Genomic DNA, 230,686 nt, shown 5'->3' with positions numbered 1-230,686 from the left:
CTTCCCCATCTGCTCCCTCATCTCTAATGGTCTCAAAAACGTCACCACCTGGTGTTTGGTCTCCATATACTGAAGCATCATCACCTATATTATTATCATTAGCGTTATTAGAAACAGTTCCAGCTAGTGCTTGATCACCATATAACTTATCAACACCATGCTTTTCTATATCCTCATATTTACCTCTTACTACTTGAATAGCGGTTTTGAATCCTGTAAAATTGATAAACTTAAAATAGATCGTAAAATAGAGTGCACCTCCAATCAATACAATCAATACCCATGGGATTTGAAATGTATCTGTAAATGGAATCTCATAAAAAATACCTTCAACAAACCACCCTGTATATTCCTTAAAAGTGGCATCAATTTTTTCTGAAGTACTCTCTTGAGCAAAGGTTAAAATTGGTAAGATTAGTGCAAAAATTGAAAGAAGATGTTTCTTCATTGTATGAAATTTAATTAGTTAGTTAAAATTAATGTCACAAGATGCTAAAAAAAAACGACTTTTTAAAAAAACCACTTGTTAAAAGAAATTTGATCTAATTGATATCGTAAAGCGAATTGAGTTTTTGAATCTGTTCTGGACGTCCTAAAACAATGATTTTTGAATTGGGTATCAATTTTAAATCTGCTTCCGGATTTACAATATATTCACCATCGCTTGACTTAAAACCAATCACGTTGCACCCAGTTTTTTGTCTGAGGTCTAAATCTCTAATCGTTTTAGGATTAGTGGCATCATATAATTTCTCAATAGGGATTTCCTCAATGTTTATATTTGTTTCTCCAACTATTGAAAGGTTATCTATAAACTCTATCAAATCTGGAACTACCACCAAGGATGCCATATGGTCTCCTCCAATTCTATCTGGTAAAATCACATTATTTGCGCCTGCAAGTTTTAATTTTTGATAGGATGTTTCTTGGGAAGCACGACTTATAATATTAAGCTTACTATTAATTTGCCTTGCGGAAAGCACCACGAACAAATTATCTGCATCATTTGGCAATGCACAAATAATGGTGCTTGCACTTTCAATTCCTGCCTGCTGTAATACTTCATCTTCATTGGCGTTCCCTAAAACAAATGGAATCTCATCACTTTGAAACTTATCCATAAGCTCCTTATCCTTTTCGATTACTACAAAGGATTTATCGTAAGCCAGTAGTTTTTTGGCAGCTTGTTTTCCGTTTCTTCCATAGCCACAAATAATGATATGGTCTTTGAAGCTATCAATTTTTTTTTGCATTTTTTTCTGTTTTAGTTCTTCAAAATCATTCTTGCTTAAAATATATTCAGTAATCACAGTTATCGCATAACCCAAAATAACAACACTCGCCAGTATCAAGAATATGGTAAATACCTTGGCATTGTCATCTAATGGCTGTACTTCTCCAAATCCTACAGTCGTTATGGTTATAACAGTCATGTAAATGGCATCTACCCATGAGTAATCTGATATGATTTTAAAACCAAACACACCAACCAACATCATCAATACCAACAAAAATACAGCGGTATAAATTTTTACTCTAAAAAGTTTTATTAGTGGATTCATAGTTTATAAATCAAAAACCGAAGATCGTTTGGTATAGATAATATCTTTGATTCTCATCCAAAATGCGAAAAACAAATATAGCGCAAAACCAAAACCCAATGTTGCAAAGGTGAGATACATAAAAGAGGTACGTACAATTTTTGCCCTAATCCCTAAACGGTCTGCAATACGTTGGCACACATAGTAACCACGTTTTTGAAAATAGTATAGTATTTGGTAGAAACTTTTCACACTGCAATTTAAAATTTATTTTGTTAACAATGCATTTCCTACCGCACATTGTAGGCATTTATTTTTATCGCAATATTCGATTTTTAATTGTATCAATGCCTGTGATTGCAATGCAGATGTGCTGCAGGGTTTCAACTGATTAAAACCGTCTATTATGGTATTTTTTTCCGAAGATAAACTACTTACTATTTCTAAAATGTTTTCATCTATTGACGCTCCTTTATGTTTGGCGTAGCAAAACTTGAGAGGTAAAATGGTATTGATCACCAATAAATCAATAAAGGCTTTTGTGATTTTCTTTGTGGATTGCTTAGAGGTTTTATCAAACGTGTAGTGGGTTTCCCAAAAACCTGAAGTTTTGATATTGAAAAGCTCATAAATAGCATCAAGGTTTTCTGCGGAAATCACTTTTGAAAACAACTGCGGTTCCCTATGGTAGAGATTTGCCAATTGTGATAATCGTATCGTCGGGAAGTTTGGCGGTCGCAACCTAAAAAACTGAACATTGCTAACGCCTAGGTTATCCAACTGAAATTTCTGTTTTAAAAATTGGTATTCTTTTTTGAGCGTCTCGTAATAACTGGTACTGCTCTCTTTTTCCAACAATCCAGCCAGCCCAAAAAGCAATGCTTCCAATTGCTCTATTTTTGAACTGGATTTTCTAACTACTGAAAATTCTACGGAATTGGCTACGCTTTCAAAAGCTAGTCCATTGACTTTGAGTCCGAAGTTTTTTGCCAGTAACTTAAACAATACTGCTTCCCAATCGTTTTTTGAAGATTTCAAGATGTTTTCAATGGTTTTTGATTTTCGTTCCAAACGTTCAAAATACAAACGCTCTTGCCAGTTTTTAAGGATAAATTCATCAACTTCAGCAAAATCCTGTTCGCAATTGATCCATTTGTTTTTTGAGGAAAATAGCTTTTGGTAATTATCTAAAATTTCCGAAGCAATAAAACTTTTAAGCTCTAAGGTTGGGATGGTGGAGTTGTCACTTCTAAAAATTTCGGTATCGTGCTCAAAAACCACGTGCAAAATCACATTATCATACGCAGCATCCTGCTCATGACCATGCACGAACCAATCGCTGGATTTGATGTGGATTTCAATATTACCAGCCCAAAGCTGATCTGCAATTCTCACTTGCCCATTAAAAAAATCTGGACCAGCATTATGGTTGTGCTGCCCAACATTAACGATTTCCAAACGTTCATATTGGGTGGTTTGAAGATGGAGCATATCCAGCTTTTTATGTAACCATAAGTAGTGTAAGAAATCTTCTTGCATTTTTAAATGTATGAATTCTAATTTTTTATGATCGGTTTTATTTTAGTTTTTTTATATGTAACTCGTCTTGACTTTTTGTTTTTAACCGAAAATGAGATAAAAATTGTACAGATAAAACTATTTTTACAAGGCATAGCAACCGCTACGGATGAAAAAATAGCTGAAAAACGTGTAATTTTTAGCCATTTTTTTTGGAAATAGAAAAAGTTAAAATGAATTTATATGATCGTTTCACAATTTTTGGCAACACATGTTAGACGCGTTTTTTTTGGAGGTAACTGGACGAGCGTCAACTTTAAAAAACAACTTGAAGATATTTCTTTTGAGGAAGCCAATATCAAATTAAAAGACCTCAACACCATACTGGCTCTTACCTATCACATTGGGTACTACATCACAGGTGTTATTGAAGTATTTAATGACAGGCCACTCACCATTACCGACCAGTACAGTTACGACCATTCCAAAATTGAGACCGAAGCCGACTGGAAGGCGCTTTACGAAACGATTTTAAATGATGCTGAGCGTCTTGCAAAACATATTGAGGTCTTAACCGACGATCACATTTGGAGTGATTTTGTGGACTCCAAATATGGCAACTACTTTAGCAACATTAATGGGATCATTGAGCATACGCATTACCACTTGGGACAGATCAGTTTGATCAAGAAGATGATTAGGTCTTAATCTACGTAGAACTACGTATTGAATTAATCAAAAAAATAGTCGAAATTCGCTAACGACTGATATAAGTCATTGAAACGGACTCATATCATCAAGTTCTACGCAATTTAAAAAAACAGTACATTGAAAGAAATATTATACATATTAACAGTATTCTTAATTACATTAAACACCCAAGCTCAAAATGAAAAGTCCGAATTTATCGGAACATATGGAGATATGATTTTGGCTAATGGAGAATTTGGTGGAACTAAATTGGAAATAAAAGCGGACAGAACTTTTCGATTGCGAACCACTGATTATGTTTACCCACAAACATTTAAAGATTATACAAACGAAGGAAATTGGATTTTACAAGATGGAGAAGTTATTTTAAATCCAAATTTAGAAAGACGAAAGCCATCTGTAAGCATAACCGAAAAGCAAATTGGACTTAAAGACTCAATTGAAATTAAGGTCAATCATTATGTTGAACTTTATGAAAACCAAAACTTGATTGAAAAACAAAAAAAGGAATTTGAATTGCTAACTCTTTACTTTAATAAAAGAAGAAAATACAAGCATTTAACAAGAGAATGGTTAAAAGAAGGAAGTTGTGCTTGGGCACCTCGAATAAGAAACAGAGTGAATTTAGATTCGACAAATACTTTTAGAATAGCAAAAAAAGACATTGAGAAAATCGGAATTTATACTTACGGATTTACAGATTTTATAGAACTAAAAGTTGAAAATAAAAATTCTGACTATTACGAAATAGATGTTGTAGTTCCTATCGACAAAGAAAGAATGCCGAGAAATAAAAAAGTAATCATAAAAGGAAATAGAGCTTATTTTTACGAAATTAAAGGAAAAGTGAAAAAGTCGCTAAATAATTTATGGAAAAAAACTGCGTAGAACACCGTGTATAATTAATGGCTGGTTCTCGCCTACTTACGAAAATCCTCACGGATTTTCTATTCGGTTTTTATCTGCTAAATTAGGTGCTGAAAAACGCCACTAATCATACACAAGACCGTTAAACGAAACTCTAAAAAAACTCCCGATACTGCATCATCCTAAAATCAAACGTATTAAAATCTGGATTTTTCGCTTTTAATTTTTTAAAGACTGCTTGCTGCAAATTGAGATTTTTACAAACATTTCGATGTAAGTTATTGAAATGTAAGTAGTTCTACGTATTGATTTTATAAAATAAATAGTCGAACTTCGTTTATTGGTTGCTTAAAACGTGAACATAGGATTTTTTAAAAAATCATGAGCGCATTAGGGAAACCATACTTCACAATAAAAAACGTAACTTACTAAACAGCTATTAATCAATTAAATATAAAATTATGAGAACAAAAGTGTTTTTTGTATTAGTTATAATTTTCGGGATTGTAATTACGGGATGTAAACAAACGGAAGAAAAAGCGGAAGTTGAAGACATTGAAGAAGTAAAAATAGATTTAATTAATGATGAATTTCCTGAAGAAAAAAAAGAAGTCAAAGCAGTTTTGGACAGTCTATTCATGAGCATTCAACAAAGAGAAACAGAAGAATTACTTTCTTATCATTTGTATTCAGATAAATTTACAGAATTTCGTGATGGATTACCGAGAACAGGCGCATCTGAAAATGAAGAATACGAAAGACAATTGTTAAAGAATATTTCTTCTTTTGATTATAATCTTGAGGATTTAAAAATCAACATTTTTGATAAGGTTGCCATTGTTACATTCAATGCTGATTTCCGACCTACTATTGGAGAAAATGTTGTGCAATTATGGAGACAGGGAACCATTGTATTTGTGAAGAATGATGGCGTTTGGAGAATTACACATGAGCACTTTTCACCTATGACTGTAGAAGATTCGGAATAAAACGTTTCATAACACTATTTATAATTCATTGCTTGGCAAAAACACATACTCGGAAAATCATTTTGATTTCCAGTTGTTTTTGCCATTTGCCATCGTACTCATCATCATCAAAACGAACTGCACACAAAACGTCAAATAAAACTCCTTAAAAAAACTCCCGATACTGCATCACCCTAAAATCAAACGTATTAAAATCTGGGTTTTTAGCTTTTAGTTGTTTATAAAGTGGGTTGCTACCAATAGAGATATTTGCTGCTCCAGAGGATGACGTTAGGGACACTGTTTTTATTGATCTAGATTCTTCGCTACGCTCTGTATAACAATCCAATTTAAACTCATGAATTCTTGGTGTTTCATTGGAGACTAATTTTAGTTTGAGGTTATAGTTTTTTAAATGTTTTCTAAAGAAGTATTCTGGTCCGTTTTTACTGTTGCCTCCAATAAACAATAGCGTTTCGATGTTTGGGTATTGTTTTAAATAGCCGACAAGATCTCTTAGAATGATGTTTTTCATACCTAAATCGGAAGCGTCAATTTTATCACGTTCTGCACTTTCTACGATATCGCAGACACCAATTTGGTGCTTTATTAAATAGGCCTTTCGTTGATGAATAGCTTCCTGAGAATTATCGTAACGTAAATTGAGGTCATGGATGTGGTCTATGAATTTCCAGAGGGAGTTGTGGTAGCTTCCGTAGCAAAAATCTACATCCCTTTCCAGCAAGTCTCCTGTTGTGAATCTTGGTGGTGGCAAAGTACCAACGATTAGTGTTTTGGTGTTACTTTTTATGAAGGGTGGGTATGGGTGTTTGTGTAGGAACATATCTCATTCCTGTGAAGGCAGGAATCTATGTGTTTAGTTATTCATTTTTTCAAAGCGCCAACACTGTGATTGTTGCAAAATTATTGGCAATACCATATGAGATTTCTGCTTGCGCAGAAATTTGGTCACCTCGTAAACACCAATTCACTATCACTAGACAAATCCTCGGTATAACGATAATTTTCATAATCAAAACCTTTGATGTCGTCAATGGTTTTTGCATTGGTATCAATCACGTATCTTGACATTAAGCCTCGCGCCAACTTAGAATAAATGGCGATGGTTTTATAGTTACCATCCTTTAATTCTTGAAATTTAATATCGATTACGGGTACTTTCAACGCTGTTGTGTCTATGGCTTTAAAATATTCGTTACTGGCCAAATTTAAAAACAACTCATCGTTCTCTAACTCTTCATTTAGAGCTTCGGTAACTTGCTTAGTCCAAAACTCATACAGATTTTTGTTTTTACCTACCGGAAATTTTGTTCCCATTTCCAATCGGTAAGGTTGGATGAGATCTAAGGGTTTTAAAATTCCGTAAAGACCAGAAATGATCCTCACAGTATCTTGAACTTTATCCAGTTTCTTTGTATCAATCGTATATGCATCAAATCCTCTATAGACATCTCCACTAAACGCGTAAATGGCCTGTCTGGCATTGTCTTTTGTAAATGGCAAATCCCATTCTTGGTTGCGCTCGTAGTTGAGATCTGCCAAATTATCTGAGATACTCATCAACTTAGATAAGTTTTTTGGAGATTTCTTTTTAAGCAATTTATTGATGCGCTCTGCTTCGTTTAAAAAACGAGCTTCTGTGGTTTTTGTGGTTGGTAATTTACTATCGTAGTCTAAAGATTTTGCTGGTGATAGAACGAGTTTCATAGATTTAAAATGTTTATATCAAAAATACGATTCTAAGACTGACTTATCAAACCATCGACCAAAAGAAAAACTATGGGTAGATAATCAAAATTTATATATATAAACCGGACTTGCGTTAAGGATGGAGCAATTGTTGGAGCTCCTCGCAGAGAGCGACTTGCGAGAGCCTGACGTTTTGATGCCCTAAGGCATTAAAAGGTAACGCCCGAAAAAATTATAACTTAGCTTATTAACTATAAAATCTCTTTTTTAAAAGGATTTTACTGCATGTGTGTTGCATAATGCCTCCATTTCTCGATACACTGTTGCATATCGTCAGGAACCGGAGAATCAAAACTCATATGCTCACCCGTTTTTGGATGCACAAATCCCAATGTCTTGGCATGCAATGCTTGTCGAGGAAGAATCTTGAAACAATTATCTACAAACTGCTTATATTTTGAAAACGTAGTTCCTTTTAAAATACGCTCACCTCCATAACGCTCATCATTAAAAAGTGTGTGACCTATGTGCTTCATGTGCACGCGTATTTGATGTGTACGACCTGTTTCTAATTTACAGCTTACTAAGGTTACATACCCTAAACGTTCAATTACTTTGTAGTGTGTGACCGCAGGTTTCCCTTTGTCGTCTGCATCATCACCTTCAAAAACGGTGTTTTGCAATCGGTTTTTTGGGTGACGCCCTATGTGACCTTCAATCGTACCTTCGTCATCCTCCATATTTCCCCAAACAATGGCAACATATTCTCTCTCACTGGTTTTATTGAAAAACTGTTTTGAGAGGTGCGTCATCGCCTGTTCTGTTTTTGCAATCACCAATAAACCTGAGGTGTCCTTATCAATTCTATGCACCAATCCCGGACGCTCGCTGGAGTTATTAGGTAAGTTTTCAAAATGAAACACCAAAGCGTTAATCAACGTCCCAGAATAATTACCATGCCCTGGATGAACCACCATACCTGCTGGCTTATTGATTACCAAAAGTTCGTCATCTTCATAAACGATATCTAACGGGATATCTTCTGGAGTTAACAAATACTCATAAGGCGGATGCTCAAAAAGCACACGAATCTTATCAAAAGGCTTGACCTTATAATTTTGTTTTACTTGAATATCGTTGACGTAAATACTCCCTTCCTTGGCAGCTGTCTGTATTTTATTTCTGGTCGCATTCTCGATGCGATTCATAAGATATTTGTCTATACGAAGTGGCGCTTGGCCTTTATCTGCAATAAAAGAATGATGCTCATACAAGTCATCATTATCATCATCGTCTTTTTCTGGTGCTGTATGTTCTGTAGTCATTTTAGTTTGATCCTTTGTTTCCGTTTCCTAAAACGACATCAATTTTTGAAGTTAGTGGCAGCATATCACCTTCTTTAATGGTCTCTCCATTAAATTTTATAGCGATGACCTCATCTTTACCAATATCATCAACATACGTTACTTTTCCAACTTCAAAACCTAAGGTTTCTAATGTAGGTTTTGCTTGTCTAAAGGTACGACGTACAATATTTGGGACTGCTACTTTTCTATATCCAGATGGATTTAAAGTGAGATAGATTTTTCTGTTTTCCTTAACCTGTGAACCTGCATTTGGGTATTGCTCAATCACAGAAAATTTTGGATATTTTGGATTATAATTCGCAGAATCCTGAATCTCCATCACCAAATCGTTATCATCTAATTCAATCTGTACAGTCGCAAGAGATTTACCTTTTAAATCTGGTACTTTAATAAATTCACCATGATTTGTCGTCCAACTCAAATAGCGCATTGTTAAAAATACGATAACTAATAACGCAACAATGGCTAACCCTAAATGTTTAAAAAACGTTTTACTCTTAAGAAATTGAACTAGACTCATTATATCGAATGCATAAATTTAACTTACCGACAAATATATAAAAACGAAAGGGTTTTTATTAGGGCTTTATTTGGTATTTTAGCTTAACTGTTAACAGTACATCATTATTGTTGGTTTTTGATTAAAAGTAAATAACCATTACCTTTTCTTCGGAAATTGGAACACACAAAAATTTTGAAATAAATCCTAAAAATACCTTTACAACGTATTTGAGTCTAACTAAAAAGAGATTCCTGCTCAAACAGGAAATAGTATGAAAAAAAATATTGCCATCATTATGGGAGGCTATTCTAGCGAATATGAAATCTCATTAAAAAGCGGTCAAGTGGTCTATGATACTTTAGACCAATCAAAATACAATACGTACCGCATTCACATTTTTAAAAACAAATGGGTGTTTGTTAATGATATGGACGAGGAATTCCCAATAGATAAAAATGATTTTTCAGTTCGCGTGAATGAAACCAGAATTTATTTTGACTGTGTGTTCAATGCCATTCATGGGTCGCCTGGCGAAGATGGTTTGATGCAAGGCTATTTTGAGTTGTTGGGTATTGCGCACACAAGTTGCAACATGTACCAGGCTGCATTGACCTTCAACAAGCGTGACTGCTTGAGTGCTTTAAAGCCTTACGATATAAAAACCGCACAATCCTTTTATGTCAATTTGGGCGATGAAATCGATGAAAATGCCATTGTTGAGAAAGTAGGCTTACCCTGTTTTGTAAAAGCCAATCGCGCAGGCAGTAGCTTTGGAATTAGCAAAGTATACAAAAAAGAGGAACTACAAAATGCACTCGACGTTGCATTTAAAGAAGACGATGAAGTTATCATTGAATCCTTTTTAGATGGCACAGAAGTTTCCGTTGGCGTTATAAACTACAAACATGATATCTTAGTTTTACCGCTTACTGAAATCGTCTCAGAAAACGACTTCTTTGATTACGAAGCAAAATACTTGGGGAAATCACAAGAAATCACACCTGCAAGAATTGATGAGGACAAAGCAGAACAAGTAAGAGCACTTGCCAAAAAAGTATACAAAGTTCTAAAATTAAAAGGATTTAGCAGAAGTGAATACATCTTTAAAGATGGAGAACCTCATCTTTTAGAAGTCAATACCGTTCCTGGTTTAACAAAAGCGAGCATTTTGCCTCAACAAGCTGCAAAAGCTGGCATTAGCATGAGTGAATTATTTGAGAATGCGATTGAGTCTGCTCTCCAATAAATTATAATTATCTTTAACTATTAATAATAGATTCCCATTGATATGGGAACGACAAAAAATTTGTCGATGAAAAAAGCAGTATTCCCAGGATCGTTTGATCCCATCACTTTAGGCCACGAAGATATTATAAAACGCAGTGTTAAACTCTTTGATGAAGTTATCGTTGCTATTGGTGTCAATGCCGAAAAAAAATACATGTTCTCACTTGAAGAGCGAAAAAAATTCATTGAGGACGCTTTTAAAGATGAACCAAAAGTAAGTGTCGTTACTTACAAAGGTTTAACTGTAGAGTTTTGTCAAAAAAACAACGTCGATTTTATTTTGAGAGGTTTACGTAATCCTGCAGATTTTGAATTCGAAAAAGCCATTGCACATACCAATAGAGACCTTGCCCCAATAGAAACCGTGTTCTTATTAACTGCAGCGAGAACGTCTTACATGTCGTCTTCAATTGTAAGGGATGTAATTAGAAATCATGGAGATTATACCAAGCTTGTACCCAAAAGTGTGCGGGTTAAATAAGATTGTTTTTGCGTGCCTTTTGCACAGCTTCCAATTTGTTATGCACTTGTAATTTACGGTAGATATTTTCTATATGCTTTCTTACTGTGCCTTTAGAAACTATAAGGTTTTCAGCAATCTGCACATAGTTTAGCCCTTTACTTAAATGCTCTAAAACTTCAGTCTCTCTATTTGTCAACTGAATATCCTCTTTATCATTTTCGTTTTCTACAATCAAAGGATTCCGAAGTAATTTTAATGTTTTTAGTGCTATTGATGGGTTCATTGCTGCTCCACCGTTTAAGGTTTCTACGATGCCATCGTGAAGATCTTTTGCATTGATTTCCTTTAGTAGATAACCATCGGCTCCTGCCTTTATCGCATTGAAAATATTCTCATCGTTATCAAAAACAGTGAGCATTATTATTTTAATATGCGGATATTTTTGTTTTATAATCTCAGTCGTTTCAATACCATTGAGAATTGGCATCTCAATATCCATTAAAATCAAATCCAGATTATGATTGTTTTCTATTTGGGTTATTAAATCAGATCCATTAACAGCGGTAAGTTTTATAACGAAATCATCAAAAAAGGATAGTTTTTCCTTTACGGTATTTATTAAAAAAGAATTATCGTCTACTATCGCTATTTTAATTTGCATTGTTCGTTTTTTACATTTTAAAGATACCTAAAATCTAATGGTCTTGACATACGCCATTTGTCGTATTTTATGAATGACTTAATTTTAAAACTATATGAGAACCTTGATTAATTTTAGATTTCACATCCAGGTTTGCACCAATATCATAAGCTCTCTTTTTCATATTATTTATACCATTGCCCATCGTGGCAGTCTCGACATCAAACCCTTTACCATCATCTATAATTTTAAAGATGAGTGTATTTTCTTCCGAAGAAAAAACAACCTTAATGTGTTTTGCTTCGGAATATTTTAAAGCGTTATTGATACTTTCCTGGATAATGCGATAGATGTTCATCCCTTGAACAGAGGAGAATTTGAGGTTTCCAATTTCCGTAGTATTTGATGTAAAATCAAAGTCAACACCATCGGCTGCGAGGTTTGCTTTATCAATAAAATTTGAAACTCTTGATTGGAGGTCCTCGAGAGATATTTCGGTTTTGTTCATTGCCCAAATGGTGTCTCGCAATTCATAAATAGTAGAGGTTGTAAATTCACTAATAGTATCTAATTTGTTGGTTAATTTATGATCTTTTATATCAAAACCATATTTTAAATTATCTATTGATGAAATGATAAAAGTTAGTTGTGCGCCAATATTATCGTGTAAATCACGACTAATTCTCAAACGCTGCTCTTGCAAATGATTTTGGGTTTCTATTTTTATAAGGGCATCCTTAAGTTCGTTTTCTTTTTGCAATTGACGGTTTTTAAGACGTTGCTGGTTGTAGAACAAATAACCAATGGCAACGAGCAAAACAGCTAGTATAATTAAACCTAACAATTGTGTGTTCTTTTTGTTGAGACTTAGTTCTTTCTCTGCTAAATCTGCTCTTTGCGATAAAATTTCTTTCTCTTTTTTTTCTGTTTGATAACTAATTTCAAGCGTTGCTATTTTTTCATTAGTCTCAATATTTAAAGTACTATCCTTAAATTTTGCTAATTGTTTGTGGTAGGAAATTGCTTTTTCTAGATCGTTCTTAGATTCGTAATAAGCCGAATAGTTCGCTAACGCTGTCTCAATATCTACAGAAACCTTTGAGTTATTTGCATAGTAATAAGCACTATCGATAAAGGTTTTAGAATTATCGATGTTTCCGCTAGATAAAAGAACATCTGCGATATTGTTATAGCTTGCAGCTAGTCCAGCGAGATTTCCAATAGATTTTTCTAAAGTTGCAGATTTTTTAAAATACACTAGAGCAGAATCTACGCTTTCCATATAATAGTAAACCGCACCAACATTATTTAAAGATTCTGCAATGCCTTTTTTATCATTTAGACCTTCTTCTATTTCCAGCGAATATTTAAAATAATTTAATGCTTTCTCTAAGTCACCTTCATTGGCATAAATAATCGCAATATTATTATACACCTCAGAAATGCCTTTTTTATTATCTAATTTCTCAAATACTGTTTTTGCTTTTAAATGGTATTCAATAGCTTTATTATTAATGCCATTATAACTATAAACCAATCCAATAGCATTGTGAGTTGTGGCAATTTGACTGTTCATTCCCTTAGCTTCATAAATTCTCAAGGCTTTTAAATAACTTGTTAAAGCTTCGTCGTAAAGTCCCAAATTTCTATTCACTACTCCAATATTGTTATACGCTGAAGCGAGAATAAGCGAGTCATTTACCAATAAGGCTTCTTGAGATAATATTTTAGCCTCTTCAAATCTACCAAGATCGCGATATACAATTCCAATGTTATTTTTTGATCTGGCTATAAGGTTTTTATCTTTTTTTTCTTCGGAAATTTTTAAACCTTCATCCAAGAGATCCAAAGCTTGATTGGGATCTGATTTATAGATTTCCATGGCAGAAAGATTTAGATCCAATGCAGAATTTTGGGAAAAGCCATAGCACGTTAAAAAAATGAATATAAAGCTAAAATATAGACGTTTCATTATTAATCAATTAAAGGAAAGTTAAGATACTGTTTTTTAATGAACCAGACTTTCAAACCTTTAAGACCACTTTAGTGCCAATCGTAGAATTTGATATAATTTTTAGGTCTGCCCCAATATCCCTCGCACGTTTTTTCATGTTGTTGATACCATTTCCAGAAAATGTATGCTCTACATCAAACCCTTTACCATCGTCTGTTATGGTGCACAAAAGTTCATCTCTTGCATCGTTGCGTGTGAAATCAACAATAATGTGTTTTGCTTCGGAATATTTCAAGGCATTGTTAATACTTTCCTGGATAATGCGATAGATGTTCATCCCTTCTACAGACGAGAATTTGAGATTTTCAATTTCCGAAGTATTTGTCGTAAACTTGAAGTTGACACCCTCTGCAGCAAGATTTGCTTTATCAATAAAATTAGAAATTCTGGATTGTAGGTCCTCTAGCTCAATTTCGGTTTTGTTCATTGCCCAAATGGTATCGCGAAGCTCGTAAATTGTTGCTGTTGTAAATGCACTTATTGTTTCTAGTTTGTCCGTAAGTTTTGGATCTTTGATATCAAAACCGTATTTTAAATTATCAATTGAAGATATGATAAAGGTAAGTTGGGCACCAATATTATCGTGCAAATCGCGACTTATTCTCAAGCGCTGTTCTTGCAAATGGTTTTGTGTTTCTATTTTTATAAGTGCATCCTTTAATTCATTTTCTTTTTGAAGCTGTTTGTTTTTTAATTTCTGCTGGTTATAGAACAAATAACCAATTAGCCCTAAAATAAGTGCCAAACCAATTAAACCATAAATTTGATAATCACGCTTTTGAATTGTCAACTTTTGTTCTGCCAACACTGCTCTTTGCACCAAAATTTCTTTCTCCTTTTTCTCGGTTTCATATTTAATTTCCAGATTGGCAATTGCTTTGGCATTGCTTTCAGAAAAAATAGAATCTTTTAAAGCTATAAATTCTTGCTTGTGTTTTCTGGCATTTGCAAAATCTTTAAGCATGTAGTAGCTCTCTGCAGTTGTGAGATTTAAATCTGCTGCCTTGAGATGTATTTCTGGGAATTTCTTAACTAGTTCAAATCCTTTTTTAGAATAATTTAGAGCTGTTTTTGGATCTTCCATTTGATTATAAAGTACAGCTATATTGTTATAAGCAGATAATAAACTTTGCTTATCTACCTCATAATCTTTTGGTCTTTCCAAAGCTTTGAGATAGGTTTCAAGCGCTAAATCTATGTTGTCGTTTTCATGATAGGCGTTGGCGAGGTTATCTAAAATTCTGTAATAATCTATGATGTTGTTGTTTTTTTGCGCTAACGCGATTCCTTTTTTATAAAATGAAATTGCGTCGTTGGTTCGTCCTAAATCTTTTAGATTGATCCCAATATTATTTAAAGAGGCTATTTGATCGTTCTCCAAATTATATTTCTCGCGAACCTTCAACGCTTTTTCGTGATACTTTAAAGCTTTCTCGTTAAGATTCATTTCTTGGTAGATCAAACCAATATTATTTAATGACGACCCTGTTGATTTTTCGTCATTGACGTCTTCATTCATTTTAAGGGACTGAAAAAAGTAATCTAGTGCTTTATCGTAATTGCCGATATTCCAATTGAACATCCCCAAATTATTGACGCACATAGATTCTATATTTTTAAATCCATTATCGCGACTCAACTTTAACGCCTTCTCAAAATAATAACTGGCAGAATCTGGTTTACCCATAACATCCATATAAATACCATGTGTATTGGTAAGCTCTGTTACACCAAAATTGAAATTTGCAGCATTAGCTAAACTTTTACCCTCTTTAATAACTTTTATTGCTTTATCGGTATCATTAAAGATATATGAAAACGCAATCTTATTATACATCCTCAATTTTACAGAGTCATTTTTGATGTCCTTTGCTGAAATATATAAACTATCTAAATTTTGAGAGTTACAAAAAAAGGTAATAAAACAAAGACTGAGGGAAAGTGAAAAATTTTTCATTTTTGAGTACAAAAAAAGCATCAGATTTGATGGACCTTTTGGGACAACAAAATAAACTGATGCTTTTCTAAAATTGATTAATAGCATGGCTAATATATAACTTATTGATACTCGTATCTTTTTTTTTCGACAAGAAGCAATTAAAAAAGATTAAGCGTAATCCTTTAGAAATCACGCCTAATCAACATCTCAACAACAAGATTTAATTATTAAGATTGTATGCGTAAATGGTTTTATCATTTGCTTTATAATAGAGATAACCACCATATTCGTCAACTTGGTATTCTGGTTTTTTATCCTTTAAAATGATCTCTTTTTCTTTAGCTCCTGTGTCTTTACTTACTTTAACTAATCCCACTCCATCATCTAGTTTAGTTAATATAAATTGAGCATTCTCTGTGGCAGAACTTGCTTTAAATCGTTGAGAGAGTACCGCAAAAGAAGCATCTCCAATAGATGCAAACATATCTGCTGCTCTTTTATTTTCTTTTCCGAAATCATTATAATTTCTCAAATCATTGGAGCTCCCAAATCCTGTTTTATTCATTGCTGCTTTAGCGGAATGAGCCATGGCCAAAGTTGTAGATGCTACTGCTACTACTCCAGATAGCGCTTTTATGAATCCGCTATTTGATGGTGATTTGTAATATTCATGAAACATTTGATTGCCATCACTTGATAACATCATTATACTTTGGGAAGAACTTAAAAACATATTCCCATTTCTCATCTCTATATGATTTGCCTCTTCTTTCTCTTCTAATTTAATTTCTGCAATTTCCTTTACATTTCCAGATGAAGCATCAATTGCATAAATAGTCTCATTGGCCACAATAAGATATCTGTTGTTGTCTTTATCGAAAGTTGATGCGACAGCTTCAGAGTTTTTATACTTTAAAGGTTTATCCCAAACTTGCTCTCCAGTTTCTAAATTAACGATATTTGCATCTTCACTTGTAATATAAATAAGACCTTGTGGAGACTCTGCCATGACCATTATATTCTCACCCGTTTTTAATGGTTTTTTGAATAATGTTTCTCCTTCAAAACTAATTTTGTTGATTCCGCCAGAGTAAATTCCGAAGAGAATACCGTCATCTAAAATATAGAAATGTTGAACATACCCTTTGGTCTTAGGAGCTTTTTCCCATAAATCCTCTCCAGTGGCTGCACTTAAAAAAGCAATTTCAGATTCACTTTTAGTTGAAAAAACGCCTCCTTCGCTCCCATCGCCTTTGTTGCTTACAACAGCTAAACCTTTTGGTAGAATTTCAAAATTAGACACAATCCCTTTTATTTTGCGGTCATCCTGCCAAAGCTCTTTTCCGTCTTTACCTATTTTATGGATTCTTGTGTTTTTACCGCTGTTAGTTGTTTCAAAACCATAGATTTCCGTTTCACTCTCATCTGCTACCATCCAATTGACACCTTTTATTTTAGTGTCCCATAAATCATCTCCACTATGTGATTTTGCAAGTAAACCTTGAGCTGTTGGGATAATTATGAAATCTTTCAATAATAATGGTATCCCTGTTACACTTAAGTCTTTTGCAATCCCGACTCGACCTGGCTTGTCCAAAAAGAAACTATAATCCAACTTCGCTGTTGCCAAATCATAAACCGCAACCTTAGGTGTCATCTTCTCAAATTTATCACCTTCTTTTTGAATACCACTTACAATTAATTTATTCTGCGGAAGCACTACGTTACAAGTATAAATTTGATTCCAATTATTTTCTTCTGAATTAAATATCACTTTCCCTTTGATGTAATCAATGACCGCTCTTTTGGTTTTGGTCAATCCTGCAAATTTAGAATCTGCACCTTGGGAAACAACGATATATGGAGAATTAGGAACAAACTCCGTTTCTTCTGGTTTTAGTTTTCCGAAGTCATTAAACCTGAAAACCGGTTGTGATTCTCCAGGATTGATCCCAACCAAACCATCATTAGTTGCCACAATTAAAATACCTCCAACAGTTAAGGTCATTTCATTAATCTTAGCTCCAAGGTCATAATTATGATCTGGAGTTTCTGCCCTTTGGGCGTTTAATGAAGTTGCACTCAAAACGAATGCAACCATCATTAAATCCCTTAATTGAATGAATAGCTTTGTCATGATACAAATTATTGTACTTGCTTATTCAAATTAAATGATCCGTCTGTAATTGTTTTTACAGATTGGTCTCCACCTACATTTTTACAGGTAAACTCAAAGGTTCCAATAAGTTTTGAGTCTGTTTCTTCAGAGACACTTAACGATCCTGCCATGGTGTTTTCGTATGGCGCTTGCCACAATTCTGTTGTAGAATTTTGAGGATTGCTTAAATTAACTTCAGTTTCAGAATATGAAGCTACATTAACTCCTGCTGCTGGCGTAGAGCCATCAAAATCGTATGTTCCAACGCCATCATAGCCAAAAAATGTAAATGAAAACGCATAACCATCACTATTGGTTGCTATAATCACCAAACTTTGGCCTGCAGCTGTATTTGCAATTGTAGCGGAAGATGAAATCTCCATAGATTGATATGAAGCACCATCTATTTTTGCAGTTAGCACTCCAGATGGAGCAGCTCCTGGTCCTCCTCCATCATCATCGCTTGAACATGATGTGATTGTGAATAATGAAACTGTCATTAGTAGTAACATGAATTGTTTTAAATTTCTCATTGTTGAATAGTTATTGGTTAATAATGAGACAAAGTTGCGGTATAACGCAAAACAAGACAATACGACAAATGACGTATATTTAAAATACGATATGCGGAAACCTAGAATTAACAAGTGTTTTCTTGTCATTTAGGTGAAGAAGAAAAGAGCTATGGGCTTCAGAATTTGGATTGAAAGAGCGATGTGCCATCCCCTTTTGAATCTCTTCTATAGTATGCATCGTCTCTTTTGTTTCTTCAGAAATCCAAACCTCAGCAAAACGATCCCAAATATAATTCACCGCAGTATTGTTGGGATGCAACATATCTTCGTTGTAGAATCTATAATCACGAAGTTCGTCCATCATAATTTCATATGACGGGAAATAGGCTTCGGCTTTGCTCAAAGAACAATCTGAAATCACATTATGAATCGCTGTGATTAAATGCGATTTACTCTGCATATTCTCAACAAAGCCATCTTTAATATGTCTTACAGGAGAGACTGTAAACGTAAATATCACCTTCGGATTTATGCTTTTTACCAAATTCATGATACCCTCAAGAGATTCTGAAATATCTTCTACGGAAAGCAACTCTTTTAAAAATTTTTTCTGCGGAATTTTATGACAGTTAGCGACAAACTCATCGGTTTCTATAAAACGATATGCCCAAGCTGTACCTAATGTTATAACAATGTGACTTGCGTCATTTATAAATTGATGCGTCGTATTTATAGCATCGTTTAAATCTTGGAGTAATTGAGTTTCCGAAGTATTGCTTAATCTCGAATGAGCATCATAACAGTGCCATTGCTCATTATTAAAAAAAAGATCGTCTTTGGTATATTCTTTTTTATTTATGGCATTGGTAATCAAATTTTCAATCGCTAAAGGATGAAACAAAATACCAAACGGATTTTGTAACTGCTGAAATTTAAAATATTCAAATTTGTCGCCAATATGCTCTGAAAAACATGAACCCAACAATAATACCTTTGAGTTGTAATCGATTTGATTAAACTGGTTTGGTTTTAGTTTTATTTTTGTTTGTAGGTTCATAATATGAGATCCTGAATCAAGTTCAGGATGACAAACTTGTTTTATTTTAAATAATCCTCTGCTGCTTTTAAAGCTTGCTCTATGCCTTGCGGATTTTTACCTCCAGCAGTCGCGAAAAATGGTTGTCCGCCACCTCCACCTTGGATATGTTTTCCTAATTCTCTAACAATAGTTCCTGCATTTAAGTTTTTGCTCGCTACGAGCTCTTTAGAAATGTAACACGATAAAATTGCTTTGCCATCGTTTTCTGCACCAAATAAAAGGAACAAATTATCAAACTGACTTCCCAGCTCAAAACAAACATCTTTGATACCTGAAGCATCGAGATCTAATTTTTTAGCTAAGAAATTGATTCCGTTTATTTCGGTAATCTCATTTTTGAGATCTCCTTTTATGGATTTTGCTTTATCTTTTAATAGACCTTCTATTTGTTTTTTTAGTGATGTATTTTCATCCTGTAAATTCTGAAGTGCTTTAACAGGTTCTTTAGCATTATTCAATAAATTTTTCATTTCGGAATAAGCTCTGCTATTTTCAGCATAAAAATCTTTTACAGCATCACTTGTAATCGCTTCAATACGTCTAATTCCTGCTGCAACAGCACCTTCAGAGACAATTTTAAAATGCCAGATGTCGCCAGTATTTTTGACGTGCGTACCTCCACAAAGCTCTATAGATTGACCAAACCGAACGGTACGAACGGTGTCTCCATATTTTTCACCAAATAAAGCCATCGCACCTTCATCAATTGCCTTTTGCATTGGTATGTTGCGCTCTTCTTTTAATGGCAATTTTCCGTGGATACGTCTGTTTACAAAATCTTCAACATCCCTAAGCTCCTCAACAGTAAGTTTGGAAAAATGAGAGAAATCAAAACGCAAATATTTAGAATGTACTGCAGATCCTTTTTGCTCTACATGCGTTCCTAAAATATCTCGCAATGCCTGATGCAACAAGTGTGTTGCTGTATGGTTACACTCGGTTCTATAACGTTGATTTTCATCAACAACTGCCTTAAAAATCTCATTGATATGATTTGGCAACGTCTTTGCAAAATGAATCACTTCGTTATTTTCCTTTTTGGTGTCAATAATGTAAACTACGTCCCCATGAACATCTTCCAAATAACCTTTATCGCCAACTTGACCTCCACCTTCAGCATAAAAAGGGGTGATATTAAATACAAGTTGATACAGCTCTCCATCCTTTTTAGAGGTTACTTTTCTATATTTTGCGATTTTAACTTGAGCCTCCAACGTATCGTAACCAACAAATTCCTGTTCTTCATCTTCGATTAAAACGGTCCAGTCATCACTTTTTAATTGCGATGCCTCTTTACCTCTCCCTTGTTGTTCTTTTAGCTTTTCATCAAATTCTTTATGGTTGTAAGTGAAACCGTTTTCACGAAGAATTAAATCGGTTAAATCTTCTGGAAAACCATAAGTGTCCTTAAGTTCAAATACTTTTGCTCCGGAAATTTCTTTCGTTTTCGCGCTTTCAATAATACGATCCAATAAAACCAATCCTTGGTCCAAGGTTCTTAAAAAAGAAGCTTCTTCTTCTTTAATAACGTTTTCAATTAGTTGACGTTGGGCTTTCAACTCTGGGAATGCTTTACCCATTTGCTGCACGAGCACGTCGACCAATCTAAAAATGAAGGGTTCTTTTTTGTCCAAAAATGTAAATCCGTAACGTACTGCACGACGCAAGATTCTACGAATCACGTAACCAGCTCCTGTGTTGCTTGGTAATTGTCCGTCAGCAATTGAGAACGCGACAGCTCTCACGTGATCTGAAATCACACGAATAGCAACATCTACCTTTTCGTTTTTACCATAATCTTTATCTGTAATGGTTTCAATCTCACGAATGATTGGCGTAAATACATCAGTATCATAATTGGATTGTACACCTTGCATGACCATACATAAACGCTCAAATCCCATTCCTGTATCGATATGCTTATCTGGTAAATTTTCTAGTGAACCATTTGCTTTACGGTTGTATTGCATGAAAACGAGATTCCAGATTTCCACAACTTGCGGATGATCCATGTTGACTAAAGTCTTTCCTTCTACCTTTGCTTTCTCTTCCGCAGAACGAATATCCACATGAATTTCGCTACAAGGTCCACAAGGTCCTTGGTCGCCCATTTCCCAGAAGTTATCTTTTTTATTTCCCATGAGGATTCTATCTTCATGAATGTAACCTTTCCAAAAATCGTAAGCTTCTTGGTCCATTGGGATTCCATCTTCTTCATCCCCTTCAAATACGGTAACGTAAAGAATATCTTTATCGATCCCGAATTTTTCGGTCAGCAATTCCCATGCCCAAGCAATCGCTTCCTTTTTAAAATAATCGCCAAAACTCCAGTTGCCCAACATTTCGAAAAGTGTGTGGTGGTAGGTGTCGTAGCCTACTTCTTCCAAATCATTATGCTTACCAGAAACGCGCAGACATTTTTGGGTATCTGCCAGACGATTGTTCTTGGGTTGCGCATTTCCGAGGAAAAACTCTTTAAAAGGTGCCATCCCAGAGTTGACAAACATCAACGTTGGATCGTCTTTTAAAACCATTGGTGCAGATGGCACGATGCTATGCTTTTTTTCTTCAAAGAAGTTTAAAAATGTATTTCGAATGTCTTGAGACCTCATGTTTTAGTGTTAAAACCTGTTTCTATTTAAATTAGATAAATAAGAAACAATTTATATATTTGTGTAACGTTCTATTTAGTCTTGCAAAAATAGAATTTTTTAAGATATGTCTAAAGTAAAATATTATTACGATCCCGAAACACTTTCTTACCGCAAAATTGAGCGTAGGAAAGGGAAAACCTTTAAGTATGGTTTTATATTTTTATTAGCATCTGCCCTATTTGGATTTCTATTTGTTTTTATTTCCAGTCAATACATCGAGTCTCCAAGAGAACGCGCAATGAAACGTGAACTCTCCAATATGGAATTGCAATACGAACTATTAAACAAACGCTTAGATAATGCATTTGCTGCTCTGGAGAGCGTAGAAGAACGTGATAATTCTATTTACAGATTATATTTTGAAGCCAACCCAATACCAGATGAGCAACGTCGTGCTGGTTTTGGAGGTGTAAACCGTTATAAGAAGTATGAAGGGTATGACAACTCCGAATTGATAATTGAAAGCAACGAGCGTTTGGACAAACTTCAAAAAGCGATCGTTGTACAATCAAAGTCTTTAGATGAAATTGCAGTTCTCGCAGAAGATAAAGAGAAATTCTTAGCATCCATCCCTGCCATACAACCCGTAAGAAATAAAGATTTAAAGCACATGGCCTCTGGTTATGGCTATAGAACAGATCCTTTTACAAAAGTGAGAAAGTTCCATTTTGGAATGGATTTCACAGCGCCTCGTGGTTCTCCTATTTATGCCACTGGTGATGGAGTTGTAACGCGAGCAGATAACAACTCTACAGGATATGGTAATCATATTAGAATAGACCACGGTTATGGCTACGTTTCGCTCTATGCGCATTTATATAAATATAATGTCAAGGCCAATCAAAAAGTAAAACGTGGTGACCTCATTGGTTATGTTGGTAGTACAGGACGATCTGAAGCGCCTCACCTCCATTACGAAGTTTTTAAAGACGAAGAGCGCATCAACCCAATTAATTTTTACTACGGAAATTTAACTGCGGAAGAATACGCAAGACTTTTACAAAAAGCTTCATTAGAAAATCAATCTCTAGATTAAGACCATGTACATAGAACTTCCTGAAAAACGATATTATGGCATTGGAGAAGTCGCTAAAGCTTTTAAGGTAAATACCTCTTTGATTCGGTTTTGGGAAAAAGAATTTGATATTTTAAAACCAAAAAAAAATGCCAAGGGCAATCGTAAATTCACTCCCGAGGATATTAAAAACCTAAAGTTCATTTACCACCTTGTAAAAGAACGTGGCTTTACACTTGAAGGCGCAAAAACGCATTTAAAAGAAGATAAAAAACAATCACTCGACACCTTTGAGATCATTCAAAAACTGGAAGGCATAAAGGCACAACTTAACAAAATAAAATCACAACTTTAAAACTCTACTATCATGAAAAAATGGATTATACCAGTAATTATTATCGTTCTTATTGCAATTTGGGGATTCGGAATTAACAATACAGCTGTAGAGTTAAATGAAAATGTAAAAGAATCTTGGGGAAATGTTCAAAATTCTTACCAAAGAAGAAATGACCTTATAGGCAACTTGGTAAATACCGTAAAAGGAGCTGCCGATTTTGAAAGAGGTACCTTAACAGATGTTATTGAAGCAAGATCTAAAGCGACCCAAACAACAATTGACCCATCAAACATTACTCCAGAGCAATTAAATCAATTCAACGAAGCCCAAGGCGGACTTAGTAGTGCACTTTCAAGACTTTTGGTTACCATTGAGCGTTATCCAGATTTAAAATCTAATCAAAACTTCCTAAAGCTTCAAGATGAACTGGCAAGTACAGAAAATAGTATCCAGACTCAAAGAACCAGATACAATGAAGCCATCAAGCCATACAACACCTATGTCAATAAAGCTCCTCGATCTATCGTTGCTGGAATGCTAGGATTTGATGAAAAGCCATATTTTAATTCTGAAGCTGGCGCAGACGAACCAGTTGAAGTAGAATTTGACTTTAATAATTAATCATGTCTAAAGTAGAAGATTTTCTAACAGCAAACGAAGAGCAAGAGATTATTGAAGCCATTCGTGATGCAGAGAAAAACACCTCTGGTGAAATTAGAATCCATATCGAGAAGGAATTAAAAGTTGATGCTTTTGAGCGTGCCATGGAAGTATTTCACTTTCTCAAAATGGACAATACCAAACTACAAAATGGTGTTTTAATTTATGTAGCTGTTGATGATAAAACGTTTGTCATTTATGGTGATAAAGGCATTAACGATGTCGTCCCTCCAAATTTTTGGGACTCGACCAAAAATGTGATGCAATTCCATTTTAAAGCCAATAGATTTAAGCAAGGTCTTATTGAAGGCGTTTTAAAAGCTGGCAAACAATTAGAACAACATTTCCCTTGGGTTCATGGTGATATTAACGAATTGCCTGATGAGATTTCTAAAGGATAAAACAGTTAGCAGTATGCAATATTCAGTTGTTAGTAAAAAAAATGTAATCAAGAAGACCATTGTATTGTGTGTTCTTTTTTTATGCGCTTTTCAAACTGTATTTGCTCAATATGATATTCCTCCAATTCCAAAAGAACAAACGAGTGTTTATGATTATGCTGGATTACTTTCTTCTTCGGAAAAATCCAATCTAGAACAAAAACTCATTCGATATTCCGATACCACCTCAACACAAATCGTTGTTGCTATTATTGCTACAGCCAATGGAGAAAATATAGGGTTATTAGCACCAAAATGGGCTCAAAAATGGGGAATAGGGCAAGCTAAAGAAGACAATGGTGTATTTATTTTACTCGCTCGCAATGATCGTAAAATTTGGATCTCCCCAGGATATGGCGTTGAAGACAAATTAACCGCTGGTGTAGTTGGAGAATTGACACGAAATATCATCATCCCAGAATTCAAAAAAGGAGATTACTACCAAGGTCTCAATAAAGGCGCAGATGCCATCTTTCAAATATTAACTGGAACCTATAAAGGCACTCGAAAAACCAATAGCTCTGGAGATTTCCCGATTGGTGTATTTGTATTTATGTTTCTCATCTTTATCATTTTCATCATAGCCATTTCAAAAAACCGACGAGGTGGTGGCAATAATGGTAGTGGTGGTCGAACTAACGGAACCAGCATTTTGGATGCCATTATTTTAAGCAATATGGGACGAGGTAGCTATGGTGGAAGCAGTCGCTCTGGCGGAGGTATTTTTGGAGGAGGATCCTCTGGCGGTGGCGGTTTTGGAGGTGGCTTCGGTGGAGGTGGATTCTCTGGAGGTGGTGCTGGTGGGAGTTGGTAGTATTAAGCCTTTAGTCTTTAGTCTTTAGTCTTTAGTCTTTAGTCTTTAGTCTTTAGTCTTTAGTCTTTAGCGAAGAAATAATGGTAATTACAATAACTAGAAATGAATGAAAAAACATCTGCTCTTATTATCTTTAATTTGTTTTTGCTTTTGTTGTAAAACAGAAAATGGAATAGCGGTAGATTACTCCTTATTACCAAAAAACGAGGAACAAAAAGTTGTCTTGGATTTATCAAATCTTTTAACTAGTTCTGAAATACAATCATTATCAAGAGAAATAATCAATTATGAAAAAATATCTAGTAATGAAATTGCAATCTTAACTATTGACTCTATTGACCCTTTTACCGACATCGCTTTATATAGCAGCGCTATTGGGAATTATTGGGGAGTTGGAAAAAAGAATAAAAATAATGGTTTAGTTATTGTAATTGCTAAAAACGAAAGAAAAATCTGGCTTTCTCCAGGAGATGAAACAACAAAAATACTAACAGATTCCATTTGCCAAAAAATCATTGATCAAAATATAATTCCTGAGTTTAAAAAACAAAATTATTATTCTGGCATTAGTAAAGGTTTAGATGCTATTATTCAAAAATGGGATTAATCAATAAAAAACATACTATCAGAATCCGTATTTCCTTTTGAGCCCAAACTATTAAATTTCCAACTAAAACTTAACATAAAGTATTGTTCTAAAACGGTACTTTGTCTGTCTTCAATATAATTTTGGGTTGCTCTACGTCTTGCGTTGTTATTTTGATTAAGTAAATCATATACCTTTAAAGTCATAATCGCTTGATCTTTTAAGAACGAGTAAGCCAGCGTAGAATTCCAAAACCAAGCACTCTTTTGAAATCCTGGAGCTACATTGGGATTGTATGCAAAATCTATGTTATTGATCCACTCAAAATTCTTAGGGATATAGGTTGTAAAGTTTAAATCCAGATCATGCCTAGCAAAATTGACGTCCTCAAATGTTGGGATGTCATATGTGTTTTTTGTAAACGTCAACCTATAGCGAGGTCGTAACTCCATGACCTTATTCCATGTAAAGCGTAATCCGAGACTTGGCGTTAAAGAGGTGACTCTACTGTTATACTTCACTTCATTATTAAAATTAACATCACGGTTTAAACTTGTGGACATGCCTATATCAAATTTTATAGATCTTATAGAATCTGTTTTAACAGTTTTGCTATAGTTGATATTTCCATAGATATTATAATTTCCGTTCACATTGGCATAAGTGGTTGTTCTTTTTAATGTTTCTGGGTCAACAATAGTTCTTGATACCACATCATTATTATTTAAATTCAAGCTTAGATAACTGTAAATTCCTGTTTTTTTCTGAAAATCAAAAGCATTATAGCCCATATAAATCCTATGACTATTTGTGGGCTCCAAATTTGGATTTCCCGTAATCGTATTTAACGGGTTTGTTACATTTTGAAAGGGTTGCAATTGCGTTAGACTTGGCGGTCTATTATTTAACGAATACCCTGTGTACATAGATGCCTTTTCGCTGAAGCGATAATTAAAATAAGAGCGCAACTCCAATGCTTGAAAATCTCTCTTGATATTTAATTCTGGCCTTAAAAAGTCTTTATTTTCTAGTGTTCTAAACACGTAACGCGTCGTAAAACTGGTAGACCATTTCTCTTTACGGTACGATAATTTTAGTGTTGGCGTATTTTCTTGGTTGAGGTATTCAAAATCTGTACTCAAGTCAAAATTGAAATTATCATAAAGGTTCGTAACCTCATCACGATCAAAGGTACTTCTTAAGTTACTACGATTATCATTTCTAAACCGGTACTCAAAATCCAGAAATAATTCCTTTGCAATAATTGGTAATCTATAGGTTGCGGAAGCAGTTAACGTTCGGTTTTCATTATCGGAATCTGTAAATTGATCCCTTATAATATCGTCTTCTTCGGAATTAAAAAAATTGGTTTCCGAAGTTAAAAAATCTTCAGACTCATTGGTATTATACTCTGTATTCATCTCAAACTTTACGAATGCGCCTCTATTGCCAAAACGTTTGGTGAGGTCAATTCTCGTCCCGAAGTTTTTAGCATCATTTTGCGAGAATGAAGACGTGGTAGATTGGTTGGTCAATTCATCATCCTCATTACGGGTTTCTTCATCTTCGGAAAACGACCTATCAGACGTTGACCATTTAATCGACGGATTGATGTTGATCAAAAACGTGGAGTCCAACTCGATATCAAAACCAAGATTTGCACTATGGTTCTGGCCATCACTCAAAGATCTTGAGCGAGAATCTGAAAAGAAACGCGAGTCTGGAAGTATGTTCTCCCTTTCAATTGTAGTTTCATTTTCTGAATTGCTTCCGGAGTAAAAATAATCGGCATTAATTTCAACTTTATCACTTAAAACATCTGCATAATTTGCACCAGCATTTTGAGATGTGACGATGCCTTCACCGCTACCAAAAGATCGACCATCTATTGAAAATGAGCCATTACTGCTAATACTTCTACTATAACCGCCTCCAAACATTTTCTGGATTTCTCCAAAACTAAATCCTGGAGAATTGGTATTATTGCCTCCCGCAAGTACACTCACACGTCTATCATTATCAAAAAAATTGACCATTCCCGCAAGTTCATAACGCTCATCGGTTCCTCCTCCTGCTGAAACTCGACCAAAAACACCTTTGTTATTTTCTTCTTTTATGGTAAGATTTATGGTTTTATTTTCTTTGTCACCTTCTTCTCCCGTAAATGCTTCCGACTTTGTCTTTGTATCTGTAATCTGGATTTTCTCAATAATATCCTTGGTCAAATTACGGGTTGTAATTGTAGGATCATCACCAAAAAAAGGTTTCCCATTAACCAAAATTTTACTCACATCCTTACCATTTACAGTGATTTTTCCTGCTTCGTCAACCTCAACGCCTGGCAATTGTTTCAGCAAGTCTTCAACATTAGCATCTTTTTTGGTTTTAAAGGATTTTACATTGAATTCTAACGTGTCTTTTTTTATCGTAATTGGCGACCTGGATTTTATGACAACCTCATCCAAGGCATTACTTATTTTTAACTCTATGGTACCAATATTGATGATTTCCTTATTTATGTCAACTTGTTTCAAATAGGTTTGATAGCCCACATAATCTATGAAGAGATTGAGTTTTTCGTCATAGGTTTCTTCATTGATTTCAAAAAGTCCGTCTTTATCAGATATGGTGTAAGTCACCAAACTGCTATCCTTTACTCGCTCCAAATATACGGTTGCAGCTTCTAGCGGTTCTTTGTTGTCTTCGGAAAGTATTTTTCCTGAAATTTTGAATGATCTAGATTGCGAGAATGAAAGTGAAACACAAAGTGAAACAATGAAAAATAGAAATTTTTTCATGTGATTGGTTGATTGATTGATGATTAGTATTTTTTATACAAAAACGAATATAGTTTTGTTTTCGTATGAAATTTCTTAAAATTATTATAAAACTTGTTTTAGTTTCTCTTTTTTAAGTCAAAAATCTTGAAAAAACTATCGTTTTAGCGTAAAGTGATTTGTGAAGGTGCGACCGTCTTCTAAAGTTGCAGAAAACCAATAATCTGACGTTGGTAAAGGTTTACCATTAAACGTACCATCCCAAGCATCAAAAGGAGAGTTTAATGTGTATAGCAATTTTCCGAAGCGATCAAAAATATACACTTCTGTATTTGGCTGAAATTGCTCTGAAATGCCCTTTAACTGCCAAGTATCATTAAAAGTATCGCCATTTGGCGTAAAAAATTTGGAGTAGCCAATTACAGAAACATCCTCTGAGACAATACCACAATCGTTCTTAACATCTTTCACGTAAACTGTATAAATTCCAGCAGTAACGTTGTTAAATGTGTTTGAATTTTGATATATCCCTTCGCTATTATTTAATGCGTATTGGTACTCACCTTCTCCAGAAACCAAAATGGTTATAGAATTATTATTACTTAAATCCTCAACTATAATGTTCTCTATAGTTGCTACATTTGATGGCAAAACTTCAATTGTTTTAATTTTTGAACAACCATCTACAAAAGCAACTTCAACGGTGTATGTGCCAATTTCATTAACTTCAATATCAATAGTTGTTTCCCCTGTAGACCAGTAATAGTAGTAATTGTTTGGAATATCTCCCATTACACCTCCACTCAATGTTATGGTCTGCGGAAAATCATTTAAACAATACAAAACCGTCTCTTCACTTAAAATATTGGGCACACTATTTACAGTTAGCTCAACTTGCGTGATGGCAAAACAAGAACCATCTTGGGTTTCTACACGCGCATAGATAGTCTGGCTATATGGTACTGTATTAGTAAATGATATTGGAAGGGAATTCATCTCCAAACCTGCATCTTCATAAGTTTCATAAAACTCAATTGTTGAATCTGCTGGTACACTTTCTAAAATCTCCTCACTTGCCAATGATAAATCAAAAGGCACTATTCCTGTTTGCGCTGGCGTATCGCACGCTTCAAGGTTTACTGGATTTATTACGTTAGAGTTTACGCTAATTATAACTTCGGAAATTGAAGTGCATCCCGAACTCGTATCTACCACTTCTGCATATACCGTTTGTGGATTGCTTGTATTGGTAAACAAATCTCCCGAAATCTCTGAAGTTAGATTTATATCCTCATAAAAGACAACCGCTCTATTTGCTGTAATCCCGTTAGTGATTTCTTCAAAATAAAGAGATAAGCTAAAATCTGTAAAGCCATCATTAATCTCATCATCACATTGCACTATGTTGAGATCTATAGCCTCTGGACTTTCTAAAACATCAACTGCAAAAGGAATTCTAATACCACCATTACAACCATCAAACAATGGCAAGATCCAAAATGTTGTGTCTGCATCAAGTTGAACCTCATAGGTTGGTTCAGAATTTAAAACCGTTGTTGAAGAAGGTGTTTCATACCACAATACGGTTGGTGTATTTGAATTTACATTTAATGTTGAGATCCCATCTGAGCACCCAACACTTGCCTCTAAGCTAAGCTTAGGTGTTATAATAGTTGTACTGGCAGAAAGGTTAATTTCTGGATCTCCAGGCATACCACCAAATTCTACCAAATAGCCTTTAGGATAATATGGATCAGAAGGTGAACCATCGCCAGCATTAGGGAGATCATTCCAAGAGCCAATATTACCAACTGAAGGATCTGTAATATGGGCATAGTCCTCATTGCCACCAATATTATTGGGTTCACCAGTATTCCAGTTTGAGTATTCTCCTCCAGGTGCGCTTCCTGTAACTTCTCCAATCCAAAATGTTTGTCCATTTTCCGGTCCGGTTACCCATTTCCAGGTACCTTCGGTTTCTGCATCATTGGCACCTATCCATCCTAAACCAGGACTTTGTTCTCCTGCAAATTGCGATTCTTCTTCGCTGGTTATGGTTACGAGATAGCCTTGAATTCCGAAGTAAAATGTATTCTCTGCTTGGGTTCTCGCGGTCGTCCATGTTATTCCCGGACTTGAGACATAAACATAATAATGTCCCGTAGATGGCAAAAAATTAGCATCACCAAGATTTATAGAAAATGATTTGTCCTGTGTAAAATTGCTTTGTGTAGTTTGATATAATACGTCACTAATGGCGTTTTCAAACTCGGTAAAACTCGCTGGTCCCTGAAGCTCTAATTTACCTTCTGGTACATTCCACGTACTAGTAATATTTGGATGCGTTCCTGTTAATACCAAAAGATCTTCAGTACTTACATATCCTTCGGAAATTTGCAAAAACACATTATCCAAGCTTATATCACCAGCATCTGGATCTGTGATTGAAACACTTGTAACGACGTTCATTGGTGAACTTCCGCAGAATTCCTGATTTCCTTCTGCAACAATTGTTGGCGGACTGTTTTGTGCGATACTATTTTCAGAAAAACTGAAAATTAATAACAAAACAAGCAACCAACGACTTCTCATAAACTATAACTATTATTTTTTACGCATATAAACGCTAATAGGAACGCCTTTGAAATCAAAAAGTTCTCTCAAATTATTCTCTAAAAAACGTTTGTAAGGTTCTCTTACATATTGTGGTAAGTTACAAAAGAAAGCAAACTGTGGTTGAGGTGTTGGTAATTGCATGATGTATTTAATCTTCACAAATTTACCTTTATATGCTGGTGGAGGATAGTTTTCAATAACTGGTAATAAGACCTCGTTGAGTTTACTGGTCTTTATTTTCTTGGTTCTATTATTGTAAACCTCAACAGCTGTTTCAATAGCTTTATAAATTCTTTGTTTGTTCAAAACCGAAATAAATACAATTGGCACATCTGTAAAAGGCTCCATTTCCTGTCTAATCTCCCGCTCAAACGCTTTCATGGTTTGCGTTTCTTTTTCAACTAAATCCCATTTATTGACAAGTACAACAATACCTTTACGATTGCGTTGCGCTAACCAAAAAATGTTTTGGACTTGACCGTCAAATCCACGTGTTGCATCTAAAACAATTAAACATACATCACAATGCTCAATAGCTCTAACACTACGCATCACTGAGTAAAATTCAAGATCTTCTTTTACTTTAGATTTTTTTCTGATTCCTGCAGTATCGATCAAATTAAATTCAAAACCAAAGCGATTGTATTTTGTATCTATAGAGTCTCTTGTAGTGCCTGCAATATCTGTAACAATGTAACGCTCTTCTCCTATTAATGCATTAATAAAAGATGATTTTCCTGCATTTGGTCTCCCAACTACAGCAAATCTTGGAAGTTCATCTTTTTCTTGTTCCTCTTCTATTTCTGGTAAAGCTTCTACCAATGCATCTAAAAGATCACCTGTTCCACTTCCATTAATACTAGCTATTGTATAGTATTCTCCCAGGCCTAATGAGTAGAATTCTACAGCATCTTCTGCACGTTTGTTATTATCTACTTTATTGACAGCAAGAAAAACAGGTTTGCTAACCTTGCGTAGTAATTTTGCAACATCTTCATCCATTCCTGTAACACCAGCCTCTACATCTACCATAAAAATGATGGCATCTGCCTCATCGATAGCAAGTTCGACTTGTTTATCAATTTGAGCCTCAAAGATATCATCACTTCCTTTGACGTAACCGCCAGTGTCTATGAGCGAAAACTCTTTCCCGTTCCAATCACTTTTTCCGTAGTGCCTATCTCTTGTTACGCCACTTACTGCATCAACAATAGCTTCTCTACGTTGGATTAATCGATTAAAAAAAGTAGATTTCCCAACATTTGGACGACCTACTATTGCTACTATACTTCCCATAACTTGTTTGTTTTATCTGCATTACATATCCTGTAAGCGATTGCAAAGGTACTCTTAATTTATATAAATTAGTACATATTACTTTTGGTTGTAACCAAAACGCTTTAATTGTCTTTGGTCACTCCTCCAATTTTTATTCACTTTTACGTATAATTCTAGATGAACTTGTTTTCCAAAGAATTTCTCCAAATCCTTACGAGCTTCGACACCAACACGTTTTAACGCGCTTCCCTTATGGCCTATGATAATTCCTTTTTGGGTTTCTCGCTCTACCATTATTATGGAACGCATTCTTATAATCGTGTCTTCTTCAAAAAACTCTTCGGTATCAATTTCTACTGCATAGGGAATCTCTTTTTTATAATGCATCAAGATTTTCTCTCTAATGATTTCATTAACGAAGAAACGCTCTGGTTTATCGGTTAGCTGGTCTTTTGGATAAAAAGGAGGAGATTCTGGCAATAATTCTACAATGCGACCAAAAACTTCTTTAACATTAAAGCCTTCTAATGCGGAAATTGGAAAAATCTCAGCATTTGGCACTTTGCTTGACCATAAAGCTACTTGGGATTCTAGTTGCTCTTGATCTGATTTATCAATTTTATTCAGAAGTAATAACACCGGTATTTTAGAACTTGTGATTTTTTTAAAAAAAGCCTCGTCCTTTAATTCCTGTTCACCTATCTCAACCATATAGATCAAAACATCTGCATCATCAAAAGCAGATTTCACGAAATCCATCATAGATTCCTGAAGCTCATAAGCTGGTTTTATGATCCCTGGAGTATCACTTAAAATCATCTGGAAATCCGCACCATTTACAATTCCTAAAATACGATGTCTGGTCGTTTGCGCTTTTGATGTGATTATGGATAATTTCTCACCAATAAACGTATTCATTAGCGTTGATTTACCAACATTTGGGTTTCCGATAATATTTACAAAACCTGCTTTGTGCATAATTGTTTATTTTTTACAAAGATATAGTTATTAATTATAGTGATTTATTATCAAAGCTACTATTTGCCCTCCTTTTCCTTTAGATCTTCAATTTTGTTTTTATGTGTATGGGAATCGTGATGGTACTTTATAGAATATTGTCGCGTAAATTCTGCTCCAAAAAAGAAAATAAGACAGGAATAAGAGACCCACAATAAGATCAATACAATACTTCCTGCTGCGCCATAAGTAGAGGCAGGATTAGATTTTCCGAAGTAAAGGCCTAAAAGAGATTCCCCCAAAACAAACAATATTGCAGTTAAAATTGCACCGATCCAAACCGTTTTCCATCGCACTTTTGTGTCTGGCATATAGCGAAACATGAGCGCGAACAAGGTGGAAATAATCCCAATGGAAACTAAAAAGTTCACTAAATATATGAGGTATAATACCACGTCTGGAAATGATTTTTGAATATAATCTGTCAAGGCAGAAATAATTGTTGTGAGCACAAAACTAATAAGCAACAAAAAACCGATCACCAATATAAATGCAAAACTCTTTGCCCGATCTGTCAATATCTTTTTAAAACTGAATTTAGAGATCGACTCCACTTTCCAGATTTTGTTCAAAGAGATTTGAATTTGGTAGAACACACCTGTTGCACCAAACAAAATGGTTGCAATACCTATAATGGTTGAGATTAAATTACTTTCGGTATCGAGGGTTTGGGTAATCATGGTTCTAATCGTTTCCGCAGATTCACTACCAAGAATAGAGGACAATTTACCTGTTAAACGTCCCTGCACAATGTCTCTTCCCCAAATTCTACCAACCACATTTATAATGATCACCAACAATCCAGGTAAGGATAGCACAGCATAATAGGCAACTACAGCACTCATTCTCCAGGGATCATTAGCATCCCAAGATTTATAAGTGTTTAAAAGCAATTTTGGTAAATCTTTAATTTTTAAGCTCAACTTTCCCATTTTTATAATTTCACAAGTTTACGTCAATAAAAACAATGATTTTTGCTCATAGTCTATTCTTTTTATTCCATTTGACTCAGTAATAGGTAATTTATTTTTCTTCGGAAAATCAAGATCGAGGTTTATCAATCCCTCTATCATACATCACGATACTTCCTGCTACGGAAACATTAAGACTCAACACCGATTTAAATTTTATCAAAAAATGGCTTTTTTCTATCGCTTGTTTAGAAAGCCCATGATCTTCGGCTCCCAACAAATAGACTCATCGTCTTGGATGGTTAAAGGTTTCTAGATCTTCTGCTTCTTCTGTGAGTTCAACGCCAACAATTCTAGCTCCTTTTGGTAGATTATTATGAAAATCCTCAAACGTATCATAATGAAAATAAGGCATTGACTTTACTGCATTGTGAGTATCACTGGCTTGTTTTGCATATCTATTACCAATAGTGAAAATAAAACTTGCGCCAAGGTTTTGTGCAGATCTCCAAAGCACGCCAAGGTTTTCTGGGGTTTTTCCGTTTTGAATACCTATTCCGAAGAACTCATTTTCGAAGTTATCTATCATATAACAAAAATAATAAATTGTAAGTTTTAATCCCGATGTGTACTGACTGCAATTGATAAATGTGCGATACTGATTTTGAAAATTAATGATACAGTCATAAAATAATCTTTTTGTGGCAATACTCCTGCTTCAATTTTAAGACATTAGATGAATCAACATTTTATGTTGAAAAATGAATTCAATTACAGTTTAAATATTTCAGAATTATGGCTAAAAATAACAGTTCCAAAGATCAAAAAAGCAAGGATTTAAAGCAATTTGAAAAAGATGCAGAAGGCAAGGTAATGACAACCAATCAAGGTCTTAAAGTCAATGATACCAATAATTCCCTCAAAGCAGGAGAAAGAGGTTCTACGCTTTTAGAGGATTTTCTTTTACGAGAAAAAATTACTCATTTTGACCATGAGCGCATTCCTGAACGAATTGTTCATGCAAGAGGTAGCGCAGCACATGGTTATTTTGAGCTCACTAAAAATATCAAGAAATACAGTAAAGCAGGAATTTTCACAGACACCGATAGAAAGACTCCGGTATTTGTTCGTTTCTCAACGGTTGCAGGATCTAAAGGATCTCCAGATTTAGCGCGTGATGTTCGTGGATTTGCAGTAAAATTCTATACACAAGAAGGCACTTGGGATTTGGTAGGTAATAATATGCCTATCTTTTTTATTCAAGATGCAATGAAGTTTCCAGATTTAATTCATTCGGTAAAACCAGAACCAAATAATGAAATACCACAGGCAGCATCTGCTCATGACACTTTTTATGATTTTGTGTCGCATTCTACCGAAACGCTTCACAATCACATCTGGGCCATGAGTGATAGAGCGATACCTAGAAGTTTACGTATGATGGAAGGTTTTGGTATTCATACCTTTAGACTTATCAATGATAAAAATGAGTCTCATTTTGTAAAATTCCATTGGAAACCAAAATTAGGTGTACACTCTGTTACGTGGGACGAGGCTGTAAAAATCAATGGTGCTGATGCAGATTTTCACAGACGTGATCTATGGGATGCTATTGAAGCTGGCCAATATCCTGAATGGGAATTGGGAATTCAAGTTGTAGCCGATAAAGATGAGCACAAATTTGATTTTGACCTCTTAGATCCAACCAAGCTAATACCTGAAGAAATGGTACCTGTTGAAATCATTGGCAGAATGGTATTGAATAGAAATCCAGAAAATTTCTTTGCAGAAACCGAACAAGTCGCATTTTTGCCAGGACATATTATACCAGGAATTGATTTCACAAATGACCCATTACTACAAGGAAGACTATTTTCTTATAGAGATACCCAATTATCTAGACTAGGCAGTCCAAATTTTCACCAAATACCAATAAATAGACCAATTGGTGAAGTTCATAACAACCAAAGAGATGGCCATATGCAAATGGATATCCCAAAAGGTCAAACCGCTTATTTCCCAAATACTCTAGGTGCTGGTTGTCCGCATCTGGCAAAAATGAGTGAAGGTGGTTTTCACTCTTACGAAGAGCGTATAGATGCGAAAAAAGTAAGAACAAGAAGTGAGAGTTTTAGTGATCACTTTTCTCAACCTGCGTTTTTTTACAGAAGCTTAGCAGATTGGGAAAAAGCCCATGTTGCAGACGCTTATACTTTTGAATTAGGAAAATGCAAACAAACGTATATTAAAGAACGTATGCTTTATTTGATTGCTGAAATTGATAAAGATCTTGCTAAAAAGGTAGGTAAAGGTTTAGGAATGGAGATACCAAAATCTATTGAAAAACCAGTCAATCAAGCAATTGGTGCAGATGCCGATGTAAAAAAACACCAGCCACCAAAAAAGAAAAATTACTTAGATACCGATCCAGCTCTAAGTCAGGCCAACACAAAATTTGAAAGTATTGCCACGCGACAAATTGCTGTATTAGTAGCAGATGGTTTTTCAATGAGTAATTTTAAGTCTATGAAAAAAGCCTTAGAAAAAGAAAATGCCATGGTGAAAATAATAGCTCCTCATGGTGGCAAAATCAAATGTGATGAACATATGGAACACGATGTGGACGCTGCAATTATGACCACGGAGAGTGTTTTATTTGACGCCATTTACATACCTGGTGGCAAAAAATCCATAACAACCTTGTTAGAGGAATCAAAGTACAAGAAATTTATCAATGAAGCTTTTAAACATTGCAAAGCAATTGCAGCGGATAAAGAAGGTGAAGATTTAATTAATGAAACTTTTGTTGCAAATTACAAGGATGACAAAGCGATTTTAATTAATGAAAAACCGCAAAGTTTTATAGATGCAATTGCCAAACATCGAAATTGGGAGCGTATGGATATAGCAGCTAAAGTACCTGCTTAAAACCTAAATTTATAACAAGAAAAATATAATCGTTTTAGTGAAATAAATATTCTTAGGAATTTGAATATTTATGTTACTAAAACGATTTTATATTAAACCTGGTTTTTAGTATTACTTATAATCTTTTATTATGAAAAAGTTAATTACATAATCAACAAAACACTTTCTTAAAGAAGGCCCTACCGCTTTACAGCAAAGTTTAGCACTAATCCAAGAAGAATTAAAAAGATTGCCAGCAAGCTTATTAAAGTGTAAGTTTCATTGAGCCAAATGACGCCAATTATCATGGTGAAAATAACTTCAATATATTTTAATGGTGCCACTTGATTCACCTCAGCAATTTGAAAAGCTTTTGTCATATAATATTGTCCGAAATACCCAAAAACACCCAAACTGAAAAGCACTACCCATTCCATACCAATAGGAGTCATCCATTCTGAAATGGCTAGAATACCTCCAAAAAATGTAGCAATAACCATGAAATAATTCACGATTACTATGGGATGGTCACTGTTTCCTATTTTTCGAATAATTATAAAAACCAATCCAGTAAAAAAAGCTGATAGAATTGCGTAAAATAGTCCAATACCATCAAGATTTACATCAAAACCCTTTAGAATAAGTACACCAGAAAAGGCGATCGCAAAGCATAGCCATTGCAAATATTTAATTTTCTCCTTTAATAAAACCAGTGCAAATAGTGCTGCAAAAATTGGAGAGACATAACGTATCGAGACTGCAGATCCCATTGAAAGATGTTTTAAAGAAGCGAAAAACAAGGACATTGCCACGAAGCCAACAATACCTCTAAAAAGAAGTAAATTTTTCTTTTTACCGAGCATTGGTATTTTATTTCGCAACAAAAATGGGATGGTAAAAAACAAAGACCCTAAAGATCTAAAAAACACAATTTGATAAACATTAAACTGATTTAAGTTTTTTACAAATACATTTAAAAGGGCAAAAGCAAAAGCACTTATAACCATCAAAATTATAGCCTTTTTGAACATATTGACAGTACAAGTTTTTATTTAATTTATTCGCCTTAGCAATTTATTAAAGCTCAATATACTATCTTTTTTTAATTGATCTTGTGGAAGACTATCATCAATTTTTATAAATTCAATAGGCGTTGTGCTATTGTTTTCTTCGGAAAAATTAACCAAGGGAATATTATTAGTGATTAAAATAGTACCATCAAAGCTACCGTCTTTACTTTGGTTTATAGATTCTCTTTCCTTAGACACATCCATCAACGTTTGAAATAAAACTATTCTATAACCTTGAGCATATGCAATTTTTTGAATATTGTACAAATGAGAGCTACAAAAAAAGGTATTCACTTGAGGTACTATAACAGCAATCACTTTAGTTTTCTTTTTTCTTAGCGCAACTGCAAAATTATTTGGTATATAGTTATACTTGTTAGCTATATTCTTAATCAGTTGTCTTGTTTCTATATTAATATCAGACTTATCATTTAAAGCCTTAGAAACTGTAGAAACAGAATAACCTGATACGCGAGAAATTTCTTTTAAAGTGATTGCTGGCACAGTTTTTTATTGTTTTCTAATATCTTTTATGATTGCTAATGCTGCTTTAGTATCTGATTCGATTTTAGCTAAATCATAATTACCATCTGCATTTTTATTAATGAGTTTTGACCCCATTCCTACACAAGTTACGCCTGCATTAAACCAACCTTCTAAATTTTCCTTTGTTGGAGACACACCACCTGTTGGCATAATACTCGTCCAAGGTTGAGGCCCTCTAATTGCCTTCACAAAATCTGGCCCATAAATACCTCCTGGAAATAACTTTACAACTTCACATCCTAATTCTTCAGCACGACAAATTTCAGTAAGAGATCCGCAACCTGGTGACCACATTACTTTTCGTCTATTACAAACAATTGCAATATCTTCCCTTAACACCGGTGTTACGATAAAATTGGCGCCTAAAGCCATAAAACGTGAAGCAGATGCAGCATCTGTTACAGAACCTACACCCATAATCATTCCTGGCATATTTTTTAGTACGTACTTATTAAGTTCTCCAAAAACCTCGTGTGCGAAATCTCCTCTTGCTGTAAATTCTAATAATCTTGCACCACCATCGTAGGTTGCCTGGATTACTTTTTTACTTATTTCTAAATCTGAATTATAAAACAAGGGTACTAAACCCGTTTGTTTCATAACATTTGCTACTTCTATTCTTGAATAATTTGCCATTTTATTTTTTTATTTAATTGATTTCTTAAAATCACAACAGTTAAATTTTAACTTTAAATACTAACTTTTTTATTTCATTATTTCCAATCATTGGTGCGTGGACATCTTCCGGATAAAAAATCGCAAATTGATTGTTTGTCAATTGAAAAAATATATCAGGTTTATCATTAAAAAACCTTCTGTCCCTATCTGTGTCATAGTCCCCATTTGGGATACTACATTTTTCTCTTGGCTTCCATGCTATTGTTTCTAAACCACTTGCACAAATTTGGATATCAATATATTCATCATGACATTCAAACTTTTTCAAACTGTCCTCTTCGGTCATTCCTGTGCCAGTGTTTACTATGAGTTTTAACCCTTCGGTTATGTCATATTTTCCATCTTCAAGCTGTGTTAAATCTTTTTGATCTATATAATCGAATGCCTTTTTAAATAGGGGATTTAAAACCTTGTACCTATCTACATTGCTGAGCGTATCTATAACCATGACTAATTATCTTGCTACACGTCCAGACGCATCTCCACCCATTAGTTTTTCTACTTCGGAAACCGTAACTAAATTAGCATCACCTTTGATAGTATGTTTTAAACAAGAGGCTGCAACAGCAAAATCTAATGCGTTTTGATCATCTTCTGGATATTTTAATAATCCGTAGATCAATCCACCCATGAACGAATCTCCTCCACCAACACGATCAACAATATCTGTAATTTGATATTGTCGTGTCTCGTACATTTTTTTACCATCGTATAGAACTCCAGCCCAAGTATTGTGGGAGGCAGAGATAGAACCCCTTAAGGTTGTAATCACTTTCTTGGCTCTCGGAAATTTTTCCATCATTTGCTTACAAACAGATAGAAATGCTTCTGCCTTAACATCGTGCCCATGTTTATGAACGTCTAATCCTTCTGGGTGAATACCAAAATGTTTTTCTGCATCTTCTTCATTGCCTAAAACAACATCGCAATATGATGTTAACTCTGTCATTATTTTTTCTCTGTGCTTATCATCACAGAACGTCCAAAGTTTAGCTCTATAATTTAAATCTGTAGAAATGGTAACTCCCATTTCACTCGCTACCTTTACAGCTTCTAAACAAGCATCTGCTGCACCTTGAGAGATGGCAGGAGTAATTCCCGTCCAATGAAACCAAGCCACATCTTTAAATACCGATTTCCAATCGATCATCCCTGGTTTGATTTCAGAAATAGCAGAATGTGCCCTATCATATACCACTTTACTTCCTCTACTTACAGCTCCAGTTTCTAAAAAATAAATCCCTAAACGATCTCCACCATATATTATTTTATCTACACCTACACCTCTTTTAAGCATTTCCATCATGGCACATTCTCCAATATCATTTTTTGGCAAACGCGTCACGAAATCCACAGGCACACCATAATTGGCTAATGATACTGCTACGTTGGATTCTCCTCCTCCATAAACAACGTCAAATGACGAGGCCTGTGAAAATCTTAAAAATTGTTGTGGAGCTAATCTTAACATGATTTCTCCAAAAGTTACTACTTTTTTCATTGTATGTTTTATTTAATTAGTGTTTGGTTAAACGATTAAGCAGATTTTAAAAAAGAAAATCAAAACAGTGTTATTTTGATTTTTTCAAGTTAAAACAATACTTTTGCTTAAACGATTAAGCAAATATATAAAAACTAGGTGAATAAAAAAAGAACTACAATAAAAGACATTGCAAATGTTTTGGATATTTCTCCTGCTGCTGTTTCTAAAGCATTGCACGATGATTCAAGAATTAGTGCAAAAACAAAACAAGCTGTAAAACGGGTTGCCAAGGAGCTTAACTACCAACCAAATCATTTGGCTAGTGCATTGAGAAAGGGAAAAAGCAATTTAGTTGGTGTTATCGTTCCTAAGACGAATAGCAGTTTTTTTTCTTCCGTAGTACAAAGTATTGAAGAGGTTCTCAATGAAGCTGGATATAACATTATTATTACGCAATCTAACGAATCATTTAAAAAAGAATGCAGTAGTATTGATACGCTTTTATTCACTCAAGTAGATGGTATTATTGCTTCGATGGCCAATGAAACTGTTGACCTTTCTTATTACGAGAAGGTGAAATCAAAAGGGATACCCTTAATTCTTTTTGATCGTGGGGAAAATGATCTTAATGTGGATTATGTAGGTATAAACGATTATGACAGTAGCCATATGATTGTTGAACATCTCATTTCAAAAGGGTGTAAGCGTATTGCGCATATTGGTGGTTTTAAGCGTACTAGAATTTTTAATAATAGAATTCGAGGCTATGTGGACGCTATTAAAGCAAATGACCTCCCTCTTGACGACAATTTACTTGTTGAAAGCGATTTAACTTTGGAAGATGGACGTTTAAAAATGACCGAATTATTAAAACTAGAAGTTAGACCAGACGCTGTCTATGTATCTAGTGATTATGCTGCACTGGGAGCATTACAAGTACTGAATGAACAACATGTTAAAGTTCCTGAAGATATCAAACTTGTTGGTTTTGGGAACGAGCCATTTACCTCGTTGGTCACTCCTGGCATTACCAGTATTGATCAACACAGCTCAAAAATTGGCAAACTTGCTGCTGAAACATTTTTAGAACGCATTAAAAAACCTACGGTAAAACAGACTTTAAATAAGATTATTCTTGACGCTCAATTAATTGTAAGAGCATCTTCTGAATAAATTTATCGATTGAATCTACCTGAGGTATTACCATCTAAAATATTCATGACTTCACTAACCGAAGAAAAATTGACATCACCTTCATAGGTGTGTTTTAATGCACTGGCAGCAGAGGCAAACTCCATAGCTTTATAGTCATCGAAGTTTTGAAGTCCATAAATCAATCCGCCAGCAAAAGCATCTCCAGTCCCAATTCTATCAACGATGTGAGTGATATCTAAATCTGTAGTTTCTCTAAACTCATTGCCATTCCACATTCGGGATCGTATTTTATGCCAAGACGCATTTATAGGTGTTCTAATTTTATCAAAGGTCTTTTTTATTGAAGGAAATCTATTTATTAATTCTTTACTCGCCTTGATGAAATCTTCATTAGAATAATTATACTTAGTGTCTAAAATTTCATTCATTTCATTTACACCACCTATAAAAATATTGGAATAGCTTAATAAATCTGACAAAGTTTCTTTTGGTTTTGCTCCATACATCCACAAACCATTTCTATATGTAGGATCAACCGATACCTCAACTCCCCTTTTTTGAGCCAGAATCAATCCTTCTTTTAGGGTAAGATAACCTCCTTCACAGAGTGCAGGCGTTATTCCCGTCCAATGAAACCATGTACAGTTTTTTAGTGATTTATCCCAATCTACCATGTCTGGTTTAATTTCAGAAAACGAAGAATGAGATCTATTATAAGATATTGAGCTTGGTCGCATCACCGCTCCAACCTCTAAAAAATAGACTCCCAATGGTCGCTTTGAACGAACAATTGAGGATGTACTTACCCCAAATTTCCGTAGATAGGATATTGCAGTATCACCAATAAAATCATTTGATATTGAAGAAATATGCCTCACTTTACCTCCAAAATTTGCTATTGAAATGGCAACATTTACTTCTGTACCTCCAAAATAAAATTCTAAACTATTAGATTGAATAAATTTTTTATTTCCTTCGGGAGAAAGACGCATTAGTACCTCTCCAAATGTTACGGTTTGATTCATGTTGGTTATTTTCAAATAAATTTACAAAAAAAGCCTTTCAAAATTGACAGGCTTTTCTATAATAGTATTTTAAAATTTTTCTCGCTATCTACAGGTGCAACTTCTCTTATAAAAAAATAAATTGTAAAGACAGCTAAAACTACTGAAACTGTAATCAATTTAAATACTTGTGTTTAGGATTGTCCTTCTGTAATATTACCAATAAACCAGTTCATGATAATTGGGAAAATTGCAAGGATAGTACCAGCTAATCCTGCCAATGTACCAACAGATGGACCTTTGAATTAATCGCGTATTGAAAAAAAAAATTAAAAAGTTAGTATTGGCTTCAATAATCATGCAACACGATTTGATGTTGAGAATGCAAACTTTTAATTTTGACTTATAACACTTTAAAATGTTAAAAAAAAATTTACTCGATAAAATGTTTCATTTTTTCGTTTATATATGTAATTTTACAGAAGATTTACATAAGTTTCCCCAAAGACGCATGTCGATCAACAACCAAATTTTATACGAACTTTTACAAAAACCCTACTTATGATGGAAAAAATTCACTTCTCACAAATTGTTCAGACAACAACTTTACGAATACCAATATAAATTCTGGAATTCGTAAAAATCCAGGTCAAGTGACAGGATGCCATATTGACCCTTTTTAATTATCTAGACGGAAGATTAAAATATATCACCAAGTACATTTAAAAATCAAAAATGTATAATGGCGCTTAAATGAATGCCCTAAAATCTTAAATCAATGAAAAATACGCTATTATTAACCCTTGCTATTTCTGCTTTGCTTTGTTTTTCTTCAAACGCTCAAGATCTAGCAACAACCATGACGGTTAAACCAGGCACACCTGTCTTTGTATCTTCGGGTACAACTCTTGATGCCTCCAACATCAACCTAAAATCGACGTCCTCAAAGTTTTCTTGCTTACTTCTAAACGGAACGTTAGGAACATCAAACATTGTCAACTATGATAGATACATCAATGTCGTAGGCGTAACTGGTGTAAACGGAGGAAATGATTTGATCTCTTTACCTGTTAAAGCTTCTGGAGACGTGACCTTTGCAGATTTATTAGGTTACAGTGCCGATGCTGGGCTAACCACCAATGCTGATATTATTGTCAACTCAACAGCTACCCCAACGCTTTTTCTTTTTGGACCTTATAGTAATACAACCAGCTCTTACTTCAATTATGATCAAGTAGCAGAAGGCTCAATACAATTAAAAAGCGGAGTTGGTTACAGAGCAGCTTCAAATAATGGAGAAACAATAAGGTTTACGGGCACTACAGCAAATGCAAGTGAAACTGTCACAATTACGACAGCAAACAACAATTCATGGAACCTTATAGGTAATCCTTATCCTACCTATATGGATTCGCAAGCTTTTTTAGCCGAAAACTCAGATAAGCTAGATCCAAATGCCACAGCAATATATGGCTATAATAGTGGCAGTGCACCAACAAGTGGTACTATAGACAACTTTACCATTATCAATAATTTAGTTAATTCTAATGTAAATATTGCACCAGGACAAGGGTTTTTGGTCGCAAACCACAAAGATTCCATCTCTAATCCTATTTTGTACACTCCAGCAATGAGAACCATTTCAGGAACTGATGATTTTATATTAAACAGAGACGCAAATCCAAACCAAATGCTTAGGCTACGTGTAGATAACGCTACAGCAAATTATGCTACGGAAATCTATTTTAATGAGAACTCAACCTTAAGCTTAGACCCTGGATACGACGCTGAACTTTACGGTGGCGCCAACTCCAGCTTAATGGTATATTCCCGCTTGGTCGAAAATAATGTTGGTCGCAATATGGCTATCCAAAGTCTTGGTTTTGTTGCGCTTGATGATGTTAGCATTCCTATAGGCATAAAAACAGCTCAAGGCATACAGGTAAGTTTTAGTTTGGAAAACTTCATCTTGCCTGAAGAAACTGAAGTGTATTTAGAAGATCGTGAAACTAATACGTTTACGCTTTTAAACACCACCTCCTATACGTTTACCCCAAACTCTGCAATGTCAGGGACAGGACGCTTTTTCTTGAGAATTGGTAGCCAGACGCTCTCATCCAACATGCAAGACAGTAATGATCTAAAATTATTTGCAAGCAAAAAAACCATTCATATCAAAGGACAATTACTTGCTGATACTCATGTGAGCATTTATGACGTACAGGGTCGTTTGGTAATGTCCAGCAGTCTCGATCAAGGCACTCAAACCAATAGCATTTTAGCAGCTCATCTTAATACTGGTATCTACTTGGTCAAACTAGCTAACGAAAAACAATCACAAACCAAAAAAGTGATTATTAATTAGAATAATTCTTAGACAATACCTCGGTTACCAGAACCATTAATAAGATTTAGTAATAAAAAATAGGTAACTCAAATTAAATCTTGAATAGCTCCAAAAAAAAAAAAAAAAAAAAATAAGAAAACACATTTTAAACAAATACCTACTCTCATGAAAATCACAAATTTTAAAATCACGCAAATACTTTTGACAGTTTGCTTTTTAGCAAGCACTATTGCTGTTGCTCAAGTGGGCATTGGCACTGACACACCAGATACTACATCCATATTGGATCTACAATCTTCCTCGAAAGGCTTATTAGTACCCAGAATGAGCACTCTAGAACGAGAGGCCATTGAAAGTCCTGCAGAAAGTTTATTGGTTTTTGACACCACAGAACAAGCTTTTTACTACTATAGCACAACCAATACTTCTTGGACAATGTTAGAAAATGATACATCGGTTAAGAGAGATAATTTTAAACTTATTAAATCTGTCACAGATTTGGCTCCAGAACTAACCGCTGGCTCAGGAACAACATACAAATTAGACGAGAATACTTATTATGAAATAAATGGTACAATAGCATTGGCATTCCCTATAGATCTTAATAATGCCTACATTTCTGGATTAGACGCAAATGAAGATATTTTGGTAGCATCTGGTGTAGTTTTTAAAGGAAGCACAGGTGGAAGTATTAGAAACCTCACCATAAAGGGTACTAAAGCTTTTGAGATTACGGGTCCAGGTATCGCGACCAATTCATCACTACTAGTACAAAATACCGTTGTGGATGGTATGACCTCTAGTGTGGGAAGCATTTCAGGATTTGGAATATACTTTGGAAATATTATACAGTTTATAAACAACGCTGATGGTATTACGTATTCCAATATTGGTAATTTATTGCTAAATAATCAAGCATGGTTTAGCAGTAACAACGGTACTTTTGAAAAGCTCACAGGAAGTTTTGGTTTGGTTGAAAAAGTAAGCGGGTTTAGCACAGTTAATGGATCAGATATAGCTTTTGACGTAAGTACTACTGGACTTGCAGTAGGCAATGGTGTTTTAAATGGTACAGTTTTTTCTGGAACAACTACTGCTCCAGACTATATTAAAGGTTATACAACAGATTCTTACATAGGTTATAGTTTCACTACAGCTTGGTCTGTAAATGCACCTGGCATTCCAAAAGAAAGTGATGGAGATGCAACGGGAGACATCAATTTATCAGCAGTCGTTGGTAGTGGTGAAACCACCTCGTTTACGGGTACAGGAACTTCAAGTAGAAGAAAAGTAGTAGGAACGACTACCTCAAATAATTTGTTCCGCTTTACAAAAAATGGGGATAACAGAATTACTTATAGAGGAAATCAAAAGAGGTACTTTCAAGTAGTGGGCTCAGTCTCTTATCAATCTTTAAACGATATTATCCTTATTGTATATATTGCTAAAAATGGTGTTATTATTAATGAAACAAAAGTTTACACTAGGGCTACAAATGACAATTCTATATCTGCGGTGCCAGTTGTGGGCACTATAGAAATGAAAAAAGATGATTACATCGAAATTTGGGCAGAACGTTTTTCTGGAACCGGAAACATGCTTACGGTATCTTTAAACCTATCTGCTAGATAAAAAAAAGCTATCATCTTATTTTTGAATATGGCACATACATTTAGTCCGCTTAAACATACCATCCAATGTTTAAGCGGATTTTTTTCTTTAAGCCATTCTGAATAAAACCTTATAAGTTGAATTAACATTACCTGCTTCGAAAAAGAAAGTCGGTATCTTGGTTTGCAATATTTTCTTTCTGGATTTTCCCAGTTGCAATATTCGGTATTAATCAACCTTTAATTGGGTATTTATTTCGAGTAAATTTATAAAACTAACCTACTATCTGTAATTTTACTTAGCTCTATCATGGCGAACTCTTCCCAACTTAAAAATACCAACACTTTAAAAATTAAAATTTATAACTAAAACCAAGCATATAACCTTGCTGATCACTAGAAAAAGTGAGTGCCATGTGCTCTTGTTGATATTCCGAAGTAAATAAGAGATTACTCCCCAAACCTATCGCTGCACCTGCCAAGACATCAAGTATATCATGCTTTTTAGAATCTATTCTACTGGCAGCTGTAAAGCCTGCCAAAGCATATGCAGGAATACTATATTTAAAACCATAACGCATATGGATAAAGCCTGCACTATGAAATACGGTAGAGGTGTGACCAGAGGGAAATGAATTATCATTGCTCATATCTGGTCTCGGTTTATTTACACTATATTTTAAACCGTAAGTAACACCCGTTGTGAGCAAAAGACCTTTAGTAAATTGCCAAGCTCCTTTTTCATCTCCAATAATAAAAGAAGTCCCTAATGTTGCTGCTGGTAAAGCAATTAACAATACGTCCCCAACTTTTTGAGTGGTTCCTATTTGAGGTTTTGTATCACTCGTATCTTGCGCCTGTAGCGGTAAAGAAATGAGAAATAAAACAATGCATAGTTGCATTGCATATTTGATAGATTTAAAATTCATTGAATTAAAGGGTTCTAAATAAATTAAATGGTTTGAATGCAATTTATTTTACAATACTTTAAAAATAAAATTGAATTCTAAAATAAGTTTAAAGCGGTTTTTACAAAGCCAAAAACTTGTATCAAAACACAATCTTACAATTTGGGTTTCATGATAATGCTCGCAAAGTGCTATACAAACTTCTTATTTTTAAGCCTTCGCATAAACCGAAACTATAAAATAAATCACGTAGAGATAACGTCATTTTCCCTTTTTTGTTACAGATGATTTTTTTTTAATACCGAAGTATATGTATGATCACGCTAACTATTCGCCTTTAGATATTACTTTTGAATAATAAATTTTCGCTACGAAATCCCAAGGTAAGCAAAGGTGTTTGATAATTTAAATTAACCAGATGTATTTAACGGTTTCTCTATACGCAGTTGTCAACAAAAGGGAATAACAAATTAATTTTAAAATTACAATCTATAATAAATAAAAAAAAAAAAAACGGTTTAGAGTGAACTAAACCGTTTTTTTTGAAAGAATTTAACCTAGTAGCGGGAACTGGACTCGAACCAGTGACCTTCGGGTTATGAGCCCGACCCAAACCGCTTTTTCAACACAAACACTGGGTGTTCAGGCTGATAATTTTATGTAATCGTGTTCAAAACCGTGTTCGTTTTGTTTACATGATTAAACTATATATATTAACCCAAAGGTATCTATTTTTTGAATGTAATCTTGGCATTTTATTAGAAATTATTGAGGTGTACCTTTTTCATTTTTTTTCATAAAACCATATCCATAAAGAAACAGATAAATATCTCTTTTGAAATTTTTGCAATAGACGGTAAAGAATAAGGTTAAAATCTAATTATTTACTGATTCTCAACACAGCATTTACTGCTACTTTATTTCAACTTTTAAAAATCCGCCTGTTCTGTTTTAATTAATCATCTACCTTATTTTAGAACCGAGGAGCTTCTTCAAGCGATATTCTATAATGATGGGCGCTTTTACACCGCATTCTAAGTACTTCGCGATTTTTTTCCAATACCATCAAAATTGGGTAAAATTTACACGAACACTATTTTGCTTAAGATAGATTTATTTCGTTTTACATTGCTAACTTTATAAAAAACAACGACATGCTGAAAAAACACATTACATTGAAACACCTGTTTATTAAAGAAAAACAATGTATCGGCATTCAGTTCAATTCCGATAAAGTTATTCAGGCGTTAATTAGAGAGTTACCCAATCCAAAATGGAGCAATGAGTTTGGTATGGCATATATTATTAACAGCAAACCTAACCTCAATTTGATTTTTGATAAATTCAGAGGTGTGGCCTGGGTAAATTGCAATTATTTTTATAATGACAGAGAACTAAACAACAACAATAAAGCTATTAATGTTGAATGGTTTAGAACAAGATCAAAAAAAGAAAACTTTAAGCCATGCCCAGAGGACTAACTGCTAAAATTGGAGTTGAAAAAATACTCGGACAGCACAGTAAAAAATTATGTACATAGTTTTGAGGCGTTTATTAATTATTATAAAGACAAAGAACTGTTCAGCCTTAACGAGAATGATATTAGACTATACATTCAAAAGTTAGTTAAGGAGAATAAGTCAAACTCTTCGATTAATATGGCCATAAACTCCATAAAGTTTTATTACGAAATGGTTTTGGGGATGCCCAATCGATTCTATTCCATAGAGAGACCGAGGAAAATATCTAAACTCCCCAAAGTACTATCTAAGGAAGACATTATCTCAATTATAAACCACACAAACAACATAAAGCATAAATGCATAATTAGTTTGCTCTATTCTTCAGGACTACGAAGAAACGAACTATTGAATCTTAGATTGGAAGACATTGATAGCAAAAGAATGGTCATTAGGGTAGAACAAGCAAAAGGCAATAAGGACCGATATACTGTTCTCAATAAAATTGTTCTCGAAGATTTGCGAACGTATTTTAAAACTCACAGACCTAAAATATATTTGTTTGAAAACCCTATGTCCCAATCTAAATATAGTAGCTCTAGCGTCTTAAAGGTTGTAGTTAATTCTGCCAAAATTGCAGGTATAAAAGAAAGAGTAACACCTCACATACTTAGACATAGCTTTGCAACACACTTATTGGAAAACGGAACGGATATTCGCTACATCCAAATGTTATTGGGTCATAATTCAACCAAGACAACAGAAATTTATACACATGTGGCCACTAATTCATTTAAAAGAATTAAAGATTTGCTAACTTAGTGCGCATATAATAGATATATAGTTACCAGTAACTATATATATTTGTTAGCCACCATTTGAAAAACCATCATTTACGGAACAAACCATCTTCTACTAAATCTCTAAAAAATTTGAATTCATCTTTAGTTAATTTTTTTTCCCAAGCTGAATATTGGCGAGATACTTTCTCAAGTGTCGCTTTTTCGAACTCTTTTTTTTCGTCTTCGCTTAACATTGCAATTAAAGCGTCGAGTTGTGTTCTTATAACAGCAGTTTGCGCCAATAATCCAATTGAATTTATTCTGTCTTTATCCATTTATATTTCTTTAATTTAACGAAAACCAATATACGAATTTATGTATCCAAGAAAATTTTATCCAGAGGCAATTATATTTTCAATATTATTTACGAGCTTATTTCTTTTCAGCGAAAGATATCTAGCTGGACAAGATATGCCGAGTGAAGATATATTGGAATTTATGTTTCATATCCCTGGAGCTTTACCTATTCTATTTTTTTCGATACTTTATGTATCTATTTCAAAAAGAGGAACTGGAGAATTTGGACTTCTTTGGTATATAGCTGGTTTAATATTTGCACCATTGACATTATTCGTAATCGGAATAATTGGCGCGGAATCAAACACAATATCAAAAAAGAAAGCAGTAGAAAAAGAGAGTGGAATTAATTCTAAAGTTTCTGAATTGAAAAAAATGCACGCAAACGGAGTAATTGATGATAGTCAATATCAGAGAAATTTGAATAAATTAAATGATGAACAAAGTGACTTTAATTTAAAGCAAAGTTCAAAATATATCGACTTATGTAAAGCATTAGAAAACGACTATATTACGCAAGAGGAGTTCGATAAGAAATTAGCTGAATTAAAATAATAGAGCGAAAAAACGGTGGCTAACAATGTATATAAAACATAGCTATTACAGGCTTTCCGAGAGGTTCGGGTGTGTTTGTGAAGTCGCCAAATTTTTAAATTTGGCTTTTTGAGAATTAAAAGATAAAAAGAAAATTTAAAAATTCGGCTTGAGTATAAACCGAATGTTCAGCGTCTTTTTACACGCTACGTTTCATATACCAACCGTTAGCTTTAATACGATGAACGACGAAAACTTTTTGAATAAATGGAATAAGTTGGAGTTATTTAAAGCTCTAAATAGTTCCAAGAATAAATTTAATCTAGACCAAAAATCAACTGAATTCTTATTTGATATTGGACTTCCAAATGACGTTCTTGAATTAAGTTTCGATTATCTAACAGAGGACTTGCAGACAGTAAACGAGGCTTATAAAATTAATGATTCGAATTTCGACAAATATGTCTGTATTGGATTTAATGGTTCTGGAGACCCAATCGGACTTAATATTGAAAACAGAGAAATTGTTTATCTGAATCACGACGACGGATTTAAAGAAGTATATATTAATGGCGAAATAGAAAAATTCGCTCGTTGCGGAATTGAAATTATTGAGTTCCAAAACAATCTGAAAAAATTTAAACCAGAATCTTATTTCTCAACGGAATTTTCTGATGAGGAATTGACACAATTACAAAATAAACTGACTCAAATTGACAACAAAATTTTTGACAATGACACGCATTGGAATCATACTGTTGAATATTGGATTTGGGAAAGACAAGATGAACGAAATAAGTACTAAAGCTAACAACGTGTATAATTAATTGCTTTGGTCGTTGCTTATTTGGAAAATTCCTTCGGAATTTTCTCTGGCACGTTTTTGTTTACTAAATTAGTTGCTTAACCACGCAACTAACCATACACAAACCCGTTGTGAGCAAGCTAACCAAACTATCCTATGAATGAAGATTATTTAGCATATTTTAAATATTCAGGTGAAGCTGTCGAGAATGGCTATTTAGATTTAAGAAAGTCCGCCGACGCTTTGAATGGAATAGATGAATTATTTAGATACTTCTTAACACAGCAAGACCCAGAATTAGCAAAAATTGATTTTGAAATACCTGCACGTGTCAGAAAAGGTAGTTGGGAAGCATTAATTCCCGAAAATATAGGCGAATGGCTTCAACTAATTCTTGGAACTGGAGTTACAACATATACTGTAGCTGCACTTAAAGAAATGGCTAAATCTGATTTTAAAGATGCTGGATTTAAAACTGTTTTCAAAAAGATAATTAAATCAATTAAATGGTGTATTCAACTTGCCAAACATCTTGGAACTACGAGAAAAAAAAGTTTTGATAATGTAAAGTTCAAAGAAGAGAATGGAATACAATTTATTGGAGTAATGAATGAAAATGGAGAAATTTTGTTCGTGCCTAAAATGTATCTTGAATTGTTCACGCAACTGCCACCTTCAATATTTTCTAAACTTGCCAAACCAATTGAACCTGAAAGAGAATTATCGATAGATTTTGCAGATGACGAAAAAAATGACGCTGACGATACAACGGAGGCAACAATAAGCTATGCCAACAAGGATATTTTTTATGCCAAAGATGAAGAAGAAGAAATTTTATTCCCTGAACTTGAACACGGAATGTATGTTGAGATTGACGGTCACGTGACAAGAGGCAACGAAAATTCAAATACAATCGGATTTCAATATTCTGGTCATATTTTGACTTGTTATCCAGAACAAGGAAACATAAGTAAAGAAAAAACAAAATTATTTACTAATTGTACTATTAAAGGGTTTATTGACAGACAAGACAAAAAAGGAGTATACATAGAGAAACGACCAAGAATAAGGTTTTTGGAATTAATTCCGTTAGATAGCAGTTTAAATAAACAATACGATATGTTCGAGTAAAAGCCAGCTCACAACAACGTATATAACTCATAGCTAGTTAGTTGCTTAAACTAAGTTAAGGCATATTTGGAAAGTCGCCAAATTTTTTAATTTAGCTTATTGAGAAAAAAGATAATAAGAAAAATTTAAAAATTTGGCTTGTGCTTAATCCGAAAATATTTTTCTAATTTGCACGCTACGAGCCATATACACAACCGTTAGCACACATTAAAAACGAACATCGTGCTAAAATTTGACAAATACGGAAAACCGTAAGTTTCTTTTTAGCAGAAAAATTAGATTTGAAATTTTAAACAAAACAAAACAGAAAAACTATGGCAGGAATTTTAGGATTATTAAGCTTTGCATTATTTATTGCTCTTATTGTTGGACTTGTAAAACCATCATTAATTTTGAGATGGACAAATAAACCAACTCGGTTAAAAGTTATTGGTTATTGGTTTTTAAGTATAATTATAACAGGTGTTTTAGGAGTTATTTTTATTGATACAACAATTGACTCTAAAACAAGTATTGAAACTGCTAATAAAAACATAAAAGAAGGAAATTACTCAAACGCAATTTCTACTTTAGAAAAAATAGAAAAAACGGATAGTCTATATAATAATGCTCAATTACTTATAAAAAAAGCTGACAGTCTAAACAATCTAACAGCCGAACAAAAATTAGTTGCAGAAAAACTTAATGCAGAAAAAGCCAAAAAAGAAGAAGCTCTACAACAAAAAGAACAACTTGAACGAGAACTGAAATCTATAAATGACGGAATTGAATTTGCGGACGGAAACTCAATTGAAGAACTACAAATGGATATAGTTCTTTTTGCAAGTTGGGCGAAAATCATTAAAGAAGCAGAGGAATCAGAAAATACAGAAATTAATAAATTAGGAGAAAACCTTAAATCAAAAGTTTCGAAAATACAAATAAAAGAATTTCCAAATTTGAGAAACCAATATGCAAAAATTGTCGCAAAAAAAATGTGGGAAAACGATATTGACGTTTCAGCCAATGGAACAGGAAAAAAATACATAAACTTTAGTGGTGGAGTTTTTGCTGCAAATAAAAACAAACAGGAATTTCAAACTCAAGTTCAAGAAGTGCTGAATATGTTTAGATTTAATCAAGCAAGATATCGTTGGTACAAAGGAGAGAGCGAATATACCTATTATACAATGTACGAGGGAAAAGACTCTGAACCTGTAACATTTAACAACTAAACGATATGAATAATTGTTCTGTATGTTCTGTAAAATTAAAATTTATTAATACCCCAACATTTGGTGCTGGTAAATTAAATGACGGTAGTGTTATTTGCACTTCTTGTTACAAAAAAATTAATAAAATAAATCCAAGTATAGCGTTTAAATTAAAAAAACATTCACTAACTGATATACAAAATCTTCTTCAAGAAAAGGAAGAAACTGACAGTACTAAAAACGAAAAATTAAACGAGATTAAAGCAGAAATTAAAAGTCTAAATTTAAGCAATGTTTCGACATTTTTTGGGAGAAAAGAAATCAACGAGTTACCACAAATTCTTGCGGAAAACGAAAAAATCGACCACATAATTCAAGGAACGTATAATAATGGAAATGGAATTTTAGTGTCTACTAATAGACGTTTAGTGTTCATTGACAAAGGTATGATTTACGGACTAAAAGTTGAGGATTTTCCTCTTGAAAAAATAAGTTCAATCCAATATGAAACTGGACTCATTTTAGGAAAAGTCAAAATTCACACATCTGGAAATATTGCTTCAATTGACAATGTTGAGAAAGCATCTTCAAGAATATTTGCGGAATTTGTTCGTGATAAATTATCAAAACCAAAAGAACCAATTGCACAAAATAGTCAAGAACCAAATGTTTTGGAACAATTAGAAAAACTTGGAAAATTAAAAGACAGCGGAATTTTGACAGAAACGGAATTTAGTGAGCAAAAGGCGAAATTACTTGAGAAACTTTAAAATAATAACGTGTGCTAACACCGTATATAATTTATTGCTAGTTCTAGCCTACTTACGAAAATCCTCGCGGATTTTCTATTCGGTTTTTATTTGCTAAATTACGTGCTAAACCACGCAACAAACCATATACAAACACGTTATGTGCAACTTAAGACATACTGACAATCATAATTTTTCTAGTTTAGCAAAACCTACTGTCTTTCTATAATTATCGGGAGAAACACCTACTTTCTTCTTGAAAAACCTACTAAAATAAAATTCATCGTCATACCCAAGATTAGCTGCGATTTGTTTCAAAGGTTTTGAGGTTAAATATAGTTCGCGTTTAGCCTCTATAATAATTCTATTAGAAATTAACGAACTAGGTGTTTGCTGTAAATATTTTTTCACAATTCCAGCCAATGTTTTAGTGCTAACACATAAAACATCTGCATAATCTTTCGCAGAGTGTAACTCAGAATAATTCTTCTCAATAGAATCTACTAAATTTTGCAATATTTCAGATTGATCATCAGAAAATTTTGGCACTATATCTTTATTGGATTGTTTTTTTTGTCTCACAGCTTCTATTAAAAACACCTTTAAAAAAGCCACAAGAACCTCATGCTGAGCAATAGAATCTCTATCCATTTCTTTTGAAATTTGATCTATAAGGTTAAAAAATAACGCTTTTTCAGAAATTTTAAAATGTGGTAATCCATGAAAGTTGTTAAAAAGAATGCCCTCTGTTTCAATTTCATTTTGATGTCGATATGTGCAAAAAAAGTCAGGGTGAAAATTTAATAACCAGCCTGAACAAGACTCTTCAGAAGAAATCATAAATGGTTGATAAGGTGACAAGCAAATCATTTGGTTGCCTTGTAATTCATAATTAGAAACATCTACATTTAACTTGTAATTGTTTCCTTTTAGTAAAATAATAGAATAATAATTTTTTCGCTGTAAATGGTCAAATTGATTAAGATTTTCAAACCTTTCTAGTCTAAATGCCAGTTCACCATTTTGCTTATCAATAATAATTTGAGCCATAAGAGTCTATTTCTTCTTTAATGTTACGTATTAAAAAGAAAGGAGTGTTTATTACACTCCTTTCTAAAGATAACAATTATTTCGAAGCTATGATGTCTATTTTTTGAATTGCTGATGCTTCAAAACCATCTAAAAGAACAGGCGCATTTTCCATAAGTGCTGCTGCAACTTTCCCTGTTAAATGTGTATCTCTACCAGAATCATCTGCAAAAGTATCAAAGATTGCATATGTAGTAGCATCTATTTTTATAGCATACCAAGATAAAGTTTTTGGCTCGTCACCAACTAATTGTTTGCCGACATTAAGGAAGTTTTCAACATCTGTTGTCTTTGCTTCTTTAGATTTCATAATAACAAGCAAACCCTTGTTTTGCAATCCGGATTTATGATTAGATGCTAATACATCTACTGCTTGAATATCTGTGCTAGGATCAAAGTTCTCTAATAAATCACCTGCATTTGCTAATAATGCCTTCGCAACTTCGCCTGTTAAATGTGCTTGTCTTCCTTCTTCTACTTCAAAAGTATCATAAATACCAAAAGTATTATTATCTATTTGAAAGGCAAACCAAGATACTGTTTGAGGTTCTTGATTTACTAATACTAATCCACCAAGTAAGAAGTTTTTGACGTCTTGTTCTTTTCCTGTTTTTGCTTTCATAATTACTAATAATCCGATAGTTTCTTTTTTTGTACTATTCATAATGTTTGTGTTTTTAGATTTTGAAAATGTTTGAATTGTAAATCCTAGTAGAAAAACTAGGAATGCTAATTTTAATGGAACTTTAGTTTTCATCGTTTCTTGTTTATTTGTTACAGTGCAAATTTGAGACGAAACAAAAGACTATGGAATGGATGTTTATTACTAACGCATGGACAATTTTCAAAAAAAGCAATACTATTGAATCCAGTATGCACATAACACCGTATATAAAAAATTGCTTCATTTATCTTATTATTTTGGTAAGTTAATATTTATTTTGGTATTTTTAAAATCGGAAAGTTCTCGCATTTTTACACGCAACTTTTCATATACAAACACGTTGTGGTTAATGTCCCAAAACCGAGAAAGTGAATGAATAAAACGATATTTGAGATTGCCAAAATGGATTGTCCCTCGGAGGAAAATCTAATACGAATGAAATTGGATGGAATCTCAAGTATTGCGAGTTTGGACTTTGACATTCCCAACCGAAAACTGACCGTTTTTCACAGCGGACAAATCGACCAAATCGAAAAGTCCGTTATAGAACTGAATTTAGGCGGAAAGAAAATCTCGACCGAACAAACCAACCAAACGGAATTTAATGAAAACTCAAATCAGAAGAAACTACTCTGGACTGTACTCGGAATAAATTTCGCTTTTTTCATCATAGAAATGACAACTGGAATAATCTCAAAATCAATGGGATTAGTTGCCGACAGTTTGGATATGCTTGCGGACAGTTTCGTTTACGGAATTAGTTTGTTTGCGGTTGGCGGAACTATAATAAGAAAAAAACGGATTGCAAAACTTGCTGGATATTTCCAAATAACACTTGCGATTATTGGGTTTGTGGAAGTCTTAAGGAGATTTATCGGAGACGAGAAACTTCCTGACTTTTCGACAATGATTATCGTGTCGATTTTTGCACTTATTGCAAACGGAATTTGCCTTTACATTTTACAAAAGTCAAAGAGTAAAGAAGAAGCTCATATGAAAGCAAGTATGATTTTCACTTCAAATGATGTGATTATCAATTTAGGAGTTATAATAGCTGGACTTTTGGTAAATTGGTTGAGTTCAAGCAAACCTGATTTGATTATCGGAACAATTGTTTTTGTCTTGGTAATTCAAGGTGCTTTTAGAATACTAAAATTGAGTAAATAAATAAAAAACACTAACCACAACAAAGTACTGTGTTAAAAAACAAGTAAAACCCCATTAATTTTTCACCAACACACTTTTATATTCCCTATCATATTTCAACCTTGATTTAGCAACTGCAAAAGCCTGTTTCAACAGCTTGTTACATACCGCTATCAATGCCAGTTTTTTGCTCTTTCCCTTTGCCACTATACGATCATAGATCGCCTTACATGCCCTGTTATATTTAACTGCGCTAAAACTGCACATGAACAATAGGCTCCGCAGCTTCTGGTTGCCCATCTTACTGATCCTGCTGCGCCCGTTCACGCTGCTCCCACTGTTCCTTATTATTGGTGTCAGGCCTGCATAGCTGCAGAGCTCGCTGGCGCTTGAAAAACGCTCGAACCCACCAGTGAGGACTATCAGCATGACACCTGTCTTGGTACCGATGCCAGGTATGCTCTTCACGCAGGTCAGTACCTCTTGGTGCGCCCGTTTTACGGTCATGAGCAGTTTTTTCTCCAGTTCCGCCATCTCTTTCTCAATATGTTTTTTGGAGCGGTTCAGGGATGATACCACTGCCCTGCTCGGGTTTCCCAGAACCTCCTCTCCATGCAGTTTGTTCTTTATCATGGTGCACTGCTTTGTGTACACGTCAAGGAGCCTTGCCATCTGCAGGCATTCTGTCTGCTCCCTGGAATTGCCCTTCCAGAGTTTCAGTTCCACCTGTTTCGCGTACTCGCAGATGAGTCTGGAATCGCTCTTGTCGGTCTTGACCTTCGAGAGCTTCATCTGTATGAAGCGCTTTACCGACAAAGGGTTCTCCACGGATACCTTTATGCCGGACTCCAGCAGGTGATAGGCCAGCTGGTAATGGTAATAGCCCGTGGCCTCCATCACACAGTGGCTGTCACCGTCCAATAGTTTTGAAAACTTCCTGAAGCCAGAGGGATTGTTCCTGAACTGGTGGTGGTTGCCATCGGGACCCGTGACATCGAAGACCAGGTGGCTGATGTCAATCCCAAAATATTTGATATCTTTATCCATAAGAAAATGTTTTGTGAAAGGACAATCTACGCGAGTTCCAACGACTTAAAACCGAGGTCCGAAAGGCCTCATAGAACTGTACGGAATCTGTGTAGAAAAGAGAGGGGGTTTTCAATGTTGACGAAGTCCAAAGCTTCTGCGTGTATATTAACCTTATTCCTCTCTTTTGTTCTTTCTGATTTATACTCTAATTTAATGAATTGTAAACTTAAGATGTGTATAATTCATTGCTAGTTAAAGCCTACTTACGAAAGTCCTCGCGGACTTTCTATCTGTGATTTATTAGCTAACTTTAGTGCTTAAACACGCAACGAAATCATACACTAGACCGTTATCTGCAAGCTCAAAAAAACAAATGAAACGATTTTTCACACCATTTTTGATAATCGCAATTGGAGCAATATTGTTATGCATCTATTTGCTATTTATGGACGAAACTGGTTGGGGAACATTTGCAGCTATCTACATTGGGATTTTGGCAGTTGTAACATTTTTAATCGACTTTTTTCTAAAAAAGGCCAAAGTAGGTTTAGGAAAAATATTCTTAATACAACTCGCAATTATTAGCGTAATCGGATTTATATATTATTACGGAGAAAGAACTCAAACCTTAGAAATCTCTGATAATTTTGAAAAAGAATATGTTTCGATAGTTTATGGAGTTGAAAATGAAAAAGGACTTTCTATAAATCCATTCACATGGACTAAAACTATAGAAATTCCTAAAAATGGAATTCTGTTAACATCATCAGATTTTAATACAAATTTACCTGAAACGGAAATGAAATTTAACTCAGGAATCCTATTGGGTTCTGAGCAAACGGACAAACACTTAGTTGAAATTGGCGACTATCAATTAGAATTAAATAATAAATTATACAAATACCGTAGTTGGAAAATTCAAGAAGGATTTTGTTGTGCTCATTCTTCCAACGAAGTAAAAGAACGTACGGTGGAATTAATAGCTGAACTAAACAGCGTGGAAAAAGCCAGCAGATAACAAAACCTATAAACAATACGGGTTTCAGGCTTAATCGAAAGGTTTGTGTATTTTTATGGAGTCCGCAAAATCTTTTGGATTTTGCTTTGGACAGGAAAAGAAAAAACAAAACAAAAAGATTTTGCTATGTGCGTGGCGGAAAGCAAACGCTAGTTTGCTCCCGTACTGTTCATAGCTAAACCGTTAGGCAAAATTTGACCAAGATTGTAACAAATTCTCATATTTATCGTCTTTTAAGGACAATCATCAATCAAAAATCATAATGAAATTCTTAAAAATCCTAATTCTTCTTGTCACCATCAACTTCAATTTGAATGCTCAAAACCAATCACTATTAAATAAAAATAAACAAGGTAATATTACATATGTCATAAGAAATGTGAACATAATTCCAATGACAGAGGACAATAAAGTCATTGAAAAAGCGACCGTTGTAATTCGTAATAAGAAGATACTATCAATAAATGATTCCATTCCATTAAATGCTAAAACAATAGACGGAACGGATAAGTGGCTAATTCCTGGTCTAATTGATATGCACGTTCATAATCTTGCGGATGTAAGAATGAGTTCAAATTATCCTACAAAAGGTGCAACCTTATTTATGGATAATCAAGATTTTATGTTGCTCTATGTTGCAAATGGAGTTACAACAACTTTTGAACTTAGTGGTCGAGTAGAGCATTTTGGACAAAGAAATGAAATTATCAATGGCAAAGTCATTGGTCCACGGATTGCTTTAGCTTATTTGGTAGATGGTGGCGAGTCTGGAAATACTGCAAATACACCTAATGACGGAAGACAAACTGTGAGACTCGCTAAGCAACAAGGCTACGAATTTATTAAAGTTTATTCTAATTTAAATGCTGAGACTTACAAAGCTATTATTGATGAGGCAAGTAAACAAAAAATGAAAGTTATTGGTCATATTCCAACAATCTTCAAAGGTAACACAAAAGATGCTTTTGTACCTCATTTTGGTATGGTAGCACACGCAGAGGAATTTTCAAGTCAGACAGATAAATATACAAATGAAGTAGCTAAAGAGTTTGCAAAATTAGCCAAAGATAATGGAACTTGGGTTACGCCAAACCTATCTAATTTAGTATACATTGCAAAACAAGCACGTTCACTCGATAGTGTCAAAAATTTATCTAGCTTCAAATATGTTCATCCATTAATGCAAAGCAAATGGATAGTCTCAAACCAATATAATAAAGGTACATCACCCGAACGTGTAGCATATTTTGACTCACTTGTCGATTTTCACATTAAGCTTGTAAAAGAATTCAAAAACGCAGGAGTACCAATGGTTGCAGGAACAGATTCTGGAACATCTGGAATCGTTTGGGGTTTTTCTCTACACGACGAATTGAAACTTTTAGTAGATGCAGGATTAACTACAAACGAAGTTTTGATTTCTGCAACTCGTTTACCGGCAGAATGGTTAGAAATTGATGACAAGATAGGAACAGTTGAAAAAGGAAAATTTGCAGATTTAGTTTTACTTGATGAAAATCCTTTAAAAAACATCAATAATACCAAGAAAATCACAGGTGTTTTCGTCAATGGAAAATGGGTTTCAAGAGAACAGCTTGACAATATGCTTTCTGAATTAGCAAAAGAAAATGACTTAAAGAAAGATGATTTTGATTGGAATAAAAGGGGAGAATATTAGTGAATAAAACTGTGCCTAACAATGTATATAAACATAGCTATTACAGGCTTTTCAAAAGGTTTTTGGTTATTTATTAAGTCCGCCAAATTTTTATTTTTGTATATTTAAAAAATGAAAGATAAACATAAAAAATAAAAATTAGGCTCGTGTATAATCTGAAAAGTTAGCGTTTATTTATACGCTACGTTTCATATACGGAGACGTTGTACACCATTTGAGAAAATGTAATTGAATAATGAAAAGAGGATTAAATATTTTACACTTCTGCCTTTATCTCATTGAGAAAAAAATACATTTTCTATTTAACAAAATAAATCCTGCTCTGCTATTATACAGAATACCAGCTGTTAAAATGAGAATGAAAACAAAATATGGAATAGATAACACAAAAGAATATTTGGATGATTTTTGGACTAATCAAAAAAACGGATTGAGCTTAAATTATATCGGAGGCTGGCTTGTTGGGCTAATTTTTATAATGATTATCAGCCTAACCATTATTCTGATGAAAAATTCTGACTTAATTTTACCTAAATACTTATTCATTGCTTTTGGTATAATAGCTTATTTAATTTGCTATTTCGCTGTATTTAAAAATGACACGTATTTAAAATATTTTAAGGAATTTGACACTTGGTCGATAACAAAAAAAAGGGTTAACGTTTTAATAAGTATTGGGTTTATATTATTTGTTATTTTTTTATTTTTTTCAAGTTTATTGTGGTTTTAAAAAATTAAAAAACAGGTTACAACACCGTTTATTTATAACTGCTTGGGTCCTTGCTTATTTGGAGAATTCTTTCAAAATTTAATCGAGTTCATTTTTGTTTACTAAATTAGTTGCTTAAACACCTAATTAACCATACATAACAACTTTGTAGCACAAGACAGCTGAATAAAACCAATAAAACAACCATATGAATTTGAAAACACTCATTCTTCTTCTATTATTACCTTCACTAATCTTTTCGCAAGAAGCAACAGAAGGCTCTATTATTGCTGATTCATTAAACGAATGTATGGATTCTATAATTCCATTTGATGTTAAAAAAGCGTTTGTATGTATAGAAGAAGCTAATAAAAAATCAGAATTAGAGATGATTTCTACTTATGAGAAATTATTAAACCTCACAGACAATAACCAAGCGGTAATACATTCTCAAGAAAAATGGATTGAGTATAGAAATGCGCAGTCTAAAATGATTATGGATGTTTTAGATTTCATGTCTAAAGATTACCCAGTAGAAAGAAGATTAGTGAAATTTTCCCTAAACCAAGAAAGGACAGACCATTTGAAGAGTTTAATTGATGCTATTACAAACTAAAGCCTATGTACAACACGTACATAAGCTATGGCTTGGTCAGTCCACACTTGGAATCCCGACGCCTTGAGACTGCGATACGAGCGAAGCGAACTGGCGAAACAATTTCCCAAAATCAATTTTTATCAGGAAAGGTCTGTGCCGAGACACGTCACATCTCATATCAAATACAAAATCGTTGCCAACAATTTAAAACCAAAATATTGAAAACAGGAAAAATACGCTTATCCAATAAAATTCAAATCGCAAAAATCCTGAATAGGAATAACTATCTTCTAATAATTGTTGGAATAATTTTCCTGATAATTAATTATGATTTATTTAGTTCGCAACCAAAATTTTTGATTACAGAAGGTTTCTTTTGGGAAGGAATTGCTATAGTATTTCAAATAATTTTTATCGGAACACTTATACAATGGGAATATAAAAAACAACGGATTATTGACATTCTCTCAAACGGAACAATTACTCATGGCAAACTTCAAATGAGTGAAAAAGTTAAACCGAATCAAGAGTCGTCTTTTTATGTTCATCTTTTTGAATATGAAGTTGACAACAAAAAATATGAAGTGACATTAAAAAACAAAAGGAATAGTGTAAAATCCGCCTTCATAATATATCAATCAAATAATCCAAAAAATGGGATTGTTTATGAGGATTTGAAAAACGGATTGAAAGAAATGGTTCTAAAAGAAATGGTAAAGAAATAAATTCTGTAACCAACACCATGTATAATTAATTGCCAGTTGTAGCTCACTTGCGAAATTCCTTCGGAATTTCGCCGTTCGTGCTTTATTTAGTAAATTAGTTATTTAAAAACATCCTACTAATCATTCACAAAACCGTTATACACCATTTGAGAAAAACAATCTACGTAGCAACATTATTAGGGATTCTAGCTTCTTGTAAACAGAAAACCGAACCACAACAAGCGGAAAGTAAACCGATTGAAATTCCTGCTTGGCAAATTGACTTGGATACAATTGTGGAAAGGAATAATCCAAAAAGTCTTGACCTTTCAAAACATCAGCTTTTTATTGATACCACAAGAAACTCTGAATTCTATTCAAAATTAATTTCTTGGGAACCTCAAAATGAGAAAAATGATGTTATGGACTTTTATCGTAATACTTTATCAAAAAACAAAACCTTAAACGAGATTGACCTACAAAATTTTCCTACTCTTTGGACAACAATAAGGAAACTAAACGGTGAATTTATATTATATCAAAGATGTGATGGAATCGACAAAAGAATAGAAATCACAAAAAATGCAATCTATTTTTACGGTCCACTAGAATCTCATGCTGATGCAATAAATCAATTAATAAGATTATCTGATGAGGACATAAAAATTGAATTAAAAGCTAAAAGGCAAAATGGCGAAAAAAATGCGATGTTTTCAATTACCAAAACAGAACATGAGAACATCTATTATTTACAATATTACAGCGAAAACGGTTTGTTTCAAGAGTTAATTATTCCAACAAATAAAGCGTCCGAATTTGATTTAATAGTAAACAATTGTGTTCAAATGAAACGAACAGAATTTAAGGGATTCGATAGAATTGAATACAATGAATAAAAAACGGTGTACAACATTGTGTATAATTCATTGCTTGGTCTGTGTGTAATTGGAAAATCCTCACGGATTTTCTATTCGGTTTTTATTTGCTAAATTACGTGCTTAAACCAACGCAACAAACCATACACAGAGACGTTAGCGGTCATTGAAAAGAACATTTCAATTAACCTTTAATATAAAACACAGAAAAACTATTCAACTGACATTTTATTATATTTATTTCTATATTCAATTGGAGTAAGACCAGTAATTTTTTTGAAAATGGTTCGAAATGCTTTTGTATCTGAGTAACCCACGTCATACATCACTTCATTAATATTTTTTCGACTGGTTTCAAAAAATCGTTTGGCAGTTTCAATCTTAACTCTATTAATATATTGCAATACCGAATTACTTGTAGCGATTTTAAAACGTCTTTCAAAACTTCGTCTGCCCAATGAGACCAAATCGGCCAGCTGGTCAATCGTGATTCTTTCTTGAATGTTAGCTTCAATATATTCTTGAACTAATTTAATAGATTCATCAGTATGGTTTTTTTGACCTTGAAACATGGCAAAAGTAGCTTGACTATCCCTGTCAATATCAATGGCAAAATATTTTGAAGCCAATATTGCCGTTTCCCTATCCGTATATTTTTCGGTTAAATAAAGTAATAAATTCCAATACGAGTTTGCGCCACCGCTAGAATAAAGTCGTTCTTCTTCGGTTATAATATGCCCTTCTACGACTTCAACTTCAGGGAACATTTCACGAAATTCATTTTGAAAACCCCAATGTGTCGAACATTTTTTACCGTTTAGTAAACCTGTAGAAGCCAACAGAAATGCACCCACGCATAGCGAGGCTACTTCTGTACCTTTTTTATACTGGTCCTTTATCCAAGGTAGAAGTTTGCTATTGGATGCAATAGCGGTTTTCATATCACCGAATAGTGCGGGGATTATTATTAAATCTGTTGTCTCAATATCCTTTAAGAGTTGAGAAGTGTTTACAGAAAACAAACCTTCGTTTAATTTTACTTGCCTTTTTAAACCAACTAATTGCACATCAAACAATGGCTTTCTACCACTCACAACCATAAATTGATTGACTGCCGAAAATAGATATTGTGGATCTGCTATGGCCTGCATAACAGAATTTTCAGGGACAAGGATGCTAACTCGCTTCATTTTTCAACCTATTTTAAGTAAAATTACAAATACAAGTTTAAAACATGTCGTAAATCACCCTTTAGTTGTCATTATTCTACATCATCTATTTTTAAAGAACGGTGCATCTTTGTATTATTAATTTTAAAAATAAATATAATGAGCAATTCAAAAATTAAAGTTACAGAAATCATTGACGCAGAAATAAACAAAGTTTGGGATTATTACAATGAGCCGAGTCATATTGTAAACTGGAACTTTGCAGACCCAAGTTGGCTTTGCCCATCTGCAGAAAACAATTTGAGTGTAGGTGGTACATATAAAGCCAGAATGGAGGCCAAAGATGGTAGTTATGGTTTTGACTTTGAAGCAGTTTATACTGAAATTTCAAAACGCAAGAGCTTTACTTATGAGTTTGGGGGAAGAACTGCTACTGTAGAATTTAACGATATGGGAGAACAGACAGAAGTCATAATAACTTTTGACCCTGAAGAAGAAAACCCTATAGAAATGCAAAGAGAAGGTTGGCAGGCTATCTTAACAAATTTCAAGAATTATACAGAAAACAATTAATAATGAAAATCAATTCTTATCTCACATTCGATGGCAATTGCCGCGAAGCGATGACGTTCTATAAAGAATGTTTGGGTGGTGACTTAATGCTACAACCTGTAGAAAGTTCACCAATGGCAAACAAAATGCCACAGGAAATGAAAAAATGTATTTTGCATTCCACTCTCACAACTGATGCGTTTGTAATTATGGGTTCTGATATGACACCAGAAACAGGACTTGTTAAAGGCAATGCAACTTCTATGGTAATTAATTGCGGCAGTGAAGCAGAAATCAGAAACACTTTTGAAAAGCTGTCAAGAGAAGGAGTAGCACATCATAAAATTGAAACTACTTTTTGGGGAGCTTTGTTTGGCGACCTAACAGATAAATACGGCAACAATTGGATGTTAAACTATGATGAGAAAAATCAATGTAATAGCCTAAAAAATGAAAAAAAATAAAATAATATTTTGGACAGCGACAATAATCATCGCTTTATTTGAGGGAGTAATGCCCGCATTGACTTCGCAAACAGAATTAGCGAAAGAAGGAATAAGACATTTAGGGTATCCTGAATATTTTGGAATGGCATTAGTTATCTTTAAAATTTTAGGCGTATTGGCGTTAATAATTCCACAGGTTCCTAAAAGATTGAAAGAATGGGCTTATGCAGGTTTTACTTTTAACTTCCTCTTTGCAACCATAAGTAACGGAGCAGTTGATGGGTTGAGTGGACAGACCTTTTTTCCATTAGTTATACTAGCAATTTTAGTCGTTTCTTATATTTACTATCATAAACTAAATACAAATTTAAATTAGATATCATGTCATTTCTAGCATAAACACACAATATAAAAACCAAGAAAGGAAAGACGTCTGGAGATTTTAAAAAATTTGCATAGCAAAATGAGCTTGTTATAGACAGAAAACTTAATCCTAAAACGAAAGCACAGAAATTACGAATTGACTCAGAGGATTTGAATTAGGACACGGACACCCAATGGTAATTTATGAAACATTCAAAGGTAAAATAGAATAACAAGAGAAACAACGAACCGCTAACATTGTATATAAAAAATTGCTATTTTGTGCTTAACCAATGTGAGTTGCTTTGATTGCTTGCATCTGATTTTCCTTCGGAAAATCCTCGTACTCAAACACGCAACATTTCATATACGTAACCGTTAGCTGTAATGGTAAAAAAGGTCCGTGCAATCTTCAAACTTTAGGCAAAAACCTCATTTCGGTTACAAGACAACTTGATATAGTTACATTTAGTTTTTAATAATCTGTGAAATTTGCAGAGAACAAAAACGAAAAAAAAATGAACTATAAAATTTTAGGAAATACAGGATTAAAAGTTTCAACACTTTGTTTGGGAACTATGAATTATGGCGGAAAAGGATTTTTCAACTATATGGGCGATTTAGGTCAAAAAGAAGTTGACGAGCAAATTAAAACGGTAGTCGATTCAGGAGTAAATTTTATCGATACTGCCAACATTTATTCAGAAGGACTTTCAGAAGTAATGATTGGAAAGGCAATCAAAAACCTTTCTATTAAAAGAGACGACCTCGTTTTGGCTACAAAAGTTAGAGGTAGTATGGGCAAAGGAGAAAACGATAGAGGTTTGTCAAGAAAGCACATTATACAGCAAGTTGATGAAAGTCTAAAACGACTGAATACTGATTATATCGACCTTTACCAATTACACACGTCTGACCCACTAACTCCAATTGAAGAAACCTTAAGAGTTTTGGATGATTTAGTGCGTAGCGGAAAGGTTCGTTACATTGGCGCAAGTAATTTTATGGCTTGGCATTTAATGAAAGCATTAGGTCATTCAACCTATAATAATTTAGAGAAATTTGCTTCTTTGCAAGCTAATTATTCACTTGATAACAGAGATTTAGAACGTGAAATGATTCCGTTATTACAAGACCAAAAAGTAGGATTAATGGTTTGGAGTCCCTTAAGTGGTGGACTTTTAACCGGAAAGTACAAAAGAGACGGAAATAACGAGAAAGGGCGTTTGAACGATTTCCCATTTGAGCCTTTTCATAAAGAAAGAGCGTTTGATGTTTTAGATATTCTACATCCAATGTCAGAGAAGAAAGAAGTTTCAGTTGCTCAATTAGCTTTGGCTTGGTTGTTACACCAGCCAGTTGTTTCGAGTATAATTATTGGTGCTACAAAAATGACACAACTTCAAGACAATTTAAATGCTGTGGACATTGAATTTACCGCCGAAGAATTACAGAAATTGGATGAAGTGAGTACTTTGCCAATCGAATATCCAAGGAATGTGGTTGAAGTAATGACCGCAGACAGAAGTAACGGACAAGATTTTTTATCGTAGCTAAAAATTATGGAAAATAATAACAGACCAAAAGTCGTAAATTCAATAACAGAATTGCATCAGATTTTAGGATTACCAAAACCTACAAATCCCTTGATAACTTTAATTGACCATTCCCTAGAAAGAGAACAAACGGAATTAGGCAATCAAAAAATGGTGCTTAACTTTTACAATGTTACAATCAAAAGAAGTTTTCAAGGTCAATTAAAATATGGGAAAAGTCATTACGATTTTGACGAAGGTACAATGTCCTTTCTTTCGCCAAATCAAGTCTTGTCGATAGACGAAAAAGGCGAAAGAAATAAAGACGGTTGGTCGTTATTGTTTCATCCAGAATTAATTGCAAATTATGGTTTGTCCAAAATAATTAAAAATTATGGTTTCTTTTCCTATGGTGTAAACGAGGCTTTGCACCTTTCAGATAAAGAAGAACAAATCATAGAAAATTTAGTGAAAAACATTCAAGAGGAATATAATTCTACGATTGATTTATATAGTCAAGATGTAATTGTTTCAAATCTTGAGTTATTACTCAATTATTGCAATCGCTTTTATAATAGGCAATTTATCACTCGAAAAATGGCGAGTACAGATTTACTCGCCATTTTCGAAAATAAGTTATCAAAAAAATTTGATGAAAATTTACAAGCTCAATTACCAACTGTGAAAAGTATTGCGAGCGAAATGAACGTTTCACCAAATTATTTGAGTGATATGTTAAGAACTGTAACAGGACAAAATACGCAACAGTATATTCATTCTAAACTTATCGAAAAGGCTAAAGAATATTTAACCACAACTTCAAAATCGATTGGCGAAATTTCTTTTCAACTTGGTTTTGAACATTCTCAATCTTTCAATAGATTGTTCAAAAGCAAAACAGATTTATCGCCTTTAGAATATCGAAATTCATTTAATTAAAAAAATGCGAAAACTACTATAGCTAACACCGTATAAAATTAATTGCTGGTTTCTGCCAATTTACGAAAGTCCTCGCGGACTTTCTATCTGTAATTTATTTGCTAACTTTAATGTGACACGTCCTGAATAAAGGCTACATAATTTAACACAACTATATACAAAAATGACAAAGTAATCAGACGGTATTCAAGACTTTTAAATTAAAAATCCAGTTTATTTTTTTCGGTTTTTTTTTGAGATCTACAATAAAAAAAACAAAAAATCGTCTATCCCATTTTTTTGAATTAACACCATGAACAACTCAAACAACAAAACCAATTTTATATTTTGTATCACATAATACAAACACCATTGTTTCTTGTAGCTTAAAATAGCCAGTACCTTTATGAACCATTTTATAGCACTATCTGTTATCAAAAACAATATTTAAAGTCGTTTTTTGTATTTGTGATATTTTCGTATTACAAAATTATCACAGGATTTATTACAAATAATTATAGCATCTTATCATATTAGAATACTTGGTTTGGGACTCCCTCCCCATTCAATAAAATCTTCCAACACGTTTTCATTCAATAAAAATTTCTCCAACTCATCGCAATTGAATTTTTTGTCATTATTGTAGGACTTATGAAATTCAAAATGATCCCCATCATAACCCACCCCAACTCTAACAAAAAGCAAATTATTCAGAACTTTATCAAACTCCCGCACTAAATTTTCAGGAAGGTACTTATCAATTCTTTTTAATGTTTTGACATAACCTTCTAAACTATTTTTTTCTACTTCACGCTTACTATTTTCGCGTTTTTTATAGATCCAGACTATCAACTGTAAAAACTCCCTTGAAAACAAAAAGTCTTCTCGTTCCGATCTTAGTTTATATTGGTCACAATAACTTCCATCGTGGACAGATTCCAATAGATCACGAAGATATTTGGAACTGGTTACATTCTCTTTCTCAGCCTTGGCTATAATTTTCGCTTTTAATAATTTCGAAATTCTAAAGTTAAGCGTTGTATCTTCATCCGCGATTGATTTTTTAGTATTCATTTATGTCGATTTAGATTACTATAATTGTAAGTTAAACACAGTTTTTAGGAGGAACCTCTCAGCCTCATCTTCTGTAATAAGTATTTTCTTTTCGTTGCTTTTCGGTTTCGCTAGCTTCTTGAATATACGCTCTGTCCGTGACTTGTCACCAGTTACAAAATCAGGTATATCAAATATATTTTTTATGTTTAATTGAGGGTCATTAAAATAATCTTTTGTTTGATCCTGAACAGGGAAATGCTCCTGAATATAATCCCAATGTTTGTCAAATGCTTCTTTCTGGATCTCAAATGATCTTATGGTTTCTTCACTACAATTGAGAACATCCTCCTTGAGGTGCTCTGCCATCCAATTAGACACATGTCTGTAAAATGCAGCGCTCAGGGAATATCTTTCGGAAAGAAAATGGAAAGCTTTAGGGCTTAGCTCAGCTTTCATATCCAGTAGCTCATAGATGTTTTCATCCAAGGATGAAGTTTTGCCCAACACATAAAAACTTGACGCACCATTATCAAGTATATAATTATCCCCGTTCTCACGCATTATGATGACAGTATCGAAAACGGAATCGAATTCCTTATCCATCCACTTGATATCCAGATCAGCCCACAGCTTCCGAGGTAAGTAGAATATGAGTGGCTTATACAATTTATGTATTAATTCACCGTGCTTATCTTTTAAGGGCTTTTCCAATATACTGATTTAGGATTTTATTAATTCAGAATAATCATCAGGAAACTCAGCATCAATATCACGCAGGTATTTTTCAAGTGCCTTCATGGAAGAATGTCCTGTTATCTGCATCAGTTTACTCTTGGCCTCAAATGGTGACGAGCCCTTTACGAGTTCCCTGTATAATTTTGTAATATATGTATGCCTGAAGCTATACAGGCCATAATCCGCTCCCAAATTAAATGGGTCTTTGACGACCCGCTTGAACCGTTTGGAAAAGTAGTCCCTTTTATTGCTCAGCTCTGCATCCCATACTCCACCTATGCCATCTGGCGTAAAAAAACTGTGCTCCTTGTTCATCTTGGAAAGATCTGGGAGATCCCGTAATAGAATATCGGGAATGATCTTCGTTTTCAATGGACTGTTCTTTGCCTTGAACTGTATGCGCTTATTTTTGATGTCCAAATCGCCCACACGCAATCTACAGGCCTCTATGGGTCTCAAAAAATTGTAGGAGATGAACTTTATAAAGAGCAATAGGGTTTCGTCCGTTTTTTCTAGATGTTCGAAAATAGTTCTCTGTTCTTCCCGTGAGTATGTTCTGTTTCGTTGTGGTACAGATTTTAGAACAGGTATTTTTTTTATAAAATTAGACTGTATGATGTCATTGTCCTCCAATCCCTGCATGATACTGCTTAAATCTGTTCTGTAATTATTACGGTTTCTGGGACTGGTCTTGTCCAGGATATGGTTCAAAAAATCAATTACTATTTTTTTATCAATGTCCGTAATTGTCTTCACTTCGGGATGGTTCTTCTCGACCCACAGCAAAAAATTCTTCAACCGATTCTCGTAGCTCCGCCTTGTTGTGTCACTGATAAGTTTTTCCTTATATTTTAAACCTATTTTGAACGCTTCATCATAAGGCATTGCGACCGTAATAGATTCATCTACTGTTTCAGGATCAACTGGTTTCTTAGGCGTTTTGTTACCGTTTACCGGGCCTTTGTTCGACTTTCCATCCTCACGCTCTTGGTATCGCTTTGTGTTATCTTCGAAGGGATTAAAACCTTCTTTCAATAAACTTAAGAGTTTGGACCTGTAAACGTTCAAAATGGCGAGGCGGTCTTCTTTAGTAGTATATCTATTGGCACCGCCATAGATATTGTTCATGCGCTGGAGTTTTCCGGTATCTGGATTTCGATAAGAGTAATGGACGTGCCAACGCTTATTTAAATTCCCATTGGCAATATAGATTTTTGGGGACGAAAAATTTTTCTTTTTTTGCAAACTGTGTTCTGAACCGTGTTCGTTTCCGTGTTCATTTGCAAGATAACAATTTAAATTAAACATAAAAAAAATGGTTTTGAATAAACAAAACCATTGATTTGAAACGAATTACATCTAGTAGCGGGAACTGGACTCGAACCAGTGACCTTCGGGTTATGAGTTTGAAAACACCTCGAATTTTACGCTATATTTACCCTATGACACTAAAATCGTGTACGGAATCGTGTACTGCGATTAGTATATTTCTTTTCAAAAATAACACAAAATATCATATTGACGCATGGATTATTCTGAATATTAAATGCGCTATCAAATTCTTAAATATTTCAAAATACGCTTTTCCTATAATTCCTATTTCAGATTTGATACGCATAATGGCTTCTTTCTAATCTAAAATTAATCCGACCTCTAAAATTACTTTCCTGAACAAGGTTATCTTTTATAACTAACAACTACTTATTAAATCATAGAAAAATGCAATTAGTTAAAAATAATTGTCAAAAAAAAAATCTTTAAAAGAATTAAGTTCTCCTACCAATCAAAAAGAATGTAAAGACAGTAAAGAGCTTTGCAACTTATAATTACAAAAGATCATGATCAAATAGCGGAGATGCAACAGTATTCAAAACATGGTTGATTTGGATTAAAGATAGATATATGGTTGAAGAGAATTACGACGAACAAGAACACTGAAAAAACTCAAAGATATTTAGTCTAAAATTGAAGGTGAAAAAAGAATAAAAGTTTTTTTTTAAAATTAGGAGGATATGAAAGACGCCTTATGGGTACGAAATTGATCATATTATTATATTATCGATAGGAGGAAGAACTGACCCTTCCAATATGCAGCTATTAATCATTAAACGACATAAAGGAAAAACCCTTACCGTGTCTGTATCTGTTTTTTGAATAAGTACTTACACGGATGCTTAAAGTTGATACAACTAAGACATTATATTAAAAGGATTACCTATGGGTGCTTTTAAGTGAACTTTGGATCAAGTAGGACGTTTTAGGATTAGAGAACATTTTAAGACAGATGTGTCTCCAGTCTTTTCTTCTTTCTATTTGCCACTTAATTTTTTTTTAAAATTTACTTGGTTTTTAACTCAAAAGACCTACTTTTATTTTCTATCCCTAGATTAATGGCCTTTTAAGTAATTTTTGACTCATCAAAATATGAGGTTATTGACTGTAGCATTTGTTTTAATAAGCACCTGTTTCTTTAGTTTCCTTTTTGGTTAAGCAATAATAATTATGAAATATTTACGCTATTTCGAATAATGAAGAGCTAGCTATAAAATACTATGAACAAAATTTTTTAAGCGATATTAAATAAAAAAAAGCGACCCACAACAAGTATGGGCCGCTTTGAATGTTTACACAACGGAATAATCCTTATTGTGAATTGCTTTCAGATTATAAATATAAGCATTTGATTTTTATTAAGCTTGAGCCATCACTCATTTTCAATAAAAAAAACATCAATATTACACAAAACACATATTATGAAGAGAATTTTAGGATTGGATTTAGGGACTACAAGCATAGGTTGGGCACTTGTAGAAGAGTCTAAAAACAAAGAAGAATCAAACATTATAAAGCTAGGAGTGCGGGTAAATCCACTAACAGTTGATGAAAAAATTAATTTTGAAGGAGGTAAACCTATCACTACAAACGCTGATAGAACTTTGAAGCGCGGTGCGCGTAGAAATCTAGACAGGTATCAACTACGTCGTGATTTTCTAATACATGAATTAAAAAAGCAAAACTTTATAACCGAAAATACGCCCCTTACAGAAATAGGAAAAGACACTACACATCAAACAATAGCATTAAGGGCATTAGCCGCTAGGAAAAAAGTCTCTTTAGAAGATTTGTCTAAAATTTTATTGGGCATTAATAAAAAAAGAGGCTATAAAAGTAGCCGAAAATCTAAAGATGAAAATGATGGTGTTGCTATTGATGGGATGGTTGTTGCAAAAATTCTTTATGATAATAAATTGATGCCAGGACAGTATGTGTTCAACTTATTGACCCAAGAAAAAAAACATATCCCTGACTTTTACCCATCTGATTTAAAAACTGAATTTGATGCAATCTGGACAAAACAAAAAGAATATTACCCAGAAATTCTTACCCAAATACTCTATCAGGATTTAAAGGGCAAAAATAAAGGGCAAACATGGACTATTTGTTCAAAACCATTTCAAATTGAAGGCATAAAATTAGAGGGAAACCGAAATGAACAAAAAATCAAACGCTACGAACTGCGTAAAGATGGGTTATCTAAAAAATTAAGTCTAGAGCACCTTGCTATCGTGTTTCAAGAAATCAATAACGATATCAAAGGTACAAGTGGTTATTTAGGAAAAATAAGCGACCGAAGCAAAGAGCTTTATATCGATAAGCTCACAGTGGGAGAATATCTCTACAACCAAATAAAGAAAAACCCGCATACTTCTCTTAAAAACCAAGTATTTTACCGTCAGGACTACTTAGATGAATTTGAGCAGATTTGGAATACCCAAGCAGAGTTTCATCCAGAATTGAGTGATGAATTAAAAGCTAAAATTAGAGATATCATCATTTTTTATCAGCGACCTCTTAAATCTCAAAAGGGACTGTTGAGTTTCTGTTTGTTTGAAAGTTGGCAACAAGAATACTTTGATGAAGTAAAACAAACGAAACGAAAAAGAACAATTGGACAAAGAGTTATACCAAAATCATCCCCTCTTTTTCAAGAGTTTAAGATTTGGCAGAACATCAACAATTTAGAATTTAAATACTTTGGCAACCCTAAAGATGGATCGGACAAAGATGCCGCCAGTTTTAAACTTGATGAAGAGGACAGAAAACTACTATTTTTAGAAGCGAACTTGAGAGGAGATTTAAATGAAACTTCAGTTTTGAAATTATTAGGCCTTTCAACAAAAGAATGGAAAACCAACTTTAAAGAAGGAATAAAGGGCAATACAACTAACGAGAAACTTTTTAATGTTTACCAGGAAATCGCTACTAGAGAAGGTTACGGCATTGATTGGAAAGAAAATTCTGCAACAGAAATTCTTGAAGAATTAAAAGCCGTTTTTCCTAGCATTGGTATTGATGCATCTTTATTAGAGTTTGACGGAACTCTACAAGGAAATACTTACAGCAAACAGACAAGTTATGAATTATGGCACTTACTCTATTCCGCAGGTGATGATACGGTCATTTCAGAAGAGGATAAATTAATTTACGGAAACTCTGATGTGAGCCTTAAAAAAAAGTTACATCAAAAATATGGTTTTGAGCCAGTATATGCTGCTATGCTCGCTAATATTAGTTTTCCCAATGATTATGGGAATCTTTCTGCAAGAGCCATTCGAAAAATCCTACCTTATCTTCAGGACGGTTTTAATTATTACGAGGCTTGCGACAAAGCGGGATACAATCATTCCAATAGCATAACTTCCGAAGAAAATAAAAAAAGAGAACTTAAGGAGCGATTAGAAATTTTAGGAAAAAATAGTCTGCGTAACCCAGTCGTTGAGAAAATACTTAATCAAATGATTCACGTGGTAAACCAAATTTGCGATACTTACGGAAAACCCGATGAAATCAGGATTGAGTTAGCGAGAGATCTAAAAAAATCAGCAAAAGAGCGTTTAGAGACAACAAAGTACATTAATTCTGCCACTAAAATCAATCTAGACATTGCCAAAACCATCCAACAACAATTTGGCTTTACGCCTACCAAAAATGATATTGTTAAATATAAACTTTGGAACGAGCTCGCTCCTCGAGGACACAAAAGTCTGTTTTCAGATGAGCAAATTAAATTACAGGATCTATTCAGTAGTAAAATTGACATAGAACATATCTTACCCAAAGCATTGATATATGATGACTCTTTTTCAAACAAAACATTGGCCTATCGCCACGTCAATTTAAAAAAAGCCAATCGCACAGCGATTGATTTTATTACACAAGATAAAAATACAGAGTTAGAAAACTATATTGAACGTGTAGAAGGACTTTATGATAAAGGTAAAGGCCCTATAAGTAGAGGCAAACGAGACCGTCTTTTAAAAAGCGCTAAAGATATCAAAGAGGGTTTTATAGAAAGAGACTTGCGCAACAGTCAGTACATCGCAAAAAAATCACGCACAATGCTTCTAGAGGTTTTTAAAGAGGTAACACCTACTACAGGAAGAATCACGGACAGGCTTAGAGAGGATTGGGGAATCATAAATGTGCTTAAAGAACTCAATTTACCAAAATATAGAGCGATAGGGCTTATAGAAATTGAGGAACGTAAAAATGATAAAAAAATTGAGAAAATAAAAGATTGGACAAAACGCAATGATCATAGGCATCATGCAATGGATGCTTTGGCAGTAGCCTTCACTACTCACAATCATATTCAATATATCAATAATCTCAACGCTCGTAGGGACGAAACTCACGATAAGCATAAAACTATCCAGAATATTGAAACCCTAATTACACAAAAGTTTGAAGATGACAAAGGGAACTATAAGCGAAAATTCATAAAACCAATGCCTAAATTTAGAAGTGAAGCCAAAAGGCACTTAGAAGATATTTTGGTTTCATTTAAAACTAAAAATAAAGTGGTCACTCGAAATTTAAATAAAACCAAAAAGGATGGTGGTTTCAATACTGCTTTAGAATTAACGCCAAGAGGGCAGCTTCATGAAGCAACCATCTATGGCAAATCTAAAGCGCCCAAACAAAAGCCGACCAAAATTAACAAGAATTTTTCTATTGGAGAGGTACAACAAATTATTCATTTTGGACAACGCGAATTGGTTTTGAAACATTTGTCTCAATTTGAGAACGATCCTAAAAAGGCTTTTGATACAAAAACGCTCAAAAATCAACCTCTTGCTTGGAATGATGAGCCTTTAAATGAAGTACTCTGCTTTGAGGATATTTTTACAATTAGAAAAGACGTTTCGCCAGGGTTGAATATTGATAAAGTAGTTGACCTAGGCATCCGAGAAATTCTTAAACAACGCAAAGCAAAACACAACGGCAATGAAAAAGAAGCCTTTTCAGATTTAGATAAAAAACCTATTTGGCAGAACAAAGGAAAAGGAATTGCCATTAAAAGGGTCACCATAACCGGTGTAAGCAATGCCGAGCCACTCCATTATAAAAATGATCATGTCGGAGAAGTGCTTCTTGATGAACTCGATAAAAAAATCCCCGTAGATTATGTGAGCCTTGGTAACAATCATCACGTCGCAATTTATGAGGATGACAAAGGCAAGTTACAAGAGAAGGTTGTATCACTCTATGAAGCCGTAGAAAGAGTTAATCAAAATTTACCGATTATAGCTAAGGGGTACAACGCTCATTTGAATTGGAAATTTAAGTTCACAATGAAGCAAAATGAAATGTTCATTTTCCCATCTAAAGAATTTAATCTGAATGAAATTGATTTGATTAATGGTATAAATAGTTCTATGATCAGCCAATGTCTATTTAGAGTCCAAAGCATTTCCACCAAAGATTATAGGTTTAGACATCATCTTGAAACCAGTTCTGATAATAATTTAGATTTTACTTATCAAAGGATTCGTTCGCCAGAAAGATTAAGAGATTTAATTAAAGTAAGACTAAATCACTTAGGTCAAATTGTTCAAATAGGAGAATACTAAAAAATGATCAAACGCACCCTCTTTTTCGGTAATCCCGCCTACCTCAGTACCCGTAACGAGCAACTGGTGGTCAACTTTCCTGAAGAAAACAAAGAGGAAGCCATTATTCCTATAGAAGATTTAGGCTATGTGGTACTAGAAGATCCGCAAATCACCATTACCAACGGTTTAATGATGAAGCTAGTTCAAAATAAAACGGCAGTTATTACCTGTGACAAACAGCACCTCCCCTGCTCCTTGTTACAGCCTTTGGTGGGACATACAGAACAAACTGAGCGCATGCGGCATCAACTCAATGCCAGTCTTCCGCTAAAGAAAAACCTTTGGCAACAAACCGTAAGTGCCAAAATCATGAACCAAGCTCTACATTTAGAAGCTAGAGGGAAGAATGCCTTAAAGCTGAAACGATGGAGCACTGACGTCAAAAGCGGTGATAAAGGTAATTTGGAAGCTGTTGCCGCGGCATACTATTTTCAGAATTTATTTCATGAGGTGGATGGGTTTAGTCGTAATCAAAAAGGGGTACCCCCCAACAATCTTCTCAATTACGGCTATGCCATTTTAAGAGCGGTGGTTGCTCGAGCTTTGGTAAGTAGCGGTATGCTGCCCTCTGTGGGCATCTTTCATCGTAATAAGTACAATGCCTTCTGCTTGGCAGATGATATTATGGAGCCTTACCGTATTTATGTGGATGCAGTAGTCTTTGATCTTGTAGAAACTGGATGCGACTTGACCGAGCTCTCTACAAAGCTAAAAACAGAACTTTTAATGATTCCAGCTTTAGACACGCTTGTAGATGGCAAATGGAGCCCGTTGATGAACGCTGTAAGCAGAAGCACCAGTAGCCTTTATGAGTGCTTTTTGGGAACGAGTCGTAAAATACTGTATCCCGAATATACCAATAGTCGACTCCATATATGAGTGAACACAGCAACTTTTCAAGACTTAACCAATACCGATCTATGTGGGTACTTGTATTTTTTGATTTACCAACCGAGACGCTTACAGAACGTAAAACCGCTGCTCGGTTTAGAAAAAACTTATTAAAAGATGGTTTTGCCATGTTTCAATTTAGTATTTATATGCGTTTTTGCGCTAGCCGAGAAAATGCCAGTGTTCATATTAAGCGCACCAAAAGAAGTTTGCCAAAAAAAGGAAAAATTTGCATTATGCAAATTACAGACAAACAATTTGGGATGATGGAATTATTTCATGGGCAAAAAGAAGTAGAGGCAGAAGCTCCTAGCCAACAACTTGAATTATTTTAGAAAGCGGAATATAAGGTTGAGTAAAAGAACATCTTAAAGACGATCCATATTTTTTATATCCTATTTTTTGATATAAAAAACAGGATATCAGCTTTTTATAGCTGGTATCCTGCGAATCCACTACTAAAATAGTATTCTGAAAGCAATTCACAACAGTTCCTTATAACATCCTGTATTTATACACCCTGCGAATCCACTACTAAAATAGTATTCTGAAAGCAATTCACAACTATGATTCATCTTTTAGAAATAATATTACTCCTGCGAATCCACTACTAAAATAGTATTCTGAAAGCAATTCACAACACAAAAAGCTTTTTCCTGTATTATTTTGACCCTGCGAATCCACTACTAAAATAGTATTCTGAAAGCAATTCACAACCAATAAAAAGAATTGGGAAAATCGTGCTGACCTGCGAATCCACTACTAAAATAGTATTCTGAAAGCAATTCACAACAATCTGCTGTTTCCAATGGTTTTATTAGAGCCTGCGAATCCACTACTAAAATAGTATTCTGAAAGCAATTCACAACTAGCGGTCAATACGATATTATAAATAACGTCCTGCGAATCCACTACTAAAATAGTATTCTGAAAGCAATTCACAACGATTCTTTTAAAGTTATAGCAGATGGGACACCTGCGAATCCACTACTAAAATAGTATTCTGAAAGCAATTCACAACATAACTCAGGTGATGCTGTTTTAACAGCTGCCTGCGAATCCACTACTAAAATAGTATTCTGAAAGCAATTCACAACCAACGTCTGGCTGTCCTGTATAACCACCGTCCTGCGAATCCACTACTAAAATAGTATTCTGAAAGCAATTCACAACTCTAATTGGTTAGCGCAATTGGTGGCGATGACCTGCGAATCCACTACTAAAATAGTATTCTGAAAGCAATTCACAACATAAACGCCGAATAATCAAAGAAAACCTAACCTGCGAATGCACTACTAAAATAGTATTCTGAAAGCAATTCACAACACGGCCAATTCATCATTGGTTTGTTCCACACCTGCGAATCCACTACTAAAATAGTATTCTGAAAGCAATTCACAACCCAAATGATGGAGGTGACTGGTAACATTAACCTGCGAATCCACTACTAAAATAGTATTCTGAAAGCAATTCACAACACTAACCTATCTCACGACACAAAACTAATACCTGCGAATCCACTACTAAAATAGTATTCTGAAAGCAATTCACAACCAGTACAATAGATTGGATTTTAGACAGTCCCCTGCGAATCCACTACTAAAATAGTATTCTGAAAGCAATTCACAACTCATGTGTAGATCAATAAGCCTGGGCAATGCCTGCGAATCCACTACTAAAATAGTATTCTGAAAGCAATTCACAACAACAAGAGATTCACGCACCGCAGTGGTTTGCCTGCGAATCCACTACTAAAATAGTATTCTGAAAGCAATTCACAACACGAGGTTATTCTTTATAAATAATTAAACCCCTGCGAATCCACTACTAAAATAGTATTCTGAAAGCAATTCACAACAATATACGTGAAGGTATCTATACCAAAACCCCTGCGAATCCACTACTAAAATAGTATTCTGAAAGCAATTCACAACTCTCTGCCTTTTGGTCGCGCACGCGCTGTTCCTGCGAATCCACTACTAAAATAGTATTCTGAAAGCAATTCACAACGATAATAACTTCGGAAAAGAAGCTGTTATGCCTGCGAATCCACTACTAGAATAGTATTCTGAAAGCAATTCACAACGATAAAGTCTAACTGCTTTTGCCTGTAAAGCCTGCGAATCCACTACTAAAATAGTATTCTGAAAGCAATTCACAACTATGTTACTGGACTGGGGTAAAGGCGTAGCCCTGCGAATCCACTACTAAAATAGTATTCTGAAAGCAATTCACAACGTATTATGGTGCTTTAAAGAATATTACCATCCTGCGAATCCACTACTAAAATAGTATTCTGAAAGCAATTCACAACTAATTTTATGAGGACCAGATATTCACCTTTCCTGCGAATCCACTACTAAAATAGTATTCTGAAAGCAATTCACAACTGATGTGCAGATCAATAAGCCTGGGCAATGCCTGCGAATCCACTACTAAAATAGTATTCTGAAAGCAATTCACAACGTTAAAAACTTCGATCTTGGAACAAAAAGTCCTGCGAATCCACTACTAAAATAGTATTCTGAAAGCAATTCACAACGAAAAAACGTGTTTCAAAAAATTACAAGTCCTGCGAATCCACTACTAAAATAGTATTCTGAAAGCAATTCACAACTAATTCATGCTCGTAGATGATAATGTTTACCCTGTGAATCCACCACTAAAATAGTATTCTGAAAGCAATTCACAACAGATGCGTTTTTCTCCAATGGGTGTTACGCCCTGCGAATCCACTACTAAAATAGTATTCTGAAAGCAATTCACAACAAAAAGCCTCTTAAAACAGCGAGTAAAAAGCCTGCGAATCCACTACTAAAATAGTATTCTGAAAGCAATTCACAACATGATCAAGACTGTCAATTTCCTTTAGCCTCCTGCGAATCCACTACTAAAATAGTATTCTGAAAGCAATTCACAACGGAATAATTAAAGGTCTTTTTACTCCCTGACCTGCGAATCCACTACTAAAATAGTATTCTGAAAGCAATTCACAACACGATATTGTGCGCTCTATATCAATGAGGACCTGCGAATCCACTACTAAAATAGTATTCTGAAAGCAATTCACAACACTAGAGCTTCTTTGCCTAAAGACCAAGGACCTGCGAATCCACTACTAAAATAGTATTCTGAAAGCAATTCACAACTGGATAAGTGTACGGTAAAATTTGAGGTCACCTGCGAATCCACTACTAAAATAGTATTCTGAAAGCAATTCACAACTAGTGTATCATTTATTTAACCTCTTTAGCGCCTGCGAATCCACTACTAAAATAGTATTCTGAAAGCAATTCACAACCAGTACTCTACAGTAATATGTATAGTTTCTCCTGCGAATCCACTACTAAAATAGTATTCTGAAAGCAATTCACAACACAGGAGTAGGAGTCATCACGCATGCAGTCCTGCGAATCCACTACTAAAATAGTATTCTGAAAGCAATTCACAACATACGTTGACTATCTGAAACATCTTGTTGACCTGCGAATCCACTACTAAAATAGTATTCTGAAAGCAATTCACAACACTAGAGCTTCTTTGCCTAAAGACCAAGGACCTGCGAATCCACTACTAAAATAGTATTCTGAAAGCAATTCACAACCTATAATCTCTTGTTACGTCGCTATTTGGCCTGCGAATCCGCTACTAAAATAGTATTCTGAAAGCAATTCACAATACCTAAAGGCATCGCTACTTTACGAGATTCCCTGCGAATCCACTACTAAAATAGTATTCTGAAAGCAATTCACAACCGACTTCTTTATAAGGTTAAAGAAATGGACCTGCGAATCCACTACTAAAATAGTATTCTGAAAGCAATTCACAACTAACGACCTCTTTGTTCTCTACGTAATTTACCTGCGAATCCACTACTAAAATAGTATTCTGAAAGCAATTCACAACATAAGCAATTAATTTTACACCCGATTTGTTTTTGAGCATTTCAAAAAAATTAGTGTTGGCTAGTTGATTTCAAGATAATTTAAAATTAAAAAGAGCACTTGAAGAACAGACCCTATTTACAACTATTTATCAATTTTGTTAAATTAGTACCCTGTGAGAAACCACCAAATCAACCAAATCATCTCCTTCATCCAAATCTTTACCCTCAAGCATACCGCTGCAAAGTATGTTATAACCTTGCTTTTTTAAATTCTCTGTTTTAGTATTCCAATCAACAAATTCCGTTTTGTCTGGAAACATGATAATTTTAAATTGTTTAACAGGTCTCAATAATTGCTCTTTAAAATTGTTTTTAGACCCTGTCGCCAACCACAATTCACCAGGAAACAAAATACTCATAATGATTGCTGTCTTTTCTGATTCAACAATACAAATTGTATGGATTACACTGTAATCACACAGGTTGTGCAAGCCAAACAAACATTGTTGTTGCACAAATCCTTGTATACACAGCACTTTATGCATCCATGAAATATGTGTATACGGTCTTTTAACCCTTTTACCAGTGCTTGTATCATACAACATTACTTTACCACAATACACCTCCATATATTCATTAACCTGCCAAAATATGGTAGCGCCATTCCAATGTGTTGATGTTCCAATAAAATATTTCTTAATAGCCTTTATAATATCTACATTACAAAAATGTCTGGTTAAATAAGTGATAAAATTATTGTTGTTGTAGTGCACACCAAAACTCGAAAGTACATTAATGTCATGATGACTAGGTTGTTTAACAACTGATCCTGTTAAAGAAACCAATGAAACGTTGCCATTTGGTTTTAAATGGTATTGGCATTTTGATTCGCGATCACATCTCCCCACATTTGCTTCCAAATAACATTGTTCTTCGTTGTCGGTATAACGAACAAAGGATTTTTTATGACAGGAGGGGCACGAGAATTTCTTACTGCTTTTGTCTAGACTATATTTAAACTGATTCATTTTTATATCTTATTGAAAGATTTACTCGTACTTCTCGTACCTATCGTACTTTTTATAGAAAGTACGAGAGGTACGAACTCAAACATTACCTTATCTTTTATTGAAAACATTATCAAACAAATACTGAATAGCTTCGCTGTCAGTCAAAACATCCACTTGATTTTCTATTTTCTTGAATTTTCTTTTCAGGTTGACATTACCCTGCATTAGCATAAATAACTGCATATACTCCTTTTCAGGAAGAGCTTTCGCTATAGTATGTACAGTATTTGCATCCATTTAAGAGTCTACTGGTTCATTCTTATTAAGAATTTTACGTATACCTCCCTCACTCAAGCCATATTGAGCGGCAATTTGTGTATTGGGCACACCTTTCTTATGCAGGCCTATTATTTCTTCATTTCTCACCGCATGGTTTGGTGAGGATGCTCTTCCAAGATGGTTTGCTTCACTATCAAAATCAACAAGTTGAAATTTTAAAAAATTATGATCTTGAAGTATCTCACAAACCACTACATTCTCCTCGTTGTATACACATCCTGTATTACGTTGTTTAATTTGTTTCAAATAGCGTAGACTGCTATCGGATGCACTTTCACCAATGGCAAATGCACTATCGCAGAAGTTGATGAGCATTTTGCTGCCAGCCAAATCGTTTTTTGTCAACGGTTTTGAAGAGTCCCTTTTTGGTGTATGTGCCAAAACCAAAATTGATATACCGTATTTCTTACCAATGGATTTTAGTTCTTTCATTAACGGTAATGCGTCTTTTGCCTTTTCGTTATCATTCCTCAAATAGGTGATATTATCCACCACTAATATGGTAGCTTTAGTATCTTCTAAGATTTGCACAACAGAATGAATCAAAAACTCTTCAAAGCTCTTGAACTGCTTTGGGATTTCCATCTCTGGATTAATTTCTGCTCTTAGGAAATTGTTTGAAAACTTATAATGATCCGAATAATTATTGGAATATCGTTTTTCAAACTGCTTGTCGGATAGTTCAAAATCAAGATAGATAACCTTTTGGGATCTTGCCTCTAACTCAAAACCAGTAATAGGAAGCCCTTTGGAAATACTCTCGCTAATTTGCATGCCTAATATGCTCTTACCTACATTGGTGTCAGCAAACAGAATGCATATTTCACCCTCAAACCAAAATACACCAAACAACATTTTGGGTATTGGTCTTTTTTTGGCAATATCAATCCATTCATTGGCTGTTTTCACTACAAAGCATTTGCTCCCATGGGCGGATTGTTCCAATACTTTGATGCTTCCATCAATTTCCTCTTTAACAGCCTTATAAGCAATTTTATCTATAAAAGGTTCAGAATGTGTTTTCATGTCTATAGGTTTTGTATTGTACATATTTCGTTATACATAATATTACAATCCAATGAAAACATATTATTTGGAACGCAGAACCAAAACTGTTTTCCTGTTCCGTCTGGTTGGTACAAATAATTGTTAAGATCATTTAAAACCTTCAGCAATTCAAAACGAAAATCGTTGGAAAATACTTGATCCTTAATAGCAAGCTCCAACATCCGTTTTATGCTTAAAACCTGCTGGTTGGATTCGTATACATAAGGATTCACAACCTTGCTGTATAACCATGTGATAAGAAATACATACTCTTTAGTTTCATGAAAGGGTGTTGAAACATACATTGTCATTCTTATAGGTATCACATTTTCCGTGTTTTCACCTTGATTGAAGTCAAAGTACCCTTCCAAGATATTTCTTGTATATTCGGAAGCGGTCATACCCTCATCCTGTGCAGCTAACTCAATTTGTTTCTTAAGAAGCTCGTCTATCCTGATGTTTAAAATCGATTTCATAATTAGGAATTTTGAGTTATGAATTGAACAACATCCGATTGTCGGAATCTGATGTTTTTATCGAATTTTAGAAAGCGAATTTTCTTGTCACGACGTAGTTTCCATAAAGTGACGCTACTGCATTTTAGCATCATACATACCTCCTTAGTATTAAGGAAGATGTCAGGGTTCGATTCTGAAGATGTGAGAAATGGACTGTTGTTGTATTCACGAATCAATTTTTCCAATAAGTCATTGTTCTGACTTATTAATACTATTAAGGTTTTCAGCAAACCTTTTAATGAGTGTTTATTCATAGCAATTAATTTAAATTAAAATTAATCACAATAAACTGATTATTAACTAATTATACTATGAGGAAAGGAGTATTTGTTAGGTGGAAACCCTGTAAAGTTAGGTGGAAGTGTGTATGTTTTAAGAGGGCATGTCAAATTAGCTTCTAGCCAACAGAAATGCGGTTAGATTTTTTTCATATTCTTGCAATCTTATTTTGTCGATATGATTACCCGATATTAAGGGATCTCTAATTTCTCCAACGGTAAAAGAAAGGCTAAAATGTTTATTTAATAAATTTGAAAATCGACTTTTGGAATTTTTGATTAGTTCCCTTTCATTAAGGACGTGAAAGAGACAGCTTAATTTTGCGAGATTGAGGTCATTCTCTGATTTTATAAACAAACCTAAAAATTCAAACCCATTTGGTGAACTAAATAATTTATCTTTAAACTCGTTATACGCATAATCCCAATGCGGATACATTGTAAAGTGCTCATTAGGCTGGAAATTATATATAGTGTTATATGACACCAAAGTCTTTAACTTAACTTCAAATTGAATGACCTCATATAAGTACTGATTTGTATTAATCAACATATCTGTAAAATAATTTTTATTTCCAGTTACGTAGTTTATTATTATTTCACGTTGATGAATAAGTTTGTATATGTAAGCGTTTCTTTTCCGTAGCAATAAATCAAAATAACTTTCAGGTCTTAATTCTTGTATGGAGGGATCATAAGCCATCTGCAGCTGGATGTCCTGTTGTAATTCCGTGAAGTGTTTTTTAAAATAATGAAGTGTGATCTTCCTTTTTTCTGCACCCTCACTTATACCCACAAACTCTCCAGAATACTTCAGATTATCGATAGAAGCTAAAAGTATTAATGTTTGTTCATAGTGTTCTAACAGAAAAAAGTATAGTTCGTTTTTGAACTTTTCAGTTAGAACCACATTGGGTTCAGGTCTTAAAACTGTTCTACTCCCTAGTTCTATAAATTTAAAATCTCGATTCTGTTCGTCATCTTGACTAGGAGACTGGACAGAAGGAAAGTTGAGTGGAGCCGCATAAACGGTAGTCATAATTTTCCTTTCAATCAATAAAGCGTTCTGATCATTAAAATTCATTTCTTCTAAATTGGATTCCTTTAATTCTCCGAAATATCTCATAGTCATTTTTTTTATTTTATGTATTCTGAATAATCTTCTGGCAGTTCGGCATCGATATCCCGAAGATACTTTTCCAGTGACGACATGGACGTATGCCCTGTAATCAACATGAGTTTTGATTTGCTCTCATAGGGTGTCATCGCTTTTCTGATCTCCCTATATAATTTCGTAATGTATGTATGCCTAAAGCTATATAAACCATAGTCATGTGACAAGCCAAAATGATCCTTGACCTTTTTGAATTGTTTAGAAAAATAATCCCTCTTGTTACTGTCAGAACCTGACCATTCCATACCTATACCAAATGGGGTGAAGAGATAATGTTCTGGATCAATTTTAGAAAGGTCTGGGATGTCCTTCCATAGAATTTCAGGAATGATCTTTACCTTTACAGGTTTGTTCTTTGCCCTGAAATACAGTTTTTTGTTTACCATGTCCACATCACCTATTTTGAGTCTACAAACCTCTATAGGTCTCAAAAAATTATAGGATATGAATTTTACAAACAACAACAAGGTTGCATCGTTTGATTCCAGATATTCCAATAACTGATCTTCCTGTTTTGGTGTATAGGTCTTATTGCGTGTTGGGTTTGATTTAAGAACGTTGATTCTTTTAACGAAATTGTCTTTGATAATGTCATTATCCTCCAATACTTGAAAAAAGGAGCTGATGTCTGTCCTTGTGTTGTTCCTGTTCCTTGCACTGGTAAGCTGCAATACTTCATTCAGATATGAAATGATCGTTTTCTTATCAATAGCATCGATTGGTCCAGTTAATTTATAGCCTTTGGCTAACAACCAAACCTTAAACCTATTGACCCTACTTTTATATCTGGAGTAGGATGTGTCCGCTAGCATACGCTTTTTAGTGTCCTCTACGATTTTGAATGCTTTTTCTAAGTCAATCGAAACGTCTACATCATGATCAGTTGTGACTGTGGGTTTGGTCGTTGATACAGTTGCTTTAACAACTCCATTCGATGCTTGCATATTGAGTTCTACAAATTCCTGTTTTTTGAGGTCGTTATTTTCATAGGGGTTGAACCCTGATGCCAACAGCAGCGACAAGTTGTTGCGCATAGTTTCCAGAAATTGGAAACGTTCTTTTTTGGTTTTGAACCTATTTCCCCCTGCCTTGATGTTCGGCTGTCTTTTTAATCGTCCCGAAACAGGTTCTTCAAAAGAATACCGTATGTACCAATCAGCAGCCAAGGCAGCTTGCTGTTCTTTCCTGGTTAATCTAGACCATTTGGAAATGTCTACTCCACCAGTATACAGTTTGGGTTCAGAGAATCTAGGTTTCATCTTAAAATCGTGTACGCTTTCGTGTACGTTTTGTAAAAGTAAGGAAATTGCGGACATAAAAAAACGGATTGTGAGGACACAATCCGTTAGTTTTATTGGCACTAGGCTTAGTAGCGGGAACTGGACTCGAACCAGTGACCTTCGGGTTATGAGCCCGACCCAAACCGCTTTTTCAACACAAACACTGGGTGTTCAAGCTGATAATTTTATGTAATCGTGTTCAAAACCGTGTTCGTTTTGTTTACATGATTAAACTATAAATATTAACCCAAAGGTATATGTTTTTTGAATGTAATCTTACCATTTTATTAGAAATTATTGAGGTGTACCTTTTTCATTTTTTTTCATAAAACCATATCCATAAAGAAACAGATAAATATCTCTTTTGAAATTTTTGCAATAGACGGTAAAGAATAAGGTTAAAGTATAATTATTTACTGATTCTCAACACAGCATTTACTGCTACTTTATTTCAACTTTTAAAAATCCGCCTGTTCTGTTTTAATTAATCATCTACCTTTATTTTAGAACCGAGGAGCTTCTTCAAGCGATATTCTATAATGATGGACGCTTTTACACCGCTTTCTAAGTACTTCGCGATTTTTTTTCCAATACCATCAAAATTGGGTAAAATTTACACGAACACTATTTTGCTTAAGATAGATTTATTTCGTTTTACATTGCTAACTTTATAAAAAACAACGACATGCTGAAAAAACACATTACATTGAAACACCTGTTTATTAAAGAAAAACAATGTATCGGCATTCAGTTCAATTCCGATAAAGTTATTCAGGCATTAATTAGAGAGTTACCAAATCCGAAATGGAGCAATGAGTTTGGTATGGCATATATTATTAACAACAAACCTAACCTCAATTTGATTTTTGATAAATTCAGAGGTGTGGCCTGGGTAAATTGAAATTATTTTTATAATGACAGAGAACTAAACAACAACAATAAAGCTATTAATGTTGAATGGTTTAGAACAAGATCAAAAAAAGAAAACTATAAGCCATGCCCAGAGGACTATCTGCTAAAATTGGAGTTGAAAAAATACTCGGACAGCACAGTAAAAAATTATGTCCATAGTTTTGAGGCGTTTATTAATTATTATAAAGACAAAGAACTGTTCAGCCTTAACGAGAATGATATTAGACTATACATTCAAAAGTTAGTTAAGGAGAATAAATCAAACTCTTCGATTAATATGGCCATAAACTCCATAAAGTTTTATTACGAAATGGTCTTGGGGATGCCCAATCGATTCTATTCCATAGAGAGACCGAGGAAAATATCCAAACTACCCAAAGTATTACCTAAGGAAGACATTATCTCAATTATCAACCACACAAACAACATAAAGCATAAATGCATAATAAGTTTGCTCTATTCTTCAGGACTACGAAGAAACGAACTATTGAATCTTAGATTGGAAGACATTGATAGCAAAAGAATGGTCATTAGGGTAGAACAAGCAAAAGGCAATAAGGACCGATATACTGTTCTCAATAAAATTGTTCTCGAAGATTTGCGAACGTATTTTAAAACTCACAGACCTAAAATATATTTGTTTGAAAACCCTATTTCCCAATCTAAATATAGTAGCTCTAGCGTCTTAAAGGTTGTTGTTAACTCCGCCAAAATTGCAGGTATTAAAGAAAGAGTAACACCTCACATACTTAGACATAGCTTTGCAACACACTTATTGGAAAACGGAACGGATATTCGCTACATCCAAATGTTATTGGGTCATAATTCAACCAAGACAACAGAAATTTATACACATGTGGCCACTAATTCATTTAAAAGAATTAAAGATTTGCTAACTTAGTGCGCATATAATAGATATATAGTTACCAGTAACTATATATATTTGTTGGCAACAATTTGAACGCAACCATTTCATAAGTTTTACGTCTATTAAAAAACAAAAACAATGAAAAAAAAGAATATTATTTTACTCATTTCAATAATGATATTTGGATTATTAATTAGCTGTAGTGATGACGATGAAAAAGAGAATGAATGTATTTCGAGCAAAACTGAATATGTTACTTCTATAAATTCACCGACCACAGGAGTGGTTAATGAAACGATTAACATTGAAGTGAATTTTCAAGTCTTTAATGGATGTGGAGGATTTGGAAAATTTATTGAAACTGAAAATGGAAATTCACGAGTTATTGAGGTTGAAGCAAAATATGTAGGTTGCATTTGTACTCAAGACGCACCAATACGAATGGTTAATTATGAATTTACAACAAGTAATGCTGGAGATTATGAATTGAATTTTAAATCAAGTCCGACTGAATTTATTACTGTTAATCTGACAATTAATTAAAAAACAGTTGCCAACACCGTGTATAATTAATTGCTTTGGCGAGTGCTTATTTGGAAAATTCTTTCAGAATTTTCTCGCGTTCGTTTTTGTTTACTAAATTAGTTGCTTAAACACGCAACTAATCATACACAAAACCGTTGTGTGCAATTTGAGAAAAATTTTGCCTTTATACCAATTTTTGGTATATTTGATAAAATTAGTAGTCAAATGAACAAAAACACATCAATATCACTCGGAAATTATTTTGACCAATTCGTCCAAAGTCGAATAAGCGAAGGAAGGTTTAAAAACGTTAGCGAAGTAATTCGTGCTGGATTGAGACTTTTAGAGGAAGAAGAAAGTAAGGTAATTGCTTTGAAAACCGCAATACAACAAGGCATTGACAGCGGAATAGCTCACGATTTTGACCCAAAAAAACATCTTGAATCTCTAAAAGCGAAAAAGCATTCGAATGGCTGAATATAAGTTGACGAACAAAGCTGTTGAGGATTTATCAAAGATTTGGGATTATACATTTGAGGTTTGGTCGGAAAAACAAGCTGACAAATATTACGATGAAATAATTTCTGATTGTCAAGAAATTGCAGAAAATCCAGATTTAGGAAAAAACTACGATGGAATATCAAAGCAACTTCTCGGATTGAAAACAAATCGGCATATTATTTTCTACAGAACATTAGAACAGGAATATGTCGAAATAACGAGAATATTGCACGAAAGAATGGATTTAAAGAAAAGAATAATCGAATAAAAACTGCACACAACAATGGCTATAAGTAATTGCTTGTTCTCGCCTACTTTGGAAATTCCTGCGGAATTTCCAACTTGGTGTGTACTTGCAAAGTTAAGTCCTAAACCACGCAACTACTCATAGCCGTGACCGTTAGCAATAATTTAAAAAAATGAGTTGGAAAAAAACAGATAATAGATTTGTAGCATTCTTTGATATTCTAGGATTTAAAGATATGGTTCAAACTAAAACGCATTCTCAAATCCTTAAAACCCTTGAGCAACTTAAAACTTATGTTGAAAAACTTGAAGGAATTGAATGGGGCGAAGAGCAAGAGAAAAAATCAAAATTAAAAATTGCTAAGAATCAAACTCGTTCTGTAACGTTTTCGGATTCATTTATGTTTTTTTCTAAAAAAGATACTATCGAAGATTTTTCAAAAATAATTGTAGATTCTTGGTTTTTTTTAAAAAAAGCGGCAAAATTAAAAATAGCTGTAAAAGCTTCTATTTCTTTCGGAGAAATTACTGTTGATTTCGATAAAAATTTATTTTTTGGTCAACCGATAATCGATGCCTATTTATTACACGAAGATTTAAATATGCTTGGGGTAATACTTGACCATAAGGCAGAAAATCAGATGAAGACTTATGATAAAAATGTTATGCTAAATAACTCTCTCAAGTTTCGTAAGGTAAACTTAAAATATGGCTCTGTTACACACACAATTCTTGGTTCAAATTCAGTTAAAATTTTGGAAGAATTTATAGAATTATTTAAGGAAATGTATACAATAACTTCAGGTAAACCTCGAATCTATATAGATAATACGGTGGCTTTTTATCAACTTTTAAAATCTGATAGAATAAAAGAAAATGAGAAGTAAAACTATTGCTAACAATGTATATAAAAAATAGCGCCAGCAGTTGTAAACACAAAGTTTCGGGCACTTTTTCGAGGTTGCCAAATTTTTAAATTTGGCTATTTGAGAAAAGAAAGATAAATAGAAAAATTTAAAAATTCGGCTCGAGTATAAACGAATTGATAGCGCCCTTTTTCAGCGCTACTTTTCATATACTTGACCGTTACCACACATTTGAGAAAAACACCATACATATCATTAATTTTAGTTCTTTTACTATCTGCTTGTCAAACTGACAAAAAACTGAAAGGAACTTGGATTGGAGACTATTCATCATCTATGAATTCTGAAAACTCAAATATGTTTTTTCCAATTCAAAATCTAATGACTTTTGAAAAAAACAAAGTCTTTGCTCAAGGTTCATTCAGGGATTTTGGAACTGACCAAATGAGAGAAAGTAAAAGAAATTTTTTCTCCGACAATATTGTTTTTAACGACGAATATTCGGAAGATAATCCTCTAGAGTATTATGAGATAGTAAAAGTAAACGCAGATTCATTAGTTGTTAAAATTCCAAATAACGACTTTTTACATATTTATAGAAAATTATCAGAAAAATTTAAGAACAACCAAAAGGCTGAACTGGTTGGAAAAACATTTTCTTGGAAAAATGATATCTTTCAAGACACTATTTACTTTGAAACTGACTCAACTTTTATGAGAAAATCGAATAAAAATCCGAAATTTAAAACATCACGTTGGGAGCGAATTAACCACAAAGGATTTGACATCTTATTTTTGGATGGAGACGTTCCTTACTTAATTGAAAACAAAAAAAATAAAACGATAGAATTAAGAACATTCCATAAAACTGAATTGAAACATACAATGACGGAATTGGAATAAAAAACGTGTGGTAACAACGTGTAAAAACAATTGCTAGGTCCGTGTTCATCGGAAAGTCCTGCGGACTTTCCTAACGTTACTTTTCTTTTGCTAACTTACAGGCCAAACCACGCAACTGTTCTTACACCAACCGTTAGCAAAAATTAAAAAACCGAACTCAAAAAAATGAAAAGAACATTTATAATTTTACTGTTCACTTCGATAATTTTACAATCTTGTTCGCCAAAAATTAGAACAAGTCTATCGAACAATGAATATAAGGCGTTAGACGATGAAAGTGAAATTTTGGTTATAAAGGAAAATGAAAAAATTCCAGCAAACTCAAATTTTATTGGAGAATTAAAAATCGGAGATTCAGGATTCTCAACAGATTGTGGTTATACCAAAGTTATTGATGACGCAAAAGAAACTGCTAAAAAATCGGGCGCAAATTTAATTCATTTAACAGAAGTTAAAAAACCAAATTTTGGAAGTACTTGCTATCGGATAAAAGCAAAGTTATATAGAAACTTGAATTCAGATGTTTTAGCGCAAATTTCGAAGAGCAGAAAACTTGAAAATAAATCAAGACTGCCTTCTGATGCTGATTATGCAGTTGTTTATTTTTATCGCCCAAAAATGTTTACTGGTTCAATGATAGGATTCAAAATTAGAATGGATGATGAAACTGTTATCGGAAGAGTTAGAAATGGAGAAAAGTTCAAATATAAAATTACAGAATTTGGAAAACACGAATTTTGGGGCAAAACTGAATCAAGGGCTTCAGTAATAATTGACATTGAAAAAGGACAAGAATATTTTGTAAGATGCGCAATGAATATAGGAGTTGCTGTTGGAAGACCAGAAATGTATGTAGTTGAAAACGAATTAGGAATTTCGGAATATGAATCGTTAAAAGAGAAAAAAAAGAAATAACTTTTGCTAACACCGTGTATAATTAATTGCTTCATTGAGCCTACTTGTGAAAATTCCTGCGGAATTTTCACGGGTTCGTAAAAGTTTGCTAAATTAGTTGCTGAACCACGCAACTAATCATACACAAACACGTTAGCCACAATATGACCAAAACCCAAATCAGAAATATAATAACAAAGATTCATTTCTACCTTTTGGGATTTGCTTTACTGAATTTCACCCTGAAAAGCACGATTGAAATAAGTCTGAATTATAGACTTGCTTATATTATAAACTTATTAGTTTATGGAAGTGGAATTATTCTATTTTTCTGGAATTTAAAGCCATTTAAGAAAATTGGATTTTACTTTAGTTTTTATGCAATTACGCCAATTTTGACTTTATTATTCTGGTTGTTTGGCGGAATATTTTTCGGAATTATAACTTCAATAGTTCTTTATCCTATTCAACCGAATGATATCGAATATAAGAAAGATAATTTTGTGATTTATCAAGAAAATCAAGGCTTTCTTGGAATGTGTTGTCCTTATAAGATTACGGAAAAGCAATTTCTAATACTTGAAAGGAAAATTAAAGAAATAGATTTAAACAATGAAATCGAATTTTATAATAATTCAATATATACAAAAAACGGAAAAACGGAATTGAAAATAAAATTTGAAGGATATCAATTTTTAGAAAGAAATTTGCCCGAAAAAGACACAATAATTTTAATCAAAAAAGAATAAATACTGTGGCTAACAACGTGTATAATTAATTGCTTTGGTCGTTGCCTATTTGGAAAATTCCTTCGGAATTTTCTCGCGTTCGTTTTTGTTTACTAAATTAGTTGCTGAAACACGCAACTAACCATACACAAAACCGTTGTGTACAATTATGAGAAACATCACGCTGACATTAATAATTGGATTTTTAATTCTGTCTTGTTCAAAAAACGAGCAAGAATTTAAAGCCGACTTATATTTCAAATTAATTGACATTGGAAGTTTCTATGGAGCTGATGAAAAGACAATTGAGAAATTTGAAAAATCTTTCGATAGCATACATTGGAGTAAAATGGCTGGAAAAGATGAATTAGAAATTATCCGAGTTTTTGATATTTTAAAGTCAAATGATTTATTAAAATCACCTTGGATAAACTTAAAAACGGAATCTGACATTAAGAAAATATATTTATCCGAAAAGGAATATGAAAAGTTAAAAGAGTTTGACCGAAACGAACTGATTACCGACAATAAAAAAGTTGAATTAAAAATGAAAGTAACAGAATTGGACAGCGGAATTTATTACTCGGACAAAATATCGGACTTAAAAATCGTTGACGGAAAAACTTATTGGAGAAAATAACTGTACACAACACCGTATAAAATTAATGGCTAGTTTTAACCTATTTGGAAAATTCCTGCGGAATTTTCTCTGGCAAGTATCTGTTTACTAGATTAGGTGCTTAAACACGCCACTAATCTTATACATCAACGTTAGCAAACATTAAAAAAACAAAAATTGATTGAATTCATTTTTATTACAGCAGGAATTTTAATACTATTTATACTTTTTTTGGGTTTTAAATCTGATACACCTAAACAAAAAGAGTATGACAGAAAATTAAAAGAAAGTTTAGCCGATGAATATATAATTGACCCAGAAACCGGAATTAAACTGACTTTGGAACAAGCTGAATCTGGACATTGGATTGCACATGAAAACGAATTTCGAATTATCCCTGAACATGAATTAGAAAAACTTCCAACTAAAGATGAGAGACTAGCGGAAATAGCCTTAAATTATCTAAGAGAAAGTAAGGAGTATTTGAGAACAGAACTTACAAATGAACAATTTGATTTTCTAGAGAAAACAAAAATCTTAACTGAATATGATGATTGGGAATATTCGAACCCATTTAAATTCAAAAAGGGTATTGTTTTATTGCCTTCTGTTGAATTAAATGGAACAATTCATTATAAAGAATCCCATCTAATGTTTTGGGTCAAAATAGACAATATCAATGGTCATTATTTCTTTAGAGAAAAGTCTTCTTCAGAAAAATTTCTTGACCTATTTAGAGATGATGATGACATAAAATTTTCAGATTATGAAAGCTTCACTTTAAAGAAAAGTCACAATATTATTCTAATAAAGAACCTATTGAAGCATTTCGAAAACGAAAAAAAATTAGAAATTGAAATTGATAATGAAAATCTATTTATAAAAACCACAAAACTTGTGAATCTAGATGACATTATTAGAATTGAAAAAATAGTAAAAAACGTTTGCTAACACCGTGTATAATTAATTGCTTTGGCAAGTGCTTATTTGGAAAATTCCTTCGGAATTTTCTCTGGTAAGTTTTTGTTTAATAAATTAGTTGCTTAACTACGCAACTAACCATACACAAGACCGTTATGCACAACCTAAAAAAAACCGATAAATGAAAAAACTTCTTGTACTAAAAGCCAGTGAAGATATTGAGCAAGCGGAAATTGACAATATTGTGAATCAAATATTATTGTACAATATTAAAAGTGACGTATTTGAAATAAACTCATTGTCGGATTTAAAACAAGCATTACAAAATGGAACCAAATATGATTATATCTACTTGGCAACTCACGGTTGCGATACAGATTTTGGGAATATTTCAGGAAGTTTAAATGTAACGTGGATTCAATTCGCAGCGCTGATTTGTTCTAGTGAATGTAATAAACCTGGGTCTATATTCCTGCATTCTTGCTGTCGTGGAGGCTTAAATCAAGTTGCTTGGAAAATGTTCCATTGTTGTGAAAATATAGAATTTATTTGTGGTCCTCGGAATAACATTTTACCAGTTGATTTAGTAATTTCATTTAATCTATTTTTATTCCATCGAGAAGTTAGAAAATTAGACCCTGTAGTTTGTGCAGATAAAGTAAGACAAGCTATTGATGTCAGATTAGTTTGTTATGATAGATTAGATATTGAAGTCGAACCTGCGTATATGCAACATTGTAAATTAATATCTGATGAAGTAATGGAAGCTTTTAATGAACTGGATTAAAAAAGGCAGTGCATAACACCGTGTATAATTAATGGCTGGTTTTAGCTTGCTTACGAAAATCCTTGCGGATTTTCTATTCTGTTTTTATTTGCTAAATTAGGTGCTTAAATACGCCACTAATCATACACATCAACGTTGTGCGGCATGCACTGACTGCATAAATAAATATGAACGAAAAAGAAAAATTTCCAACACCATCTCAATTTTATAGAGAACTGCGACCCGAAAATTTTTCAGATTCTAAAACAGAATCCAAAGTTCTATTGACCAAAGAACAACTAGCTTTTGAAATAAATCAGATTTCTACAAACCAAAAACATGATAGTTTTGAAAACCTTTGTCGCAAATTAGCTGAAAAACTAATCACACCAAACTTGATTCCACAGGTCGGACCAACAGGTGGTGGAGATGGAAAAACAGATTCAGAAACATATCCAGTTTCCAGTTATGTTTCTGATAGGTGGTTTATCAGTGAAAATAAATGGAATGAAAATGAGAATTGGGCTTTTGCTATAAGTGCTAAAAAAGATTGGAAACCAAAGGTTAAATCTGATGTAAAAAAGATTATTGAAACAAATAGAGGCTACACTAAAGCATATTTTTTTTCAAATCAAAAAATTCGTAGTAAGGATAAAAAAGACACACAAGATTTTATTAATGAAAAATATGGAATTGAACTTACTATACTTGATGCCGAATGGATAATTGAAAAGGTTTATAGCAACCATCTTTTAAATGAAGTTATCGACTGCTTAAATTTATCATCTTTACATCGAGAAGAAAAAATAATTGGAGCAAATGACTTAGTAAGGATAAAAAATCTATCTGAAATTGAAGAAACTATTAATAACTCGGATAGAACTTTCGAAGTTGACTTTCAATTAGTAGAGGATTGTTTAGAAAGTGCTATTTTATCTAGAATGATAGAGTTACCAAAGACAGAAGTTGTTGGAAAATTCGAAAGAGCAAAAAGATTTGTAAATAAACTCAGTAGTGTACAGCAAAAAATAAGAATCCACTATCAACTTGCTTGGACATTAATCAATTGGTATGACGACTATAAGAACTTTTTAGAAGAGTTTTTAATTGTAAAAGAGTTGGTTCAAAGTCATCCAAATTTAAACAACATAGAGTTTTATTTGAATCTTTTAAATATTCTTAAAACTTTATCAAATGTTGAAGAGGCGAAGGACATACTTATAATTGACATCGAAAAAGAAGAACAAGATTTTATAGTATTCATAACTAAATGTTCTAAAAACAAAGAGAAACCATCCACTTCTCTTCTTGCAAAGTTTCATTTATCATTCTTCCAATTAAGAAGAAAAATTGAAAATGGAATATCAGTTTCTGATGAATTGATAAAACTTAAAGAATACTTTAAACTAAGTGAAAAACATTTAGATATACCATTTGAGCAGTTAAAGGAATTCATTAATGTTTATGATAAAATTCTTCCTGATGATGAAAATTATGATGATTTGATTCATGTAATTGCAGAATTAGAATCAACTAGAGTTTCCGAATTATCTTCTGGTAAAATTTATTTGAATAGGGGAATTACCAAATTAAAAAATGATTTAAATAAACAAAGTCTAGTTTTCTTTGGAAAGGCTGTGAGAAAATTAGCTAAAGAGGAAACACAAGACGAGTTTTATTTTTGTTTAATGTTATTAAGTGAAGCGTATTCTAATTTAGGTCTACATTGGGCTGCCAACAATTGCTTAGTCTCGGCTGTTAACATATATATAAATGAGTTCTTTACTAAAGGTACAATTAACAAAAGACTTTATAAAAGTGTTGAACAAATTTTAAAAAATGAAACTATAATTGGACGCATACCTATATTACTAACTTGGTATGAATTATTTAATGTTATTAAACAATATTTCCAATCAGAAGGAGACATTGAAAATGAAGAAATGCCTATTGAGAACCTAATAGATGGCTGTCTTTCTACAAGATTATTAAATACTCATTATGATAATTTCACAGAGCTTTCAGATTTACCAGATATTTTAAATAAAAATGACCTTTGGTTAAGTAGTGATTCAGCTTTATACCTATTAGGTCATGAAGAATTAATTGAAACAAACGAAACTAAGAGTCCTTCGTTTACAAGGGAACACTTTAATCAATTCTATAACACTTTAGCAAACCAACCATTTGTAAAACAGATGGCTTTTGACAGTAATTTTTTAAGTAAAGATAAAATATCATCTCACACTAGAATTCTTGGAATAAAGTTAATAATCAATTCAAAAAATGATTTACATCTTTTAATTTTAAGTGAAACTATTTTTGCTTATCTAGAATCATATTTAGCAACTGCATTTAAGGATGCTTTTCCTTTATCTGAAAAATTTATTATTAATATTAAACATGAGAACTTAGATAGGTTCTTCAAAATAAAACAAGAGAGCAAAAAAGTATTCAATTTATCTATTAAACAGGGTTATGATTATCAATCAAAAGATATTCCTGAACTTATGGATGAACTAGTTCCCTTAGTTATTGGAAATAATTATTTATTCAAAGATTATAAAGATTTTTTCGAAAACTTGTATAAAAATGACGAAGTTCATGAAAGGCTTTCTTTAATAATTGAGCACAAAAATTTCTTGACAAACATATTGACTTCAGAACCGAAATTCTTTTTAGAAAACTGGAAAAAAGAAAACACCAAAAATTACCCTTTGAAAAGAAATTCAAATCCTATAAAAATATCTATACCTGAAATAAAGAAAGATAAAGGAAAACCAAATTTTAATTCCGTAACTCATAAAAACATGATAGCGGAAACCGTTATTGACACTAATTTATGGGATAAAGCTAAATGGAAAGCATTTGGTTTTGTACAAATGCCTCTGCCAACACCTTTTGGTATTTTGTTAGCATTTGAAAATGAACAGGCTGCAAAAAATATTTTTGAAAATTGGATAAAAGAGTATGGTAAAGCTGATAAAGAAGAAACAATTTCTATTTCAATAATTAAAGGGATTAGGAAAGATAAACCATATTGGTATAAAGTTTTAATCAGTAAGGATATCAGAAAAAATCAAATGAAAGATGGTTCTTTTATTTCATTATCATCTAGATTTCACAGAATGGAAGCCACAAGTAGTAAAAATTTAGATAATTTGATTAATGGTTATAAATATTTTAAAAAGTATTTATTAATCCCTGCTTATGTTGATAAGGATGCAAATATGAAACCTTTTCCTGAATTAGGAATTCTAAAAACCAAATTGAAATTTATTAATGCTTGGGAAATCGGAATTCATGAACCTGAAAGTGTTGTAATAACAGACGATGATAATCCAATTATACCTGACAACTTAGATAATCCACCAATTTTGGAATTACTAAAAGACAAAAGAAATATTAATTAAGCACGACCGCACAACAACGTGTATAATTAATTGCTTTGGCAAATGCTTATTTGGAAAATTCCTTCGGAATTTTCTCGCGTTCGTTTTTGTTTACTAAATTAGTTGCTTAAACACGCAACTAACCATACACAAAACCGTTAGCAACAACCTAAAATGACATTACGCAAAGAAAAAATAATCGGAATATTAATTGGAATAGCAGTATTGATACTATTCGTTATTAAAATTCTTCCTGCCTTAATGTTTGCCTCTGGAATTCCAGAACCTCATAGTGTTAATTTAAATAAAGTAACGGCTTCAAAATTTATAGCTGATTTAGAAAATTACGAGAAGATTTTTGAATTAGATGACTGCCAAAGGTATACTAAACGGATTAATGGAATTTCAGTCCGAATAAATGAAAAAGAAACCGATGACGAATATGGAACTTACTATAAACTGATTCTGCAAGACCAAAGCATTGACGAAGAAGTTTTTGAGAATTTTAGAAAATATCTAAAAGATTCTGAATTGAGAACTTACCAAAAGATTGATGATTATTCTCTTTTTGTAGTTGATGGATTTTTAGATAGTATTTGGGGATATTTATATCTTCATTCTGATAGAAAATTAGGAACTGAATATTTTAATGTTGACCATTATACAATTAAAGTAATCGAGGATTTGGGAGATAATTGGTATCGAATTGCGGGAAGTTAAAAGGCAGTTGCTAACACCGTGTATAATTAATTGCTAGGTAACTGCCTACTTACGAACATTCCTGCGGAATATTCTATCTGTGATTTATTTGCTAAATTAGTTGCTTAACCACGCAACTAACCATACACAATCACGTTGTACCCAATTTGAGAAACGCAATCTTAACCGAAAAAAGTAATTGAAAATATGACAAATAAAACGCTTGAAACATTCGAATCAAATTCTGACTTTTCATATTTCATAAATAGTCGATTTAAAAAAGATATCGGAAATATGCGATTTCCCGAAAAATACGAACAAAAAAGACCTCCGAAAACTGTAACTGCGGATAAATCAAATCCTGAAGTTAAAAATATAATTGACAGAGAATTGATACGTGATAATATATTTGTTCAACATAAATTCGATATTTACGAATATCCTATTGTCGTGTTTTACGAAAACAAATCGAAGGAAATTCTAAAGCCTTTTAAGTTGCCGAAAGACGCTGAAAAATTCAGTAATAGTCTTTTAGATAAAGGATATTACTCTTTACTGATTAACATAATGAATCACGAAATTGATTGTAAACTTTATAAATAATCGGAAATAAAAACTGGGTACAACACCGTATAAAAATAATTGCGGTTTTGTGCTAATACAAAGGTAGTTGCGGGTTTACTACATCTGATTTTCCTGCGGAAAATCCTCGCACGCAAACCCGCAACTATTCTTATACATCAACGTTGCCAGTAATTTGACCAAACCAAATGCATTAATATTTAAAGATTTAATGAAAAACCAATTTTTAATTTATTTCGCGATAATTCTAACACTTTTCGCTTGTAACAAAAAAACAGACGAATTGAACGAAATGAACTCATTTTTAAAAACAAATTTTGAGTTTAATAATAGAGTTTTAAAATCGGAAAGAAGTGATTATCATACTTTAATTCAAGAAATACCTTCGCTAAAAATTGATGAGCTTGATAAATTGGATTCACAATTTGATTTATTAATATTCAAAATTGACAGTTTAATTTTAATTGAAGAAACCGATATAGATAAAACAATTTCAGAATCAAATTATATATTTAGAAAAGCTAAGAAAATCGTAAAAAACATGGCAGATTATTCATTGGAAGAATTTAAAAAACCAAAAACAGATTCCAATGATTTAATTCTAAATCACTTAAAAAACAGGCTTGTTATAGCAATGACTAACGCCTTTCAATATGCGAATGGATTTACTTTATCAGAACCAACATATGTGAGAGGTGTTGATAGTATTATCACCAGCAAAACTGAAAACGGAATTAAACTTACTCTGACGTCTAAATATGGACAATCTGTAATTGATAATAGAGACATTTTAATAAAAAGTATTAAGTTCAATGGACAAGAAAAGAAAATATACTACAAAATAAAACATAACTATTCTTTCGCAGATATTGAATTTGATTCTTTACAGAACGGAATATATAAAATAAACGGAATTTTAAAATATTATGCCAGAAGTGGAGAACTTGAATCTTGGTTTGAAAAGGAATTTAAATTGGAATAAAAACTACTGGCAACACCGTGTATAATTCATTGCTGGTTATAGCCTACTTACGAAAGTCCTCACGGACTTTCTATCTGTGATTTATTTGCTAAATTTAGCGCTTAAACACGCAACGAAATCATACACAATCACGTTGTGGCCAATTAAACCGAACTTGAAAGCATTAAAAATCACAAATGAACACGATTAGAACTCCAAAAATAAAAACTGATAGATTTATAATGAGGAAAATTGTTGATAGCGACATTAACAATATTTACAAAGGACTTTCTGACCCTGAAATAATAAAATATTATGGAGTGAATTTTAAATCCTTGGAAGAAACAGAAGCACAAATGAGTTTTTATGCTAACCTAGAAAAAAACGGCACAGGTATTTGGTTTGCAATCTGTTCATTAGACAATAAAACTTTTTACGGTGCAGGTGGACTTAATGATTTGAGCAAACAACATAAAAAAGCAGAAATCGGCTTTTGGTTACTAACCGACTTTTGGGGAAAAGGAATTATGACTGAAGCTATGCCTTTAATATGTAACTACGGATTTGATGAACTAGGACTACATAGGATTGAAGGATTTGTCGAATCGAACAACACAAACTGTAAAAAAGCAATGGAAAAACTTGACTTTCAATACGAAGGAACGATGAAAGACTGCGAAATTAAAAATGGGGAATTTATTAGTTTGGACATTTATTCTAAAATTAAAACATATGACAATAATGGAATTATTAGCATTTAAATAATGGAAGGATGAGTGAATTTTGGGAATTAACATTTAGCAAAAATGATAAAATGTGGGGAGATAGCCCTACTGACAATGCAGGCAATGTTCTTAACTTACTAAAGAGAAAGAAAATTAAAAGTATTTTAATCCCAGGCTTCGGGTATGGTAGAAATGCAAAAGTTTTTTATGAGAATGGGATTAATGTTTCAGGAATTGAAATTTCTAAAACCGCGATTAAAAGAGCAAGAAAATATTTTAAGAGTGATGTTACAATACACCACGGTTCTGTTGCTGATATGCCCTTTGATAAGAATAAATTTGAGGCTATTTATTGTTATTCACTCATCCACCTTTTAGGAAAAGAAGAAAGGAATAAACTAATTAAGGATTGTTATTCCCAATTATCTTTTAACGGAATTATGATTTTTGTTGCATTGTCAGCAAGCGATAAGCGATTTGGCATTGGAGAAAAAGTTGGGCAAAACACTTTCTATTCCCCCCAAGGCTTAAACCTCTACTTCTATGATGAAAAGTCTGTAAAAGAAGAATTTGAAAATTATAATATAATAGATTTAAAAGAAATTAATGAACCTGAAGAAAATCCAAGTGAAAAACATTGGATGATAGTTTGTGAAAAATAACTGCCCACAACAATGGGTATAAAACATAGGGCGGTCAGTGGTTCCCGCAAGTTTTCGGCAATTACCAAACTCTGTTTCGGGTGGACAGTTAACTGCTTCGAAATGCCCTACGTTTCATACCCGAGACCGTTGTACACAATTTGAGAAATGAACAAATACGACAAAATTGGAATAGCATTATTATTAATTGGAGTTTCAATTTATTTTGTGAAATTTGGATTTCTACTTGGTTTTCCGATTTATCTTGTTGGAATTGTTATACTTCTGTTTGGAAATTTAAAAATTAAACATAAAATATTCTGGATTTTAGTGCCTGCAATCTCACTTTATTCATACTATCATTTGGCCTCTTCATACTACTCAGGCATTAATAAAATAGATTTAATTCTTCCTTCCGAATTCAAAGGGACTGCAATTATTATAGATAATACGGACTTTGGACAAACATTCGAAAAAAAACAAAATCGTGAACAAATTATATTTAATGAAAATGGAATTGCATTTTACCCAACAGAACTGGAATTAGAAAGTTCTCGATTTAGAGTTTTTACTAAACAAAAAAACGGAGAATTAAAAAGAGTCATGTTGAGGTCTGAAAGTTCTGAAAAGACAACTCTTTTAGCTTTTGGAGAAAGTAGTTTTGAAAAAACAATCGAATCTGAAAATAAATATATTCCATACGATTTTGTCAGAATTGGAGAGAATTTCAAAGAACAAAGTAATTCCGAGAAAAGGTGCGAATTAATTGAATTAATAAAAAAAGGAGAATTAAAAACTTCTTACAACAATGTGTATAATTCATTGCTAGTTAGAGCTTACTTACGAAAGTCCTCGCGGACTTTCTATCTGTGATTTATTTGCTAACTTTAGTGCTTAAACACGCAACGAAATCATACACAACAAAGTTAGGCACAATTTGACAAACTAAAACTATGAAGTTTAAAACTATATTAACTCTGTCATTAATATTTTCACAGATAATCCTATTTGGACAGAATCTGAAAATAGAACCTTATGAATTTGTATCAAAAGCTAAGGATACTGTTCAAGCTGAATTAGGAACGTTTAAGGTCATGGAAGATAGAACCAGTAATTCTCAAGATTCAGTTCAACTTTCGTTCATTAGATTTAAAAGCACAAATCCGAATCCTGGAAAACCTATAGTATATCTTTCTGGCGGACCTGGAGGTTCGGGGACTGAAACAGCCAAAGGAGGCAGATTCGAATTGTTTATGAAGTTACGGGAAGTGTCAGATGTAATCGCCTTTGACCAACGCGGAACGGGATTATCGGATAGACTTCCTAATTGTCCATACACTGCCGAATTCAATCTCGAAAAACCAACTGACAAGGCTGAATATGTTCAAAAGACAACAGAAAACATTTCAAGATGTTTGGAATTTTGGGAGCAAGAGAGTGTAAACTTAAAAGCTTACAACACAACAGAAAGTGCCAAAGACATAGATGAATTGAGAAAGATTCTCAACACAGATAAAATTTCGATTTGGGCAATAAGTTATGGTTCGCATCTTGCTTTTGAATACATCAGGCTCTTCGAAGATAAAATTGACAAAATGGTATTGGCTAGTCTCGAGGGTTCAGATGAAACAATAAAACTTCCAAAAAACACCGAAAATTTTTTATTCCAAATAGCCGATTTAGCGAAAGACAATTTTGGCGCAGAAAAAAAATATCCTGAATTAAAAGAAAAAATTGTTGAAGTTCACGAAAGACTGAAGAGAAAACCAGTGACAAGTTCCTACAATAATAGACGTGGGGGAAGAGACACGGTAGGTATTTCCAATTTTGAGCTACAATCAGCTATTGCAACATTCTATTTGAAAAATCCTAGTGATTCAAAAAAACTTCCCAAGCTATATGAGGAAATGCATAATGGCGATTTTTCAGCAATTGCACCAGATGTTATGGTAATGAAACGGTATATTTTCAATGGTGTGAGTCCAATGTCCTTTGCAATGGATATGCAGAGTGGAATTTCAGAAGAACGAAAAAAACAAATAGACGTTCAGATAAATCAATCCATTTTGGGCAGTTCCATTAACTTTTTGCTTTATGAATGGATGATAAATTTAGATTTCCCACAACTTCCAAACGAGTTCAGAGAATTAAAGTCAAACAAAGTAAACGCTCTACTACTAAGTGGCTCTTTAGATGGTAGAACATACTTAAATAGCGGAATTGAACTCGCCAAAAAGTTTGAGAACGGTAGTCACGTCATTTTAGAGAATGCTGGACACGACTTATATATGAAATCACCGTTAATTGGCGATATGGTTCTAGACTTTTTAAAAGGAAAGGAAATTAACATTGACAAAATTGTACTTGTACCAACAATATTTGAATAAAAAACTGTGCCTAACAATGGCTATAAGTAATTGCTTGTTCTCGCCTACTTTGGAAATTCCTGCGGAATTTCCAACTTGGTGTGTACTTGCAAAGTTAATCGCTAAACCACGCAACTACTCATAGGTACTGTGTTACAAAACAAGTTTTTCCTTTAAAATTTTAGGAAACAAATTGATTTATCAAATTGTTATCCTGTGCAGCAAGGGCTTTGTGCTTTTGCTGCTTTTTATTTTCAAAGTCCGCGTCATAATTCTCTTCGTTCTGCCATAAGGTAAACATTAATATTAGCAGTTTTCTCTGTACAGCTACCAGTGCTACCAATGGCTTTGCTTTATTTGGTTTTAATCGGTTGTAAAATGCTTTCAATGTAGGATTGCAACGCACACAGGTCATCGATGGCATATGTAACGCTGCTCTGATATAGATATTTCCTTTTTTGCTAATCCTAGTCTTTCCTTTGAAATTTCCAAACTCTCTCAATACGACATCATAGCCTGCATAGCTTGCCAGCTGTTTTCCGTTAGTTACCGATTCAAACCCCAAGGTCTCACCAACAATTGTGGCTGCCGATATAAAAGAAATACCAGGTATACTTTCCAGATAACAAAGCTTCCTTTTTAATTCCTGATCTTCCAATATCAGGGCACGCATCTCTTGCTCTATCGATTCTATCTGAAGGTTTAATAGTTTGACTCTAGCCTTATGTCTCTTTGATGCTCTAGCACTTTGACTAACACCTGACAAAAGTGCTCCCTGACGGTTGGTCTCCACCGTTCTGTCCTTCAACAACGAACTACGTTCCCTGCTCAATGCCTTTAGTTCTTGAAGTGATAAACTAGGTGGATGCCATAAACGGGGAGCCCTTTCCAGACCCAGCATACTCAGCATTCTGCAGTCCAGGGCATCCGTCTTTGAGCGTTGGTCTAGACTTTGTGCATAACGCTTGACTCGACCCGATTGCATTATACAAATATCATATCCTCGCTCATATAGGTAATGTGCCACGTGCTGATGATAGACTCCTGTAGCTTCCATAACTATTATGAAATTAACACTGGTATCAAGTGATCTCTCCAACCATTTAACTATAGTCTTATAACCCGTAAGATCATTACTGTCATCTTCATGGCTCTCGAATTTCTTACTTAAATCATTGGTCAAATGACCTAAGGATAAGCTCAAACTTAATTTGGAAACATCTATACCCAAACATTGTCTTAATATTGTATCCATTATAATTGATTTTTAAAGCTATTGTTCCCCTTCGCATCTTTGCTCGCATTTGATTCGATCTCTTTAATTTGGATCTAGGTACTGTTCAGATTCTAAGAGAACTATAGAAGGGCGGGATTTCTATGAAACGATATCAAATAATGTATCTAGCCGAGACCTCTATGTCCCTTCTATTTTAGCTCTTATTAATAACTAGAAAACTACTATATTTATAATCAATAAACTTTAAAATGTAAACATACGAGCCGAGACCGTTGTAAGCAAGCTGAACATCCAACTAACATTGAAGATAACACCATACATATTTGAACCCGATAAAAGTATTGAAGTTTACAAGAAGACTTCTGAATACTTATTGGAAAATCCTAACATAAAAGAAAAGATAGAGGAATTAGGATGGTTTTATCACATAATTGGAATGACAATTCCTCAAAACTGGGACAATTTTTGGTCTGGACATATATTTCCATTTTCGGAATCTTGGGAAGAACTTCAAATCTCATTTAATTTAGTTTGTTTCGGACTTTACAAACAAGCTTTTGTCTCTTTACGAAGTGCACTCGAATTAGGAATGTTATCTGTCTATTACAACATCAATGATGAGGGTCATAAAATGGTGCAAGATTGGCTTTCATCAAAAGATTCAAATGATGCGAATACACCAAGAGCAAGTACAATTTGGAAAGTACTATTGTCAAATGAAAATATTAAGAAATTCGACAAAGAGCATAATTTAAAAAAGAGATTTGAAGAACTCGGATTTTTACATAATTACGTTCATACTAAAGGTAATAAGTACTCAAATAAACTTGGGCGATTCAAAAGTAATTCTCAAACTTTTGAGCCAGACTTAATCGATTCTTGGCTGAATACTTATGAAAAAATTGCTTCAATAGTTTGTACTCTTCATTTACTAAAATACCCAATATCAGTAGTAAAATATGACTATTCAAGAAAATTTGGAATTGACATACCAAGTTTTGGTGGATTAGAAACATTTAACATCGAGAAAATTAGGAAGATTCTGCCTGAACACTATTTAGAGAGTATTGAAAAAATTGCTGAAACTGATATTTCAACACAAGAAACTATTAAAGAAATAAAGTCATTTCCAGACAAAACAGAGGAAGAAGTTGAGGAACAAGTTCTGTTTATTGAGAAATTGACTATCGAAGGCTGTGGATTTAAGAAGTGGCTTGAACAACAAAATAACTTACTTAAACTATTCAATGAAAAAGAATTTAGCGAAGTAATGATAAATCGAATAGAAGTTCTAAAAAAATGGTCTATTGAAAATGATTATTTCGACAAGACTAAACTTGACAAATACAAGAAAAAAAAGGAATCTGAATGAAAAGCCTGCTTACAACACCATATATAATTTATTGCTGGCAAATCGCTTACTTGCGAAAATCCTCGCGGATTTTCTTGGTTAGTTTTTATTTAGTAAATTCGTTGATTAACCACGCAACAAACCATATATAAACACGTTAGGTACAATTTAAAAACAAACAAAAGTCGAATATGAAAACACATCTGAAGATATTAGTTTCCCTCTTAATAATTATTTTGACAATAAATCAAGCTGTTGCACAAGAGGCCACAAAAGCACATAAGGATTCGTTGGAAATAATAGTTAAGAAATATTATGAACTAAATCTTAAAATATTTCAAGCAGATTCTAACGTAGAAGATATCGACAAAACCTTTGAGCTATTTACGGACGACTTTACATATGTTCATCCAAAATATGGCGGAACGTATACCAGAGAGGATTTGTATAACGGATATGTCCGAAATCAAAAAAATGGAGGTTATGATGGAAAAGTCACGGATATTAAAGTACTAAATAAAATTGTTGGATTGAACGCTGTTGTGACACAAAAATGTTTTGTGGAAAAGAAAGATGGCAAAATTAAAGATGGCGAACCAGAAATGACCCTTTTTGAATTCAGAAACGGAAAAATACTTCGAATCTTTGAATATTGGTAGCAAAAAAACTGTACCTAACAAGGTATATAAAAAATAGGCAAAACAGTAGTAAAATCAAAGCTTTTGGTTCGTATCAAACATTTTTCTTAACCTAAAGTTTCGTGCTTCGTAATCGCCTACTTTTCATATACTAACCGTTGCCAGCAATTTGAACCAAGCCAAAGAATGAACAGATTAGAGAGAGATAGATATATAGCTTGGGTTGGTTATTCAAGTGGAGATATTCAAATTTGGGGACAATACGAACGATTATTTGAATTTATTTTTGAGGAATATCCAAAGACAAAAAGAAGATTTGATGAAATTTCATTACCTACTCTATTTACACTATCTCACGCAATTGAATTAGGTTTAAAAGAGAATATTAAATTTTTCAAACAATATCACGAATCAAGTATTCTATCGAAATTTAAGAATTGGATTTTACTAAAGAAAAGTCACGATTTGAAAAGCCTATCAGAAGAATTAAAGTCTGGTTACAATAAATTACATAAAAAAGTAAAAGCTGATAAGGAAGAAAAAGAAGAATTTAATAGATATTTTAAGTCATTGAAAGAACTGATTTCATTGCTTGACCGAAATTCAGAAACTTATAGATATTATTACAAAATTGACAATAAAGGAGATACGATAAAGGAAAGTATTGACCGAACGAAAAAAATTGACTTTCTTGAAATTAAAGAGCATTTTGATAAAGTAAAAACTCTTTTAATTGGAGCACCAAATTCATTAGGAATTTATACCGACTTTATTGATTTTCAAAAAGCAAATCCTGAATACAAAAAAGGAAAAGGATATTTATATTGTCAAAAACTTCATTACACCGAACATTTTTTGGAAAATGTGAAAGAAACACTAAATGAACGAATGACTAAAATAAGTGATGACAGATGGTTTGATACAAAAACAGGAGAAAACTTTGAGATAGAAATATACAAAGATGAAATTTATATAATTGCGGTCTGAAATAAAAACTGCTGGCAACACCGTGTATAATTCATTGCTGGTTACAGCCTACTTACGAAAGTCCTCGCGGACTTTCTATCTGTGATTTATTTGCTAACTTTATTGCTTAAACACGCAACTAAATCATACACAATCACGTTGTAGCCAATTAAAAAAACTCAAGCAATTGATGAAAATTGAAAACATAACTTTTTCGCGTTTTGTAAAACAAAAAATCCCTTTTGATTTTGTTACAATACAAGAATTACATGAAACAATTTCAGAAAGTAAATTTGATTTATCTAAACCTCATAGAATTGAATTTCATGCGTTAATTATAATTTTAGAAGGAGAAAGCAAACACTTTGTAGATTTTAAAGAAGAAATTTTATCTCCTGGAACAATTTTACCAATAGCAAAAGGACAAATTCATTCGTTTAATAAAGAAGTAACAGTAAAAGGATATGTAATTGGATTTGAAGAGAGTTTTATTACGCAAAATATTAATGAAAAAAACTTATTCCATTTTTTACAAATATATAATACGTCAAATATTCAAATAGCAAAAAAAAGTATTGATATTTTGAAGCCTATTTTGCAATTATTGGGAAACTTACATAAAGATATAGACGATAATTTAAAGTTAGAAATTATTCATTCTACATGTATGACTTTACTCTTTCAAATCAAAAGACTGGCATGTAATAAACATGTTTTTTTTGATAGTGAAAGATTAAAAAACTTCTATCTCTTTAAAGAGTTAATTATTAAACACTATAGTGAAATACATAACGCAAAAGATTATGCGAAAAGATTAAATGTGTCCTACAATTATCTAAATGAAATAAGTAAAGAAATTACAAATAAAACAGCTAAAGATTTTATTGACAGCTGGTTATTATTAGAAATAAAACGAAATATTTCAGAAAAAAAATACACTTCTCAAGAAATTGGATTTAAAATGGGGTTTAAAGAACCTTCAAACTTCATTCGTTTTTTTAAAAAACACACTCAGCTAACCCCTATTCAGTTTCAAAAAAAACTTTGAAAAATTAACTCGATTAGAGATTGACTATCTAAAAAAAGAGATTGATAATTCACCAAAGACTATTCCTCCTGATATTTGTATCAATTAATAAATGATATAAATTAAAGACATAAAAAATGAGTGAATTAAAAGGTAAAATAGCTGTTGTTACTGGAGGTAATAGTGGTATTGGTTATTCAACAGCCAAAAAATTTAAAGAAGAGGGAGCAACTGTAATAATTATAGGTCGTTCAAAAGAAAAAGTAAATACAGCAGCAACTGAACTTGGTGTTAAAGGTGTAGTTGCAGATGTTACCAGTTTATCTGCTATTGATAATGTCGTTAATGAAATAAAAAGTGAGTTTGGAAACATTGACACCTTATTTGTTAATGCAGGTGTTTTCATTCCTGCACCCGTAGGTCAAATTACAGAAGATATGTTTGACAACTTAATGAATACTAATTTTAAAGGCGCTGTATTTACAATTGAGAAATTTTTGCCAATCCTCAATAGTGGCGCTAGTATTATCAACTTATCTTCTATTAACGCTTATACGGGTATGCCGAATACAGCTGTTTATGGTGCATCTAAAGCAGCATTAAATTCATATACCCGAACAGCTGCAACCGAGTTGGCTCCACTTAAGATTAGAGTAAATGCTGTAAATCCTGGGCCAATTGCTACTCCGATTTTTAGTAAAACAGGAATGTCTGAGGAACAACTAAAAGGAATGGGTGAAGCAATGCAAAACAGAATTCCGCTTAAACGCTATGGTCAACCTGAGGAAATTGCTGAATTGGTAACTTTTCTTGCTTCTGACAAAGCTTCTTTTATCACTGGTGGTGAATACAATATAGATGGAGGTGTCAATATTAACCCATTATTAGTAGGATAATATTCTAGATTTAAAGAAGGTTATGAATTTAAAAGCTAAACACAAGATTTAGCAAATTACTTAAACATTAATAGAGATACAGAAAGTTGTTTTATTCATTTTGAATAAAACGACATAACAAATCTAAAAAAAATAATAAAATGATAGAACAATCGGAAAAAGTATTAAAACAAGCAATTGAAAATGTAATTAAGGTAGGAACAACTTTTGACATAAAACAACTAGAATATATTTATCATGAGAACGTTCAAGTTATCATGGTAGGTCAAAATGGATTAAATGGAATATTAGACAAGCAAAGTATTAAGGCTATGTTTCAAGCTAAAAAAGATAATGGAGATAGCCCATTGAATGATTATGTTGAATTTAATCTTATTCAAGCAAATGGTGATTCAGGTCATGTGATTGTAACGCGTATGGTTAATTTAACTGGAGTTGAGCAGCGGCTTGTATTTAGTATTGATTTAATCAAAAAAGGAGATAGTTGGTTAGTAACTAGAGAAGTTGTTGTTGCTCAACCTGAAGATTAGTAGATAAATGATAGTCAAAAGTTATCTAAAAAATGACATAAAAACTGGCTACAACAACGTATATAAAAAATAGCAGTTAAGAGCTTAACCTAAAGTTAGGCTCTTTTCTATTATATTTGTTTTAAAACTGAAAATTAGTCCATACAAATCTGCTACTTTTCATATACAAACCGTTGGCTACAATTTCAAGAAATCAAGAACATTAATTTTATAAAACTTACCTATAGGAATTTGATGGTCTTTAATTTGGATCCTATTACCTTCAATACTATTAATATGTTCTTTAGCAACAATATAAGATTTATGGACTTGCAAAAATATTTTAGGAGAAAGCATTTCCAAAACATCAGATATTTTTTCTCGAATGAGTATTTGATTTTCGAATAAAACAACTTTGCAATAGTTTCCGGCAGCTTCAACAAATAAAATATCATTTAATTTTACTTGAACGTGCTTTTTATCACTGTATAAAAAAATATGTTGTTCTTCTGTAGTTTGAAATGATCCTGATTTGTTTGAATCATTTTTTAAATTAATAGTTTTATTAATGGCTTTTAAAAACCTATCAAAACTAAATGGTTTCAATAAATAATCTATAACATTTAGTTCATAACCTTCTAAAGCATGCTCACTATAGGCTGTTGTTACAATTACATTTGGTGGATTTGGAAGCGTTCTTAAAAACTCAAATCCTTTTAATTTAGGCATGTTTAAATCTAAAAAAATTAAATCTACTTTATTACATCTTAAATACTCCAGGGCATCTAGAGCATCATAACAACGCTTCAACAATTTCATATTGGGTAATAAATCACAATATCCTTCTATAATATCGTGAGCAATATGTTCATCATCAATAATTAAATATGTAATCATAATTGCAATTCTAATTGAGCTTTATATACAGAATTAACATTAATAATATTCAACTTATGCTTTTTAGGATACGCTAACTCTAATCTTCTTTTTAAATTTTTTAGTCCTATGCCAATTTCTGTTGGTATTTCTTTTTCATCAAAATTATTCTCAACTTCAAAAGTTAAATTTTTTAGGTTAGTGATTAAGTTGATATGAACATAAGCATTTTCTCTTAAATTCTCAACGCCATGTTTAAAGGCATTTTCTACCAAGATAATTAATAATAGAGGCATTATTTTTATGTTTTTGTCTACTATATCTGTTTTAAATTGAATATCGATTTCCTTATGATACCTCATTTTATGCAAGGCAATATAATTCTTTAAATAAATAACTTCTTCTGCTAAAGAAACAGTATTTTTTTCGCCTTCGTAAATACTGTAACGCATTAAATCAGATAATTTTAAAATAAGAGCTTTGGATTTTTCAACGTCTTTATCAACCATTCCATATAAATTGTTGAGCATGTTGAAAAAGAAATGCGGATTCACCTGACTTTGTAAATGGAGCAACTCATTTTTTTTTGTTTCGTTTTTTAAGTTTAAAACAGACTTTAATTGCATAACGAGCCAGATTAAACCAATAACAAGTAAAATAGCGTAATAAATTGCAATAATAATTCCTACAGATGAAGGGTAATCCCCAAGAAAGACTACTGAATCATTTCCAAGTACCACAAATTCATATGCTGTAATACCTATTGGAACTAGTATGGTTATAAAAACAACTATTTTAAGGATAAGCCAGTTGTTTCTTTTTAAAATTGATTTCATATTGCAAAAATAGCTGAAATAGAACTACAAATAAATAAGAGTGATGAACGCTCCATTTTGAATGTCATAAGTATTAAAAATTGTGACAAAAGCATTTCACCTATTCTAACCTATTTTTTATCATACTGTGAACTCTGTATATCACAAAAAATTCTTCATCACTTAACCTCATAATATATTTGATCCATCATTAATCAAAAAACGAACATCATAATAAAGTTAATCAAAATGAAAAAAAGAATTTTACGTTATTTAATACATGTTTTCGGCACTTTAAGTGTTCTATTAATAGTTGGGGTTATCACTTTAGTTTCATTAAATGGCACTTTTGATTTCGGTGATAATCCTTTGAAACTAAATTTAGAGAAAGAAGGTCCATATGTATTTTATGAAACCGATAGTACTTTAAATGTCAATTACATTAAAGGGAATAAAACAGATGGATTCTATCTTGATCAAAAGGAATATGCAATAAATGAAGACATCCCTACCAGTTGCTATTTTCCTTTAGACGGCTCAACCTTTAATTTTACATTAAATTCTAATTTTGAAATTCCTAACTCTACCTATTCTGACAATGAACCTATTCTTGCCATATCTGATATTGAGAGCGGTTATAAAACCTTTCGTGATTTTCTTATTAATAGTAAAGTAATTGATAAAAATCTAAATTGGACATTTGGTAAAGGACACCTTGTACTGGTTGGTGACTTTGTTGACAGAGGCTTTTCTACGACACAAGTTCTTTGGTTTATTTATAAACTAGAACAGGAAGCTAAAAAACAGGGTGGATATGTGCATTTTATTATAGGAAATCATGAATTGTACAATTTTCAAGGAAAATTCGAATCTGCCTCCTACAAATATAGTGGAGTAGCATCCATTCTAGGAAAGCAGCATCATAACCTATACGATGAAAACTCATTTATTGGAAAATGGATGACATCTAAAAATACTTTAGAGCTAATTAACGGTCATCTTTTTGCACATGGAGGAATACATCCTGATTTTGCAAATTATGATATTTCAATAGATCAGGTTAATCAAATAAATAGAAATAATTACCGTCAAGCATATTTCCCTAAACCAGAAGAATCGGTTGAGCAATTAATTCTTTCAAACAAGAATGGCATCTGTTGGTATCGAGGTTATTTTAACGATGATCTCTCCCAAGAAGATGTGGCAAAAGGAATTGACAAATTTAATGCTAAAGCAATTGTTGTTGGACATACACTTCAATGGAATGTAAACAAATTATACAATGGAAAAGTATTTGCCATCGATGTTAAGCACCCAAAAGATTATAGTAAACATTGGCCTTTTAAAAAATCTGAAGGCCTGCTGATAACAGAAGGAAATTACTTTCAGGTATTAACAAACGGAGATAAAAAGCAATTATAATAAAACACAAAAAGATGAAAACTAAAATTTACAATTACTTGACAAAACCATACATCGTAGTTCTTACAATGCTCATCGCACCGGTATTTGGTTTTATAGATCGGAACTTTGTCTTTTTCTTCGGTCTGGGAATTGCGTTTTTAATTTTATGGGGAAGCAATTATGAATGGTCAAAGTTTGGAATGGGACAGAAAATTAATAAAAAAACATGTTTAAAAAGTGTACGAATAACACTTGCCTTTTTTATTGGGTTTAGCATAGTTATAGACCCAATACTTCAACACTATTTGGGAAACTTTGATTTATCATCTGTAGAAGACATTAGAGGGAATTTAGCTGGCTATATAGCTATAATGATTGTTATGTGGGTATTTGCTGCCTTTGGAGAAGAATTTCTTTTTAGAGGGTATTATATGAAGGGATTAGCAGAATTATTAGGAAACTCTAATAAATCTTGGTTATTGTCCGCAATCATTACTTCGGTTTATTTCGGTATATCTCATGCGTATCAAGGACTTGTTGGTGTAATATCTGTGTTTTTATGGTCTTTATGCTTGTCGCTTATTTTTAATAAGAATAGAAACAATCTACTTTTACTTGTATTAATTCATGGCTTTAGTGATACTATAGGTTTAACACTGATATATTTAAATAAAGATTCTCTTATATCTGAATGGATTCAGTAATTATTTTAATAATGTATGAATGATTTTTCGACCAAATAAAAAACTGTAGCCAACAATGTATAAAAGCAATAGCGGTTTGGGTGCTTCTGAAACCGTTTTTGTGTTTAATTAAGTATCTTGCATTCGGAAAGGTCAGTGTATATAAATCCGCTACTGCTCTTATACTTGACCGTTAGCCACAAGCTGAAACCAAATTCTCCTCCAATTCTAAAATTGATTTAAAAATATTTGTGTAACCGAATGATTACATTTATATTTGTAACCGAACAGTTACACTTATTATGAGAAGAGATGTTTTTCAAGCAATTGCGGACCCAGTTAGACGAGATATTATTGAATTGCTAGCTACTGAAACTTTAAGCGTAAATGAAGTTGCAGAAAAGTTTGAAATCAGTAGACCTGCAATTTCAAAACATTTAAAAATTTTAAACGAATGCGGAATAATCGATTTTAACCAAATTGGTAGAGAGCGTATCTGTTTAATTCAAGCACAAAAACTTATCCCTGCATTTTTGTGGATAAAACAGTACAATATATTGTGGGAAGACAGAATAGACTCCTTTGAAAATTACATTAATCAAATACAAACAAAAAAAGATAAAAAATGAGCGATTTAGCAAACAGAACTCTAACAATAGAGAAAACATTTAATGCACCTGTACAATTGGTTTGGGATGCTTGGACACAATCTGAACACATTTTAAAATGGTGGGCTCCAAATGGAATGGAAATCAAAGTAATTCAGCACGATTTTAAAGTCGGAGGAAAATGGAAATATTCAATGCCAATGCCAGACGGAATTGAATTTATATCGGAAGGCACATATAAAGAAATTCAAGAATTTAAGAAAATAGTTACTTCTGCGGACTTTAAACCTATGACCGAAAATGTAGAACTACAAACCTACTTTGAAGCAAATGGAGATAAAACCAAGTTTACTTTTAGTGTTATTCACGCAACACCTGAATATTGTAAACAACAAGAAGAAATGGGATTCTATAACGGTTGGGGTTCAGCTATGGATAGATTAAAAAAGCTTTTAGAAACATTGAATTAACAGAAATGAAATCAAGGACTAAAAAAACCTCTTACTTAATTTCAACCAGTTTACTTACACTAATGTTGTTGGTAACTATTGGAAATAGTGTATTCAATCCTGAATTTTCAAAAAGGTTTTCAGAGTTAGGTTTTCCTATTTATTTGATATTTCCATTAATGACGGCAAAAACTTTAGGATTAATCGCCATATGGTCAAATAAATCTGAAATTTTGAAAGAATGGGCTTATAGCGGTTTTTTCTTTCTTTTCTTATTGGCTTTTTTAGCAGAATTAAATGCTCCAGTTCCAGATTACTTTTCGCCTCCTATTGCTTTGATTTTACTACTAACTTCATTCATTCTTTGGAAGATAAAAACTGAAAAGTAAATAGAATAAATATTGCTAACAATGTTTAGCCAAAAACTGAAAAAACGAATGGACAAAGAAAAACCCAGACTTGCAAGATTGACAGCAATCCTAACCCAATTACAATCGAAAAGAATTGTAACCGCAAAGGATATTGCCGAAAAATATAATGTAAGTATCAGAACGGTTTATCGGGACATCCGAACTCTTGAGAAGTCGGGAATTCCAATCGTGACGGAAGAAGGAAAAGGTTATTCCATTATGGAAGGTTATAAACTTCCGCCAGTTATGTTTACCCAAGGCGAAGCGAACGCCTTAATAACAGCAGAACAACTAATCAGAAAGAATAAAGACCAATCTTTAACCGAACAATACGAAAGTGCTGTAACAAAAATAAAGTCAGTCTTAAACTACGCTCAAAAAGAAAAAGCAGAATTGCTGACTAACAAAATACAGGTACGCAATAATCGTGAGAATGAAAAAACAAGCAAATATCTGATACAAGTTCAATCGGCTATATCAAACTATCAAACGATAAAAATTGATTACCTGTCATTGGAAAACAAACAAAGTCAAAGAGAAATCGAACCGTTTGCACTTTACACTACACAGGACAATTGGATACTTATCGCCTTTTGTAAATTAAGAAATGACTTTAGAGCGTTTCGTCTTGATTGTATCGAAAAAATAGAAATCTTGGGTAGTCATTTTGAACCTCATAAAATGACTTTACAAGAATACTTTGAAAAATGTATTGAAAAATACAAGGACACCCCTGACACACCTTTGGCACAAGGTGAATCTACTTTTGCATTAAATCATAAAATTTAAAAAATGCAAACAGTAAGAATTAGACCATTTAAGATTATTGGAATCTCGATTAGAACGACAAACGAGAACGGACAGGCAAGCAAAGAAATTGCAGAACTTTGGGGTAAGTTTATGTCCGAGAGTATTTTGGCAAAAATCCCTAATAAAGTTGATAATGAAATTTATTCACTTTATACGGACTATGAAAGTGACCATACAAAACAGTATACAGCAATACTTGGTTGCAAAGTTGAAAATTTGGACAATATTCCCAACGGAATGGTTGGTAAATCATTTAGTGGAGGAACATACACCAAGACAACTGCAAAAGGAGACTTAATGCAAGGTTTGGTCGTTAACCAATGGTCTAAAATATTTGAGATGGAATTAGACAGAACCTATGATACCGATTTTGAGATTTTCGGGGAAAAAACACAAAATCCTTCTGATGCGGAAGTAGATTTCTATGTAGGTATAAAACAAGAAACGAATGGGTAAACTAACCTTAAAGACAGACCCAAGAGTAAATGAAGTTTTTGCGAATTATCCCGACTTTGTTCGGAATAAATTGCAACGTCTTCGGGAGTTGGTAATAGAAACAGCAGAAGAAACCGAAGGTGTGAATGTCTTGGAAGAAACTTTGAAATGGGGAGAACCCAGTTTTGTCACCAAAAACGGAAGCACTTTGCGAATGGATTGGAAAGAAAAAACACCTGACCAATATGCAATGTATTTCCAATGTACAAGCAGATTGGTTGATACTTTCAGGTTAGTCTTTGACCACAAATTTCAATTTGAGGGTAAACGAGCAATCGTTTTTCAGTTAAACCAAAAAATCCCTAAATTGGAACTAAAAGAATGCATAAAAGCATCTTTGATTTATCACAATGTAAAGGAACAGTTTACATTGGGAATTTGAGAAATGAATAAAAAGCCAGTGGCTAACAATGTATAAAATTAATGGCTAGTTCTCGCATACTTACGAAAATCCTCACGGATTTTCTATCTGGTGTTTATTTACTAAATTAGGTGCTTAAACACGCCACTAATCTTATACAAAACCGTTGTAGTGCATTTGAAGAAGCTCTCTGCAAATCAAGAATATATATCGAAAGGACAACTAAAAATATGAAAGACTCTTTAATTCATTTTATTTCACAGTTCGACAAATTCACCCAAGAGGAAATCAATGCTATTGTGGAAAACACTCAATTGGAGAATTTCAAAAAAGGAACTACAATTTTAAGAAAAGGTCAAATCTGTACTAAATGCTTTTTTGTTATAGAGGGATGTCTCCGACAATATCAAATAGTCAACGGAGAAGAAAAGACAACAGCATTTTTTTGTGAAGGAGAAGCTGCAGTTCTATATTCCAGTTATTTAGAAAAAAAACCTTCAAAATATTATTTATCAACAATTGAAAACTCCATTTTAACTACAGGAACTAGAACAGCAGAAAAGGAATTACATAAAAAATATCCAAAACTTAAAAACTTGATAAACACTTTAATGCCTAACGATTATGTCAAATCTCAAGAACATATCGAATTACTTAGCCATTATAGTCCTGAAGAAAGATACAAGACAATTTTAAAAAACCGTCCTGAACTTCTCAATAGAATTCCTTTGCATTTAATTGCGAGTTATATTGGAGTTACTCCTGAATCACTTAGTAGAATAAGAAAAAGGATTTTAACAAAGCAAAAATCCGAATAAATTCAATGATGCGCTTATCTCAGTTTAATCTCTTTCTTGTAAAATCGTAAAAGAACAAACAGACATATTAATCCAACTAAAAGTTCGACAAACAAAGCTATTTGAAGTGGTTCGCTTGGAAAGCCATCAAATATAATACTAATTATACGAGACAATCCATACGATAGATAGATTAAGCAAGATAATTGAATAGAATAAATTGTCAATTTAGAAAAAAAGGCTCCTAAAATAATTATTATTCCACTAACTAGCAATAGTCCATTTGGAGCCCTTATTTCGCTTAGTAAATTAATGTCCTTTCCGAGATTGATACCTGCAGACGCTTCAAAAGTAACTGGAGAAAATAAGAGAGAATATCCAATCCAAATCCCAATACTTCCAGAGATTATTAAAAATACTTTTATAAATATGTTCTTTTCCATTTTTAAATTATTTATTTATGCAAATATCGTTACGGAAAACAAAAATCACCTTGACTTAAGATAAGAAAGCTAAAAACGCACTACAACACCGTATATAATTTATTGCTAGCTTCTTGCCTACTTGCGAAAGTCCTTGCGGACTTTCTTGGTCGGTAATTATTCACTAAATTAGTTGCTTGAAACACGCAACAAACCATATACAACAACGTTGTAGTTAATTATGACCCGTCCTGAATAACGGCTACATAAATTATATAAATTTCAGCGGAATCTGTTGCTCGAAATATAAAAACTAGTTATAAATTTCGATTTTTTTTTTTGATTCTTAGATAATTAAAATTGAAAAACTAATTTTCATGAAAATTTTATTGAAAATTGTTCATACTAATGAGTGTTCAAATATCAAGTTCAAAAAAGATAGCAATAAAACCTTGAAATTCGTAACCACAAATAATTTGTGCATTCATAGATCTTTACAAATTCCAAGGTGAATCGAAATCTTGGTTATGATTTCGTTTGTCCTTCTCCAGATATTAAAATAAAAGTTAATTGTACAAAATGAAATCAAAAAGTTTAGAAAGACAAAAGGCTTCGGAATAAAAATCACTAGATCAACTTTAGGTTGTATCACATATATTTTTCTATCCTGCTGATGTATTTCTTGATCCCATACCCTAAAAAGGGGTGTTTTTGATAACATCTGTACTCAAAATGAGCTTAATTTTATTTTTTACTGTTGATGTGATATTTTTGTGATACAAATATATTACAAAAATTATTACAAATGAATTTCAATATAACTTATTTAAAAAAGCATAACTTCATACTATAAAATCGAGATCTGTACTCTTTCCATTCTCAATAAAATCTTCCAACACGTTTTCATTCAATAAAAATTTCTCCAACTCATCGCAGTTGAATTTTTTGTCATTATTGTAGGACTTATGAAATTCAAAATGATCCCCATCATAACCCACCCCCACTCTAACAAAAAGCAAATTATTCAGAACTTTATCAAATTCCCGCACTAAATTTTCAGGAAGGTACTTATCAATTCTTTTTAATGTTTTGACATAACGTTCTAAACTATTTTTTTCCACTTCACGCTTACTATTTTCGCGTTTTTTATAGATCCAGACTATCAGTTGCAAAAATTCCCTTGATAACAAAAAGTCTTCTCGTTCCGATCTTAGTTTATCTTGGTTACAATAACTTCCATTGTGGACAGCTTCCAATAGATCGCGGAGATATTTGGAACTGGTCACATTCTCTTTCTCAGCCTTGGCAATGATTTTCGCTTTTAATACTTTCGGTATTCTAAAGTTAAGCGTTGTATCTTCATCCGTGATTGATTTTTTAGTATTCATTTATGTCGATTTAGATCACTATAATTGTAAGTTAAACACAGTTTTTAGAAGGAACCTCTCAGCCTCATCTCCTGTAATGAGTATTTTCTTTTCGTTGCTTCTCGGTTTAGCTAGCTTCTTGAATATACGCTCTGTCCGTGACTTGTCACCAGTTACAAAATCAGGTATATCAAATATATTTTTTATGTTTAATTGAGGGTTATCAAAATAATTTTTTGTTTGGTCCGGAACAGGGAAATGCTCTTGAATATAATCCCAATGCTTATCAAACGCTGCTTTCTGGATCTCAAATGATCTTATGGTCTCTTCACTACAATTGAAAACATCCTCCTTGACATGCTCTGCCATCCAATTGGACACATGTCTGTAAAATGCAACGCTCAGGGAATATCTTTCTGAAAGAAAATGGAAAGCTTTAGGGCTTAGCCCAGCTTTCATATCCAGTAGCTCATAGATGTTCTCATCCAAGGATGCAGTTTTGCCCAACATATAAAAACTTGATGCACCGTTATCAAGTATATAATTATGCCCGTTCTTACGCATTAGGATGACAGTATCGAAAACGGAATCGAATTCCTTGTCCATCCACTTGATATCCTGATCAGCCCACAACTTCCGAGGTAGGTAGAATATGAGTGGCTTATACAATTTATGTATTAATTCACCGTGCTTTTCTTTTAAGGGCTTTTCCAATATATTGATTTAGGATTTTATTAATTCAGAATAATCATCAGGAAACTCAGCATCAATATCACGCAGGTATTTTTCAAGTGCCTTCATGGAAGAATGTCCTGTTATCTGCATCAGTTTACTCTTGGCCTCAAATGGTGATGAGCCCTTTACAAGTTCCCTGTATAATTTTGTAATGTATGTATGCCTGAAGCTATAAAGGCCATAATCTGCTCCCAAATTAAATGGGTCTTTGACGACCCGCTTGAACCGTTTGGAAAAGTAGTCCCTTTTATTGCTCAGCTCTGCATCCCATACTCCACCTATGCCATCTGGCGTAAAAAAACTGTGCTCCTTGTTCATCTTGGAAAGATCTGGGAGATCCTGTAATAGAATATCGGGAATGATCTTCGTTTTCAATGGACTGTTCTTTGCCTTGAACTGTATGCGCTTGTTCTTGATGTCCAAATCGCCCACACGCAATCTACAGGCCTCTATGGGTCTCAAAAAATTGTAGGAGATGAACTTTATAAAGAGCAATAAGGTTTCGTCCGTTTTCTCTAGATGTTCGAAAATAGTTCTCTGTTCTTCCTGTGAGTACGTTCTGTTTCGTTGCGGTACGGATTTTAGAACAGGTATTTTTTTTATATAATTAGACTGTATGATATCGTTGTCCTCCAATACCTGCATGATACTGCTTAAATCTGTCCTGTAATTATTACGGTTTCTGGGACTGGTCTTATCTAGGATATGGTTCAAAAAATCAATTACTATCTTTTTGTCAATGTCTGTAATGTCCTTCACTTCGGGATGGTTCTTCTCGATCCACACCAAAAAATTCTTCAAACGATTCTCGTAGCTCCGCCTGGTAGTGTCACTGATAAGTTTTTCCTTATATTTTAAACCTATCTTGAACGCTTCATCATAGGGCATTGTCACCGTCATAGAACCATCTACCGTTTCAGGGTCAACTGGTCTCTTAGACGTTTTAGAACCGATATCCTGGCCTTTGTTCGACTTTCCCTCTTCACGCTCCTTGTATCGCTTTGTGTTATCTTCAAAGGGATTGAAACCTTCTTTTAATAAACTTAAAAGTTTGGACCTGTAAACGTTTAAAATGGCGAGGCGGTCTTCCTTTGTGTTATATCTATTGGCTCCTCCATAGATATTGTTCATGCGCTGGAGTCTTCCGGTATCGGGATTTCGATAAGAGTAATGGACATGCCAACGCTTATTTAAATTCCCATTGGCAATATAGATTTTTGGGGCTGAAAAATTTTTCTTTTTTTGCAAACTGTGTTCTCGAATGTGTTCGTTACCGTGTTCATTTGCAAGATAGGAATTTAAACTAAACATAAAAAAAATGGTTTTGAATAAACAAAACCATTGATTTTAAACGAATTACATCTAGTAGCGGGAACTGGACTCGAACCAGTGACCTTCGGGTTATGAGCCCGACGAGCTACCTACTGCTCTATCCCGCGATTTAAACAAAAAATGACTTTCTTAGCTTTTAACTTTCGGTTCATAATGCCGACTCAATCATTTTGGGACTGCAAATATAATAGCTTTTTTAGATATTACCAATTAAATTTAGAGAAGATTTGAAATGATTTTCTATTTTTACTTTTTCTTTATTAAATGAAGATCAAGTGGAAGAAATCCCAATTTTATTCCAAAGATATTATTATATAAAAAAGCTCCCAATTTTTTTAATATTGAGAGCTTTCTTTATTAGGTTATTTATATTACTGTCTAGTCGTCGTCTTCAGTATCTAAAGTTGCAATGACGCTTCTTCCTGAAAGGTTAACATAATCAAATTGCTTTAAACCTGGGAGTTGTTTTCTAAGCTCAACCAATTCTCCCTTAAAATCATTATTGCCTAAAACCAGCACTTTTAAGTTTGTAAGATTGGCCATTTGATTTGGTAAATTTCCGTAGAATGAATTGTTTGAAATAATTAATTCTTCTAGGTTCGTTAATTCACAAATGGAGTTTGGCAAGGTTCCGAAGAAATTATTTTCAAAAATACTTAAGATTTTTAATCCTTTTGCTTCGGAAATCGTCGAAGGCAATTTACCAGAAATTTGGTTGCTACTCAATAGCAATTCTTTCAAGTTCTTTAAATTTCCAATTGACTTAGGAAGTTCCCCTGTCAACTCATTATTATATAATTCTAATGTATTTAAATTTGCCAAATCACCAATTGAAGAAGGAATTTGACCTTCAATATTATTCATGAATAGTTTTAAATGTCTTAATGATTTTAAAGCGCCTATCTCTTCTGGTAAAGGATTGGTAAGCATGTTAAAACCTAGATTTAAACTGGATAGTGATTGTAAGTTTTTTATTGTTGATGGGATACCTCCTGAAATTTTATTTCTAAACAAGTTGATATGTCTCAAGTGAACTAAATCGCCTATCTCTTGCGGTAAAACGCCACTTAGATTATTAAATTCTAAGTTAAGCGCAATTACCTTATCACCCTTTACTGTAACGCCATGCCACTCTTTTACAGGCTTTTTTAAATCCCAAGTTGTTCTCCAAAAAGAACCGTTTGTTGAGTAATATATGGCTTTTAAAGCTTCTTTCTCTTTTGTCGAAACACTACCAAAGGATAATAATGTAACAATACAGAATAGGAATGTTAATTTAATAGTTTTCATACTTGATAGATTGGGCTGAGGGAGGTGTTTCTATTACGAATGTAAGAGAATATACGTTATATGACAATTATTTTCGATGAAGTGCAGTGTCGTTTATCGAAAAAATATTAATTAACTGATATACAGTAATTTAAAAAACAACTATTGTTCAATATTTTCTGCAGAAAAACTTGTTATCTCTTGATTTTCAGTATAAATATCTACTTGTATCGGGTTGCAGCACACCTCACAATCTTCAATATATTTTTGATGGGATTGGGAAATATCAATAAGCATAGATATTGATTCCCAACAATACGGACATTGAAAAAAATACTCTTCCATCTTAACTTTTCTTCGGAATTTAAAATTCTACATTTAGTAATTCTCCGCTTAGCTGAAGAACGGTTAACTCAGATAACTTGGCATCGTATTTTGCTTGGTTACGACTCAGCTCTGCATTTAGCAAATTAAGTTGTGCCTGTCTAAATTCTATAGATGTTACTTGACCTATTTTGAATTTTTCTTGAGTTCTTTCAAAATTATTTTGAGAGGTTCTAATATTGTTTTCCTGTACCTGGAAGATGACCAATTTATTTTGATAATCGTCCCAGGCATTATTAAAATTACGCTCAATATCAATAACCAATTGTTCTTTTTGAAGCTTTTGGTTTTCTAAAATAATCTTAGAATTTTTGACCTGTGTCAATGCACTCCCTCCATCAAAAAGATTCCAAGTCAAATTTACACCTGCAGAAACCCCAGAGTTTGTACTCTGCAAAGTAAATGCTAACGGACTATTATTTGAAGATTCATTCCAACCATAAGACCCTACCAAACCAATAGTTGGCAGAAATTGAGCTTTATTTGTTTTAATATCAAATTGGCTAATATTAATGTTTCGTTCTGCCTGTAGCAACGTCACATTATTATTTTTAGTTTGTTCCAGAAGTTCATCCTTATTTAACTGCAATAAGAAATTCAAATTGGTATCTACAGTGTATTCTTCAGAAATTTGATTACCCAAAATTACATTTAAATCACGCTTTGTATTGATTAACTCTTGCTTTGCATTTATCAAGTTGATACTATCGTTGTTAATATCTACTTCTGCGTTTAAAACATCCAGTTTAGTATTTTGACCATAGTCAAATTGATAACCTGCTCTAGTTAATCTATTCTTTGAAATTATTAAGGTTTCGCGCAAGGCATCTGTATTTTCTGAAAGTTGAGCAACTGTATAATATACAGAAAACAATTGCAACATCGTAGTTTCAATCGTTTCGCGAGCCTCTAGTTCACTCAACTGATACTCTTCTTTTAAGCGCTTATAATTGTACAAACGACCCAACCCATCAAAAAGTGTATAATTCAAATTCACAGATGCGTTGTAACGTCTTGTCTCTGCGCCTTCAGCTACTCTAGTTTCTCCATTTGCCAATTGACCTTCAGAGTTGTTGACATCTATACTGGCTCCTGCAAGTCCTGTGAGCGTTGGTAAGTAACCAGAGTTTAGAATACTTGTATTATTCTCTGCAACATCGGTTGTGTTGTTTGCAATTTTGATTCCGTAGTTATGCTCTAAAGCCAGCTCAACTGCTTCCTCTGTAGTTAAAAGTTGTTGTGCGTTGGCGAGCATTCCGAAGAAAAATAAACTAAAAAATAAATTGTATGACCTATAGTTTTTAATGTTCTTCATCAATTTTTTGTTCTTTTATGGCGCGTTCTACATCTTCTTTTGCTATTCTATTTCCTGTAATCAACCACTTTTTATTCGTCTTAAAACTGTTTGCTGCAGATAATAAAACAGGTAAAATCACCAAGGTTAAAATCGTAGCGATACCAATCCCATAGGCAATAGAAATAGCCATTGGTTTTAAAAATTGTGCTTGCCTACTTTTTTCTAATAATAGTGGCGCAATACCAGCTATTGTTGTTAATGATGTTAAGAAAATAGCTCTAAATCTTGCTCTTCCAGATTCGTAAAGCGCTTCCTCAAACTTCATTCCCGATTTTAAATAGGCATTAAATTTACCAATTAGAACTAACCCATCATTAACCATAATCCCAATTAAGGCAATAATCCCTAAGGCAGAAAGTATGTTGATTGGAAAATCGTGAAACCAATGTCCCCAAGCCACAGCAATAAAACTGAACGGGATTAATAAAATCAACATTAAAGGCTGACTATAACTTCGGAAAGTAAATGCAATGACTACATAAATTAAAAATATAACCACAGGTACCGTTGTTTCTGCAGATTTTGTCAATTTACCTGCCTCACGATTTTGTCCTTCATAAGAGACGCTTACGGTTGGATATTTTGAGAGAATTTCTGGCATTACGGTATTCTGGATATCTAGTAGAATCTCTGCTGCGCTACCGTTAGGATCTTTTAAATCTGCATTTACCTGAATTTCACGCTGACCATTTAAATGACTGATACTCTCATCTCCTCTTTTAATTGTATAGGTTGCAATTTCACCAAATGGGACTCGTTGTCCTAATGGTGATACGATACGCATATCATCTAGATCATTAATCGAGGTACGGTTGGTTTTATCATATCTTACCCAAACTCTAATTTCGTCTTGTCCTCTTTGAAAACGTTGCGCTTGCAGTCCAAAAAAACCTGCCCTTACTTGGCTCATCACCTCTCTTAGGTTTAAACCCAGTGCATAAGCAGTTTCATTTAATTCTATATTGATTTCCTTAATCCCTTCTGGATCTGTATCTGTGATATCTGCCAATAATGAGTTTTGATCTAAAGTTTCCCTCAACTCTTGTTTGGCAAGTTTAAGCTCATCGGTATTATTTCCCAATAACGAAATGGATACTGGAGAGCCACCAAAGTTACCACCAGAACCAAAAGTCAATCGCTCTACACCGTAAACATTTCCAACTTCATCCCTAATGGCGTTTGTAATTTCTGGAGAACCAAAGTCGCGCTCTTCTCCTGGCAACAGATTGACGTTAAGACTTGCTTTATTATTACCTGGACCAACACGTTTTATGATATTTTCAACCACTTGCTTGTTTCCAGATTGTTTTTCTGAAAACGTCTCATTAACACGCCATGCTGCATCTTCTACGAGGGAAATAATAGAATCTGTAATTTTTGGGTTGGTTCCTTCTGGCATTAATAAGTCGATACTAACCCGATCACTTGCAATACTCGGGAAGAATGCAGTTTTTATTACTCCGCCTTTATTTGCACCTACTGTTAAAATCATCAAAGCTAGTAATATAGCGAATGTTATAAAACGTTGATTTAGTGCAAATCTTAAAACCGGACTATATAGATTGTCCCGACAATACACCATGAACCTATCTCCGTATTCATTGATCTTACGAAGCTTTAAAAACACTTTAGCTATTCCCTTTTTTTCTCCCTTTTCTTCCGAAGACATATTTACCAAAGCCTTAGAATGTGCAATATGCGCTGGTAAAATAATTAGAGCTTCTATTAAAGAAACGATTAAAGTTAAGATAACCACAACCGAAACTTCGCTAAAAAAATCACCTATTCTACCTTCTAAAAACAGAAATGTGGAAAAGGCTAAAACTGTTGTTATAATCGCTGATAGAATTGCAGGCAAGACCTCCATCGTACCATCTATGGCAGCTTGTATTCTTGGTTTGCCCTGCTCGTAATGTTGATAAATATTTTCTGCGATAACAATACCATCATCTACCAAAATACCAATAACGATAATCATCCCAAAAAGAGATAACACGTTAATAGTAACTCCAAATTGTGCTGCAAAAACAAACATTCCCAAAAAAGCAACCGGTAAACCGAAAGCCACCCAAAAAGCCAATCTTGTATTTAAGAATATAGATAAAAATAAGAGCACCAAGAAAATTCCCATGGCTCCATTTTCTAAAAGTAGTTGTGTTCTTTCGTTTAGTCTAATTGAAGAATCACTAACCACATCAATTTTAATTCCCGTATATTTTTGGTTAAACTCAACAATATACTCATTGACCTTATCTGCTGTTGAAATAAGATCTTCACTATTGGTATTGGTGATTTCTATATTAACAGCAACATTACCATTAAAATAGGAGGCATTTGGTGTTTCTGAAAAACGATCCCTTACCGTGGCAACATCTTGTAATCTCACGATAGTTCCATCATCTTGAGCCCTAACCGATATGTTATTTAGGTCATCTCCATAATAGGATCTATTATTAGCTCTAATTAAATAATCTTCATCATCTGTTTTAATATTTCCACCTGTGGTTAAAATATTAGCTTGGGATACTGCTGCTGCAACCTCTGCAAAAGTGAGATTATAAGCCAACAAATCATTTTCCCGAACCGCAATTTCTATTTCCTCTTCAGGGTAACCGGTAATATTAATTTGCGAAATACCTTCCATGGCACGAAGGTCATTTTCAATATTTCGCCCTATTTGTTTTAAAGCTACAAGTTCAATATTTTCACCGCTTACAGAAAAATCGATTGTTTGTCTAATTCGTTCTTGTTTGGCAACCACCAAAGGCTCCATTCCGGTAGGAAAATTGGGTACGCGATCTACAGCGTTTTTAACCTCTGCCACCATATCGTCGATATCTTCGTCACTTTCAATCTCAACGGTTATGCTTCCTCCGTTTTCTCGTGAAGTGGAAGTCACACGCTCAACACCAATTAGACCTTTAAGGTTATCTTCTATTTTGAGCACGACACCTTCTTCTATCTCTTCTGGCGCTGCACCTGGATACGAAATGTTTATTGAGATAATTTCTGCCTCTTGTAATGGAAAGAACGAGGATTGAAGACGCATCATTCCTAAAACACCAAAAATGAGAAAAGCGATAATAATTATGTTTACCGCAACGTCATATTTAATAAAATACGCAATAACTTTTCTCATGTTATTCTTCTGTATTTGTTGCTTCGGAAGTATTTGACTCCTCATTTATCTTAACCAACATACCTGCATAAGCACCGGGAACAGATTTTGACAGAATAACCGTATTGTCTGGTATGCCTTTTACAACAACATCCTTTGGTGAAAAATAAACAGGTTCTACTTTTATAATATCCAGAATACTATCTTTTATAATGAAAATTTCAGATTGGTCAACCAACAATTTTCGTGATAGTTTGTAAGCATCAGGAATTTCTTTAGCCTCTAATTGCGCCTCTAAATACATCCCTTCTTTTAAATCATTTCCTTTTACTTCAACAAAAACAGTTACCGTTTGGGTGGCTTGATCAATACGACCATTGATTCTTGAGACTGTGCCTGTATAATTGGTCTGTTTATCTAGAGTATTCAAGGTGACGTTTTCTCCAATTTTTAATAAGTCGCTAAAGGTTTTGCTTATAGCGAGCTCTAACTCATAAACAGAGGTATCTATAAATTCACCCAACTTTTGTCCAGGCCTAACTAAAGTGCCTTTATTCACTAAACCCTCTGTTAAAATACCATCATATGGTGCATACATTCTATATTTTGAAAGACGCTGTTCTAAGTTTTTTACGTTGTAGTAGGCCGATTGCACTCCTCGACCGGTAATGAAATAATTGACTTTTTCAATATCAGATGTTGGTAATTCTGCGATACTGTTGTTCATGTCAAATTTCCGAAGATAGGTTTCCCATATTGGAAAAGCTTCTGGATAATCCAATCTTAAATCTGGCATTAGCGATGTGATTAAATTATACAACTCGCTCTTTGCAGATTGCACTGATGCATAATATTCATTAGAATTTATACGAATGAGCAACTGTCCTTTTTTATACGGTTGTCCTGCTTTAAAATCTTCGGAAGAATTCTCGAATACACCTTGAACTTCAGAATAAAGTTCTAATCTATCTTTTGCAACAAGATTACCATTTGCAGGTATAGTGATAGGTACAGTAGAGTTTTTAACCGTATCAACAAATACCGTCTTTACGACCTTTGCAACTTCTGGCTTTACCTTTTTATTACTTTTAACGATTAAATAGGCTCCAAAAACCGCTGCCAAGATAATAACAGCACCAATTGCAAATAATAGTATTTTTCTCATTGAATAACGTTTGAAGGTTAGCTCTAGTTTTTTAACTTGATTAGGGTTTAAAACAAAGAATAAGCTACAAAAATATCGTTTTGACAATGATTAGCAGTTAAAAAAAACTTAAAAGGAATTTGAGTTTAGGATAATTCTTCTAACTCGTATTGAATATGTTCCCAGTCTGCCATTAATTTTTTAAGCTTTTCTTTTTTCTTTTGGTATCGATCAAAAAAGTTTTGATCGGAAACAGTAGCATCATAGTTAGTCGCCAATTCTACATCATCTGTTTTAATATCTTTTTCTAACTGGCTAATTTTAGACTCTACATTACTCAATTTGTTATTGAGAGATTTGAGTTTTTTTTGATCTTCGTATGATTGTTTGTTGGTTTCTTTAGGTGTGTTTTTTACTACAGTTCTTTTTTCTACTTCCCTTAAGTTTTCAACATTACGTTGTTCTAAATAGAACTCAATACCTCCTAAATATTCTTTGATTTTTTGATCTTTGAATTCATAGATGTTTTTTACCAAACCTTGCAAGAAATCTCTATCGTGAGATACTAAAATTAATGTTCCCTCAAATTGTTTCAAAGCTTCTTTGAGCACATTTTTAGACTTTATATCTAAATGGTTTGTTGGCTCATCCATTACCAAAACGTTAAGCGGTTGGAGCATTAGTTTTGCAAGTGCCAATCTATTGCGTTCTCCTCCAGAAAGTACACGAACATATTTTTCTACCTCGTCGCCTCTAAACAAAAAAGATCCTAAAATATCTCTAACTTTACTTCTGTTTTTTTCATTGGCAGCATCGATCATTGTATCAAGTACTGTTTTGGTACCATCGAGATACTCTGCTTGGTTTTGGGCAAAATATCCAATTTGCACATTGTGCCCTAGTTTTAAATCACCTTTATGCTTAAGTTCTCCAACGATAATTTTTGCAAGAGTGGATTTACCTTGTCCGTTTTGACCAACAAATGCAGTCTTACTATCACGTTCAATAAGCATGCTAATATTTGAGAGCACATGGTTATCATCGTAACTTTTAGATATATTTTCTGCCTCTATCACCACTTTTCCTGGAGTGATTGATACGGGGAAATTTAAGTTCATTACGCTATTGTCATCTTCGTCAACCTCAATGCGGTCCATCCTGTCCAGCTTTTTTATAAGAGATTGTGCCATTGTTGCCTTACTGGCTTTGGCCCTAAACTTTTCAATAAGTTTCTCGGTTTGCTCTATTTGCTTTTGCTGGTTTTTTTGAGACGCTAATTGCTGTGCTTTGATCTCGTTACGCAAGACTAAAAATTTGGTGTATGGTTTTGGATAATCGTAAATTCTTCCGAGGGAAATTTCAATAGTACGATTGGTCACATTGTCTAAAAACATTTTATCGTGAGACACGATAACAACAGCCCCAGAATAGCCTTTCAAAAAGTTTTCCAACCAAATAATAGATTCTATATCCAAATGGTTTGTTGGCTCATCGAGCAATAAAATATCATTATTCTGCAATAATAATTTTGCAAGCTCAATACGCATTCTCCAACCTCCAGAAAATGTATCTGTTAACTTATCAAAATCTTCTCGTTTAAAACCTAAACCTTGTAATATTTTTTCGGTTTCGCCTTGATAACTGTATCCTCCAATGATTTCGTATTTATGTTGAATGTCATTAAGGTCAATCATTAATTGATTATAACCTTCACTTTCATAATCGGTTCGTTCTGCGAGTTGGATATTAACATCTTCCATTTGAGACTCCAAATCTTTTATTTCCTTGAATGCCTCATAGGATTCCTCGAGAACCGTTTTTCCGAAGATGAAATCAATATCCTGCTTTAAAAACCCGAAACTCAAGTTTTTATCTGCAGCAATTTGTCCAGAATCTGGTTCGAGTTCTTTAGACAAAATTTTGAGCATCGTAGATTTACCTGCTCCATTTTTACCAATCAAGCCAATACGGTCACCAGGACTGAGTTTAAATGTGATGTCCTCGAATAAAAATTCGCCTTGAAATGATATGGAAAGATTATGAATATTAAGCATAGTTTTTTCTAATATTAGAATTACAATAAACATTGTAATTACTTTCTAGATGATCAACAATTAAATTAATTTTAACGTCTATAAAGACGACAAAAGTAAACAAATTTATATCATGTTAAAAGGCACAACAATTTACAGCATTATTACAGGAGCATGTCCAAGATGTCACCAAGAATCGATGTATAAAACAAAAAATCCATATGTTTTGAGAGATGTCTTAGATATCAATGATAATTGCTCTCTTTGTGGCTTGCAGTACAGACTTGAACCTTCATTTTTTTATGGATCAATGTATGTAAGCTATGGCGTTGGTATCGCTTTTGCGGTTGCTGCTTTTTTAATTACTTATTTGGGCTTTGAAACCTCTCTATTAACGTCATTCATTGCAATTGTAATCACTTTGGTTGTCTTTGGACCAGTGATCATGAGACTTTCTAGAAATATCTGGATCAATATGTTTGTTAGTTACGATAAGAACGTTGCTAAAAAATAATTTTGTCTTGTATCTTTTTCTTCGGAATTGAGCCTGTATTGATCACTTCTTGACTCTTTTGATATCTATCTCGGGATCTAACAATTCTCCTTTTTCGATATGGTTGAATAGCTGCTCTGCCACGTAAGGAGAAATCATAACGCCTCTTGTCCCTAATCCATTAAGCAAAAACACATTTTTATGATTTGGATGAGATCCAACTAATGGTCGTCTGTCTTTTGTAGTTGGCCTTATACCTGCAACTTGTTTAACGATTTCGAAATCACATTTGAGAATAGTTTTTAATTTATCTGTCAATTCTTCTTTTGCCCTTTCTGTAATGTCATGTGTTTTGTCATCTCGTTCGTAAGTTGCACCAATCCAAAATAGCTGATTACCCAAAGGAACTATAAATACGGAAGACTTCATTATGAAATCCATTTTTAAATCTGGAGCTTTGATTGTTAGCATTTCACCTTTTGTTCCGTTTAAAGGCAGGTTTTTAAAGAACGGATTTTTATTGATCCCGAAACCTTCAGCAAAAACGATATAATTTGCTTTTATATTTTTATACTGAATATAGTCTGACTCAAAAATTAAATCCTCATGGATAAAGTCCTCTTCCAACAGAAGATTGCTTTCATTAAGATACGCCTTGTAAGATTTTATCAATTGTGCGGTATCAATCCTACCAGAATGCAAGACTTCTCCAAAGCCAAGTAACGCATTGATATTATCATTTGTATTCTTGACCAGCTTAGTCGATAAAAATGTTTCTAAAACTGGCTTATCTGATGCTATGAACCATTCGTTTTGTTCTTCTACGGAAGTAAACCGTCTGTAAACCGGTAACTGATAATCTAATTTGACGTTTAGTAGTTGCTCAAGTATTTTATATTTTGGTAAAGCTAGATCTAGTTGTTCTTTTGCTTTCCAGACCTTTGTAAATCGCTTTAGAATAACTGGGTTGTATAATCCTGCTGCAACCACAGAAGATTTTTGTGATTGATTATCATAAACTACAAAACTTTTATTGGCAGTTCTCAATTTTTCGGAAAAAGCTATTCCTGCTAATCCACTACCAACGATGATGTAATCTACTTGTTTCACAATCTTTTGTTTTTTTTTTATTCTGGTTGCAAATGTAAAGAAGATCTTTTGACAATGGATTGACTGGTCTTAAAAGTTTTTAATTTCCGAAGGTATAAAACAAAAAAAACGCCCACTTTAAAAGTGAGCGTTTTGATATCATTTATTATTCTCTTAGTAATTCCACATGTCTTGCTCGAAGTTACGAATCTTGTCCTTAATACGATCTGACTCTAAAAGTTGCATAAGTGCATTATCTGCAATATACTCTTTAACTTCTCTATCACCATACACATTTTCTTCTTTGTACATATAACCATTAAAACGTCTTGAGTTTAATAAGTGATCAAAAGTCAATGGCATTGCACTGTTTTTGTTATTAAACGCTTTTGCTTCGTGGAGTACTTCTCTAACTTCTGGATAGAACACCCAAAATAAAGCATTTGGCATTTTTTGAGCCTCGTCTTCAGAATCCAAAAAGTTAACATCTGGAGCTGCAGGTGCAAGTCCCAATATTCTATACTTTAATTCTCCGTGACGTTTGTCAAAATACCATAATCCTTTAACTAAATAAGCACTAATATGGTAAGCTTCAATATTTGTTGTTGTGATATATTCAGGATCTACATAACCATCAGCATTTAATTGATCATAACCAATATCTAAAGTGTCTACTTTAGTTGTGATGTCCTTAAGTTCCTTCATGGTTCTCTTTTGAGAAAAATAAGAATCATTATAAACGTTTTCTATCTTTCCATCTTTAACCGCTTTAATCAATGTATGATAAAGAGATCTTCTTTCTCTACCAATATTATTGGTATCTACAGGAAAGTATAATGGAAAATTCACACGCTCATCTAAAACCACTTTTTCCCAAGTCATTTTAGAGAACAGAATGTCTCTATCATCAACATAACCATATTCTAATGGTTTATCAGAATCTAATGCTAGTTGCGCTTCTGTTTTAACACCAACCTCTGTAGGCTTTTTGGCATTTAAAATATTTGCCTGAGAACACATACTGGATGTTACAAAAACTGTGGCAATGATTGATAATAAAAATTTATAATTCATCTTTTTAATTTTAATTTGGGTTATTATTAAAGGTTGATTAGTTGGTCAACTCAATAACAAGCGGTGTAGCTGGTTTAATAGCTGGTCCATTACTTCTTGATTTGATATCAAAAATTTGAACTTGTGATCCACGAGGAGCACTTCTAAGAGCTGATTTTGCAGCACCACTTAACTTATTTCCAGAAACAGTTACCGATGGCTTACCTTCTACTTTCATCTTAAATCCAGTTACGGTTAGAGGCAAATCGAAATCGAAATCTTCTAGAACTGCATTGATTGTACCAATCTCCACATTGTTTCTAGGTAAACTAGCTGTACCTATTTGACCTGCAATTTGACCTGAAGGCTTAGGAATATCTTTAATTCTGAAGATCGCTTTATCACTAACTTTGGTACCATCGTCTAAAGTCGCAGTAACATTAATTGCTACTTCTCTACCTGATGTAGGAACCATATTATATTTACCCATACCAGAACCTTTACTTAAACCAGCACCAGAAGCTGCTACTTTATTATCAGGAACACCTGCAAAGGAAATTGTCATTGGGTTAGTAACTCCACGATAAACAACGTTCATTTTATCTGCTGAAATTGTAGCAGAATTTGGACGAGGTACAACTACATAATTTCCAGTAATAGGAATTTCTAAAGGCTTACCGTCTTCCAAAAATGTAAACGTACCGTCGATTTTTTGTTCTCCAACGCTACCAACATTAAAATCAAGACGTGCAGCACCAGTAGAATCAATAGCATTTTCAAGATCAACAGACTGACCTCCAATACTTAATCCTGTAGGTGTTACGTTAGCATATTTTCCTAAAACAACTTTTCCTTGAAATTTCTCTCCTGCAAAAAATGCAGATTTATCAGCAATTACAATTGCAGTATAATTTTTAAGAGAAACAGCTTCATCTAAAGTGTTACCAAGAAATACGTTAAACATATTCGCCTCAGTTACCTTAACGTCATTTTGTAATGCTGTTAATTTAGTATAAGAAGCAATTGCTGGAAATCCTTTAAAATGATAATCTAACCAGTCTATTTTCTTTCCATCTTTATTTTCTTCTGGAGCAGTACTAAATCTATTTTCAAAGTTTTCAATAGCTTTGTTGTACTTCACATCGTTACCAATGATTTCTTTAACCCTAGTTTTATAGGCATTAATTCTAGCCATTACAGCCTCACCTTCTTTGGTTAATCTATCACCTGTAAACCACATTTCATCAAGAATATCGGTTTTATCCATTGCCTCAAAAGGAAGTTTCCCTGTCTTTGGATCAATTTGATAATCACCTTTCTTTAAAAGTTCAACTTTTAAACTCTCTATGTATTTGTAGAATTCATCAGATGCAGTGCTTATTTCTTTTGCTTTATTTGCAGCTGTTGCAAACTCAGCTGGTTTTTCTTCTGCTTTAACTTCTAAGTTAGCGAGTAACTTTTCGTTCATATCAGATGTAACCACATTTGCCCTTGCAAATTTAGCTTCCATTAAACCGAAAGCAGATAATACTTCTTTCGACATGTTCATAGCCATCATTGCAATGAAGACCAAGTACATTAAGTTAATCATTTTCTGCCTTGCAGATAATTTTCCTCCTGCCATGTTAATTAGTTTTTTTTAGTTGTTAATAAATTAATTATAGTTTAAAAACTAATTAGTTTTTGTTCATTGCAGATAACATTCCTCCATAAACACCATTTAATGATGATAAGTTAGATGCTAATGATTTCATTTGTTCTTTTAATTTTTCAGCATTTACAACAGACTCTTCATTAATTGCAGCCTGACGATTAGCAGCATCCATTTGTACTTTGTACAAACTGTTTAAAGATTCCATTTGTGCAGCAGCTAAAGACATTTCTTCGCTGTACTTCTTTTGAGAAGCCATAGCATCAACCGTTGGGCTAATTCCTTTTGCAGCACCTTCAAAGTTTTTAATGCTAGATCCTAAGCTTGCCATTAATTCACCATCAATCTTAGCTTCCTTCAATAAATTGTCTAATTTTTTTGATAATAAGCCTTCAGCATCTTTAGGCTCTTCTTTTAACGCTTTTCTAGTAGTTGTTGCTCCTCCTGCTAACTCTGGATATACTAAAGACCAATCTAAATCTGATTGTTGTCTCTCAAATGCAGAATATGTAAATACCAAGGCCTCAACAATCATCCCAATAGTTAAAATCAACGAACCTCCTGGCCAATGTTGAATTTTAAATAAAGCTCCAAGTATTACGATTGCAGCTCCTAGCCCGTAGACCATATTAGCGATTGTGATTTTTCCTTTCTGTGCCATAATTTTAGTTTTTTTTGATTTAAGTTAGTTTTTTAACTTAATTAGATTAATATTTAGTTTTAGTTAATGATTTAATTTTAGTTTGTTGCTGAGTTTTTAGTCACCTCAGTTCCCATATAGTCCTGGACAGTTCTAAAGCCAATGTAGCTTCTTGCAGAATCTGCATATTCATAATCCCTAGAACTTACTTGTAAGAAGTATGCAACGTCTTTCCAAGAACCTCCACGAACTACTTTACGCTCATTGTCTGGATTGTTAACATTAGGGTTAAATGATGCCATGTATTCATAAGATGCAGCGTCGTAAGACCCTTGTACCCATTCTGAAACATTACCAGCCATATTGTAAAGATTGAAATCGTTTGGCTCATAAGCATCAGCTTCTACAGTGTATAAAGCTTGATCTGCTGCATAGTCACCTCGTAATGGCTTAAAGTTCGCCATAAAACAACCTCTATCATTTTTAGCGTATGGTCCACCCCAAGGATATGTTGCACCTTGCAAACCACCTCTTGCAGCATATTCCCATTCTGCCTCAGAGGGTAATCTATATGAATTTATATTGTGTTGTCCTTTAGATTTTCTATACGCATTGTGATACAATGTTCTCCATTGACAAAATGCCTTAGCTTGTTTCCAAGATACACCAACTACTGGATAATCTCCATAAGCATCATGCCAAAAATAATCATTATGCATTGGCTCGTTATATGAATAAGAGAAATCTCTTATCCAAGCTGTAGTATCAGGATATACAGTTACTTCATCAGTAATTATAACGTCTTTACGACTTAAATTTCTGTTTTTAGCAGCTTTTTGAATGTCCATATATTTATACTGGAACTTAAATTTATTCACATCCCACGTACGTTGACCATTGTATGACTCTTCGATTGGAAGATACATGGTATCCATAACCTCAGCGTAATACTCATCTGGATAATCTGCAGTATCAAAAATCAAATCTACGTCTTTGTTAAGTTTTTTCCCTTCATAACCTGTAGGACCTAACCCACTATAGTTATTGTCCATATATTTTTCATATACAGTCATCTCTTCAGGATCTGCACCTCTAAATGCAAACTCTCCAATTCCTCCATTACCTGGAGCTTCACCAATTTCATCAGCAAGAATTGCTAATTTGGTTCTAATAGTAGAATCTCTTACCCATTCTACAAATTGACGGTATTCACTATTAGTGATTTCGGTCTCATCCATGTAAAAGGCTCTAACGGTTACAGTTCTAGTTGGAGCATCTTCAACTCCTGCTAAATCATCGTCAGATTTACCCATTATAAATGCACCACCTGGTACAAGCGTCATCCCGTAAGGTTTTTCTGGATGCCACTTCTTTCCTTTAACTCCAACAAGTTGTCCTCTGTCACCAGAGTTACAACTGACCATTAGGGCTAAAACAGCTGTTAATAAAGCAAACTTCTTAATATTCATAGAAACTCGAGGTTAAATTATTTAGTTGTAATTATGTGTTTATTCTGTGCTCAATTATTTTAAGGCAGTAAACATATTTATATATTTTGTAAAAACCAACTTTTTTTTAATATATTTTACACTTAATCCCATAAAGTTAACATTTCATCGATTAAAAAAATGTTAAAAAATTTATTAGAAACTATTCTTCTTATACGCCTTATACCACCTTTCTGGAATCTTACCATGACTAGCCTCTTTATAATCTTCATGCGTGCAAGGTAATAACGTATGCTTTTTTAATTTATTATTAACGTTTGGTAAAAAAGGTATTTCAATCCACCAACGACCAGTTTTAATACTCTTAAAAAATATTAATTCTTCATTATCAACGAGAACATTATATTTTTGATAGTTATTTTCATTTTTAAAGTCATCGTCATTTATTCTGCAATTGACACCTTCTATAAAGTACCATATTATTTGTGATATCAACATTGGTGTAGCATCTAGCTCATTAGTTTGCTTAAACTCATAAACGCCAAATGAAGATACTTTATTACTAATTCCTGCATATCTTGAAATAGCACAGATTTCTTTACCATTAAATCCATTTGGAGAAAATTTTTGTTTTGCACCAACTTCTGCTGCTCTCACAGCTTTAAGATCCATGGTAACTATATGCGCATCTCGCATAACGGGCTCTACTAAATTAATATTATGGGTAACTTCTCCTAGACGATATGCCTCAAAATACAGTTTATCCATCAAATCTATTTCCTCTTGAGAGTTAAAATAGGTTTGATATCCCACTACAGAATAATTAAAAAGATTATAGGGTTGTTCTAAAATTACTTTTCCGAGGAAACTATTATTTTTCATTTCTACGGAAGCGTCTCCAAGATCAAAATTACTGTCTACGTTTACGATATTAACCATTGGTGACATTGTATCGTAAGCTCTATAATTTGCGTATGTAATGTCTTGGCTACCTCCTATAATTATAGGAATCACCTTTTTTTCTATTAATACTGAAATTATTGTACGCAACGCATAATAAGTGTCTTCTATTGTTGCGCCAGCAGGAATATCACCTAAATCGGCTAAATTAGTATGCCAGTTTCCTGGAAACAGGGAATAAAGAGAAGTTCTAATTGTATCAAAACTTATGTCCTCACCCATGTAATTAACATCGTTACGATTTTCTTTAACACCTATGATGGCTAATTGCACACCATCTAAATCTGGAATTCCATTTTGAGAAGAGTGAATTTTAGTTTTTTTCCCCAACGCTTGCTCAGAAAGAAGCTCATTGTGAGCTAATACTGAATCTGAAACAGGAGACAAAAAATTAAAATTCATTATAATACTTATTTTTTAGAAGTGGTTTTCTTTTTAGTGGTTTTCTTCTTTGTTGCAGTCTTCTTTTTAGCAGCTGCTTTTTTCTTAGGTGCCTTTTTATCGATTTCAGCTTTGGCCTCTTCTAAGGTCATTTCAGAAACATCAACCGTTTTTGGCAACTCCACTTTTATTTTTCCTTTTATGATATTATGCCTTCCCCATCTTGCTTTTTCTACACGAATCCCTTCGTCTTCCCAATGGTGGATTAATTTATCTTTTTCTTTCTGGATTTTTTCCTCGATCAATGTTACAATATCATCATCAGATAAATTGTCCCAATCGTATTTTTTATTAACGTTGATGAACATATTGTTCCATTTAATAAATGGTCCAAAACGACCTTTACCTTTTTGAACAGGCAAATCTTCATACATATATATGGGAGCGTCGGCTTCTTGTTTTTCTTTAATGAGTTCAATTGCCTGATCCATTTCTACATCTGTAGGATTTGTTCCTTTAGGCAATGAGACATATTTTTTACCGAACTTAACGTAAGGTCCAAAACGACCATTATTAACTTCTATCTCTTCACCTTCATAAGTACCTAATTGCTTCGGAAGTTTGAAAAGCTCCATCGCTTCATCATACGTAATTGTTGTTAATTGCTGGTCTGGAGATAAACTTGCGAACGTTGGTTTTTCTTCATCATCAACCGTTCCTATTTGTACCATTGGTCCAAACTTACCTAAACGCACACTTACCTGTTTTCCTGTTTTTGGATCTTTACCTAAAACACGTTCTCCAGACTCACGATCTGCATTTTCCTGAACATCGACAACATTTGGATGAAATGTCTTATAAAAGTCTTTCATCATTTTTTTCCAGTCCTCTTTACCTTCTGCAATTTCATCAAAGTCTGCTTCAACTTTAGCGGTAAAGTTGTAATCCAGTATTTTTCCGAAGTGATTTACCAAGAAATCCGTCACGATCATTCCAATATCTGTTGGCACAAGTTTTCCTTTATCACTATTAACTTTCTCGGTTAATTTTTTATCTGTGACTTTACCTTGCTGTAAAAGGAGTTGCGAATAATCACGCTCTTCACCTTCATTAGATCCTTTTTCTACGTAATTTCTATTTTGTATTGTTGAAATCGTTGGCGCGTAAGTAGATGGTCTACCAATACCTAACTCTTCTAATTGTTTAACCAAAGACGCTTCTGTAAATCTATAAGGAGGTCTAGAAAAACGCTCGGTTGCAGTAATATAACTATTTAGCAATGTCTCATTGACCTTCATTGCTGGCAACATGCCTTCTTGCTCTGTATCTTCATCATCTGTACCTTCTAGATATACTTTTAAAAATCCTTCAAAAGTGATGACCTCTCCATTTGCAGTGAAGGTTTCATTGTGAGTTGACGCTTCAATCTTTAAATTGGTGCGTTCTAACTCTGCATCGCTCATTTGTGAGGCAATGGCACGTTTCCAGATTAAATCATATAAACGTGCTTGATCTCTCTCTATATCTACCGAATGTGTTTTAAAATCTGTAGGCCTAATCGCTTCGTGAGCTTCTTGTGCGCCTTTAGATTTCCCTTTATAATTTCTGGTTTTACTAAATTTTTCTCCGTAAGCGCTCTCAATTTCTGCCTTTGCTCCTTTTCTAGCTTCGTCAGATAAGTTAACACTATCGGTTCTCATATAAGTAATCAAACCTGCTTCATACAAACGTTGTGCATTGGACATCGTTCTACCAACCGAATAGCCTAATTTTCTTGAGGCTTCCTGTTGTAATGTTGATGTTGTAAATGGTGCTGCAGGTGATTTTTTTGCTGGTTTTTTTGTAAGATCAGCAACTTTAAATTCTGCCTTTGCGTTAGATTCTAAGAATTTATAGGCTTCTTCCTTGGTTGAAAAGTTCTTCGGAAGCTTCGCCTTAAATGTTTGTCCGTCTTCATTTGAGAATTCAGCATCAATTCTATAGGACGCTTCAGGTTTGAAATCTATTATATCACGTTCTCTCTCAACAATTAATCGCACAGAAACCGATTGTACTCGTCCTGCAGATAAACCGCCTTTCACTTTTCTCCATAAAACTGGAGACAATTCATAACCAACAATTCTATCAAGAACACGACGTGCTTGTTGCGCATCTACCAAATCATAATCGATACCTCTAGGGTTTTCAATTGCTTTTTGAATGGCAGTCTTTGTTATCTCATGAAAAACGATACGTTTGGTCTTTGCTTTATCAAGACCTAAAGTTTCTGCCAAATGCCATGCAATTGCTTCTCCCTCTCGATCCTCATCACTTGCTAACCAAACAATTTCAGCTTTTTTAGCGAGGTCCTTTAATTTTTTAACGACATCTTTCTTGTCTTTGGAAACCTGATACTTAGGATCAAAATTCCCTTCTACATCAACTCCCAACTCTTTAGACGGTAAATCGGCAATATGTCCAAAACTAGATTCTACTTTGAAATCTTTTCCTAGAAACTTTTCTATGGTTTTGGCTTTTGCTGGTGACTCTACGATGACTAAATTCTTCGGCATATATGATTTTTTAAGGCTACAAATGTATGTCAAAAAAAAGTTATCTTCCTAATTTAAGTGAATTTCGATTGTACTTTATCTTAATAAAACACATTTTCATCTGATAAAAGAGCATAAAAAAGGCCTGAAATAAATTCAGGCTTTTTAAAAATTTAAATTTTTTTGTTTTTATTAATAAGCATAAGTAATAGCATCGGAAACCCCTTCTATATTCAATATAATTTCATTACTGCCTTCTACTTGAATTGGCAATAAATTAAAAGAGCGTGTTTGAGACACTACTGCTAAACATAATTCTTCATTAGTTAATACTAATTTTAAATAACGTTGCTCGGGCGAAGACTCTGCCACTTCACCAGAATCTACCAAAACCAAACTCCAAGAATTGCCATCACAACCACTTGCAGAAATCTCAACTGTTAAACAATTACCGTCAATAATAATAGTACTTACTTCATATGGATCAGATTCTGCGGTATTATAAAACCCATTATCAACGACAACATTTTGATCACATGGTTGAGGGATGTAATCATCTTCATCGCATTGTGTGTTCATTAATAGTAAAGTGAAACAGAAACAAGCGGAAATGATCTTTGAAATTCTCATATTGTAGTTTAATATTGATAGTTATTATATTAGATGCAACTTGTATTAAAAGGTTGCGTTATTATTTTGTTTATTCCCTATTTGTCTAATTTCAATTGGCCCTTCATTAAAACCTATGATTTCTTTATAAATAATATATAGAGGTATTGCTGCAAACGATATGGTAACGAAAAGGCCAATTCCGCACATCAACATTCCAACCATTTGAGCTAAAATCCCTGCAACCAAAGTGATTCCAAAAGTGATAAACCATTTTTTATTTCCTAAATCAAAACTCGCCTTAATTAAATTAGAGTTAGATAGTTCAGGATTAAAAGCATAAATAACAACCAATAAATTTAGTGGTACCATAACGTAAATAACTGGAAACACACACAATAACATGGCTAAAACGCTTATTCCAAAATAAGCTAGCGATAGGTTGATCGTTTTAAAGAGATAAGGCTTCCGAAGAAAAAAGAAAAAATCATCTTTCTCTAATGAGTCGATATCCTTTTGACGCATGATTTTATAAAATCCTGCCTTAAGCCCAAATGAGATAACAACCATAAAAAAACCAAAAACCATATAAGCCATTAAAAAAAACAAAACCGCAATTGCCTCCATACCTCCAAAAAATCCGGGACTTTCGGCGTCTGCAATTGCAAAAAATACCATTGGTAAATATATTACAATCACAAATGGTATCACAAATGCAATCATAATCATCAACATGATGAAACCTTGCAGCCACACTTTCTTAAACAGCTCAATACTGTCGTTTAATATTTGGCCAAAATCAAGTTGTTTGGCGATCTGTATTTTATGTTGAATTTCAGCAAATATCATTTTAAGGGTGTTTTATCCTGAAATCAAAATAACTGAAATATTTTACAATCTCAAAACAAAATCTGTTATGACACTTTGTCACAATCCTTAAAATTATCATATCTTTGTACGCTTATTGAATACTAGAAATTTATTGATTCTAATTGAATTTTAAGGATCAACTCTCACATATGGATAAAACAATTGACGAAAGCAAACAAGGTAACACCCTAGTTTTAGAAGAAAAAAAAGAAAATACCCGCAAACTTTTTATAGAAAGCTATGGTTGCGCTATGAATTTTAGCGACAGTGAAATTGTGGCTTCCATACTTGCAGAACAAGGTTTCAATACCACAAATAGTTTAGAAGAAGCCGATCTTGTTCTTGTCAACACCTGCTCCATTCGTGATAAAGCAGAGCAAACCGTAAGAAAACGTCTCGAAAAATATAATGCTGTTAAACGCATCAACCCAAAAATGAAAGTAGGCGTTCTTGGCTGTATGGCAGAGCGTTTAAAAACCAAATTTTTAGAAGAAGAAAAAATCGTTGATCTTGTTGTTGGACCAGATGCCTACAAAGATTTGCCAAACCTCCTAGCGGAAGTTGATGAAGGCAGAGATGCCATTAACGTTATTTTATCTAAAGAGGAAACCTATGGAGACATTGCTCCCGTGCGTTTAAATACAAATGGAGTTACAGCTTTTGTATCTATCACTCGCGGTTGTGATAATATGTGCACTTTTTGTGTTGTTCCATTTACGAGAGGTCGTGAGCGCAGTCGCGATCCGCAAAGTATTATTGAAGAAGTTAATGATCTTTGGAGCAAAGGCTATAAGGAAATCACACTTTTAGGCCAAAATGTAGATAGCTATTTATGGTATGGAGGCGGACTAAAAAAGGATTTTACCAAAGCTTCGGAAATGCAAAAAGCAACCGCTGTAAATTTTGCACAATTGCTAGAACTGTGCGCAAAGGCTCAACCTAAAATGCGCATTAGGTTTTCAACGTCCAATCCGCAGGATTTAACACTTGATGTGATTGAAACTATGGCGAAGTACGATAATATTTGTAAACACATCCATTTGCCAGTTCAAAGCGGAAGTAACCGTATTTTAAAAGAAATGAATCGTTTACATACGCGTGAAGAGTATTTTGAGCTAATCGATAATATTAGACGCATTCTCCCAAATTGTGCTATTAGTCAGGATTTGATTTCTGGTTTTCCTACGGAAACAGAACAGGACCACCAAGATACATTGAGTTTAATGGATTACGTGAAGTATAACTTTGGGTATATGTTTACCTATTCCGAACGACCAGGAACGATGGCAGAACGAAAAATGGAAGATGATGTGCCAGAAGATGTAAAAAAACGTCGTTTAGCTGAAATCGTCCAACGCCAAAGAGAACATAGTGAAATTAAAACCAAGGAATATTTAAACACAACCGTTGAAGTATTAATTGAAAGAGAGTCTAAAAAATCAAATAATGAATGGTCTGGGAGAACATCACAGAACATCGTAGCTGTTTTTCCGAAGGAAAATTACAAGATTGGAGATTTAGTAAAAGTCAAGGTGTTAGATTGTACTAGTGCTACTTTGATTGGTGAGGCTGTTTCGTTTATCAATTAAGAATATTTTACAATGAATTTAAAAATCATCTTCTTTATAGTTGCAGCATTTCATTTCAATACTGCTTTTGCTCAATTTGAAATTGAGTTGGATGAAGTCTATAATGGCATGATAAAAATTGATGATGACCTAATGGTTAATAATCTTTCCATGCACCTGTCGTTTGAAGCCAATAAAATTATTGAAAAATTTAGTAATGATTTTGGAAATTATGAAACCTTAAAAGAAAAAGACAATACTAAACTGTATAAATGGGATAATGTAATACATAAAAGTTGGTCAAATAAACCTATAAGTATTTACATAGAAACCAGTTACTTAAGAAATTTAATTAATAAAGCTAACGAAACTGAAGTCATACAAACCAATCCAATAGTTCTTTGCTATATTTTAGATAAAAAGAATAAAGATTTTTTAAAATCTTCAAGAAAGCAGAGTAAACTTAGAGAATATTTTAAAAATATCATCAAATCAATCAAATAATTACTTTCAAATCCAAATGGAAAGCATACAAGCCATAAAACAACGTTTCGGGATTATAGGAAACGACCCAAAACTCAACAGAGCGATTGAAAAAGCCATCCAAGTTGCACCAACAGATATTTCTGTATTGGTAACTGGAGAAAGTGGTGTTGGTAAGGAAAGTATTCCTAAAATTATCCACCAATTATCTCATCGCAAGCATGGTAAATACATAGCTGTAAATTGTGGCGCTATACCAGAAGGAACAATTGACAGTGAATTATTTGGTCACGAAAAAGGCGCTTTTACAGGAGCAACAGCAACGCGATCTGGCTATTTTGAAGTAGCCGATGGTGGTACCATTTTTTTAGATGAAGTTGGAGAGCTACCATTAACCACACAGGTTCGTTTACTGCGTGTTTTGGAAAATGGTGAATTCATTAAGGTAGGTTCAAGCAAGGTTCAAAAAACCAATGTAAGAATTGTAGCAGCAACAAACGTTAATATGTTTGAAGCTATAAAAAAAGAGAAGTTTAGGGAAGATCTATATTATAGGTTAAGTACTGTAGATATTAATATTCCGCCACTTCGAGAGCGCAAAGAAGATATTCATTTATTGTTTAGAAAATTTGCCAGCGATTTTGCATTAAAATATAAAATGCCAACCATAAAACTTGAAGACGATGCTGTACCTTTTTTACAGAAACATCGCTTTAATGGTAATATTCGTCAATTACGAAATGTGGCTGAGCAGATTTCGGTATTAGAACAAAATCGTACTATTAGCGCTGCAACACTTCAAGGTTATTTACCTAGCGGAAGTAATAATTTGCCTGCTGTAATCAATAACTCAAAATCTGAAAGCGATTTTAGCAACGAACGTGAAATTCTTTACAAAGTCCTTTTTGATATGAAGAGCGACTTGAATGATCTCAAGAAACTCACGATGGAATTGATGAAAAATGACAATGCTTCCGAAGTAGAAAAAGATAACGAAGGCCTTATTAACAAAATTTACGGTAAATCTCAAAAAGACAACTATACCGAAGAGTTTGAAGATTTGGAAGTCATGGAAATTCCAGAGAAATCGAACGATCATTTTGATCCTGATGATAAGAATCAAAGTATGGATAAATACCATTTTGCTGAAGAAATCGAAGAAGAAGAAACTTTATCTTTACACGATAAAGAACTAGAATTGATTAAGAAATCTCTAGAACGTCATGAAGGCAAACGTAAGTTGGCTGCTGCAGAATTAGGCATTAGCGAACGTACATTATATAGAAAAATAAAACAATACGACCTTTAGCAAAACTTTATGACCCATTAAAAAATAGGTCATCAAACAAAACGTTTGCTATCTATAGATAATTAAATAAATGAAACATACTACATATTTAATATTACTTTGCTTTACATTTTTATTCGGTTGCGGACCTTATTCTTTCACGGGAGTCCAAAATTTAAAGGCAGAGACATTTCAGGTTAATTATTTTCAAAATACAGCAGATTTAATTGAGCCTGGTTTTGACAGGGATTTTAAACTCGCTTTAGAAGATTTAATACTCAATCAAACCAACCTAACTCTAACGACAACTAATGGAGAATTGATCTATGAAGGTGAAATTGTAGAGTACCGCATCTCTCCTACTACCGCCCAAGCCAATAGTACTGCTGCTGAAAACAGACTTTCCGTCACCGTAAATTTAAGATTTTTTGACACCACAGACCCTGAAGCAGAAGATTTTGAAAAACGTTTTTCCCATTTTGTAGATTATCCTGGGAGCCAACTATTACAAGGCGCACAAAAAGACGCAGTGCATGAACAAATTTTTGAGCGTATCACACAAGATATTTTTAATGCGACGTTAGCAAAGTGGTAAATGGATAATACACAATTCACATATCTACTCCAAAATCCTAAATCAATAACAGAGGAGCAAACCGGTGCATTACAGGATCTGAGTTCTAAATTTCCTTATTTTCAATCGGCAAGAGCCTTATACCTTAAGGGTTTGAAAAAATCGGGTAGTTACAAATACAATCAAGAATTAAAAACTACAGCTGCCTATACGACAGATAGAAGTATTTTGTTTGATTTTATAACTTCGGAAGAGTTTAATCAAAACGAAATTTCACAGATCATCAAACAAAACTCAGAACATTTAAAAGATATTACCGTTCACGAGATGGATGATATTTCGGTCAATAAAAGTGTTACTATTGATGATGCACTAAAACAGCATATTAAAAATACCGAAGGCGTTCTAGACCCAAACCTATTTGAACAAAAGGTAAAACCAGAAGATGTTGCCCATTTTCTATCATTGGCAAATCACACGCCAGAACAAGCTGAGATTGAGATCGAACACGAAAAAACAGAAATCAAACCAGAAGAAATTCTACAAATTGGTAAACCCCTAGATTTTGAAAAATCTGAAACCCACTCTTTTTCAGAATGGCTTAAGATCACAAGTTTTAAACCAATCAAACGAGATGAAAATGAGTCAATTTCCGAAGAAAAAATCATAAGTTCTCCAGAAAAAAATTCAAACGAAGTAAGCCAAAAATTTGAGCTTATTGATCGCTTTTTAGAAAATAATCCTAAAATAAAACCCACCAAAGATTCTCCAAAAATCAATATAGACAAGAGTGACAAAATGGCTCACGATGGCCTAATGACCGAGACTTTGGCGAGAATTTACCTTGAGCAAAATAACTATGAAAAGGCAATTCAATCTTATAGAATTTTAAGTTTGAAATATCCAGAAAAAAGTGGTTTCTTTGCAGACCAAATTAAAGCGATAAAGAAATTACAAGAAAATAATACATAAACCAATGAATACGTTTACAATCTTTTTAATCTTAATCATACTAGTATCATTTTTACTAGTTGTAGTTGTTATGGTACAAAATCCAAAAGGAGGAGGATTATCTTCATCATTTGGTGGTGGTGGCACTCAACAATTGGGAGGTGTTAAAAAAACAACCGACTTTTTAGACAAGAGTACTTGGGCTTTAGCAACGTTATTACTTGCATTAATTTTAGCTTCTAACTTTGCTATACCTGGAGCAGGAGGCGTTGAGGAATCTAAAGTAATCAATGGAGAAGAAACAACAACCACTACTCCAATGGCTCCATCTACAGATAACTCTGCAGAGGATATCGCAACTCCAGCAGATTCTTTATAAAGAAACTTATTTTAAAATATTTAAATGCCAGCTAAATTAGCTGGCATTTTTTTTTTGCTTATCTCTTCGGAAATGTGCATCTACTGAAACTTTGTCAGTTAAAATTCATTGGCACATTTTTAGCATAACGCTTATGCGTTGATTGCAATCAACATTATATTTTAATTTAAAAAACACATATAACAATGAGCTTAAACATTAAACCACTAGCAGATAGAGTTCTTATTGAACCTGTTGAGGCTGAAACTAAGACAGCTTCAGGAATTATCATTCCAGACAACGCTAAAGAAAAACCACAAAAAGGAAAAGTTGTCGCTGTTGGTAAAGGCACGAAAGACGAACCAATGACAGTTAAATCTGGTGATAGCGTTCTCTACGGAAAATATGCTGGAACCGAACTTAAACTAGAAGGAAAAGATTACCTCATCATGCGTGAGAGTGATATTTTGGCGATTGTATAATTCGCTTCTCGCTATTAGCCTTTCGCTTTTAGCATAAATAATCTAAAATTTAAAAACGTATAGCTAAAGGCCAAAAGCCATTAGCTAAAAAACATAAAGAAAATGGCAAAAGATATAAAATTTGATATTGAAGCACGTGACGGTTTAAAACGTGGCGTAGATGCATTAGCAAATGCAGTGAAAGTAACTCTAGGACCAAAAGGTCGTAACGTTATTATTGGTCGTTCATTTGGAGCGCCTCAAGTAACTAAAGATGGAGTTTCTGTTGCAAAAGAAATAGAATTAGAAGACGAGCTTGAAAACATGGGAGCTCAAATGGTAAAAGAAGTCGCGTCCAAAACTAATGATCTAGCTGGTGATGGAACTACTACCGCAACTGTATTAGCGCAAGCTATCGTTAAAGAAGGCTTGAAAAACGTTGCTGCAGGAGCAAATCCAATGGATTTAAAACGTGGTATCGATAAAGCTGTACAGGCAATTGTAAAAGATCTTGAAAAGCAATCTAAAAAAGTAGGTAGCGATTCTGAGATGATTAAGCAAGTTGCTGCAATTTCGGCAAATAATGATGATACTATTGGTGAATTAATCGCCAAAGCATTTGGTAAGGTTGGTAAAGAAGGTGTTATCACTGTTGAAGAAGCAAAAGGTATGGAAACATACGTTGACGTTGTAGAAGGTATGCAGTTTGACAGAGGTTATTTATCACCTTACTTTGTGACCGACTCTGATAAAATGATTGCAGATTTAGAGAATCCGTATATTTTATTATTTGATAAAAAGATTTCCAATTTACAGGAAATCCTTCCAATATTAGAGCCAGTTGCACAATCTGGTCGTCCGTTATTAATTATTGCTGAAGATGTAGAAGGTCAAGCCCTGGCAACTTTAGTCGTTAATAAATTACGTGGCGGATTAAAAATCGCAGCAGTAAAAGCTCCAGGATTTGGAGATCGTCGTAAAGCAATGCTTGAGGATATCGCCATCTTAACAGGAGGCGTTGTAATTTCCGAAGAAAGAGGTTTTTCTTTAGAGAATGCAGATCTATCTATGTTGGGTACTGCGGAATCTGTAATGATTGATAAGGACAATACGACTATCGTAAATGGTTCTGGTAAATCTTCAGATATTAAAGCGAGAGTTAATCAAATTAAAGCTCAAATTGAAACTACAACTAGTGACTATGATAAAGAAAAATTACAGGAGCGTTTAGCTAAATTAGCTGGAGGTGTTGCTGTACTTTATGTTGGTGCTGCTAGTGAAGTAGAAATGAAAGAGAAGAAAGATCGTGTTGATGACGCTTTACATGCAACAAGAGCTGCTGTAGAAGAAGGTATCGTTGCTGGTGGTGGTGTTGCTTTTGTTAGAGCTATCAAAGTTTTAGAAAAACTTTCTACGGAAAATCTTGATGAAACAACAGGAATCCAAATTGTTGCGAGAGCTATTGAAGCTCCATTGAGAACGATTGTAGAAAATGCAGGTGGTGAAGGATCTGTGGTTATTAATAAAGTCATGGAAGGCAAAAAGGACTTTGGCTTTGATGCTAAAACTGAAACGTATGTTGATATGCTCAAAGCAGGAATTATTGACCCTAAAAAAGTAACACGTATTGCGTTAGAAAATGCTGCATCTGTTGCGGGAATGATCTTGACTACAGAGTGTGCTTTAGTTGATATTAAAGAAGAATCTGCTGGTGGTGGAATGCCAGGAGGAATGGGTGGAGGAATGCCAGGAATGATGTAATGGCGAATTGCCATTAATAATTTACTCGCTTAAATGTGAGCATATAATAAATTGAAAAAGCCTTTGATGAGAGTCAAAGGCTTTTTTTATAAAGTCAATCATACGGTCAAATAGAAATCTCTATGCTTAAATTAACAGGTATTACTCATATTCATAAGTAATCAATGTTAAATACGTTTGATCTACAGCTGAGCTATATTTTGATTGTGATTCACTTATTAGCAAATTCTCTTCATCGAATTCATAGCTGTAAGTTGTAATATTATTAATCGATTGCTCTTGATAATTGTAATTATAATCTACTTTAGATAAATATTTTGATGTTATATCATCAAGAACATAAGTTCCAAGCGTTGGTACGCCATGAGATAATAAACTATTTATTTTCCAATGCACTCCAAACTTAAGTTTTTCAACCGTGTAAGCATCAGCAGCCAATCCGTCTAAGTATTCATAACTTGAATTGATATTTAAATTTCCTGAAAAATACCTTTCATAAGTCAAAGGGTTATCATCTATATATGTAACATCACTTCTAAAGTCAAATGGAGAATAAAGAGGAGATACAGACCCAATTGATCTCGTAACATTATTTTGATTAAGCTCTAAATTGTGGTATATAGTGTCTTCCTGTTGAACGTCATCAAAATCAAATAATTTGATTGCTGTAATTATTGAATCATCAGTGTAGCTATATTGATAGGTAGTGTAATTTTCCCATTCTGGTGACGATGAACTTGGCAAAACTACTTTTCCAACCAATCTACCATCTCCATCATATGAAAAGGTATTTGTGAACAAAAGTGTTCCACTAACGTTGAATTCTTGAATCTCTGTCACCAAATTATTTGTGTAACTATAAATATGGTACGGTCCATCACTAAATTGAATATTTGTAATCTTTCCGTCGGTAAAATTAATGACTTCAAGATAATTTACCCAAGTTGAATTCTTAGTTATAGAAACAAGAGTTTGAGAATTATTGGGTGCTCCTGAAACAGGGTTGTCATTAGTAACAGAATCATTGTCGCATGAAATCAATACTATTGTTAAAAATAGAATTGAAAAGAATCTTGTATATTTTATCATAATAATTTTTTTTTAAATTAAACCTATTTCCCTATAGTCTACAATAACTCATAATGGTTGCGTCAAATAATAAAATTATTGATATTCATAAGTTAATTCTTTCGTTAATGGATTGTTGTCATAAAATGTCTTAGTTTGTGTTTGTTTTGATAATCTACCTAAATTATCAAATTCATATGTTACATCTAGGACTATCGAATTTTCTTCACTCCCATCATCATATATGTTAGTAAAGGTATATCCTGTTAAATAATTAGCTCCTGCTCCTTGATCTGCTAGACGTTTAAAGGCAAAAACTGATGTTTCAGTCAGCATCATATTGTTTTTCCATTCGGGACCATAACGAAAGCTTTCTATATGATAGGGTTGACTTGCCAATTCTGTTGAATAGGTTAGGGTTGTTGTTTTATAAACTCCACCACTATTTGATACAAATTCTGTCAAATTTCCATTGGTGTATGTCGCATCCCAATAGTTGGTACCGTCGTTGTTCTCATAACGAACAATTTGATTAATACTATTTAAGGTAAAGGAATAAGTTGTCTCATCAATCAAACTGCCATCACTATCGTACTCAGACCTTGATGCCAAAATATTATTTCCGATATATTCATAATTACGAACTATTGTTTCATTATTCGGGTAATCCGTAGTATTATTCACAATACGATCATTAATATCATATTCGAACGAATCTGTAAGATAAATTGACCCATCGTCATAATAATGCTCCAACATAACCATTTTTCCATTACTAAAGGTATTTATTTGATATGTATTATTACTGTTTACTTCCGTAATTAAATCTTCATTAAAGCTATAAATACTTAAACCTCCTAGATTTGTTACCGCTTTAATTGAAATTAATTCACTTGATTCATCTATAGGACTCTCTATTGATTCTTCATCACAAGAATACATAAAAATTGAAATAAATATTAGTATGCATACAGCTGTGAAATTTTTCATGTAATAATGTTTTTAATTAAACCTCTTTCCCTATAGTCTTCAATAACTCAAAATGGTTGCGTCAAATAATAAAAAAAGTCTAAATGTTAATTTAGACTTTTTCAATTTTAGTTTTTAAATTCTAGTTTTTATGATCTTTTTTAATCTCCTCATCCCGATACTTACAACATGGATGAACTGTATTGTAAGCCTCTTCTGTGGCTTTGATTTTCTTTGTGTCGTGACCAACAGAAGCTATGCTTTTACTAATAGAATCTACATCGGTTTTTCTGGCATCATAGATTAGTTTGAGTTCATGTGTATCCACATTCCAAATGGCAGATTTTACGCCTTTTGTTCTTATGGCTGCTTTTTCAATTCGGTCTTTACACATTAAGCATACACCATCAACTTCCATTGATGCTCTTTCATTTTTATTTTGAGCGAAGGTTATTGTTGTTACCAATAATACGAACACTGTAATTATTTTTTTCATAATATCTATCTATTTTTCTTTTAGATTCCTGCTTTCACAGGAATTTGTTATTTTATTTTAAATCTTAAGCCTGCGTAATACATACTTCCAAAAATTGGGCCATACACAAAAGTAGTATCAAAATTTGAACCAAATGGATCATCTGCTCCTAAAATAGGATTGTCCTGTCTCACATTTGTAATATTCTCACCACCTAAATATACTTCAAATTTTGGAGAAAACACTTTAGTAACTTGGACGTTTAATGTACCAACTGTTGGTGATTGCTCAGGTAACCTGTACTCTATTGGATTAGATGCTGTAGAAGAAAAGCGTTGTTCACTCAACCAATTGTAAGTCAAGTCAAATTTCCATTGGGACGTCTCTCCTTCATGAATATGAGTTTCGTAAGAGGCATTGGCGAAGAATCGATGCTTCGGAATTAAAGGGTTTGAAAGCTTTCCCGTTGCATATTCAGTTTGTACATCGTAATACTTGTAAGCAGTTCGTAAATCAAAATGCTCAAATACATTGTAATTTAGCTCAACCTGAAAGCTATTGGCATAACTATCCCCTTCCAGATTATAAAAATTAACTTCCTGAGGATTTTCCCAATCTATAACGACTTGATTTTGAAAGTCTGTTCTATAATAATCTAGAATGATATCTGCTTTTCTTCCGAAGAGATTGAAACCTTGAAGATACGAGACTCCATAATTCCATGCAATTTCAGGATCCAAACCGTATATATTTCCACCGGAATTAAGGATATTAATGCTACGCGATGTGGCAAATATGTTTTGATTTTCAGCAAAAATGTTAGCACTACGCTTTCCTCTCCCAATAGATGCCCTAAAAGCAGATTTCTCCCAAGGCGTGTAACGAGCATGTAAACGAGGCGTAATAAACTCACCAAATAAATTGTGTGTATCAAAACGCAAACCTGCTGTAAGGGTTAATTTATCTAGATTATCGTAGGAGTATTCAAAAAATGCTCCCGCGGAACGCTCACTACGCTCAAAATCTGCTCCAATGGCAAACTCATCGTAATGATCGTAAGTAAACCCTAATCCCGTTTTGATTTTATGCCTGGAATCGCTTATGATGGAATTATAAATCACATTAGAATACACACTATTATGATTGATATCATATTCATTCAAGCCAAAATAAGAATCTTGGTTATGGTTGCTATACGCAAATTGAACACCTAAACTCTGCCAAGGAATTTCTGGGTTTACATAACCTAATTTTGCTGATACTTCAAAACGCTTTGTATTGATTTGGTTTCCCCAAGCATTGGTAGTCAATCGATCTGTATCTGGATCAAAATTGATTTGACCTGCTTGGTTTTCATCATTTAAGTATCTCAGGTTTATAAAGCTCACGAAGCCTTTTTCTGGGTTTGTGTACTGCCAACGGTTCATCACATTTACTTGTTTTTTAAGGGGAACATCTAAAAATGTATCGTTGTTTTTATCAAATTTTTGATCTCTAAAATTTCCGTGGATATAAAAACCTGTACTCCATTTATCACTAACTTGAGTGTTTATATGGGTATTGAGCTCTAAACGACCATTCATCGAACCGTAAAGATTGACAAAAAACCGTGCATCTGTGGTTGGTTTATACAGCTCAGCATTGATTTGTCCTGCAATACTCTCAAAACCGTTAACAACACTTCCTGCGCCTTTTGTGACTTGAATACTTTCTACCCAAGTACCTGGGATGTAACTCAAACCGTAAGCTTGGGATGCACCTCTAATTGACGGTATATTCTCCGTAGTAATCAAAATGTATTTGCTGGTCAAGCCTAGCATCTTTATTTGTCGTGTACCTGTTACAGCATCAGAAAAATTGACATCTATTGAGGGGTTTGTTTCAAAACTTTCAGATAGATTACAACACGCAGCTTTTAGTAATTCGTCACTGCTTATGGTCATAATATTTTGTGAGGACATATAAGATCTTGATGTCGCTTGCTTTCTTGCGGTCAATGTAATTTGATCTAAATCACTGGTTGCCTCTAATAAGTGCTTAATGTATTTAGGTTTTGTAATGGTTAAGGTATCTGTTTTAAAACCTACAAAACTAATCACCAATTTGGTGTAACTAGGTTGATAGGCGATACTGAATTTACCATCAATATCTGTAACAGCACCAACAGATGTGTCCAACCAAAACACATTGGCTCCTGCTAACGGAAACATTTTATTTCCGTCAACTTTCTCGGTAATAATGCCTTCAATAGTTTCTTGTGAAAACGCTAGCATTGGCAGCATTAAAATTAAAAATAATAAGTTTTTCATTTTAATTATAGATTTTAAAAAGCATAAATACTGCCATGATAATCATGATTGAATTCTCAATAAAAGTCGCTTTGGTCATTGGGAGTTTCAAAGCTGTGCCCAAACAAGCACATTGAATTGATTTTTTATCTAAAAGTGTTTTCGTCACTCCTATCGTTGTTATTCCCAAAATGACTAAGGTGAGGATTAATGCCAAGGGGATTTGTAATCTCATTAAAAATAAAAATCCTAATGCCAATTCGATAAACGGATAGACCCAACCGTAAGCTGGAAGCGCTTTTGCCAATGGATCGTACATTTTAAAACTTTCTGGGAATCCCTTTAAATCCAATAGCTTGAAAAAGCTAAAAACGATATAAAACAATCCCATAAAATCAAGCATAAAGCTCTCTACATTAAAAGGCTTAATGTTCATTAAAAAGGAAGCGACCAAAATATAACCAAAAATCAAAAACAGAGGAAACAGCTGCTTTAGCTCACTTTTCTCTTCTATTTGTTCTTCGGAAGCTGAAGAGAATACGTTTTTAGTCGCTTTTTCGGTTAAGGTGTATTTATCTGGTAAGGCTTGTTTTAAAGTTTCCGTAGAAATATGATTAGACATGCTCACTTTTGCGTGAGATTCTTCAAGATTTACTGAAACTTCTGTAACGCCATTAATGGATTGTAAAGCTTTCTCTACCGAAGCTTTACAACCGTTACAGGTCATACCTGTAATTGTGTATGTGTGTGTCATTAGTTGAAATTTGATATAATAGTAATGTGACTGAAAATAGTTTCAGTCTAAAATAATCCTGTGATTATAATTAATATCAAATGATAAAAACCTGATCGAGCACTTGTATGTCTGCAATCAAATTGGGAGAAGAATAATCTTTATGAGGTATGGTTTGCTTTGGTAAAACATCAAATAGATTATTGTAAGTAATTAAAAAGGAAGCGATAAAGAGACTTTGGTCAAAGTCTAAATCATCAAAAGTCTTGACCGTTAATTATTTTTGGCCCTCAACAACATCTAAAGTGTCTTTACAACATGGGACTTTTGTTATCTGTTCTTGTTCGATTTCAAAAGCTTCCATCTGGCATTTCTGCGCGCTGCTAAATACAGCTACATCAATTAAAACGTCTCCACAAAAATGTTTTTCAACAGTAAATGATACCGTTGAAAACAACAGCAGAAGTGCCATTGTTGTAGAAAATAATTTATTTAAAATCAGTTTTAACATTATGCAAATTTATAAAAAACAACTCAATTAAAGCTCTAATTATATAATGATTAACAGTCTATTGCTTTAATTTATAATAATAAAATGCTGGAACAAGGAGTATTAAAAAAATTGGCTGTATCAAAAATCTTCTAAAATTAAAAAACAAATAGTAGTCCTCTTGTCTTGGCTTAATTACAAAATAGAGAAAAAAGACAATTAAAATAAGATAGGCAATGGCATAGACCAGCATCGAAAATTTCACGATTGATCTGTCCTTAAAAAACAAATAAATAATTCCCAAAGAAATTACAGTATTTAAAACGTAACGTAATGTCGTAAACAATGTTAACTTTAAAATCTCTCTCTTGGGAAAATCCATATGCAAGTAATCGCTCTTAAAGAACAAAAGGTAAGGATCGTAAAATAAGCTGGTTTCAAAAACACGAATCAATACCAGTAAACCAAATAAAACCAAGAGCAATATAAAAGTAATTGGATTACGCATGTTGTTTTTTCTTTTTTGAAAATCGATTCACCCAAAACATCCATAATAAAAAAACCATTCCGTAGATAATTAAGGGAAAAATAACGGTATGTAATATTTTTTCTCGCCAAGGATAATTGTAGAGACCTATAGATAAAATGGCAATTCTCAATAAATTGACAGTATAAATAAGAACACTTCCAGACAAAGCGTAGATAAAAGTAGGTTTAAATTTGCTAGCAAATGCGATGATAAATGACACAAATAATATTATAACGCTAATAGAATTACACCCTTCTACTACTCTAGCAACAAATTTGGAATTGACCAAGAGTTTCATAGATGGCTCGTTTGGGTGCGGTAGAATTTCAGCTTTGTAACCCACTGTATTGATTAAGGACTGGCTTTGTTTTGCAACTAGGTTTGTTAAATAATCTGGATAATATCTTGTACCATCAGACAAATCCAAATATAATTTATAACCAATAGTCAATACAATGTAAACCGTGAGAAAGGTTAAAATAAACTTAACGACAGATTTGTATTTACGTAGAAGTGCTTTCAAAAGAAACTATAATTTACTTTCAGTTAAAATTATACAAAATGAATCTAGAAATGTCACTTTTTAAATACTTTTACCAAAATTTTTGAAACCTATGATTTTTGAAACCCTAAAACCTCAAGTAGAAACTATAATAGCGCAAACCAATAAAACGGTTGATGAGCGCCTGCTTTCAATATGTGAACTTCTTGAAAATCATATCGATTACTATAATTGGGTAGGATTCTATTTCAAAAATGGTGACAAAAACGAACTCAAGTTAGGACCTTATGTTGGCGAACCTACCGACCATACGATTATTCCCTTCGGAAAAGGGATTTGCGGTCAAGTAGCGCTTTCAAATAAAAATTTCGTCGTACCAGATGTTTCTGCACAGGATAATTACATCGCTTGCAGCATTACGGTAAAAGCAGAAATTGTAATCCCAATATTCTTAAACGGAGAAAACATTGGCCAAATAGATATTGACTCCAATACACCAGATCCATTTTCTTCGGAAGACGAGCGCTTTTTGGAGTTTGTTTGTGAGCAGGTTGCAAGTATTATTGGATAAATTCTCAATCAAAATCTCTAAGCCCAAATTTTAAATTTTAAGGTTAAATTTTTGCCTTTTGCCTTTTAAAAAATTACATCCCAGTTCTAATAGCTTCTACAGGATCTAATCGAGAGGCTGAAATTGCAGGTATGATTCCAGAAACCAAACCAATAAAAGTTGACAATCCGAAACCGAGAAATATATTAAATAGAGAAAGTACAAATTCAAAATCCAACATGGCGTTTGCTACCAAAGAGACAAACCAAACAAGTACAATCCCTATTAATCCTCCTAAAACAGATAATATTACTGCCTCAAATAAAAACTGAAACAAAATAAACCTATTCTTAGCGCCCAAAGATTTTTGAATTCCAATCAAGCTTGTTCGTTCCCGCACGCTTACAAACATGATATTTGCAATTCCAAATCCGCCAACCAGAAGTGAAAATCCGCTAATGATCCAACCAATCATGTTCAGGGTAGAAATAATACCATCAATAAATTGCGTAAAACCAGAAATCTTATTAATAAAGAAATTATCGGGCTCATCTGCCTTAAGACCTCTGTAAGCGCGATATTTTTGTTTTAATACTGCTTCAAAAGCACCAATATCTACATTTTTTTCGGGTTTAATAATTATTGCTCCCGGTATTCCATCTGTTCCACCGTTTTGAAAACGTCTTACAAAATTAGCTGGCACAAAAGCCTTTTCATCGGGAGAATCACCTAGACCATTTCCCATTTTTTTGAGCACACCAATAACGGTTATCTTTCTCCCGTAGGCTCTAACTGTTTTTCCAATTGGGTTTTCATTTCCGAAGAGATTCTCTGCAGTACTACTACCAACAACCATTACATTGGCTCCAGAGTTTGACTCAGATTCACTATAAAAACGACCATCGGTTAACTTTAAACTTTCAATATCATAAATACCGTTAGACACTGGTGTAATATTTACTCCGGTTACCGTATTGGCTTCATATTTAATGTTTTGATTGCTCCCAAAAATCACATAGGCAATCGCATCAATATCTGGCACATTACGTTGTATAAACTCAAAATCATCGTGCTCTGTCTGCGGAAAATTATCGCGTTGCCATCGTGGCACCTCTGTTGGTCCAAAAGAAAATTTGGTAAGATACATCGTGTTTTTATCCAAACCGCTTAATTGATCCTTGATACTCTTATCTAAAGAATCTACTGCTGCCAAAACTGCAATAATGGAGAAAATACCAATAGTAATCCCTAAAAGAGAAAGAAATGTTCTTAGCTTATTATTGCGCAAAGCATTGATTGCAAATGAAAAACTTTCTTTAAATAGCCTAAGGTAAACAAGCATAATATGGGTTTGGTGTTTCAGATTTATACTGAAAATATAAAGATAGGACGTTTTCAACAATTTATTGTTACAAAAAATTGAAACAAACTCCATTTTGCACCTAAAAAAGCCTATGATATTGTGTATTTTTGAATTTTAATTTTTACAGTACAACAAAATTCACAACACAACGACAACAACTTCAAAATGAGCAACAACAAAACAATCAAATCTGCCTTAATTTCAGTATTTAGTAAAGAAGGTTTAGCACCAATCGTCAAAAAATTAAACGAACAAAATGTAACCATTTACTCAACAGGTGGTACAGAAAAATTTATCAAAGACTTGGGCATAAATGTTGTTCCTGTTGAGGACGTAACGTCTTATCCTTCCATTCTTGGTGGACGCGTAAAGACATTACACCCAAAAGTTTTTGGTGGTATTTTAAACCGCCAAAACCATGAAGGTGATGTTGCCGAGATGGTTGATTTTGATATTCCGCAAATAGATGTCGTAATTGTTGATCTCTACCCTTTTGAAAAAACGGTTGCCTCTGGTGCATCAAATCAAGATATTATAGAAAAAATTGACATAGGTGGTATTTCACTAATAAGAGCTGCAGCTAAAAATTATGCAGATGTAATTTGCGTGTCTTCGGTTGATGATTATGCAGCGTTCTTAGAGCTTTTAGAAACTAAAAACGGTGAAACTACCGAAGCAGATAGAAAACAATTCGCAGCAAAAGCTTTTAACGTATCGTCACATTATGACTCTGCGATTTTCAACTATTTCAATGCAGATCATAGCATCCCTTCATTGAAAATAAGTGAAACTAACGGACAAGTGTTACGTTACGGAGAAAACCCACATCAACGTGGTTTTTTCTTCGGAAATTTTGATGACTTATTCACCAAGCTCCACGGAAAGGAATTAAGCTACAACAATCTTTTAGATGTAGATGCTGCTGTAAATTTAATGAACGAATTTAAAGCTGAAGCCCCAACTTTTGCGATTTTAAAACACAATAACGCTTGTGGGTTTGCACAACGTGACACAATCCACCAAGCCTACGTAGATGCACTGGCAGGAGATCCAGTTTCTGCATTTGGAGGTGTTTTAATTTCTAATACTGAAATTGATAAATCCACAGCAGAAGAAATTCACGGTTTATTTTGTGAAGTGGTCATTGCACCATCATTTTCCGAAGAAGCTTTAGAGATCTTAAAAGGAAAGAAAAACCGAATTCTTTTAATCTTACACGATATTGAATTTCCTCAAACCTCAGTAAGGTCATGTCTTAACGGAGTTTTGGTTCAGGATAGAGATAACAAAACAGATAGCATTCAAGATTTGACTCATGTTACCAACAAAAAGCCAACGCAAAACGAATTGGATGATTTGATCTTTGCGTCTAAAATTTGCAAACACACAAAATCGAACACTATCGTTTTGGTTAAAGACAAACAATTGTGCGCCAGCGGAACCGGTCAAACCAGTCGTGTTGATGCACTTAACCAAGCGATCCATAAAGCACAATCTTTTAAGTTTGACTTAAAAGGAGCTGTTATGGCGAGTGATGCGTTTTTCCCTTTTCCAGATTGTGTAGAGATTGCAGATCATGCAGGAATTACTGCTGTAATACAACCAGGAGGATCAATAAAAGACCAGCTAACTATTGATTATTGCAACAATCGTAATGTTGCAATGGTGATGACTGGTACACGTCATTTTAAACATTAAAATTTCCGAAGAAATAAGATTTCAATACCTAAAATATTTTAATCTAAAAGAAACATCCAAAACCAAAAAGTAAACGTTTAACTATAAAAAGTTAACCGCTTAACTTTCATGTAAATTGAAATAGAAATAAACGGTAAATATTTAGTAAGTTTTATTACTTTTACGACACGTCAAAAACTGAATACACTAACACCCTCATAATACTTAGAATAAAGCATGGGATTTTTTGATTTCTTAACCGAAGAAATAGCCATAGATTTAGGAACCGCAAATACACTAATTATCCACAATGACAAGGTTGTTGTCGATAGTCCATCCATAGTTGCAAGAGATAGAATTTCTGGAAAAATAATTGCTGTTGGTAAAGAAGCCAACATGATGCAAGGTAAAACGCACGAAAACATAAAAACAATTAGACCTTTGAAAGATGGTGTGATTGCCGATTTTGATGCATCTGAGCAAATGATAAGCATGTTCATCAAGAACATTCCAGCATTAAAAAAGAAATTATTTACTCCAGCTTTACGAATGGTCGTTTGTATCCCCTCTGGGATTACAGAGGTAGAAATGCGAGCGGTAAAAGAATCTTGTGAGCGTGTTAACGGTAAAGAAGTATATTTAATTCACGAACCAATGGCAGCTGCAATTGGTATTGGTATTGACATTATGCAACCAAAGGGTAACATGATTGTTGATATTGGAGGTGGTACGACAGAAATTGCTGTGATTGCTCTTGGCGGAATTGTTTGTGACAAATCGGTTAAAGTTGCAGGTGACGTATTTACAAACGATATTATTTATTACATGCGCACACAACACAACTTGTATGTTGGTGATCGTACTGCGGAAAAGATAAAAATTCAAATTGGTGCTGCTACCGAAGATTTAGATATGCCACCAGAAGAAATGAGCGTTCAAGGACGTGATTTATTAACTGGAAAGCCTAAGCAGGTTCAAATCTCCTATCGTGAAATTGCAAAAGCACTCGACAAGTCTATTTTAAGAATTGAGGATTCTGTAATGGAAACCTTATCACAAACACCTCCAGAACTTGCTGCAGACATCTACAACACAGGCATATATCTAGCAGGTGGTGGATCTATGTTGAGAGGTTTGGACAAGCGTCTTTCACAAAAAACAGATTTACCGGTTTACATCGCCGAAGATCCTTTAAGAGCAGTTGTTAGAGGAACGGGAATTGCACTAAAAAATCTAGGAAAATTCAAAAGTGTATTGATAAAATAATCTAGATTAACAACTTAGCATGCAACAAATTATAAACTTTGTCCTTAGAAACAAGACGTCCCTTTTGTTTCTGTTGCTGTTTGCTATTTCATTAGCGCTAACGATACAATCACATTCTTACCATAAAAGCAAGTTTATAAACTCCTCTAATTTTTTAACTGGCGGAATATATGAAAGTGCCAGTGGGATTTCAGATTATTTTGATTTAAAAAGCCAGAATGAGATTCTTATTGAAGAAAATAGCAGACTACGTTCCAAGCTTTTAAATGACAATGATTCGTTAGTTTCAAATAGTACATTTATTGACAGTGTGTCTTACAGTAGTCGCTATAAAATACAATCAGCAAAAATAATCAATAACAATTACGCTTCTACCAAAAATTACCTCACAGTCAACAAAGGAGAGAAAAATGGAATAAAGGAAGATTTAGGCGTCATTACGTCTAAGGGTATTGTTGGTATTATTGATAACACTTCAAATGGTTATGCAAGAGTGCTTTCAGTATTGAACACAAAAAGCCGAATCAATGCGCAATTAAAGGCATCCAATCATATTGGATCGTTAGTCTGGGATGGTAAAACCGCTGCAACAACTGTTCAATTAATAGATATTTCAAAATTTGCTCCTGTAAAAGAAGGTGACACAATTATAACTGGTGGTCAATCAACGATATTTCCAAAAGGGATACCTATTGGCACTATTGAGTCTTTTGTTTTAGATATTAGTGGAGATACTTATACCATACAAGTGAATTTATTTAACGATATGACGAACCTTTCCCATGTGTACATCATTGAAAATTTAGATTCCGAAGAAATAAAAAATTTAGAAAACCCAATTGATGAATAGCTTAACCCTAAATAGCATCTTTAGGTTTGTCTTGCTCGTGTTGGCGCAAGCACTTATATTTAATAATATCAACTTTTTGGGCAATATAAATCCCTATCCCTATATTCTTTTTATTCTTCTGTTTCCAATAAATAACAACCGTACATTATTTATATTTTTAAGCTTTTTGTTAGGACTTTTTGTTGATTTGTTTTCAGATTCTGGAGGTGTTCATGCTGCAGCATGTGTTACAATTGCTTTTATTAGACCACCTGTTCTAAAATTTGCATTTGGGATGATTTACGAACATCAAACAATTAAGTTCAGTAATACCGAATTTGGCAATAGAGTGATTTATTTCTCTATACTTGTTTTTATTCACCATTTTTTAATGTTCTTATTAGAAATTTTTAACATTTCTAATATAATTTTAGTTCTACAAAAAACGTTATTTTCCAGTATTTTCACTATTATACTCTGTGTCCTAATCTCAATACTTTTCAGTAACAAACAACGATGAGAAAAATTCTACTTTTATTAACTGTAATTACCGTAGGTCTTCTATTTATCTCGAGATTATTCTATTTACAAGTTTATAAACAAGAAGCATACAGTTTATATGAGGATACCGCAATCAGAAAAGTTTTTGACTATCCTAAAAGAGGTTACGTTTATGATAGAAACGGAAAATTACTAGTAGCAAATCAACCTTCATATGACGTTATGGTCATACCTAGAGAGGTTGAGCCTTTAGACACGTTGGAATTTTGTAAACTTTTAAAAATCACAAAAGAGGATTTTATTAAAAAATACAATAAAGCAAAAAATTATTCACCTCGATTACCATCTCCTTTTGTACCACAATTGTCCAAAAAGGACTATGCAGTGCTTCAGGAAAAAATGCGGAAATTTGAGGGTTTTTACATTCAGAAAAGATCATTACGTGATTATCAAACTACTATTGGTGCCAACGTTTTAGGAGATTTGGGAGAAGTCAACCAACGCACCATAGAAAAACAACCTTATTATGGATTGGGCGATCTTATTGGCAAACAAGGTATTGAACTCTCTTATGAAGACATCCTTCGAGGTAAAAAAGGTATTAAATTTATTCAAAAAGATAGATTTAACAAAAATATTGGTCCCTACAAAGATGGAAGGTTTGATACCTTGCCACAGCCAGGAAGAGATATCAAAATTACTATTGATGCAGAGCTCCAAAAATATGGCGAATTATTAATGACAAATAAACGAGGTGGCATTGTAGCTATTGATCCCTCAAACGGAGAAATCTTAGCACTCGTTTCAGGACCAAGCTACAACCCTAACCTATTGGTTGGTAGAAATCGTTCAAAAAATTTCACACAACTATTTCGAGACAGTATTGCCAAGCCATTATTTGATAGAGGTCTCCAAGCCCAATATCCTCCAGGATCGCCATTTAAAGTGATCAATGCACTTATTGCGCTTCAGGAAAATGTTATGGATCCTCAGGATAAAGTAACCTGTAGAATGGGTTATTACTATGGAAGCAGAAGATTAACAGGCTGCCACCATCACAGTAGTCCGGTTGATATGAACGCAGGTATAGCACAATCCTGCAACGCCTATTTTGTGACTGCTTACCGAAAAATCATTGATAAATACGACGACGCAGGAAAAGGGATGAACACTTGGGCAGAGCATGCCAGAAGTTTCGGTTTGGGAGATTACCTGGGCTACGATTTACCAGTTGGCCAAAAAGGAAGAATTCCAGATGGAGATTATTACGATAGAGCTTATGGCGACAATCGCTGGGGCTCAACCTACATTGTTTCTAACGCTATCGGTCAAGGAGAAGTCGAGGCAACACCAATACAATTGGCAAACATGGCAGCTGCCATTGGAAATCGTGGTTATTATTACACACCTCACATCATAAAAGAGATTGAAAACGACACCATACCAAGTAAATATACAACCAAAAGAGAGACCACTATAGACAAGCAACATTTTGAACCTGTCGTTCAAGGTATGTTTGATGTATACAATAAAGGAACTGCAGCCTCTCTACGTATTCCTGGAATTGATATCTGCGGAAAAACAGGAACTGCAGAAAATTTCATAAAAATCGATAGTGTCAAAACACAACTTACAGACCACTCTATTTTTGTGGCTTTTGCACCAAAGGACAATCCAAAAATCGCCATTGCGGTTTTTGTTGAAAACGGATATTGGGGAAGCCGATTTGCAGGAAGAATGGCAAGTTTAATGATTGAGAAATATATAAAAGGTGAGATTACCAGAACAGATATGGAAAATTGGATTCTTACCCACAGTTTAGAAAACGAATATGCAAAACCCTACTCTGGAGAACCTTTTAAAATCAATGGTCAAACCAGTTTACAAGTCATTGACAAAGTTAAGTCTCAAGACGACAATGATCTAAACAATTCAATCAACATCGATTCAAATACCCCTAAATTATAATCATGCATAGCAGAGAGCAGCAAAGAAAATTTGGGTTTGACTGGATTACAATTATTTTATTTTTACTTCTAATTGGTTTTGGCTGGATCAATATCATGTCTGCATCCCACGAGGGCGATATTGTAAACTATTTCGACATGAGTCAATTGTACGGTAAACAGGCTGTATTTATTGGCCTAACGTTCGTACTCATTGTTCTCATTCTGTCGGTTGAAGCCAAATTTTATGAACGTTTTGCGAGTGTGATTTATATCTTCGCTATGTTGGCTCTCGTTGGTTTATTTTTCTTCGGAAAAGATATCAATGGCGCTAGATCATGGTATGGTATAGGAAGTATGACGCTTCAGCCCAGTGAGTTTGCAAAATTTGCCACCGCTTTGGCGCTCGCCAAATATATGAGCGATTTGCAAACCGATATGAATACCATGAAGGATCAATTAAGGGCAGTTGGTATTATTATATTACCTGCTGTTTTAATATTACTTCAAAATGATGCAGGAAGCACAATTGTCTATGCTTCTTTTTTCTTTGTTTTTTATAGAGAAGGCCTTCAACAAATTTATTTAGCTATTGCAATATCTGCTATTATTTTGGCGGTACTTGCCCTAAAATTTGGAATATTGATAACAGCAATGGCTGCTGCATTGATAATTGTTGGGACTTACTTTTTCCGAAGAAAAAAGCGTACCTCAATAATTCAATACATAGTCATATTACTGGTTTGCGTGTCATTTTCTGCTGGTGTAAGAATGTTTTACGAACATGTATTAAAACCTCACCAACAAAATAGAATTAGTCTTTGGTTGCGCTTGGAAAAAGATCCAATCAAACTTGAGAAAATGAAAAAGGAGGAGGCGTACAACCTCATCCAGTCTGAGCAAGCAATTAGCTCTGGAGGATTGACTGGTAAAGGTTTTATGCAAGGCACAAGAACAACAGGCAAATTCGTACCAGAACAAGAAACCGATTATATTTTTAGTACCGTTGGGGAAGAATGGGGATTTTTAGGAAGTACTTTAGTGGTCATTTTATTTATGAGCCTGATCATAAGAGTTCTCTTTTTGGCGGAATCGCAGAAGTCGCAATTTAGTCGTGTTTATGGGTATGGCGTCGCCTCTATTTTATTTATTCATTTTACGATAAATACAGGAATGGTGATGGGATTGATCCCAACAGTTGGGATTCCTCTACCCTTTTTTAGTTATGGAGGTTCCGGACTTTGGGGCTTTACTATTTTACTTTTCATTTTTGTGAAGTTGGATAGTAATAAGATTAATGAGTGGTAATTACATAAAAAAAACCTACAAGATTAAAGTCCTGCAGGTTTAATTATTGCATATTTATATTTATTATTTTAAACTCTCCAAACTTGATTTAATAGTTTCAATCTTAGCTAAAGCATCTGCTTCCTTATTCTTTTCTGCTGCTACAACTTGCTCTGGTGCTCCAGCTACAAAACGTTCATTTGACAATTTCTTTTGTACAGACTTTAAAAAACCTTCAGTATAATTTAACTCTTCGGTTAATTTTTTTATTTCTGCCTCTACGTCGATACTTCCTTCCATTGGGATAAAATATTCGTTAGACTTTACGCGATAGGTAAGTGCTCCTTCAACAGGTTCTGTAACATATTCAAAACTCTCTAGATTACCCAACTTAGCAATAACTTCATCAAAAGTAGTCGCTACCTTTTCGTTGTTTACTACTGAAAATCCTATCGCATCCTTAAATGCGATATTTTTTTGAGTTCTAATGTTTCTAATACCAGTAATCACTTCCGAAGCAAAATCAAATTCTGAAATCAATTCTTCATTAATCGGGTTAGCTTTTGGCCAAGTCGAAATAATCAATGCTTCTTCTGGACTACGTTCTTTGATGTAATGCCAAATCTCTTCAGTTAAGAAAGGCATAAACGGATGTAATATTTTGAGAATATTTTCAAAAATCGCGTTTGTACTTTCTAAAGTTTTTGCATCAATAGGCTGCTGGTAAGCGGGTTTGATAATTTCTAATAGCCATGATGCAAAATCATCCCAAATTAATTTATAAGTTGCCATTAAAGCATCACTTAATCTATATTTACTAAAGTGGTCTTCGATTTCTAATAGTGTTTGCTGAAATTTAGATTCAAACCACTCTAGAGCTATGGCGCTTGATTTAGGTTGATCGATTGTTTTATCTACTTCCCAACCTTGAACCAATCTAAAGGCATTCCATATTTTGTTAGCAAACTGTTTTCCTTGCTGGCATAATTCTTCATCAAACATTAAATCATTTCCTGCTGCAGAACTCAGCAATAAACCAACACGAACACCATCTGCGCCATAATCTTCAATCAATTTTAAGGCATCTGGAGAATTTCCTAGTGATTTAGACATTTTTCGTCTTTGCTTATCCCTAACTAATCCTGTGAGATATACATTTTCAAAAGGTCTTTCGTCTCTATATTCGTAACCTGCAATTATCATACGTGCTACCCAAAAGAATAAAATATCTGGACCTGTAACTAGATCATTGGTTGGATAGTAATATTTGATTTCTTCGTTTTCCGGATTTCTAATTCCGTCAAAAACACTCATTGGCCAAAGCCATGAAGAGAACCAAGTGTCTAAAGCATCGGTATCTTGACGAAGATTCTCTGCTTTTAAATTTTCGTTATTGGTTGCTTTTCTTGCAAGTTTTACTGCTTCCTCAATATTTTCAGCAACAACATAATCTTCTTTTCCGTCGCCATAGAAATACGCAGGAATTTGTTGTCCCCAAAGTAATTGTCGTGAGATATTCCAGTCGCGAATATTCTCCATCCAGTGTCTATAAGTATTTTCAAATTTCTTCGGAAACAGTTTTACGTCACCATTTTTTAACACTGCATCAATTGCAGGCTTAGCCAAATCTTCCATTTTAAGGAACCATTGATCGCTCAATCGCGGTTCAATGACTGCTTTTGTACGTTCTGACGTTCCTACTTTATTAACATGATTTTCGGTTTTTATTAAAACTCCAGAAGCTTCCAGCTCTTTTGTAATTGCTTTTCTAACGACAAAACGATCTTGTCCCTCATAATGCATTCCGAAGCTATTCAAACTCGCATCATCATTAAAGATATCGATCACTTCGAGATCATGCTTATCTCCTAAAACTTTGTCATTTTCGTCATGAGCAGGTGTTACTTTTAGGCAGCCTGTCCCAAATTCTAAATCAACATATTCATCTTCGATAATTGGAATAATCCTTCCGCAGATAGGAACAATCGCTTTTTTACCCTGTAAGTGCTTAAAACGCTCATCTGTTGGATTGATACAGATGGCTGTATCGCCAAAAATGGTTTCTGGACGTGTGGTCGCAATGGTTAACTTTTCATCGCTACCTTCTATTTTATATTCTAAATAATACAATAACCCTTGTTTTTCAACATGAACTACTTCTTCATCAGACAATGTTGTTTTAGCCTCAGGATCCCAATTAACCATGCGGTAGCCTCTGTAAATCAAACCTTTGTTGTGTAAATCGACAAACACCTTGATTACAGCTTCACTCATATCATCATCCATCGTAAACTTGGTACGATCCCAATCACATGAACAGCCTAATTTTTTTAGTTGTTCTAAAATAACGCCTCCATATTCTTCGGTCCAATCCCAAGCGTGTTTTAGAAATTCTTCACGAGATAGATTGTTTTTATCAATGCCTTGAGCTTTCAATTTTGCGACTACCTTTGCTTCTGTAGCAATAGAAGCATGATCTGTACCGGGAACCCAACAGGCGTTTTTACCCTGTAAACGCGCACGACGAATTAATACATCTTGAATAGTATTATTCAACATATGCCCCATATGCAAGATTCCGGTTACGTTTGGTGGCGGAATTACAATTGTATATGGTTCTCTCTCATCTGGAGTTGAATGAAAATAATTATGTGACATCCAGTAATCGTACCATTTACTTTCTACTGATTGCGCTGAATATTTTGATGGAATTTCCATGCTTTGGTATTGTTTTTGCATTATAACAGACAAAAGTACTTATATTTCTTTTTTCGTGAAATGAATAGTAGAAATAATGAACACTTAAATATCAATTAATGTTAATTAAGAGGTCATACAACTAATTTATTTTGCAGAATCGTAAAAAGTAAGTAATTTTGAAAGTATCAATTTAAAACTAAAATGATGAAAAAATTAGTAGCAATTTTATGTGTGGCTTTTTTAAGCTTTGGAGCATTTGCTCAAGAAAAAGTAGCAAAAATAGAATTTAAAAGCGATGTTATAGACTACGGAACTATCGAGAAAGGCTCTGATGGCGTAAGAACATTTGAATTTATCAATACTGGTAATGCACCTTTAATCATATCCAACGTGAAGTCAACTTGTGGTTGTACTGTGCCTAAAAAACCAGATGGACCAATTTTACCTGGTGAAACTGGAAAAATTGAAGTTAAGTATGATACTAATAGAGTAAATCCTATTAGAAAAACAATTACTGTTACATCTAATGCAGATACACCAACAGTAGCTTTAAAAATAAAAGGTTTAGTTGTAGATCCTAGCAAAACTAGTGTTTTAGAAAAAACTAGTAAAAGTGTAATGGAGCAATAAAATTACATTTTGAAATATTATAAAAGAACTCCTTAATTTTGGGGTTCTTTTTTTTTGAATACATCTTCTAATTTAAATTCAGCAGCAATAATTTGGTTTTCTCGCTGAATTTTAAGCTTAATCGTTTTACCTATTTTCCCTCTAAAATAATTTGTGACCTCTTGTAGTTTTAACTCGTATGATTGTTTACCATTAATAGAAATCACCATATCTCCTGCTAACAATCCTGCTTTTTGTGCTGGAGAACCTTCTCTTACCTCAATGACTGTATAGGCTGGTTTTAGTCCCATTTGGTAAGTTTTTGTAGAATTTATAACAATATTATCGTCGTTTGAACGACCATAATTATCTAATCTCTTTTTCTCAAAAACCTCTTGTACTACTCTAAAGCCACGTTGCTCTAAAACGATACCGCTTCTATTATATCTAAATTCTGACTTGAAATTACTGTTCTTTTTTAATGTCATCTTGGCCTTTTCATAATCGAAAATGATATTAAAGCGTTTTAGAATTTCCGCAGATAAACTCCCATTTCTATCTTCAATTCTTCTAGCTTGCATGATAGCAGATGAGTCCGGAAAAGCTGTATTAACCTCATTCAAAACAAAACTTCCAATTTGAAAAGCACCAATTTTAGACCTTTTACCATGTACGTTGCCACTCAAGCCTCTGCCTAGAAAATCATAAAAATAATTATTGATTTTAGACGATATCCCCAAATCATCATCCTCGAACAACCATAAGGCATCGCTACTTCCTGTATCTATAAGAAGCCGAACTGGCAATTCTTGTTTTCCTAGAGTTACCTTAGCGTCTACATATGGTTTATTATTATGAAAGGAAAGGTTAAATGACTCACATTTTTTACAGGATTTATAACTGTAGTCTTCTCTATTATTCAATTTTAAATATTTGGACCTGTAATTTATTTCCACTATAAAATCCTTGAACAAGCTATAGCCTATAATGCCATGCACTGGCACACCTAAACTTGGGGTAAAATTAATTTCTTGATCAAAAACCACGTAGAGTTCTTGATTCACATTAATTGCATCTCCTATTTTTAAGAAATTCCCTTTAGACCTAAGTGCTTTTACAGTTTCACCAGCGCCCAGACCACGCAGGAAAATGGTCTCAACATTATTCATTTGAAGAGAGTCTGTATTGGCTATATTAAACAGGATAGGCTTACTTACACCAGTGTCTAAAAGAAAAGATAACTCAACTCCATTAATTTCTATTGGTAAGACAATAAGGTTATTAATCAATTCGAATTTAATCTTGTCATACTTTTTATCAATCAAATTAAATCGTCCTTGTCCAAATGAAAACGAAATACCCAAAAGTAGAACACAAATTAAAAGGCTAGTTTTTTTATTGAAATTCATAAACATTACAGACAAGTTACAAATCTTAACTTTATATTATATTTTTCGTAGAGCATTTTAAATATAATTTAAGATTATTTTCAGAACTTTACAATCTAAAATTACAATTATGCCAAAAATATCAAAGAAGGGCGTTTCAATGCCAGAATCACCGATACGTAAATTAGTCCCGTATGCTGAACAAGCTTATAAAGAAGGGAAAACGGTGTATCATTTAAATATTGGGCAACCAGATATTAAAACGCCTCAAGTCGCGTTAGATGCTGTAAGAGTTCACTCTCTTGATATTTTAGCCTACACGCGCTCTGAAGGATCTGAAGCTTACCGAAAAAAAATCGCTAATTATTACGCTAAAAACGACATTCATGTCCAACATGACGAGATCATCGTGACAACTGGTGGTAGTGAGGCACTTTTATTTTCATTTGGTAGTGTAATGGATGTAGGTGACGAAGTTATTATACCAGAGCCATTTTACGCCAATTACAATGGTTTTTCTACAGCATCTGGAGTAACGGTTGTTCCTGTGATATCCAAAATTGAAGATAATTTTGCATTACCTCCAATTGAGGAATTTGAAAAACTAATCACACCAAAAACAAAAGCAATCCTTATTTGCAATCCAGGAAACCCAACTGGTTATCTCTATTCCGAAGAAGAAATAAAAAAACTTGCGAGCATTGTAAAAAAACACGATTTATTTTTAATTGCAGATGAAGTGTATAGGGAATTTGCTTACGAAGGCGCAAAACATCACTCTATTTTACAAGAAGAAGGGTTAGATGATTATGCCATTGTAATAGATTCTGTATCTAAACGCTACAGCATGTGCGGTGCAAGAATAGGTTGTCTGGTATCTAGAAATAAGGATGTTATAAAAACGGTTTTGAAATTTGCACAGGCAAGACTAAGTCCACCTACTTTAGCACAAATCGCAAGTGAAGCTGCTTTGGAAACTCCTCAAAGTTATTTTGATGATGTTATTGAAGAATATGTAGAGAGAAGAAACGTCTTGGTCGAAGAACTAAAAAAAATAGATGGCGTTCAAGTCGCAAATCCAAAAGGCGCTTTTTATTGTATTGCTCAGCTCCCAATAAAAAACAGTGACGCTTTTGCCCAATGGTTACTAGAATCTTTTGATGTTGATGGTGAGACGATTATGGTTGCTCCAGCTGCAGGATTTTACAGTACTCCTGGCGTGGGATTAAACCAAATTCGTATTGCGTATGTTCTCAATACCAACAGTCTTAGAAAAGCAGTATACATTTTAAAAGAAGCATTAAAAGTTTATAAAGACTAGTGCAAATACTCAAAAACATATCCTTAAAACCCTACAACACATTTGGGATAGACGTCAATGCAAAGAAGTTTGTATCGGTAAATACCCTAGAAGACTTAATTGCTATTTTTTCTTCGGAAAACGATCCACAAAAATTCATTTTAGGAGGTGGCAGCAACATGTTGCTCACCAAAGATATTGATGCCCTTGTTATTCATTTAGACTTAAAAGGGAAAGAGATCATTTCAAAAACCGAAGATGACGTATTTATTAAATGTAATGCTGGTGAAAATTGGCATGAATTTGTATTATGGACTTTAGAACACGATTTTGGAGGTTTGGAAAATCTTTCACTCATTCCTGGTAATGTTGGCACAAGCCCAATTCAAAATATTGGTGCCTATGGTGTAGAGTTAAAAGACACGTTTCAATCCTGTGATGCTCTAAATTTAAAAACTTTAGAAATTGAAACATTTGATAAAAATACGTGTCAATTTGATTATAGAAATTCAATTTTTAAGCAACAGGCAAAAGGAAAATACATTATTGTTAGCGTGGTTTTTAAATTGAGTACAGCAAATCATAAATTACACACCAATTATGGTGCAATTAGCTCTCAGTTAAAAGAATGGAATATTGATGAACCCACAATACAAGATATCTCTAAAGCAGTAATCGTAATTAGAGAGAGCAAACTTCCAAATCCAAAGGAAATCGGAAATTCTGGTAGTTTCTTTAAAAATCCGGTAATTTCAATTGAGGAATTTTCAAAACTTCAACTGAATTTTAAAGAGGTACCTCATTATAATGTTTCAGAAAAAGAAGTAAAAATACCTGCAGGTTGGCTCATAGAAAAAGCTGGTTTTAAAGGTAAAACATTTGGTAATTATGGTGTTCACAAAAATCAAGCGCTTGTCTTGGTTAATTATGGAGGAGCTACGGGAACTGAAATTCTAGCACTCTCAAAACTAATACAAAAAACAGTACATCGAATTTTCAATATTGATATCGAGGCAGAAGTCAATATTGTATAAAAAAAAGCCCCAAATCATTAGGGCTTTTTTTCTATAGAATAGTTTTGAAAATGCTATTAATCAATTTTCTTTAAGGAAGAAAAATTCTATTCCACAAAAAATTTATGTTAAATGGATTAAATTCTAATGTTGATAATATTTTACTAATTTTACCCTACTTTAATTTATATACGATTGAAATTTATTTTTGGACGTTTTAAAATTTATTTTTTTTAACTTTTTTTAACTTTTAAAATTTTTGAGTACTCCAATAGAAAAGCAAATAGTAGAATTGCTTGGCAAAGGCGATAAAAAAGCATTGAATCTTCTTTATGAAAATTATGCAGACAGTCTTTATGGTGTTATTTTAAAAGTTACTATTAATGAAGAAATCGCACAAGATGCTCTCCAAGAAACATTTATAAAAGTTTGGAAAAACGCTAAAAAATACGATTCCAAAAAAGCAAAATTATTCACTTGGCTTTACAGAATTGCAAAAAATACCGCAATAGACAAATTAAGAAGTTTTAATAATAGATTTGAGAAAGAAGTCCAAATTGATAAATCAAACGTATATATCTTACCAACAGCAAATTTAAATCAAGATGTTATCGATTTAAAAGAGCATGTTGCTAGATTGGACGAAAAGTATCAAATAGTGCTAAAAGCTTTATTTTTTGAGGGCATGACCCAACAAGAAGCAAGTGAAGAATTAGATATACCATTGGGTACAATTAAGTCTAGATTAAAAATTGGATTAAGAGAACTTAAAAAGGTTTATGATCCAGAAACCGAATAAAAATGGAAAAAAAAATACATAACTTTTTTCAGTCTGGTTTACTTGAAAAGTATATACTAGATGAAATCACTACTTCAGATAGTCTGAAGGTAGAACACTACATTGACACTTATCCTGAAGTTGAAAGCGAATATTTGAGATTACAGAATAATCTTGAAATCTTAGCTAAAGCAGATGCAAAAGAAGCACCTAAATTTATTTTAGATAATATTTTAGATGAAGTTGAAAAAACATCTATTCCAGTTATCAAAATGGAAACTTCACGTAGACGCACACCTTGGTATAGTATTGCTGCAAGCGTTGTCGCACTATTATTTGCTGGCACAGCATTTATGATGTACCAACAAAACCAAGAATTACTTAGAGAAAACCAAGTCGTAGTTGAAGAAGTTTTTGACCTAAGAAAAGATATCGATAACAATAATGAAAAGCTTGATGACGTGATGCGTCAGTTCATGAAATTGAACAATCCCGAAACAGAAAAATATGTTTTGAGAGGAAATTCAAGAGCTAAAAATTTAAAAACTGTAGCTTATATCAATGCTGTAGAAAAAACCTCCATGATAGATGTTGTGTCTTTACCACAATTAGATAAAGACCAATTTTATGAAGTTTTCGCAAAAATGGAAGAAGACCTTGTTAGCCTTGGAATTTTGGATCCTTCAGAAAAAAAGATGCAATCACTTAAGTATATGAAAGACGCACTTGGTTTGAGCATACGAATTGGATCTAAAAAAGGTAATGAAACCAACGCTATTGATGATGAAGAAGTAGCAGAAATAGAATTAAAGACAAAAAACAATTAATAGCACGTTAATTCCACAAAAAGCCATTTTTGAAAATTCAAAAATGGCTTTTTTTTTATCCTAATTTTCAAATTGTATAAATGCATTGAAAAGCCATTCAAAATATTTACCTTTGTACAAATAATTAAAACAAATGAAACTTTTACTTATTACATTATTTCTTTTAGGAATAGGTGTTGCAGGAATAGCTATTAAAATTTGGGCTAAAAAAGACGGTAAATTTGCAGGTACATGCGCAAGTCAAAACCCAATGCTCAATAAAGATGGTGATGCCTGTGGTTTCTGCGGAAAAACTCCAGACCAATTCGATAATTGTAACGAACCTCAACACGCATCATAGTTAATGCTAATTTTTACGGTTCTCTTTTACACTTTTATTTTCATAATAAGTGTTCAACTTATTTTCTACGGAATTATTTTTGGTCGTTTTCTATCCTTTAAGCAAAAAAAGAAGTCTCAGTTAGAACACCCAATTTCTATCATAATTTGCGCTAAAAACGAAGCCCAAAATCTAAAAAACAATCTTCCCAAAATATTATCACAGTCTTATAAACAGTTTGAGGTGGTTTTGATAAATGACTCCTCAACAGACAAGACACTTAAGGTAATGGAAGGGTTTAAAAAGGAACATTCTAACATAAAAATAGTCAATGTCAAACCCATTGAAGCCTTTTGGGGAAACAAAAAATACGCACTCACTCTAGGCATAAAAGCTGCAAAATACAATCATTTACTGTTTACAGATGCCGATTGCGTACCAAATTCAAAAAACTGGATCAGTGAAATGAGCGGTCAATTTGATAACCAAAAATCTTTGGTTATTGGCTATGGAGCTTATCAAAAAACTAAAGGCTCACTATTAAATCTATTAATTAGGTTTGAAACTTTTATCACTGCTGTTCAATATTTTTCATATGCACATATTGGTGAACCATATATGGCAGTTGGAAGGAATTTAGCATACACCAAAGACTTATTTTATGAAGCCAAAGGGTTTATGAGCCATATGAAAATAGCTTCGGGAGATGACGATTTATTTGTAAATGAAATTGCTACAAATAAAAATACTGCTATTTGTATTTCTACGGAAAGTTTCACACACTCCATTCCGAAGAAAACCTTCAAAACCTGGCTATTACAGAAGCGACGTCACATTAGCACTGCCAATCATTATAAGTCAAAACATAAAATCGCATTAGGGTTATTTTACATTTCCCAAGTTTTATTTTGGATCTTGGCAATAACGCTAATGGCTGTTATGCACCAATGGCAAATCGTAATCGTATTAATAGCTTTGAGGTTTATTGTTCAATATTCTGTTTTATATGGGATTGCAAAAAAATTAACCGAAAAAGATTTAGTTCTCTATCTTCCATTTCTAGAAATAGTATTGATTGTTATCCAATTCTTTATATTTATAAAAAATCTCTCATCAAAACCTACCCATTGGAAGTAAAAGACGCCATAGAAAAAGCCAAGAAAAATGATCAGATTGCCTTTAATTTTTTGTTAGATTCGTTTTGGAATACTGTTTATGGATTTCAACTAAAACGTACAGAAAACGAAAATGATGCTGAAGATATTACCATCCAGACGTTTTCAAAAGCATTCGATAAAATTGATACCTATAATGATAAATATGAATTTTCAACATGGCTTGTCACCATTTCAAAGAATATTCATATTGACTTACTAAGAAAACAGAAGTCCAGCATTTACAGTCATTCCAATACAGATGAAGAAAAAGATTACTACACTATAATTGATGAGTCACCATCACCAGAGGATATATTAATTACCGAGCAAAATCTCGCAAAATTACTTCGAGACATTAAAAAATTAAAACCTCATTATCAGGAAGTTATTAACTTGAGATATTTTCAAGAATTAAGCTACAAAGAAATTTCCTTACAAGTAGATGAGCCCATCAACAATATAAAAGTGAAACTCTTACGCGCAAAAAAACTTCTTGCAGAGATTATTAAAAAAGAATAATGAAGCTTAGCTTTAAAAAAATAGGTCCAGGATTATTATTTGCAGGCGCTGCAATTGGTGTATCACATCTTGTTCAATCTACTAGAGCAGGTGCAGATTTTGGCTTCGGATTAATTTGGGCTTTACTTTTAGTCAACCTATTTAAATATCCCTTTTTTCAATTTGGTCCACGGTACGCTATGGCAACTGGCGAAACACTTTTAGATGGTTATAGAAAATTAGGCAAAGGAGTTTTGATAGCCTATTTTGTTCTCACGTTTGCAACCATGTTTACTATACAAACTGCGGTCACCATTGTTACAGCAGGATTGGCAACCTCTATTTTTGGTGATTTTATTTCTACGGAAACTTGGACGGTGATCATTCTAGCCATCTGTTTTTTCATCTTGATCATTGGTAAATACAGTTTTTTGGACAAACTCATGAAGTTCATCATCATAACGCTAACCATAAGCACCTTAATAGCTGTTGGATTTGCATTTCACAATACCGCAGAGCCTATATCATTTAGCCAAGTGTTTCCTGAGACCGCTCAATTTGGCTTTTTAATAGCATTTATGGGCTGGATGCCTGCTCCTTTAGATATTTCTATATGGCATTCACTTTGGGCCATAGAAAAACAGAAATCCAATCCAGAATACACCGTAAAATCTACCCTCTTTGATTTTAACGTTGGCTACTTTGCTACAATCATTCTAGGTTTGGGCTTTTTAGGGTTGGGAGCAATGGTCATGTTTCAAAGTGGAGAAACGTTTAGTGATAAAGCTGGTGAATTCTCTAACCAATTAATTTCAATGTACACAAAAAATTTGGGTAATTGGTCATACATTATCATTGGTATTGCAGCATTTACAACCATGTTTAGCACCACACTAACAACTCTTGACGCATCACCCAGAGCCATGGAAAAAACAACTCAGCTCCTATTTGGTAAACTTTCCAAAAAATCTTATTTGTTTTGGATTTTAGTTTTAATTTTTGGAACAATTATAATTTTCTTTTTTCTTAAGTCTGAAATGGGATTACTCATCAAAATAGCTACTGTATTATCTTTTCTAACCGCACCCTTCTATGCTATAATCAACTATAGATTAATTAGTAGCAAACACACTCCTAAAGAATGGCAACCAAGCATAAAACTTCATGTTTTAAGTTGGTTGGGAATTATTTTTTTAATAGGATTCTGCATCTGGTATCTTAGCATATTATAACAAGTCATTAACAATATACTTTGTATCTTTGTAATCCATAAATGTATTAAATGGAAACAAAAATCGCATCAAAACCAGTCGTAAATGTACGTGAGCCAAAACCAAAATGGCTGCGTGTAAAGTTACCAACTGGAAAAAAATATACAGAGCTTAGAGGTCTTGTAGATAAATATAAGTTGAATACAATTTGTACATCTGGAAGTTGTCCTAATATGGGTGAATGTTGGGGAGAAGGTACTGCTACTTTTATGATTTTAGGAAACGTTTGCACAAGATCATGTGGGTTTTGTGGTGTAAAAACAGGTAGACCAGAAACGGTCGACTGGGACGAGCCAGAAAAAGTAGCCCGCTCAATAAAAATCATGAGCATCAAACATGCAGTTCTAACTAGTGTAGACAGAGATGACCTAAAAGACATGGGAAGTATCATGTGGAGTGAAACTGTAAAAGCAGTGAGACGCATGAACCCTGAAACCACCTTAGAAACCCTAATTCCAGATTTTCAGGGAATTGAAAGACATATCGATAGAATTATCGACGTCGCACCAGAAGTCGTATCGCACAATATAGAAACTGTAAAACGATTAACACGCGAAGTTAGAATCCAGGCAAAATATGAAAGAAGTTTGGGCGTACTAAAGTATCTCAAGCAGCAAGGACAACGCAGAACGAAATCTGGCATCATGCTAGGCTTAGGCGAAGAGCGCGAAGAAGTGATAGAGACTTTACATGATTTGAGAGCAAATGACGTAGACGTTGTAACCATTGGTCAATATCTCCAGCCAAGTAAAAAACATTTACCTGTAAAACATTTTGTAACACCAGATCAATTTGAAGAATATAAAGAAATTGGACTCGATTTAGGTTTTAGACATGTTGAAAGTAGTGCTTTGGTTAGATCATCCTATAAAGCTCAAAAACATATCAATTAATGATTCGTGTTGCAATTAATGGTTTTGGCCGAATTGGTAGACGCGTTTGCAGATTAATTCAAGATCGAGAGAATATTGAAGTTGTTGCAATCAATGATCTCGCAGACGCAAAAACGTTAAGCCACTTACTAAAGTATGATAGTATCCATGGGATTTCAAAACAAGAGATTTCTTCTTCGGAAAATACTATTTTCATTAACCAAAAGCCTATCCCTTTATTAAATAATACCCATCCAAAGTTAATAGATTGGAAACCTTACAATGTGGATTTTGTAATAGAAGCTTCCGGAAAATTTAAACTTTCCGAAGACTTAAAACATCACATCAACAATGGAGCAAAACGTGTAATTCTATCTGTTCCTCCAATTGAGGATGATATAAGCACAATTGTTTTAGGCGTGAATGACAGTGATATTAATAGTGAAGATCTTATAATTTCCAATGCCTCTTGTACGACCAATAATGCAGCACCAATGATTGCGATTATTGATAAACTTTGTGGTGTCAAACAAGCATATATCACAACTGTTCACTCTTATACAACCGATCAAAGTTTGCATGACCAACCACATCGTGATTTGAGACGCGCTAGAGCAGCAGGACAGTCTATTGTACCAACAACAACAGGGGCTGCAAAAGCCTTGACAAAGATTTTTCCAAAATTATCAAATGTTATAGGCGGTTGTGGCATTAGAGTTCCCGTTGCAAATGGCTCTTTAACAGATATCACGTTTAACGTTGAGAGAACTGTTACCATTGATGAAATAAATACTGCTTTCAAATATGCTGCAGATACCTATTTAAAAAACATTCTTGAATATACTGAAGACCCAATTGTCTCTATAGATATTGTTGGTAACACGCATTCATGCATTTTCGATTCCCAAATGACTTCTGTGATTGGTGGAAATATGATTAAAATAATTGGGTGGTATGATAATGAAACTGGCTATTCTAGTAGAGTTTTAGATTTAATAAGCGATTTAACGATGAAATAGTGTATTTTGTCGAATAAATATTTATATTTGTCTTAATTAAAGTGGCGAATATGTCTCAGACTAAACATTATCTTTTTGCTTTTTTTATAAGTATCTCCTGCGCAGTATTTGCGCAAAATGAGGTTATTCAAGATATTGAAGTTGTTAAATTACGTATTGAAAACACAATAACACAATCTGAATTCGATCAAAAAAGAGGTGATTATCTAAGTGCTAAAGAGAATCTTGAAAAAGCACTAGAATTTGCCATAACCATTGAAGACAAAAAAAGCCAAGGCGTAATCTATGCCAATATTGGTAAATTACAGTTTACAGCAAATGAATTTGATAAATCTTTGGCCTCCTTAATAAAAGCTGCAGAAATACAGAGAGAGATTGAAGATAATGAGAACTTAGCAGTGACATACAGTATAAAAGGATCTCTTCATGCTGGTAAAGAAGAGTATAGTGATGCACTGGGATATTTCAATTCTGCAAAAACTCTTTTTGAAGAAAATGATCTAGAAGCAAAAATTCCTGAAATAACCTTAAACCAAGGTAAAGTATATTTTAACCTTAAAGATTACAAAACTGCAAAATCGTTTTTTGAAAAAACAATTGTTTTAGCAAGAAAGAATAATCAAAAAAATATCCAGTCAAATGCTTTAATTTTTAACGGTAAATCACAAGTAAAGCTCGGCAACATTAAAAAAGGAATTTCTCTTACAAATGAAGGATTGCAAATCGCTCAAAGCAATAAGCAAATAGACAATATCAACGAGGCTTTTTTGACATTGAGCAATATCTATAAAAGTGATAATGATTTTAAACAAGCTCATGATTATTTACAAAAACATGTGAGTCTTTCAGATTCTTTATTAGCTGTAGAACGAGCAAATAGGTCACTTTCTGGAAATAAAAAATACGTAAACAATTATAATGTTTCTGAATTTCAAAAACTTAAAACGAAAGTCGAAGAACAAGAGTCTGACAGTAACCTAGCCAAAATCACAACAATTTTAAGTATTGCCTTAATAACGATTTTATCGCTTTTAACGCTATCACTTTATAAAAACAATAATATTAGATTAAAGTCTAATAATATGCTTCAAGAAAAGAATGATGATTTAATTGAAGCAATGAAAAGAGCCGAATTAGCCTCAAAAACAAAAGCTAATTTTTTATCTACAGTAACTCACGAGTTAAGAACACCTTTATACGCTGTAACCGGTTTAACAAATATGCTTTTAGAAGAAGAGCCTAATGAAAAACAAATACCGCATTTAAAATCATTAAAATTTTCTGGAGATTATTTATTGACTTTTATCAATGATATTCTTCAAATCAATAAAATTGAGGCTAATAAGGTCGAGTTAGATCCAGTATTATTTAATCTTAAAACTAAGGTTGAAAATGTATGTTCTGCTCTTAATAATTCGGCTTCAGATAATAATACTAAAATGCACTATGAGTTTCAAAAAGGCCTACCCGAAACTTACATAGGTGATAATTTAAAAATATCCCAAATACTCATCAATTTAATTGGTAACTCCATTAAATTCACAAAAGACGGTGACATCTGGGTAAGAGTTTATAGTATTAGCAATAATGCCAATGACTATATGTTACGCTTCGAAATTGAAGATAATGGTATTGGTATCTCCAAAGAAAAACAAGAAAATATGTTTGAGAGCTTCTCCCAAGGCTCCATTCAAATCAATAGAAAATATGGTGGGACAGGTTTAGGTCTGTCTATCGTAAAAGGTCTAATTGAAATATTAAAAGGAAAAATCTACTTAAAAAGTGAACTCGGAAAAGGAACAACCTTCTTTTTTGAAATCCCATTAACCTACGCTCCAGAAACTGTTAAAATCGAAAAAGAAGATTACTCTAAAAACATTAGCAAATTGGACATTAGCAACATTAAGATTTTAATTGTCGAGGACAATAAGATCAACCAAATGATCACTAAAAAGATTCTAAACAAAATGAATCTTGAATGTGATATTGTAGACAATGGCGAGGCAGCTGTAGAACAAGTGAAACAAAATAATTATAATGTTGTTTTGATGGATATTCATATGCCAGGAATTAGCGGATTGGAAGCCACTAAAATCATTAGGACTTTTGACAAAGAGCTGACTATTTTTGCTCTTACAGCAGTAACGTTAGAAGATAAAATGCATGAATTTGACGAAGCAGGTTTTGATGACATTATTTCAAAACCATTTAAGCAGGAAGATTTTGAAAAGAAACTCTACGAAGTATTGGCGAATCAAAAAGCTACAGCTCCAATTCATAAATAAAAAGCACTTACAAATGATAATATTTGAGAATCGAACTCATTAAAATCATCAATACTAAAAGTAATCGGTAAATACCATAATTTAGAGGGTTGGTCCATAAAACTATCTTTCAACCTTACATAATCTTTTTCTGTAGTTAAAATAAATTCCCTTTGTTTTAAACTTTCAATTTCATCATTAGAAAAACTATGGTGATCCTTAAAATTTAGATGTTCAAAATCCAAAAATTGAGATTTTAAATGATCTACAATTGGCTTTGGGTTGGCGATACCTGTTACTAAAGTAAATTTTCTGCCTTTTAATTGGTTTATCGATTGGGAATCTTCAACATTAAAAATAGTTTCAGAATAAGAAATGGAACTAAAAAAAACCTGCTGATGACTCAACGGATTCAATTTTTTTATGATAGTTGATTTTTCCGAAGAAGATAAAGTAACAGGACATTTTGTTACCACAATGCAATTTGCACGATTTGCTCCATCTTTTGGTTCTCTAAGGTTACCAGTTGGCAAAACAATATCATCACAATACAGATTATCGTAAGCTGTCAATAAAATATTAAACCCTGGTTTTACTTTTCTATGCTGAAATGCATCATCCAGTAAAATAACATCTGGTTGCTTTAATTTTATGAGCTGCTCAATCCCATTCTGCCTATTTACATCAACACTCACGATTACATCCCCAAATTTATTATAAAACTGAAATGGCTCATCACCAATGGTTTTTGCTGTTGCAAGATCATTTGCTATGATAAAACCATTTGTCTCTCGTTTATAACCTCTACTCAAAGTGGCGATTTTATAGTGGTCACTCAATAACCTTATTAGATACTCAATAGTTGGGGTTTTACCAGTACCACCTGTACTTAAATTTCCCACGCATATCACTGCGGTCTCATAAAATTTTGAAGATTTCCAGCCTAAATCATAAAATGTATTGCGCAACCAGGTTACGAGATAATATATAGGTACGATTGGAAAAAGTATTTTTCTGAGTAGCTTCATTAGAACGAAGTTAATATTTTATATTTGTTTTTAAACAGAACACTAAAAAAACATGATAGTTCAAGAGGTCACAAACTATTTAGAAGAATTAGCGCCTTTAGCCTATGCCGAAGATTTTGATAATGTGGGTTTGCTTGTAGGAGATAAAAAAACTAAGGTTACGGGTATTTTGGTGACTTTAGACACCCTAGAAACGGTGGTTGATGAGGCTATCGAAAAAAACTGCAATCTCATTATAAGCTTTCACCCTATTATCTTTAAAGGCTTAAAATCGCTCACAGGTAAAAATTATGTAGAGCGTACGGTTTTAAAAGCCATTAAAAATGATATTGCTATTTATGCTATCCACACTGCTCTGGACAACGTCTTTAAAGGCGTCAACGATATAATATGTGATACTTTGGGATTGATCAACAAGAAAATTTTGATTCCGCAGGAAGGCACAATTAAAAAATTGACAACTTATGTTCCCCTCGGAAATGCAAATACCCTAAGATCTCAACTCTTTAAAGCTGGAGCTGGCAATATTGGCAATTATGACCAATGCAGCTTCAATACTGAAGGCAAGGGAACGTACAGAGGAAATGAAAATTCAAACCCAACACTTGGTGAAAAGGGAGAATTACATGAAGAAAAGGAAGTGCAAATTTCGGTTACTTTTAATAAGCATATAGAATCAAAGTTACTTGCAACGCTTTTTAAGAATCATCCTTACGAGGAAGTTGCTTTTGAGGTCACAACTCTAGATAATTACGATCAACATATTGGCATAGGTATGGTTGGAGATTTAAAAGAAATACAAGATACCATGAAGTTTTTAGACTTTGTAAAGGGTAAAATGAACGTTTCATCAATAAGACATTCAGAAATTTCAAAACAAAGTATTAAAAAAGTAGCTGTACTCGGAGGCTCTGGAAGCTTTGCCATTTCGGCAGCAAAACGAGCAGGAGCTGATGTTTTGATAACTGCCGACTTGAAATACCATGATTTCTTTTCAGCAGAAAACGACATAATTTTAGCAGATATTGGACATTATGAAAGCGAACAGTTCACAAAAAACTTTTTAGTTGACTATCTCTCAAAAAAAATCACTAATTTTGCAGTCGTTTTATCAACGACAAATACAAATCCGGTAAAGTATTTATAATTATGGCAAAAAAAGCTGAAACATCTGTTGAAGATAGGTTAAGAGCATTGTATGATTTACAATTAATCGACTCAAGAGTAGATGAAATAAGAAATGTTAGGGGAGAATTGCCTCTAGAAGTTCAAGATTTAGAAGATGAGGTTGAAGGTTTAAATACAAGACTTGAAAAACTTGCTACTAGCCTTGATTTGATTGATGATCAAATCAAATCAAAAAAGAACTTAATTGAAGAAGCAAAAGCTTTAATTAAGAAATATAGCGAGCAGCAAAAAAATGTTAGAAATAACAGAGAATATAATTCTTTAACTAAAGAGGTTGAATTTCAAGAATTGGAAATTCAATTAGCTGAAAAGCATATTAAAGAATTTAAAGTTCAAATCGATCAAAAGAAAGAGGTTATTGATGAGACCAAAGGTCGTCTTAAAGATCGTAAAACTCACTTAAAACATAAGCGTGGAGAGTTGGATGCTATTTTAGCCGAAACTCAAAAAGAAGAAGAGGCTTTACTTAAAAAATCTGATGATTTCCAAAAGAAATTAGACGATCGTTTAGTTAAGGCTTACATGCGTATTAGAAATAATGTAAAAAATGGATTAGCAGTTGTTCCTATTGAAAGAGGTGCATCTGGAGGATCGTTCTTTACCATACCGCCACAAATTCAAGTTGAAATTGCATCCCGTAAAAAAGTTATTACAGATGAGCATAGTGGAAGAATTCTTGTTGATGCTGAGTTAGCAGAAGAAGAAAGAACAAAAATGGAAAAAATGTTTGCTAAACTATAATCCATAAATAAAACTTCAAAAAGCCCTTATCTCTTGATAAGGGCTTTTTTTGTCTACACAATTAGTTTTAGTTTAAATAAGCGTAATATTTTAATATAACTTTAGCATTTTGAAGATTAAGTTTCATTAACTTTTTTCGACATAAATTAATAGAACAAAACCTCAAACATCAAATGAAACAAATTATATCAACTTTAGCTTTAATAGTATTATTTAGTTGCCAAAATAATGCTCAAAATAATACAAAACAACAAGCAGTTATTGATGCAAAACCAATAGAAGTTCCTTTAGAGAACGGTAAAGCAAAAGCTTACTTTGCAAGTGGTTGCTTTTGGTGTGTTGAAGCTATTTACGAAAGTGTAAAAGGTGTTGAAGAATCTATTAGCGGTTACGCTGGAGGACACACTAAGAATCCAACTTACGAATTAAGTAATACTGGAAGAACCGGTCATGCAGAAGCTGTAGAAATTATATACGATCCAAAAGTGGTTAGCTTTGAAACATTAGTAGACGTTTACTTCGCTTCACAAAACCCAACTCAAGTTAATGGTCAAGGACCAGATAATGGCTCTCAATATCGCTCAATAATTTTCTATCAAAATGATAGTCAAAAGAAAATCATAGAAGAGAAAAAAGCTGCCTTATCAAAAAAACTGGATGCTAAAATCGCTGCAGAAGTGTACCCATTTCAAAAATTTTGGGTAGGTGAAGATTATCACCAAAACTATGAAAGGTTGCACCCAAACCAAAGCTATATTAGAAACGTATCTGTGCCTAGATTAAAACGTTTTCAAACTAAAATGCCAGAGGTTTTAAAAGAAAATGCACACTAAACTTTAGTAGCCTTAATTTCAAAAATAAGAGGATACAATTTATCCTTAGTAACATAATTGCCAGATTTGGTTTCGACTAGATCTGGCAATACGTTATACGGGCTTTCATCATATTCATTTAAATACTCAATTTGTAATCCAGCTTCAATAAGCGAATTTATGATTTCGCTCATACCATGATTCCAACCATATTCCTTGCTTATCATTTTTGAATCTTGATTGGCGTAAGTACCTTCGTACTCCTCATAAATCGCTTCGTCCTGCATATAGCCATACTTCATAATTGGTTTGCCTTCCAAATAATCAAACATCCAAACAATGGGATGAAATTCTACCATATAAAATGTTCCTCCTATTTTTAAACGCTCTGCAATCATTTTTCCCCAAGGCTTTAAATCTGGCAACCAACCAATCACGCCATAACTTGTAAAAACGATATCAAATGTGTCATCTATATGTTTTGAAGTGTCCAAAACATTACAGCACACAAACTTTGCATCAAGCTCTAATGCATCATTTAATGAAGATGCCAAAGCTACACCTTCGTCACTTAGATCAACGCCAACACATTTTGCTCCTAGCCTGCTCCAACTTAAGGTGTCTTGTCCAAAATGACATTGTAAATGCAGTAGTGATTTGTGTTTCACATCTCCAAGAGCATTCAATTCGTAGGACATCAAAGATGACTTTCCTTTTTTGAAAGCTTCTAAATCGTACATCTCACTCTTGGCGTGTACTTTCACCTTCTCATTCCATGTTTGCCTGTTGACTTCAAAATGCTCGTCTTTCATCACTAATAAATTAATTAGCTCTAAAATAATAATAACTTCGGAAATGCAAACACTTTCATACCTTTACAAAAAAATCAAAACCAATGACACGAATATCTACCATCTTATGCCTTCTGTTTGTAATAGTCTCATGCAAGCAAGACCCGAAGGATTTCAATAAAACCGAAACTACTGAAGCTGAAAACAATCAAACTAACGAAGAACCAAACAAAATATCAACTTCCGAAGCTATTGGTTTTGCGAGCGGATTAGAAAACTGGACTGCTGTAGAAAACATCGAATTTACGTTTAATGTAGATAAAGATGGAAACCATTCTGGACGTAGTTGGTCCTGGAATCCAAAAACAGATGATGTCACCATGATTTCCGAAGGAAAAAAAATCACGTATAACAGAAAAGCAGTAGACAGCTCATCAATCAACGCAGATAAAGCATTTGTTAACGACAAATATTGGTTGTTGGCTCCTTATCAATTAACTTGGGATGAGGGCACGACAGTTTCCGAAGCAATAAAAGAAACAGCTCCTATAAGCAAGGAAGAATTGAATAAAGTTACGCTAACCTACGCAGGTGAAGGTGGATACACTCCTGGTGATGCTTACGATTTTTATTATGACGATAATTTTGTGGTGCAAGAATGGATTTTCAGAAAAGGCAACGCCAAAGAGCCATCTATGATTACCACTTTTGAAAACTATAAAACCTTTAACGGAATTCAAATTGCCCAAGAACATAAGACAGCAGATGGGAATTTTAATTTATATTTCACAGATATCAAAGTTGAATAACACAAAATCTTAAAAAAATATTAAAATTGAGTATTTTCAAAAATATGAAGATCCAAAAAATACATTTAGACGTATATAAAGTATATTAGAATATTCCGCTATAGGCGTCTATATATATTCAAAGCGCTTCAACTACTTAGTTGAAGCGCTTTTTACTTTTTAGGTAAGTCGCAATTAGTCTTTAAAACCGTCTGTAACATGCGTGCCATCACAATAGGGTTTATTTTGTGATGCACCGCACCTACAAAATGCTGTTGTTTTATTTTTCACCTCTTCATTCCCATCTTTATGCGTCACTTTTAATGTGCCATACACTAAAAGCGGACCGTCTTTAAGAACTTCTATTTTAGTTTCCATTTGCTCAGATTCGTTATCATCCTCACCATTCATATAATAACCTAATGCACCAGAGGGACAAGCCTTTACTTGGTTTACAAGCGCATCTGTTTTGGCTGCGTCAATTTTAATCCAAGGTTTTTCTTTAGGCTTGAATACATCTCCCAAGCCCCTTACACAAATCCCAGAATGGATACATTTTTCTGGTTGCCAAGTGATTGTAACCTCTCCATTGCTATATTCTTTAGTCTTTCCCATAGTTTTATGTTTTATTTAAAGATACTAAAAAAAGTGATTTATTTTCTTCGGAAATTGGAACACTCAGCTCATATTTCCTACCATAATTATTCTTATTTTTGTTAGACAACATAAAACCAACAACCTTGTCAAACTATAAATTAGGTCTAGAATTTGCAGAAAAATTAGACCAAAATGACGAATTATCACATTTCAGAAAACAATTTCATATCCCAAAAGACAATAAGGGAAATGAACTTATTTACATGACCGGAAATTCTCTAGGCCTACAGCCCAAAATCACAAAAGATTACATCAACCAAGAATTAGAAGATTGGGCTAATCTAGGAGTTGAGGGACATACCGAGGCTAAAAACCCCTGGTTACATTACCATGAGTTTCTAACTGATAATATGGCAAAAATTATTGGTGCCAAACCAATTGAAGTTGTAGTGATGAATTCTCTTACAGCAAATCTTCATTTTATGATGGTGAGCTTTTATAGGCCAACACCTGAGCGTTATAAAATTCTAATTGAGGCAGACGCTTTTCCTAGTGATAAATATGCAGTAGAATCGCAATTGCGTCATCATGGTTATGATGACAAAGATGGTTTGATTCTTTGGAAAGCAAGAAAAGGTGAAGAACTCGCTAATTATAAAGATTTAGAAAATATCTTAAAAGAACATGGCGACGAGATTGCTTTGGTAATGATTGGTGGTGTTAATTATTATACCGGTCAGTTTTTTGATTTAAAACGAATTGCAGCACTTGGTCATAAGCATGGGTGTGTAGTTGGTTTTGATTGTGCCCATGGCGCAGGAAACGTCCAATTAAATCTCCATGAGTCTGGAGCAGACTTTGCAGTTTGGTGCAGTTATAAATATTTAAATTCAGGACCAGGAAGTTTATCTGGCGCCTTTGTGCATGAGCGACACGCAAACAATAAAGATCTCAACAGATTTACTGGTTGGTGGTCCCACAATAAGAAAACACGTTTTAAAATGCGTGATGAGTTTGACCAATTACCAGGAGCAGAAGGCTGGCAACTAAGCAATCCGCCAATATTGTCAATGGCAGCGATTAGAGCATCATTAGATGTTTTTGAAAAAGCAGGATTTGATAATCTTTGTGAAAAGTCTAAGCAACTATCAGGCTATTTTGAATTCTTGATTAATGAGCTTAATAATTCAGATATAAAAATCATAACACCTAACAATCCTACTGAGCGTGGCTGCCAACTCTCGATACAAGTAAAAAACGCAGATAAAAGTTTACATAGTAAACTTACTGAAGCTGGAATCATAACAGATTGGCGAGAGCCAGATGTGATTAGATGTGCTCCCGTACCACTTTATAATTCGTTTATGGATGTGTACGGATTTGTGGAGCGATTGAAAATAATATTGAATGCATAGTTTGATTTATATAAATTCTATTCTATCAAACGAGAAAATTATGCTTAAGATAATAAAGGCATCTGATATTGGATTTTGGAGCTATCAATTTTTAGGACTTTTAAGTTTTTTTTTCAATAGAGGAAAAGATTTTTTTGTCATAACAGAACATAAAATAATTCTACTATTAGATGATAAGCTCATAAAAAAAATTGAATACTTAGATTTTTCAAGTATTACATTTAATTCAGCTTCTTCAATTCTTAACTTTATTGATAAAGAGAATAGAACTAGGAATTTAAATTTAAGTCGTCTTAGATTAACTTATGAAGAAATTCAATACATTAAAAGTAAATTAAATGATTAACAGAAAACAAAACATACTAATCATTGGCGCAGGTCTCTGCGGAAGCTTACTCGCATTAAGATTAGGCCAACGTGGCTATAACGTCACTGTCTATGAAATGCGTCCAGATCTTCGTAAGACAGATATTTCCGCAGGAAGGTCTATAAATTTAGCATTTTCAGATCGTGGTAACAAAGCCATGAAACTCGTTGGGATTGAAGATAAAGTTGAAGCCTTGTGCATCCCAATGAACGGTCGCATGCTCCATGACAGAGAAGGCAATACGTTTTTATCAAATTACAGCGGTCGCGATCATGAATATATTAATTCCATTTCTAGGGGCGAACTTAATGCACTGCTTCTCACCGAAGCAGAAAAACATGATAACGTAACCATTCACTTTAATAAAAAGTGCAAATCGGTAGATTTTGAAAACACCACAGCTCATTTTCAAGATTATAACACAAAAGAAGAATTTATTGAAGATGCAGATTGTATCATCGCAACAGATGGTGCAGGTTCTGCACTGCGCAAAAGTTACTATTTAGAACGCAAATTCCTATTCAGTTTTTCACAAGACTATTTAACCCATGGTTATAAGGAATTATCGATTCTTCCTACGGAAACCGGAGACTACAAAACTTATAAAAATGCATTACACATTTGGCCAAGAGGTGATTTTATGGTCATTGCACTTCCAAATTTAGACGGAAGCTTTACAGTAACCCTATTTTTAAGTTATGCGGAAGGTGAGTATAATTTCAACAATCTCACCACTCCAGAAATAGTAACCGAGTTTTTCCAAAAAGAATTTCCAGATGCTCTAGAACTCATGCCTAACCTTGTTGAAGATTTCTTCGAAAATCCAACAGCACCTTTAGGCACTGTAAAATGCTCGCCATGGCATTATAAAGGCAACACATTGTTGATGGGAGATTCCGCACATGCGATTGTTCCCTTTTACGGACAAGGCATGAACGCATCCTTTGAGGATGTAGTAGAATTTGATCAGGTTTTAGACGAAAATAAAGAGGCAGACTGGGAAACGATTTTCAGCAAATATGAAAAAACCCGTAAACCAAATACAGATGCCATTGCAGATTTAGCTATAGATAATTTTCATGAAATGAAAGATCATGTTGGTCAGGCGATATTTCAGGAAAAACGTAAAATAGAAATGGCTTTAGAGAAAGAGTTTCCAGAGGATTACTCTTCAAAATACAGTTTGGTTACCTTTAATGAAGATATTGGTTATAGACAAGCCATGCTAAGAGGACGAGCTCAGGATAAAGCTATTTTGAATTTACTCTCAGATGGAAATATCTCAACCGAAATGATTGAAACCAACTTAAAAACTGTATTGGACAAAGTTGAAACAGCAACCGATGCCATTTTAGAAGACGATAAAATTGCTGGACTGCACTGATTTGTGATTAGTGAGATTTAAATGATTTAGCTAATAGTATAAGGTTAGTGCAAAAGTGAATGGTGCTTTAGCAATTTCCTAATAAATCGTTTTGAACTTTTGGTTCGTTTTGTTGTCTAGACAAAATGAACTGAAATAAAAAAGAAAATTATGAGTAATAAAAAAGATGAAACTCCTGCTTCCGCAGGAACTAATGTAACACCAAGAGGAGCATATCCACACTTTAAACAGGTAGGCGATTTCATTTTCGTATCGGGCACAAGTTCTCGTAGAGCAGACAATACCATTGCTGGTGTAGATGTCATTGACGAAATGGGAACCAAACGATTAAACGCCTATTCTCAAACGCAAGAAGTTTTAAAAAATATAGAAAAAAACTTAGCAAAAGTTGGAGCCAGTTTAAAAGATGTTGTAGATGTGACTTCCTTTTTAGTAAACATGAATGATTTTGCAGATTACAACAAAGCTTACGCAGAATTCTTTGAAAAAGAAACCGGACCAACGCGCACAACCGTTGCTGTTCACCAATTGCCACATCCAGATTTAGTGGTTGAGATTAAGGTAATGGCTTATAAGCCAACTCCTGCTAGAGCGGGAATTCATTAAATTCAACAACTAAACTGAGATTGCAGCTTTTACATTAGTTAAAATATATGAACATCAAAAACTACATCAACGGAAATTTCCACAATCCAATTCAAGACAATTGGCTGGACAACTACAACCCATCTAACGGTGAGGTTTACGGTCAAATTCCAGACTCAACAAAAGAGGATGTAGAAAATGCATATAAAGCTGCCAAATCTGCATTTACGCAGTGGTCGCAAACTACAATAGACGAGCGCAGTCGCATTCTCATCAAAATTTCCGAATTACTAGAAGCCAACTTACAGCGTTTCGCAGAAGCAGAAAGCAAAGACAATGGCAAACCTGTGTCCTTGGCCAAAACAGTTGATATTCCAAGAGCAGCAAGTAATTTTCGTTTCTTCGGAAACGCAATCACTCAATTTGCTAGCGAAAGCCATGAAAGCGTTGGCCAACAAGCCATCAACTTCACCTTACGCCAACCCATTGGCGTCGTAGGTTGTATTTCACCATGGAATCTCCCACTCTACTTATTCACCTGGAAAATCGCCCCAGCACTAGCAGCGGGAAATTGCGTCGTCGCCAAACCAAGTGAAGTCACACCAATGACCGCATATTTGTTGGGAGAGATTTGTAATGAAGCTGGACTCCCAAAAGGCGTTCTAAATATTGTTCACGGTTTAGGCACCACCACTGGTCAAGCTATTATTGAGCATCCAGATATTAAAGCTATTTCGTTTACAGGAGGCACTGCAACAGGTGCACATATTGCAAAAGTAGCTGCACCAATGTTTAAAAAATTATCTTTAGAATTGGGCGGGAAAAACCCAAATATCATTTTTGCAGACTGTGATTATGACGATATGCTGGCAACAACCGTTCGGTCATCTTTTGCCAATCAAGGTCAGATTTGTCTCTGCGGAAGTCGGATTTTTGTAGAACAGTCTATTTACGAAAAATTTAAAACAGATTTTGTCAAAAAAGTAAAAGCACTTAAAGTTGGGCATCCATCAAAAAGCGATACCAATATTGGAGCACTGGTTTCAAAATCACACTTAGAAAAAGTAAAAGAATACATCCAAATCGCCAAAGATGAAAACGGAACAATTTTATGTGGAGGAAAAGAAGTTACCGTTAAAGGTTTCGAAAATGGGTACTACTTAGAACCAACGGTCATTGAAGTTCAAAGTGACGACTGTAGAGTCAACCAAGAAGAAATTTTTGGACCTGTCGTTACTATTATGCCTTTTTCTTCGGAAGAAAACGTATTGCAAATGGCAAACAAAGTCAAATACGGACTCTCAGCAACGCTCTGGACCAACGACCTCAAGCGCACCATGCGCATGAGCAACCAATTACAAGCAGGAATCGTTTGGGTAAACACGTGGATGCTTCGAGATCTACGAACCCCTTTTGGCGGTGTGAAAGCAAGTGGAGTTGGTCGAGAAGGTGGTTTTGAAGCGTTGCGCTTTTTTACAGAGGCTAAAAATGTTTGTATAAAATATTAATTCTCACCAAATCGAGAATTTCTTAAATTAAAAAAATTATTAATTATAAGTCATTCTGAATTTATTTCAGAATCACACTAAAAAGATTCCTGCCTTCGCAGGAAATATTATGAATCTAGAACTAAACAATAAATACGCATTAGTATGCGGTAGTACAGCAGGAATAGGAAAAGCAACAGCAATGGCTTTAGCTGAAGAAGGTGCCATAATAACATTAATCGCCAGAAATGAAGACAAGCTAAAAACTACGCTTGCAGAGTTACCTCAACATAGAAATCACGATTACATTGTTGCCGATTTTTCAAATCCGCAAGAACTAAAATCAAAAGTTGGCGCTTACATTAAAGAGCATCATGGATTCCATATCTTGGTAAATAATACAGGTGGCCCAGCTGGAGGACCTATTTTTTCTGCGGAAATCGAAGAGTTTGAAAATGCATTTACACAACATTTAAAATGTAACCACGTATTGGCGCAAACAGTTGTTCCGTTTATGAAAGAAGAAGGCTACGGAAGAATTATAAACGTCATTTCTACATCTGTAAAGCAACCTTTGGATGGTTTGGGAGTAAGTAACACGATTAGAGGTGCTGTTGCCAATTGGAGCAAAACCTTAGCCAATGAACTTGGTCAATTTGGTATTACGGTAAACAATGTACTACCTGGAGCCACAGGAACTGAACGCTTAACGGAAATCATTAAAAACAAATCTGCCAAATCTGGAAACACAGAGGAAAAATCTGCAAATGCCATGAAAAATGCTGTACCTGCAAAACGTTTTGCAAAACCAGAGGAACTGGCAGATGCGATTACATTTTTGGCAAGTGAACGAGCTGGTTACATTAATGGCATCAATCTCCCTGTTGATGGTGGACGTACAAAAAGTTTGTAAATCCTTCCCAAAGGGAAAGACTTTTTAAGTTTTAAATTCATTAATTATTCTTAATTTTATTGAATTGATTAATCTGCGTTAAGGATTGAAAGGTTTGTTTGAGCTCCTCGCAGAGAGCGAGCCTTGAAAGCCTGACCCTTTTTAGGGTAACGCCCAAAACATAAAGAAAATATGAGCACTTTAGTATCTCCCATAAATTTTAAAGCTTGGATCGAAGAAAACCGCCACTTATTAAAACCACCAGTGGGCAATAAAGTGGTGTGGAAAGATGGTGACTTTATTGTCATGGTCGTTGGTGGACCAAACAGCAGAAAGGATTACCACTATAACGAAACACCAGAATTTTTCTACCAATTGGAAGGTGATATCGTGTTGAAAGTGATTGACAATGGCACACCAAAAGATATTCACATAAAGGAAGGCGATATATTTTTACTACCTCCAAAAGTACCGCATTCTCCACAACGTGGTGCAAATACGGTTGGGTTGGTGATTGAATATAAGCGTCCAGATGGGATGCGTGATGCACTATTGTGGTTTTGTGAAAATTGCACTACAAAACTATACGAAGAGGATTTTAAAGTAGAAAATATTGAAACAGATATGCCTAAAATATTTGACAAATATTATGGCGATAAAGATAAACGTGCTTGCCCTAATTGTGGCGAAGTGATGCAGCCACCTAAGAAAGTACAGATAGATTAATATTATTTCTTCGGAAGAAAACATCCTATAATCAAATTAAATTCTAAATCTAACCATTAGCTTTTAAAGCATTCCAACCATGAGCAAACGAAAATTGAGAATCAACGGTCATTCGCATTTACTTCCCTATCCAGAGGAAATCCCGCAATTTATGAAGGATAAGGGTATCTTTTGGGTGGATAAGGACCGAAAGTTTATGCTCCAAAAGGATTGGAACCGTCCAATTACAGATTCCAGTTTCTTTTTAAATGAAAAACTGGCATGGATGGAGCGTTTTAAAATTGACCATGCGGTTGTGCTTAACTTATCCCAGCTTTATGGAAATGGTTTACGAGTTGAGGAAATGAAACAGGCGCTCCGTTTTCAGAATGATTTTAATGCAAAGGTACAACACGACAACCCTAGTAAATTTACGTGTGGTTTTGTTGTACATCCTGGTTTTGTTCGTGGTGCTTGTTGGGAAATTGAGCGTTGTGTAGAAGAATTAGGTCTGCAGCTTTTATGTTTACCAACCCATTATATGGATACGATTGGTACTTGGCGCTGTATTTTTGACGAAGAGAATGAACCTATTTTTGAATTGGCGAGCAAATACAATCTTGCTGTAGAAATTCACCCTTACGATGGTGAAAAATTCATTAAACTTGAAAATACATCTTGGCGCTTTCACCTCATTTGGATGTTGGCACAATGTGCTGATGCATATCATTTTTTAACATTGAATGGGTTTCAGGATAAATTTCCTAATATGAGAACCTGCTTTGCTCATGGCGGACAGTTAGCTCAAATAAATTTAGGACGTCGTATTCAAGGTTTTGATGGCAGACCAGATTTATTTGAAGGAAAAAGCCATCCTAGAAAAGCTGTTGGACATAAAAATATCTTTTTTGATACGTTAGTACATGATACTGGAGGACTGGAATTATTGATTAAAAACCAAGGCTCTAAACAAGTTTTGATGGGACTTGATGATCCGTATCCATTAGGAGAAATGGAAAGTGAAAAACAATCGTCCTATCCTGGAAAAATTTTAGATTTAGCTATTGGCAGAAACATTATTACCGAAAATCAACGTGATGCAATCTGGGAAGATAATGTGATCCAGTGGCTTTGCGGTGATGATGAAATTGCAAAAGATAAATTAGTGAAACGAATTTTAGGTTAATGCACTTTTTACCCGAAAAATTAGATGAATATGTCGTAGCCCATTCTCAAGAAGAGCCTGAATTACTCCAACAACTTACCAGAGAAACCTACCAAAAAATATTACAGCCCATTATGCTTAGTGGACCTTACCAAGGTCGTGTATTAAGTATGATTTCAAAATTAATTAGACCCAAAACTGTTCTAGAATTAGGGACATTTACGGGTTATGCTACCTTGTGTTTAGCTGAGGGATTACAAGATGATGGCGAGATTCACACAATTGATGTCAATGAGGAACTCGTAGATTTTCAGCGTAAATATTTTAATAAATCCTCCTTCGGAAATCAGATACACCAACACTTAGGAAGTGCCATTGAGATTATTCCTAAACTTGATCTAAATTTTGATCTGGTGTTTATTGATGCAGACAAACCCAACTACGTAAAGTATTTCCATTTAATTATAGATAAATTAAATCCTGGCGGAATTATTTTATCAGATAATGTACTATGGCATGGAAAAGTAATTGAACCCTTAGATGAAAAAGATCTGTCTACAAAAGCAGTCTTAGAATTCAATACGCTTTTAAAGAACGATAAACGTATCGAAACTGTTGTACTTCCTATAAGAGATGGCCTTACGATTAGTAGAAAAATATAATTTTTCCTTCGGAAATAGAACTAAAAAAACCCCTTAAAATTAAAAGAAGAGGTTTTAATATTTAAACTTAGTTTATTGAACTGCTTGTAAAGCATCAATATTACCGTAACCGAAACTACTGTTTTTGTATGGGTAAAATTCCGCAGATTGCTTTAATCTATTCAATACTTGTGTTCTACTCCAACTTGGATGTCTTGCCCACACTAATGCTGCAATTCCTGCTGTTGTTGCAGTTGCTACAGATGACCCACCTGTATATCGTCTATCTCCATTATAAAATCCTAGAACTGGAGGCGCCTTACTTGTATTGTTGTCACCTTCCATAATAATTGTAAAATCTATTTTATCACCACTATGGCAAGTTTCGCATCGCTCGTAGTTACTACCATCATCAACTCCTGTTACTGCAACTGTTTCACTCATTGTTGCTGGGAAGATCACTCCAAAACCATTTGTAAAACTTGTTGATGTTCCGCCTGCAGCAAAAATCAATTTGTTTTTACTGTACGCGTATTTAATCGCATCCTTGATGTTACCTATTGACCATACATATCCAATAGACATAGATATAATTTTTACGTCATTCCTGTTACCTAATTCTGTTAAAGCACGTGAAACGCCTTTACGTTCGTGATAATCATTAAGTAAAACATCCTCTGTTGCTCTATAAGCCACTAAATTAGAATTATAAGCCACGCCAACTGGCATGCCATTATCATTTCTTGGTGAAGCCATAGTTGAAGCCATTGCTGTACCATGACCACATTTATCATGCGGACCATCATAATTATTAGACCACCACCAATTAGAATCTATGAAGGTACCATACTTTTGAACAAAGCGACCAGAAGAATAACCATCATTAAAACCAGATGAATTTAATAAGGGTTGCGAAGCAGAAACTCCAGTATCAATTAAACCAATTGTTACCCCAGCTCCAGTACTCAATCCCCAAGCCTGCTGAATATTATGCTCATTAAAATGCCAAGAAACTTGTGCATTGTTAGGCGCTACAGTACTATAGTGCGACGGGTTTATATATACACCACTTTGATCACATCCAGAACTTGATCGTTGCTGAATCTCGTTATAATTGAATTGATTATAACCGTTTGGCTCCAGATATCTTACATCTTTACTTTTAAGAAGTGCCACGATGGTTTCTATATTTTGAACGCCAACATCTATTACCGTTAAAATATTTTGTTCTACAATTTGAAGTTCTTTTTTATCTATTTGCTCCTTTTCAAGAACTAAATTGATCAATCCTGCTTTTTTCGTCTCTAGTTCAGGATCACGATCTTCACTAAAACTCTGTCCCTCATTACCGTAACCAATAGTGAGTACATTTTGCCCATGAACAACTGCACTCCATAAAAAATGAGCGTCCTCTTTACTCCAATCAAAATCGCCTGTTGCTCTAATAGTTTCGCTAATTCGATTGTTAATTTGTTGAACGGTTAACGGTTCTTCAGGAAATTGAATTTCTAATGACTCGGTTTCAATGATAGCATCTTCTTTGGCACAAGACACTATAGTAATTGCCACGAGAAGCAATACTTTAACATATAAGTTTTTCATTTAATATGATTTAGATTGGTTAATAATGTTCTAAATATATTAAATAATTAAAAAAATATCGTGTTAAAATTTACGAATTTACCAATATTTATGATCGTAATTTTACAATTTGATAATTAAGGGTTTCTTTTTACTGAACCTGTAAAGTCTTGAAGATCGTCCTTTACCTTATTAATCTCATCTGTAATGTCTTTGGTAACGTTGGTTTCTATACCTTGTTTTTCTGCACTTTTTGTGATTTCAGATTTAATATCTGTAGAAGCATCCCGTAGCATACGCATTCCTTTTCCCATACCACGAGCAATTTCTGGTAGCTTATCTGCCCCAAAAACCATGACCACAATAAGGAGGATAAAAATCACCTCTGTAGTACCAATGAATAAGAATGTTGCTAGTTGTATCACGATGCAAATATAATGAGATGTTTACTATAAGTGAAGATTTTTTCTTTTTTTAACTCAAAAGAGCCGATAATATTTTATCGGCTCTTTTGAGTTTAAGTTTAGGCTTACTACCCTTTAACTTTGTCTTTAAATTTATCAAAGTCACTTTCTTTGGTTTCTTTAGGCCATGAGTTGTTTGATGTATCAATATCTGCAGTTTCTAATTTTGGATCAACCTTTATAGATACGATTTCTTTTTCTGAAGCTATTGCTTTGCTCACTTCTTTATCATTGTACCTCCAAATTTGTGCAGGATAGGTTTCGGTTTTTGAAGTACCGTCTGCATATGTATACTCTACAATTATTGGCATTACCAATCCGCCTGGTTTTTCAAAGGTGATGTCATAAAAATACTTTGGTTGTTTTATGTTTTTTCTTTCTTCCGCAGAAAAATTATCCATCATATATTCTTTCAACGTTGCTGAGTTATCTGCAGATGTACCTTTACGGAGTTTTTCATCAAATTCATCACTTCCCTCTTCTACTAAATACACTAGTTTCAAATCATCAAGGTTGAGATTATTACTTTCTGCATAGTTTTTTGCATATTGGTTTGGCTCTGATGAAACGTAATATTTTTTAACTTCTTTTAATCCAATATCTACCCAATCTGTAGTGTAGAACCATCCTCTCCAGTACCAATCTAAATCAAATGCAGAAGCATCTTCCATTGTACGGAAAAAATCTTCTGGTGTTGGGTGCTTAAACATCCAACGGTGCGCGTATTCTTTAAATGCGTAGTCAAATAATTCGCGACCCATTACGGTTTCTCTTAATATGTTTAATGCAGTTGCTGGTTTTCCGTAGGCATTATTACCAAATTGGTAGGTGTTTAGACCTTTGGTCATGATTGGTGCAATGTAATCTTGATTTCCTCCCATATATCTTGTGATATTTGCTGCTGGACCTCTACGGGACGGGTATTTCTCATCGCCTGGAGATAATGCATCTGGATACCACTCACCAAAATCTTGCTCTGCAACATACTGTGTAAATGTGTTTAACCCTTCGTCCATCCAAGTCCATTGACGTTCATCACTGTTTACGATCATTGGGAAGAAATTGTGGCCTACCTCATGAATAATTACACTCATCATACCGTATTTGGTGCGATCGTCATATTTTCCATTTTCATCTGGACGACCATAGTTCCAGCAAATCATTGGGTATTCCATTCCTTGACGTCTTGCGTGAACTGAAATTGCCTTATGGTACGGATAATCAAAAGTCATACGAGAATATGTTTTCAACGTACTCGCTACTGCTTTTGTAGACCATTGTTCCCAAAGTGGGTTTCCTTCTTTAGAATATAAAGAAACCGCCATTACATCCTTGTCTCCAATTTTGACAGCCATCATATCCCAAATGTATTTTCTTGAGGTTGCAAACCCGAAATCTCTCACGTTTTCTGCATAAAGCTTCCAAGTATTTTTCTTGTTAGAACGTCCTTTTTCTCTAGCTTCTGCTTCTGCTTGAGTTGAAATTACAACTGGTTCTTTATAAGATTTTTTTGCTTTCTCGTAGCGCTTCATCATATCGTCAGAAAAAACATCTTTTCTGTTTGTCAATTTCCCTGTACCATCTAATAAATGATCTGCAGGCACTGTGATGTTTACTTCAAAATTTCCGAAAGGCAATGCAAATTCATCACGTCCCCAAAACTGCGAGTTTTGCCATCCTTCAACATCGTTATAGACTGCCATTCTTGGGTAGAACTGTGCGATCACGTAGTTTCTATTTCCGTCAGGAAATAATTCGTAACCCGAACGTCCACCATCTGTAACGTGATTGTTAATTTGGTACCACCACTTTATTTTGAAAGAAAATTCATCTCCCGTCTTTAATATTTTTGGCAATTCAACACGCATCATCGTTTGATTGATCATGTAAACCAAGTCCTTACCATCTGTATTTGTAACTTTCTCAATGTTAAAACCACCGTCAAAAGACTCTGTTAAATAGGAGGACCCAAATCGCTCTGCAGACATTGCAGGCGTTATTCTACTAGAATTGATATCTTCTGTTGGTCCATCTTTTTTTCTTACGTTTTGATCGAGTTGCACCCATAAATAACTCAAATCATCTGGTGAATTATTAGTATAGGTAATCGTTTCGTTTCCACTTAAAACAGCGGTCTCGTCATTAATTTCAATATCCATCACATAATCTGCCTGCTGTTGATAATATGCTGGTCCTGGTGCACCTGAGCCCGTTCTAAACATATTTGGCGTAGCAAATTCATCATAAAGTTGTTTAAACTTATTTTGATTGGTGTGACCAGGCTTTCGTTCTTCCTGCTCTTGGCCAACTACATTTAAAGAGATAAAAGTAATTGACAAACAAAGGTATTTTACTAATTTCATAGAAGTTATTAAGTGGTTAATTATTTAAAATTTAAATATTGGTCATTATCATTCTTTGTAAAAATTAAATTATTTACTTCGGAATTTATCTTAGTCTTAACAATATTTTTTTGCTCTGGAAACAACTCAAATAGCAAACTATTACTGATTTCTATTGTTGAAATATCTTCGACATTCTCAATCTCCAGATAACACACTAAGAGGTCATTTTTATATTCTCTACCCAAATAAACAAAAGGAGTTTCTTTAGTATTAATCTTAATGCTGATTTTTTGGGTAAGGTACTTTTTTAGATAATCTTCAACCATAGGCTTTTCATCTATAGTGGTCATCTTTATGTTTTTGTCATAGCGCTTTTGAAGCGTTAATTCTAAATCTGAAATATCAATACGAGAAATAAGCTGAACCGATTTTTTCTCCTTAACATAGCTTAATTGTGTGACACTCACATAGTATTTATGTACAGATGACATAAACACAGGGATTATTAAAGCTAAAAAAGTGATTTTTAAAAAGTTCATAGAAATCAATATGTCGTAAAAATAGCTATTTTATAAAAATTTTTACTCTTAAAAAGTGTTAATAAAATCTCATCCCTATCAAGTTGTCAGTCTTTTGATTCTAGTAATTCATCATTAGATGTGTATAGTTTTTTCAGCAGAAATTCATAGATTTCCAAATCATTACCACTTTTACAAAGTGTTTCAAAATTTGGGTCTTCTGCAACAAAATAAAAAAAATCTATTTTTAAGTGGTCTTCAATTTCATAATCTGAAAACAGTAAACTTGAAAATTCCGACTTAAATTTATTTAAACAATTCTCTTGCTCCTCTAACTTTACAGCGTATTTTAGTTTTTTTGTTCTTCCCGAAATTTTATTTAATATTTTATGAATATTAATCCCAACAAATAATGGAGCAATTACAATAGACTTACCTGCATCTGCCTCATATAACTTGCGCTCTTTTTGAGTTTTGGGCTTTCCCGTATAGCCAGGAATACCAACATCATAAAAGTTAATATCCCGTTGAGCCTCACTATTACCTATATCTAAAAGTAAATTTCCGGTGAGCACTTTACCAACTAAGACCTCATCTAATTCTGTTACCCGATCTAAAAGCTGGATGGAAATAAATCTCTTTTTTAAAATAGAATCTGTAACCACTACATTTTTTGGAATGTACTGAACACTAGAAAACAGTATCGTATCATTTAATCTGGCTAGTACTGTAAATTTACCATCCTCATTTGTAACGGTAAATTCTTGAGCAGTTATATTGAGAACATGAATACGTCCCAAATCTGAATTTGCAGCTATTTGACCTTTCAATTCAACAATTTGCGCTTTAGCTTTAAAACCAATAAGTATTAAAAAGACTAATAATATGTAGCTATTTTTTTTCAAGATGTATTTTAAAGGCTTCCAGTTTTTCTTTTAAAAATTGAAGCATAACAAGCTCGTTACCCACATCACTTAATGTTTTAAAACTAGGGTCGTCTCCACAAAAATAGAAGTACTCGTTCTGTAATGTTTCGCTAAATGGCTCATCTTCAAAGATTACTTTTGCGTATTTAGCTTTTGCCTCATTAATCGCAATACCAATCTCTTCTCTCTCTATTTGCTCTTTTAGGCGTTTCGTCCTACCGGTTATCCAATTTATCAACGGGTTGAGTGGCACTAGACCTCCTCCAGATTGAGCTTCATACAATCGCCTTTCGCTCTGGGTTTTTCTAGGTCCTGTATAACCTGGAATGCCTAAATCATAAAAATTCATTTCTCGTTTGGCCTCGCTATTTTCAATATCTGTCATAAGGTCACCAGTTAATATTTTACCAACCACCACCTCATCCAAAACATTGAGATTAACTTCTAAGTTTATGACCAGCTGTTTGGCTTGCATGGAAATATCATCAACAATAATCTCTTTTGGAACATATTCAACTCCAGAAACAAGAATTGTATCGTTAAGTTTTGCTGGTATCTCAAATTCACCAAAATCATTAGTAATTGTAAACTTGCCTGCGGTCTTATTTATGATATGTATACCAACCAAGTCACCACTTGCAATAATTTTTCCTTTTATATTTTCTGTTTGGGCTAAAATTTCCGAAGAACACAAAAAAAGGATACTAAACAGAAAAAATTTAATCCTTACCACTATCTGTTTTCAAAAATTCCTGACTTTTCTCGTAAAGTAGCTCAAGAAATTCTAATTCTTTACCATAATTAAGCAATGAGAAATCGAAGGTTTCGTCATTTTCAACGTAATTTATAAATTCTTCGACGCGATATGGTGGAATATCAAAATTATCTACAATAAACTCAGATCCAAAGTAATATTTTATATCGCTTACCGGTACGTCAGGAACTCCTGCGCGTTCTTTATCCTCAACCTTAGATCTAAATAATGGCAATAACAGTTGATCCACAACATTTACAATGTTCAAACCATTTACCATAGTTTCAGATTGGGAGTGCATCACTTGATTATCCACTGAAGAACGTGGATCATCTGTAAATTCATATTGGTCACTTTTTTTAATTCCGAAGTAAAGTGCATCGAGTTTAGGATTGAAGGTTTTAACAGTTGCAACATCGGTTTGCAATTCGCCAGTCAACCCTTTTGTCAAGACCAAAATCTCATCCAGTTTGTTGATTTCTTCAATTAAAAATACACGCATGCGTTTTGATTTTATGATAGCTGCATTGATTTGCATATCAAAATTTTGGTATTGCAACGCGCGAAATTCAATAAAATCATTTTCTGCAACTTCTATTTTAAATTCACCATTCTTATTAGTAATGACGCCTTTATTTGTGGAGGTATTAAATACCGTTATGCCTTCAACGTCATCGCCTTCAACAATAATTTTACCATCAACCTCTACTCTTTTAAACGTTTGTGAAGTCATAGAAATCGATGTACATAAGAGTACCAATAGTAATAGTTTTTTCATATTTAGTTTTTTTAGAAGAGTAAATAAAAGATTTGAAAACTTAAATTTGTAATAATGCCTGTTTAAACTTTTGTTAAATTAGTTTATCTATTGACAAAGTATTTATTAAACCTTTAAAAGGGATTACATAAATTTACAATAAATTAAAACCAATGAAAAATATAATTATAGCGAGTACATCAACGATTCACGGTGGCGAACCTTTAGATTATTTACTTGATGAACTGCGTGTTTTTTTTAAGGATACTTCGGAAATTTTATTCATCCCATACGCAAGACCTAGCGGAATTACCCATGACGAGTACACAACAAGAGTGAACGTCGCTTTTAAGAAAATAGGAAAAACAGCCAAAGGCATTCATGAATTTGAAAATCCAAAAGAAGCTATTAAAAATGCAAAAGGGATTTTTACTGGAGGTGGCAATACGTTTGTTTTAGTCAATCAACTCTACAGAAATGATTTGATTGATACTATAAAAACCGAAGTCAAAAACGGAACACCTTACCTTGGCACAAGTGCTGGAAGCAATATTTGCGGACTTACGATTAACACGACCAATGATATGCCAATCGTATATCCGCCAAGTTTTAAGACCTTTGGTTTTGTGCCCTTTAATATCAATCCGCACTATTTGGATCCAGATCCAACCAGCAAACACATGGGAGAAACGCGCGAAACTAGAATTAAGGAGTTTCATAAATTCAATACACAACCCGTTGTTGGGATTCGAGAAGGTAGCTGGCTAGAGGTTAAAGGAGATACAATTACATTAAAAGGAACTTTAGATGCTCGCATTTTTAAATACGACCAAGAACCTTATGAAATTAAAACTGAGAGTGATTTAAGTGATTTGAAATAAAAAAGCTTCATCAATTAAGATAAAGCTTTTGAGCGAGAGACCAGGTTCGAACTGGCGACATTCAGCTTGGAAGGCTGACGCTCTACCAACTGAGCTACTCTCGCATTCCTGTGGCAAATATAGAAATAACTCTAACTTCTGCCAATAAAAAAATTAAAATTTCTTTAAAAAATGATAGCCTAAAATTTCAAAACCCTCGTTATAGTAAAATTTGTGGGACGGGTAATTTTGAACATATGTATTTAACTCAACCGTTGTGCAACCTTTTGATTTTGCATAGTTATAAAGCCAATCTAAAAAAGTTTTTCCCAAACCCTTGTTTCTGTAAGATGCCTCAATGTAAACATGATCAATCTCAACGGTTTTGCCAACATAATGTCTCGTACAAAACCACATACCAGAAACTCCAATCAGTTTATCACCATCACAAATTACTGCACATTCATAATTTTGGGTAACCATTTCGGCAAAACGCTCTTTTAATAATGCTTCGGAAACCTTAAAACTCGTAAGCTCTTGCACTAAAGGAATAATCTCATCAATACGAGATTTTTCTAGGATTTTAAATTGGTAGGACATTGAAATAAATTTAAAGTGAAAACAACTTTTTTTGATTAAGTTTGATTTCGTGATTACTTAAAAAACCAAAAAATAATGGCACACATTATGTAGTCACAAAGATATTATGAAAAGAAGCACATTTATAAAAAATTCAACACTATTTGGTTTGGGGTTAGCGATTCTTCCGCAGATATCATTTCAAGATCATGATGCTTTGATTTCGTACAACGCATTGATAGGCAAAGGTAGCCCTGAAGTCTTTGGCAACGGATATAAATTAAGAAAACAAGCCTATGATGCCTTTTTAAAAATGAGCGAAGAGGCCTTAAAAAGCAATATCAATATCCAGGCTGTATCGAGCTACAGGGATTTTGCACATCAAAACAGAATTTGGGACCGCAAATACAAACAAAATATAAATAAAGGTTTAAGTCCTCAAGAAAGTATTAAAAAAATTATCGAATACTCTACAATACCTGGCACTTCGAGACATCATTGGGCTACAGATATAGATCTTATAGATGCAAATGTATCGCAACCAGGTAACGTTTTGAATCCAAAACACTTTGGAGGAACTGGCTGTTTTTCAAAATTTAAAACGTGGATGGATCATCACGCCAATTCATTCGGTTTTTATCTGGTGTACACAAATGATAAAGACAGAAAAGGCTTTAAATATGAACCTTGGCATTACAGCTACAAACCACTTTCACTTCACTATTTGAAAGCCTATCAAAAACTGGACTTGAGAACTATTATTAATTCTGAGCAATTAATGGGATGTGAGCATTTTTCCGAAGAATTCATAATTGACTATCTCAACGAGAATATCTTAGACATCAATCCAGAACTTTTGTGAATTCATTACCAACAGCTAAATCAACAATGGGAATTGGAAATTTTAAATGCTGCTGCCTTACTTAATCGACTTCCAGAATTGCAAAGCACACATCCAAATCCAGAAAATACAAAACGCGTCATAAATGACGCGTTTTCTAACTAACTAACTCAAATAATTGTCTTAATAAGACATGTATGTTTTAAGATTCTAAACCTTTGATGTATGCCAATACATCCTTTGCGTTGGAGCGTTCTGCAAAAACTAGTGCTGTTACTCCTTTAGTTGACTTTAATTCTAATTTTGCTCCTTTTTCAACAAGCAACTTTAAGATATCCAATCTGTTGTATTTTGCAGCATACATTGCTGGAGTTAGACCATTTGATTTTTTGTTAACGTCCTGGCCTAAATCAATTAGTTTTTTAACAGTATCAAAGTCTCCTTTTACAATTGAAATACAAAATGGATCAACCACTTTTTTAGTTACTGTATCATAAGTTGACGTTGGTAAAATGTTGTTTGTTGCATTTAAGGATGTGAATGAAAACCCTAATGCGATTGCGATAATTACTGCTGATTTTTTCATGATGAAAGATTTTAAATTAATTGATTGTTTTTTGATTATACTAAAGAGACGACAAAATCCTTGAAGTGTTACACCATAAAAAAAGTAATAACGTTTTTTTAACTGTTTGCAAACAAATATGTTAAGAGTTTCACAAAAAGAGAATAATTGGCAATCTATTGCATACAAATACATCAATTATTGGTAATAGTAAATATTTTGTATTCTCATTTTTAGTTATCCGGTATTAAACTTTTATCTTTGATTTTTTATAAAAATCATCATAATGAACAAGAAAGTTATCTTAATGATTTTGGATGGATGGGGAATGTCTCCAGACCCAAAAGTTTCTGCAATAGACAATGCAAACACACCTTACATAGATTCATTGTATCATAACTATTCAAATGCCACCTTAAGAACAGACGGTTTGCACGTTGGTCTCCCAGAAGGGCAAATGGGAAATAGCGAAGTAGGACACATGAACTTAGGTGCTGGTAGAATTGTGTACCAGGATTTGGTTAAATTAAATTTAGCTATTCAAAATGACACATTAAAGGATGAGCAAGTTTTGGTTGATGCATTCAACTATGCGAAATCCAATAATAAACCAATTCATTTTTTAGGTCTGGTTAGTGATGGAGGTGTTCATTCCCATATCAACCACCTGTTTGGATTGATTGATGCTGCTAATAACTTCGGAATAAAAAATTCTTACATACATGCGTTTACAGACGGAAGAGACGTAGATCCAAAATCTGGATTTGGCTTTATCACTTCATTAGAATCACATATTAAAAACACAAACACCCAACTCGCAACAATTACAGGACGTTATTATGCAATGGATAGAGATAAACGTTGGGAACGTATAAAACTCGCTTACGATGCTATGGTAAATGGTATGGGTGCGCATTCACAATCGGCAACAGAATCTATTGAAAACAACTACGATAATCAGGTAACAGATGAATTCATCAAACCTATCGTAATGGTCAACAAGCAAGATGAACCTATTACTACGATCAAAGATGGAGATGTTGTAATCTTTTTCAATTTTAGAACAGATCGAGGTCGAGAACTAACCGAAGCACTATCACAACAAGATTTCCATGAGCAAAATATGCATAAACTTAATTTACATTACGTGACATTGACCAATTATGATGATTCGTACAATGGGATTAATGTAGTTTTCAATAAAGACAATCTTACCGATACCTTAGGAGAAGTCCTCGAAAGACATAACAAAACACAAATTAGAATTGCCGAAACTGAAAAATACCCACACGTCACTTTTTTCTTTTCTGGCGGACAAGAAGCTCCTTTTAAAGGTGAAACTAGATTACTAAGAAACTCGCCAAAAGTAGCAACTTACGATTTACAACCAGAAATGAGTGCTTTTGAACTTACAGAAGCCCTTTTACCAGAACTTAAAAAAGGCGATGTAGATTTTGTATGTCTAAATTTTGCGAATGGTGATATGGTTGGTCATACAGGTGTTATGGAAGCAGCTATAAAAGCCTGCGAAGCTGTTGATATTTGTGTGAAAAAAGTTGTTGAAACCGCTTTGGACAATAATTATACAACAATCTTAATTGCAGATCATGGTAATTGTGAAACCATGATTAATCCAGATGGATCACCAAATACAGCACATACAACCAATCCTGTACCTGTTATCTTAATTGATAATGAGAAATTAACGATAAAGGACGGAATTTTGGGAGATATCGCGCCAACAATATTAAAGCTCATTGGTGTACAACAACCAGAAGCTATGACACGACATTCTTTAGTATGATTAATTTCTAAAAATTGTACTTTTGCAACTTAACAAAAACTCACTAATGAATTTTCAAGATAAACTTGTCATAGCAATAGATTTTGATGGTACAATCGTAGAGGACGCCTATCCAAAAGTCGGTAAAGCCCGTATTTTTGCTTTTGAAACGATGAAAAGACTTCAAAAAGATGGTCATCGACTTATATTGTGGACTTATCGTAGTGGTTCAAAACTACAGGAAGCTGTTGATTTTTGCACAGAAAATGGCATAACATTTTATGCGGTGAACCAAAGTTTTCCAGAAGAGAAATACGATAACTCTGTAAGTCGCAAAATTTATGCAGATATTTATATTGACGATAGGAATATTGGTGGCATTTTAGGTTGGGGAGAAGTGTACCAGCTAATATCAAAAGAAGACCTTAACATGAACATTCCAAAACAAAAAAAAGGATTCTTTTCATTTTTAAAAAAATAACATGATCATAGTAAAAACAAAAGAAGAAATAGAATTAATGCGCCAAAGCGCATTGGTTGTTTCTAAAACTTTAGGAATGCTTGCAAAAGAAACTAAAGAAGGCGTTACAACAAAACATTTAGATAAACTTGCGGAAGATTTTATTAGAGCTCAAGGCGCTCTTCCTGGTTTTTTGGGATTGTACGATTGTCCTTCAACTTTACTTTGCAGCGTTAACGAAGCTGTTGTTCATGGATTACCAACAGATAAACCTCTCAAAAACGGAGATATCGTCTCTATAGATTGTGGAGCGTTTATGAATGATTTTTATGGTGATCACGCCTACACTTTTGAAATTGGTGAAGTTGCTCCAGAAACCAAACAACTCATTAAAACCACTAAAGAATCTTTATACGTAGGTATTAGAGAATTTAAACTTGGAAATCGTGTGGGAGATGTTGGTTTTGCAATACAGCAATATTGCGAAGCTCAAGGTTATGGAGTTGTGAGAGAACTTGTTGGTCACGGTCTAGGTCGCAAGATGCACGAAGATCCAGAAATGCCAAATTACGGTCGTAGAGGTCGTGGTAAAAAATTTATTGACGGTATGGTAGTAGCTATAGAACCTATGATAAATGGTGGTTCTCATCGTGTAAGACAGCTCGAAGATGGATGGACAATTGTGACTCAAGACGGGAAACCTAGCGTACATTTTGAACATGATGTAGCTATTGTAGATGGTAAACCAGAGATATTATCAACTTTTGCTTACGTACATGAAGCATTGGGTATTACTTCTAATGAGGAGGATGAATTCAGAAAAGAAGCCTTAGAAATATAATTTTATATGAATATTCAGCAAATAGAAAACGAACTAGTTTCATTACGAGCACAATTAAAAAACCATAAACTTTATAGTGAGATGTCATCTTTAGATGACATCAAGATTTTTATGGAGCAACACGTTTTTGCTGTTTGGGACTTCATGTCCTTGTTAAAGTCATTGCAAAATAAGCTCACATGCACAACAACCCCTTGGCTGCCATCAAGCAAACCAAAAACAGCCCGTTTTATTAATGAGATCGTGATGGGTGAAGAAACTGATCTCAATGAGTTAGGAGAGCCTAAAAGCCATTTTGAGATGTATTTGGACGCGATGTCACAAATTGGAGCAAATACAGATCATATTGAGAATTTTATCAAGTCAGTTGAAAATAAAAACTCTATTAATACAGCTTTACAAACAAATCAATTAGCTGTAGAAACCCAAAATTTTGTAACATTTACTTTTGATATTATAGACACAGATCAATCCCATAAAATTGCGTCTGCTTTCACTTTTGGTCGTGAAGATGTCATTCCAGATATGTTTTTTGAAATATTAAACCAATCTCAAATTTCTAATGCATCTTACAGTAAATTATTATATTATCTCAACCGTCATATCGAATTAGATGGAGATGAACATGGCCCTCTATCATTAAAAATGATAGAAGAACTCTGCGGAACAGACCAACAAAAATGGCAAGATGTTTTATCTGTTGCAAAATCATCATTACAGCACAGGATAGCTCTTTGGGATGGTATAACTAAACTTATAGGCTCTCAAAAAACTACAATTACGCACTAAACCCTTTGAAAAAACTTTTCAAGTTTATATTAAACACCATTCCCAGACCTATTTTAATTAGGCTCAGCTACATTGCTCGCCCAGTTTTAGCATTCTTTTTAAAAGGCAATAAATTTACAGATCCTATTGACGGAAAAAGCTTTAAGTCCTTTTTGCCTTATGGCTACGGAAACCAGCGTAACAACGTACTCTCACCTTCTACACTAAGTTTAGAACGCCATAGATTGCTGTGGTTATATTTAAAAAATGAAACCAATTTTTTTTCTTCGGAAAGTTCTTCGGAAAATTCAGATGATAAAAAAAAAGTACTCCATTTTGCTCCCGAACAGTGCTTTTTAAAACGTTTTAAAAAACTAAAAAATATAGACTACACCACAACAGACCTACTATCTCCAATTGCAGATGTCAAAGCAGATATATGCAATTTACCTTTTAAGGATAATAGTTACGATATTATTTTATGTAATCATGTTTTAGAGCACATTCCAGACGATACCAAAGCGATGCAAGAATTATATCGGGTTATGAAACCTGGCGGATATGGTGTGTTTCAAATTCCGCAGGAATTATCTAGAGCGGTTACTTTTCAGGATAATTCCATTACAGACCAAAAGGAACGTGCACGAATCTTTGGACAATATGATCATGTTCGGGTTTATGGTCGGGATTATTTTGATAAGCTTCGTAGCATTGGTTTTAAAGTTGATGAAGTAGATTACACTGCTAAACTTTCCGAAGAGGAAATAGAAACATACTGCTTGGCTAAAGGGGAAATTATACCGGTAGTTTATAAATAGTTGACTAAATCAAATCACAATGACTGAACAAATCGTAATTGCAACAGGTGCTTTTTTTGGAATTTTATCAGTAGTTTTTGGAGCTTTTGGCGCTCATGCTCTAAAGAAAAGATTGTCTAAGGATCAACTACATAGTTTTGAAGTTGGTGTCAAATACCAAATGTATCATGGCATCGTTTTGTTAGTTTTGGGTTTTGGCTTAAATCACATCTCCTTAGCGATGTACTGGTGTTTTACGATAGGAATTTTACTCTTCTCTTTTAGCATTTACGGTTTGGTTTTGTCTGACGCTAAAGGAAATAAACTCAAATTTTTAGGACCAATAACGCCAATAGGTGGTATGCTTTTAGTTATTGGGTGGGCACTGCTGTTTATCAATTTCATTTAAAACATTCGTTTCTGAAACAGAAAAAAACAATTAAATAAATTTAGAGCGACTTTTCATCAACTTACTACTAGCATCTATGGATACCATAAATTCTAAATAAGTCGCTAGGTTTTATTTTAAATTATTCTGGGAAGTTATTCAGGTTTAGCGTTTCAAACTCGTTGTTGTCATTTTCAAAAATGATAAACACTTTTAACTCTGGATGAGATTTTAGAAACTGGGTAACAGTTTCTATTCCCATGGTTTGAAATGCAGTTGCATAGGCATCTGCAGTCATACAATCCTCTGCAATTACAGAGATACTAAGAATATTCGTTTTTGACGGATACCCGGTTTTTGTATCGATAATATGTGCATAACGATTACCGTTGTCATCAATTTTAAATTTTCGGTAAGTGCCAGAAGTCGCCATAGATTCATCTTTTAAAACAATCGCTTTGTAAACCGATTGTTCACCGTCAAATCGAGGCTCGTCCAACCCTACTCGCCATGGTGAATTCTTGTCTTTATTCACACCTCTAGCCCTAATCTCTCCTCCAATTTCAACTAGATAATCTTGAATGTTTTTACGCTCTAAAAACTCTCCAATCACATCAACTCCGTAGCCTTTTGCGATGGCATTAAATTCTAAATAAGTATTTTGAGGTTTGTTTATTTTAAAACCATATCTATGGTTAATTGGCTTAACCTTGTCAAAACCTACAAAACGCATTAAACTATCAATCGTGGTGCTATCGGTTAAAAATTTCTTTTTGTCTGCACCAAAACTCCAAGCGTTCACGACGTTGCCAATAGTGGGATCAAATGCACCATTGGTTTGATCATAAATCTTTTTTGAAGCTAAAAACACATTTTGAAAATGGATATCTAATTGATGTGGTTCGTTGCGGTTTAATTTTGAAATTTCAGAATCTGGAATGTAAGTTGACATTGATTGATTGATGACTTCAAATAAACTATCAAATTGCTTGGTGTAGTCCATTTCCGAAGCATAAATTACAGAATAACTGGTACCAAATACTGGTCCGGAAAGTTTTGTATTTATTAAGTCTTGAGTTGTAGATCTTGCTTCCTTTTTACAAGAAGCAACGCATAGAAAAATGATGGTAAAATAAAAAACTCTATACATAGTAGATTTTTAATTAAAGATTTCAGCAAATTTAAACTAAAGAAATAACTTCTTATTAACCAAAGATTGTTAATAACCTGTTTATAACTACTCGTTCTGAGCACTTTTTGAACAAAAAAAATATTATTTTTATTTTTTTGATTATCAACGTTTAATCCTAGGTACAACCTTTATAAAATGACTAGAGTATTTTTCATGTCTTTGATGTTATGTTTTTTCTTCGGAAATGCTCAAAAACTCACTAAAAATCACACAGTTAAAAAGGGAGAAACGGTATATCAGCTTTCAAGGATCTATAATGTCTCTGTCAACGACATTTTTCAATTGAACCCAGAGGCTTCAAACTTAATTTTTGTTGGCGAGGTATTGAAAATTCCTGTTTCCGAAGAACAAGCTTCAAATAATCAAAATACCGCACCACAAAACACAACTAAAGGTGGCAATGCTTTTGTTTACAAGGTAAAAAGAGGTGATACAAAATTTGGTCTTTCAAAAAAATTCGGAATTAGCATTAGTTCTTTAGAGGACCAGAACCCACACATAAAACCTATGTTACAAGCTGGTCATATTCTTGAGATAAATAATTCTAATTATTCACCTCAATCACAAACTCAAAACACGTCTAAACCTCAAAGCACGCAGTCGTCAAATACATTTCATACGGTAATAAAAGGAGATACGTTTTATGGTATTTCAAAACAATACAATGTGGATCTAAATCTGCTTACGAGTATTAATTCTTCAGTTATTCCTGAAAAAATGGCTATTGGTTCACAGATAAAAATACCAAATAGTGACGATTCAAATTCATTAGCCAATACACGAAATAAAACAGAATATTTAGTAAAAAAGGGAGACACAAAATTTGCTCTATCAAAAATGTTCGATACTTCAATTTCTGAACTAGAACGTTTAAACCCCCAAATTGTTGATATGTTGCGCTATGGCACTGTTATAAAAATTCCTTCGGAAGATATTAATACTATAGCTCAAACAAGTAGCGATAAAGTATTAGAAGAAGAAGAAAACATTAAAAACACGACCGATTCGAACTCAACCGAAACACCAACAGATTTAGCTGAACAAGATATTGAACCTAACCCAAATGATCCTGATAATATTGTTTTAAAAGATACTACAGAGTTAGCAAAAAACACAATTGATCAAGATTCAATTTCACCAAATAATCCTGCCATTAATATTAATGAAAACGAACAGTTAGCATATAAACCTTATGTTATAGAACCTAAAGAAACACTTTACGGTCTCTCTAAAAAAGCTGGTATGACGATACCAGAGTTCCTTAAATTAAATCCTGAATTATCAGAATCTGTAACTATCGGAACAATTATAAAAATGCCAATTAAAAATCTTGATACGACTTCAGTTGAATTATCACCAAACCTAAATAATAATTCATCAGATAATTCATATAAGGATTTAAGCTCAATCGTTACTTCGAAAACAAATAAAAAAATTCTAATGCTTATGCCTTTTAGCAATGAAGAATTTAAATACTACGATAAAAACACGACTAATTTCAATGCTATTGCAGATACTGATCTACAAAATGATATTCAATTTTACAGAGGAGCTAAAACTGCAATAGATAGCTTAAATAAATTAGGTTTAAAAGCGGAAATTAGTTTAGAGAAGATCTCGAACGGAATAGAAAATATTGATATAAATTCCTTTGATGCCATTATAGCTTCTAAGATTGATGAAGACCTTGAAACTGCCCTATCAACGACATTAAATAGTGATATTCCCATCATAACAACAAATTCAGAAACTTATGATTATCAAATAGAAACAATTTATCAAGCGCTACCAACAACAGAGATTCAAATAGAAAAAACGCTTGAGTATCTCAATGAGAGCAATGGTAATATTATTGTGATAAGTGATGTTAATCGACTTGAGAGCAGATTATTAATTAAAAAGTTTTCACCAAATGCAAAAATTTTTATTACCAATACCGACAATGAGTTCTCAGAAAATGATTTAATTTCTAATCTTGAAAAAAATAAAACTAACTATGTTGTTATTGATAGCGAAAAAAACGGGGTGTTTTTAAGTTCTACCACAGTATTGCTAGGCCAATCTTCAAAATTTGAAATACAAATAGCTGTGTTAGAATCGGCATTAGTTCCGAAGGGACAACAAATTTCATCAAAGAGATTTAAAATTTTAAAATTAATTTATCCAGATTTATCACAGATTACGAATAATTCCAAAACATTGAGATATTTTAACAATTATAAGCTCAAAAATGATACAGATCCCTCCAACAAAGTACTTCAAGGATTTGATATAATGTTTGATACGATGTTGAGATTGTCCCAAGATGTTAGTTTTCAGGAGACAGCAAAAATCTATAAAACTGAATATTTCACGCTTAAATTTAACTACAAAAAAAATAATTCTGGGGTTTTTGATAATCATGAAATTATTATTCGTGAATTTAATAATTTAGAAATTGGTAATTAATCACTAGATTTAACCTTTATAAGAAGTTTTTTTATGTTAAAACACCCTAACGCTATTAACCATAAACAGCTAATATTCTTATTTCTTTTTATAGTAGGTACATTAAATATTAATGCACAGTGCCCATCCATTTCAAATGTTACTCAGAGTTTTTGTGATATTGATGGACCAATTATATCTGATTTGATAGCTACAGATAATGGTAATGGTGTATTTTGGTATGATACTCAAACATCAACAACACCAATTTCAGCTTCGGAAGGATTAATATCTGGAGAGGATTATTATGCCGATGATGCAACTGGCACATGTGGAACTAGAGAGCGTGTTGACGTGTTTATTTATGGAGCACCTTTAGGATTAAATTTTCAAGGTGTTTGTGTTGATGATGCAAATGATGCTACAATCTCAGATTTAAACGCCATCGGAAATAATGTACAGTGGTATAGTGTATCATCAGGAGGTATAGCTTTATTACCAACAACAATTTTAAATGATAATACAATATACTATGCAGATCAAGAAAACCCTGATACAAACTGTAGAACATCAAGATTATCTGTATTAGTCAACGTTGGGGTAGTTCCTGTACCAACAGGTGATGCTGTTCAAGAATTTTGTTCTGATGATGCACCAACAGTTGCTGATCTCGTAGCATTAGGTTTTAACAATTGGTATCCCAATTCAGAATCAGTAGTGCCATTGGACCAAAATGTAGCATTGATCGATGGAGAAAACTATTTTGCCACATCTGTAGATCCACCATGTGAAAGTGATAATAGACTTGAGGTCACAGTTGTTATAAACTCACCAGCTAATTCAGGCACAGATGGAGTTTTAGATTTTTGCGAAACAGATCTTAGTACTATTATGTCTGTAGATTTAATAGATAGCTTATCAGGAAATCCAGATATTGATGGGTTTTGGAGTGGTCCTTTCCCCACAACTAATGGTAGTACAGGTACATTAGATATTACATCATTAACTGTTGCAGGCGGACCTTACATTTTTACATATCAAGTAGATACAACTACGGTCTGTGGTAGCAATACATCAACGGTTACCATTACAATAAATCCCCTCTCAGATCCTGGAACAGACGGTGCAGTAGATCTGTGCTTAGACAATGGCCCAGTAGACTTATTTACAATACTCGGTGGCTCACCTGAGACCGGTGGCACATGGACTCCTGCCCTGGCGAGTGGAACTGGAGTTTTTGACCCAACTCTAGATACCGCTGGTGTTTATACGTATACTATCTCCGGAAGTGCACCTTGTCCAGATGCATCTGCAACGGTGACGGTAACGACGAACATCCCTCCAGATCCAGGGACTGGCGCAACATTGGACCTCTGCACAAACAGCGATCCAATAGATTTGTTCACAGTTCTCGGTGGCTCTCCCGAGACCGGTGGCTCATGGTCTCCTGCCCTGGCGAGTGGCACCGGACTTTTCGATCCTGCCATAGATCCAGCTGGTGCCTACACCTATACATTAACGGGAACACCTCCCTGTGGTGACCAATCCGCAACGGTAAACGTAACATTTATCCCATCTCCGGATGCTGGAACAGACGGTGCAGTAGATCTCTGCTTAGACAATGGCCCAATAGACTTATTTACATTACTCGGTGGCTCACCTGAGACCGGTGGCTCATGGACTCCTGCCCTGGCAAGTGGAACTGGGGTTTTTGACCCAAGTCTAGATACCGCTGGTGTTTATACGTATACTATCTCCGGAAGTGCACCTTGTTCGGATGCATCTGCAACGGTGACGGTAACGACGAACATCCCTCCAGATCCTGGGACTGGTGCAACAGTGGACCTCTGCACGAACAGCGATCCAATAGATTTGTTCACAGTTCTCGGTGGCTCTCCCGAGACCGGTGGCTCATGGTCCCCTGCCCTGGCGAGTGGAACCGGACTTTTCGATCCTGCACTAGATGCAGCTGGCGCCTACACCTATACATTAACGGGAACGCCTCCCTGTGGCGACCAATCCGCAACGGTAAACGTAACATTTATCCCATCTCCGGATGCTGGGACAGACGGTGCAGTAGATCTGTGCTTAGACAATGGCCCGATAGACTTATTTACATTACTCGGTGGCTCACCTGAGACCGGTGGCACATGGTCTCCTGCCCTGGCGAGTGGAACTGGCGTTTTTGACCCAAGCCTAGATACCGCTGGTGTTTATACCTATACAATTCCTGCTGATCCGCCCTGTGAAAACTCCTCCGCAACGGTGACGGTAACGACCAACATCCCTCCGGACCCTGGGACTGGTGCAACAGTGGACCTGTGCACGAACAGCGATCCAATAGATTTGTTCACAGTTCTCGGTGGCTCTCCCGAGACCGGTGGCTCATGGTCCCCTGCCCTGGCGAGTGGAACCGGACTTTTCGATCCTGCACTAGATGCAGCTGGCGCCTACACCTATACATTAACGGGAACGCCTCCCTGTGGCGACCAATCCGCAACGGTAAACGTAACATTTATCCCATCTCCGGATGCTGGGACAGACGGTGCAGTAGATCTGTGCTTAGACAATGGCCCGATAGACTTATTTACATTACTCGGTGGCTCACCTGAGACCGGTGGCACATGGTCTCCTGCCCTGGCGAGTGGAACTGGCGTTTTTGACCCAAGTCTAGATACCGCTGGTGCTTATACCTATACAATCCCTGCTGATCCGCCCTGTGAAGATTCCTCCGCAACGGTGACGGTAACGACGAACATCCCTCCGGATCCTGGGACTGGTGCAACAGTGGACCTCTGCACGAACAGCGATCCAATTGATTTGTTCACAGTTCTCGGTGGCTCTCCCGAGATCGGTGGCTCATGGTCCCCTGCCCTGGCGAGTGGAACCGGACTTTTCGATCCTGCCATAGATCCAGCTGGTGCCTACACCTATACATTAACGGGAACACCTCCATGTGGTGACCAATCCGCAACGGTAAACGTAACATTTATCCCATCTCCGGATGCTGGAACAGACGGTGCAGTAGATCTCTGCTTAGACAATGGCCCGATAGACTTATTTACAATACTCGGTGGCTCACCTGAGACCGGTGGCACATGGTCTCCTGCCCTGGCGAGTGGAACTGGCGTTTTTGACCCAAGCCTAGATGCCGATGGTGTTTATACCTATACAATTCCTGCTGATCCGCCCTGTGAAGATTCCTCCGCAACGGTGACGGTAACAACCAGTATTCCTCCAGATCCTGGAACTGGTGCAACATTAGATTTATGTAATAATGGTGGCGCTATAGATTTGTTTACAATACTTGGTGGCTCACCTGAAACTGGTGGCACATGGAGTCCAGCACTGAGTAGTGGTACAGGACTTTTTGATCCTAACGATGATATAGCTGGTGTTTATACCTATACCTTAACAGGAACATCTCCTTGTGAAGACCAATCTGCAACAGTTACTGTTTCTATTATTCCACCACCTAATGCTGGTGAAGATAGTAACGCTGTGATTTGTATCGGTGATGGTCCTCAAGATTTGTTCAATTATTTAAATGGCACTCCAGATTCTGGTGGAACTTGGAGTCCTACACTTGTTAGCGGAAGTGGAATTTTTGATCCCAATGTAGATCCAGCTGGTATATATACCTACACAGTTACAGGTCCAATTGCTTGCAACCAATCAGACACCTCTTCTCTAACTGTAACAATAGAAACTAATCCAGATGCAACTGGTTTAGAAATGTCTTCGGAAGATATCTGTTTAGGACTTTCTAATGATATATCAATTACAAATGCGACTTTCTTAGCAGATGGGACATTTACGTTAACTTATAATCTTTCTGGAGCAAATATATCTAATAACACCACTACAATTAATGTTCTTAATGGAGATTCTGTTTTTAACATACCTGCCAGTCTATTAACAAATACTGGATTAACAACGGTAACAATAACTTCAATTACGAATGTAGGATCAATTTGCAGCGCAGATGTTTCAGCAATATTACCTTCTAGTTTTACAGTTCTTAATAGTGTGACACCTGAACTCATAGAAAATGGAAATATTTTTTGCCTTCAAGATGAACCAACGATAGAAAATCTCTCTAGCAGTATTATAAGTACAGAAGTCATTACCTGGTATGATGCCCCAACTAATGGCAATAGCTATGAAAATACCGAAACCTTAATCGACGGTCAAACTTATTATGCGTCTGCTTTGTCAGATGATGGATGCGAAAGTACAGTTAGGCTAGAAGTTACAGTAACATTTGAAAATTGCCCGGTAGATATTGTAATCCCAGATGGGTTTTCACCCAACGACGACTCCATAAATGATGAATTCACCATTGAAAACTTAAGAGAATTATATCCTAATTTTACATTAGAAATTTATAACCGTTACGGAAATATTCTATATAAAGGAGATATAACCACACCAGATTGGGATGGAACTTCAGATAAAGGAGTAACTCTTGGAGATTCTAGATTACCAGTTGGGATATATTTCTTTATTCTGGAATTTAATGATGGTAATAGAAACCCAATTCAAGGAAGGGTTTATTTAAGTAGATAGCAATGACTAGATATGATGACTAAAAAACTCTTAACATATAGCATAAAAATTATACCTCTACTAATAGGTGTATTGGCTTTTTCTCAACAAGATGCCCAATACACTCATTATATGTATAATATGAGTGTTATTAATCCTGGGTACGCAACAGATGATCCAGATGTAATTAATCTGGGGCTTTTACATCGTGCACAGTGGGTTGGATCTGTTGGAGGACCAACTACAAGTAGCTTTTTTGCTCATACGACATTGGGCAACAGAATGGAAGGCGGTATCTCTGCAATCCATGATCAAATTGGAGACGTTGTTAAAGAAACAAATTTATTTGCAGATTTTGCCTATGCCATTCCTATTAGCCAAAACACAAAACTATCTTTTGGTATAAAAGCTGGTGCTACATTTTTTAGCACAAATTTTAATGGTTTTGTGTATTCTGATGATCTACCAGATCCTGCATTTGCAAATAACTTGAGTAAAACGTCCCCTAACATTGGTATTGGTGCTTTTTACTTCGGAAAACAATTTTACATAGGATTATCTGCGCCTAATTTATTAGAATCTGAACATTTAGATAATGATAGCGGAATTGTAACATCAAGAAAAGAAGAAACACATTTATTTTTTACCGCAGGTTATGTTTACGATATAAACGAAAGTCTAAAAATAAAACCAGCTATCATGGCAAAATCAGTTTCTGGTGCTCCAATATCTTTGGATTTAACGACAAATGTTCTAATAAATGATACTTTTGAATTTGGTGTTGGTTATCGGTTTGACGATTCGTTAAGTGGTTTGTTTAACATTAAAGTTATTGACTCATTACGTATTGGTTACGCTTACGACTATACACTCTCAAACCTTGGTAGATTTAACTCAGGCTCACACGAAATTATTTTACTTTTTGATATTGGAAAACTAGGTAACGGATTCGATAAATCACCAAGATTTTTCTAAACTCATTATTATGAACAAAAATTACATCCTTATATATCTTTTGTGTGTATGCAGTTTGAGCTTTGGACAAAAGAAAAGTTTAAAACGGGCAAATCAACTTTTTGCTAATAAAGCATATGTTGAAGCTGCTGAGATATACGAGCAGTTAGATGATAGTCAGGAATCTCTTGAAAATCTTGGAGATTCTTATTATTATAATTTTGAAATGAAAAAGGCAAGTAATGCCTATGAAAAATTATTTTCTAAGTATAAAGATAGTTTAAATGCTGAAACCTATTTTAGATATGCACATGCTTTAAAAGGTATTGAAGATTATGATACTGGAGATCAAATAATGAATGAATACTCAAACCTTCCCGAAAACACACCTCAATTTATTGAAGATCTAACGTCTTTAGTCCCTTATAATTATACTATTAAGCAAGTTGAAAGCGGTTCTAATATTGGAGATTTTGGAGTTAGTTATTTTAAAGACCAAGTCGTATTTGCATCTTTACGCAACACCGAAAACCCTAAATATGCTTGGAACAAAAACCCATACTTGGATTTATACAAAGCTTCAGTTTCTGAAGATAAAAACCTTGAAAACGTGGAGCCATTTTCCGAAGATATTAATAGTAAAACACATGAAAGTAATGCCACATTTACTAACGACGGTAAAACAATGTATTTCTCTAGAACCAATAAAAAGCGTATAAAAATAGGTGAAGAGAAAATTGCTGTGATCAAAATATACCGTGCAGAATTTATTGATAGCACATGGACAAATATTACTGTAATGCCTTTTTCTAGCGACTTGTACTCTACCCAACATCCAGTCTTAAACAAAGAGAACACAAGATTATATTTTTCTAGTGATATGCCTGGTGCTTTAGGCTCTTTTGACATCTTTTATATTGATATTTATGCCAATAATAGTTATGGTAATCCAATAAATTTGGGCAGCACCATAAACACTAAGCATAGAGAGCAATTTCCATTTATAACTAAGGATAGCATTCTATACTTTGCATCAAATGGTCATAAAGGACTAGGTGGCTTAGATTTATTTAGGAGTGTTTATAAAGACAATAATTTTGAAGAGGCATTAAATCTTGGGAGTACTATTAACTCTGGATTGGATGACTTTGGTTTTGTTTTGAAAGATTCATTAGATGAAGGGTTTTTATCATCAAACAGAGATGGGAAAGATCGTCTATATTCATTTACAAGAGAACCAAACAGAAAAACATTCTTTGTAGAGGGAGAGGTACGTGATAAAAATTCTAAAGAGATTTTACCTGGATCTTTGGTGACTTTACTCGATGAAGATGGGAATATCATTAATCAAATGGTTGTTGGTGATGATGCCATGTATAAATTTGAAACAGAACCAAATAAAAAGTATCAAATTGAAGGCTATAGAAGTTTCTACATCCCAACAATTGAAAGTATTAACACCAATGATGAAGGCAAAATTGAATATGATCTAGAATTGGAAATAGAATCTTATGATGATGCCGAAGAAATTGTTGTTACTAAAATAGATGGTTATATCTATATAGAACTAGAAAACATCTATTTTGATTTAAATAAATGGGATATCAAGCCAGAAGCTGCAAAAACATTAGATGTTCTAGCTGATTTATTAATGAAATACCCTAGAATGGAAATTCAATTAGGAGCTCATACAGATTCTAGAAGTAGTAATAGTTACAATTTAGTATTATCTAATAATCGTGCCAAAGCTACTTTGAATTATATTGTCTCAAAAGGTATCAGTAAAGAGCGACTACAATCTAAAGGTTTTGGAGAAATACTTCCTTTGGTAAACTGTGGTGATGATTGTACTGAGGTAGAACATTCCATCAATAGGCGTTGTGAATTTATTATACTTAAATAAGCCTTTAAAGTATTATTTTAATTTAAGTTAGTCTCTAAAACCTGAATACCATTATACTCAATAAGATACTCTTCATTTAGATACACCGGTAAATCCTCTCCTTTTGGGTTGCCCAATCCAACACCTGCATATAAAACTTTGGCATCTTTATCAAACGCATGCTTTTTGAATGTTTCCATCCAAACCATATCGTAATTATTGGGGTTTTCTGGAAGCAGCACAGCTTTTACAATAACAAAAAAGTATTGGCTGTTTTTATCAATACACACAAATTGAGGATGCTTTTTCAACTTGCTGTTGATGGCTACAAATTCAAAACCACGCTTTTCTAAATCCTTGCCAACATGGTTCATTGCCAAGTTATGTAATTCTTGTTTTGATAAGGCTTTACTCATAATGCAAAGATACGAAGTTGGTGATAAAAGTGTATCTAAAATCTTCCGAAGAAAATAAAAGACATAAAAAATGATGACATCTTAAAAGTTATGCGATGTCTTAGTAAATAATCATAAATCATTTTACATGAAAAATCTCATTTTTACTTTTGCACTACTTTTATTGGTATTTAATTGTTCTTCGGAAGACGACACGAACGACCCAAATAATATTGCTCCAGGACCATTTTCGGTTACTATTTTAGAAACTCGTATGGATGGCGCGTCGATTGAATGGACGGAAGCCATTGATATTGATGACGATCCTGTAACCTATTCTATTTATTTGGACGATCAATTAATTTCAACTGGCACTACCGCTTTATCTTACAATTTTACTGGATTAACTCCAGAAACTGTTTACGAGGGAACCATTATTGCAGATGATGGAAGAGGTGGCCATTCGCAAGATGATTTCTTCTTTTTAACAGAACCAGAAACTCTAATATTAACCATAAACGCTTCAGATTGGATTTATGAAAGTTACCCTGAAGCTGGTGGCACCCGAGAAATTAGAGGAGCTGGTTTTGAAATACCTTTTTATGAGAATGCAACAGCTTATCAAATTGAGATAATAGATTTTTCAATCACTTTTATTGATGGAGTAACAGTTAATGATTCTGGAACCTATTCTTGGACTAATGAGAATCGAAATGATCCTATTTATGTCTTAAATGCAAATGGAAATTATGTTGTTTACTTAGCTTCTGCTTCAGTAAACACCATAAGTTCTGGCTATCAAACATACATAGATTATATAACTTCAAGGGCAGGAACTGCACAGGTTATTATCACTTTTTAAAAAATTTAAAACACAACTTAAAAATTAGCATTATGAACTCAAAAATAATTCCGTTAGCTATTACCATAATTGGAGCATTATGCTTTGGTAGCAGCTTCTTTTTAACTGGTTCCTCAAATGGTGATCTAGAGGTGGAAATTGACAAGACTGCTTTTATAATGCCTGCAGCACATCGTGTTTATGCCAATGAAGATGCACTAAATGGTAAATATTATTTATTCAAAGCAAAAATCACTAACAACAGCGATGCCACTTTAGAGGATGTTACGGTTAAATATCGAATCCCAGATTATATAGATTGGACAGAATTGACCGTTTCTGGAGAAATGTTCCCTGGTCAAACTATTGTGATCCCGTGTTATCCAAAATTTAAGGATGATATTACTGAAAAAACCACTGAATCTATTGAAAAAGCAGAAATAGAAATCACTTGGGATGGCGCAGATGAAGACGATATAATTGAAGAAGAGTTTTCGTTTAAACTCACCAATAGAAACGAATATGTCTATACAGGTATTAAAAAAGAAGAGATAAGCACATGGGCCGATATGTTTGACAATGATGATTTATTAGCTTGTTTTGTAACACCTAATGATCCTGTAGTAAAATATTATACACAAAATCTACAGGAAAAATTTATGAAAGGTGAGCAGGCTTCTGTGTCTAGAAAACCTGAAGATGGTGTTAAATTTTTGGCTGGAATATATGAAGCCACAAGACAATCTCACATGGTGTATAGTGGTACTAAAGGCATCCCACAATCTACAGATGATGTGGCTTCGATGATCCAACAAGTGCGTTTGCCAAGAGAAGTTATTACTGGTAATACAGGTTTGTGTATTGAGCTAAGTGTTTTGTACGCTAGTGTTTTATCTGCTGCTGGTATTGATCCTATGATTTATTTAATTCCTGGGCATGCATATCCTGGTTTTAAAATGAATGGTCAATATTATGCTATTGAAGCAACAGGTATTGGTGGTGAAGGCTTGGGTGGCGTTTCTTCCGTAGAAAAAGCATTTGAGCAAGGTCAAAAACAATTACAAGAATTTATTCAACGTCAAAACGCTGGTGATTCTCGCTATGTTGCTGTAGATGTTCATGCTTTGAATCAAAATGGTGCAACTGCTATGGACTTAAAAGATAATGACTTTTTGAGACAAAAAGTTGATGATGTTGTTGGTTCTTGGTCTGGTGGCAAACCAATAACGAATACCCCTAAAAAAGGCGGAAGGAATACTGAAATCAACATTCCTAATCCACCAATAGTCACAAAAAACGCTTTGTCTTTTCCTGTGCCTAGTGGCTGGTCAACTTTGATGCGTCCTGTACCACAAATCCCAATACTTACTGCGCAAGTGGTTGCGCCAGATCAAATGACAACAGTTAGTATCTATGATATTCCTGTTACCAATGCACAACAAGCCATGTCCACACTTAATCAATATTTTCTTGGGTACGGTTTAGAAATGCAATATCAAATCAATGGTAATTCTATAACGGGACAAACCTATTCTATGGATGGCACATTTAACTGGATAGGGAAAACCGTTAGAGTCAACAACGGAATAAGAATTGTAGCGGTTGGCGCTCCAGACTATGTTTACAATCAAAATTCGGGCATTATTAACCAGGTGTACAATAGCATTAGATAATTTTTTAAAATTCAACAATATGAAAACGATAATAACTTTTACTATAGCCTTCTTACTGTCTTTGATGGGGCATTCACAACAATCAAGTCAAAAAATAGAAATGAAACTTGACGAAATTGGAAACGCCAAACTAAATATCTCCATGAACATGAATGCCTCTCAATGGCAACAATGGAATGGAACTTATGGTGCAAATCCATCGGCATTAAAAAGAGATATGGAACGTAGCATGCCTGCTTTTATAGTTGATGATTTTAAATTAGAAAAAGATGACATGAACCGGTCTTTCAATTTAAGCTTGAACGCTTACGGAGTTTGTAAAATTGATAAACGTGGAAGATGGATTATGGACACAGATAAAAAGGATGTGCAATTGACAGAGCTTACCGACCGTAAGTATATGATTGTTGCGAGTCCGCCAGAATTTGGAGGAACTCTCCAACAAACCACAATTATTGAATTTCCTGATACTGCCAACAATATTAAGGTGGATAAGGATTCCTTCGGAAAAACGATATTTGAATTTAAAATGGATAACCCATCATCCTCATTTAATCTTATAAGATGGTCTGGGCTGTTATTAATGATTTTAGGTGGTGCTTGGTTTGGAAAAAATGCCATGCAAAAAGCATGATTACAAAGACAAAAAAGGTAGTTTACCGTGTATAATTAGATTTAGTGGTCAAGTATTTGTTGAAAATTGAAATAATTGTATCTTTCTGATGATTAGCTATTAACATGAGGGAAGCCTACAAGATTGATTACCAACTACAACTAATTACCGCTATAAAAGACAATAACTCTATTGCCTTAAAAGAATTCTACACCAAAAATTACCATAAAGTTGAAACACTCATCTTAAAAAATAGTGGTTCTCAAGAACATGCAAAAGACATCTATCAAGACGCCT

Annotated in this window: 216 protein-coding genes, 2 tRNA genes, 2 pseudogenes and 1 CRISPR repeat array (1 of these 221 cut by a window edge); of the genes and pseudogenes, 128 read left to right on the top strand and 92 right to left on the bottom strand. The window is 33.9% G+C overall.

From position 1 onward, the window contains the following. The 4 genes from GQ40_RS01100 to GQ40_RS01085 all read right to left on the bottom strand — a co-directional run. Window positions 1-448, bottom strand: the 5' end (the start) of a protein-coding gene (locus tag GQ40_RS01100) for an alanine/glycine:cation symporter family protein (RefSeq protein ID WP_047544985.1). The gene continues 1,244 nt to the left of window position 1, outside the view; 448 of the gene's 1,692 nt are visible here — the first part of the coding sequence; the start codon lies at window positions 446-448; its stop codon lies beyond the left edge, outside the window. Window positions 449-542: 94 nt separating this feature from the next. Further along, window positions 543-1,562 carry a potassium channel family protein gene (locus GQ40_RS01095; RefSeq protein WP_047544983.1) on the bottom strand — a complete coding sequence of 340 codons (1,020 nt, stop codon included), beginning with the start codon at window positions 1,560-1,562 and terminating at the stop codon, window positions 543-545. 3 nt (window positions 1,563-1,565) lie between these two features. Further along, on the bottom strand, window positions 1,566-1,793 hold the full coding sequence (locus tag GQ40_RS01090; protein WP_047544981.1) for a PspC domain-containing protein: 228 nt from the start codon (window positions 1,791-1,793) through the stop codon (window positions 1,566-1,568). Window positions 1,794-1,808: 15 nt separating this feature from the next. Beyond that, entirely contained in the window at window positions 1,809-3,080 is a 1,272-nt protein-coding gene (locus GQ40_RS01085) for a DUF2851 family protein (RefSeq protein ID WP_047544979.1), read from the bottom strand. Window positions 3,081-3,302: 222 nt separating this feature from the next. On the opposite strand from GQ40_RS01085, the gene GQ40_RS01080 reads away from it, so the two are divergent. The 3 genes from GQ40_RS01080 to GQ40_RS01070 all read left to right on the top strand — a co-directional run bounded on the left by GQ40_RS01080 (window position 3,303) and on the right by GQ40_RS01070 (window position 5,626). After that, the gene (locus GQ40_RS01080; RefSeq protein WP_047544977.1) at window positions 3,303-3,767 is read left to right on the top strand and encodes a hypothetical protein; all 465 of its coding nucleotides are present in this window, start codon (window positions 3,303-3,305) and stop codon (window positions 3,765-3,767) included. Between the two features lie 120 nt (window positions 3,768-3,887). Beyond that, a complete protein-coding gene (locus GQ40_RS01075) occupies window positions 3,888-4,658 on the top strand; it encodes a hypothetical protein (RefSeq protein WP_047544975.1) in 771 nt (256 codons plus the stop codon). 440 nt (window positions 4,659-5,098) lie between these two features. Beyond that, window positions 5,099-5,626 (top strand): YybH family protein, encoded by a 528-nt coding sequence (locus GQ40_RS01070; protein ID WP_047544973.1) that lies wholly within the window; start codon window positions 5,099-5,101, stop codon window positions 5,624-5,626. A gap of 145 nt (window positions 5,627-5,771) precedes the next feature. Here the strand turns inward: GQ40_RS01070 and GQ40_RS01065 are convergent, their stop codons facing one another. From GQ40_RS01065 to GQ40_RS01050, 4 genes are all read right to left on the bottom strand, one after another. Beyond that, a complete protein-coding gene (locus GQ40_RS01065; RefSeq protein WP_047544971.1) occupies window positions 5,772-6,449 on the bottom strand; it encodes a uracil-DNA glycosylase family protein in 678 nt (225 codons plus the stop codon). Between the two features lie 125 nt (window positions 6,450-6,574). Beyond that, window positions 6,575-7,333 (bottom strand): peroxide stress protein YaaA, encoded by a 759-nt coding sequence (gene yaaA, locus GQ40_RS01060; RefSeq protein WP_047544970.1) that lies wholly within the window; start codon window positions 7,331-7,333, stop codon window positions 6,575-6,577. A 260-nt stretch (window positions 7,334-7,593) separates the two neighbouring features. Next, complete coding sequence (locus GQ40_RS01055; protein ID WP_047544968.1) at window positions 7,594-8,640, bottom strand: RluA family pseudouridine synthase; 1,047 nt, start codon at window positions 8,638-8,640, stop codon at window positions 7,594-7,596. A 1-nt stretch (window position 8,641) separates the two neighbouring features. After that, window positions 8,642-9,202, bottom strand: a complete 561-nt coding sequence (locus tag GQ40_RS01050; protein WP_047544966.1) for a PASTA domain-containing protein — start codon at window positions 9,200-9,202, stop codon at window positions 8,642-8,644. A 253-nt stretch (window positions 9,203-9,455) separates the two neighbouring features. Between GQ40_RS01050 and GQ40_RS01045 the strand changes: the two genes are divergently transcribed. Then, window positions 9,456-10,430 carry a D-alanine--D-alanine ligase gene (locus tag GQ40_RS01045; protein ID WP_047544964.1) on the top strand — a complete coding sequence of 325 codons (975 nt, stop codon included), beginning with the start codon at window positions 9,456-9,458 and terminating at the stop codon, window positions 10,428-10,430. A gap of 66 nt (window positions 10,431-10,496) precedes the next feature. After that, window positions 10,497-10,952 carry a pantetheine-phosphate adenylyltransferase gene (gene coaD / locus GQ40_RS01040; RefSeq protein WP_047544962.1) on the top strand — a complete coding sequence of 152 codons (456 nt, stop codon included), beginning with the start codon at window positions 10,497-10,499 and terminating at the stop codon, window positions 10,950-10,952. On the opposite strand, the gene GQ40_RS01035 is transcribed toward coaD, so the two are convergent. The 7 genes from GQ40_RS01035 to alaS form a co-directional block, all read right to left on the bottom strand. After that, complete coding sequence (locus GQ40_RS01035; protein WP_047544960.1) at window positions 10,945-11,595, bottom strand: response regulator; 651 nt, start codon at window positions 11,593-11,595, stop codon at window positions 10,945-10,947. The genes coaD and GQ40_RS01035 overlap by 8 nt on opposite strands. 67 nt (window positions 11,596-11,662) lie before the next feature. After that, window positions 11,663-13,546 carry a tetratricopeptide repeat protein gene (locus tag GQ40_RS01030; RefSeq protein ID WP_047544958.1) on the bottom strand — a complete coding sequence of 628 codons (1,884 nt, stop codon included), beginning with the start codon at window positions 13,544-13,546 and terminating at the stop codon, window positions 11,663-11,665. 52 nt (window positions 13,547-13,598) lie between these two features. Beyond that, window positions 13,599-15,425, bottom strand: a complete 1,827-nt coding sequence (locus tag GQ40_RS01025) for a tetratricopeptide repeat protein (protein ID WP_231565527.1) — start codon at window positions 15,423-15,425, stop codon at window positions 13,599-13,601. Between the two features lie 322 nt (window positions 15,426-15,747). Continuing rightward, window positions 15,748-17,664 carry a PQQ-binding-like beta-propeller repeat protein gene (locus GQ40_RS01020; RefSeq protein ID WP_047544956.1) on the bottom strand — a complete coding sequence of 639 codons (1,917 nt, stop codon included), beginning with the start codon at window positions 17,662-17,664 and terminating at the stop codon, window positions 15,748-15,750. Window positions 17,665-17,672: 8 nt separating this feature from the next. Continuing rightward, a complete protein-coding gene (locus GQ40_RS01015; protein WP_047544954.1) occupies window positions 17,673-18,218 on the bottom strand; it encodes a DUF6252 family protein in 546 nt (181 codons plus the stop codon). A gap of 79 nt (window positions 18,219-18,297) precedes the next feature. Next, window positions 18,298-19,257: a GSCFA domain-containing protein gene (locus GQ40_RS01010; protein WP_047544953.1), complete on the bottom strand. Its 960-nt coding sequence runs from the start codon at window positions 19,255-19,257 to the stop codon at window positions 18,298-18,300. A 41-nt stretch (window positions 19,258-19,298) separates the two neighbouring features. Next, window positions 19,299-21,911: an alanine--tRNA ligase gene (gene alaS / locus GQ40_RS01005; protein WP_047544951.1), complete on the bottom strand. Its 2,613-nt coding sequence runs from the start codon at window positions 21,909-21,911 to the stop codon at window positions 19,299-19,301. 106 nt (window positions 21,912-22,017) lie between these two features. Between alaS and GQ40_RS01000 the strand changes: the two genes are divergently transcribed. The 6 genes from GQ40_RS01000 (at window position 22,018) to GQ40_RS00975 (ending at window position 25,826) form a co-directional block, all read left to right on the top strand. Beyond that, on the top strand, window positions 22,018-22,989 hold the full coding sequence (locus GQ40_RS01000) for a M23 family metallopeptidase (RefSeq protein ID WP_047544949.1): 972 nt from the start codon (window positions 22,018-22,020) through the stop codon (window positions 22,987-22,989). Between the two features lie 4 nt (window positions 22,990-22,993). Then, window positions 22,994-23,323: a MerR family transcriptional regulator gene (locus tag GQ40_RS00995; protein ID WP_047544947.1), complete on the top strand. Its 330-nt coding sequence runs from the start codon at window positions 22,994-22,996 to the stop codon at window positions 23,321-23,323. A gap of 12 nt (window positions 23,324-23,335) precedes the next feature. Further along, on the top strand, window positions 23,336-23,926 hold the full coding sequence (locus GQ40_RS00990; RefSeq protein WP_047544946.1) for a LemA family protein: 591 nt from the start codon (window positions 23,336-23,338) through the stop codon (window positions 23,924-23,926). Window positions 23,927-23,928: 2 nt separating this feature from the next. Next, window positions 23,929-24,366, top strand: coding sequence for a TPM domain-containing protein (locus GQ40_RS00985; RefSeq protein ID WP_047544944.1), 438 nt, complete (start codon window positions 23,929-23,931; stop codon window positions 24,364-24,366). Between the two features lie 13 nt (window positions 24,367-24,379). Beyond that, on the top strand, window positions 24,380-25,219 hold the full coding sequence (locus GQ40_RS00980) for a TPM domain-containing protein (RefSeq protein WP_047551237.1): 840 nt from the start codon (window positions 24,380-24,382) through the stop codon (window positions 25,217-25,219). Between the two features lie 106 nt (window positions 25,220-25,325). Beyond that, the gene (locus GQ40_RS00975; RefSeq protein ID WP_052184101.1) at window positions 25,326-25,826 is read left to right on the top strand and encodes a TPM domain-containing protein; all 501 of its coding nucleotides are present in this window, start codon (window positions 25,326-25,328) and stop codon (window positions 25,824-25,826) included. Here GQ40_RS00975 and GQ40_RS00970 read toward each other — a convergent pair. The 6 genes and pseudogenes from GQ40_RS00970 to GQ40_RS00945 form a co-directional block, all read right to left on the bottom strand. Continuing rightward, window positions 25,823-28,603: an outer membrane beta-barrel protein gene (locus tag GQ40_RS00970; RefSeq protein ID WP_047544942.1), complete on the bottom strand. Its 2,781-nt coding sequence runs from the start codon at window positions 28,601-28,603 to the stop codon at window positions 25,823-25,825. The two genes, GQ40_RS00975 and GQ40_RS00970, sit on opposite strands and share 4 nt — an antisense overlap. Window positions 28,604-28,738: 135 nt before the next feature. Further along, window positions 28,739-31,174 (bottom strand): T9SS type B sorting domain-containing protein, encoded by a 2,436-nt coding sequence (locus GQ40_RS00965; protein WP_047544941.1) that lies wholly within the window; start codon window positions 31,172-31,174, stop codon window positions 28,739-28,741. A 12-nt stretch (window positions 31,175-31,186) separates the two neighbouring features. Then, entirely contained in the window at window positions 31,187-32,494 is a 1,308-nt protein-coding gene (gene der, locus GQ40_RS00960; protein WP_047544939.1) for a ribosome biogenesis GTPase Der, read from the bottom strand. 78 nt (window positions 32,495-32,572) lie between these two features. After that, complete coding sequence (era, locus tag GQ40_RS00955) at window positions 32,573-33,457, bottom strand: GTPase Era (RefSeq protein ID WP_197052696.1); 885 nt, start codon at window positions 33,455-33,457, stop codon at window positions 32,573-32,575. 56 nt (window positions 33,458-33,513) lie between these two features. Then, window positions 33,514-34,425, bottom strand: coding sequence for a YihY/virulence factor BrkB family protein (locus tag GQ40_RS00950; RefSeq protein WP_047544935.1), 912 nt, complete (start codon window positions 34,423-34,425; stop codon window positions 33,514-33,516). Between the two features lie 109 nt (window positions 34,426-34,534). Beyond that, window positions 34,535-34,993 (bottom strand): annotated as a pseudogene (locus tag GQ40_RS00945) (RNA methyltransferase). Between the two features lie 206 nt (window positions 34,994-35,199). Between GQ40_RS00945 and GQ40_RS00940 the strand changes: the two are divergent. Beyond that, window positions 35,200-37,332 carry a catalase gene (locus GQ40_RS00940; RefSeq protein WP_047544933.1) on the top strand — a complete coding sequence of 711 codons (2,133 nt, stop codon included), beginning with the start codon at window positions 35,200-35,202 and terminating at the stop codon, window positions 37,330-37,332. A gap of 179 nt (window positions 37,333-37,511) precedes the next feature. Here the strand turns inward: GQ40_RS00940 and GQ40_RS00935 are convergent, their stop codons facing one another. Genes GQ40_RS00935 through GQ40_RS00915 form a run of 5 tightly spaced genes read right to left on the bottom strand, consistent with a single transcriptional unit; the run spans window position 37,512 to window position 41,106 of the window. After that, on the bottom strand, window positions 37,512-38,342 hold the full coding sequence (locus GQ40_RS00935) for a DMT family transporter (protein ID WP_231565525.1): 831 nt from the start codon (window positions 38,340-38,342) through the stop codon (window positions 37,512-37,514). A 21-nt stretch (window positions 38,343-38,363) separates the two neighbouring features. Then, the gene (locus GQ40_RS00930; protein ID WP_047544931.1) at window positions 38,364-38,885 is read right to left on the bottom strand and encodes a LacI family DNA-binding transcriptional regulator; all 522 of its coding nucleotides are present in this window, start codon (window positions 38,883-38,885) and stop codon (window positions 38,364-38,366) included. A 6-nt stretch (window positions 38,886-38,891) separates the two neighbouring features. Then, complete coding sequence (locus GQ40_RS00925; RefSeq protein WP_047544929.1) at window positions 38,892-39,563, bottom strand: bifunctional 4-hydroxy-2-oxoglutarate aldolase/2-dehydro-3-deoxy-phosphogluconate aldolase; 672 nt, start codon at window positions 39,561-39,563, stop codon at window positions 38,892-38,894. 40 nt (window positions 39,564-39,603) lie between these two features. Next, window positions 39,604-40,053: a YhcH/YjgK/YiaL family protein gene (locus GQ40_RS00920; RefSeq protein WP_047544927.1), complete on the bottom strand. Its 450-nt coding sequence runs from the start codon at window positions 40,051-40,053 to the stop codon at window positions 39,604-39,606. A 6-nt stretch (window positions 40,054-40,059) separates the two neighbouring features. Continuing rightward, a complete protein-coding gene (locus GQ40_RS00915; RefSeq protein WP_047544925.1) occupies window positions 40,060-41,106 on the bottom strand; it encodes a sugar kinase in 1,047 nt (348 codons plus the stop codon). A 138-nt stretch (window positions 41,107-41,244) separates the two neighbouring features. Between GQ40_RS00915 and GQ40_RS00910 the strand changes: the two genes are divergently transcribed. Next, a complete protein-coding gene (locus tag GQ40_RS00910; protein ID WP_047544923.1) occupies window positions 41,245-42,261 on the top strand; it encodes a LacI family DNA-binding transcriptional regulator in 1,017 nt (338 codons plus the stop codon). 2 nt (window positions 42,262-42,263) lie between these two features. Here the strand turns inward: GQ40_RS00910 and GQ40_RS00905 are convergent, their stop codons facing one another. Then, on the bottom strand, window positions 42,264-43,268 hold the full coding sequence (locus GQ40_RS00905; RefSeq protein WP_047544921.1) for a sugar kinase: 1,005 nt from the start codon (window positions 43,266-43,268) through the stop codon (window positions 42,264-42,266). A gap of 757 nt (window positions 43,269-44,025) precedes the next feature. On the opposite strand from GQ40_RS00905, the gene GQ40_RS00900 reads away from it, so the two are divergent. Together GQ40_RS00900 and GQ40_RS00895 are read left to right on the top strand one after the other, a co-directional pair. Further along, the gene (locus tag GQ40_RS00900) at window positions 44,026-45,612 is read left to right on the top strand and encodes a T9SS type A sorting domain-containing protein (protein WP_047544919.1); all 1,587 of its coding nucleotides are present in this window, start codon (window positions 44,026-44,028) and stop codon (window positions 45,610-45,612) included. 147 nt (window positions 45,613-45,759) lie between these two features. After that, the gene (locus tag GQ40_RS00895; protein ID WP_047544917.1) at window positions 45,760-47,226 is read left to right on the top strand and encodes a hypothetical protein; all 1,467 of its coding nucleotides are present in this window, start codon (window positions 45,760-45,762) and stop codon (window positions 47,224-47,226) included. 331 nt (window positions 47,227-47,557) lie between these two features. Here GQ40_RS00895 and GQ40_RS00890 read toward each other — a convergent pair whose 3' ends face one another. Beyond that, window positions 47,558-48,133, bottom strand: coding sequence for a phosphatase PAP2 family protein (locus GQ40_RS00890; protein ID WP_047544915.1), 576 nt, complete (start codon window positions 48,131-48,133; stop codon window positions 47,558-47,560). 1,154 nt (window positions 48,134-49,287) lie between these two features. Here GQ40_RS00890 and GQ40_RS17880 point away from each other — a divergent pair. Together GQ40_RS17880 and xerA (GQ40_RS00880) are read left to right on the top strand one after the other, a co-directional pair. Then, complete coding sequence (locus GQ40_RS17880) at window positions 49,288-49,593, top strand: hypothetical protein (protein WP_316931452.1); 306 nt, start codon at window positions 49,288-49,290, stop codon at window positions 49,591-49,593. A gap of 15 nt (window positions 49,594-49,608) precedes the next feature. Continuing rightward, window positions 49,609-50,394, top strand: coding sequence for a site-specific tyrosine recombinase/integron integrase (gene xerA / locus GQ40_RS00880; RefSeq protein WP_316931451.1), 786 nt, complete (start codon window positions 49,609-49,611; stop codon window positions 50,392-50,394). Window positions 50,395-50,461: 67 nt separating this feature from the next. On the opposite strand, the gene GQ40_RS00875 is transcribed toward xerA (GQ40_RS00880), so the two are convergent. After that, complete coding sequence (locus tag GQ40_RS00875) at window positions 50,462-50,689, bottom strand: hypothetical protein (protein WP_047544913.1); 228 nt, start codon at window positions 50,687-50,689, stop codon at window positions 50,462-50,464. 40 nt (window positions 50,690-50,729) lie between these two features. Here GQ40_RS00875 and GQ40_RS00870 point away from each other — a divergent pair, with 40 nt between their 5' ends. The 5 genes from GQ40_RS00870 (at window position 50,730) to GQ40_RS00850 (ending at window position 55,144) form a co-directional block, all read left to right on the top strand. Continuing rightward, complete coding sequence (locus GQ40_RS00870) at window positions 50,730-51,266, top strand: SHOCT domain-containing protein (RefSeq protein ID WP_047544911.1); 537 nt, start codon at window positions 50,730-50,732, stop codon at window positions 51,264-51,266. Window positions 51,267-51,486: 220 nt separating this feature from the next. Continuing rightward, entirely contained in the window at window positions 51,487-52,050 is a 564-nt protein-coding gene (locus GQ40_RS00865; RefSeq protein ID WP_047544909.1) for an SUKH-4 family immunity protein, read from the top strand. A gap of 156 nt (window positions 52,051-52,206) precedes the next feature. Beyond that, a complete protein-coding gene (locus GQ40_RS00860) occupies window positions 52,207-53,181 on the top strand; it encodes a hypothetical protein (RefSeq protein WP_047544907.1) in 975 nt (324 codons plus the stop codon). 314 nt (window positions 53,182-53,495) lie between these two features. Continuing rightward, window positions 53,496-54,395, top strand: a complete 900-nt coding sequence (locus GQ40_RS00855) for a hypothetical protein (protein WP_047544906.1) — start codon at window positions 53,496-53,498, stop codon at window positions 54,393-54,395. Between the two features lie 5 nt (window positions 54,396-54,400). After that, a complete protein-coding gene (locus tag GQ40_RS00850) occupies window positions 54,401-55,144 on the top strand; it encodes a PH domain-containing protein (protein ID WP_052184100.1) in 744 nt (247 codons plus the stop codon). A gap of 165 nt (window positions 55,145-55,309) precedes the next feature. On the opposite strand, the gene GQ40_RS00845 is transcribed toward GQ40_RS00850, so the two are convergent. Both GQ40_RS00845 and GQ40_RS17790 read right to left on the bottom strand, forming a co-directional pair. Continuing rightward, a complete protein-coding gene (locus GQ40_RS00845; RefSeq protein WP_047544905.1) occupies window positions 55,310-56,173 on the bottom strand; it encodes a helix-turn-helix domain-containing protein in 864 nt (287 codons plus the stop codon). A 76-nt stretch (window positions 56,174-56,249) separates the two neighbouring features. Beyond that, window positions 56,250-56,969: a putative quinol monooxygenase gene (locus GQ40_RS17790; protein ID WP_052184099.1), complete on the bottom strand. Its 720-nt coding sequence runs from the start codon at window positions 56,967-56,969 to the stop codon at window positions 56,250-56,252. A 279-nt stretch (window positions 56,970-57,248) separates the two neighbouring features. Here GQ40_RS17790 and GQ40_RS00835 point away from each other — a divergent pair, with 279 nt between their 5' ends. Continuing rightward, window positions 57,249-58,043, top strand: a complete 795-nt coding sequence (locus GQ40_RS00835) for a cation transporter (protein ID WP_047544904.1) — start codon at window positions 57,249-57,251, stop codon at window positions 58,041-58,043. Window positions 58,044-58,097: 54 nt separating this feature from the next. Here GQ40_RS00835 and GQ40_RS00830 read toward each other — a convergent pair whose 3' ends face one another. Then, window positions 58,098-59,069, bottom strand: coding sequence for an IS110 family transposase (locus GQ40_RS00830; RefSeq protein ID WP_047544902.1), 972 nt, complete (start codon window positions 59,067-59,069; stop codon window positions 58,098-58,100). Between the two features lie 355 nt (window positions 59,070-59,424). On the opposite strand from GQ40_RS00830, the gene GQ40_RS00825 reads away from it, so the two are divergent. The 6 genes from GQ40_RS00825 (at window position 59,425) to GQ40_RS00800 (ending at window position 64,654) form a co-directional block, all read left to right on the top strand. Continuing rightward, the gene (locus tag GQ40_RS00825; RefSeq protein WP_156115490.1) at window positions 59,425-60,069 is read left to right on the top strand and encodes a hypothetical protein; all 645 of its coding nucleotides are present in this window, start codon (window positions 59,425-59,427) and stop codon (window positions 60,067-60,069) included. 262 nt (window positions 60,070-60,331) lie between these two features. Beyond that, on the top strand, window positions 60,332-61,747 hold the full coding sequence (locus GQ40_RS00820) for an amidohydrolase family protein (protein ID WP_047544898.1): 1,416 nt from the start codon (window positions 60,332-60,334) through the stop codon (window positions 61,745-61,747). 235 nt (window positions 61,748-61,982) lie between these two features. Continuing rightward, window positions 61,983-62,477 (top strand): hypothetical protein, encoded by a 495-nt coding sequence (locus tag GQ40_RS00815; RefSeq protein WP_047544896.1) that lies wholly within the window; start codon window positions 61,983-61,985, stop codon window positions 62,475-62,477. 193 nt (window positions 62,478-62,670) lie between these two features. After that, on the top strand, window positions 62,671-63,072 hold the full coding sequence (locus tag GQ40_RS00810; RefSeq protein ID WP_197052642.1) for a lysozyme inhibitor LprI family protein: 402 nt from the start codon (window positions 62,671-62,673) through the stop codon (window positions 63,070-63,072). Between the two features lie 200 nt (window positions 63,073-63,272). After that, window positions 63,273-63,779 (top strand): hypothetical protein, encoded by a 507-nt coding sequence (locus GQ40_RS00805; protein ID WP_156115489.1) that lies wholly within the window; start codon window positions 63,273-63,275, stop codon window positions 63,777-63,779. A 146-nt stretch (window positions 63,780-63,925) separates the two neighbouring features. After that, window positions 63,926-64,654, top strand: a complete 729-nt coding sequence (locus tag GQ40_RS00800) for a hypothetical protein (RefSeq protein ID WP_047544890.1) — start codon at window positions 63,926-63,928, stop codon at window positions 64,652-64,654. Window positions 64,655-64,845: 191 nt separating this feature from the next. Here GQ40_RS00800 and GQ40_RS00795 read toward each other — a convergent pair whose 3' ends face one another. Next, the gene (locus GQ40_RS00795; protein WP_047544888.1) at window positions 64,846-65,823 is read right to left on the bottom strand and encodes a GlxA family transcriptional regulator; all 978 of its coding nucleotides are present in this window, start codon (window positions 65,821-65,823) and stop codon (window positions 64,846-64,848) included. 138 nt (window positions 65,824-65,961) lie between these two features. On the opposite strand from GQ40_RS00795, the gene GQ40_RS00790 reads away from it, so the two are divergent. The 5 genes from GQ40_RS00790 to GQ40_RS00770 all read left to right on the top strand — a co-directional run bounded on the left by GQ40_RS00790 (window position 65,962) and on the right by GQ40_RS00770 (window position 69,637). Next, window positions 65,962-66,375 carry an SRPBCC domain-containing protein gene (locus GQ40_RS00790; RefSeq protein ID WP_047544886.1) on the top strand — a complete coding sequence of 138 codons (414 nt, stop codon included), beginning with the start codon at window positions 65,962-65,964 and terminating at the stop codon, window positions 66,373-66,375. A 2-nt stretch (window positions 66,376-66,377) separates the two neighbouring features. Continuing rightward, a complete protein-coding gene (locus GQ40_RS00785) occupies window positions 66,378-66,818 on the top strand; it encodes a VOC family protein (RefSeq protein WP_047544884.1) in 441 nt (146 codons plus the stop codon). Further along, window positions 66,805-67,176, top strand: coding sequence for a DoxX family protein (locus GQ40_RS00780; protein ID WP_047544882.1), 372 nt, complete (start codon window positions 66,805-66,807; stop codon window positions 67,174-67,176). Before GQ40_RS00785 ends, GQ40_RS00780 begins: the two co-directional genes overlap by 14 nt. Window positions 67,177-67,681: 505 nt before the next feature. Then, window positions 67,682-68,716: an aldo/keto reductase gene (locus GQ40_RS00775; protein WP_047544880.1), complete on the top strand. Its 1,035-nt coding sequence runs from the start codon at window positions 67,682-67,684 to the stop codon at window positions 68,714-68,716. A 9-nt stretch (window positions 68,717-68,725) separates the two neighbouring features. Further along, on the top strand, window positions 68,726-69,637 hold the full coding sequence (locus GQ40_RS00770) for a helix-turn-helix domain-containing protein (RefSeq protein WP_047544878.1): 912 nt from the start codon (window positions 68,726-68,728) through the stop codon (window positions 69,635-69,637). A gap of 507 nt (window positions 69,638-70,144) precedes the next feature. Here GQ40_RS00770 and GQ40_RS00765 read toward each other — a convergent pair. From GQ40_RS00765 to GQ40_RS00755, 3 genes are all read right to left on the bottom strand, one after another. Beyond that, window positions 70,145-70,690 carry a hypothetical protein gene (locus GQ40_RS00765; RefSeq protein ID WP_047544876.1) on the bottom strand — a complete coding sequence of 182 codons (546 nt, stop codon included), beginning with the start codon at window positions 70,688-70,690 and terminating at the stop codon, window positions 70,145-70,147. 18 nt (window positions 70,691-70,708) lie between these two features. Further along, complete coding sequence (locus tag GQ40_RS00760; RefSeq protein WP_156115488.1) at window positions 70,709-71,233, bottom strand: hypothetical protein; 525 nt, start codon at window positions 71,231-71,233, stop codon at window positions 70,709-70,711. 159 nt (window positions 71,234-71,392) lie between these two features. After that, window positions 71,393-72,652: a tyrosine-type recombinase/integrase gene (locus tag GQ40_RS00755; protein WP_197052641.1), complete on the bottom strand. Its 1,260-nt coding sequence runs from the start codon at window positions 72,650-72,652 to the stop codon at window positions 71,393-71,395. A gap of 792 nt (window positions 72,653-73,444) precedes the next feature. Here GQ40_RS00755 and GQ40_RS17910 point away from each other — a divergent pair. From GQ40_RS17910 to cas2, 4 genes are all read left to right on the top strand, one after another. Further along, window positions 73,445-73,561, top strand: a complete 117-nt coding sequence (locus GQ40_RS17910) for an HNH endonuclease signature motif containing protein (protein ID WP_410523951.1) — start codon at window positions 73,445-73,447, stop codon at window positions 73,559-73,561. Between the two features lie 599 nt (window positions 73,562-74,160). Next, a complete protein-coding gene (gene cas9 / locus GQ40_RS00750; protein ID WP_047544872.1) occupies window positions 74,161-78,321 on the top strand; it encodes a type II CRISPR RNA-guided endonuclease Cas9 in 4,161 nt (1,386 codons plus the stop codon). Between the two features lie 3 nt (window positions 78,322-78,324). After that, window positions 78,325-79,242: a type II CRISPR-associated endonuclease Cas1 gene (gene cas1, locus GQ40_RS00745; protein WP_047544870.1), complete on the top strand. Its 918-nt coding sequence runs from the start codon at window positions 78,325-78,327 to the stop codon at window positions 79,240-79,242. Then, a complete protein-coding gene (gene cas2 / locus GQ40_RS00740) occupies window positions 79,239-79,589 on the top strand; it encodes a CRISPR-associated endonuclease Cas2 (RefSeq protein ID WP_047544869.1) in 351 nt (116 codons plus the stop codon). The genes cas1 and cas2 overlap by 4 nt, the downstream gene beginning before the upstream one ends. A 108-nt stretch (window positions 79,590-79,697) precedes the next feature. Continuing rightward, window positions 79,698-83,160: direct repeats of the CRISPR family, unit length 46 nt; unit sequence CCTGCGAATCCACTACTAAAATAGTATTCTGAAAGCAATTCACAAC. A 138-nt stretch (window positions 83,161-83,298) separates the two neighbouring features. Here the strand turns inward: cas2 and GQ40_RS00735 are convergent. The 7 genes from GQ40_RS00735 to GQ40_RS00710 form a co-directional block, all read right to left on the bottom strand. Continuing rightward, window positions 83,299-84,168, bottom strand: coding sequence for a DUF6371 domain-containing protein (locus GQ40_RS00735; RefSeq protein WP_047544868.1), 870 nt, complete (start codon window positions 84,166-84,168; stop codon window positions 83,299-83,301). 90 nt (window positions 84,169-84,258) lie between these two features. Continuing rightward, the gene (locus GQ40_RS00730) at window positions 84,259-84,447 is read right to left on the bottom strand and encodes a hypothetical protein (RefSeq protein WP_047544867.1); all 189 of its coding nucleotides are present in this window, start codon (window positions 84,445-84,447) and stop codon (window positions 84,259-84,261) included. After that, entirely contained in the window at window positions 84,448-85,515 is a 1,068-nt protein-coding gene (locus GQ40_RS00725; RefSeq protein ID WP_081990243.1) for an AAA family ATPase, read from the bottom strand. It abuts the gene before it with no gap. A gap of 2 nt (window positions 85,516-85,517) precedes the next feature. Next, window positions 85,518-86,012 carry a hypothetical protein gene (locus tag GQ40_RS00720; RefSeq protein ID WP_047544866.1) on the bottom strand — a complete coding sequence of 165 codons (495 nt, stop codon included), beginning with the start codon at window positions 86,010-86,012 and terminating at the stop codon, window positions 85,518-85,520. 2 nt (window positions 86,013-86,014) lie between these two features. Then, on the bottom strand, window positions 86,015-86,308 hold the full coding sequence (locus GQ40_RS17905) for a helix-turn-helix domain-containing protein (RefSeq protein ID WP_081990148.1): 294 nt from the start codon (window positions 86,306-86,308) through the stop codon (window positions 86,015-86,017). Window positions 86,309-86,444: 136 nt separating this feature from the next. Continuing rightward, a complete protein-coding gene (locus GQ40_RS00715; protein WP_156115487.1) occupies window positions 86,445-87,458 on the bottom strand; it encodes a hypothetical protein in 1,014 nt (337 codons plus the stop codon). Window positions 87,459-87,469: 11 nt separating this feature from the next. Next, window positions 87,470-88,822 carry a tyrosine-type recombinase/integrase gene (locus GQ40_RS00710; RefSeq protein ID WP_047544861.1) on the bottom strand — a complete coding sequence of 451 codons (1,353 nt, stop codon included), beginning with the start codon at window positions 88,820-88,822 and terminating at the stop codon, window positions 87,470-87,472. 670 nt (window positions 88,823-89,492) lie between these two features. On the opposite strand from GQ40_RS00710, the gene GQ40_RS17875 reads away from it, so the two are divergent. From GQ40_RS17875 to GQ40_RS00610, 20 genes are all read left to right on the top strand, one after another. Then, a complete protein-coding gene (locus GQ40_RS17875) occupies window positions 89,493-89,687 on the top strand; it encodes a hypothetical protein (protein ID WP_316931448.1) in 195 nt (64 codons plus the stop codon). Between the two features lie 45 nt (window positions 89,688-89,732). Further along, the gene (gene xerA / locus GQ40_RS00700; RefSeq protein WP_316931481.1) at window positions 89,733-90,599 is read left to right on the top strand and encodes a site-specific tyrosine recombinase/integron integrase; all 867 of its coding nucleotides are present in this window, start codon (window positions 89,733-89,735) and stop codon (window positions 90,597-90,599) included. A gap of 105 nt (window positions 90,600-90,704) precedes the next feature. Next, complete coding sequence (locus GQ40_RS00695; RefSeq protein ID WP_047544859.1) at window positions 90,705-91,109, top strand: hypothetical protein; 405 nt, start codon at window positions 90,705-90,707, stop codon at window positions 91,107-91,109. 207 nt (window positions 91,110-91,316) lie between these two features. Further along, a complete protein-coding gene (locus tag GQ40_RS00690) occupies window positions 91,317-91,568 on the top strand; it encodes a type II toxin-antitoxin system ParD family antitoxin (RefSeq protein ID WP_047551221.1) in 252 nt (83 codons plus the stop codon). Next, window positions 91,561-91,860, top strand: a complete 300-nt coding sequence (locus GQ40_RS00685; protein WP_047544857.1) for a type II toxin-antitoxin system RelE/ParE family toxin — start codon at window positions 91,561-91,563, stop codon at window positions 91,858-91,860. The genes GQ40_RS00690 and GQ40_RS00685 overlap by 8 nt, the downstream gene beginning before the upstream one ends. A 151-nt stretch (window positions 91,861-92,011) precedes the next feature. Next, window positions 92,012-92,725, top strand: a complete 714-nt coding sequence (locus tag GQ40_RS00680) for a hypothetical protein (protein ID WP_047544855.1) — start codon at window positions 92,012-92,014, stop codon at window positions 92,723-92,725. A 360-nt stretch (window positions 92,726-93,085) separates the two neighbouring features. Continuing rightward, window positions 93,086-93,607, top strand: coding sequence for a hypothetical protein (locus tag GQ40_RS00675; RefSeq protein ID WP_156115486.1), 522 nt, complete (start codon window positions 93,086-93,088; stop codon window positions 93,605-93,607). Between the two features lie 165 nt (window positions 93,608-93,772). Next, window positions 93,773-94,522 (top strand): hypothetical protein, encoded by a 750-nt coding sequence (locus GQ40_RS00670; RefSeq protein WP_047544851.1) that lies wholly within the window; start codon window positions 93,773-93,775, stop codon window positions 94,520-94,522. A gap of 143 nt (window positions 94,523-94,665) precedes the next feature. Further along, complete coding sequence (locus tag GQ40_RS00665) at window positions 94,666-95,250, top strand: hypothetical protein (RefSeq protein WP_047544846.1); 585 nt, start codon at window positions 94,666-94,668, stop codon at window positions 95,248-95,250. Between the two features lie 148 nt (window positions 95,251-95,398). Then, window positions 95,399-95,869: a hypothetical protein gene (locus GQ40_RS00660; RefSeq protein ID WP_047544845.1), complete on the top strand. Its 471-nt coding sequence runs from the start codon at window positions 95,399-95,401 to the stop codon at window positions 95,867-95,869. Between the two features lie 156 nt (window positions 95,870-96,025). Continuing rightward, on the top strand, window positions 96,026-96,799 hold the full coding sequence (locus tag GQ40_RS00655; protein ID WP_047544843.1) for a hypothetical protein: 774 nt from the start codon (window positions 96,026-96,028) through the stop codon (window positions 96,797-96,799). A gap of 151 nt (window positions 96,800-96,950) precedes the next feature. Continuing rightward, window positions 96,951-97,556 (top strand): hypothetical protein, encoded by a 606-nt coding sequence (locus GQ40_RS00650; RefSeq protein WP_047544841.1) that lies wholly within the window; start codon window positions 96,951-96,953, stop codon window positions 97,554-97,556. A 167-nt stretch (window positions 97,557-97,723) separates the two neighbouring features. Then, entirely contained in the window at window positions 97,724-100,948 is a 3,225-nt protein-coding gene (locus tag GQ40_RS00645) for a hypothetical protein (protein ID WP_047544838.1), read from the top strand. A gap of 153 nt (window positions 100,949-101,101) precedes the next feature. Next, complete coding sequence (locus GQ40_RS00640) at window positions 101,102-101,647, top strand: hypothetical protein (RefSeq protein WP_047544836.1); 546 nt, start codon at window positions 101,102-101,104, stop codon at window positions 101,645-101,647. A gap of 186 nt (window positions 101,648-101,833) precedes the next feature. Beyond that, complete coding sequence (locus GQ40_RS00635) at window positions 101,834-102,229, top strand: hypothetical protein (protein ID WP_047544835.1); 396 nt, start codon at window positions 101,834-101,836, stop codon at window positions 102,227-102,229. A gap of 271 nt (window positions 102,230-102,500) precedes the next feature. Beyond that, window positions 102,501-103,190 carry a hypothetical protein gene (locus GQ40_RS00630; RefSeq protein WP_156115485.1) on the top strand — a complete coding sequence of 230 codons (690 nt, stop codon included), beginning with the start codon at window positions 102,501-102,503 and terminating at the stop codon, window positions 103,188-103,190. Window positions 103,191-103,366: 176 nt separating this feature from the next. Beyond that, complete coding sequence (locus GQ40_RS00625) at window positions 103,367-103,930, top strand: GNAT family N-acetyltransferase (RefSeq protein WP_047544833.1); 564 nt, start codon at window positions 103,367-103,369, stop codon at window positions 103,928-103,930. Between the two features lie 11 nt (window positions 103,931-103,941). Then, window positions 103,942-104,556 (top strand): class I SAM-dependent methyltransferase, encoded by a 615-nt coding sequence (locus tag GQ40_RS00620; RefSeq protein ID WP_047544831.1) that lies wholly within the window; start codon window positions 103,942-103,944, stop codon window positions 104,554-104,556. Between the two features lie 147 nt (window positions 104,557-104,703). Further along, entirely contained in the window at window positions 104,704-105,408 is a 705-nt protein-coding gene (locus GQ40_RS00615) for a hypothetical protein (RefSeq protein ID WP_047544829.1), read from the top strand. A gap of 80 nt (window positions 105,409-105,488) precedes the next feature. Beyond that, window positions 105,489-106,922: an alpha/beta fold hydrolase gene (locus tag GQ40_RS00610; RefSeq protein ID WP_047544827.1), complete on the top strand. Its 1,434-nt coding sequence runs from the start codon at window positions 105,489-105,491 to the stop codon at window positions 106,920-106,922. A gap of 160 nt (window positions 106,923-107,082) precedes the next feature. On the opposite strand, the gene GQ40_RS00605 is transcribed toward GQ40_RS00610, so the two are convergent. Next, window positions 107,083-108,156, bottom strand: coding sequence for an IS110 family transposase (locus tag GQ40_RS00605; protein ID WP_047544825.1), 1,074 nt, complete (start codon window positions 108,154-108,156; stop codon window positions 107,083-107,085). Window positions 108,157-108,439: 283 nt separating this feature from the next. Here GQ40_RS00605 and GQ40_RS00600 point away from each other — a divergent pair, with 283 nt between their 5' ends. From GQ40_RS00600 to GQ40_RS00575, 6 genes are all read left to right on the top strand, one after another. Continuing rightward, window positions 108,440-109,510, top strand: coding sequence for a hypothetical protein (locus GQ40_RS00600; RefSeq protein WP_047544823.1), 1,071 nt, complete (start codon window positions 108,440-108,442; stop codon window positions 109,508-109,510). A 170-nt stretch (window positions 109,511-109,680) separates the two neighbouring features. Continuing rightward, complete coding sequence (locus tag GQ40_RS00595) at window positions 109,681-110,148, top strand: nuclear transport factor 2 family protein (RefSeq protein WP_047544821.1); 468 nt, start codon at window positions 109,681-109,683, stop codon at window positions 110,146-110,148. 165 nt (window positions 110,149-110,313) lie between these two features. Next, window positions 110,314-111,114, top strand: coding sequence for a hypothetical protein (locus tag GQ40_RS00590; RefSeq protein WP_047544819.1), 801 nt, complete (start codon window positions 110,314-110,316; stop codon window positions 111,112-111,114). Between the two features lie 169 nt (window positions 111,115-111,283). Next, window positions 111,284-112,141: a helix-turn-helix domain-containing protein gene (locus tag GQ40_RS00585; RefSeq protein WP_047544817.1), complete on the top strand. Its 858-nt coding sequence runs from the start codon at window positions 111,284-111,286 to the stop codon at window positions 112,139-112,141. Window positions 112,142-112,257: 116 nt separating this feature from the next. Beyond that, complete coding sequence (locus tag GQ40_RS00580) at window positions 112,258-113,016, top strand: SDR family oxidoreductase (protein WP_047544815.1); 759 nt, start codon at window positions 112,258-112,260, stop codon at window positions 113,014-113,016. A 140-nt stretch (window positions 113,017-113,156) separates the two neighbouring features. Then, on the top strand, window positions 113,157-113,546 hold the full coding sequence (locus GQ40_RS00575) for a hypothetical protein (protein WP_047544813.1): 390 nt from the start codon (window positions 113,157-113,159) through the stop codon (window positions 113,544-113,546). Window positions 113,547-113,723: 177 nt separating this feature from the next. Here GQ40_RS00575 and GQ40_RS00570 read toward each other — a convergent pair whose 3' ends face one another. Further along, entirely contained in the window at window positions 113,724-114,422 is a 699-nt protein-coding gene (locus tag GQ40_RS00570; RefSeq protein WP_047544811.1) for a LytR/AlgR family response regulator transcription factor, read from the bottom strand. Continuing rightward, complete coding sequence (locus GQ40_RS00565; RefSeq protein ID WP_047544809.1) at window positions 114,419-115,237, bottom strand: sensor histidine kinase; 819 nt, start codon at window positions 115,235-115,237, stop codon at window positions 114,419-114,421. Before GQ40_RS00565 ends, GQ40_RS00570 begins: the two co-directional genes overlap by 4 nt. A gap of 228 nt (window positions 115,238-115,465) precedes the next feature. On the opposite strand from GQ40_RS00565, the gene GQ40_RS00560 reads away from it, so the two are divergent. The 9 genes from GQ40_RS00560 (at window position 115,466) to GQ40_RS00520 (ending at window position 121,254) form a co-directional block, all read left to right on the top strand. Continuing rightward, the gene (locus GQ40_RS00560) at window positions 115,466-116,638 is read left to right on the top strand and encodes a metallophosphoesterase (RefSeq protein ID WP_047544807.1); all 1,173 of its coding nucleotides are present in this window, start codon (window positions 115,466-115,468) and stop codon (window positions 116,636-116,638) included. Window positions 116,639-116,652: 14 nt separating this feature from the next. Beyond that, window positions 116,653-117,324 (top strand): CPBP family intramembrane glutamic endopeptidase, encoded by a 672-nt coding sequence (locus GQ40_RS00555; protein ID WP_047544805.1) that lies wholly within the window; start codon window positions 116,653-116,655, stop codon window positions 117,322-117,324. 248 nt (window positions 117,325-117,572) lie between these two features. Continuing rightward, on the top strand, window positions 117,573-117,932 hold the full coding sequence (locus GQ40_RS00550; RefSeq protein ID WP_316931480.1) for a metalloregulator ArsR/SmtB family transcription factor: 360 nt from the start codon (window positions 117,573-117,575) through the stop codon (window positions 117,930-117,932). Continuing rightward, on the top strand, window positions 117,929-118,381 hold the full coding sequence (locus GQ40_RS00545; RefSeq protein WP_047544801.1) for an SRPBCC domain-containing protein: 453 nt from the start codon (window positions 117,929-117,931) through the stop codon (window positions 118,379-118,381). Before GQ40_RS00550 ends, GQ40_RS00545 begins: the two co-directional genes overlap by 4 nt. 5 nt (window positions 118,382-118,386) lie before the next feature. Beyond that, window positions 118,387-118,749 carry a DoxX family protein gene (locus tag GQ40_RS00540; protein ID WP_047544799.1) on the top strand — a complete coding sequence of 121 codons (363 nt, stop codon included), beginning with the start codon at window positions 118,387-118,389 and terminating at the stop codon, window positions 118,747-118,749. Window positions 118,750-118,797: 48 nt separating this feature from the next. Continuing rightward, window positions 118,798-119,559, top strand: a complete 762-nt coding sequence (locus tag GQ40_RS00535; RefSeq protein ID WP_047551215.1) for a helix-turn-helix transcriptional regulator — start codon at window positions 118,798-118,800, stop codon at window positions 119,557-119,559. 3 nt (window positions 119,560-119,562) lie between these two features. Next, window positions 119,563-120,036 (top strand): GyrI-like domain-containing protein, encoded by a 474-nt coding sequence (locus tag GQ40_RS00530; RefSeq protein ID WP_047544797.1) that lies wholly within the window; start codon window positions 119,563-119,565, stop codon window positions 120,034-120,036. Beyond that, a complete protein-coding gene (locus GQ40_RS00525; RefSeq protein ID WP_047544795.1) occupies window positions 120,029-120,457 on the top strand; it encodes a DUF1801 domain-containing protein in 429 nt (142 codons plus the stop codon). Before GQ40_RS00530 ends, GQ40_RS00525 begins: the two co-directional genes overlap by 8 nt. A 209-nt stretch (window positions 120,458-120,666) precedes the next feature. Continuing rightward, window positions 120,667-121,254, top strand: coding sequence for a Crp/Fnr family transcriptional regulator (locus GQ40_RS00520; RefSeq protein WP_047544793.1), 588 nt, complete (start codon window positions 120,667-120,669; stop codon window positions 121,252-121,254). 14 nt (window positions 121,255-121,268) lie between these two features. Here the strand turns inward: GQ40_RS00520 and GQ40_RS00515 are convergent, their stop codons facing one another. The 11 genes from GQ40_RS00515 to GQ40_RS00460 all read right to left on the bottom strand — a co-directional run bounded on the left by GQ40_RS00515 (window position 121,269) and on the right by GQ40_RS00460 (window position 134,415). Continuing rightward, window positions 121,269-121,676, bottom strand: a complete 408-nt coding sequence (locus tag GQ40_RS00515; protein WP_047544791.1) for a DUF4345 domain-containing protein — start codon at window positions 121,674-121,676, stop codon at window positions 121,269-121,271. 821 nt (window positions 121,677-122,497) lie between these two features. Then, window positions 122,498-123,043 carry a hypothetical protein gene (locus GQ40_RS00505; protein WP_047544786.1) on the bottom strand — a complete coding sequence of 182 codons (546 nt, stop codon included), beginning with the start codon at window positions 123,041-123,043 and terminating at the stop codon, window positions 122,498-122,500. Window positions 123,044-123,061: 18 nt separating this feature from the next. After that, window positions 123,062-123,586, bottom strand: coding sequence for a hypothetical protein (locus GQ40_RS00500; RefSeq protein ID WP_156115484.1), 525 nt, complete (start codon window positions 123,584-123,586; stop codon window positions 123,062-123,064). A 159-nt stretch (window positions 123,587-123,745) separates the two neighbouring features. Beyond that, a complete protein-coding gene (locus GQ40_RS00495; RefSeq protein WP_197052639.1) occupies window positions 123,746-124,888 on the bottom strand; it encodes a tyrosine-type recombinase/integrase in 1,143 nt (380 codons plus the stop codon). Window positions 124,889-125,123: 235 nt separating this feature from the next. Beyond that, a tRNA-Met gene (locus tag GQ40_RS00490) sits at window positions 125,124-125,196 on the bottom strand. Window positions 125,197-125,467: 271 nt separating this feature from the next. After that, window positions 125,468-126,379: a hypothetical protein gene (locus tag GQ40_RS00485; RefSeq protein WP_047544780.1), complete on the bottom strand. Its 912-nt coding sequence runs from the start codon at window positions 126,377-126,379 to the stop codon at window positions 125,468-125,470. Window positions 126,380-126,520: 141 nt separating this feature from the next. Continuing rightward, the gene (locus tag GQ40_RS00480; protein WP_047544778.1) at window positions 126,521-126,703 is read right to left on the bottom strand and encodes a CPXCG motif-containing cysteine-rich protein; all 183 of its coding nucleotides are present in this window, start codon (window positions 126,701-126,703) and stop codon (window positions 126,521-126,523) included. Between the two features lie 19 nt (window positions 126,704-126,722). Next, window positions 126,723-128,057: a TolC family protein gene (locus GQ40_RS00475; protein WP_047544776.1), complete on the bottom strand. Its 1,335-nt coding sequence runs from the start codon at window positions 128,055-128,057 to the stop codon at window positions 126,723-126,725. After that, window positions 128,044-131,238: an efflux RND transporter permease subunit gene (locus GQ40_RS00470; RefSeq protein WP_047544773.1), complete on the bottom strand. Its 3,195-nt coding sequence runs from the start codon at window positions 131,236-131,238 to the stop codon at window positions 128,044-128,046. Before GQ40_RS00470 ends, GQ40_RS00475 begins: the two co-directional genes overlap by 14 nt. Window position 131,239: 1 nt before the next feature. Further along, window positions 131,240-132,382 carry an efflux RND transporter periplasmic adaptor subunit gene (locus GQ40_RS00465; protein ID WP_047551212.1) on the bottom strand — a complete coding sequence of 381 codons (1,143 nt, stop codon included), beginning with the start codon at window positions 132,380-132,382 and terminating at the stop codon, window positions 131,240-131,242. 125 nt (window positions 132,383-132,507) lie between these two features. Next, window positions 132,508-134,415 (bottom strand): ABC-F family ATP-binding cassette domain-containing protein, encoded by a 1,908-nt coding sequence (locus GQ40_RS00460; protein ID WP_047551209.1) that lies wholly within the window; start codon window positions 134,413-134,415, stop codon window positions 132,508-132,510. Window positions 134,416-134,524: 109 nt separating this feature from the next. On the opposite strand from GQ40_RS00460, the gene GQ40_RS00455 reads away from it, so the two are divergent. After that, entirely contained in the window at window positions 134,525-134,908 is a 384-nt protein-coding gene (locus GQ40_RS00455) for a DUF983 domain-containing protein (protein WP_047544772.1), read from the top strand. A gap of 42 nt (window positions 134,909-134,950) precedes the next feature. Here the strand turns inward: GQ40_RS00455 and GQ40_RS00450 are convergent, their stop codons facing one another. The 9 genes from GQ40_RS00450 to GQ40_RS00410 form a co-directional block, all read right to left on the bottom strand. Next, window positions 134,951-135,997 carry an NAD(P)/FAD-dependent oxidoreductase gene (locus tag GQ40_RS00450; protein WP_047544770.1) on the bottom strand — a complete coding sequence of 349 codons (1,047 nt, stop codon included), beginning with the start codon at window positions 135,995-135,997 and terminating at the stop codon, window positions 134,951-134,953. Between the two features lie 153 nt (window positions 135,998-136,150). Next, window positions 136,151-137,050: a gliding motility protein GldN gene (gene gldN / locus GQ40_RS00445; protein ID WP_047544768.1), complete on the bottom strand. Its 900-nt coding sequence runs from the start codon at window positions 137,048-137,050 to the stop codon at window positions 136,151-136,153. A 37-nt stretch (window positions 137,051-137,087) separates the two neighbouring features. Continuing rightward, window positions 137,088-138,653 (bottom strand): gliding motility protein GldM, encoded by a 1,566-nt coding sequence (gene gldM / locus GQ40_RS00440; RefSeq protein ID WP_047544766.1) that lies wholly within the window; start codon window positions 138,651-138,653, stop codon window positions 137,088-137,090. Between the two features lie 52 nt (window positions 138,654-138,705). Continuing rightward, window positions 138,706-139,341 (bottom strand): gliding motility protein GldL, encoded by a 636-nt coding sequence (gldL, locus tag GQ40_RS00435; RefSeq protein ID WP_047544765.1) that lies wholly within the window; start codon window positions 139,339-139,341, stop codon window positions 138,706-138,708. Window positions 139,342-139,418: 77 nt separating this feature from the next. Continuing rightward, window positions 139,419-140,789, bottom strand: a complete 1,371-nt coding sequence (gene gldK / locus GQ40_RS00430; RefSeq protein WP_047544762.1) for a gliding motility lipoprotein GldK — start codon at window positions 140,787-140,789, stop codon at window positions 139,419-139,421. Between the two features lie 174 nt (window positions 140,790-140,963). Further along, entirely contained in the window at window positions 140,964-142,130 is a 1,167-nt protein-coding gene (locus GQ40_RS00425; RefSeq protein ID WP_047544760.1) for a formimidoylglutamase, read from the bottom strand. A gap of 8 nt (window positions 142,131-142,138) precedes the next feature. Then, window positions 142,139-144,661, bottom strand: a complete 2,523-nt coding sequence (gene topA / locus GQ40_RS00420; RefSeq protein WP_047544758.1) for a type I DNA topoisomerase — start codon at window positions 144,659-144,661, stop codon at window positions 142,139-142,141. Between the two features lie 171 nt (window positions 144,662-144,832). Then, window positions 144,833-145,219 (bottom strand): hypothetical protein, encoded by a 387-nt coding sequence (locus GQ40_RS00415; RefSeq protein ID WP_047544756.1) that lies wholly within the window; start codon window positions 145,217-145,219, stop codon window positions 144,833-144,835. A 96-nt stretch (window positions 145,220-145,315) separates the two neighbouring features. Next, window positions 145,316-146,098 (bottom strand): hypothetical protein, encoded by a 783-nt coding sequence (locus GQ40_RS00410; RefSeq protein ID WP_047544754.1) that lies wholly within the window; start codon window positions 146,096-146,098, stop codon window positions 145,316-145,318. Window positions 146,099-146,268: 170 nt separating this feature from the next. Between GQ40_RS00410 and miaB the strand changes: the two genes are divergently transcribed. The 8 genes from miaB to groL all read left to right on the top strand — a co-directional run bounded on the left by miaB (window position 146,269) and on the right by groL (window position 153,563). Then, a complete protein-coding gene (gene miaB / locus GQ40_RS00405) occupies window positions 146,269-147,708 on the top strand; it encodes a tRNA (N6-isopentenyl adenosine(37)-C2)-methylthiotransferase MiaB (protein WP_047544752.1) in 1,440 nt (479 codons plus the stop codon). 12 nt (window positions 147,709-147,720) lie between these two features. Continuing rightward, window positions 147,721-148,191 carry a hypothetical protein gene (locus GQ40_RS00400; RefSeq protein ID WP_047544750.1) on the top strand — a complete coding sequence of 157 codons (471 nt, stop codon included), beginning with the start codon at window positions 147,721-147,723 and terminating at the stop codon, window positions 148,189-148,191. 16 nt (window positions 148,192-148,207) lie between these two features. Next, window positions 148,208-149,479 (top strand): sigma-54 interaction domain-containing protein, encoded by a 1,272-nt coding sequence (locus tag GQ40_RS00395; RefSeq protein WP_047544748.1) that lies wholly within the window; start codon window positions 148,208-148,210, stop codon window positions 149,477-149,479. A 70-nt stretch (window positions 149,480-149,549) separates the two neighbouring features. Continuing rightward, a complete protein-coding gene (locus GQ40_RS00390; RefSeq protein ID WP_047544746.1) occupies window positions 149,550-150,053 on the top strand; it encodes an LptE family protein in 504 nt (167 codons plus the stop codon). Next, a complete protein-coding gene (locus tag GQ40_RS00385) occupies window positions 150,054-151,004 on the top strand; it encodes a hypothetical protein (RefSeq protein WP_047544744.1) in 951 nt (316 codons plus the stop codon). A gap of 4 nt (window positions 151,005-151,008) precedes the next feature. After that, window positions 151,009-151,362: a preprotein translocase subunit SecG gene (secG, locus tag GQ40_RS00380; protein WP_047544742.1), complete on the top strand. Its 354-nt coding sequence runs from the start codon at window positions 151,009-151,011 to the stop codon at window positions 151,360-151,362. A gap of 185 nt (window positions 151,363-151,547) precedes the next feature. Beyond that, complete coding sequence (gene groES, locus GQ40_RS00375; RefSeq protein ID WP_047544740.1) at window positions 151,548-151,823, top strand: co-chaperone GroES; 276 nt, start codon at window positions 151,548-151,550, stop codon at window positions 151,821-151,823. A gap of 102 nt (window positions 151,824-151,925) precedes the next feature. Further along, window positions 151,926-153,563, top strand: a complete 1,638-nt coding sequence (gene groL, locus GQ40_RS00370) for a chaperonin GroEL (RefSeq protein WP_047544738.1) — start codon at window positions 151,926-151,928, stop codon at window positions 153,561-153,563. 141 nt (window positions 153,564-153,704) lie between these two features. On the opposite strand, the gene GQ40_RS00365 is transcribed toward groL, so the two are convergent. The 8 genes and pseudogenes from GQ40_RS00365 to xrtF form a co-directional block, all read right to left on the bottom strand. Then, on the bottom strand, window positions 153,705-154,652 hold the full coding sequence (locus tag GQ40_RS00365) for a hypothetical protein (RefSeq protein WP_156115482.1): 948 nt from the start codon (window positions 154,650-154,652) through the stop codon (window positions 153,705-153,707). Window positions 154,653-154,727: 75 nt separating this feature from the next. Further along, the gene (locus tag GQ40_RS00360; RefSeq protein ID WP_156115481.1) at window positions 154,728-155,621 is read right to left on the bottom strand and encodes a hypothetical protein; all 894 of its coding nucleotides are present in this window, start codon (window positions 155,619-155,621) and stop codon (window positions 154,728-154,730) included. 121 nt (window positions 155,622-155,742) lie between these two features. Beyond that, window positions 155,743-156,096: a heavy-metal-associated domain-containing protein gene (locus GQ40_RS00355; RefSeq protein ID WP_047544735.1), complete on the bottom strand. Its 354-nt coding sequence runs from the start codon at window positions 156,094-156,096 to the stop codon at window positions 155,743-155,745. A gap of 47 nt (window positions 156,097-156,143) precedes the next feature. After that, window positions 156,144-158,384: a TonB-dependent receptor gene (locus GQ40_RS00350; RefSeq protein ID WP_047544733.1), complete on the bottom strand. Its 2,241-nt coding sequence runs from the start codon at window positions 158,382-158,384 to the stop codon at window positions 156,144-156,146. Between the two features lies 1 nt (window position 158,385). Then, window positions 158,386-159,117 (bottom strand): heavy-metal-associated domain-containing protein, encoded by a 732-nt coding sequence (locus tag GQ40_RS00345; protein ID WP_047544731.1) that lies wholly within the window; start codon window positions 159,115-159,117, stop codon window positions 158,386-158,388. 76 nt (window positions 159,118-159,193) lie between these two features. After that, a pseudogene (locus GQ40_RS17900) lies at window positions 159,194-159,607 on the bottom strand (HYC_CC_PP family protein). A 58-nt stretch (window positions 159,608-159,665) separates the two neighbouring features. After that, window positions 159,666-160,094, bottom strand: a complete 429-nt coding sequence (locus GQ40_RS00335; RefSeq protein WP_047544729.1) for an exosortase F system-associated membrane protein — start codon at window positions 160,092-160,094, stop codon at window positions 159,666-159,668. Then, window positions 160,087-160,638 (bottom strand): exosortase family protein XrtF, encoded by a 552-nt coding sequence (xrtF, locus tag GQ40_RS00330; protein WP_047544727.1) that lies wholly within the window; start codon window positions 160,636-160,638, stop codon window positions 160,087-160,089. Before xrtF ends, GQ40_RS00335 begins: the two co-directional genes overlap by 8 nt. 91 nt (window positions 160,639-160,729) lie before the next feature. Here xrtF and GQ40_RS00325 point away from each other — a divergent pair, with 91 nt between their 5' ends. Further along, the gene (locus tag GQ40_RS00325; RefSeq protein ID WP_047544725.1) at window positions 160,730-161,188 is read left to right on the top strand and encodes a GAF domain-containing protein; all 459 of its coding nucleotides are present in this window, start codon (window positions 160,730-160,732) and stop codon (window positions 161,186-161,188) included. A gap of 73 nt (window positions 161,189-161,261) precedes the next feature. Here the strand turns inward: GQ40_RS00325 and GQ40_RS00320 are convergent, their stop codons facing one another. Then, a complete protein-coding gene (locus GQ40_RS00320; protein ID WP_047544723.1) occupies window positions 161,262-162,509 on the bottom strand; it encodes an ABC transporter permease in 1,248 nt (415 codons plus the stop codon). A gap of 186 nt (window positions 162,510-162,695) precedes the next feature. On the opposite strand from GQ40_RS00320, the gene purH reads away from it, so the two are divergent. The 5 genes from purH (at window position 162,696) to rodA (ending at window position 170,057) form a co-directional block, all read left to right on the top strand. Continuing rightward, window positions 162,696-164,228, top strand: a complete 1,533-nt coding sequence (gene purH, locus GQ40_RS00315) for a bifunctional phosphoribosylaminoimidazolecarboxamide formyltransferase/IMP cyclohydrolase (protein WP_047544721.1) — start codon at window positions 162,696-162,698, stop codon at window positions 164,226-164,228. Between the two features lie 216 nt (window positions 164,229-164,444). After that, the gene (locus tag GQ40_RS00310; protein WP_047544719.1) at window positions 164,445-165,473 is read left to right on the top strand and encodes a rod shape-determining protein; all 1,029 of its coding nucleotides are present in this window, start codon (window positions 164,445-164,447) and stop codon (window positions 165,471-165,473) included. A gap of 19 nt (window positions 165,474-165,492) precedes the next feature. After that, complete coding sequence (mreC, locus tag GQ40_RS00305) at window positions 165,493-166,323, top strand: rod shape-determining protein MreC (protein WP_047544717.1); 831 nt, start codon at window positions 165,493-165,495, stop codon at window positions 166,321-166,323. Window positions 166,324-166,818: 495 nt separating this feature from the next. Then, the gene (mrdA, locus tag GQ40_RS00295) at window positions 166,819-168,771 is read left to right on the top strand and encodes a penicillin-binding protein 2 (protein WP_052184097.1); all 1,953 of its coding nucleotides are present in this window, start codon (window positions 166,819-166,821) and stop codon (window positions 168,769-168,771) included. 2 nt (window positions 168,772-168,773) lie between these two features. After that, on the top strand, window positions 168,774-170,057 hold the full coding sequence (gene rodA / locus GQ40_RS00290; protein ID WP_047544711.1) for a rod shape-determining protein RodA: 1,284 nt from the start codon (window positions 168,774-168,776) through the stop codon (window positions 170,055-170,057). Window positions 170,058-170,120: 63 nt separating this feature from the next. Here rodA and GQ40_RS00285 read toward each other — a convergent pair whose 3' ends face one another. After that, window positions 170,121-172,754, bottom strand: coding sequence for a valine--tRNA ligase (locus GQ40_RS00285; RefSeq protein ID WP_047551204.1), 2,634 nt, complete (start codon window positions 172,752-172,754; stop codon window positions 170,121-170,123). A gap of 186 nt (window positions 172,755-172,940) precedes the next feature. Here GQ40_RS00285 and GQ40_RS00280 point away from each other — a divergent pair, with 186 nt between their 5' ends. Continuing rightward, window positions 172,941-173,366 carry a DUF1573 domain-containing protein gene (locus GQ40_RS00280; RefSeq protein ID WP_047544710.1) on the top strand — a complete coding sequence of 142 codons (426 nt, stop codon included), beginning with the start codon at window positions 172,941-172,943 and terminating at the stop codon, window positions 173,364-173,366. Window positions 173,367-173,398: 32 nt separating this feature from the next. On the opposite strand, the gene GQ40_RS00275 is transcribed toward GQ40_RS00280, so the two are convergent. Further along, window positions 173,399-174,754, bottom strand: coding sequence for an aspartyl protease family protein (locus tag GQ40_RS00275; protein WP_047544709.1), 1,356 nt, complete (start codon window positions 174,752-174,754; stop codon window positions 173,399-173,401). 109 nt (window positions 174,755-174,863) lie between these two features. Here GQ40_RS00275 and GQ40_RS00270 point away from each other — a divergent pair, with 109 nt between their 5' ends. From GQ40_RS00270 to GQ40_RS00220, 11 genes are all read left to right on the top strand, one after another. Then, window positions 174,864-176,054 (top strand): pyridoxal phosphate-dependent aminotransferase, encoded by a 1,191-nt coding sequence (locus GQ40_RS00270; protein ID WP_047544707.1) that lies wholly within the window; start codon window positions 174,864-174,866, stop codon window positions 176,052-176,054. After that, the gene (murB, locus tag GQ40_RS00265; protein ID WP_047544705.1) at window positions 176,054-177,067 is read left to right on the top strand and encodes a UDP-N-acetylmuramate dehydrogenase; all 1,014 of its coding nucleotides are present in this window, start codon (window positions 176,054-176,056) and stop codon (window positions 177,065-177,067) included. The genes GQ40_RS00270 and murB overlap by 1 nt, the downstream gene beginning before the upstream one ends. 238 nt (window positions 177,068-177,305) lie before the next feature. After that, window positions 177,306-177,845 (top strand): RNA polymerase sigma factor, encoded by a 540-nt coding sequence (locus GQ40_RS00260; protein WP_047544703.1) that lies wholly within the window; start codon window positions 177,306-177,308, stop codon window positions 177,843-177,845. A gap of 2 nt (window positions 177,846-177,847) precedes the next feature. Beyond that, window positions 177,848-178,651, top strand: coding sequence for a hypothetical protein (locus GQ40_RS00255; RefSeq protein ID WP_047544701.1), 804 nt, complete (start codon window positions 177,848-177,850; stop codon window positions 178,649-178,651). Between the two features lie 133 nt (window positions 178,652-178,784). Then, entirely contained in the window at window positions 178,785-178,991 is a 207-nt protein-coding gene (locus GQ40_RS00250; RefSeq protein ID WP_047544700.1) for a membrane or secreted protein, read from the top strand. 3 nt (window positions 178,992-178,994) lie between these two features. Beyond that, on the top strand, window positions 178,995-180,107 hold the full coding sequence (locus tag GQ40_RS00245; RefSeq protein WP_047544699.1) for a glycosyltransferase: 1,113 nt from the start codon (window positions 178,995-178,997) through the stop codon (window positions 180,105-180,107). Beyond that, window positions 180,098-180,646 (top strand): RNA polymerase sigma factor, encoded by a 549-nt coding sequence (locus GQ40_RS00240; RefSeq protein ID WP_047544698.1) that lies wholly within the window; start codon window positions 180,098-180,100, stop codon window positions 180,644-180,646. Before GQ40_RS00245 ends, GQ40_RS00240 begins: the two co-directional genes overlap by 10 nt. Beyond that, window positions 180,646-181,857 (top strand): Nramp family divalent metal transporter, encoded by a 1,212-nt coding sequence (locus GQ40_RS00235; protein WP_047544696.1) that lies wholly within the window; start codon window positions 180,646-180,648, stop codon window positions 181,855-181,857. The genes GQ40_RS00240 and GQ40_RS00235 overlap by 1 nt, the downstream gene beginning before the upstream one ends. Before the next feature lie 50 nt (window positions 181,858-181,907). Next, window positions 181,908-182,789: a lipoyl synthase gene (gene lipA / locus GQ40_RS00230; protein WP_047544694.1), complete on the top strand. Its 882-nt coding sequence runs from the start codon at window positions 181,908-181,910 to the stop codon at window positions 182,787-182,789. Further along, a complete protein-coding gene (gene gap / locus GQ40_RS00225) occupies window positions 182,789-183,787 on the top strand; it encodes a type I glyceraldehyde-3-phosphate dehydrogenase (RefSeq protein ID WP_047544692.1) in 999 nt (332 codons plus the stop codon). The genes lipA and gap overlap by 1 nt, the downstream gene beginning before the upstream one ends. A gap of 50 nt (window positions 183,788-183,837) precedes the next feature. Next, window positions 183,838-186,072 (top strand): ATP-binding protein, encoded by a 2,235-nt coding sequence (locus GQ40_RS00220; protein WP_047544690.1) that lies wholly within the window; start codon window positions 183,838-183,840, stop codon window positions 186,070-186,072. On the opposite strand, the gene lpxK is transcribed toward GQ40_RS00220, so the two are convergent. Further along, complete coding sequence (lpxK, locus tag GQ40_RS00215) at window positions 186,063-187,079, bottom strand: tetraacyldisaccharide 4'-kinase (protein WP_047544688.1); 1,017 nt, start codon at window positions 187,077-187,079, stop codon at window positions 186,063-186,065. The genes GQ40_RS00220 and lpxK overlap by 10 nt on opposite strands. Window positions 187,080-187,131: 52 nt before the next feature. On the opposite strand from lpxK, the gene GQ40_RS00210 reads away from it, so the two are divergent. From GQ40_RS00210 to msrA, 3 genes are all read left to right on the top strand, one after another. Then, on the top strand, window positions 187,132-188,226 hold the full coding sequence (locus GQ40_RS00210; RefSeq protein WP_047544686.1) for a Nif3-like dinuclear metal center hexameric protein: 1,095 nt from the start codon (window positions 187,132-187,134) through the stop codon (window positions 188,224-188,226). 2 nt (window positions 188,227-188,228) lie between these two features. Beyond that, entirely contained in the window at window positions 188,229-189,008 is a 780-nt protein-coding gene (locus GQ40_RS00205; protein WP_047544685.1) for a zinc ribbon domain-containing protein, read from the top strand. A 173-nt stretch (window positions 189,009-189,181) separates the two neighbouring features. Continuing rightward, window positions 189,182-189,841: a peptide-methionine (S)-S-oxide reductase MsrA gene (gene msrA / locus GQ40_RS00200; RefSeq protein WP_047544684.1), complete on the top strand. Its 660-nt coding sequence runs from the start codon at window positions 189,182-189,184 to the stop codon at window positions 189,839-189,841. Here msrA and GQ40_RS00195 read toward each other — a convergent pair. Further along, window positions 189,838-190,632, bottom strand: a complete 795-nt coding sequence (locus tag GQ40_RS00195; protein ID WP_047544682.1) for a class I SAM-dependent methyltransferase — start codon at window positions 190,630-190,632, stop codon at window positions 189,838-189,840. The two genes, msrA and GQ40_RS00195, sit on opposite strands and share 4 nt — an antisense overlap. An 83-nt stretch (window positions 190,633-190,715) precedes the next feature. On the opposite strand from GQ40_RS00195, the gene GQ40_RS00190 reads away from it, so the two are divergent. Continuing rightward, window positions 190,716-191,420 (top strand): hypothetical protein, encoded by a 705-nt coding sequence (locus tag GQ40_RS00190; RefSeq protein WP_047544680.1) that lies wholly within the window; start codon window positions 190,716-190,718, stop codon window positions 191,418-191,420. Between the two features lie 174 nt (window positions 191,421-191,594). Here the strand turns inward: GQ40_RS00190 and GQ40_RS00185 are convergent, their stop codons facing one another. Beyond that, on the bottom strand, window positions 191,595-192,014 hold the full coding sequence (locus GQ40_RS00185; protein ID WP_047544677.1) for a (4Fe-4S)-binding protein: 420 nt from the start codon (window positions 192,012-192,014) through the stop codon (window positions 191,595-191,597). Between the two features lie 125 nt (window positions 192,015-192,139). On the opposite strand from GQ40_RS00185, the gene kynU reads away from it, so the two are divergent. From kynU to GQ40_RS00140, 9 genes are all read left to right on the top strand, one after another. Then, window positions 192,140-193,411, top strand: coding sequence for a kynureninase (gene kynU, locus GQ40_RS00180; protein ID WP_047544675.1), 1,272 nt, complete (start codon window positions 192,140-192,142; stop codon window positions 193,409-193,411). Window positions 193,412-193,451: 40 nt separating this feature from the next. Then, window positions 193,452-193,757: a hypothetical protein gene (locus GQ40_RS00175; protein WP_156115480.1), complete on the top strand. Its 306-nt coding sequence runs from the start codon at window positions 193,452-193,454 to the stop codon at window positions 193,755-193,757. After that, the gene (locus tag GQ40_RS00170; protein ID WP_047551201.1) at window positions 193,753-195,162 is read left to right on the top strand and encodes an FAD-dependent oxidoreductase; all 1,410 of its coding nucleotides are present in this window, start codon (window positions 193,753-193,755) and stop codon (window positions 195,160-195,162) included. Before GQ40_RS00175 ends, GQ40_RS00170 begins: the two co-directional genes overlap by 5 nt. Window positions 195,163-195,312: 150 nt before the next feature. Beyond that, window positions 195,313-195,768, top strand: coding sequence for a RidA family protein (locus tag GQ40_RS00165; protein WP_047544671.1), 456 nt, complete (start codon window positions 195,313-195,315; stop codon window positions 195,766-195,768). Window positions 195,769-195,815: 47 nt separating this feature from the next. Continuing rightward, window positions 195,816-197,255, top strand: coding sequence for an aldehyde dehydrogenase (locus tag GQ40_RS00160; protein ID WP_047544670.1), 1,440 nt, complete (start codon window positions 195,816-195,818; stop codon window positions 197,253-197,255). A 109-nt stretch (window positions 197,256-197,364) separates the two neighbouring features. Next, entirely contained in the window at window positions 197,365-198,147 is a 783-nt protein-coding gene (locus tag GQ40_RS00155) for an SDR family oxidoreductase (protein WP_047544668.1), read from the top strand. A 171-nt stretch (window positions 198,148-198,318) separates the two neighbouring features. Further along, window positions 198,319-198,852: a 3-hydroxyanthranilate 3,4-dioxygenase gene (locus tag GQ40_RS00150; protein ID WP_047544666.1), complete on the top strand. Its 534-nt coding sequence runs from the start codon at window positions 198,319-198,321 to the stop codon at window positions 198,850-198,852. 79 nt (window positions 198,853-198,931) lie between these two features. After that, window positions 198,932-200,017 carry an amidohydrolase family protein gene (locus GQ40_RS00145; RefSeq protein ID WP_047544664.1) on the top strand — a complete coding sequence of 362 codons (1,086 nt, stop codon included), beginning with the start codon at window positions 198,932-198,934 and terminating at the stop codon, window positions 200,015-200,017. Then, a complete protein-coding gene (locus GQ40_RS00140) occupies window positions 200,017-200,658 on the top strand; it encodes an O-methyltransferase (RefSeq protein WP_047544662.1) in 642 nt (213 codons plus the stop codon). The genes GQ40_RS00145 and GQ40_RS00140 overlap by 1 nt, the downstream gene beginning before the upstream one ends. Before the next feature lie 72 nt (window positions 200,659-200,730). Here GQ40_RS00140 and GQ40_RS00135 read toward each other — a convergent pair whose 3' ends face one another. The 7 genes from GQ40_RS00135 to GQ40_RS00105 all read right to left on the bottom strand — a co-directional run bounded on the left by GQ40_RS00135 (window position 200,731) and on the right by GQ40_RS00105 (window position 208,003). Further along, the gene (locus GQ40_RS00135; RefSeq protein WP_047544660.1) at window positions 200,731-202,239 is read right to left on the bottom strand and encodes a S8 family peptidase; all 1,509 of its coding nucleotides are present in this window, start codon (window positions 202,237-202,239) and stop codon (window positions 200,731-200,733) included. Between the two features lie 116 nt (window positions 202,240-202,355). Continuing rightward, window positions 202,356-202,643 (bottom strand): twin-arginine translocase TatA/TatE family subunit, encoded by a 288-nt coding sequence (locus GQ40_RS00130; RefSeq protein WP_047544658.1) that lies wholly within the window; start codon window positions 202,641-202,643, stop codon window positions 202,356-202,358. Window positions 202,644-202,750: 107 nt separating this feature from the next. Beyond that, window positions 202,751-205,045 carry a M1 family metallopeptidase gene (locus tag GQ40_RS00125; RefSeq protein WP_047544656.1) on the bottom strand — a complete coding sequence of 765 codons (2,295 nt, stop codon included), beginning with the start codon at window positions 205,043-205,045 and terminating at the stop codon, window positions 202,751-202,753. Window positions 205,046-205,065: 20 nt separating this feature from the next. After that, on the bottom strand, window positions 205,066-205,566 hold the full coding sequence (locus GQ40_RS00120) for a DUF6702 family protein (RefSeq protein ID WP_047544654.1): 501 nt from the start codon (window positions 205,564-205,566) through the stop codon (window positions 205,066-205,068). 86 nt (window positions 205,567-205,652) lie between these two features. After that, entirely contained in the window at window positions 205,653-206,450 is a 798-nt protein-coding gene (locus GQ40_RS00115) for a hypothetical protein (protein WP_052184096.1), read from the bottom strand. Then, window positions 206,437-207,204 carry a hypothetical protein gene (locus tag GQ40_RS00110; protein ID WP_047544652.1) on the bottom strand — a complete coding sequence of 256 codons (768 nt, stop codon included), beginning with the start codon at window positions 207,202-207,204 and terminating at the stop codon, window positions 206,437-206,439. Before GQ40_RS00110 ends, GQ40_RS00115 begins: the two co-directional genes overlap by 14 nt. After that, window positions 207,191-208,003, bottom strand: a complete 813-nt coding sequence (locus tag GQ40_RS00105) for a carboxypeptidase-like regulatory domain-containing protein (RefSeq protein WP_047544650.1) — start codon at window positions 208,001-208,003, stop codon at window positions 207,191-207,193. The genes GQ40_RS00110 and GQ40_RS00105 overlap by 14 nt, the downstream gene beginning before the upstream one ends. Before the next feature lie 152 nt (window positions 208,004-208,155). Here GQ40_RS00105 and pepE point away from each other — a divergent pair, with 152 nt between their 5' ends. Further along, window positions 208,156-208,863 (top strand): dipeptidase PepE, encoded by a 708-nt coding sequence (gene pepE / locus GQ40_RS00100; RefSeq protein WP_052184094.1) that lies wholly within the window; start codon window positions 208,156-208,158, stop codon window positions 208,861-208,863. A gap of 31 nt (window positions 208,864-208,894) precedes the next feature. Here the strand turns inward: pepE and GQ40_RS00095 are convergent. Further along, a tRNA-Gly gene (locus tag GQ40_RS00095) sits at window positions 208,895-208,967 on the bottom strand. 49 nt (window positions 208,968-209,016) lie between these two features. Next, the gene (locus tag GQ40_RS00090; protein WP_047544646.1) at window positions 209,017-209,442 is read right to left on the bottom strand and encodes a GNAT family N-acetyltransferase; all 426 of its coding nucleotides are present in this window, start codon (window positions 209,440-209,442) and stop codon (window positions 209,017-209,019) included. Between the two features lie 106 nt (window positions 209,443-209,548). On the opposite strand from GQ40_RS00090, the gene GQ40_RS00085 reads away from it, so the two are divergent. Continuing rightward, window positions 209,549-210,283: a M15 family metallopeptidase gene (locus GQ40_RS00085; protein ID WP_047544643.1), complete on the top strand. Its 735-nt coding sequence runs from the start codon at window positions 209,549-209,551 to the stop codon at window positions 210,281-210,283. Window positions 210,284-210,464: 181 nt separating this feature from the next. Here the strand turns inward: GQ40_RS00085 and GQ40_RS00080 are convergent, their stop codons facing one another. Further along, window positions 210,465-210,848 (bottom strand): ankyrin repeat domain-containing protein, encoded by a 384-nt coding sequence (locus GQ40_RS00080; RefSeq protein ID WP_047551195.1) that lies wholly within the window; start codon window positions 210,846-210,848, stop codon window positions 210,465-210,467. A 265-nt stretch (window positions 210,849-211,113) separates the two neighbouring features. On the opposite strand from GQ40_RS00080, the gene gpmI reads away from it, so the two are divergent. From gpmI to GQ40_RS00050, 6 genes are read left to right on the top strand one after another with little or no spacing between them, the layout of a single operon-like run. Beyond that, complete coding sequence (gpmI, locus tag GQ40_RS00075; protein WP_047544641.1) at window positions 211,114-212,631, top strand: 2,3-bisphosphoglycerate-independent phosphoglycerate mutase; 1,518 nt, start codon at window positions 211,114-211,116, stop codon at window positions 212,629-212,631. Between the two features lie 46 nt (window positions 212,632-212,677). After that, window positions 212,678-213,091 carry a BT0820 family HAD-type phosphatase gene (locus GQ40_RS00070; RefSeq protein ID WP_047544639.1) on the top strand — a complete coding sequence of 138 codons (414 nt, stop codon included), beginning with the start codon at window positions 212,678-212,680 and terminating at the stop codon, window positions 213,089-213,091. Between the two features lies 1 nt (window position 213,092). Further along, on the top strand, window positions 213,093-213,911 hold the full coding sequence (gene map, locus GQ40_RS00065; protein ID WP_047544636.1) for a type I methionyl aminopeptidase: 819 nt from the start codon (window positions 213,093-213,095) through the stop codon (window positions 213,909-213,911). Window positions 213,912-213,917: 6 nt separating this feature from the next. Next, a complete protein-coding gene (locus GQ40_RS00060) occupies window positions 213,918-214,700 on the top strand; it encodes a DUF3050 domain-containing protein (RefSeq protein ID WP_047544635.1) in 783 nt (260 codons plus the stop codon). 5 nt (window positions 214,701-214,705) lie between these two features. Continuing rightward, complete coding sequence (locus tag GQ40_RS00055; protein ID WP_047544633.1) at window positions 214,706-215,497, top strand: class I SAM-dependent methyltransferase; 792 nt, start codon at window positions 214,706-214,708, stop codon at window positions 215,495-215,497. 19 nt (window positions 215,498-215,516) lie between these two features. Continuing rightward, window positions 215,517-215,885, top strand: coding sequence for a DUF423 domain-containing protein (locus GQ40_RS00050; protein WP_047544631.1), 369 nt, complete (start codon window positions 215,517-215,519; stop codon window positions 215,883-215,885). Window positions 215,886-216,006: 121 nt separating this feature from the next. On the opposite strand, the gene GQ40_RS00045 is transcribed toward GQ40_RS00050, so the two are convergent. Next, a complete protein-coding gene (locus GQ40_RS00045) occupies window positions 216,007-217,014 on the bottom strand; it encodes an FAD:protein FMN transferase (protein ID WP_047544629.1) in 1,008 nt (335 codons plus the stop codon). A 177-nt stretch (window positions 217,015-217,191) separates the two neighbouring features. Here GQ40_RS00045 and GQ40_RS00040 point away from each other — a divergent pair, with 177 nt between their 5' ends. Genes GQ40_RS00040 through GQ40_RS00025 form a run of 4 tightly spaced genes read left to right on the top strand, consistent with a single transcriptional unit; the run spans window position 217,192 to window position 226,888 of the window. After that, a complete protein-coding gene (locus tag GQ40_RS00040; RefSeq protein ID WP_081990145.1) occupies window positions 217,192-219,504 on the top strand; it encodes a LysM peptidoglycan-binding domain-containing protein in 2,313 nt (770 codons plus the stop codon). Window positions 219,505-219,537: 33 nt separating this feature from the next. Continuing rightward, complete coding sequence (locus GQ40_RS00035; protein ID WP_047544625.1) at window positions 219,538-224,052, top strand: gliding motility-associated C-terminal domain-containing protein; 4,515 nt, start codon at window positions 219,538-219,540, stop codon at window positions 224,050-224,052. A gap of 12 nt (window positions 224,053-224,064) precedes the next feature. Further along, complete coding sequence (locus tag GQ40_RS00030) at window positions 224,065-225,006, top strand: type IX secretion system membrane protein PorP/SprF (RefSeq protein WP_316931445.1); 942 nt, start codon at window positions 224,065-224,067, stop codon at window positions 225,004-225,006. 10 nt (window positions 225,007-225,016) lie between these two features. After that, a complete protein-coding gene (locus tag GQ40_RS00025) occupies window positions 225,017-226,888 on the top strand; it encodes an OmpA family protein (protein WP_047544621.1) in 1,872 nt (623 codons plus the stop codon). A 17-nt stretch (window positions 226,889-226,905) separates the two neighbouring features. Here GQ40_RS00025 and GQ40_RS00020 read toward each other — a convergent pair whose 3' ends face one another. Continuing rightward, window positions 226,906-227,283, bottom strand: a complete 378-nt coding sequence (locus GQ40_RS00020) for a hypothetical protein (RefSeq protein ID WP_047544619.1) — start codon at window positions 227,281-227,283, stop codon at window positions 226,906-226,908. Between the two features lie 127 nt (window positions 227,284-227,410). On the opposite strand from GQ40_RS00020, the gene GQ40_RS00015 reads away from it, so the two are divergent. Genes GQ40_RS00015 through GQ40_RS00005 form a run of 3 tightly spaced genes read left to right on the top strand, consistent with a single transcriptional unit; the run spans window position 227,411 to window position 230,410 of the window. After that, window positions 227,411-228,124, top strand: a complete 714-nt coding sequence (locus tag GQ40_RS00015; RefSeq protein ID WP_047544617.1) for a fibronectin type III domain-containing protein — start codon at window positions 227,411-227,413, stop codon at window positions 228,122-228,124. A 32-nt stretch (window positions 228,125-228,156) separates the two neighbouring features. After that, window positions 228,157-229,776, top strand: a complete 1,620-nt coding sequence (locus GQ40_RS00010) for a hypothetical protein (RefSeq protein WP_047544615.1) — start codon at window positions 228,157-228,159, stop codon at window positions 229,774-229,776. Window positions 229,777-229,795: 19 nt separating this feature from the next. Then, on the top strand, window positions 229,796-230,410 hold the full coding sequence (locus tag GQ40_RS00005; protein ID WP_156115479.1) for a hypothetical protein: 615 nt from the start codon (window positions 229,796-229,798) through the stop codon (window positions 230,408-230,410). Window positions 230,411-230,686: the final 276 nt, after the last annotated feature.

This window comes from Psychroserpens sp. Hel_I_66, assembly GCF_000799465.1.
GTDB lineage: Bacteria > Bacteroidota > Bacteroidia > Flavobacteriales > Flavobacteriaceae > Psychroserpens.
Note: the sequence above shows the minus strand (reverse complement) of the source record. Positions and strands in the feature narration are given on the sequence as shown.

What these genes read in the sequence shown, in the direction of transcription:
- GQ40_RS00355 (WP_047544735.1), bottom strand. Translation starts at nt 156,096, where the DNA reads ATGAAAAAAATAATTACAGTGTTCGTATTATTGGTAACAACAATAACC.
- GQ40_RS00995 (WP_047544947.1), top strand. Translation starts at nt 22,994, where the DNA reads ATGTACATAGAACTTCCTGAAAAACGATATTATGGCATTGGAGAAGTC.
- GQ40_RS00105 (WP_047544650.1), bottom strand. Translation starts at nt 208,003, where the DNA reads ATGAAAAAACTATTACTATTGGTACTCTTATGTACATCGATTTCTATG.
- GQ40_RS00390 (WP_047544746.1), top strand. Translation starts at nt 149,550, where the DNA reads ATGAAACATACTACATATTTAATATTACTTTGCTTTACATTTTTATTC.
- GQ40_RS00485 (WP_047544780.1), bottom strand. Translation starts at nt 126,379, where the DNA reads ATGAAAACTATTAAATTAACATTCCTATTCTGTATTGTTACATTATTA.
- GQ40_RS00560 (WP_047544807.1), top strand. Translation starts at nt 115,466, where the DNA reads ATGAAAAAAAGAATTTTACGTTATTTAATACATGTTTTCGGCACTTTA.
- GQ40_RS00185 (WP_047544677.1), bottom strand. Translation starts at nt 192,014, where the DNA reads ATGGGAAAGACTAAAGAATATAGCAATGGAGAGGTTACAATCACTTGG.
- GQ40_RS00080 (WP_047551195.1), bottom strand. Translation starts at nt 210,848, where the DNA reads ATGAAAAAATCAGCAGTAATTATCGCAATCGCATTAGGGTTTTCATTC.
- GQ40_RS00845 (WP_047544905.1), bottom strand. Translation starts at nt 56,173, where the DNA reads ATGGCTCAAATTATTATTGATAAGCAAAATGGTGAACTGGCATTTAGA.
- GQ40_RS00830 (WP_047544902.1), bottom strand. Translation starts at nt 59,069, where the DNA reads ATGGATAAAGATATCAAATATTTTGGGATTGACATCAGCCACCTGGTC.
- GQ40_RS00855 (WP_047544906.1), top strand. Translation starts at nt 53,496, where the DNA reads ATGGCAGGAATTTTAGGATTATTAAGCTTTGCATTATTTATTGCTCTT.
- GQ40_RS00925 (WP_047544929.1), bottom strand. Translation starts at nt 39,563, where the DNA reads ATGGCAAATTATTCAAGAATAGAAGTAGCAAATGTTATGAAACAAACG.
- cas9 (WP_047544872.1), top strand. Translation starts at nt 74,161, where the DNA reads ATGAAGAGAATTTTAGGATTGGATTTAGGGACTACAAGCATAGGTTGG.
- GQ40_RS00990 (WP_047544946.1), top strand. Translation starts at nt 23,336, where the DNA reads ATGAAAAAATGGATTATACCAGTAATTATTATCGTTCTTATTGCAATT.
- gap (WP_047544692.1), top strand. Translation starts at nt 182,789, where the DNA reads ATGATTCGTGTTGCAATTAATGGTTTTGGCCGAATTGGTAGACGCGTT.
- GQ40_RS00825 (WP_156115490.1), top strand. Translation starts at nt 59,425, where the DNA reads ATGAAACGATTTTTCACACCATTTTTGATAATCGCAATTGGAGCAATA.
- GQ40_RS00720 (WP_047544866.1), bottom strand. Translation starts at nt 86,012, where the DNA reads ATGAAATCGATTTTAAACATCAGGATAGACGAGCTTCTTAAGAAACAA.
- GQ40_RS00040 (WP_081990145.1), top strand. Translation starts at nt 217,192, where the DNA reads ATGACTAGAGTATTTTTCATGTCTTTGATGTTATGTTTTTTCTTCGGA.
- GQ40_RS00900 (WP_047544919.1), top strand. Translation starts at nt 44,026, where the DNA reads ATGAAAAATACGCTATTATTAACCCTTGCTATTTCTGCTTTGCTTTGT.
- GQ40_RS00545 (WP_047544801.1), top strand. Translation starts at nt 117,929, where the DNA reads ATGAGCGATTTAGCAAACAGAACTCTAACAATAGAGAAAACATTTAAT.
- GQ40_RS00625 (WP_047544833.1), top strand. Translation starts at nt 103,367, where the DNA reads ATGAACACGATTAGAACTCCAAAAATAAAAACTGATAGATTTATAATG.
- lipA (WP_047544694.1), top strand. Translation starts at nt 181,908, where the DNA reads ATGGAAACAAAAATCGCATCAAAACCAGTCGTAAATGTACGTGAGCCA.
- GQ40_RS00250 (WP_047544700.1), top strand. Translation starts at nt 178,785, where the DNA reads ATGAAACTTTTACTTATTACATTATTTCTTTTAGGAATAGGTGTTGCA.
- GQ40_RS00780 (WP_047544882.1), top strand. Translation starts at nt 66,805, where the DNA reads ATGAAAAAAAATAAAATAATATTTTGGACAGCGACAATAATCATCGCT.
- gldM (WP_047544766.1), bottom strand. Translation starts at nt 138,653, where the DNA reads ATGGCAGGAGGAAAATTATCTGCAAGGCAGAAAATGATTAACTTAATG.
- GQ40_RS00005 (WP_156115479.1), top strand. Translation starts at nt 229,796, where the DNA reads ATGAAAACGATAATAACTTTTACTATAGCCTTCTTACTGTCTTTGATG.
- msrA (WP_047544684.1), top strand. Translation starts at nt 189,182, where the DNA reads ATGAAACAAATTATATCAACTTTAGCTTTAATAGTATTATTTAGTTGC.
- cas2 (WP_047544869.1), top strand. Translation starts at nt 79,239, where the DNA reads ATGAGTGAACACAGCAACTTTTCAAGACTTAACCAATACCGATCTATG.
- coaD (WP_047544962.1), top strand. Translation starts at nt 10,497, where the DNA reads ATGAAAAAAGCAGTATTCCCAGGATCGTTTGATCCCATCACTTTAGGC.
- GQ40_RS00815 (WP_047544896.1), top strand. Translation starts at nt 61,983, where the DNA reads ATGAAAAGAGGATTAAATATTTTACACTTCTGCCTTTATCTCATTGAG.
- GQ40_RS00410 (WP_047544754.1), bottom strand. Translation starts at nt 146,098, where the DNA reads ATGATATTTGCTGAAATTCAACATAAAATACAGATCGCCAAACAACTT.
- GQ40_RS00280 (WP_047544710.1), top strand. Translation starts at nt 172,941, where the DNA reads ATGAAAAAATTAGTAGCAATTTTATGTGTGGCTTTTTTAAGCTTTGGA.
- GQ40_RS00695 (WP_047544859.1), top strand. Translation starts at nt 90,705, where the DNA reads ATGAAAAAAAAGAATATTATTTTACTCATTTCAATAATGATATTTGGA.
- GQ40_RS00660 (WP_047544845.1), top strand. Translation starts at nt 95,399, where the DNA reads ATGAGAAACATCACGCTGACATTAATAATTGGATTTTTAATTCTGTCT.
- GQ40_RS00275 (WP_047544709.1), bottom strand. Translation starts at nt 174,754, where the DNA reads ATGAATTTCAATAAAAAAACTAGCCTTTTAATTTGTGTTCTACTTTTG.
- GQ40_RS01035 (WP_047544960.1), bottom strand. Translation starts at nt 11,595, where the DNA reads ATGCAAATTAAAATAGCGATAGTAGACGATAATTCTTTTTTAATAAAT.
- GQ40_RS00465 (WP_047551212.1), bottom strand. Translation starts at nt 132,382, where the DNA reads ATGAGAAAAATACTATTATTTGCAATTGGTGCTGTTATTATCTTGGCA.
- GQ40_RS00190 (WP_047544680.1), top strand. Translation starts at nt 190,716, where the DNA reads ATGACACGAATATCTACCATCTTATGCCTTCTGTTTGTAATAGTCTCA.
- GQ40_RS00555 (WP_047544805.1), top strand. Translation starts at nt 116,653, where the DNA reads ATGAAAACTAAAATTTACAATTACTTGACAAAACCATACATCGTAGTT.
- GQ40_RS00915 (WP_047544925.1), bottom strand. Translation starts at nt 41,106, where the DNA reads ATGAAAAAAGTAGTAACTTTTGGAGAAATCATGTTAAGATTAGCTCCA.
- GQ40_RS00975 (WP_052184101.1), top strand. Translation starts at nt 25,326, where the DNA reads ATGAAAAAACATCTGCTCTTATTATCTTTAATTTGTTTTTGCTTTTGT.
- gldN (WP_047544768.1), bottom strand. Translation starts at nt 137,050, where the DNA reads ATGAATTATAAATTTTTATTATCAATCATTGCCACAGTTTTTGTAACA.
- GQ40_RS00165 (WP_047544671.1), top strand. Translation starts at nt 195,313, where the DNA reads ATGAGTAATAAAAAAGATGAAACTCCTGCTTCCGCAGGAACTAATGTA.
- GQ40_RS00665 (WP_047544846.1), top strand. Translation starts at nt 94,666, where the DNA reads ATGACCAAAACCCAAATCAGAAATATAATAACAAAGATTCATTTCTAC.
- GQ40_RS00145 (WP_047544664.1), top strand. Translation starts at nt 198,932, where the DNA reads ATGAGCAAACGAAAATTGAGAATCAACGGTCATTCGCATTTACTTCCC.
- secG (WP_047544742.1), top strand. Translation starts at nt 151,009, where the DNA reads ATGAATACGTTTACAATCTTTTTAATCTTAATCATACTAGTATCATTT.
- GQ40_RS00635 (WP_047544835.1), top strand. Translation starts at nt 101,834, where the DNA reads ATGACAAATAAAACGCTTGAAACATTCGAATCAAATTCTGACTTTTCA.
- GQ40_RS00085 (WP_047544643.1), top strand. Translation starts at nt 209,549, where the DNA reads ATGAAAAGAAGCACATTTATAAAAAATTCAACACTATTTGGTTTGGGG.
- GQ40_RS01045 (WP_047544964.1), top strand. Translation starts at nt 9,456, where the DNA reads ATGAAAAAAAATATTGCCATCATTATGGGAGGCTATTCTAGCGAATAT.
- GQ40_RS00415 (WP_047544756.1), bottom strand. Translation starts at nt 145,219, where the DNA reads ATGAACACACAATGCGATGAAGATGATTACATCCCTCAACCATGTGAT.
- GQ40_RS00160 (WP_047544670.1), top strand. Translation starts at nt 195,816, where the DNA reads ATGAACATCAAAAACTACATCAACGGAAATTTCCACAATCCAATTCAA.
- GQ40_RS00650 (WP_047544841.1), top strand. Translation starts at nt 96,951, where the DNA reads ATGAAAAAACTTCTTGTACTAAAAGCCAGTGAAGATATTGAGCAAGCG.
- GQ40_RS00515 (WP_047544791.1), bottom strand. Translation starts at nt 121,676, where the DNA reads ATGGAAAAGAACATATTTATAAAAGTATTTTTAATAATCTCTGGAAGT.
- GQ40_RS00905 (WP_047544921.1), bottom strand. Translation starts at nt 43,268, where the DNA reads ATGAATCAAACCGTAACATTTGGAGAGGTACTAATGCGTCTTTCTCCC.
- map (WP_047544636.1), top strand. Translation starts at nt 213,093, where the DNA reads ATGATCATAGTAAAAACAAAAGAAGAAATAGAATTAATGCGCCAAAGC.
- GQ40_RS00025 (WP_047544621.1), top strand. Translation starts at nt 225,017, where the DNA reads ATGAACAAAAATTACATCCTTATATATCTTTTGTGTGTATGCAGTTTG.
- GQ40_RS01025 (WP_231565527.1), bottom strand. Translation starts at nt 15,425, where the DNA reads ATGTATAATAAGATTGCGTTTTCATATATCTTTAATGATACCGATAAA.
- GQ40_RS00785 (WP_047544884.1), top strand. Translation starts at nt 66,378, where the DNA reads ATGAAAATCAATTCTTATCTCACATTCGATGGCAATTGCCGCGAAGCG.
- GQ40_RS00865 (WP_047544909.1), top strand. Translation starts at nt 51,487, where the DNA reads ATGAACGACGAAAACTTTTTGAATAAATGGAATAAGTTGGAGTTATTT.
- GQ40_RS00890 (WP_047544915.1), bottom strand. Translation starts at nt 48,133, where the DNA reads ATGAATTTTAAATCTATCAAATATGCAATGCAACTATGCATTGTTTTA.
- GQ40_RS00835 (WP_047544904.1), top strand. Translation starts at nt 57,249, where the DNA reads ATGAATAAAACGATATTTGAGATTGCCAAAATGGATTGTCCCTCGGAG.
- GQ40_RS01095 (WP_047544983.1), bottom strand. Translation starts at nt 1,562, where the DNA reads ATGAATCCACTAATAAAACTTTTTAGAGTAAAAATTTATACCGCTGTA.
- GQ40_RS00125 (WP_047544656.1), bottom strand. Translation starts at nt 205,045, where the DNA reads ATGAAATTAGTAAAATACCTTTGTTTGTCAATTACTTTTATCTCTTTA.
- GQ40_RS00360 (WP_156115481.1), bottom strand. Translation starts at nt 155,621, where the DNA reads ATGAAAAATTTCACAGCTGTATGCATACTAATATTTATTTCAATTTTT.
- GQ40_RS00335 (WP_047544729.1), bottom strand. Translation starts at nt 160,094, where the DNA reads ATGCGTAATCCAATTACTTTTATATTGCTCTTGGTTTTATTTGGTTTA.
- GQ40_RS00770 (WP_047544878.1), top strand. Translation starts at nt 68,726, where the DNA reads ATGGAAAATAATAACAGACCAAAAGTCGTAAATTCAATAACAGAATTG.
- gldK (WP_047544762.1), bottom strand. Translation starts at nt 140,789, where the DNA reads ATGAATATTAAGAAGTTTGCTTTATTAACAGCTGTTTTAGCCCTAATG.
- GQ40_RS17905 (WP_081990148.1), bottom strand. Translation starts at nt 86,308, where the DNA reads ATGAATAAACACTCATTAAAAGGTTTGCTGAAAACCTTAATAGTATTA.
- GQ40_RS00520 (WP_047544793.1), top strand. Translation starts at nt 120,667, where the DNA reads ATGAAAGACTCTTTAATTCATTTTATTTCACAGTTCGACAAATTCACC.
- GQ40_RS00565 (WP_047544809.1), bottom strand. Translation starts at nt 115,237, where the DNA reads ATGAAATCAATTTTAAAAAGAAACAACTGGCTTATCCTTAAAATAGTT.
- GQ40_RS00935 (WP_231565525.1), bottom strand. Translation starts at nt 38,342, where the DNA reads ATGTTCAAAAAGGCTATAATTTTGATGGTTATAAGTGCTTTTGCTTTT.
- GQ40_RS00765 (WP_047544876.1), bottom strand. Translation starts at nt 70,690, where the DNA reads ATGAATACTAAAAAATCAATCGCGGATGAAGATACAACGCTTAACTTT.
- GQ40_RS00760 (WP_156115488.1), bottom strand. Translation starts at nt 71,233, where the DNA reads ATGCGTGAGAACGGGGATAATTATATACTTGATAATGGTGCGTCAAGT.
- mreC (WP_047544717.1), top strand. Translation starts at nt 165,493, where the DNA reads ATGCAACAAATTATAAACTTTGTCCTTAGAAACAAGACGTCCCTTTTG.
- GQ40_RS00615 (WP_047544829.1), top strand. Translation starts at nt 104,704, where the DNA reads ATGAACAAATACGACAAAATTGGAATAGCATTATTATTAATTGGAGTT.
- miaB (WP_047544752.1), top strand. Translation starts at nt 146,269, where the DNA reads ATGGATAAAACAATTGACGAAAGCAAACAAGGTAACACCCTAGTTTTA.
- GQ40_RS00195 (WP_047544682.1), bottom strand. Translation starts at nt 190,632, where the DNA reads ATGAAAGACGAGCATTTTGAAGTCAACAGGCAAACATGGAATGAGAAG.
- GQ40_RS00460 (WP_047551209.1), bottom strand. Translation starts at nt 134,415, where the DNA reads ATGCTTAATATTCATAATCTTTCCATATCATTTCAAGGCGAATTTTTA.
- GQ40_RS01030 (WP_047544958.1), bottom strand. Translation starts at nt 13,546, where the DNA reads ATGAAACGTCTATATTTTAGCTTTATATTCATTTTTTTAACGTGCTAT.
- GQ40_RS00320 (WP_047544723.1), bottom strand. Translation starts at nt 162,509, where the DNA reads ATGCTTGTTTACCTTAGGCTATTTAAAGAAAGTTTTTCATTTGCAATC.
- GQ40_RS01080 (WP_047544977.1), top strand. Translation starts at nt 3,303, where the DNA reads ATGATCGTTTCACAATTTTTGGCAACACATGTTAGACGCGTTTTTTTT.
- GQ40_RS00870 (WP_047544911.1), top strand. Translation starts at nt 50,730, where the DNA reads ATGTATCCAAGAAAATTTTATCCAGAGGCAATTATATTTTCAATATTA.
- GQ40_RS00710 (WP_047544861.1), bottom strand. Translation starts at nt 88,822, where the DNA reads ATGTCCGCAATTTCCTTACTTTTACAAAACGTACACGAAAGCGTACAC.
- GQ40_RS00850 (WP_052184100.1), top strand. Translation starts at nt 54,401, where the DNA reads ATGAATAATTGTTCTGTATGTTCTGTAAAATTAAAATTTATTAATACC.
- GQ40_RS00580 (WP_047544815.1), top strand. Translation starts at nt 112,258, where the DNA reads ATGAGTGAATTAAAAGGTAAAATAGCTGTTGTTACTGGAGGTAATAGT.
- GQ40_RS00135 (WP_047544660.1), bottom strand. Translation starts at nt 202,239, where the DNA reads ATGAAAAACTTATATGTTAAAGTATTGCTTCTCGTGGCAATTACTATA.
- GQ40_RS00475 (WP_047544776.1), bottom strand. Translation starts at nt 128,057, where the DNA reads ATGAAGAACATTAAAAACTATAGGTCATACAATTTATTTTTTAGTTTA.
- GQ40_RS00530 (WP_047544797.1), top strand. Translation starts at nt 119,563, where the DNA reads ATGCAAACAGTAAGAATTAGACCATTTAAGATTATTGGAATCTCGATT.
- rodA (WP_047544711.1), top strand. Translation starts at nt 168,774, where the DNA reads ATGCATAGCAGAGAGCAGCAAAGAAAATTTGGGTTTGACTGGATTACA.
- GQ40_RS00970 (WP_047544942.1), bottom strand. Translation starts at nt 28,603, where the DNA reads ATGAAAAAATTTCTATTTTTCATTGTTTCACTTTGTGTTTCACTTTCA.
- GQ40_RS00395 (WP_047544748.1), top strand. Translation starts at nt 148,208, where the DNA reads ATGGAAAGCATACAAGCCATAAAACAACGTTTCGGGATTATAGGAAAC.
- GQ40_RS00920 (WP_047544927.1), bottom strand. Translation starts at nt 40,053, where the DNA reads ATGGTTATAGATACGCTCAGCAATGTAGATAGGTACAAGGTTTTAAAT.
- GQ40_RS00045 (WP_047544629.1), bottom strand. Translation starts at nt 217,014, where the DNA reads ATGTATAGAGTTTTTTATTTTACCATCATTTTTCTATGCGTTGCTTCT.
- GQ40_RS00715 (WP_156115487.1), bottom strand. Translation starts at nt 87,458, where the DNA reads ATGAGATATTTCGGAGAATTAAAGGAATCCAATTTAGAAGAAATGAAT.
- GQ40_RS00575 (WP_047544813.1), top strand. Translation starts at nt 113,157, where the DNA reads ATGATAGAACAATCGGAAAAAGTATTAAAACAAGCAATTGAAAATGTA.
- GQ40_RS00365 (WP_156115482.1), bottom strand. Translation starts at nt 154,652, where the DNA reads ATGATAAAATATACAAGATTCTTTTCAATTCTATTTTTAACAATAGTA.
- GQ40_RS01015 (WP_047544954.1), bottom strand. Translation starts at nt 18,218, where the DNA reads ATGAGAAATTTAAAACAATTCATGTTACTACTAATGACAGTTTCATTA.
- GQ40_RS00425 (WP_047544760.1), bottom strand. Translation starts at nt 142,130, where the DNA reads ATGAATTTTAATTTTTTGTCTCCTGTTTCAGATTCAGTATTAGCTCAC.
- GQ40_RS00895 (WP_047544917.1), top strand. Translation starts at nt 45,760, where the DNA reads ATGAAAATCACAAATTTTAAAATCACGCAAATACTTTTGACAGTTTGC.
- GQ40_RS00175 (WP_156115480.1), top strand. Translation starts at nt 193,452, where the DNA reads ATGCTTAAGATAATAAAGGCATCTGATATTGGATTTTGGAGCTATCAA.
- GQ40_RS00480 (WP_047544778.1), bottom strand. Translation starts at nt 126,703, where the DNA reads ATGGAAGAGTATTTTTTTCAATGTCCGTATTGTTGGGAATCAATATCT.
- GQ40_RS00030 (WP_316931445.1), top strand. Translation starts at nt 224,065, where the DNA reads ATGATGACTAAAAAACTCTTAACATATAGCATAAAAATTATACCTCTA.
- GQ40_RS00875 (WP_047544913.1), bottom strand. Translation starts at nt 50,689, where the DNA reads ATGGATAAAGACAGAATAAATTCAATTGGATTATTGGCGCAAACTGCT.
- GQ40_RS01000 (WP_047544949.1), top strand. Translation starts at nt 22,018, where the DNA reads ATGTCTAAAGTAAAATATTATTACGATCCCGAAACACTTTCTTACCGC.
- GQ40_RS00725 (WP_081990243.1), bottom strand. Translation starts at nt 85,515, where the DNA reads ATGAAAACACATTCTGAACCTTTTATAGATAAAATTGCTTATAAGGCT.
- GQ40_RS00735 (WP_047544868.1), bottom strand. Translation starts at nt 84,168, where the DNA reads ATGAATCAGTTTAAATATAGTCTAGACAAAAGCAGTAAGAAATTCTCG.
- groL (WP_047544738.1), top strand. Translation starts at nt 151,926, where the DNA reads ATGGCAAAAGATATAAAATTTGATATTGAAGCACGTGACGGTTTAAAA.
- mrdA (WP_052184097.1), top strand. Translation starts at nt 166,819, where the DNA reads ATGAGAAAAATTCTACTTTTATTAACTGTAATTACCGTAGGTCTTCTA.
- yaaA (WP_047544970.1), bottom strand. Translation starts at nt 7,333, where the DNA reads ATGAAACTCGTTCTATCACCAGCAAAATCTTTAGACTACGATAGTAAA.
- GQ40_RS00690 (WP_047551221.1), top strand. Translation starts at nt 91,317, where the DNA reads ATGAACAAAAACACATCAATATCACTCGGAAATTATTTTGACCAATTC.
- GQ40_RS00950 (WP_047544935.1), bottom strand. Translation starts at nt 34,425, where the DNA reads ATGGGAAAGTTGAGCTTAAAAATTAAAGATTTACCAAAATTGCTTTTA.
- GQ40_RS00775 (WP_047544880.1), top strand. Translation starts at nt 67,682, where the DNA reads ATGAACTATAAAATTTTAGGAAATACAGGATTAAAAGTTTCAACACTT.
- GQ40_RS00400 (WP_047544750.1), top strand. Translation starts at nt 147,721, where the DNA reads ATGAATTTAAAAATCATCTTCTTTATAGTTGCAGCATTTCATTTCAAT.
- GQ40_RS00155 (WP_047544668.1), top strand. Translation starts at nt 197,365, where the DNA reads ATGAATCTAGAACTAAACAATAAATACGCATTAGTATGCGGTAGTACA.
- GQ40_RS00255 (WP_047544701.1), top strand. Translation starts at nt 177,848, where the DNA reads ATGGAAAAAAAAATACATAACTTTTTTCAGTCTGGTTTACTTGAAAAG.
- GQ40_RS00795 (WP_047544888.1), bottom strand. Translation starts at nt 65,823, where the DNA reads ATGAAGCGAGTTAGCATCCTTGTCCCTGAAAATTCTGTTATGCAGGCC.
- GQ40_RS00285 (WP_047551204.1), bottom strand. Translation starts at nt 172,754, where the DNA reads ATGGAAATTCCATCAAAATATTCAGCGCAATCAGTAGAAAGTAAATGG.
- GQ40_RS00210 (WP_047544686.1), top strand. Translation starts at nt 187,132, where the DNA reads ATGATAGTTCAAGAGGTCACAAACTATTTAGAAGAATTAGCGCCTTTA.
- GQ40_RS00010 (WP_047544615.1), top strand. Translation starts at nt 228,157, where the DNA reads ATGAACTCAAAAATAATTCCGTTAGCTATTACCATAATTGGAGCATTA.
- GQ40_RS01010 (WP_047544953.1), bottom strand. Translation starts at nt 19,257, where the DNA reads ATGAACCTACAAACAAAAATAAAACTAAAACCAAACCAGTTTAATCAA.
- GQ40_RS00535 (WP_047551215.1), top strand. Translation starts at nt 118,798, where the DNA reads ATGGACAAAGAAAAACCCAGACTTGCAAGATTGACAGCAATCCTAACC.
- cas1 (WP_047544870.1), top strand. Translation starts at nt 78,325, where the DNA reads ATGATCAAACGCACCCTCTTTTTCGGTAATCCCGCCTACCTCAGTACC.
- GQ40_RS01070 (WP_047544973.1), top strand. Translation starts at nt 5,099, where the DNA reads ATGAGAACAAAAGTGTTTTTTGTATTAGTTATAATTTTCGGGATTGTA.
- GQ40_RS00385 (WP_047544744.1), top strand. Translation starts at nt 150,054, where the DNA reads ATGGATAATACACAATTCACATATCTACTCCAAAATCCTAAATCAATA.
- GQ40_RS00350 (WP_047544733.1), bottom strand. Translation starts at nt 158,384, where the DNA reads ATGAAAAACTTATTATTTTTAATTTTAATGCTGCCAATGCTAGCGTTT.
- GQ40_RS00235 (WP_047544696.1), top strand. Translation starts at nt 180,646, where the DNA reads ATGAAGCTTAGCTTTAAAAAAATAGGTCCAGGATTATTATTTGCAGGC.
- GQ40_RS00985 (WP_047544944.1), top strand. Translation starts at nt 23,929, where the DNA reads ATGTCTAAAGTAGAAGATTTTCTAACAGCAAACGAAGAGCAAGAGATT.
- GQ40_RS00270 (WP_047544707.1), top strand. Translation starts at nt 174,864, where the DNA reads ATGCCAAAAATATCAAAGAAGGGCGTTTCAATGCCAGAATCACCGATA.
- topA (WP_047544758.1), bottom strand. Translation starts at nt 144,661, where the DNA reads ATGCCGAAGAATTTAGTCATCGTAGAGTCACCAGCAAAAGCCAAAACC.
- GQ40_RS00980 (WP_047551237.1), top strand. Translation starts at nt 24,380, where the DNA reads ATGCAATATTCAGTTGTTAGTAAAAAAAATGTAATCAAGAAGACCATT.
- GQ40_RS00730 (WP_047544867.1), bottom strand. Translation starts at nt 84,447, where the DNA reads ATGGATGCAAATACTGTACATACTATAGCGAAAGCTCTTCCTGAAAAG.
- groES (WP_047544740.1), top strand. Translation starts at nt 151,548, where the DNA reads ATGAGCTTAAACATTAAACCACTAGCAGATAGAGTTCTTATTGAACCT.
- GQ40_RS00310 (WP_047544719.1), top strand. Translation starts at nt 164,445, where the DNA reads ATGGGATTTTTTGATTTCTTAACCGAAGAAATAGCCATAGATTTAGGA.
- GQ40_RS00645 (WP_047544838.1), top strand. Translation starts at nt 97,724, where the DNA reads ATGAACGAAAAAGAAAAATTTCCAACACCATCTCAATTTTATAGAGAA.
- GQ40_RS00345 (WP_047544731.1), bottom strand. Translation starts at nt 159,117, where the DNA reads ATGACACACACATACACAATTACAGGTATGACCTGTAACGGTTGTAAA.
- GQ40_RS00245 (WP_047544699.1), top strand. Translation starts at nt 178,995, where the DNA reads ATGCTAATTTTTACGGTTCTCTTTTACACTTTTATTTTCATAATAAGT.
- GQ40_RS00570 (WP_047544811.1), bottom strand. Translation starts at nt 114,422, where the DNA reads ATGATTACATATTTAATTATTGATGATGAACATATTGCTCACGATATT.
- GQ40_RS01050 (WP_047544966.1), bottom strand. Translation starts at nt 9,202, where the DNA reads ATGAGTCTAGTTCAATTTCTTAAGAGTAAAACGTTTTTTAAACATTTA.
- GQ40_RS00205 (WP_047544685.1), top strand. Translation starts at nt 188,229, where the DNA reads ATGGCAAAAAAAGCTGAAACATCTGTTGAAGATAGGTTAAGAGCATTG.
- GQ40_RS00505 (WP_047544786.1), bottom strand. Translation starts at nt 123,043, where the DNA reads ATGAATACTAAAAAATCAATCACGGATGAAGATACAACGCTTAACTTT.
- pepE (WP_052184094.1), top strand. Translation starts at nt 208,156, where the DNA reads ATGAAAAATATAATTATAGCGAGTACATCAACGATTCACGGTGGCGAA.
- GQ40_RS00120 (WP_047544654.1), bottom strand. Translation starts at nt 205,566, where the DNA reads ATGAACTTTTTAAAAATCACTTTTTTAGCTTTAATAATCCCTGTGTTT.
- GQ40_RS00015 (WP_047544617.1), top strand. Translation starts at nt 227,411, where the DNA reads ATGAAAAATCTCATTTTTACTTTTGCACTACTTTTATTGGTATTTAAT.
- GQ40_RS00670 (WP_047544851.1), top strand. Translation starts at nt 93,773, where the DNA reads ATGAAAAGAACATTTATAATTTTACTGTTCACTTCGATAATTTTACAA.
- GQ40_RS00500 (WP_156115484.1), bottom strand. Translation starts at nt 123,586, where the DNA reads ATGCGTAAGAACGGGCATAATTATATACTTGATAACGGTGCATCAAGT.
- GQ40_RS00620 (WP_047544831.1), top strand. Translation starts at nt 103,942, where the DNA reads ATGAGTGAATTTTGGGAATTAACATTTAGCAAAAATGATAAAATGTGG.
- GQ40_RS00685 (WP_047544857.1), top strand. Translation starts at nt 91,561, where the DNA reads ATGGCTGAATATAAGTTGACGAACAAAGCTGTTGAGGATTTATCAAAG.
- GQ40_RS00590 (WP_047544819.1), top strand. Translation starts at nt 110,314, where the DNA reads ATGAACAGATTAGAGAGAGATAGATATATAGCTTGGGTTGGTTATTCA.
- GQ40_RS00940 (WP_047544933.1), top strand. Translation starts at nt 35,200, where the DNA reads ATGGCTAAAAATAACAGTTCCAAAGATCAAAAAAGCAAGGATTTAAAG.
- GQ40_RS17790 (WP_052184099.1), bottom strand. Translation starts at nt 56,969, where the DNA reads ATGAAAACTAAAGTTCCATTAAAATTAGCATTCCTAGTTTTTCTACTA.
- GQ40_RS00470 (WP_047544773.1), bottom strand. Translation starts at nt 131,238, where the DNA reads ATGAGAAAAGTTATTGCGTATTTTATTAAATATGACGTTGCGGTAAAC.
- purH (WP_047544721.1), top strand. Translation starts at nt 162,696, where the DNA reads ATGAGCAACAACAAAACAATCAAATCTGCCTTAATTTCAGTATTTAGT.
- GQ40_RS00605 (WP_047544825.1), bottom strand. Translation starts at nt 108,156, where the DNA reads ATGGATACAATATTAAGACAATGTTTGGGTATAGATGTTTCCAAATTA.
- GQ40_RS00525 (WP_047544795.1), top strand. Translation starts at nt 120,029, where the DNA reads ATGGGTAAACTAACCTTAAAGACAGACCCAAGAGTAAATGAAGTTTTT.
- GQ40_RS00610 (WP_047544827.1), top strand. Translation starts at nt 105,489, where the DNA reads ATGAAGTTTAAAACTATATTAACTCTGTCATTAATATTTTCACAGATA.
- GQ40_RS01085 (WP_047544979.1), bottom strand. Translation starts at nt 3,080, where the DNA reads ATGCAAGAAGATTTCTTACACTACTTATGGTTACATAAAAAGCTGGAT.
- GQ40_RS00050 (WP_047544631.1), top strand. Translation starts at nt 215,517, where the DNA reads ATGACTGAACAAATCGTAATTGCAACAGGTGCTTTTTTTGGAATTTTA.
- GQ40_RS00585 (WP_047544817.1), top strand. Translation starts at nt 111,284, where the DNA reads ATGAAAATTGAAAACATAACTTTTTCGCGTTTTGTAAAACAAAAAATC.
- GQ40_RS00220 (WP_047544690.1), top strand. Translation starts at nt 183,838, where the DNA reads ATGTCTCAGACTAAACATTATCTTTTTGCTTTTTTTATAAGTATCTCC.
- GQ40_RS00150 (WP_047544666.1), top strand. Translation starts at nt 198,319, where the DNA reads ATGAGCACTTTAGTATCTCCCATAAATTTTAAAGCTTGGATCGAAGAA.
- GQ40_RS01055 (WP_047544968.1), bottom strand. Translation starts at nt 8,640, where the DNA reads ATGACTACAGAACATACAGCACCAGAAAAAGACGATGATGATAATGAT.
- GQ40_RS00965 (WP_047544941.1), bottom strand. Translation starts at nt 31,174, where the DNA reads ATGAGAAGTCGTTGGTTGCTTGTTTTGTTATTAATTTTCAGTTTTTCT.
- GQ40_RS00630 (WP_156115485.1), top strand. Translation starts at nt 102,501, where the DNA reads ATGAACTCATTTTTAAAAACAAATTTTGAGTTTAATAATAGAGTTTTA.
- GQ40_RS00860 (WP_047544907.1), top strand. Translation starts at nt 52,207, where the DNA reads ATGAATGAAGATTATTTAGCATATTTTAAATATTCAGGTGAAGCTGTC.
- gldL (WP_047544765.1), bottom strand. Translation starts at nt 139,341, where the DNA reads ATGGCACAGAAAGGAAAAATCACAATCGCTAATATGGTCTACGGGCTA.
- GQ40_RS01020 (WP_047544956.1), bottom strand. Translation starts at nt 17,664, where the DNA reads ATGACAAAGCTATTCATTCAATTAAGGGATTTAATGATGGTTGCATTC.
- GQ40_RS00060 (WP_047544635.1), top strand. Translation starts at nt 213,918, where the DNA reads ATGAATATTCAGCAAATAGAAAACGAACTAGTTTCATTACGAGCACAA.
- alaS (WP_047544951.1), bottom strand. Translation starts at nt 21,911, where the DNA reads ATGAGGTCTCAAGACATTCGAAATACATTTTTAAACTTCTTTGAAGAA.
- GQ40_RS00090 (WP_047544646.1), bottom strand. Translation starts at nt 209,442, where the DNA reads ATGTCCTACCAATTTAAAATCCTAGAAAAATCTCGTATTGATGAGATT.
- GQ40_RS00540 (WP_047544799.1), top strand. Translation starts at nt 118,387, where the DNA reads ATGAAATCAAGGACTAAAAAAACCTCTTACTTAATTTCAACCAGTTTA.
- GQ40_RS00325 (WP_047544725.1), top strand. Translation starts at nt 160,730, where the DNA reads ATGATTTTTGAAACCCTAAAACCTCAAGTAGAAACTATAATAGCGCAA.
- GQ40_RS00495 (WP_197052639.1), bottom strand. Translation starts at nt 124,888, where the DNA reads ATGAACAATATCTATGGAGGAGCCAATAGATATAACACAAAGGAAGAC.
- GQ40_RS00035 (WP_047544625.1), top strand. Translation starts at nt 219,538, where the DNA reads ATGTTAAAACACCCTAACGCTATTAACCATAAACAGCTAATATTCTTA.
- GQ40_RS00070 (WP_047544639.1), top strand. Translation starts at nt 212,678, where the DNA reads ATGAATTTTCAAGATAAACTTGTCATAGCAATAGATTTTGATGGTACA.
- gpmI (WP_047544641.1), top strand. Translation starts at nt 211,114, where the DNA reads ATGAACAAGAAAGTTATCTTAATGATTTTGGATGGATGGGGAATGTCT.
- GQ40_RS00790 (WP_047544886.1), top strand. Translation starts at nt 65,962, where the DNA reads ATGAGCAATTCAAAAATTAAAGTTACAGAAATCATTGACGCAGAAATA.
- GQ40_RS00675 (WP_156115486.1), top strand. Translation starts at nt 93,086, where the DNA reads ATGACTTTTGAAAAAAACAAAGTCTTTGCTCAAGGTTCATTCAGGGAT.
- GQ40_RS01065 (WP_047544971.1), bottom strand. Translation starts at nt 6,449, where the DNA reads ATGTTCCTACACAAACACCCATACCCACCCTTCATAAAAAGTAACACC.
- GQ40_RS00595 (WP_047544821.1), top strand. Translation starts at nt 109,681, where the DNA reads ATGAAAACACATCTGAAGATATTAGTTTCCCTCTTAATAATTATTTTG.
- GQ40_RS00640 (WP_047544836.1), top strand. Translation starts at nt 101,102, where the DNA reads ATGACATTACGCAAAGAAAAAATAATCGGAATATTAATTGGAATAGCA.
- lpxK (WP_047544688.1), bottom strand. Translation starts at nt 187,079, where the DNA reads ATGAAGCTACTCAGAAAAATACTTTTTCCAATCGTACCTATATATTAT.
- GQ40_RS00140 (WP_047544662.1), top strand. Translation starts at nt 200,017, where the DNA reads ATGCACTTTTTACCCGAAAAATTAGATGAATATGTCGTAGCCCATTCT.
- GQ40_RS00680 (WP_047544855.1), top strand. Translation starts at nt 92,012, where the DNA reads ATGAGTTGGAAAAAAACAGATAATAGATTTGTAGCATTCTTTGATATT.
- GQ40_RS00020 (WP_047544619.1), bottom strand. Translation starts at nt 227,283, where the DNA reads ATGAGTAAAGCCTTATCAAAACAAGAATTACATAACTTGGCAATGAAC.
- der (WP_047544939.1), bottom strand. Translation starts at nt 32,494, where the DNA reads ATGGGAAGTATAGTAGCAATAGTAGGTCGTCCAAATGTTGGGAAATCT.
- GQ40_RS00820 (WP_047544898.1), top strand. Translation starts at nt 60,332, where the DNA reads ATGAAATTCTTAAAAATCCTAATTCTTCTTGTCACCATCAACTTCAAT.